The organism is Prosthecobacter fusiformis (assembly GCF_004364345.1).
GTDB classification, from domain to species: Bacteria; Verrucomicrobiota; Verrucomicrobiia; order Verrucomicrobiales; family Verrucomicrobiaceae; genus Prosthecobacter; species Prosthecobacter fusiformis.
The window spans coordinates 1-230,686 of the sequence record NZ_SOCA01000006.1 but is presented as its reverse complement, the minus strand read 5'-3'; the positions used below and the strand labels follow the sequence as shown (position 1 = coordinate 230,686).

Sequence of the window (230,686 nt, the reverse complement as noted above, 5' to 3'; positions counted from 1 at the left end):
GTGAACGCTGCCGTCTGGCTTCCAATCTTTGGGAATCCACACGATCGGCGCAGCACGAAGGGGATGAAGAGTTCGAAACATTGCTCAATCAACGTGAGGCGGAGCTTGACCAGGACGCTTCTGCTCACATGAGCCATGAAGATTTCATGGCCCACTTTGCATCTCGACTTCCCAAGTGAAACTGACGTATCACCATGTTGTGCAAAGGGAGGTAGATGATGCCTGTGCGTGGTATGACGAACGAAAAGACGGCCTCGGTGATGAGTTTTTCGCAATGGTTGCGCAGGTATTGGATGCCATCTCATCAACCCACTCGCATTCCCTCAAGCGAGTGCAGGCAGGCGGAAAGCTCATGTTAAACGCTTTCCATACTCGATCTTCTATCGCGTCCATGCAGATCGTGTGCGCATCCTGTCTGTCCGCCACGACAAAAGGCATCCCAATTACGGCACGGGAAGGAAGTAAGCGGCTTAAGGCATCTGCCATCCAGTGACGCCCTGTGGGATTCCTTCGTGAGATTCACCTCTCGCTTGCCTCCCTGGCAAAGCCGCCTACCTTGAACGCCCCTATGGCCCAGCAGTTCAAGATTCTCATCGCCGGTAACAACGACCCTATTTCGAGCAAAGGTATCGATCTCCTCAAAGCGGAGCCGTCCTTTTCCGTCGAGGTGAACATGGACCTAAAGGCGGAAGACGCCATGGTGGAAGCCTCCCGTGACGCCCATGCGATCATCGTCCGCAGCGGTGCCAAAGTGACTTCCAAAGTCCTCGACGCAGCCCCTCTTCTCAAAGTCGTCGGCCGTGCAGGCGTCGGCGTGGATAACATTGATGTCCCAGTCGCTAGCAAGCGCGGCGTGGTGGTCATGAATACCCCCGGTGGCAATACGATTTCCACGGCAGAGCAGGCCTTCACCCTGATGATGGCTCTTTCCCGCAAGACTCCCCAGGCCCACGCGACCATCGTCAGCGGCAAGTGGGACCGCAAAAACTTCCAGGGTACCGAAGTCTATGGTAAGACCCTCGTCGTCCTCGGCATGGGCCGCATTGGAGCCGAATTCGCCAAGCGCGCCAAGGCCTTTGGCATGCGTGTGGTGGCCTATGACCCTTATCTTTCCAAGAACCGCGCCGAAAGCCTGGGCGTGGAACTGTGTGAAGACCTGGATGCCGCCATCGTGCAGGCAGACTACATCACGATGCACATGCCTCTGACACCAGAGACCAAGCACATGATCAATGCGAAGCGTCTGGCCTCGCTCAAGAAAAGCTGCCGTATCATTAACTGCGCCCGTGGTGGTCTGATTGATGATGCCGCCCTGGCTGAGGCCCTGACCAACGGTACCATCGCCGGTGCTGCTCTGGACGTCTTCGAAGTCGAGCCGCCACCTGCGGACTATCCGTTGCTGAAGGCTCCGAATACCGTCTTCACCCCGCACCTGGGTGCTTCCACTGAAGAAGCCCAGGAAAACGTGGGTATTGAGATTGCCGAAGTGATCAAGGCGCACCTGCTTCAGGGCACCGTGGTCAATGCGGTTAACATGCCCAACGTGGATCCGAAGACACTCGCCGACCTGGGGCCCTTCCTCAAATTTGGTGAACTGCTCGGCCGCCTGCTTTCCCAGTTCGCGCCTGCTCGTTCCAATGTCGTCAGCATCAATTACAGCGGCAAAGTAGGAACAGGAGACACCACGCTCATTTCACGCTCCGTGCTCAAAGGTTTCCTGGAACGCGCTGTCGGTGCCGAGCAGGTAAACTACATCAATGCTAACGGCGTGGCCGAAGGCCTGGGCCTGCGCACCACCGAAAGCCGCGTGCCGGACGCCAGCGAATTCACCGACCTGATCGAAGTCCAGGCCTCCAACGGAACTGAAACTGCCAGCATCGCCGGCACCTTCTTTGCCGGTGAGCCGCGCATCGTCAAGGTCAATGGCCGTCACATTGAAACCCGTCCCGAAGGCACACTGCTGCTGATCGAAAACCAGGACCGCCCCGGCATGATCGCCGCTTACTCGACGATCCTCGGCAAGCACAAGATCAACATCGCGGACATGTCCCTAAGCCGGAACAAAGAAGGCGGTACCGCCCTGACCCTGCTGACCCTGGATTCAACCCCAAGCCAGGCCGTTATCGCCGAGCTGGAATCTATCGAAGGCATCAGCCGCGTGCATTGCGTGGTGGTTTAATACCTTATTCCCTCCCCCACTTAGGCCGACGAGAAATCGTCGGCCTTTTTGTTATGCATGGTATTTGCTGGAACGGCTGCGTCGGTTCACGACTAGCCAGCCAGTGATTCCCAGAAGCAGCAGCGCACTAGGCTCAGGCACGGGTGCAGGGGAGATATTGACGCTGGAATTCGCATCGAGAACGCCTGCATGGGCAAGGCCAGTGCCACTAAGCCGGTAAGTGCCCGGGCCGACGGTCTGGTAAAAGTCCACGGCTTGGGTAATGTATGAGGTTCCGTCATGAGAGGCCAAAACTTCCCACCCGTTCGTTCCGAAGTATTCGAATGTTACCGAAGCGTCTCTGCCCGGACTGAGGGGAGAATAGGCCATAGAATTGGTATACCCTGTGTAGCTCATGCCTAAATCCAGCAGTGCTGCGGAATCCAGTTCAAATAGAATGGAGTAATTGAAGCTGGTGGCAGCCGAGACATCATAGGAGGCTGAATTCCCAATTCCGAATCCAGATAGACCCAGAAAGCTAAACGAAAAACCGGTGGATGAGCCCCCTACGAAGTCAAAATCTACGGCCATGCTACCGCCCCAGGGTGAAACTGAAAATTCAAAGTTAGGCTGAGTCAGAAGATTCAAGGTGCTGCCATAATTGATATTTTCAGCAGGCGATCCCGAAGGAGTGTAGTCGCCTTGAATGCTATAGGTGATATCAGCACTGATCAAATTGAGCGTCTGAGCATGCCCCGTGATGCAAGTGAGTACACAGAAAAAGACGGCTAACAACGCACGTTTGCTCGCCTTCCTTGGCTGAGCGAAGGGCTGATTCTGCTGAGAAGAAAACACCATATCCTATAATCGCCACAACTCGACACCCCTGCAAATTCTAATTAGTAACGTAAATCCTGATTGTTAAGCGAATCGAAACAATAAACCCTCGTTGCCTCTGCTCTAAACTCAGTGTTGTTCCATTGAGTCCTGCGTTTTGACGCTTTATGAATACATTATTCAATTCTCTAGCCTGCCTCCCGGTTTTGGGCTGCATTTTGATAGCTGGGTGTAGCCAAGAGGGGTCTCAGTTGCTGCATGGAAACACGATGGGAACGACCTGGAGCCTGCAAATCGCTGATCCTGTTTCAGGGGCGACGTCCAGTGAAATCGAAGCTCTCATTCGTGATGAACTCCACTCGTTGGAAAAAGAAATCTCACATTGGGACGAGAAGTCTGACCTGAGCCGCTGGAATCGGAATACCAGTACAGAGTGGCAGACGGTGCCCGCCTCGGTAGCGGAAACGGTGGACTTAGCCCGGCGGATTGCGGAAGAAACAGGCGGTGCCCTAGATGTGACGATAGCTCCCTTGGTGGCTCTCTGGGGCTTTAGCCGCACCCAGCATTCAGCTCAAGTGCCTGCGGACAAGGAAATCCGTGAGGCGCTTAGCCAGACTGGATGGGATAAGCTGGCGATCGAGATCCAACCCCCCTCTTTAAAAAAGACGCAGTCAGGGGTGCAGATCAATGTGGCCTCCGTCGCGGAAGGATATGCGATGGATGCACTACTCACCATGCTCAAGGCTCAAGGTCTAAAGAACTTTCTTTTAGAAATCGGTGGAGAGGTGGCGGCGGCAGGGTATTCCCGGGAGGGAGGGCCGTGGCAGGTGGGTATTCAGGCCCCGGATGGTGCGCGTGGGGAGCCTCTGGAAACGATACCGCTGACGAATACCTGCATTGCGACGAGCGGCAGCTATCGGCACCGGTTTGAAAAGGATGGCCGGACGTATAGTCACCTGCTGGACCCGCATACCGGAAGACCTATCGAGCATAAGCTGGTCTCCGTCTCGGTCATTCACCCGAGCTGTGCCCTGGCAGACGGATACGCCACGGCGCTGATGGTGCTGGGGCCGGTTAAAGGACGCCAAGTGGCGGAGAGGCTGGGACTGAGGGTCATCTGGCTGGAGGAACCGTGAAGAATTCCCTTTTCGCATTCGCGGAGAGATGGTGCTAGACGTATAAACATCTCACATGCCATTGATCGACCGACTTGAATCCCGACTGGGCCGTTTTGCCATACCAGGCATCCTTCAGGCCATTGCGATCCTGCAACTTTTCACCCTGGGCATCTTCATGTTTCTGTCGCCTGAGGCGCGTCAGCCCTATGTGGAGTTTCTGGCTTTGAAACCGGATCTGCTGATGCAGGGCCAGGTCTGGAGACTATTCACGTATAACTTTATCCCGAATACCAATCTGTTCTTTGCCCTCATCGGGGCCATGTTCATGATGTGGATCGGTCGAGGGCTGGATGAGGCCTGGGGGGCGTTCAAAGTAAATCTGTATGTCATCGGTGGCATGATCTTCCAGGCCATTGGTGCAGTTATTTTCGGCTATGAAGGGACGACCACCTGGCTGTATCTGGCCTCCTTGTTCGCCTTTGCCACGATTTTTCCGAACGAAGAAATCCTGCTGTTTTTCATCCTGCCAGTGAAGATCAAATGGGTGGCCTTTTTCACTGCGGCGATGCTGGCGATCAGTGTGATCAGTGCCCCCATCCAGATCATTCTGATCTTTTTCGGTCTGCTGAATTATGGGATCGCCTTTGGGCCGGACTTTGTCCGCAGCCGTCTGCACTCAGCAAAGACGGCCAACCGCCGGGCACGCTTTGAGGAAGCCCAGTCGGGAGCCGCATTTTTTCACCAATGCAAAGTTTGTGGGAAAACGGATGTGGATGACCGGACACTGAACTTCCGGGTGACGGATGACGGGGACGAAATTTGCTCGTCATGTCGAAAGTTAGGCTGATGGGCAGGCTGCTCTTGCTAATTCGTTGCAAGATGTCACCTTGGTCTCCCACCTATGCGCTGTCCCAAATGCGGTAGCTCCCAAGACAAGGTCATCGACTCCCGCGAAGCACGCGAGGGCCACTCGATCCGTCGCCGCCGAGAGTGCATGAAGTGCAACTTCCGTTTCACCACCTATGAAATCGTGGAGCGGGAGGAACTGCGAGTGGTGAAACGCAACGGAGCGCGGCAGAGTTTCGACCGTGAAAAGCTGATGTCAGGACTGCGCAAGGCCTGTGAAAAACGCCCGGTGAAGATGGAGCAACTGGAGCAACTGGTCGATGACATCGCCAGCGAACTGGAAGAAGAAGGCTATCGTGAAATCCCCTCCACGGTGATCGGAGCTAAAATGATGCGCCGCTTGGAAGGCATCGACCATGTGGCCTATGTGCGCTATGCGTCGGTTTACCGGCAGTTTGAAGATGTGGGCGAATTCATTGATGAAATCAAATCTCTGGGTACCCGCCGAGGACGGGATACTAGCCAGGAAGAGTTGTTTCATTGATCGGGTGAGGCGGCTAGCGAGGTTGCAGAGGGCTTATTTTGGCCGTTACAAACGTGCACAGTGGCGAGCTTTCCCTTGCAGGCAGGAGTGCCCGCATCACTTTTCCTGATGTCTGAAAAAACCATCTTCCAAAAAATTGTGGACCGGGAGATTCCGGCTCCTTTGGTGTATGAGGATGACCTCGTAGCCGCCTTCAACGACATCACCCCGCAGGCTCCTATCCATGTGCTAATTGTCCCCAAGAAGGTCATTCCCCGTGTAGGAGAAGCAGAAGCTGATGATCAGGCCACTCTGGGTGCGCTGCTGCTGGCTGCGGGAAAAATTGCGGAAAAACTGGGCGTCAAGGACCGCGATAAAGGCTTCCGCCTGGTCATCAATCATGGCAAGGACGGGGGCGAAACAGTGCCGCATTTGCACGTTCATTTGCTCGCTGGCCGAGACCTCGCCTGGCCTCCAGGTTGAGGTTCGAGAGAAAAAATCGCTGATGGCGCAACTTTCGCTCCGATGTGATGTTTGTAGTCCTGACACGATTTATGGAACCGCTCACCCCCAACGATCCGCTTTGGAAAGTGCTTGGCCAAGCCAAGCCGGTGCAGGCGCGCCCTAACTTCACCCAAAACGTGGTCCGCCTGGCACGGCAGACACCGCAGGATCGCGGCTGGCTGGCTCGATTCAAAAGCTGGTGGCAGGAGCAGGATTCCGCACGCGCAGGTCTGACCTGGGCCGCAGCGGCTGCCTTGGTCATCACGGCTGCGACCTTTATCTATCAACCGGAAGGTGCGTCATCTCAGAGCCAAGTGGCGCTGGTGACCCCGATTCCAGTGGTGGAAACAACAGCGGTGCCTGAGACGGATTTTCCTTTGATCCCTGAGTTTGAGACGGAATGGAAGAACCTGGAACAGGTGGGAGATCTGCTGGCGGTGCACGACTCCTCCCTGCTGACGGATTCTGAGATCAATATGCTGCTGTATTGAGAAGGTGACAGTACAGTATCCCTCACTCTCCGAGTGAGGGGGATGGAGCAACGGACGCACTTTTGCACCCTGGGGGCTGCCTCTATTTGGACATTGGCAGGCGGCTTTGGAAGAGGGTGCCGTTGGCTCTGGATCGCATCACTCGGATCGCCGCAGTCGCGGGACAGGGAGTGATGTGTACTGTACTACCGTGCGCGGATGGCGACGGATTCGCCGTGGGCATCGAGGCCTTCGACGGTGGCGAAGGAGCGGACGATGGGCTCGGAAAGGGTGACGCTGGCTTTGTCCAGGCGGATGATGCTGGTGCGGCGTTGGAACATGTCCACCGTCAGGCCGGGGAAGGATTTGCCCGCACCGCCCGTGGGCAGGGTGTGGCTAGGACCGGCCAGGAAATCACCGACGGCGACCGGGGAATCATTGCCCAGGAAGATGGCACCCGCCGTGCGGATGAGGGGCAGGATGTCGCTTTCGCGCTCGGTAATGAGGGTCAAATGCTCCGGAGCGTAGGCATTGACGAGGCGGGCACCTTCTTCCAGTGAAGGAGCCAGGAGAAGGAAAACGCCTTTTTCTAAAACGGGCCTCAATTGTGCCTGACGGCTGAGCTTTGCACACTGGCGGTCCACCTCGGCAGCGACTTTGTCCAGCAGCGCGGCGTCGTCGGTGATGAAACCGGCCTGGCTGTCCTTGCCATGTTCCGCCTGGGCTAGGATGTCGGCGGCGATGAAGGATGCATTTCCGGTGCGGTCAGCGAGGATCAAGACTTCACTGGGGCCAGGGAGAAGGTCAATGGAGACGACACCGAAGGCTTGGCGTTTGGCCTCGACGACGAAGCTGTTACCGGGACCGAAAATCTTGGCGACGGGGCGGATGGTTTCGGTGCCGTAGGCCATGGCGGCGATGGCCTGCGCGCCGCCGATTTTATAAACCTCCGTGGCTCCGGCAAGCTTGAGCGCGGCGAGGAGGCCGGGATTCACCGTGCCGTCTTTGCCGCATGGGGTGCAGACAACAATCTCCGGCACACCTGCGGCGGAAGCGAGGGTGACAGTCATGATAGCCGTTGAGACCAATGGAGCAGAGCCGCCAGGGACGTAACAGCCGACGCGCTCAAAGGGATGATACACCTCCCCGACCTGGGCTCCCTGCTCATTGGTGCCGGACCAGTTTTGACGAAGGCTTTTCTGGGCGAAGGAGAAGACGTTGCGATGGGAGGCGATGAGGGATTGGAGCAGATCCGGACCGGCGAGATTCCAGGAACCGGCCAGTTCATCCTGAGAAATGGCCATGGATTCCGCAGTCAACTGGGCACCGTCAAAACGCTCGGTAAATTCCAGCACGGCGGCGTTTCCCCGGGCACGGACTTCCTTGATGACACCCGAGACGACCTCTTGGACAGCATCGCTGGCTTCAGCGCGGCGGTTCAGGGCGGCAGCGGTTTCCTGCCAGGTGGGGTCGGTGTGGCGAATGATCTTCATGTGACAAGGTTACGTGCCAAGGGGGCTTAAGGCGTCAAGGTCAAGTAAGGCAGGGATTGCCAATCAGGAAACGGATTTCCACAATGACACGCCATGCCATTCTGAGAAACCGGGGAGAAGAGGGGCAAACCGCAGGTGGAAAGTGTCTGGATGCCTGCCTCATTCAAGCGTCTGGTGGCCTGCTGCAAAGCACCTTCCAGCCGCTTTTCCTCTTGCCCATGGTATGCAGACTGCTAGAAGAGCAAAATGCAGATGATAACTCGCCCCATTTTCCTTTTAGGATCGCTCGGAATTCTTCTTTCCGCCTTCACTGGATGCAACAAGAGCGGCGGAGATACCATCCTCATCGGCGAATTTGCCTCCCTGACGGGCAAGGAAGCCACCTTCGGCACTTCCTCCCATGAAGGCACCATCCTGGCCATCAAAGAAATCAATGCGGCCGGCGGCGTGCTGGGCAAGCAACTTGAACTGAAGACCGAAGATGACCAGTCCAAAGCTGGCGAGCCAGCCAACGTGGTGAACAAGCTCATCTCCAAAGACGGCGTCGTGGCCATCCTGGGCGAAGTGGCCTCCAGCCGCTCTCTCGAAGCCGCTCCTATCTGCCAGGAAAATGGCATCCCAATGATCACCCCAGCCTCGACCAACCCGAAGGTGACGGAGACGGGCGATTACATCTTCCGCGTCTGCTTCATCGATCCCTTCCAGGGCACCGTGATGGCCAACTTCGCCGCGAATACGCTGAAAGCGAAAAAGGTGGCTGTCTTCACGGATGTGAAGAGCGATTACAGCAAAGGCTTGGCGAAGTTCTTCAAGGAAGGTTTCCTCAAGGCCGGTGGTGAGATCGTGGCTGAGCTGGATTTCAATGGTGGCGACAAGGACTTCAAGGGCCAGCTTACGGCCATCAAATCCGCCGTGCCGGATGCCGTTTTTGTTCCAGGTTATTATACCGACGTGGCCCTGATCTGCATTCAGGCCAAGCAGCTCGGTCTGAATGTTCCCCTCTTTGGCGGTGACGGCTGGGAAAGTGAAACCCTCGTCAAACTCGGCGGTGATGCGGTGGAAGGTCACTACTTCTCCACCCATTACGCTGCTGATGCAGCCTCCCCCAAGGTGACGGCTTTTGTCGATGCTTACAAAAAGGAATACAATGGCAAGGTGCCAGACTGCATGGCCGCTCTGGGTTATGACTCTGTGTTCTTCCTGGTGGATGCCATCAAGCGCGCTGAATCCACGGAGCCAGCCAAGCTGCGCGATGCGCTGGCTGCGACCAAGGAATTCGAAGCGGTGACTGGCAAAGTGGCCATCAATGAAAACCGTGATGCGGTAAAGTCCGCTGTGATCCTGCAGATCAAAGACGGCAAATTCAAGTATCTGGAAACAGTCAATCCCTGAGTCTTGGGCCGACATGGAGCACAGGCGTCCCGCCTGTGTTTAAACAACCAGGACGGCTGTTCTCCATCCTAACCCTCAACTCCTCCTTCCTCTGGACTGGTTTCTTCAGCAACTCATCAACGGCCTCGCCCTCGGTTCCATCTATGCGCTCATCGCGCTGGGTTATACCATGGTTTACGGGGTGCTCAGGTTCATCAACTTCGCCCATAGCGATGTGCTGATGCTGGGTGCTTTCTCCGCCTACTTCCTGGCACCTGCGGTTGAAAAGATCATACCTCTGCCGTCCATCGCCGGTGCTCTCATCATTGTGCTGCTTTCAGCCGTGATCTGCGCAGGCATCGGTATGCTGATCGAGTTCCTGGCCTATCGCCCACTGCGTTCACGCCCGAAGCTGACGGTGCTCATCACTGCCATTGGGGTGTCCTTGTTCATTGAATTTACCTGCCAGCATCCTGCTGTGCTGGGTGCGGACACCAAGTCCTTCCCCCGGCTTTTGGTGGAAAATGATCTGCACCTGGGTGGTCTCGTGATCGGCAGCAATGACTTGGTCATCGTGGCGACCACCCTTTTGTTGTTGGCCGGGCTCTGGTTCATCGTCCAGCACACCAAGACCGGCACGGCCATGCGGGCGGTTTCCTTCAATCAGCAGGCTGCGGCTCTGATGGGGATCAACATCAACCGCATCATTGCTTTCACTTTCGGTCTGGGATCAGCACTGGCGGCGGTCGCGGGTATCCTTTATGCGATGAAGGCCCCCGGCATTGATCCTCTCATGGGAGTGCAACCGGGGCTGCGGGCTTTCGTGGCTGCGGTTCTCGGCGGCATTGGCAACCTGCCGGGCGCTGCCCTGGGTGGTCTGCTGCTGGGACTGCTGGAAACCTATGCGGGTGGCACGCCCGGCCTCTCCAACTACCGAGACGGCATCGCCTTTGCCATTCTGATCCTCATTCTCCTGTTCAAACCCGCCGGGCTGCTCGGCAAAGCCACGGTTGAAAAAGTATGATCCCCATGAACGGCGCAAAACGCTGGCTCATCGCCGGCATCATTCTGGCAGTGGTGATCTCCCAGTTCACGGGGGCATTCAACCGCTACTACCTGGGCATCACGATTGATATCGGCATCAACATCATCCTGGCGGTGAGCCTCAATCTGATCAACGGCCACACGGGCCAATTCAGTCTAGGGCACGCGGGATTCATGGCCGTGGGCGGCTACTCCGCAGCCAAATTCACCCTCGTCTGTGCTCAGATGGTGCCGGAGTCTTTGCATCCCCTGCTCTTTCTTGTCGCCTTGATCCTGGGTGGCCTGCTGGCTGCCGTGGCGGGGCTGCTGGTGGGGGTGCCTTCCTTGCGCCTGAGGGGGGATTACCTGGCCATCGTCACGCTCGGGTTTGGGGAGATCATCCGTGTCATTGTGCAAAACATGGAGTCCGTAGGCGCTGCCAGCGGCCTGAAAGGCATCCCGAAAGACACCACCCTGGGCTGGACCTTTGCCCTGGCTGCGGTCACGATCTATGTCGTGGCCTCGCTTGTCAATTCGACCTATGGCCGGGGATTCATCGCTGTGAGTGATGATGAAGTGGCGGCTAGCTCCATGGGCATCAACCCGGTGAGATACAAGGTGACCGCTTTTGTCATCGGTGCCTTTTTTGCCGGGATTGCAGGCGGCTTGTATGCTCATCATAAGCAGTTCCTTTCCCCCACCGGATTCGATTTTTTCAAGTCCATCGACATCGTGGTCATGGTCATCCTGGGAGGCATGGGCCGGACAGTGGGAGTCATTATGGCGGCCATTTTGCTGACCATCCTCCCGGAATTTCTGCGTGAGTTTGCGGACTACCGCATGATCATTTATTCCCTGCTCATCATCACCCTGATGATCGCAAGGCCGCAGGGCCTGTTCACCTTTGGCAAAAAGAAAGGAGCCGTCGCATGAGCGAGGTTCTTTTAGACATGGATCATGCCACCATCCGCTTCGGCGGACTGACGGCCGTTTCCGAGCTGAATCTGAAGATCGGCCCGGATGAACTCGTGGGTCTCATCGGCCCCAATGGCGCAGGCAAGACGACCGCCTTTAACCTCATCAGCGGTGTTTATAAACCGACGTCCGGCAACATCACCTTCGATGGTGTGTGCATCTGCGGCATGAAACCGCACCAGCTCACCAAGCTGGGCATCGCCCGCACCTTTCAAAACATTCGTCTGTTCGCCTCACTGAGCGTTTTTGATAACGTCCGCGCTGCGATCCAGCTCCATCGAAGCCATGGCATCATCAACGCGCTGTGGCGTGGCAAGGGATTCCATGACAGCGAGAAGGAGGTGGAAAAGGAGGTCCTGGATTTGCTGGACATCTTTGACCTAGCCCGGCTGCGCGATGAAGAAGCGAAGTCCCTGCCCTATGGTAACCAGCGCCGTTTGGAGATCGTCCGCGCACTGGCCACCCGCCCGAAACTGCTGCTGCTGGATGAACCCGCCGCAGGGATGAACCCGACGGAAAAGGAGGAACTGATGCACCTCATCCAGTTCATCAAGGACAAGTTTAAAATCGCCATCTTGCTGGTGGAGCACGACATGAAGGTGGTCATGGGCATCTGCCAAAAAATCGCTGTGCTGGAATACGGAAAAAAGATCGCCGAAGGGACTCCTGCCGAAATCCAAAAAGACCCGAAGGTGATCGCAGCCTATCTGGGAACTGAAGACGAGGAGGTCACCGAAGATGCTTGAGATCCGCAATCTCGAAGTGGCCTACGGCTCCATCAAGGCGCTCCATGGCATCTCCCTGAAGGTGCCGGAAAAATCCATCGTCACCCTCATCGGTGGGAATGGTGCGGGTAAATCCACCACCCTGCGCACGATTTCAGGCCTGGTCAAAGCCCGGTCTGGCCAGGTGATCTATGATGGCCAGGACATCACCAACATGCCACCGCATGAGATCGTGGGCAGGCATCTGTGCCATGTGCCGGAAGGCCGCATGGTCTTCGCCAACCTGACGGTGCTGGAGAACCTGAAAATGGGGGCCTACCTGCGCAAGGACAAGGTGGGCATCGCCGAAGACATCGAGTATTCCTTCAATGTCTTCCCGCGGTTAAAGGAACGCATCTCCCAGCATGCGGGCACTCTTTCGGGAGGTGAGCAGCAGATGCTGGCCATCGCCCGTGCGCTGATGAGCAAACCCCGCTGCCTGATGCTGGATGAGCCATCCCTGGGCATCGCCCCTATCCTGGTACGCGCCATCTTTAAACAGATCGTCGCCATCAACCAGGAGCGCGGTATCACGATTCTCCTGGTGGAGCAGAATGCCAATTTGGCCCTGGGCATCTCCCACTACGGATATGTTTTGGAGACTGGCAAAGTGCTACTGGAAGACGATGCGAAAACGTTGCGTCAGAATCCGCAGGTGCGTGAAGCTTACCTGGGTGACTGAGATGCGCGGCGGCGGAGCAGACTGACTGTTTCCAGGGTTGCCTCCGGCCCCTGGCGCGCTATGCATCCCGCCCCATGAAGATCCTGGTCACTGGCAAAGGCGGGCGCGAACACGCCCTCATCACCGCATTGAGCGAATCCCCGCAGACTCACGAGCTGTATTCCTATCCCGGCAGTGATGCCATCGCCAGTCTGGCCACGCGCGTGGACGTGGCTGGCCTGCCCGAACTGATCCAGTGGATGAAGGACAATGCCATCGACCTCTGCGTGGCGGGTGAAGAGGCCTGGCTGGTCAAAGATCGTGGCTTGGCCAATCTCTGCGCCGAAGCGGGCATTCCCTGCTGGGGTCCCTACAAGGAATCCGCCCAGCTTGAAGCCTCCAAGATTTTCGCCAAACGCTTCCTGCAACGACATGGTATTCCCACCGCTGATTTCACCATCGCAACGACAGCGGCCGAAGCCAAAGCCGCACTGAACCGCTTCCCGATCGTCCTGAAATTTGATGGTTTGGCTGCGGGCAAAGGCGTGGCCGTCTGCCCGGACCGCGCGGAGGCGGAGGCCTTCATTGATGATGTGCTGGAAAAGCGCATCTTTGGCGCGGGTGATTTGCTGATCGAGCAATGTCTCTCCGGGCCTGAGATCAGCATTTTTGTCTCCGTCTGCGATGATCAATATCAGATCCTCATGCCGGCGCGTGACTACAAGCGCATCGGTGACAATGACCAGGGACCGAATACGGGGGGTATGGGTGCTGTGGCCAGCCGCCAGCTCGCCACGCCGGAGCTGATGCAACAGATCGAAAATGAGATGGTAAAAGTGACCGTCCAGGGCCTGCAAAAGGATGGGCTGAAGTATCGCGGATTTCTTTACTTCGGTATCATGCTGACGCCCACCGGGCCGCAGATGCTGGAGTACAACTGCCGCTTTGGTGACCCGGAAGCCGAGGCGGTGATGCCGATGGTGCGCGGAGACTTTGCCAACTATGTGTTTGAAGCGGCGAAGGGGAGCCTGAATCCAGAGCTCATCCAATTTGCCGAAGGCTGGAGCATCTGCCTCATCTCCGCCTCCGCCGGGTATCCGGCCAGCTCACGCAATGGCGATGTCATCTCCGGGCTGGAGACTGTGCAAGGGGCGCGTGTTTATCACTGCGGCACCCGGCAGAATACGGAGGGCCAGTTTGAAACGAATGGTGGCCGCGTATTGGCCGTCGTGGCTCAGGGCAACACTCGTGAAGAAGCCCGTGACAAGGCGTATGCTGAATCCAAGAAGGTGACCTTTGATGGGCTGCAGCGCCGCAATGACATTGCGACGATGCATTTCGAATAAGACGAATCTTATCCCGCGGTCTTCGGTCTAGTACCGAAGACCGTGTGCGATGGATACGCGGGCTGGATCAAGCAGCGATCTGCTCAGGCAGCACGCTGCCTAAAGGATCCTTCATCAGCTCGCGCTGCCAGTCCATGAGGGCCTCAAGGCCAGCGCCTTCGGCGACGACTTCTTCCAGGGTGCTACGAGAACCGAGGAGGCTGCTTTCGATGTCCAGGCTTTCGGCGATCTTGTCACGTAAGCCGCACAGGCGGTCGATCTGGTCACGCTGGGCATCGCTGAGACGGGCTTTGGCCTTTTTCACACGTTGTGGCCAGGAGGCCTGACCGGCACGGAAGACATCGGCGATGAGGTCGTGAAATTCTTTTTTCCAGCGTGGGCGCCAGCCGCCGGGAGGGTTCATCACCCCGCCGGCCTCGAAGGTCTCGGCATAGATGACCATCTGCTTATTGGACATGATGCGGTAGCAGGGGATGTCCCGCTCCATGGCGATGCTTTCGCGCCATTCCCACATGGATTTTAAGATGGCCAGGCCTTTGGAATGCAAACGGCCGCTGCCTTGTACACGCCAGGGGTCTTCCTTCGGGGCCATGCTGCGAGCAGCCACATCCACTTGGAGGCCAGAGCAGCTTTGCTCGAACCAGGCTTCCCTGCCCTTTTCACGGAGCAGCTTCATCAAATAATCCGCCAGGGGAATGAGGTAACGAACATCATCCACGGCATAAGAAAGCATGTGCTCTGGCAGCGGGCGGCGGCTCCAATCGGCCTTTTGGGAGGCTTTAGAAAGCTGCAGGCCAAACATGGTATGGATGAGTGCGGCGAGGCCGAACTGGCGGAATCCCACCAGCCGGGCGGCGATCTGAGTATCCCGAACGACCCGGGGTGCCCAGCCATAAGTACGGCGGAGCATGGTCAGGTCATAATCAGAGCCATGGAACCAGAGTTCATGGCGGTCCAGCAAGGCCAGCAGGCCGGACACATCTTCGATGGCCAGGGGGTCCACCAGGGCCAGACGACCTGCGCAGGCTACCTGGAGGAGACAAAGCTTCTCGTGATAATGATGCAGAGAATCCGCCTCCGTATCCAGGCAGCAACGGTTTTCACCGGTTGCCTGCATGTGGGCCTCCGTTTCCTGGAGCCACTGTTGGAGATGCTCGGGGGTGTCGATGAAGACATAGTCACCGGGCACCGTGACGGGGGGGATCAGGGGTGGCTGGACATCGCTCATTTCAGTCCCGTGAGCAAAATTTCAGCGTTGTTGCTGGTGCGGCCGATGTTGCGGATCAGCAGTTCCAAGGCTTCTACCGCAGGCACCTGGGCCAGTTGCTTGCGGATAGCCGAGACGCGCTTGAACTCATCGGGGTGGTAAAGAAGGTCATCACGGCGGGTGCCGGATTTCAGCACGTGCAGTGCTGGGAAAATACGCCGCTCAGAGATTTCGCGGTCCAGGGTGGCCTCCATGTTGCCGGTGCCTTTGAACTCTTCGAAAATCAGGTCGTCCATGCGGTTCTCGGTCTCGATGAGAGCCGTGGCAATGATGGTGAGGCTGCCGCCTTCTTCGACGTTGCGGGCCGCGCCAAAAAATTTCTTCGGTTTGACCATCGCTTTCGAGTCCATACCGCCGGACATCGTGCGGCCTTTGCCACCGCCCAGGCTGTTATAGCCGCGGGCGAGACGGGTCAGAGAATCAAGAAGGATGACGACATCCTTGCCAGATTCCACCAGACGGCAGGCGCGTTCACGGACGAGTTCCGCAAGCTGGCTATGGCGCTTTGGACTTTCATCAAAAGTGGAGCTGTAGATCTCGCAGCCACTCACGGATTCCTCGAAATCGGTCACTTCTTCAGGACGCTCATCCAGCAGGAGGATGATCAGGGAAATTTCCTTGTGATTGTGGACGATGGATTTGGCGATGTCTTTGAGAAGCACCGTTTTACCCGAACGAGGAGAGGCATTGATCAAACCACGCTGGCCTTTACCGAGCGGGGCAATGAGATCCATGATACGAACCGAGGCCGCGCAGGGCTTCGGCATTTCCAGGATGATCCGCTGATTGGGGAACATCGCTGTCAATTTATCGAAATGGACTGGCGGCTGCCAGGTGTCAATCGAGACACCATCCACTTCGGTAATGCGATCAATGGCCAGATACTTGTCCCGATCTTTGGGTGCTCTGGCAAAACCGGTGATGCGGTTGCCGGGACGCAGATTGAATTTGCGGACAAGGAACAGGGGAATGAAGACATCCTCAGGCAGAGGAGCGAAACTGTATTTAGGATACCGGATCAGGCCGAAGTTATCCGTGCCGATTTCCAGAACGCCATCCACCTTCACGCGTGTGCGGTGGTCGGCCATCCAGGCCAGCAGATCATAAATAAGCTGGTGCTTGGAGCGGCTGGCATTCATGCGGAAGTTCACCGTCTCCGCCAGTGTCTGGATGTCTGCCAAGGCTGCGTCCTGGAGATCATTCAGCGAAATTTCTACGGGGAAAGGAGGCTCAGCCGTTGGCTGGGAAGGCTTTTCCGTATTCGCCTGGCTCTCCGAAGAAGCGACGGGAGGCTGAGCATCGTGGGGAGAAGCAGGTTCGGTCGAAGCCTGAGGCACAGGGGAAACGGGTGCTTCAGTGACCGCCGCAGGCTGCACTTCAGATGCGGGAGTTAGGACCTCGGAGGAGATCTCGGGGGAGTCGGTTGGATTCATGCTTGCCAATACTGTCTTGCCAGTGTCAGCACCTGAGCCTCAAGAGCATTGCGGTCACCATCATTCCAGATGACCACATCTGCTCTTTCAACTTTGGCTGCGATGGGCCACTGAGCCCTCAACATCTGTTCGATTATTGATTCGTCGAGACCTCGACGTTCCATCAACCGCCTTTTCTGAACTTCAGGGCTAGCAGCCACGACGATGATCAGATCCGCTGAAACTGTACCCCCAATCTCATAGTGCAGGGGCACCTCCGCAAGGAAAACATTTGCCCCCGCGTTGAAGCGCGACTCCCGCATCAATTCCAGCGCCCGCAAGACGCCCGGATGCAAGATTTGCTCAAGCATCCGCCTTTTTTCTGGATTTGAAAAAACCTCAGCCCGCAGCCAGCCTCGGTCAGCCAGCCGCCGCCCATCCTGTTGAGTCAAGGCAGAGGGGCCAAAAGACCGAAGCAGTTCCTCCTGGATGGCAGGGTCATCCAGAAGCTCCTGGGCGGAACGGTCGGCCGAAAAAACCAAGTCCTTATTTTTCAAAAGATGGTGGGCCAGCAGCTCCGTCACTGAGCTTTTTCCGCACCCTGCCCCGCCTGTGATGATCCAGGAATTCATAGCTCTCTCAATAAAAGAACGCAGGCAGGCGGCCAATGACCACCTGCCTGCGGCAGAATTAAATGTTAATTAACGCAGATCAGTTGCCAATCGCTGGGAGCAGCGGATTTGGGCCACCTACATCCGAAGGGCTGGCAGAAGTGCTCTGCATGTTAGGGTTGATCGGCTGGCCGGCTGGGTCGATCAGCTTGGCCGTTACGAAGATCATCAGGTTACGCTTGAAGTGGTCTTCAACCGTGGACTTGAACAGACGTCCAACGAAAGGCAGGTCACCCAGAACAGGGATCTTGTCTTCCACATCCTGCACGTCTTCGCGGATCAAACCACCGAGAACCACCGTCTGCCCGTCCCAGATCGTCACCGCTGTCTGCACCTTACGAATGGAGAACACAGGCTGGTTGATGACGTTAGGTGTCAGCTCCACACGTGTGGATGGCACAGCTTCAACGTTGACCAAGTTGCCCAGCAAATCGATGAACTGGTAGGCAGGGCTGGCAGGAGAGACACTGTAAATGGGGCTACCATAGTTGATGAAACCATCAAACTCGGTCACTTCTGGAGCCAGATTGAGGTCGATGGTGTAACCATCAGCACCAACGGTAGGATCCACTTCCATCTGCACACCCACAGGACGCATTTCGAAAGCTGTAGGCGTTGTAGGCGTCACTGGAATGGAGCCACCACCACCACCACCGCTGCCAGTGGTCGCACCGACGTTGGTCGGGATCTGCGGTGGGTCAAACTCCGTTGGATAGATGAATTCGCGAACAACAGAGACCGTGGCACGCTGGCCACCTTTGGTCGTGACGCTCGGAGCACTCATGAGGTCTACCCCTTTGCGCTGGGACATGGCCCGGATCACCAGAGCGAACTGAGGGTCCGTCAAGACACCGGCGATGCTGAGGACGCCAGGAGCTTCCGAAGTTTCGGCAAGACCGTTGATCTGAGCATCAATCGCGTTTCCACGGATAGCACTGTTACCCGAGCGGAGGCTGCGGCTCACAGGAGAAATAGAACCGCCAGCGACCAGGGAAGCGATGTTGCTCGGGTAGCTGATGGTTGTGGTATCCACGCCGGAGTTACCGTCGGAACCGCCACCGCCCTGAACTGCATTGCCACGGCCAATCGCGCCGAGCAGCCAGTCGAATCCAAGCTCATCTGTGTTCTTCTGGGAGACTTCCACAAACTTGGAAGTGATGTAGATCTGCTTTGGACCGGAGCTACGGTTAGCATCCACAAAAGCTTCCACCAGATCCAGGTTAGGCTGGGTATTCTTGACGATCAACTGGGAGGAGACCGGGTTGAACACTGCCGAAGCACCATCTGGGAAGGCGATGCCCTGGGATTTCAAGATGTCGAGGGCTGTCTGACGTGTGATCAGACCGGAAGCCGCCGCTCCGCCAGCATTGGTCGCGAAGGGGTCAGCAGTGGCAGCAGGGGCTGCGGCGGCTCCGCCACCACCCAGGCTCAGGAAGTCCGGGGCCACTTTGTAGATGCGGGTGTATTGCTCAGCCGTCGTTTCAGAAACTGGAACGATGAGGACGGCGAATGGCTCCACCTTGTATTTCATGCCGGCGAGTTCTGTGACATAACGCAGAGCTTCGACCATCGGCACGTCCTTGAGGTCAAGGCTGATGGAGGCTGTAATCGGGGCGTCACCGGCCTTGAGGATGATGTTCACACCCTTTTTGGAAGGATCGGTTTCAGCGACGTCCAGATCCCGGCTTTTCACACGAAGGAATTCGACAGCTTCCTCAATGCTGGCACCAGCGAACTGGACCTGAGGGAAGACGATTTCCTGCATCTTGCGGGTCAGGTAAACGGTCGGCTCAGTGCCACCCGTTGCCACAGGATCAATCACCAGACCACGAACAGGTGGCTTATGCTCCCAGGCTTCGTTGACCATGTTCAGCATGCGGGAACGCTGATGATCACGGGCCGTGTCAAAGTATTCAGCGCGCTTTTCTTCTGTGCGCTCCATGCCGCGACGTGCAGCCGAGTTATAAGGGTCAATACGAAGGATGTCTTCAAACTGAAGGTTAGCCTTATCGTAGTCACCAATCTCCATGGCACTGTGGGCCATGTGCAGCATCTTTTCAACCTTGCCCACGTTTTCAACGTGCTGAGGAGTCAGTGCTGGCGGCCAGCGATCCGGGTCATCCAAATGTCTGGCAAAAACGGCAGCACCCTTGTGGCCAGGGACAGCGAGCTGGGCTTCAGCAATCAGCTTCCTGGCTGTGACGTAATCCCCGATCTTGGCCTTCTCGCGAGCCACCACAATCGCACAATCCGCAAACTTCAAATTGGCCAGGTCGCGCCAATCCTGGATGAACGGAGCATTTGGCAACTGGTCCAGAATTTCTTTCGCAGCTCTGTATTGGGCCAGAGCAGCTTCATACTCACCTTTGGCAAAAAGCTCATCGCCTCTCTCCATGGCCTGACGCGCGTCTTCCACCCGAGCCGCACGGCGGGCGATCTCCCGCTCTGCAATGCTGGAGACACTGACGCCGCCCTCGCCAGCAAAGGCGGGCGTGGCTATCATGGGCGCTGCGAGCGCGACCATGAGGGCAATTTGTTTTTTCTTCATTCGGGGGAGGTGCATCATAGAAGGGTGCGATTTGACAAAATTAACAATGAGCCGAGGTGTTTAGCAGGAATTGCCGCTCTCTGGCGAGATGTTTTTTGATTGGGCTGAAAAAATTATCCTTTGGTTACGGTGATTGATTCTCCGCCATCCACAGGCTGGATGACCGCGCTGGTTTCTTCGATTTCCAGCAAACGATAAGTGGCTCCGATTCCAGGAATCTGGAAGGTATCCCCTTTTTTCACGATCCGCTTAGGCCGGTCTCCGAGGGTGAATTCGAACTCAGCTTCATATTCAGCCAAATTCGTTTCTTCTCCACGGACGACCTTAATTTCCTTGTTGGTAGCTTTGTCCAGCAGGGTCAGCTCAGACACATCCTTTTCTCCCACCTTGGGATCGGCGACCGTCTTGGCCTCGAAAGTGCCAGCCTTGAAACGCTGCACCCCTCTGTCGAAACCGAACTCATCCCCAGGAGAGACAAAGACGCTCTTCTTGGGCTCTGGCGTCAGACGCTGAACCTGGTATGGAGGAGAACTGCTGTTCAGCTTGATGATGTAATCAAAAGTGATCCGGCGTTTCAGCACCAGCTTATCCGTGAAGGGAGGATGGCTTTTCTCATCCCGAGGATTGGTCTTTTGCTGGAACTCCTCAAGATTAGTAAAACCGTCCGAATCGGCATCCAGTTCACCCACATTGGGGGAAAGGATGTCTGGGAGGTCGTTTTGAACCAAGAACGAATTGGTCATTGGAGGGCGAAGCTGAGGCTCCTCCAACTGAAGATCGAAGAGCTGGTCCCCTTTCTTCACCAACAGGACGGACTTATTCAGAGGCACTGGCTTCCCATTGATGATGGGGGAGGTCCAGGTCACTTTTTCAGACAGCCGGGCGATGGTTTGTTTGACAAGCTCCGTCGGAGGCTGGCCAGGGTCATTCTTTGACATGCCTCCGCGGCGGATGAGTCTTTCCCCAAAGCTTTGGCTGGTCCAGACAAGATAACCCGCAACGCCCAGGGCAATCACCGCAGTGATGACCAAAAGCACTTTTTCATATTTCCCGTTCCTGTTCTGCATATGGCTAATTCAAAGTTGTGTCGTGATGGCGGCAGCGGTCTTAACGCGTGCCTGTGCTAGCCGTTTGTGCGCCCAAGAAATAGACCAGGTCGATTTCCATATAAACACGCAGGCGTTCATTGCCGAGCACGGCGACGGCATCCACGGGAGCCGCAGCAACCGGGCCTGCGGGGGCCGCAGGCGCGTTCGGATCTCCTGCAGGCACCAAGGCTGGATCTACAGCGTCCGTACTGGGACCGGGAAGGTTCATTTCTGACCTGAGCGGACCATCCTGTCTTTCGTTTTCAATACGAAGAAGACGCACGACGGTAAAATAAGTCGTCTCCGATGGGCTGGCCAGATTGCTCATGAGCTGCTGGAGAGCAGCCTGATCCAATGTCAGCAAAGCCGTGACCTGACGACGCTCGGTGAGCTGTGGGGCAGCAGCCGGGGCGACGGGGCGACCTGGCATGGGTCTCTGAGGCGTCGTGGGTTTGGCTGGTTCGGATTTTTCAGAAGCCAGTTCGGAGCGCTCCAGTGAATCCACTTGGCGGACACCTGCCTTAGCAAAAGCGCCCACGATGGAGTCCACCGCATCCAGGTAACCGGAAAGCTGGGTGGCGATCTCATTGGATTTTGGCAGCTCACCCGTATAACGGTCGAAAGCCAAGTTATAGACGGCAGGCAGAACCATGCCACGCTCGGCGGCCATTTTCCGTGATTCGGCGATCTTCGCCTTCAGCTTGGCCTGGAACTCGGTATCCGTCGTGGGCTTTGGAAGGCTTTCAGCCTGCATGGTGTTGAGCACCAAGGAAAGCTTACCCGCAACGTCGGCGAATTCTTTGACCAGGCCCTGCTTGATGGCCAAGTTTTCCGGGGAGGGAGGCAGAACGGCACTCTTCAACCCGGCGAGGCTGTTGTTCACAGCATCAAACTGATCCAGGGTGGTGTTGTAACTCGAATAGGCGGAAAAAAGCATGAAGCCCAGACCTGCCGCACCTGCTGCCGACACGCCAAGAATGGCGGCAGGCAATTTATTTTGTTGAATCCAGCTCATCAGTTTTTGAATTGCATGGGCTGCTGAAGGGGCAGCTTGATGTTAAATTTGTAGGCATAGCGGTCCTCTTCGATGCCGCTTTCAGCGCTCACGAAATTGGCGCGTTTTTCTTCGAACTTCTCCGCTGCGAACCATGGCAGTTTGGCGAGGGCACTGGCGAAGCGGTAAACCACCTGCTCACCTTCATCATTCTTCCGGTAAAGGCCCTGGATACGGAGTTCATACACAGGCTGAGCGACTACACCCTTTTTGGCGGCAGGGGCGGTCGTCGGTGTCGGCTCATTTTCCTGACCGAAGAGAGGAACGGTAATGGGCTTGCCGTCTTTGAGCGGCTCCACCACGGTCAGCCAGATGAGGTCATTGTCGAACTTCTGATTGATTTCATGAAGCAGGCGCACCCAGTAGGAGCGATCTCCGACGGCCTTAATCAATGGCTCCGTCTGGGTCACGGACTGCGCCAAGGTGATGTCCAGGGCGCGGATTTGATTGGCCAAAGTCGTGAGCTGGTTGTTTTCCACCTGCATCTCACTCAGCTTTTCCTGGGTGACACGCTCAGCGTTCTTGAAATACATCATGCCCGCACCGAGGGCGGCCCAGAGGCAGATGCCAGCCATGATCAGAGCAGGCGCACGACGAGCACCATCACGGGCATTGGCTACGACATCCGGCACAAGCTCAATCTCAGAAGGACAGGAACCTGCGGAGCGGAGGGCGAGGCCGACCAGCTCTGCAAAGAAAGGCGCGTCATGGGAGACTTCATCCGCATTCACTCCACGGTCCATCTGGACACCGCGCAGGGGATTGAAGATTTCCACAGGCAGCTTCAGCTTTTCCTCCAGGAACAGCGTCATGTTGCCAAGCAGAGCACCGCCACCGCAGACAAAAACACGCTTAGGCTGGGAGCCGCCCTGCTGGGTGCGATAGTAGTTGATGGTGCGCATGATCTCACTGTGCAGCCGGGTGGCGGCATTGCGGATCACCTTGGAAAGGGCGGCCACGGCGGGATCTGGATGCTCCTCCACAGCGCCGCCTTGGGCGACGAAGCCTGCGGCGATTTTCTGCTGCTCAGCTTCTGCAAAGCTAAGGCTGAATTCTTTGGCGACTGCATTGGTGATGCTCGCGCCGCCGACCAGGACATTGCGGGTGAAAAATTTGCCTTCTTCCACGAACACGAGGTTCGTCGAGCGGGCACCGAGGTCGATGATCACCGCAGCCTCGTCCACATCCGGATAGCTGTAGCGGAAGGAATTGAAGAGGGCCAGAGGGGCCAGATCCACGCAATTTGTGCTCAGGCCAGCGCGGTTTACGGATTCATTGACCTCATTGAGAGAGTCGGACTTGATGGCCACAATGATGACCTCCGTCTCGCCCGCCTCGGAGACCACTTCATAATCCCATGTGACTTCATTGATGGGGAAAGGCACGTTTTGACGGGCCTCAAATTCCACGATTTGGTCCATGCGGTCACCCTGGACAGGTGGGAGCTTCACAAAGCGTGAAAAGACAGTGTGACCCGCGACAGCAAAATTAACGGAACTGCCCTTGATCTTCAAGCGGTCCACGATTTCCTGAAGGCCGACATTGAGCTGAGGAATGCGCGAGGCGTCCACGGTAGGATCGCCGCTCATGTCCAGAAACTCGTACTTTTTCAGCACGAGATCGCCCCCTGACTTACCGAAAATGGCACCTGACAACCTCTGTGAGCCGAGATTCAGGACCGCTATGCTTTTGCTGTCTGCCATGCTGTTTATTTCTAAAACTTGCCGTGGATGTGAGGTTGAGCCAGGAGCAAATTACTGCTTCTTGACGCCGACATCGTAGTCGCCCCAAAGGATACCAAATGGTGTCTCCGCCTTGGAAAGCATCACCCCGTCATTCATATTGAAGGACTCCGCTTTTTCCCACCAGGCGGCACCCATGCTGGAATCACCCGCCACGCGTTTGCCATCAAGCATCACCTCATAACCCCAGGCCTTGATGTCAGAATTGGCGGTGAAATTTTCCTTCATGAGGATGCGGCGCAGAGTGGCGGGGGCTACATAAGCCAGCCCGTGGCACTTTTCCGAGGCGGGAATATCCACGTAATTGAAGACACCTTTGATGACTTCATATTTGCCATCCTTTGTCTGAGCATTGAGGCCGATGTAAAAATTGACCGTCAGCACGGCCAGACTGCCATTGCGGCCACCGGCGTCATTAGCCAGTTTGATTTCGAAAGGCAGATCCACTTCCAGCCAATCCTTCGGACGCCAGCGCTTCTCACCCACGTTGCTCGCAGAGAACTGGGGCGTCTGGATGGAATTGATCTGAAGCTTTTCACCTTTCACCTGAACTGACTCACTCTGGGCAAGGCCAGCAGTGATGCCAGAAGCTAAGAACGCGAGAACTATGTAAATTTTCATCATGGTTGGGGGGCAGGTATCCTTGGTGTGTTCTTACCGCATGGCTGCTTCACAATCGGGATTTTTTATTTTTATCCGCAAAGAGGCTCTGGCAGCAAGACGCGATTTTCGGAAATGACAAAAAATTGGATCAAAACGGCTGGAAATCAGCGTTTGAGGGCCCAAACAGCCCTTTTCATGCTGCGTGCAGGATGCCCCCAGTGGCTTATTTTTTGCAACTGAAGGCCTCCAAGCGGGTTTTTACCCTGTTCGCGGTGAGATCAGGGCTGGGTAGCACTATTCCTGCGCGCTTTGTCCCGCCTGGCGGCTACCAGCACCGTGCGCCTGACCGGACAGCTTATCCCCCAATTCAGCCCGTATGCGGGCAGCACCTGCCTCCAGACGGGCTACCTCTTGAGGATAAGCGGTGGCTACATTTTTTGCCTCGCTGAGGTCCGCATACAGGTCGTAAAGCTCGGGTTGCAGCACCTTCCCTGCCTGATATTTGACGGGCTTTCCACCCATAGCCGGGGCTTGATCTCCCAGTGTACGGTAGCCGTGGGGGAAAACGAGCTTCCAGCGCCCATCCCCGCTGGTGACGGCCTGAAGCTCGTTTTGATGATAATAGTAGGCGTAAACGTCGTGGGGATTTTTGGCGTCTTTTTCTCCAGCGATCAGAGGCCAGATGTTTTTGCCATCAATGGGGTGTTTGGGCAGATCTGCACCGATGACAGCGGCAAAGGTAGGCAGGATATCGATGGTCATGAGCATGGCATCTGTGGTGGTGCCTGCGGGGATTTTGGCCGGCCAGCGCATGATGCCCGTGACCCGGGTGCCGCCCTCCCAGACGGTGCCTTTGCCCTCACGCAAAACCCCAGCGGAGCCTGCATGATCCCCATAGCTGAGCCAGGGGCCATTGTCCGAAGTGAAGATGATCCAGGTATTCTCCTTGAGGCCGTTTTTCTCCAGTGCATCCATGACCTGGCCGACTGACCAATCCACCTCCAGCATGACATCCGCATAGAGGCCTTCGCCTGATTTGCCCTTGAATTGATCACTCACAAAGAGCGGCACATGCACCATGCTGTGGGCCAGGTAGAGGAAAAAAGGCTTCTCTTTGTTGCGCTCGATGAAGCTGACGGCGCGGGTGGTGTAGTCCGTGGTCAGGCGAGTTTGGTCCTCGGGCGTCACTTCTTCATCCACAATCTTTTCACCGTCGTACATGGGTAGTTTTGGATAACTCCCCGGCTTTGCCTCCGGGTGGAAGGGCCACATGTCATTGGAATAAGGCAGGCCGTAATATTCATCAAAACCGTGCCGGGTGGGCAAAAACGGTGGCAAGTGCCCAAGGTGCCATTTGCCTACGGCAGAGGTGGCATAACCCTTTTGTTTAGCCACTTCAGCCAGGGTCACTTCATCGGCATGGATACCGTGTTTCACCTTGGGGGAAAGAGCTCCATGAATGCCGATACGGTTCGGGTAACAACCAGTGAGCAAGCCTGCACGCGAGGCACTGCATACGGGCTGGGGAACGTGGAGATTCGTGAACTTCCTCCCCTCCTGGGCCAGGCGGTCAATGTTCGGTGTCTTGTACCCCTGGGCACCGAAACAGCTCACATCCGCATAGCCCATGTCATCCATAAAAATGACCACCACATTCGGCTGGTCGGCGGCAACGAGCAGTGAGGTATAACCCAAAAGTAAACAAGCGAGGAAGCGGCGCATGCTTGCCATCAACGATCACCCGAAGTGCGACCTGTCTCAAAAAGGCGCAAAAAAGCCGGGCAGACTCGCATCCGCCCGGCTTTGAGGATTCAGGTCCGATTAAACGGTACCGAAGATGGTATTGCCCGTGCTGAGGAGGTCGTTGCAGGCTTCCTTCATACGCTCGCAGAGGCCCTGCTCGCCCTTCTTCAGGTAGCTGCGGGGATCGTAGGCTTTTTTGTCGCCCACTTCACCGTCGATCTTGAGACAGCCGGAGTAGTTCTTCATCATGTGATCCACCAGAGGGCGGGTGAAGGCATACTGGGTATCGGTATCGATGTTCATTTTGATCACGCCGTAGCCCAATGTCTCGCGGATTTCTTCCAGGGGCGTGCCGCTGCCGCCGTGGAAGACGAGGTCCATTTCGGCTGTTTCACCGTATTTGCCGGTGACTGCGGCCTGACCGTCCTTGAGGATGGTGGGCTTCAGTTTCACCGCGCCGGGTTTATAAGCTCCGTGGACGTTGCCAAAGGTGGCGGCGAACATGAACCGACCGATGCCGTTGAGGGTCTCATAGACCACCAGCATGTCTTCAGGCGTGGTGTAAAGCTTGTCATTGGAGACGCCAGAGGTGTCATGACCATCTTCTTCACCACCGACGACACCGGCTTCGATTTCCAGGATGATGTCCAGGTCGGCGCACTCCTGCAGCAGTTCCTTGGAGATGCGCATGTTTTCTTCCAGCGGCAGTTCGGAGCCGTCGAACATGTGGCTGTTGAAAAGGTTGCCTTTGCCAGCCTCACGACGGGCTTTGGTAGCAGCAAGCAGGGGCTTCAGGAATTTCTCCACATTCTTGGGATGGCAGTGGTCGGTATGAAGGGCCACCAGGACGTTGTAACGCTCAGCCAAGGTATGCACGGCCTCAGCGAGCACGATGGCTCCCAGCGCCATGTCTTTCACAGACGTGCCTGAGGCGAATTCTCCGCCGCCGGTGGAAACCTGGATGATGCCGTCCGACTTCGATTCCGCAAAGGCCTTCAGCGCTCCGTTGATGGTGGGCAGGGAGGTGACGTTGATGGCCGGGTAGGCGTAGCCGCCCTTTTGGGCAGCATCAAGCATGGCACGGTATTGAGCAGGGGTAGCGACGGGCATTTCGGGATATGTTTGTGGTTAAGCAGTCTGGAAGGGAGCAAGAATGGTGCCCGGTGCAAGTTTCGGTTGGCCACAGATGCAGTTCGCTCCGGATTCACGCCTGCAAAAGACGGCTCCCGCCTCCATTTGCCATTTCCATGGATCATGCTAATTCGAGCTAAGCATTTGACTCATTCAATAGAACTGGATCGACCTGCGCTCTTTTGAACGAAGGGCTGAGAATCTGAGCGTGGCTATCTCCAATCAGCCAGACCTTCGACGTATGCGTATGATTTTTGGGAGGGGACCGCTTCTGCACAACCCGCCTTGCCAGCGGCCTCACCCGCGCACATTGTCACCCTTCCATGCCTGCCCGTCGTCTCCGTTCCTCCCCCGCCCGCAAGTCCCCTGCACCAGCCGCCAGCGGAGGCTCTAATCTGGCTGTCCCTGCCCTTAAGGCTGAAGTGCGCACCCTCGACAACGGATTGGATGTCATTGTTCGGGAAGATCACGAGCACCCGCTCGTCAGCGTACAAATTTGGATCAAGGCCGGGAGCCTGCATGAGGAAAAATGGACCGGTGCCGGACTGGCCCATTGTGTGGAGCACATGCTTTTCAAAGGCACCGTCAAGCGCAGCGCCTCCCAGATTTCCCAGGGCATCCAAGAGCTAGGTGGTTATGTGAATGCCTACACCACTTTTAACCGCACGGTTTACTGGATCGATGGTCTGGCGGACCAGACGGAAGGCTACCTGGACATTCTGGCAGACATGGTTCGCCATTCCAAAATTGATCCCCTGGAACTGCAAAAAGAGCAGGACGTCATCCGCCGTGAAATGGCCATGGACAATGACGATGCCGGCTCCGTGGTCCAGCATCTGGTGCAGAGCACCTCCTTCCGCAAGCATCCGCTGAAGCATCCCATCATCGGCCACCGTGCCGTGTTTGACCAAGTGAGCCGCGATGATGTGGCGGGCTTTGTCAGTCGTCATTATGTGCCTAACAACTGTTTTGTCGTCATCGCCGGCGCAGTGAATGCGGAAGAATGCTTTGCAGCCGCACAACGTTTGTTAGGCGACTGGGAACGCCGTCCCTATGAACCCATTTTGCTACCGGAGGAGGCACCGCAGCGTGGCCTCCGAGAAGGCCGCAAAAACTTTGACACGGAACTCACCCGGCTCGCCCTCGGCTGGCAGATTCCAGGAGAAGGTCACCAAGATAAAGCCGCGTTAGACGTGCTGGCCTTCCTTCTTGGCTCCGGCCGCAGTTCACGTCTTTATCAAGAACTGCGGGAAAAGCGCAGCATCGCCCACTGGGTCTGGGCGGGTGCCTGGGGTGCGCCTGAATGCGGCGTCTTCAATACTGAGGCAGAATGCGATCCAAAAGACGTCGAAGCCTGCCAGAAGGCCATGCTGGAAGTTATCGAAACCCTGAAGGCCAAAGGCCCCACAGTGGCCGAGCTGGCCAAAGCTGTCCGTGCCACCATCGGGGGGCAAGTGCGCACACTGGCCACCACCAAGGGGCAGGCCGCATCCCTCGGCAGCAGTTGGCTGAATGCAGGCACGCTGGACCACGCCCAGCATTACCTGGCCGCCGTCCGCGCCCTCACCCCCACGGCCATCCGCGATGCCGCGCGCCGTTATTTGACACCCGCCTCATGCAGTGTCGCGATGGTCGGTCCAGATGTGGAAACCACCTCCGCATCCACGCACACTACCACCACGAAAAACGCCATCCAGCGCTTCGTCCTGCCGAATGGACTGACGCTGCTCATTGGCGAAAATCCACGCCTGCCGCTGGTCTCCATTCGCGCCAGCTTCCTGGCCGGTGTACCTGCAGAAACGGCAGCCAACGGCGGAGCCACGCAGGTCTCCGCAGCCTTGCTGTTAAAAGGAACCAAGACCCGCACAGCGGCGGAGATTGCCTCCGAGCTGGAGAACCTCGGCGGCTCGCTCCAATGCACAGCGGATGCACATCGTTATTTGTTAGGCAGTGATGTCATGCGCGGGGATGAAGCCAAGGGGCTGAACCTCATCGCCGATCTCATTCAAAATGCCACCCTGCCAGCCGCTCAGCTCAAGGAAGTGCAGAAGCGTCAGATCGCCTCCATCCTGGAAGAGAAAGAAGATCCTCTCACGGTAGCTATGCGCCATGCACGCAAGGAAATCTTTGCAGGCACCCCCTTCGCCCGCACGGCCTTAGGTACGGAAGAATCCGTCAAAGCGCTGAAAGTGGAAACCTGCCGCGCCATGCTGAGCAAGTCCCTCGTCGGAGCCAATGGCGTCATTTCCATTCATGGTGACATCAAAGCCGCCACCGTCCGCAAGCAGGTGGAAAAAGCTCTCGGCAAGCTGAAAAAAGGCACTCGCCATTACGATGCCCAGGCAGCCTTTCCGGTCACGGCCGAGGTCAAGCCCGGCCAGCATGAACTGCACATGGACAAGGAACAGGCCATCATTGTCATCGGCTTCCGCACAGTCGGCCTTCACCATCCCGATAGCCAAGCCCTGGCCCTCATTGACGAAGCTTGCAGTGACATGGGCAGCCGTCTTTTCAACCGCATCCGCGAGGAGCTAGGTCTGGCCTACTATGTCGGTGCCCAACAGTTTTCTGCACTCGGTGCCGGAGCCTTTTATTTTTACGTCGGCACCAGTGCTGAGAAGGCCGCCCTCGCCCAGCAGGAAATTTTGGTTCAGATCGAGGACTTGGTCAAAAACGGCCTGACAGCCGATGAAATCCAGCGTTCCAAAACCACCTGGCGCTCCGGCTGGCTGCGTGCCCAGCAGGGCAATGGCAGCCTCGCCGATGTTTACGGTTGGAACGAACTTAACGGTCTCGGTTATGAAAACTTCAGCCAGCTACCAGCCAAGGTCGAAGCCCTCACGGATGAAGACCTCCGGCGCGTCGCCCGCACCTATTTCTCCCAGGCTAGCGCTCACATTGTGACCGTGATGCCGGAAGTACAGTAGTCATCTCTCTCCGAGAGATGACTACTGGGTTCGCTTTCGGCAACTCCATTCCCGCTCGCCCAATCCCATCACTCGGAAAGGGATGAATACTGTCCATGCCGCTTTTAGATAGCGACATGGGGTTTTCCGTTTCTTGACGCCCCCTGCCCTTTTCGTCTAAAACGGTGCCTCTATGGCCACCATTGCCGTTATCGGCACACTCGATACCAAAGGACCTGAGCACGCTTACGTCGCGGAGCTCATCCGCCAGCGCGGGCATCAGACTCTGCTCATTGATACTGGCAGCGGCACTCCACCCACGGTGGATCCTGACATCACGCGGGAGGAAATCGCTGCGGCTGCGGGCATTGACCTCGCAGGCATTCAGGCCCGCCAGGACCGTGGGGAAGCGGTGACGGCCATGGCGGAAGCTTCGGCCAAAGTTCTGGCCAACTTCGCTTCGAAAAGCCTCATCCAGGGCGTCATTTCCCTCGGCGGTGGCGGCGGCACGGCCATCAGCACCAGTGCCATGCGCGCCCTGCCCATCGGTTTTCCCAAGGTCATGGTGTCCACCCTCACCGCTGGCAATATCGCCCCGTATGTGGGGACCAAGGACATCGTCATGATGCCCAGCATTGTGGATGTGTCCGGCCTGAACCGCATCTCCCGAACCTTACTGGCCCGCGCCGCCGGGGCCATCTGCGGCATGGTGGAAATGGAAATTCCCACCACAGAAGACAAGCCGCTCATTGCCGCCTCCATGTTTGGAAATACCACCGAATGTGTGAACGCCGCCAAGGCCATCCTCGAAAACGCCGGGTATGAAGTCCTCGTCTTCGCCGCTACCGGCACCGGTGGCCGTATCATGGAAAGCCTCATCGAAAGTGGCCTCATCACCGGCGTGCTGGACATTACCACCACCGAATGGGCAGATGAACTGGTGGGCGGCGTCCTCAATGCCGGCCCTCATCGGCTGGAGGCCGCTGGCAAAACAGGCACTCCCGCCATCGTCACCCCTGGCTGCCTGGACATGGTGAATTTTGGTGAGCCCGCCAGCATCCCTGAAAAGTTCAAAGACCGCCTCTTTTATCAGCACAATCCCCAGGTCACCCTCATGCGCACCACTCCAGAGGAATGCACCGAGCTGGGCCGCATCCTCGCGGAAAAAGTGAACTCTTACACCGCCCCAGTCACCGTGCTCCTTCCCCTTCGCGCCATCAGCGTCATCAGCGCCCCTGGGAAACCTTTCCACGATGCCGCTGCGGACGAGGCTCTGTTTACCGCCATCAAAAAGCACCTCCGCCCCGGCATCCCCGTCCAGGAACTGGATTGCGAAATCAACGCACCGGAATTTGCTGAAGCGTGTGCCCAAGCCTTGCTCTCCTACCTGTCTAAATAACCCAGCTCGGCTCAAAAAGGGCAGGTAGAAAAATGATGGGTAAAAAAAATGGTTTTTAATTTTTCTACCCCATAATCTTTTTACCTGAACACTCATCGTTCTTCTCCCCCTTGACTGCGCACTGAAAACTGCGCACTGAGCACTCCTCCCCGTTCGCCCCCAAATCCCGCCCTCCGCCATGTCCCTCGGCCAGCTCCTCCTCACCGGCGTTCCCGGTCCTGAACTCGATTCCGAAACTGCCGCCCGCTTCAAGAAGCTGCAGCCCGGTGGCTTCATCCTTTTTGGCCGCAACATCATTTCCCCAGAGCAGGTGCGGAAACTCATCGATGACCTTCGTGACCTCTCGGACATTGAACCCTTCATCACCATTGACCAGGAAGGCGGCCGCGTTTCCCGCCTCCGCCTCATTGGTGAAGAGCCGCCGAATGCCCAGTCCCTCCGCGACAAAGGCGACGTCAAGCTCATCAAACAACACGGCAAGCTTACTGGTCAGATCCTGCGCCTTTTCGGTTTTAACCTCGATCTCTGCCCCGTCCTCGACATCTCTTATGATGACACGGCGGACAACTCCCTCAAAGGTCGCTGCTGGGGCCGCGATCCGCAGCAGGTGATCAACAATGCCGGAGTCTTCAACCGCGCCATGCGGGCCGAAGGCGTCCTGAGCTGTGCCAAACATTTCCCCGGTTACGGCCCCGCCGAGTGCGATCCGCATGAGTTCCTGCCTGTGATCGACAAATCTCACTCGGAGATGCTGGAGTCCGAGCTCTTGCCTTATACCGCCTTGCTGCCGGAAATTGACAGCGTGATGACCTGCCATAGCAATTACACCGCCTACGATCCCGACCGCCCCCGCTGGCCCGCCAGCCTGAGCCACAACGTCTGCACGAAATTGTTACGTGACCAATTAGGCTTCGAAGGCCTGGCCATGACCGATGACCTGGACATGGGTGCTATCCTCAATGAAGTCACTTTTGAGCAGGCCATCCAAGAAGCGGTGCGCGCCGGCAATGACCTCGTCATGATCTGCCATCGCCTAGAAATGGTCGAACTCGCCCGCCAGCATCTCGAAGGCGTCGAAGCCCCCATCCTTCACGATGCCCTCGTCCGCATTGAGAAAACCAAAAAGCGCCTCGTGGCTCCCGATCCATTCAGCCTGGACCGCTTCGCCAAAATCAACCGCGACATCTGGGACCTCCGCGTCGCCACCCTGGGGGAAGTGCTAGCTCAAAACAAAAGCATCGAAGACGGCAAACGCTCTCCGGTGGAGTTGTATTGATCGGTCGGCCTGTCCGTCTTTAGTTGCCCGGACTTCTAATCAACCACGATTTTCCATATTGATGAAAAATGGAAAACGAGAGCTGTTGATTGGGGCCGTCGGGCTAGTGAAGGGATCCGTCAAATACGGAGGGAAGGCCATGGTAAACGTTTGCAACGAACTGGAGCCAGAGTTAGAGCGCACAAAATTCCTGGAAAACGCGCCTTTCTCACTTGTGAGCGTAATCATACGGTATGGCACAAAATGGGGAGACGTTGAGTTGGGAAAGATCAACCGCCGACATGCTGAACTTGAAGCTGCAGTCGAAGTTCCAATATCTGAAGTGAGAGGGCTCGACGCCTCCAAACTGACCGATGTCGTGAGAACAGTGGTGCTAGAAACGCTTGTCGAAGTCGCAATGAAATATGGGTTAGACCAAATTTTTTGGCGAGGGTGTCTCAAAAAAAGTAACCCTCAATAGATAGTCCTCACCTATCTCGGAACCGCTGCGGCCACTCATCGTGGAAGCAGTCCTTAGCTCTCCCAGCATCAGTCCCCCTACGTCCCATTCGCCCTATAAGACCTATTCCCCGTCGCCCCCCGCATTTCCCTGCAATCTCGCTTCCCTCCCCGTCGTTACACGGCACTGACCATGATGCGACGAATCCTCCTCACCTGTGCCGGCCTGCTGGCCACCTCCCTTTCTGCCGCGCCGAAAGGGCCGCCGAACATCATCTTCCTTTTCTCGGACGACCTCGCCACCCAGTCCATCTCGGCCTATGGCGATGAGCGCAAGCTCCTTGATACCCCCGGTCTGGACCGCATCGCCAAAGAAGGCATCCGCTTTGACCGCTGCCTGGTCACCAACTCCATCTGCGGCCCCATGCGTGCCGTCATCCAGACGGGCAAATACTCCCACCTCAACGGCTATTATAACAACAGCAACAGCAGCTTCGACCACACCCAGCAGACCTTCCCCAAGCTCCTTCAAAAAGGCGGTTACACCACTGCCGTCATCGGAAAATGGCATCTGGGCGAAGAAGCCGCCGGTTTTGACTACTGGCACATCCTTCCCGGCCAGGGCATCTATTACAACCCGCCCATGATCGACAATGGCAAGCCGGTCAAACATCAGGGTTACACCACGGACATCATTTCCGACCTGACCCTGGAGTGGCTGAAAAACCGCGACAAGACCAAGCCCTTTATGCTCATGAGCCAGCACAAGGCCCCGCATCGCGAGTGGGCACCTGCGCTCCGCCATCTAGGCTGGGACAATGACCGCGTTTACCCGGAGCCACCTACCCTTTTCGATAATTACGAAGGCCGCAGCAAAGCCGTCAGTGATCATGACATGGGCCTGGACCGCACCTTTACCGAGCGTGACGCCAAGCTCCTCCCACCCGCAGGTATCAACGAAGAGCAACTTGCTCAATGGAACGCCTACTATGAGCCGCGTAACAAAAAGTTTCTCGAAGCCAACCTGAGCGGCAAGGAACTCGTCAGCTGGCGTTACCAGCGTTACATGCATGATTACCTAGGCACCGTCAAAGCCGTGGACGAGGCAGTGACCAAACTCCTGGATTACCTGGATAAAGAAGGCCTAACCGAAAACACCGTCATCGTTTGCAGCAGTGATCAGGGCTTCTACCTCGGTGAGCATGGATGGTTCGATAAACGCTGGATCTTTGAGGAATCCCTCCGCACCCCCTTCCTGGTCCGCTGGCCCGGTGTCGCCAAGCCCGGCACCACGAATAACAGCATCGTCTCCCTCCTAGATGTGGCCCAGACATTCCTTGATATCGCCAGCCTTCCTCAGCCTGCCGATATGCAGGGCCGCTCCCTCGTCCCTCTCTTCAAAGGAGAGACTCCCGCCGACTGGAGAAAATCCTTCTATTACCACTATTACGAGTTCCCCGTGCCGCATCGCGTCCGCCCGCATTACGGTGTTATCACCGACCGCTACAAGCTCGTCCATTATTACGCCCCCGATGTGAATGACTGGGAGCTTCTGGACCGTCAAAAAGACCCGCTCGAAACCAAAAGCTTCTACAATGACCCGGCCTATGCTGATACAGTCAAGGAACTGAAGACTGAACTCACCCGTCTTCAAGCCGAGGTCAAAGAAACTGTGCCACCGCCACGCGCCACGCATGGCAACAAAGCCTTCGATGGCGAGCCTGAATCCTCCGTCCCCAAGGGCAAAGGCAAAGGTAAGGGCAAAAAGAAAAAGGCTGAGTAACCGACACGGAGCGCGGGTGCCTCACCCGCTCCATTTCCCAGAGCGCGGACGCCCCCGTCCGCGCTCAATCCAAAGCTGCGAAATCCATTCACGTATTTGCACTGTGACCTCATCCTTCTTCGCCCTCGCGTTTTCCACGGTCCTGCTTCTACTGGCACCTGTACTTGACGCGTCTGAAACATTCAAACCCGTCGCCTGTGAAGGAGCCTATCCCAAGCACCTGCAGGGCTTCTGCGCCAATGGCAAAGACGCCTATTACTGGTCGTGGACGGATGCTATCGTGAAGACTGGCTTGGACGGTCGCATCCTGAAAAAAGTCTCCGCTCCCAGCCACCAGGGTGACCTCTGTTTTCATGACGGCAAAGTGTATGTCGCAGTAAATCTCGGCAAATTCAACGAGCCTGCTGGCCAGGCTGATTCCTGGGTTTTCGTCTTTGATGCCGACACCCTGAAAGAACTTTCCCGCCACCCAGTGCCAGAACTCGTTCATGGAGCCGGAGGCATGGCCTGCAAGGACGGTCGTTTCATCATCGTCGGTGGCCTGCCTCCAGATACAGGTGAAAATTACATCTATGAATACGACAGCCAGTTGAGATTCATCCAGAAGCACATTTTGGCCAGTGGCCAGACCGAAAAGGGTATCCAGACCGCTGAATATGCCGATGGATCCTGGTGGTTCGGCTGTTATGGCAAACCCGCAATTTTACTGCGTGCGGATGAAAATTTTAAATTCACTGGCAAATGGGCATTCAATGCCTCCGTGGGCATCGCACGCATCGCTCCTAACCAGTTTTTAGTTGCTGAAAACCAAGCCATCAAAGGAGTGGGCAACACGGCCCGCCTCCGCATCGCCCACGCTCATCCTGAGCAGGGCCTCATCATTGATCCCAACCAACCATGAAATTCATCCCTCTGCTCGCCATTCTCGGCATGGCTATTGCCACCACGGCTTCCGCCGCCGAAAAGCCTAACTTCATCTTCATTCTCTGCGATGACCTCGGTTATGGAGACCTCAAGTGTCTGAATACTGACGGCAAGATCCCCACGCCGAACATGGACCGCATCGCCAAAGAAGGCGTCACTTTCACTGATGCCCACACGCCTTCCAGTGTCTGCACACCCACACGTTATGGCACCCTCACCGGTCGTTACAACTGGCGCACAAAACTTCAAAAAGGCGTTCTCGGTGGCCTGAGTCCGCATCTCATCGCCACGGACCGGATGACCGTGGCCTCCATGCTCAAGGCACAGGGTTATCACACCGCCACCATCGGCAAGTGGCACCTAGGCATGGACTGGCAGATCAAGGAAGGCCAGACCGTCTCCGAGCTTACCATTGAATCCAACGAGCAGGCCTGGAGTGTGGACTTCACCCAGCCTGCTAAGAACGGCCCCAATGCCGTCGGTTTTGATTATTACTTCGGCATCAGTGCCTCGCTGGACATGGTGCCGTATTGCTTCATCGAAAACACCCGCGTTACCGCCCAGCCCACAGAGGATCGCTCGCTCGAAATGATCCAGGGCGCGACTGAACGTTATACCCGCAAAGGTCCTGCCGCCCCCGGTTTCACCGGTTACGAAGTCCTTCCCACCCTGGCCAGCAAGGCAACGGCTTACATCACCGAAAAAGCTGCCGACTCCAAAGCAGGCAAGCCCTTCTTCATCTACCTCCCTCTCGCCTCCCCTCACACCCCCATCCTGCCCAATCCTGAATGGCGCGGTAAAAGCGGCCTCAATCAATATGGCGACTTCGTGATGGAGACCGATGCCGCCATTGGCAGCATCCTGAAGTCTCTGGATGACAACGGCCTAACCGAAAACACCGCCATCATTCTCACGAGTGACAATGGCTGCTCCCCCAGCGCCGATTACCCTGCCCTGCTGGCCAAAGGCCACAACCCGAGTGGCAAGATGCGCGGTCATAAGGCCGACATCTATGATGGTGGCCATCGTGTCCCCTTCCTGGTGCGCTGGCCAGCCAAGGTGAAAGCAGGCCAGACCACTGCCCAGCTTACCTGCCTGACGGATTTCCTCGCCACCGCTGCCGAGATCACCGGAGCCAGCATCCCAGAAAACGCGGCCGAGGACAGCTTCAGCTTCCTCCCTGCACTCCTCGGTGAAAAAGGAGAAGCCACCCGTCCCAGCCTCGTCCATCACAGCATCCAGGGCATCTTTGCCATCCGCGAAGGCAAGTGGAAGCTCGCCCTCTGCCCTGGCTCCGGCGGCTGGAGTGATCCCCGCCCAGGCACCGAGCCCAAAGATTCTCCCCCCGTCCAGCTCTTTGATATGGACGCCGACCTCGGCGAGCAGAACAACCTTTCCACCCAACATCCGGAAATCGTCGCGAGCCTGACCCAAAAACTGGAGATCCTCATCGCCAATGGCCGCAGTACCCCAGGGGCCAACCTGGCCAATGATGTGCCCGTCGAAATGCGGAAAAAACCCGAGCCATCGAAGAAAGGCGCCAAAGGAAAGAAACCGAAAAAGGCCACTAAATAGGTCATCAGGGTCACCGATCCCCGGAAAAGGCTCTTCCCAGGGCTAGTTTGGGACGCTTCAGCCCCGAATTAGCCCTTTCCAGCCACGTCTTTCCCCTTGCGAAGTGGCATTCTCCCCCGAGAATGACCGCCCTTTTGTCCGGTGGCCCTCTGGCCTCGCGGGACATCAGCCCGACGCAGCCCTCAGGAGTGGGAGGCCGTGTTCGGTTATCAACAGAACACTCCTAACCCGAAAAATATACATGAGCGCAGCTACACTCGCGGAGATGATCGCAGGATCCTTCCGTGAACTCTCCGAAGGATCCATCGTCAAAGGCCGGATCCTTGAAATCAAACCGCAGATCGTCCTTGTGGACATCGGATACAAATCCGAAGGCGCTATCCCCGCCAACGAGTTTGAAGATGAAGACATCCAGGTGGGCGATGAGGTCGAAGTCCTCCTCGAAAAACTGGAAAATGATGAAGGCATGGTCGTCCTCTCGAAGGAAAAGGCCGCCTACAAGCAGAACTGGGAAAAGATCGCTTCCGTCTTCCGCGACGGTGGTCTCGTCAAAGGCAAGGTCAAATCCGTCGTCAAAGGTGGCCTCATGGTCAACGTCGGCGTCGAAGCCTTCCTTCCAGGCAGCCAGATCGACATCATCCCGCCAAAAGACCTCAACGAATACGTTGGCAAGGTTTTCGAATTCAAGATCGTCAAGATCAACGACGACCGCAAAAACATCGTTCTTTCCCGCCGCGAAGTCATCGAGGCAGAACGTGCCGAGCAGCGCCAGAAGTTCCTCGACTCCGTCAACCCTGGCGACAAAGTCGTCGGCGTGGTCAAGAACATCACCGACTTCGGTGTGTTTGTGGACCTCAATGGCATGGACGGTCTCCTCCACATCACAGACATGTCGTGGGGCCGCCTGAACCATCCTACCGAAATGGTCGGGATCGGTCAGCGCCTGGACGTCGTGATCCTGGAAGTGAACCGCGAAAAAGAGCGCGTCTCCCTGGGCCTCAAGCAGCTCCAGAACAATCCTTGGGAAAACATCGAAGCCCGTTACCCTGTCGGCCAGACCGTCAAGGGCAAGGTCACCAAGCTCGTCGCTTACGGTGCCTTCTGCGAAGTGGAAGAAGGCGTCGAAGGCCTTGTTCACGTCTCCGAGCTTTCCTGGACGAAGCGCATCGCCCGTCCTTCCGACGTCCTTCAGGTCGGTCAGGAAATCGAAGCCCGCGTCCTTGGCATCAACAAGGAAGAGCGCAAGATCAGCCTTGGCGTCCGTCAGCTCGACACCAATCCTTGGGACGACATTGACGTTCGTTACCCAATTGGCACCACGATGACCCGCCCGGTCCGCAACCTCACCGCCTACGGCGCGTTTGTGGAACTGGAAGAAGGCATCGACGGCATGATCCACGTGTCCGACCTCAGCTGGACACGCAAGGTCAACCATCCTTCCGAAATGCTCAAGAAGGGCCAGGAAGTGGAAGCCACCGTGCTCGGCATCGACAAAGCCAACCAGCGCATCAGCCTGGGCATGAAGCAGCTCGAAACCGACCCATGGTCGGAAATCGACAGCCGCTTCAAGGTCGGCGATGTCGTCAAGGGCAAGGTCGCCAAGATCGCCTCCTTCGGCGCTTTCGTGGAACTCGAAGGCGACATCGACGGTCTGGTTCACATCTCCCAGCTCAGCGAAGATCATGTGGCCAAGGTCAAGGACGTCATCAACGTCGGCGACGATGTCGAAGCCCGCGTCATCAAGGTGGACAAAGTGGAGCGCCGCGTCGGCCTCTCCATCAAGGCCATGAACTACAGCGAAGCCGATGTGCAGAAAGAAAGCCAGGCTTTCGAAGCACTCCGCCCAAGCACCGACCTCGTCGGTCTCGAGCAGGCCTTCAAGTTCGCCACCGAAGACTGGCGCCCAGGGCAATAATCGCCCCGGTCAACAGCCTCAAAACCTCACGGAGGGACGTCGCAAGACGTCCCTCTTTTTTGTGTCTTCCACCTAAACCAACGCATTTTCCCATTTCCTGGCGACGGTAAACTCTTGCCCGTCGTTAGACATGGTTTAGGGGACCTTTGCCCCTATTTCCAATCATGACTGCCACTTCCAAAAACTTCCTCGTTGATCTCCTTTCCACCCCCAGCCCGACGGGCTTTGAAGTACGAGGACAGCGGAAGTGGGCGGCTTATGCAGGCAAGTTTGCAGATCGGGTGGAGAGCGATGCTTACGGCACGGCGTGGGCAACGCTGGATGGCAAAGGCAAGGCCCCCAAGCGCATCATGTTCGAAGCTCATGCCGACGAGATCGGCTACATGGTGAAGTACATTTCCAAGGAGGGTTTCATCAGCGTGGACCGGGTGGGAGGCAGCGATGTGGCCACGGCACGCGGCCGCCGCGTGGACATCCTGGGGGACAAAGGAATCGTGCGCGGAATCATCGGCAACATCGCCATTCATATCCGTGAGGACCGGGACAATGAGAAAGCGCCAAAGGTGCACGAGCTTTGGATCGACATCGGCGCACGCAGCGCGGGCGAGGTGAGTGATGCCGGCATCCGGGTGGGCCATCCGGCGGTCTATACGGATACGGTGGAAGAATTGGGCGCTCACCGCCTGGTAGGACGTGCTCTGGACAACCGGCTAGGCGGCTTCATCATCGCCGAAGTCATCGCCCGGCTGAGCAAACGCAAGACACGGCTGCCATCCACTGTCATCGCCCTGAATGCGGTGCAGGAGGAGATCGGTGGACATGGGGCAAAGATGGCGGCTTATCGCCTGATGCCAGATGTGGCCATCGTGCTGGATGTGACCCACGCCACGGATACCCCGAGTGTGGATGTGAAAAAACATGGCGAGGTAAAACTGGGCGATGGCCCCACCCTGACGCATGGCGGTGCCAATCATGTGGAGGTGGTGAAAAGGCTGATCCAGGTGGCAGAGGAGAAAAAGATGCTGATCCAGCACGAATCCTCCTCACGCTTTACGGGAACGGATACCGATGTGATTTTTAACCAGCAGCATGGCATCCCCAGCGCCCTGGTTTCCCTGCCGCTGCGTTACATGCACAGTGTGGTGGAAATGGCGGACCTGCGGGATGTGGAGCAGGTGATCGAGCTTTTAGTGGCCTTTGCCGAGAGTGTGACGCTGAAGGATGAATTCAGCGTGAAGCTTTAGCCTGATCCTGCCTGGGCTGATGAATGGAGGCTACAGTTTCAGCACTTTCTCAGCCCAGCTCAGAATGCGCCCGACGGCAATGACATCTTCATCCGCTTTGGCCTGCTCCAGCGCTTTCCTGGCCTGGATCAACTGACGCAAGAGATGAATGGAGATGACTGACTGGGCAGCGGCTTCCACCGCCTGATAACGCTGCCTCAGAGTTTCAATGTCAGTATCACCGGGAGCGAATGACGAAAAATCCAGAGGCTCGGCCTCTTCGGGTTTGTCCACCTGACTGTCGATGAAGAGCCGGTCCAATGCCGCACCAGCCGCAGCCAGATCACCTTCCCGGACGAGCGACTCCACTTCCAAACCGCGCTGCACCATGCCCGCGGTAGCAGGCACGCCCAGGGCCTCCACAGCAGCCTTTAGACGGGCAGCTTTTTCACGCAGGCGCGTTTCCTGATCACTGCGCTTGGCCTGCCGGGCGGGCACCAGGGCCACGGCTTTTTTCTGTTGCTCCGGGCTTAAGACATCCCGCAGGTTCAGCAGGGTGCGGAGCTGAAGATGCTTCACCTCAGCCTCAGCCTCCATGAGGCGTGTCAAAGCAGCCGCTGCCACTTCGGACGTAGAACCTGGTTGCCGTAAAATCTGCCCAAAGGCTTTTTGCTCTTCGCGCACTTTTTGCTCCAAAGGCGCCGCCTCGTCCCGTGCGGTGGCGGCGATCTTGTTCATCGCATTTTCCTGCTCGAGGGTCAACGCCAGCTCGGGCTTGATCATCGCGATCATCTCCGGTGTCAGCAGCCCGTTTTGCAACCAGCTCTCCGGCCCCGCAGCGAAACCGCACGTCACCAAAACAAGAAATAAAAAGGCAAGTCTCATGGCATTTGAATGATCAGGTGAGCAGGAAGAAGAAAGTCACTGGGAGCGCTGGTGGATCCCTGCTCAAGGCTGGCAAAGAGCGGTTGGGAAGGCGCATCCAGCAGCACAGGCAGAGCATCAGCAAGACGGGGTGCAGAATGCGTGGGAGGCAGTGAAAAGAAGAGGCCGACGGCCAGCAAAACAGCCGCGCAAACGGGGATCCACATCCGCTTGATCGATGAGCCAGAGACCTTGTGAGAAGGCGCACGGGCTGCTGGCAAGTTGAATGCGGGGGCACTTTCGTAGTTGGCGCGGCGTTGCGCTTGAAAGCGAGTACGCAGGTCATTATCAGGGTCAGGATTCATGATCGGAAGAGGGTTGCAGCAGGCTGCGCAGACGCGCCTTGCCCCGCTCGTAATGCTGGCGCACGGAGCCCACGCTCACTTTCATCACGGCGGCAGCTTCGCTGAGGGTGAGGTCCTGGTAAAAAACGAGGTGCAGCACCTCCGCTTGGCGGGCGGGCAATTGCGCCAAGGCAGCGCGCAATTGCAAAGTTTGTTCGTCCAGTTCCGCCTGATGTGAGGGGGACGGACGTGGATCGCGCGCATCCCCGGTGAGTTGCATCCACAGCTTTCCCAAGAGGGACTCGCGATAGCACAAGCGACGAAATTCCTCGTGCGCGGTCAACCGGATGACGCCGAACCACCACGTCCTGAAACTGGAGGCTCCCGCATGATGCAGGCGGCCCTGGACGATCTTGAGGTACGCATTTTGCAGCACCTCCTCCGCCCGTGAAGCATCCCCGCCGCAGCAGTGCAACGCCCAGCCAAAAGCATCGGGATGCAGGGCTTCGAGGTTGTCGGCGAGTTCGCGATCCATTCATGTTTCCTCTGGGTGACATGGCCTGACGATCCGTATGACAGGCTGCATCGTTTTATGCGCCCGGAATATGGATCCAAAAAGTGGAGCCGCCACCCTCGCGGTTCTGTGCACCGGCGTATCCGCCATGAGCCATGGCGATGGAGCGCACCAGGCTCAGCCCCAGCCCCATGCCCGATGTTTTAGGCCTCGCGGCCGTCCCCCGCGCATACCGCTCCCAGATGACCTCAACCTCCCCTGGATGCAGGCCGGGTCCCGTATCATCCACCGTGATAAGCGCCCCCGTGCCCTCCCCCTGCCAGCGCACGGTGATCTGCCCGCCAGCAGGCGTATAGGCCAGGGCATTGTCCAGCAGATTGGAAACCGCCTGGGTCAGTAGCTCACGGTCCATGTTTAAAGTGAGGCTTAAACCCGGCACCAGCTTTAACACCAGGCGACGGTCTTCAGCGGCAGGTATAAAAAGCTCCACCAAATTGCTGAGCAAGCTATCCAGGGAAGTGATCTGGCGATGCAGGCGTAAGGCAGCATGGTCTCCCGCACGGATGGTCAGCAGAGTCTGGACGAGCTGGGTCGCACGGTCGATTTCCTCCAGGCCACGCGCAGCCGCCTCGCGTGCCTTATCATTGTCCGTCTCATCATGCAGATGCTCCAAGTTTCCCCGAATACGGGCCAGCGGCGTGCGCAGTTCATGGGCCAGGAAGTCATTGGTGGACTGTAGCTCCCGCGTCAGAGCCTGGATCTGATCCAGCCCCGTATTGACCACGGAGGCGAGCACTTTCAATTCTGGAATGGCCCCCGGCGCACGCAGACGTGTGGTGCTACCCGGCAGCCGCATACGCTCTGCACTAATGATGAAGGATTGAATGGGCCGCAATACATCATGCAGATACCACATCACCGGTAAGAAGGCCATGAGTGAGGCAGTCAGCCCCGCAAACCATAAATGCCTTTCAATATTTCCCAGATAATGCCGCGACTGCGCATCCGTGCGGCCTAACCAGAGAGTACTTCCGTCCCACAGCCGGATGGCCCCCACATACAGAAGAAAGGGCTGCCCGTCCGCAGTGATTTCCTGCTGGTCCATATCACCTTTCCCAACAAGGGTACGCAGAGGTTGCGTCGGCCATGGGTAAGGCCTCAGAGGCTCTGGAATATCTTCATAAACGACCACTCCTGTCGCCCCCACCACACGCAGGCCGTTCCGGCTCAGCGGCTGGCCTGCTTTGCTAACTTTTTTCAGCATTGGCAACCCCCCTTCTGTATAAAGCGCGGCATGTTGCAGCAAGCTGTCCAAAATGCGGCTACGGTTGACCGACCTCATGTCCTGCGTGACCGCGATGCGGACAAAAGTGAGGATCATCAGATTGATGACCAGGACGATCAGCACCATCAGCAAAGACAGGCGCCAGGGGGAGGGCAGCTTTTCAGGCCAGAGTTTTGAAAACATAGCCTTTTCCTCGAATGGTCTCGATCATCACATCGCAACCGGGCATCTCCAGCTTGCGCCGCAGTCGGCAGACCATGGCATCCACCACATTGGTACCCGGATCAAAATGGATATCCCAGACCTGCTCCAGCAAAAATTTCTTTGGCAGCACGCGTCCTTCATGGCTCATCAGTACCTCCAACAGGCACCACTCGCGCGGCTGCAATTCCACACTTTCACCGCCACAGCTCACCCGCCGCTTCATCAGGTCCAGACGGCATTTCCCAAGGTTACGATGAGTGGGCACATGATTGGTGGAACGTCGGTGCAGCGCCTCCAACCGGGCCAGCAGTTCTTCAAAGGCAAAGGGCTTCGTGAGGTAATCATCCCCGCCGGCGGAAAATCCTCGCACGCGGTCAGAGACCTCCGCCCTGGCGGTGAGAAAGAGCACCGGGGTACGCACACCTTCCCGGCGCAATTTTTCCATCAAGCTAAAGCCGTTCATGTCCGGCAACCCCACATCCAAAATCACCGCATCACACTCCTGCTTCCGGATCACCTCAAGGGCTGCTGCCGCCGTTTTTTCCCATTTTAAAGCGTGACCAGCGTCATGCATCCAGCCTGCCACCTGGCGGCCAAGCTCGGGATCATCTTCAACAAGGAGGAGGTTCATGAAGTGGGAGCAGAGGTAAACGAAAGCCATTAAGGGCTGCCAATGGGAATTCCACAAGTTTACATCTGTTTTTGATTCATCATTACCAAACGGTAAGGTGACTTTATGGAAGAAAACTAGGTAATATGTGATTGTTCGTGAGTCGCACGAACGTTGTGTAAATTCCCACGCGATTTTCAAATCGAGCATCCAATTGCTTATTCTTTTCACCTCCATTATGCGTCGTTATCTGGCCTTCACCATCATCGTCCTCACCTTAGCGGGTGTGGCGACAGCGATGTTGAGTGCTCATACCGGCCCTTCTGCACAGGGCCTGCATGATGGAAAAAATTCTGGGAGATCCACCGCTCCGGGGGGGGTTGGTGGGCACCAGTCGCAACTCTCGGCGGTACCAGGGAACATCTGATTCCTGGTGCCGCCGAGATAGTTTGCCACCGTCAGCGCAGTAAGCGCACGGCTTTTTTAAACGCGGTCAGAGACGCCGCTTTCGTGCCGTAGCGTGACTCCGCATACTGCTGCGCCAGTTCCATGACCTGCGGACGCTCACTGGCAATGCGTAGCGCATAGGCCTGCGGACCTTCATTGGCTCTTCGGGCGGGCATCCCCAGCCCCTCCAAATGCCGGCATAGCCGCTCCCAGGCCAGCCTCCAGGCATCGGTATCCCGGGCAGGCCTGCGCAGCCATAGATTAAGAATACCCAGCAGCAGGAGCACTATAAAAAAACTACCCAGGAGCAGGTAAACTTGCTGCGCCCCACTGACCCCCAGCCAGCTCAGCCAGCCAAACTGGGACTCTTCATCAAAGCTGATCACTTGATACCACTGGTCATTGACCTGATCCCAAAAAAGCTCCGTCCGCTCCCGGATCTGCCACCACCAGGTGTCCCGCTGCCTTTCCAGTTCCTCTTCCCCGCCGAGCATGAAACTTTGCAGTCCCTGATTCACCCGTCCGGGGGCCAGCACAGCCGTCGGATCTATGCGTGTCCAGCCTGCTCCCTCCAACCACACCTCCGTCCAGGAATGCGCATCCGACTGGCGCACGATCAAATGAGTACCCGTCATGGACATCTCACCGCCTTGATAACCCATGATCACCCGTGAAGGCACCCCCGCCGCCCGCATCAGCGAGGCAAAGGCAGCGCTGAAATGCTCACAAAAACCAATGCGCCGCCGCAGCACGAATTCCTCCAGGGCTCCCGGCCCGAGATACGTCCCCGGCTCCATCGTGTATTTGAAACCCTGGGTTCGCAGGTAATTAAGTCCTGCTTCCACCACCTGCTGATCATTCGCTGAAGCCTGCCTCCACTGCTCCGCCAGGCTCCTCAGATTCACAGAAAAATCCCGGGGGACCTGCAGCGCCGCCAGACGATGAGACTCCGGCAGCGGCTCCCAGACCAATTGCGGCCGCGAAAGCACATTGAGACGCCGTTGTTTACGGACAGGCTCATGGGCGCTCAGGAGGCGCTCCGCATGCAGCGTCAGATCCGCCCGTCCGTCCGTTCCATAAACTGGGTAATCCAGTGCAGGCAGCCAGGTCTGGCCATGCGGCTCCAGCGTGATGGTCTGGCGAATGTCCCCAGCCTCCGCCTGCCGGATACGCGGCCCATAGCTCAGCCCCAGTCCACGGTTCCAGCTCAGCCCCCAGCAATCCCACAAAACCACACAGCGCCAGTAACGTTGATTATTCGAAGGAATCACCCCTTCAGGAAACTCCACCCGAAAGGCCCTTTCCGTATTTTTGGCGATCTGGAGCACCTTACCAGGATCCAGCGAAGTTGGGATGCCTGTCACCGTCGTCCTCCTGGAACCCAGCCGCACCAGGGAATCCAGGCTCACTCGTGGGAAGATAACAAAAAGGATCACCACCATCGGCAGGGCCTGGAGCAAAAGTCGCGTCGTCTGTCTGGCGGGAATCTTCCACCCCACCACACCCCGCCGGAAACGCACCATGCAGCCGGTGATCAATGCGTACGCTCCAAACATCAGCACCGCACGGCCGATGCTCTGGTCGGCCAGCAGCCCGCAGAGGCAGAGAAACCAGCCGATCATTGCCATCACCTGGAAATCATGGGGAGACCGGGATTCCAGCATTTTTCCTCCAGAAAGCACGATCAGCAGTGCTATCCCTGCTTCCATGCTCAGCAGATCCCCCTGCGTGAAATAAAGCCCCGCCACGCCGAGGGCGGTCACGGAAAGCGGCAGCCATCGATGCTTGAGCGGCCGCGCGATGAGGCTGCGATACGACAGGCTCAAAAAGAATAGCACCAGGACCGGCACCGCCACCAGATCCTGAAGGGGTAACACGGTCATGAACAGCACCGCACTCAGCAGCCCCAGCGGGCCCCGGGGTACACCGATGCGCCGTTCATAACTCGCAGGCACACGTGCGCTCTGCGGAGTTTCTGCCGACGTCGCGCCCCCGGCATGGAGCTCCGCCAGCGCTGCCAGGCAGCGCCGCGCATGGGACTCCCCCTGCCCTGCGGAGATTTCCTGGCCCGGCAGTTTCAGAGAATACGACAGTCCCTGCTGCTCACACATTTGGATCCAGCGCACCATCTGGCCCGCCCGCTCAGCCACTGGCAGCGGTAGGGTTTCCCAGTCCATCGCCACCGCCTCACTGGTACCTTTGGCCCACGTTTTCACCATCAGCGGCCGCCCACGCGCCACGGCCCGCCAGTCGATGTGCCGAGGTGAATCCCCAGGCTGCCATTCACGCACACCTGCGAAGTCATCCCCCTCACGGCTGGGTGGCGAATAACCACCGCTGCGGCCATCGCTCCCGGACGATAGCACCGTACCCTGCGGCAAAGCCAGATCTCCAGATGCCGCAGGTACCGCATGCCGCGTCAGCTCCACATTCACTAGACGCTGCGCTTTCAGCAGGCCCAGTGGATACGCACTCCGCAGCAGCAAGCGCAGCGGTTGTCCGGCAGGAGGCATGCGAAGGTGCAACCTTACCGGCTGACCGTTCACCACTTCCTCCACAAAGCTCGACTCGGGAGCGCCCACCAATATGACCTCGATTCCACAGGGAGCATGCCCATAGGATGCACGCAGTTCGACCGGCAGCACCTCCCCCTTTCCCGCAAGCTGTACCGGCGCAGCCCCCACACGCACCTCCAGACCGCGCAGATTCGCCCGCGCATAAACATAGCTCATCACCCCCAACGCACCCGTCATGAAGGCCAGCAGATAAGCCGCCCCATTCGCCTGCACCGCCCCGGCATAGCCCATGGTACAACACAAGCCGAACCAGGAAACCGTATGCAGGTTCATGCGCACCCGCGTGGTGAATGAAAAGTCCTGTGCAGGCCCTTTTTTGAAAAAGGCTCGCATTCGTCCACCCTTCGCAGCCACCTTTGCGGGCAGGTGCACCTCAGCATGAATACTGCCTTCCTGATTCATGAGGATCAGGGGATGACCGTTTCCTCCAGCAGGCGCATGGCCGTGCCACCATCGCCTTCCAGACGGTGCGCCATCACCGCCACTCCCACGTCCTGCACATCCTCAGGCAGCACCATCGTCCGCCCTTGCAGCAGAGCCCAGGCACGCGCCGCATTCAGCAGGGCCAGCCCACCGCGTGGGGACAATCCACGCCCGTCAGCGCGGCTCGCGCTCAGGAGGTCCTGTAAATAATCCAGCAACGGGCCAGACACATGCACCTGTTTTACGGAGGCCTGCATCTCCTGCATTTCCGGCCAGGACAGCACCACCGGCATCGCCCTCAGCATCTCCCGCCGGTCCTGCCCCTGGAGGATCGAGCGCTCCGCCGCCCGGTCCGGCACACCCAAAGCCAGCCTCATCAAAAACCGGTCCAACTGTGACTCCGGCAGCATGAACGTACCGATCTGGGACGACGGATTCTGCGTCGCAATCACAAAGAACGGTTGCGGCAAAGCATGCGTGATACCGTCTGAAGTCACCTTTCCCTCCTCCATCGCCTCCAGCAGGGCGGATTGCGTTTTCGGCGTCGCCCGGTTGATCTCATCCGCCAGCAGCACCTGGGTAAAAACAGGGCCGGGATGAAACACAAAACTGCCCGCCTCCCGGTCAAAAATAGATGCTCCCAAGATATCCGCAGGCAGCAGATCACTGGTGAACTGTACCCGCCGGAACTGCAACCCCAGCGCCTGCGCCAGCGCCTGAGAAAGCAGCGTTTTACCCACACCCGGTTGGTCTTCAAACAGCAAATGCCCCCGCGCCAGTAGGCAGGCCACCGCCAGGCGGATCACCTCCTCTTTGCCCACAATGATCTGCGATACCCCCTGGATGAGCCGTTGCAGCTTTTGATGGGACTGGGCAGCCACCGATTCAGGCAGCGTGGCATCGGCAGGGGTAATGGGACGGGAAGACACAACAAAGGGGGGTGATATTTAGAGTGTCGCTTTTTGACCACCCTCATGGCAAGCCTGTTCCGCGATTCACATTGTTTTTACGTTCGCTATAGCGTGTCCGGCTGACCCTCCCACACTCGCTCCCTGCTCCCCGTTTGACGTACTCCGTGCTCACGCTCAGGAAAACATCTCCAATACCCAGCGTAGCTTTGATCTTTTACAGACGCAGTTTGCACCCGACAGACGGAATAAGCTCGGTGTTATTCTGCGCCGCGTGTATGCCTTCAGTTCTTATGAATTCTCCCTCCCGCATCCTCATCGCAGGGTTGTTCCATGAAACCCATACCTTTCTGGATGGCTTCACGGTCCTGGCGGATTTTGCCATCCGCCGTGGAGATGAAATCCTGGACGATGCAGGAGATGCCTCACCACTAGGCGGCGTGCTGGAACTGGCCGAAAGTTTCGGCTGGGAAATGCTGCCCACCGTGGATTATCGCGCACAACCAGGGGCCATGGTGGAAGACCTTGCCGTTGAGGCGTTCTGGGCAGATTTTCTCGATCACGCCGCCCCTCACCTGGAAACCGGCATTGATGCCATCTACCTCTTCCTGCATGGTGCCATGGTCTCGCCATCATTTGATGATGTGGAAGGCGAATTGTTGCAGCGGTTGCGTGCTCTTCCCTGGGCAGCCCAGATCCCCGTCTTTGGCGTCTTTGATCCACATGCCAATTTCACCCCGCGCATGGCCTCGCTCTCAGACTGCCTTGTCGCCTTTCGTGAAAACCCTCACACCGATGCTCGCAAAGCAGCCCGGGATGCCGCCCGCCTGCTCCAACGCTGCCTGACCACCGGCGAAAAGCCTAACCAACAATACATTCATCCGCCCCTCATGTGGCCTCCCACCGGCACAGGCACCGCTAGGGAGCCCATGAAAACCCTTGAGGCCATGGCTCGCGAGATAGAGAGTGACCGGGAATCCGGCATCTGGTCCGTCAGCGTCGTCGCCGGATTCTCCTTCGCAGATACACCCCATACCGGCGTCAGCTTCGTCATCGCCGCCACCGTGGATGTCAGCTCCCAATTGCAAAAGCTCAGCGATGCCGCCTGGGCCATGCGCGAGCAAGGCACAGCTCCCGAGCCACCCCTTTCCCACGTCATCGGAGATCTCGTCACCCCGCCTCCCGGCCTCACCGTCCTGGTCGAACCGGCGGATAACATAGGTGCCGGAGCCCCTGGTGATTGCACCGCCCTCATGCGCGCTCTGATCCACTGGCGCATCCCCAACTGCGCCGTCTGCATGCATGATGCCGAAGCCGTGGCCACCGCACGCCAGTTCCGCAACGGTGACCGCACCATGATCGCCATGGGAGGCAAAGGTAGCCGCTTGGACGCGGGTCCCGTGCAAATCGAAGTCGAAGTCCTTTCCCACAGCGATGGCAAATTCGACCTCGAAGACACCCAAAGCCATTTCGCCGCCATCAACGGCAGCAGCTATGACATGGGCCCCTGCGGCGTCGTCCGGCACAAAGAACTGACCATCCTCCTCACCAGCATCAAGACACCTCCGAATGACCTGGGCCAATGGCGCAGCCAGGGTCTAGAACCCTCCAGCTTCTCCGTCATCGGAGTCAAAGCCGCCGTTTCCCATCACCAGGCCTACGACTCCATCGCCACCCAAATGATCTTCGTGGACACTCCCGGCCCCTGCAGCAGCCACCTCCAAGGATTCCCATACGAAAAAGTCCAGCGCCCCATCTATCCTCTGGATGAGATGTCCTGAAAAGTATTTTCGCAGTCGAAGGGCCATCAAAACAGGCGGAATTCATCTCCCTAAGTATTTGACACGCTTTGCAGCTTGAACAATACCACCTGTATGCTTAGACCCTTCATTGACCTTCTTTTCACAATACCGGGCAAGACCGGTCTCTGGATAAGATGGTGCGTTGTCTTCCTGTCTAGCGCAGGCCTCGCCTGGTTCTTCTGGTCGGTTGCCAATGATCCCTGAATACAGGTTTATCCACCGGGTCATCCATAAATGAGGGTACTGCAGAGATCCCTCACCCCGCCACCAGCCCATCCGTACTCGGAGGAGGATTCTTTTTCGGCGTGGCGGCACGGGCCTTCAGGCTGTTCTTCCGGATTTTTTTCAGGCGGCGCAGAAAGCTGGGGCTCAGGCTGTGAAGTTTCAGACGACTGTCGAGGTTGGTGTAGTTCATTGCAGGGGGTTTATGGTTAGACGTTAAGATGATCGATTTGTTCGCTCAAAGATGCTGTCGCCCTCATGCGGAGAGTTGTCGGGCATTTGCAGGGGGCTGCGGACCACGCACCCAGGCGCTGGGTGAGATGCCTTTTTCAGCCCGGAAAGCCTGGCTGAAATGACTGAGGCTGCGATAGCCCACCTCCAGCGCGGCCTCGCTGGCATTGGCCTGCCCGGCAGCCAGCATTTCCGCCGCACGCTCGATCCGTAGCCGCCGCAGATACAGGCTGATCGTCGTGCCCGCCGCCTCAGAAAACGTACGTGAAAGATACTGTGGATTGCAGCCGCACAGCCGGGCCAGCTCCTCCAGCGCTGGCGGCTCTTCCAGATTGGCCAGCAGCGCCTTCCTCACCTTAGCCACCCGCTCCAAAGACAGACGCCGCGTGCGTGTGCAAAAAAGCTCCTCCCCCTTCGATTCGGTTAGCACCTTGCGGAAGAAAAATTCACTCATCCGGCTGCCTTCCAAAAGCTGGCGAGCGGCCGAGCAAAGAGTCGGGGCCATGAGCGATCGGGTCCACGCCCGGTCCTCCGCCTCCAGGGGACGAGTGAGCAGCGGCGTAGCCGGATGCGGTCCCAGCAGCAGAGTGCGAAAATCAGCCGCCATTTCCTGCCTCAGGCTCGTCAGGCTTTGGTGCACCCATTCGATGGGGAAATGCAGCGCCAGCGCCTCATGGGCTTTCCCGCCCACCAGCCGCAAGCTCTCAGGCAGTGCCACCGCCGTATTCATCCAGATCAGGCTGTTTCCTGCGATCTCGCGGTGGCTCTTCATCGACCAATCCACCCGCACGCTGCCTTCCAGTAAGAGCACCACCATCACAGCCCCCGGCCTCATCGCCTGCAGCCAATGCCTGCCCCCGTGCTGGGCATCAGCACCCAGCCATCGGCTTTCAAAGGCAGGAAATAGCAAGGACACAGGCGGAAAAAGAAATCAGCTGCATCCCACATGAGATGCACAACGCCCCAGTCCTACCTTCTGAAAATGCCACACGCAAACCTTATTTGCGACTGCGTATCAATTGCATCAACGAGAACTCCCTCCCTCCACCACTCCCTCCCTCCACCACTCCCTCCCTCCACCACTCCCTCCCTCCACCACTCCCTCCCTCCACCACTCCTTCACCCCAGCTTGTCCTTCCACTGCTTGACAATCATCTCATAGAAATCATGCCCTGCTTTCACCGCATCAGGGGCAATCAAAACCCAACCCGGCAGCACCGCCAAAGCGCAGAAAAGACAGATGAGACTATTGCCCACGCGTCCATGCATCATCATCCGGATAGAGAACACGATCATCACCAGCGCCACCACCCCGACAATGTACCAATTCCAGGCGCTCACATCTAATTGAGGCGTGGCGATGACGACCAGTCCCAAGATCAAAATCGCCGTCGCCCACCGGTAGCTGGACTCTGCAATCGCCTCATGGTACTCGGCAATGTTTCGCTCCTTTTCGCGCTCACGCGCATCAGGCTTGTTATCAGGGGTCCGAAAAGCGCCACTCATGATTCACTTCTCCAGGGCTAAAAAACGCACGCAAATAGCACCACCCACAGACACCTTTTTTCCGGTGAAGGTAAGCATCCCAGTTTCCGCATCCACCTTGAAAAGGCCCGCCGTCTGGCTGTTCTGATGTCCCACGATCATCCATTTGCCTGAGGGGTCCAGATTAAAATTACGCGGCACCTGTCCCTCCGCAGGCGCATTCTGGATCAGCTTCAGTTTGCCCGTCGCCTCATCGCAGGCAAAAACGGCGATGGTGTCATGCGTCCGATTGGAGACATACACAAACTTGCCATTCGGATGCACCACCGTCTCCGCCGTGCTGAAACCCGGCTTGCCGCGGTCCGCCTCAGGCAGGGTGGAAACCGTTTCGATCTCCGTCAGCATCCCCTTCTCCGCATCATAGGCAAAGGAGGTCACAGTCATTAGCATCTCATTGTTCACAAAAACAAACTTCCCGTTAGGGTGAAACGCCAGATGCCGCGGCCCGCTGCCCGCGGGCACCGTACCATGGCCATGGTCCGTCATCTTCGCGGTAACTGGATCAATCTTGTAAATAAGCACCTTGTCCAATCCAAGATCACACGCAAAGGCGAAGCGGTTGTCAGGACTAACATTCATGCTGTGCGCATGCGGGCCAGCCTGTCGGCGCACATCCACACTGCTGCCTTCGTGTTGCACAAAGGTGACTGCCTCGCTCAAAGAACCATCCTCGCCGATGGCATAACTCGCCACACTTCCGCCGCCATAATTGGCGATCATCGCCATCTGCCCCGTTTTATCCACCGACACATGGCAGGGCCCCACACCGACGGAGGACACCTGGTTGAGCAGGCTCAGCTTGCCGTCCGGGAGATTGATCTTGAAGGCACTGACACCACCCTTCGTCTTGTCTCCACCGGCCAATTCGCCAATCGCGTAAAGATACTTTTTGTTAGGATGAATGGCCAGGAAACCCGGACTTCCGGTCTCCACCGCCAGCGCAGGCTCCCCCAGTTCCCCCGTGCCACTATTAAAGCTGGAGACATAGATGCCCTTGCTGCCCGTCTTCGGACCCGTCTGGCAGCCAAAATAAACCAGGTAATTGTCCCCCGCGATGGCTGTCGTGGTCAGAGCGGCGAAGAGAAAGGAAAGAGAAGCGCGGTTCATAAGAATTCAAAGAGCCTGAAAGTAACGCTCCCAGACGTCAAGCCCTCGCAAAAGAATCATCCCCTGGCAGCCATGTCAGATCTGCACGGCCTCCTAAAGTGGAGCGCACACGACATCTCATTCACCATTCCCGTCTCCGCACACACATCATCCACCTCCAGTTCTATACCATTACCGGCTAAGCGTTAGCCTATACGTCACAAAACCCGGATTACTCTTATCGTCACTGTTAGCGTTGATGCGCAGCACCACGGCAGCAGCGGACTGTGGGACGGTATAACTGAAAGGTTTCGCCGCCGTATGAGGAGGGACCACCTGATAGACTGTGCCCGGAACACCATTTTCTGGCGGGGCCGCAATCACCAGGCGGCTTTGCTCACCCTTTTCAGTGATGATGGCATCTGGATTCTCCGTGGCGAGGCGACCCGCATTTTTCCACATGCCGCCCAGGTAACTCAGCGTGATCACATCCCCGCGATGCACGGGCCCGAAAGTGACTCCATTGGGATCATTAGGCGGCACCACCACCATGGCCTCCATCAACGTTTCAGTGCCTTTGCCTGCATCCGCTATTTTCTGCGTAATGACAGCGATCTCCGCCTTCACCGTATCCGCCCCCACAACATTGCCCGCCTGAGTATAGACGTCCCGCAATTTCTCAAGCTCCGTCAAATACATCTGCGTCAACGGATTCACCACCCGTCCCACCGCTCCGCGATAAGCTTCTTTAAGACGATCCAGTTCTGGAACTTCCGCAGCTTTTAGATTCGTCGCCAGCACAACTGCGACTAGGCTCAGTATCCGTATTTTTATGAGGTTGTTCATTTGGCGTAAATCTGAAGGTAGCGTCCTCCGTCAAGCAAGCCTAAACGAGTATCCTCACCCAACCTTGATCAATAATGCAGCCTTGTGCGCCAATCCTGAGGAAGCTCCGCGCGGGATATCTTTTGTACGCCACTGGGAAGGCTCACGGACAGACCACTTTCCTCCACATTCAGGACTCTCACCGTTATCAGCTTTCGTCCATCCGTCAAAGTCAGTTCAGGGATGGTCTGGCCCACAAAAGACCTGCGCGCAGAATTGATAATATCTGACCTTTGTTGTCTCAGCGAGACCAGCTTCTCTTTCAAAAGCCGTTCCTTGCCTTGAACAAGCGCAATTTCAGACTGCTTGTCACGCACCTTTTTGAGCAGGTCATTGAGCTGGCTATAAGCTTGAACTTCAGCACGGCGCATCACGATAGCCTGCTCATGAATAACCAAATTTTCCGTGAACTCGGCATTCTGTTTTTTAGCCTGACTATATTGGTGCCAGACATACCAGGAGGCACCGGCGGAAATGAACACGAGCAGAGCAATGAAGTTTTTCATGAATACGGGGAGCGAAGGAGAGTCGGTTTACTATAAAGGGAATACTCAGGGTCTGGGTATCTGGCGCAGGGCCACCATTTCTGACTCCATGGCTTTCAACAAAGCCGCGCTTTCCTCATAATTTTTGACCGCCGTGTCCAGTTGCTGGGTGTAATACTCAAGGTCTTTGGCAGCCTTTTCTGCCTGAAAGAAAGCATTCTGAGCAGTTGCAATGTTTGGCGGTGCCCCCTGCTTCAAAGCAAGCAGCTTGTTCTCCAAATTAGTGTTTTCAGCGATCAGCTCATCCAGCCTCGCACTGTCCTTATCACGCTTCTCCAGAGTGGTCCTGACTTCATCACAGCCAGTGAGAATGCAGCAGGATAAACCGAGTAAACAAGGAAGGATGAAAACGGGAAATTTCATAAGTGAAGAGACATGTCCTCCAGCAGATTTATACTAACAGCCCGCTCCCCAGCTGTCAATCAGCCTTCTTTTGACGCTCGTAATTTGAAGCAAAGATGTCACTCGATTGTCATCGGTTTATGCCCAGAGCTTGCAATCGTCCATATCGGCCCGTTAGTGACCGCCCGCCCATCCTTCCCCTGATTTTCCGACCTGTCATCCCATGCCCCCCTGGCTCTCAGTTATCCTGCTCGGCATCATCGAAGGTGTCACCGAATTCCTGCCCATTTCCTCCACCGGACATCTGCTAATTCCCCAAACCCTTGGCTGGCTGCCGACGAAGAGTGACCTTTTTAACGTGGTCATCCAAAGCGGTGCAGTTCTGGCCGTATTGGCGGTCTTTAGCAAGCGGGTGAAGGAACTGGCCATGACTCTGGCCAAGCCGGAAACCAGGGACTATCTGGCCAAACTGGCGGCCGCTTTTCTCCTCACCGCCCTCGGTGGACTGGTCATCAAATGGCTGAATATCAAACTGCCGGATACCGTCACCCCGGTCGCCTGGGCCACTTTGATCGGCGGCCTGCTGATCCTTTGGCTGGAGCGCTTATACCGGGGCAAGGCCGGGGCCATGGAGATCACCTGGGCAGTGGTGGTAGCCGTGGCCGCGGCACAGCTTCTAGCCGCAGTATTCCCCGGCACCTCTCGTTCTGGAGCAAGTATCCTGATGGCCATGGCCTTCGGCATTGCCCGTCCTGCGGCCACAGAGTTCTCCTTTCTGCTGGGCATCCCCACATTAACGGCGGCGGGAGGTTTGCAAATCTTCTCCGAGCTACGCAAGCATGGAGCCGGCAGTGAAGACTGGTCCATGGTCGCCCTGGGCACCGTGGTCAGCGCCTTATCAGCCTTTATCGTGGTGAAATGGCTGATCCGTTTTGTCCAAAGCCACACCTTCAACAGCTTCGCCATCTACCGCATTGTCTTGGGTGCAGGACTGCTCATCTACGCCGCCACTGCAAATCACAGTACCTCCACCCATGGTTGATTTTGCCAAAGGCTATTTCCGCAGGTCAGTTTTCAAGACCTACCGATTCTTCAAGCATCCAAGAAAGCTGAAGACTCGCCCCGTCATGCGTTGGTTCGCACGTCACTTTTTGGACAAACGGGTCTGGCGGCCTACCCAGCACACCTTTGCCGGCGGCATGGCTGTGGGCACTTTTGTGACCTTGCAATTGCTGCCCATCCAGATGCCATCGGCCGTCATCCTGGCCGCCGTCTTCCGGGTAAACATCCCCATCGCCATCGCCATGTGCTGGGTCAGCAATCCTGTGACCATGGCGGCCTTGATCCCCCTGGAATACAATGTCGGTAAATGGGCGCTGGCTTTCCTGACCGAAGTTCCATCGACCCCATTCCCCACGAAGTTTCCTGAACACGTCGCTGAGATGTGGCTGGCCTTGAGGGAGCATGCGCCCGTCATGCTCTTTGGCGGGGTGATCTTGGGCGCAGTGCTGGTGCCCGTTTCATACGTCCTCACCTACCTCATCTGGGGGGCCATTGACCAGTGGAACAAATATCGCAAGCAGCCCACTCTGCCGCTGAAAGATCTCAATAGCTAAAAGAGCGCGGAAGCACCGCAGCCGGGTCTTGCGCATAGCGGCTGTCAGCGTAAGCATTGCCCATGCCCCGAAGCCGTCGCATCCACTTTGACTGCCTCACCGCCATGCGAGCGCTCGGCGAGCCGACGCGCTTTGCGCTGGTGCGTGCCCTGCTGGGCGGACCAAGGTGTGTGAACGACCTCTGCGAGGAACTTTCCGCGACACCCTACAATGCCTCCAAGCACCTGCGTGTGCTACGTGAGGCAGGCCTGATCGAGGTAGAGAAGCATAGCCAACAGCGGGTCTATTCCCTGGCCGAAGCCTTCCGCTCCCGCATGAAGGCAGGCACCCAGACACTGGATCTAGGCTGCTGCCAGTTTCACCTGGACCAGTTTGACGAGGAATAATATTTAGTTAGGCCAGAAGTCCCTTGACCACCTCGCCATGGACATCCGTGAGGCGGAACTCTCGGCCTTGGAAACGGTAGGTCAGCTTGGTGTGGTCCATGCCGAACAGGCGCAGGATGGTGGCGTGGAAATCATGGATGGAGACAGGATCTTTGGCCACGTTCCAGGCGAAGTCGTCGCTCTCGCCATAGACCTGACCACCTTTGATTCCGCCGCCCGCCATCCACAGGGAAAAGGCGGCCGGGTGGTGATCACGCCCGGTGATCTTCTTGGCACCGGGACGGTTTTCACCAAGAGCCGTGCGGCCAAATTCACTGCCCCAGACGACGAGGGTGGTATCGAGCAGACCACGCTGTTTGAGATCTTTTAACAAGGCAGCAATAGGCTGGTCCACCATGCCGCAATTATGCTCCAGCTGGGGATCCAGACTGCTGTGATGGTCCCAGGAGGCGTGGATGATGTTCACATACCGGACCCCGCGCTCGACCATACGGCGGGCCTGGAGACATTGGCGGGAGAAGACTTGGTAATTGCCGATGCCACCCAGGTTGCTCTTAATCGGTGGCTCGATGCGGTTGATGCCATAGGCATCCAAAGTGGCCTGGGATTCCCCGGCGATGTCCACCAGCTCCGGTGCAGCGCTTTGCATCTTAAAGGCCAGCTCATAGCTGTTGATGCGGCTGGCGATTTCAGGATCGCCGATGTGGCGATGGCGCAGGCGGTTCAGGTCATTCAGCGCGCCCAGGCTGGACTGTTGCATCTCCCGCGTGATGCCGTCCGGGTTCGCCAGGTTCAGCACCGGCGAGGCCCCGTTGCGGAACATCACCCCGCCATAGGAGGACGGCAAAAAGCCGCTCGCCCAGGTAGAGCTGCCACCGGGTAGGCCACGACCTTTGGAGACCATCACCACATAGGACGGCAGTTCCTGCGAGGCATTGCCCAGTCCATACGTCACCCAGGACCCGACGCTGGGGCGGCCTAACAATGGAGCACCGCAGTTCAGCATGAGCTGGCCCGGCAGGTGGTTAAACTGCGTCGTGTGCATGGACCGGATCAGCGCGATGTCATCCGCACAGGTAGCGATGTGCGGCAGCAGATCCGACAGCTCCATGCCGCACTTGCCATGCTTTTTAAAGACCCGCTTCGTGCCCATCACGCGGGCCGTTTCCTTTTGCAGGAAAGCGAACTTGGCATCGCCCACAATCGAGTCCGGCAGCGCCTGGCCGTCATACTTGTTCAGCAGCGGCTTCGGGTCAAAGAGGTCCATCTGGCTCGGTCCGCCCTCCAGGAAAATGAAGATGCACCGCTCCGCCTTCGGCGCAAAATGTGGCTTCCGCGAAGCCAGCGGATTCGCCGGCATCCCCTCCGCCCCCATCAACCCGTCCTGCCCCAGCAACGAAGCCAGCGCCGCCGTCCCCAGCCCGCAAGAACTCGTCGCCAGGAAATCGCGCCGGGTCTGGGTGAAATAATCTTGGGGGGACATAGTGAGAAGATTACGCAGCGGGAGTCAGGGGTATTGCGGAGGGAGTGGCAATTTGGGAAATGAAGGATGAGTGCGAGTGCTTTCTCTCTCTGGCATTTTGCCTCATCTTTCTTGCCACGGTGGGCAGGGACCGCTTGTATAGGGACTCGGGAATTTGATAAGGCCCGACGCATCTCCCATGACCCCTCTTCAAAGCATCCCTGCTCAATATCGCACCGCCGCCCAGAGCCAGAAGGAAAAAGGCAGCTACTTCGAGGAACTGATTTGCACCTACTTCCGTTACGAGGCAAGCTACGCGGAATTCTTCTTGGTCCCCTCGTTGAATTTGCTTTCCCAATCCTTGATTGAATGGACTCAGGAGAGCGGCATTCCTTTGCACTCCTTCCCCGTCTGCTCAGATGCCGAGGTGGGCAAGAAGCGTGACAAGAACAATGCGAACTTCGTCGAAACCTTCGACCATGAACTGCGTTATCCCAGCACCACGGATGCCAAGCGCCTCGCTTATGAGGTGACAAAGCGGCACGACGCCCAGCACATGAGCGTCATTTTTTCTACCTATCATTCGCTGGATGTGTTCAGCCGCGCGCTCACAAAAAACAAGGAAGATTGGTTTGAATCATGGGCGCGATCCAAAAACGAAAGCAGGCTGCTGTTGCGGCCCTTGCAGATGATATTGAAAACCTTGACGCAGCAGGCATCGAGTATGTTGGTCACTGCTTAATTCAAGTAATCAAAGGGATGTCATTAATCCATCGCGGCTTAAATCGCGATGGAAAACCGGTTGGATATACCGTGGACACGTTTTCCACCGACCGCACTTTGGTTGGCGAATATTCCAGTGAGGCTGGCTATTTTGAATCGCCATTTACAAAGCTTTGCGCCGACTGCCACCACGTGAAAAACCAAGCTCCACAAGTTCGTTTCCTATACCTTATCTCAACCCAAGCATGTCGGAATTCTGATTGGCCAAAAGTCCTGAACGCTGCCTTCAATGTTATTGGCGACGAGGTGAAGTTGGAGATTTATGATCGTGATCGTATAGCTTTAGAGATTTACGATCGAGCCATCAAAGAAAACAATTTGGTGGAGTATTTTGCTGATTTTCTCCCAAGTCTTTGGAAAGCTTGGACTGAGCATGCCATATCTCATGCTGTGCCTGATCTGCCGCCTGACTATGTTGATGATCAGGTGAGAACCACCGTACTCAATGATGCATTAAGTGCTAATCAGGTGGTCGCAATAAACGGGATTAGTGGAAGCGGCAAGTCATACGCGGCAACAGCTTATGCAAAGACCAGTCATGTGGCTTTTCGCAACGTTTTTTGGATTTCAGGGAAAGACATAGAGGGACTTCAGAGCCTCCAAGCTGTGACAGTAGCGAGACTTGGTGTGAGCATTAACCTGTCCTCTCATCTATGCACTGCCGCCTGTCTTCTTGTCGTTGATGATTGGAAAGGCGACGCATCTGCTCTAAAGCGGTTGCTTCCACTAAAACTTCATAATGAAACACAAGTGCTGATCACATGTATCAGTAGGCCGTTAGGCGATGTGTTTTCGATTGAGTTGCCACCACTCAGTCTCGAATCAGCAGAAAAGGTTCTAGGAGTGGAGTCAGGCAATTCCCCTTCACAAGGGCAGGTAAATCAGATATGCAGTCGAGTCGGATGTCACCCGCTAACATTGGCGATCATTCGTGACACAGTTCGGGAACTTGGCATCAAATGGCAGGCCATCGTCAATGATTTATCCAATATCCCGATTTATGAAGGACCGAATCAAGAAACAATCCTTCAGCGAATTCTGCTGAATCATAGCGACGGAATCGCGAATGATCTTCGAGCGCTTCGCTGGCTCAATTCCCTCTCCTTTGATGTTGAAATGGCGTTGACCGTTCTTGGGCCGAGTGGGATCTCAAAGTTGATTAGGAGGTCACTTCTCAAGAAAAGCGCGGGAGGTATGTGTATTATCCACGACTTGGTTTTCGCCTGCTTGCAGCATTTTAACGCTGGAGATATTTCAGATTCCGAAGTTGAAACCAAGTTTAAGGCGTTTTTGATCGCCTCGTGGGAAACAGGGTCTTACCATTTTCATCGAACCTTACAGATTCACTCTGATAAGATAGAATGCTGGGTGAACCCAGGAAAACCGATACCATCTGCTGAAGCTTACTTTTTCCTGTTATCTGAGCGAATCAGCAAATCGATCGATTTCTTGGAAAAGCTGCGCAATTGGCCTCTCATTTCTTTGGATGCCAATCGCGAAGCACGTCTATCGGTAATCGAGTCGATAGAAAAAAGATACTGGGATGAGCCCGACGAAAATGTGCGAAAGCTGATTTTGAGCGATGGGATTCAAAACTACAATGAGGCGCTCAGCAAGAAGGCTCAGACCCTGACTAGATCCGATCTTATTCATCATCGGGGTAAATTGCTGTTTTGGAATGGCGATTTCGATGCTGCTGCGTCTGATTTCGAGGAGGTTCTAAGATTTGATTCAAAAGCATTCCACGCGCATCTCCAACTTGCGCGAATAAAAGAGCGTAAAAGAGACTCTGGATGTGTGGCCCACATCACGAAGATTTTGGAAGCATTTGCGAATGCTCAGGAGGACGTGGCAATTACAATTGTCTTAGCTGCATTTTCAGAACTCGCGAAGATTTCATACAAGCCAATAAAAGATCAGTATTTGGCTTCTCGTCGCGATCTTCTTGGCGAGGCCATAAGGTTAGCTGCTGCTGAGGGATTTTCCCAACCCTATCGCGCGTTGGGGCAAATTGGGCGGCTGGTCTTCTATCGCAATCCGCAGCGGGTGATTGAAATGGCTGAGATCGTCACTTTCCCACCTGCTATTAATGCTAAGCGAAGTGAGTGTTTCAATATTGCTGAGTTTATAAAATGCATTGTAAAAGCTCATTCGGAGTCTGGGAGCCCAACTTTCGTCTGTGAAACTTGGTTTGAACAAGCCATAGCCTATTATGATCGCACTCCGTATCCGAATGAGTATCATCTCACATCGAAGGCTGATTGTCTCATCCGTCTCCAACGCTTTCAAGAGGCATTGGATACGCTGAATGGATGTAGCAAGGCTGCCAATCAAGCACATTGGTGGCATCGTCATGCGCAAGCTCTGTTTGGACTCGAAAAAAATCACGATGCTCTGGCTTCAATTGAGGAGGCATTGAGAGCAACCACGAATGGCCAGTATTCGAGTGCGTTTTTACAGGTCAAAGCGCGTATCGAGGCATCTATCGGAAACCGTAGCGCTGTGGACACGCTTTCTCATGCCGTCGCGGAATGCAGTGACGATAAATTCAGAGCTGCCCTCCAAGCCGAGTTAGAATCACTTCGCATAAAGTTCTCATGAAAAATCAACAGGGATCTAAGAACTTCTCTTCTTTCCGGGTGTCTGCCACTGAAATGGGTGATGGAACTCCAGGCCGTGACGACCGACAAGGACAGCGGAATCGTCAATGCCCCAACCTCTGGGCCACTGAAACGATGGACAATCCCCGGTATCCGCTGGACTGTTTCTGCGGGTGATCACGGTAAGCCTGGAGCCGATGAAGATCGTGATTGGGCTGCCGGGGCTAGATTTAGAATAATAAGTATGAAAACGCACGCCTGCTTTCAATACCAGTTCAATCAAGTTGGCCAGGGTCAATTCGCATCGGGTTGTGTTTATCAATCCGCGACACCAACGCCAAAATTTCTCTGGGTGTACGACTGTGGTTCGGTTTCCTCGCATTCACAAAATTTTTGGCACAGTGAAGTGAGAAAATTGAAGGACTTTGTAAATTTGAAGCCCGAAATTGATCTCCTTGTATTGTCACATTTTGATGATGATCATATTTCAGGTGTGCCAGAGTTGCTTAACCAATTTGATGTCAAGACTTTGTTGTTGCCGTATGTGCCTCTTTGGCGACGCTTGTTGATAGGGTTTGACGAAGGGTCACATCTTGATGAAAAACGGATGTCTCGCTATATAGACCCTATAGGTTATTTAAATGGCCTCGGTACAATCGGTCAAATCATCATCGTGCCTCCTAGCGAAGGAGAGATTCTTCCTGTTGATGGTTGGAGACCTGAAGGTCTACCTGAGGATGGCTGGAAGGCGAGGTTCCCGATGGCAGACCAGAAAGCTGGATTGGAAATTTCGGCTGAGTTTCGAGGAACTGGGAGCACTTCTCAGTTGCCGCTGATGCTGACAGAAAATCAGGCGATTACTCTTGAGGGGCTGTGGGAATTTTGTACTTACAACACTGCCCGCTATAAAATGGATTCTGCGTTTGCACTCAAAGTAAACGAGCTTCGCGAAGAGCTTTTGAAAACCTCTACAGAGCGAACTTCAGCCTTGAAAGCTTTAAAAGAAGTCTATGACAGACAGTTCGGCAGTAACGACCGCCCAAGGAATGAGATTTCTTTATTTTTATATGCGGGTCCAGTCTATGAATCTTGGAACGGCACTAAAATGTTGGATCATAACACGAATTCAATAGATTATCCAAGTCGCCTCCCTTGTTATTATAGGTGCCATCCTACGGCCCCAGGCATTACAGACAAATGCAGTATTCTTTATTCTGGAGATGGCTATTTAAATTCCAATAAATCTTTTGCAGAACTCTATCAACGGATGGGGCAAAAGCGGATGGAAAAATTGGGAATTTTTCAGGTCAATCATCATGGTTCAAGAACAAACTGGAGATCGGGCCTTGGTAGTAAAATTAACGCCGTACTCGCGGTTTTTTCATCTGATCCCAGTCGGCAGAATACAAACCACCCGAACCCAGAGGTTTGGGCCGATTTCTCCTGCAGCCAACGAATCCAGGTCAATGCAGACCCTTCCCCATTTACCACTGGAGGTTGGATGGTACTTTAAATGTTCGTGCATCCCGTCCGCAAGACCCCGACGGAACCCCGCTGGGGTTCGACGGCGGGAGGATACCGTGGGGGCGGAGCCGCGAGATCAGACGAAGCGGGCAGGAGTGCCCGGGCTCCTCTCGGGGGCCATGGGAGGGGAAAGAAGTCGGACGCGGCGCAGCGCGTCCCTACCAGGAGTTTGTGGCGCGGGGCGTCCCTACCAGTTACTCGCGGTTGATGAACTCGTCGAGGTTCAGGAGGACGCGGGCGAGGGCGACGAGGACGGCGGTTTCTTGGGCGTCTTTTTGAGGGACTTGGTCCTTGAAGAAGCTGAGGACTTGGAGGGAATCGGCACCGCCTTTTTTTACACGTGCTTTTTGTTCGGCGTGGAAGGCGAGGAGGCGCTGGGTTTCCTCGGGGCGGGGGTGGCGGGAGAGGCAGCGGTGGAATAGGGTATTCAGGCGGGCGGCGGTATTGCGGGGGCTTTCCTGAATGACACGCAGGGCAAGAGCTTGAGCGGCCTCGACGAAGACGGGGTCGTTCATCAGGGTGAGGGCCTGGAGGGGGGTGTTGGAGCGGTCGCGTTTGACGCAGGCCTCGCTGGCATCGGGGGCATCGAAGGTGGTGAGCATCGGATACAGGATGCTGCGCATGGTGAGGATGTAGAGGCCGCGGCGGTAGCGATCATTGCCCTCGCTGAGCTCCCATTTGACGGAACGGCCGACATCGAAGACATCGCCAGGCAAGGGGGGCTTGATGCTAGGGCCGCCGATGTTGCGGGAGAGGAGACCGCTGGCGGTGAGGAAGCTATCGCGGAGCACTTCAGCCTCCAGGCGGAGACGGTTCTGGCGGGAAAGCAGGCGGTTCAATGGATCGGTTTCCAGGATGTCATCCCGGTGCAAGGACGACTGCCGGTAAGTGGCGGAGGTGACGATAAGGCGAATGAGCTCCTTGCGGCTCCAACCGTTTTTCATGAAATGAATGGCGAGCCAGTCGAGCAATTCAGGGTGTGAGGGGGATTCGCCGCTGGTGCCGAAATCATCGGGAGTACTGACGATGCCGGTGCCGAATAGCTTGCTCCAGACCTGGTTTACCGCCACACGGCTGGTGAGAGGGTGCTGGGGTGAAACGAGCCATTTGGCCAGGTCCAGTCTTGTTTGTTCAGCATCGCTGGTGGTCTTCAGTTTGGGCAGGGCGGAGAGGGTGGCTGGGATGACATCCGGGCCGCGGCGGGCATAGTCACCGGCCAGGTGGACATAAGCCTGGCGGCGGTTTTCGGTGACCTCCGCAAGGGTCTGGGCCTTGGTCTTCGGCTCCGCTAGGTCCTGGGTGTTATTGAAGTAGGCGTAGAAGCTGTAATAATCCCGGATGGTGATGGGGTCATACTTATGGGTATGGCATTGGGCGCAGCCGAGGGTGAGGCCCATCCAGACGCGGGAGGTGGTATTGACACGGTCAGCCAGATTTTGAAAACGGGCTTCTTCCTTGTCCACCCCGGCCTCAGTATTGAGGGCAGCATTGCGGTGGAAACCGACGGCTTGTAATTGTGGGACTTGCGCCTCTGGCAGCAGGTCGCCTGCGATCTGCTCGATGGTGAATTGATCAAAGGGAAGATCGTGGTTGATGGACTCGATCACCCAATCACGAAAGTGGTAGGCATTCGGGCGGACTTTGTCGCCCAGGAAACCTTCGCTATCGGCATAGCGGGCGAGATCGAGCCAATGGCGGCCCCAGCGCTCTCCATAATGAGGGGAGGCCAAAAGGCGGTCCACAAGCTGATCATAGGCCCGGGGCGAGGATTCGAATTCGCGGGTGAAAGCAGCCACTTCTTCCGGGGTGGGAGGCAGGCCGGTGATGTCCAAAGAGACACGCCGAATCAAGGTGATGGGATCGGCTTCAGCCGAAGGAGGGAAACCGTTCTTTTCCAATTTTTGGCGGATGAAAAGATCAATGCCATTGCGGACTCCAACGGCATTTCCCACCTTCGGCAGTGGATGATTTTTGACTGGCAGAAAGGACCAGTGCTGCTGGTATTCGGCCCCTGCCTTGATCCAGCGATTGAGCAGATCACGCTCCTTCTCCGTGAGCTGCTTGGGCGATGAAGGAGGCGGCATGATGTCATCCTTGTCGGTGGTGACCAAGCGGTGCCAGAATTCGCTCTTCTCGGGGAAGCCGGGGACGATGGCTTCTTTCACGGCTTCTTCGCGGACATCCAGGCGCAGACCGGCTTCGCGCTTATCCTCATCAGGGCCATGACAGGCGTAACATTTGGAGGCGAGGATGGGGCGGATTTCGTGATTGAAGTCTGGCTTGGCAGCTCCCATGGCAACACCCGTCCACGCTGACAGGCTGATGAGTGTCAGAGTCTTGATAGGGCTTAGAGCATTCAATCCGTAAAGCATGGAATTAGCTACTACGTGCTAGGGGTGTGAGAGCTTGCCGAAAGGACACAATCGGCATGAAAGAGGTCATTTTGACACGGTGGCCGGGAGGGCGCTTTGCCGTGGGGAAATGGGGAAGCCACATGCAGGTATGGGGATGAAAATTGAAATTTTCCCCATGTGGGGATTTCCGGACCTAAGGCGTTGATGTTGTGAAGGTTGCGATGGGGATTTCGCTTCCCCATCACATCCCCGCAGGGAATGATGGGGAAACTTAGAAAGGTGCTTTTGATGCAGGAATGAATGGTATGCACGTGATGAGAAGGGGAAATGGCGGAGCTTCATGACTTCCAGTTTCGAACGTTAAGGATGAATCGTTTAATCATGTTTAATATTATCCACCAACTTCAGACCCGATGCAAGGCTGGCGGGATAGATGCGTGATTACCGCCCGAGCACTTAAAAAAAATGAAAGAGGCAGAATGAGCCAAGAGTTTGTATTTGCCATTTTGCGCATATTCGCCAATACACACCGATGCTCCCGCCCACTAACCTACGATACCATATCCTGGCCGTCCTTGGACTGCTGGCGTCCACCGTCCCTTTCTCGACCTTCGGCCAGGAGGCAGCAGGTCAACAAACAGAAAATCAAGCAACTTCGGAGGCACTGCCCGAGGTGGTGATTTCTGCACCGAAGCTGGGGAAGGATCTGCTGAAGCTGCCCCTGAGCGCTACCATTACCACCGGGGAGGTCATCGACCAGAATGCCCTGCGGACGGTGAAAGATGCCGCCCAATATTCCCCAAATACTTATTTCTCTGAATTTAGCGCCAGGAAGCTGAGCAGCCCGCGCTTTCGTGGACTTTTTGGTTCGCCCAACAATCCTGGTGTAACCACTTATTATGATGGCGTGCCGCAATTTAACGGCAATTCCTCAAGCCTGGAGCTGTTGGATGTGGAGCAGATTGACTTCGTTCGCGGTCCAGCCGGGGCGCTCTTTGGCCGGAATACGGTGGGAGGCCTTGTCAATGTAACGAGCCGCCGCCCATCCCTGGACAGTTTCGAGGGTGAATTTGAAACGACCTTTGGTAGCTACAATCTGTATGATGTGCGTGGCCGTGTGAGCGGTCCGCTGGTCAAAGATCAACTGGGCTTCAGCTTTGCAGGCGGTCACAATGAGCGGGATGGATATACGGAAAACACACTGACCGGCCATGACCTGGACAACCGGAGCTCCTCCTTCGGCAAGGCTCAATTTCTGTGGGCTCCAAGCGAGAAACTGGAAGTGCGGTTCATCCTGGCCGGGGAAACAGCGGATGACGGTGACTATGGACTGAGCGACCTGGGCGGACTGCGCCGCGACCCCAGGAAATCAGCACGTGATTTTGAAGGCTATACCTCACGCGACGTATTGTTGCCGACGCTCCAGGTGACCTATCATGCAAAAGCTTTCGACTTCACTTCCACGACTGGCTTTGTGTGGTGGGATACGGAGGATAAAACGGATCTGGACTATTCAGCCGGGCCTATCCCGGCCGTTGGTTTTCCAGGTGGCCTGCCTTCTTTCCTGGTGCGTTACAATCACGAGCAGCAGACGACATGGACACAGGAGTTCCGTTTTTCCAACCCGCTGGACAAGCCGGTGGTCTTGAGCGAAACGGCCACCCTGGCCTGGCAGGCGGGGCTGTTCCTTTTTCATCAGCAGTATGACCAGCAGACGGTTCAAGATGCGGCAGCTCTGGGCGGCGGGTTTATACCTGCCAATACAACCCGGACAAACACCGGACTGACAGACATGGGCATCGGAGCCTACCTCCAGTCCACCCTTACCCTTTGGGAAAAGCTGAATCTCACAGCAGGCGTACGCTGGGATTATGAGGACAAGGAGGCCGATCTGCGGACGAATCGCACGCCCGTGGCAGTGCCGTTTTTACCCAATATCAATTCCAGTAAATCACTCACCAACAGCTATAGCCAGATCACACCCCAGGCGGCCATTTCCTATGACATCACACCGGATACTCTGGCCTACTTCTCCTTTGCCGGCGGTTATAAAGCAGGCGGTTTCAATACTGCGGCCAATGACGGCATCGAAAGTTATGACGAGGAGAAAAGCTGGAACTATGAACTGGGCCTGAAGGGCCGTGCCATGGAAGACCGGCTGAGCTACAATCTGGCACTGTTTTATACAGACTGGACGGACCTGCAACTCAACACCCCCAGCGCCAACAGCCCTGCCCAGTTCGACATCACCAACGCAGGAAGCGCCTCATCCAAGGGCATCGAACTGGGGCTGAATTTCCGCCCGGTGAACGGCTGGGACCTGTTCGGCAGCGCGGGCTGGCAGGATGTGAAGTTCCAGTCCGGGAGCACAGACGGCGGCACAGACATCAGCGGCAATAAAGTGCCTTTCACGCCTGACTATACCGTGACCGTAGGCAGCCAGTTTTCATGGAATGTGGGGCGGGGTTACAGCGCGTATGTGCGTGGCGATGTCCAGTTCATCGGCGCCTTTGATTATGACAGCATCAATGGAGCCGGACAGGATGCCTATACCCTGGCCAATTTCCGGGTGGGTGTACGCCATCAATCCTGGTTCATCGAAGGATTTGTGAACAATGCTTTCGACACCGAGTATGTGCCCATGGCCATTCCTTTTGGCGGCGGCGTGGCCCCATCGGGCTACCTGGGTGAAAGCGGGGCACCGATCACCTTTGGAGTGCGTGTCGGTGTGAAGTTTTAATCTTTGGTTTCTGATGAGATGATGACGGCTGGCAGGCTGGAAATGGCTGCTAGCCGTCATTGTGCAGTTTTCCCTTTTTTCTAACATGCCTCTGACTCCTGATCAAATCTCTGCCTATCACCGTGACGGCTATCTAACGGTGCGAGGTGTCTTCGCCGATGATGCGGCAGCTCTGCAAGATGAAGCAGAGAGGCTGATGACTCTTTCCCACCTCATGGATGCAAACAACATCCGCTGCCGCTGGCAGGATCATGCGGAGACAGGGGAGTGCCGGTTCGACTGCTTTGACCCAGTGATTGACATCAGTCCGGTCTGTGAGCGGATCGCCCGTGCGCCGGAGCTTCTCGATATGGCGGGCCAGTTGTATGGCGAGCAGGCTTATCTGTTTAAAGACAAACTGATCTTCAAACCAGCGGGTGCAAAGGGCTATGATATGCACCAGGACTTCATCTCCTGGGAAGGGTTCCCGGAAAGCTTCATGACGGTGATCGTGGCAATAGATCCCTCGAGCGCAGACAGCGGGGCAACCGAGGTTTTTGGCGGCTATCATCAGCAGGGATGCATGAGCCCGCGCGACGGGATGTATCATACGCTGAAAGATGACCAAGTGGACCTGACGCGAGGAGTGGCGCTGGAACTGCAACCAGGAGATGTGGCCTTCTTCAGCGGGTTCACCCCGCACCGGTCAGGGTCAAACAAGGCGGAGAAATCACGTCGGCTTCTGTACCTGAGCTACAGTGCAGCGCGGGACGGTGGTGATCTGCGTGATTCGCATTATTCTTTCTTTCATCACTGGCTCCAGGAGCGTTATGCGGAGTATGGTAAAACGCAGACCTACTTCCGGTGAAATCTGAGACTCCCCCAGCTGTCTGGACACAAGTGGTGGCCGGTGCCTTCCTGATGGTGGCAACGCTGCCCGGGCGTACGCATGGCCTGGGACTGATCACGGAGCCACTGCTGGCGGAACTGGACCTGAGCCGTCATGCCTATGCGCAGATCAATCTTTGGGCCACGCTGCTGGGGGCAGCAGCCTGTTTGCCGGTAGGGGCGTGGCTGGACGGGATGGGACTGAGAAAAGGGGCGCTGATTTTACTGCCTGCGCTGGCGCTGGTGGTGGGAGCCATGAGCTGGATTGCCACGCCTGGATGGTTAGGCCTTTTTGGCCTGGTGCTGCTGACGCGGGCCTTTGGGCAGAGTGCGCTGTCAGTCCTCAGTCTGGCGGTGGCGGGACGGGCTTTCAAACAAGGTTCCGCAGTTGCGGCGGGGAGCTATTCACTTTTGCTTTCCATGCTGTTTGCCACAGCGTTTTATTTTGTGGGCACGGCCGTGGCAGAGTCTGGCTGGCGGATGGCCTGGGGGAGCATTGCGGTGGGACTGGTTGTGCTGATGCCGATCAGCTTCCTACTGCGTCCAGGTATCACGATAGAGCAAATGGCCGAGGGTGGGACTAACGACCTGACCTTGCAGCAATGCCTGCGCATCCCCGCTTTCTGGGCTTACTGCGCGGGCATTGCCGCCTTTGCCGCTCTGTCATCGGGCATCGGGCTTTTTAACCAGGCACTTCTGGCGGAGCGAGGATTCAGCCAGGAGGTCTTTGTGAAGTTTCAATCGGTGTCGTTCATCATTGCTTTGCTCGGGCAAATCTTTTGCGGAGTGGGCACGCGCTGGATGCCCATTCGCTATTGGCTGGGCGGTGCGCTGATTGTGCAAGCGGCGGCTTTGACGGGGTATCAACTTTTGCGGACGGAGTCCGACCTGTGGGTGCTGGCGGCCATTTCCGGAACCGCGGGCGGCATCATCATGGTGGCCTTTTACGCCATCTGGAGTGATGCCTTTGGCAAGCGTCACCTGGGCCGGATCCAAGGCATGGCGCAGATGTGTACGGTGGTGGCCTCCGCTCTGGGTCCTGTGCTGCTGGAGTGGGGACATTCTGCCTTTAGCAGCTATGCGGTGACACTTATCGCGGCTGCGCCGGCCTGCCTGATCATCGGGCTGATGATTCTGTTTTTGAAACCCCGGAGAGAGGCCTGATGTCCAACTGGTCATCCCCCACTTTCAAGACCTAGAGGGGATGTCGTATCCTCCACTCTGGGTTGCCTCCAACCGGTCACGCATTGTCCGCTCAAGGGTTCTCGATATTGGAATATCGAGCTACGCTTTTTGCCAATATCCGCAAATACGATGATCGTTGCGCCATCGGCAGACGTTTTAGTGGGCCTGCTGTTTTAGTTTTTGAAACTCTCCGTTATGCCTGACTCCGCTGCTCTTGTTCGCAAATTTCACCTGTCCCTGAATGTTTCGGACCTGTCCAAATCGGTGGCGTTTTATCAAGTGCTGTTTGGCAAACCGGCGGCAAAGCACCATGCGGACTACGCCAAGTTTGAGGTGGAGTCCCCGCCTGCGGTGGTCTCGTTGGTGCCAGGCCGCAGCGGTCCCGCTGGAGCATTGAATCATGTGGGGCTGTGCCTGCTGGATGCGGAGGAACTGGTGGCCATCCAGGTGCGGCTGGAGGAAGCAGGCCACAAGACGCTGAGGGAGGATGGGGTTGCCTGCTGTTATTCCAGACAAACGAAGTTTTGGGTACGTGATCCTGACGGGGTGCTGCTGGAGCTGTACATTTTTCATGAAGATATGGATGATCATGGGGACGGCCATGCGCCGGATCACGAACTGCCAACAGGGATGGACGGGGGGTCCGATCCGGACGCGCCTGTGGCGAGCTGGACCCATCAACTGGGCGAGGAGGTGACGCTGCCACTGGCGATGGAAACGAACAGCCTGCAGGAGGTCGTGCTGGAGGGGACGTTTAACATGGCCCCTGCTTCACTGGACCTGCCCGCGCTGCTGCGTGACGTGCTGCGCGCTCTACGCCCCGGCGGCAAGGTGACGCTGCATGGCCTGGCGGCTGACCGCCCTCTCACCGGCCCATGTTCTTCCCTGCCAGGACCGGCGGCGGCAGTGCAGCATGTGCCAGATTTCCCTTCCCTGATCACGCAACTACAGGCAGCGGGTTTTGCCAGCGCCCGATTTACCAAGTTGTCCGAGAAAGGGTATTTCGAGGCGGAAGGAATCCCCCTGCGTGAGGTGCTGATCGAGGCGGTGAAGCCGGGATTCCGGTCATCCAAAAAGGATCAAACCGTGGTCTATCTAGGCCCCCAATCGGCAGTGGAGGATGACTTTGGCAATCGCTATGCCAAAGGCTGCCCCACGCCAGTCACCATGCATGACTGGTTGATGCTGAAGACCGGGAGCGCGGGGCAGTTTACGCTGCTGAAGAGAAAAGCGGAGGCACCTCCCTGCGGTGATGCTTGCGCGGAGGCTGGGATTGATTCAAAAGAAGCCATGCCAACCAAAGCACGTTACATCATGATCGGCGGTTTCCTGGGAGCCGGAAAGACCACAACGGTGGGCCGTCTGGCCAAGTACCTGACGGACCAGGGGCTGCGGGTGGGGCTGATCACCAATGACCAGGCAGGTGGCCTGGTGGATACGAAACTGCTGCGTGGGCAAGGCTATGCGACGGAGGAGATCGCGGGAGGGTGCTTCTGCTGCCGGTTTAATACCCTGGTGGAGGCGGCTAACAAACTATCCGACCAGGCAAAGCCGGATGTTTTCATCGCGGAGCCGGTGGGTAGCTGTACAGACCTGGTGGCGACGGTGACGTATCCGCTGAGGCGGATGTATGGGGATGCCTTTACCGTGGCACCGCTGAGCGTATTGGTGGATCCGGTGCGGGCACGAAGGGTCTTCGGCCTGGATGCCGGGGGCAGCTTTTCCAGCAAGGTGGCATACATTTTCAAAAAGCAGCTCGAGGAGGCGGACATCATCGTGATCAGCAAAAGCGACCTCCTCGGTGAGGAGGCGCGGGAGGAGCTGCGGGCGGTTTTGCAGAAGGAGTTTCCGGTGGCTCGCATCGTGACTGCATCGCCGCGAGAGGAGACGGGGCTGACGGATCTGTTTTCCCAACTGATGACGGATGAGCAAGCGCGACGTAACCCGATGGCGGTGGACTATGAAGTGTATGCGGATGGGGAGGCGCTGCTGGGCTGGCTGAATGCGACGGTGACGCTGAAAGCGACCGAGGAATTCGAGGCGAATGATTTTCTGCGGGCGCTGGCGACGAATGTACAGGAGCAGTTGCAGAAGGAGGGAACAGAGATCGCCCATTTTAAAATGACTTACAGCCCGGATGACGGCATCGCAGGAGAGCTAGCCTCCATCAATCTGGTGCGGAGCGACTACATCCCGGAACTGGGGATGGAGCTGGATGAGCCAAGCGAAGGCGGGCAACTGATCGTGAATCTGCGGGCAGAGGCGGATCCTGCGACGCTGATGGAAGCGGTGAAGACAGGATTGGAGGAGACAACCGCCAGTTTCCCGACCCTAACCGCAAAGCTGGAGCATGAGGAACATTTCCGTCCAGGCAAACCGACGCCGACGCATCGGGATGAGTGAGGGGGAAGGACAAAATGAAGTGGCAATTGCACCCATTTGAGGCACTATGAACCCATGACGATCTCGAATTCGCCCATCTTAGGTCGCATGCTCCGTCCCCTGGCACAGACGCTGCGAACGGAGCTTTTGGAGGCTGTCGTCGAGTTGAAACCCTCTTCAGGAGATGAAGAGCGTTATCACGAGCTGGCGGATAAGAATGCCGAAGGAACGCTCACCGTGGAGGAACGAAAAGAGCTGGAGGGCATTGTGGCAGCCAACACGGTCCTTTCTTTGTTACGCAAGGAAGCCCGCGAGACCCTAAGCCAACGCTGAGATGGAGGCCAGGCTGCGTAAAATGGTTCGTGAAAGGGCTCGGGAGCGCTGTGAATATTGCAACCTGTCTCAAGACGATTCAGCTCTGTCCTTTCACATCGAGCACATCATTCCTAAACAGCATGGGGGACAGACAGCCCTGGAAAATCTGGCTTTAGCCTGCCCGAACTGCAATCTCCACAAGGGGCCGAATCTAACTGGCTATGACCCAGACACAGGGAAAATATGTACGCTCTTCCATCCACGTCAGCACGAATGGGGCGATCATTTCGAACGATACCAAGGTCGTATCAGTGGCACAACCGCTATGGGCAGAACGACCGTCTGGCTCCTGGAAATGAACCGTGAGGAGCAGCAAAATCTGAGATTGGACTGATTGATCTCAGAAGCCCCCCTTGCGGAATTCTCACATTTGAGAAGTTGCTGTATGGGATGTTTGGGGGATAGTGGAGCATGAAGTTTGCCTTGTCGCTTTTTGTTATGCTGGCCGTGGCGAGTGCTACCTGGGGCCAGGCAACGACTCTTTATTCCATCGGTGATCCCACGGATGAAGAGCAGCAGTATCTGGAAATGATCAATCGCGCGCGCGCGAACCCAGCCGCTGAAGGGTTGCGCATGGCGACGAGCACGGATCCGGATGTGCTGCAGGCCATTGATTTTTGTGATGTGGATCTGACGCTGATGCAGGCGGAATTCAATGCCCTGCCAGTACTGCCGCCTTTGGCGATGAATGCGAAGCTGACCCAAATGGCACGCGGACATACGCTGGATTTGCTGAACAATGCCTTCCAAGGACATGTGAGTAGCAATGGCGACACGCTGACAGATCGTGTGACGGCGGTAGGCTATCCCAGAGCCTACTTGGGAGAAAATGTGTTTTCTTTTGCAGAATCTGTCTTCCACGGACACGCGGGCTTCCAGATCGACTGGGAGGATGACAATGATGATGGAATGCAGAGTCCACGCGGACACCGGGACAATATCCACGGGGACAAGTATCGGGAGGCTGGCATCGGGGTGCTGTTTGGCACAAATTACAACTCAACGACGGGATTGACGGTGGGTCCGCAATTGGTCACCCAGAACTTAGGCAGTCAGAGCAACAGCTTGGCCTATGTGACGGGCGTGGCTTATTATGACTTTAACGGCAATGACTTTTATGATCTGGGCGAGGGCATCGGTGGCCTAACAGTGAATGTGGCAGGATCCAGCTTTCACGCAGTGACGACTAGCTCAGGTGGATATGCGGTACCCGTGCCGACCACGGACACGACGCGTGCGGTGACGTTTTCTGGACCGGGGCTCAATGGCGCTGGCAGTGCGGTGATCTCAGGCGGAAATAATGTGAAGGTGGATTTCAAGCCGGTCTATACGCCGCTCACGCCCGTGGGACCGCTGGTGGCAATGACGGAGACGACAACAAGCTATAGCTTTCCCGCGATGGGTGGAGCTACGGATTATGAATGGCAGTCCATTCTCCTGCTGCCGACGGCCAATGATGAAGCTGAAAATTTGGACCGGATCACGGCATCCACCACGGGGACATACCTTCCCACATCCACCACGGTGAAGCACTCTGGAACGGCTGGTTACCGGCTGACACATCCCGATCAATTTCTCACATCAGAATACATCACCTATGACGAAACCTTTTTGGTGAAGCCTGGAGCTGAGCTTACATTTCAAAGCAGCCTCAAAACGGCATCCGAACATCAAATCGCCAAGGTGCAGGTTTCCGTGGACGACGGAGTTAACTGGATAGATGTGTATGCCCAGGCCGGGGCGACCCCTGCCGGACAGAGCAGCCGACCTGGCGAGACTAGCTTTAACCTGCGCACGGTTTCCCTGGCTGCTTTTGAGGGTCAACAGATCCGGATACGGTTTGCTTATGTCTTTGTCGATTTGGATGGAATTCTTTATTTGTGGCCGGGTACCTCAGACAGCCGGGGGTGGTTCATTGATCAGGTGATGTTTAACGGGCTGCAGGATTCTTCGCAGGTCACCCTCACGGATGTGGCCGATGGTGAGACAGGGTTTGATTTTATCCCAGAGGAAGCCGGTGAGTATCTTCTGTCTGTGCGTCCAATCATCGCGGGACGCGCCAGACTATTCAGTCCGGCCATTAGCGTCGCGGTGACGGCACCACCCGTGGACATCACCGTGAAGCGCCCGACAAACGCCGCCTTCGTTTTCGAAAATTCCAGCCTGGAATTTGGCATGCTACCGGTGGGTGCATCCCAGGTGCATACCATCACCCTCTTAAACTCTGGAACTGAGACGCTGACGGATCTGGCCATTGATGTGGAGGGACCCCAAAAAGATGAATTCATCCTGAGCGAACTGGAAGTGAACAGCCTGCTGACGGGCGGGCAGACGAGCTTTACGGTGACTTTTACACCGACGGTCATAGGCAGCAGAACGGCGACGCTGAGTATCCTGAGTAATGACCCCAATGAAAGCCCGTTTGAAATCATGCTTTCAGGTGATGGAAGCACTGCGCTTAGCATCGCTACCCCCCCGAGATCCCAAGTGGCCAAGCTGGGAGCAGCGGTCACCTTTGATGTGGAGGCAGGACCTTCCATCCAAAGCTATCAGTGGAAGAAGAATAACGCCATCATTCGTACCAACGGGACGAATGATGAGTACATTATCCCCGTGTCCAAGCTGACGGATGCAGGGACTTATGCGGTGGCAGTCACGGGCGGTGTGCCAGTGAGTACGCAACAGAGTACGGCGACATTAGGTGTGGTGGAAGACATTGAAAAAACAGTCATCGTGCAGGAAGGAAAGACGGTCACTCTCACAGCCAAAGCGGCGGGGCCGGATCTAAAATGGGAATGGAAAAGGAACGGTGCCACCTTTGGTGACAGCAGTTTAGTCTTGGGCAGAAAGACAAAGACGCTGACCCTGAAAGGCGTGCTGACAGCCCAAAGCGGGACCTATACCTGCGAGGTGACCAGCGGTGACAGTGAGCCCACTGCGGGTGCCACCACCCATGTGCGTATTTTCAATGCCGCACCGGAAGTGAACCCCACTCAAGGCATGGACGATGGCATCGTGGGTGGAGCTTATTACCACAAGATAAAAGTATCCGATGCCTTTGCCCGGACGCCGCTGACCTATGCCGCCAAAAACCTGCCAGCAGGGCTGAAACTGAATACGAAGACAGGTGAGATCACGGGCAGACCGACCAAGGCTGAAGCTACTCGAGTGATCACGGTAAGTGCCAAGAATACGGTGGTCTCTACCGAGGTGTCGGATACCATCACGATCCATGATTATCCAGAAAATCTAGAGGGAACCTATGTGGGGTGGGTGGCACGCAACGCTGATTTGAATAAAGGGCTGGGGGGTCGGCTGGACCTGAAAATCACCGGCTTGGGAGCCTATAGCGGCAGCCTGACGATGGGGACGATGAAGATGTCCTTCAAGGGAAGCCTAGATATCCTGGCCGACGGCAGTGAGCTGCCAACTGCTGAGGTGGAAATCCAGCCTCCTGACAAATCTGCAAAAATGAAGCTGGTCCTCGTAATGGATAATGAAGACTACGTATTGGCCACTGACACCAAGGTGTCACGAAATGGGCAAGAAGCTGCCATCACCGGCTGGCGTCAAAAATGGGATTCGCGGGTCACCAAAGCGACGGCTTATTTGGGACTGCACACTTTTGGTTTGCGGCTGCTCCCAGCGGGCGGCTTGATTGGTAATGATAACGTGCCGCAGGGGTGGGGTTACGGATCGTTTACAACTGCCTTGGACGGCAAAATTTCCGTGACCGGGCGCACGGCAGATGGAGAGAAATTCACCACGGCTTCCTTTGTGGGACCGGAGGGTGAGATATTCATTTACCAGACGCTTTATACGACGACGGACAAGGGCAGCCTGCTGGGTACCATGACCCTTGATTTGGGGAATTTAGGGACCCCGGAGGACACCGCTGACAATACGCTGGATGGCAGCTTTACCTGGACACGGCCAAAAAACACCTCGGTCAAAGCACGGATCTATAAAGATGGATTTGGCCTGGTAGATACACCGGTGGTTACTCCCGTTGTCTTGGAAGCCACCGGGGCGCGCTTTATGCCACCGACGGGTGAAAACGCCGTCATTCTAGGCCTCCTGAAGGGCAATCAAAATGCGGAAGTGGATTTCGAATACGCGGGCATTGAGGCAGTGGCGGACCACCCGAGCCAGGATCTGAACATCTTGGACAACAGCAAAATCACGCTGTTTAACACACCCGGTAAGGCACTTCTGAAACTTACGGCCAGTGTCAAGACAGGGCTGCTGTCCGGCAGCTTTACCCTGATGGATGTGGATCTGCGCCCCAGCACCACCAAGCCGTTTAAACGCACGGTTACCTTGCAGGGAATGCTGATCCAGGATGGCGCTGAACATCTGGGCGTGGGTTATTTTCTGCTGCCTGGGCTGCCCACCGCAGAGGTGCCGGTGAATACCATCATCTCCTCAGGCAAGATGACGATCAGCCCCCGCTAAAAGGAATCACATCTGGCGCTTGCAAACGCGGGGGGATCTCACAGTATGGGGCACTCATGGCCGTCCTGACCCGACATGCCCGGCTCCTCTGTCTGCTCGCCCTGTTTCAATTGCTGGGCGGGCCACTAGTGTTGGGTGGGATCATGATGGTGGCCCGGATGATGACTGATCGCGAAATGACTCTGGCACAGAGTGTGACACACACACTTCAAAAGTTAGGCCAGGATCAGATGCACGCAGCGGATGATCAGGAGTGTAGAGACATCAACGGCCTGCTGCCACCCGCCCAGCCCAAGGCTCCGCAGCCGTATAAGTTCAAGGATACGAAGGAGAAACTTTGGGTGGTGAATGACCTTGGCGGATTCGCCTGGAAATGTGCGCACCAAGCGAAAAATCCGCACCCTGACTGGCATGACCCAGTCATGCGCAGGCTGGCCCATGCGCCGCCGATCCCACCGCCACGGTGGAGCTGATCACCGTCCGAAGGGCCTGAAGTGCCTTTCCTCATCTCCCGTGGCCTGACATACAGGCCTGCATTCCGCTCATGCACCGGTGTGTCCACCGCTCTGCTCCCATTACCCTTTTTCATTTTATGCATCTCTCCCGTTTTATTTCATCCAGTCTGCTGGCGCTTGCCCTGGCAGGCAGCATCGCCGCCCAGGAGGCGTCTCCCACTGATATCCCTACCCTGCCGGAAGTGGTGGTAGAAGGCAAAGCCAGCAATCTGCTAGGCACTACCGATGGCGCGTCTAAAGGACGTGCCACCCAGGAGGACTTCCTCTCTCGCCCGCTCATGCGCCGGGGGGAAATCCTGGAAACCATCCCCGGCGTCATCATCACCCAGCATGCAGGGGGTGGTAAGGCCAACCAGTATTTCCTGCGCGGCTTCAACCTGGACCACGGCACGGATTTTTCCATCAGCCTGGATGGCATGCCGCTGAATATGCGCACCCACGCCCATGGCCAGGGATATACGGATCTGAACCCGCTCATCCCGGAGTTGGTGCAGGCCATTGATTATGCCAAGGGCACCTATACGGCGGCCGATGGCGACCTCTCCACGGCGGGCAGCGCGAATTTTCTACTCTGGGACATGATGCCGCAAAACATGGTGCGCCTGGAGTTTGGCGAACACAATTATTATCGTGCGCTCATCGCGGGCACGATGCCCATCCAAGCAGGTGAGAACGAAGGCATCCAGCAAGGCCTAACGTATGGTTTAGAACAAAATTATTACGATGGCCCCTGGGCGCAGGCGGAGGAGTTCAACCGCTGGAACGGCCTCCTGCGTTACTTCAGGGGGGATGAGGATAACAAATTTTCCATCACCTTCATGGGTTATCGCGGCACCTGGACCAGCACCGACCAGATCCCTCTGCGTGCAGTGAACAACGGGACTTTGGACCGGTTTTCCACTCTCGATCCTACGGCAGGAGGAGAAAGCCAGCGCTACAGCCTGAATGTGGCCCTTGAACACCGGGATGATGACGTCGTCACGCGTGCCAACATCTATGGCATCTACTACTCGCTGGATCTGTTTTCCAATTTCACTTACTTCACCAAGGGACCCCAAGGGGACCAGTTCGAACAATCAGAGCAACGCTGGGTTTTCGGTGGCCAGCTTTCCCGCACCTGGGAAGACCGGGATATTTTCGGCATTGAGTCCGATCTAACTGTGGGTTTCCAAACACGGCATGACTTGATCAGTGACATCGGACTTTATGATACCAGTGAGCGCAAGCGGCTGGCCACCACCCGCCAGGACGACATCTGGGAAGGGAGTGCGGGCATCTATGGAGAAATGGTCAACCGATGGACCCCGTGGTTCCGCACCGTCCTGGGTCTGCGGGGTGACCTGTATTACTTCGAGTCCCTCCAGAGCACGGTTGCCGGAGAAGACGCGGAGTGGGCAGGCATCGTCAGTCCGAAATTCAGCGCGGTCTTTGGCCCATGGCATGAGACGGAGCTTTATCTGAACTTCGGTACTGGCTTCCACAGCAATGACGCACGCGGTGTCACTGCACGCTCCAATCCTGCGGATGCACTGGTGCGCACGATGGGGGCTGAAATCGGCCTGCGCACGCAGGCGATCCCCGATCTGACGACCACTGTGGCGCTCTTCTGGCTGCAAAGTGACAGCGAGCTGCTCTACGTCGGCGATGCAGGTACGAATGAACCCGGCCCCGGCTCTGAGCGCTATGGGGTAGAACTGGCCACCTACTGGCGGCCTAACAACTGGTTCAGCGCGGATGCCGAACTGGCACTGACCTATGCACGCCTGAAGGACAGTGGCAATGCCGACCGCATCCCGAACAGTGTGCCGGTGATGTTCAGCGGCGGCATCAACCTGGGTGCACAGGGCAATGCGGACGGCTGGTTCGCCGGCATGCGTGTGCGCGCCTTCACGGGCAGGCCACTGGAGGAAACCGGACAGGTCGAAGGACGCGAAAGCATCATGGTCAATGGCACGGTGGGATACCGCAGGAAGAACTGGGAGGCCGCCGTGGATTGCCTGAATCTGCTCAACCGTTCCGACAATGACATTGAGTATTATTATGAAAGCCAGCTCCAGAACGAGCTCGTCGCCGTTAATGACACCCACTTCCATCCGGTGGAACCACGGATGTTCCGTTTCCGCGTGACTTATCGCTTCTAAAACACTCAAAAAGAAAGGCGCAAAGGGAAACTCCCTTTGCGCCTTTTTTGTTGAATCAATGATTACGCCGACATCACCGGCTGCATCTCACGCGCAAACTGTTCGGGAGGTTGCGCGGTCTTGATGGCCTTGGCCATGGACTTGCTCAGGCCGTCCAGGGAGTAGGGTTTCAGCATGATGTCAACAGGTGGGTTACGGCCTTCGCCGAGGATGACGAACTCATCCGGATCAATCACAAAGCCGCTGCATACCACCACTGGCACGTCATTGCCCGCAGCACGCAATTGCTTGAAGGTGTCACGACCGCTGAGTTTCGGCATGTAAATATCCAGGAGCACCACATCCACGCGCTCATTGCTGTTAAGCAGGATATCCAGAGCCTGCTGGCCATCGCTAGCCTCCATCACACGGTAGCCCAGGAAGGAGAGCATGTTCACAGCGATGGAGCGCACCGGGGCCTCATCATCCACGACGAGGATGTTACCACGCATTCCGGCAGGCGAGCCCATGCTCGATTGTGGCTCGAAGGTCGGATCTTCTTCCACATTTTCAGGATCTTCCGTGCGTGGGAGATAGATGCGAAACTCCGAACCCTGACCTTCCACACTGTCAAATTCGATCCAGCCGCCATGCTCACGCACAATGTCCTGCGCCATGCTCAGGCCCAGGCCGGTGCCCTTGCCATTGGTCTTGGTGGTAAAGAAGGGCTCAAAAACACGTCCTCGGGCGTCTTCTGGAATGCCATGTCCATTGTCGCGCACCACGATCATCGCAAACTCGGCCGGTCCCTTGTCTCCCGTCGGACTGCGATGGGTGACGTTTTCGATGCCGATCTCGATGATGCCTTTGTCTTCCGGCAGCGCATCGCGGGCGTTCAGGCATAGGTTCAAGATCACCTGCTCAAGCTGCGTGGCATCTGACACGACAAAGGATGCATCCATGCCGGCACGAATGCGAATCTCCACACGCGGGTCCACACTGTGCTTCAGCAAGGTCTGCACTTCTGCCAGCAGCCTTTTCACATTGGTCACCTTGCGCAGACTCTGGCCACTGCTCCGGCGTGAATAACCCAGCAGGCTCTTCACCAGATCAGCGGCACGCTGGGTGGCTTGGTTAGCGCATTGCAGTTTTTCACGCACCTCACCTTGATTGGAGGCGGGTTGCAGCTCAGCCAGGGTCAGGTTTCCGCGAATAGCGGTCAGCATGTTGTTGAAATCGTGTGCAATGCCACCCGCGAGCTGGCCCAGGGTGCCGAGCTTCTGCGATTCACGGAGCTGGCGCTGGAGACCACGCATCTGGCTGCAATCACGCACCATCCACAACCTTCCGATGACTTCCCCAGTATCCGTTTGCATGGGTGCCGTGCGCACACTGTAGGCACCTGCGTCCCGAGTGGCCAGATCCGCCTCGATGAGGTCCTGAAACTGAGGATTCTGAGTGCTTTGCTCCAGCCAGAGAGCCATTTTTTCAGGCTCCGCAAAGCGTGAGGCCACGGCCTTCATGAGCGTCGTCACATCCCGGCCACCGAGTTCTTCCAGAGGCTTGCCCAGAAATTCGTCTAGCTTCGCATTTGAGGCGATGATCATGCCATGGGAATCCACCACGGCCACACCTTCATCACTGGCGGCAAAGATTCCCTGAAGAGCCGTGAAGGCCTCACGCAGGAGACGCTCCGCATTCATCAGGCGCTGGGCCGTCTGGCAGGCATGTGTTTCTGCCGCATTCAGTGACTGGCGATGCTTGGCAAAGAGCATGTTGATATCGCAGCGCAGTTTCCAAAAATCCGTCGGCAGCCATTGGGCGATCTCTTTGGCCGGAGGCACCCCCCGGAGAACGGATGCGGTGGCATTCATCACCGCGACCACTGGTTTTAACACCCACCCGCTGAGCAGGTAACCGGTCAAAAAGACGCCACCACCGAGCAGAATTCCCTCTAGACCGAAAAACCACTCCAGTGAATGCCCCATCAGACGGGCAGCACCAATGGCAGGCAGAAAGCCGAACAGGATAAGCGGGAGCAGGAATCGAAGTCGGAGCGAGTTCATGAGAGGGTGGAGGAGAGAATCTGCGGGGCCTGGGAAAGAATGGTTTCAGGGGTGAGGCCGGGGGTATGAACCGGCATGCGGAAAAACTCGCTGCTGCTGAGAGCGGAGACAGTTTGCTGGACAGCCTGGTCCAGCGTGTTTTTGACGGCCTGCTCCACATAGGGAGGAAGGTGGTCATCCAGCCAGCCACGCACGAGCAATTCCACCTCAGCCGTGGAAAAGGCGGACGTTGCTACCGGTGGACGACTGACAACGGTGGACTCCAGATCATCCAGACGATCCTTCAAAGCGCTGACGCCCATGGCCGCACCGAAGAGATCCTGACGGACTTGTTCAATCTCCCGTTCCAGGTCTAAGCGCAATTGCGCCAGATCCCGGCTTTGCAGGCTCTGCACCGCATTAAAATGACTGGCTACCGAAGGTGCCTGCTGCGGTGTTTCCCCCTGAATGGATACCCCAGTGGGGGACTGTGCCGCCAATGCTAGGCTGGCGGCGATGGCAGGCCCGGGGGCCATGTAGCTGGCCAGCTTTCTTGATGGGGGTGCCAGAGGTGCTGAGACACTCTGCTCCACGGCCAGGGCTGCAAGCCCGCCGGAGCATGGCATGGGAAGCTCAATCGGCTCCCGATGGATCTGCTGAACGGGTTCCTCATGCACAATCCAGGGCGATGGGTCCGGCACAGGCCCTGTCGCTCCATAAATCATCGCAGCAGGATCGGGGAGCGGGTCGCCCGAGCTAAGCTGGTCAATGAAAGAGAAGGAAAACGGCATATGATATTTTTAACAGTTATGTAAATTTATATAAAATATCAATAAAATCCAGCAGGAATTAAACTTTTTTTGAATATCCGTGACGCCTAGAGGAGCCGCATCCTGCACGAAGAGGCTATTTTGGCTCTAAGCCGTCGAAAAAACTAGCTCGCTTCTCCTCCTGCACTCCTCCGCCTGCTGCGCCATGTCTTGACGCATCCCCATTTCGCCTTACCAAGAGAGTGAGCCATTTCGGTTCACCCTTTTAGCCCCCTTCCCTTTCCCATGTCCACCCCTGCCCATAATTATACGGAAGACAGCATCAAGTCACTCGACTGGCGCGAGCACATCCGCCTGCGCCCTGGCATGTACATTGGCAAGCTGGGAGATGGCTCCCAGCCGGAGGACGGCATCTATGTGTTGCTCAAGGAGGTGATTGATAACTGCATTGATGAGCACGTGATGGGCTACGGAAAGCTCATCGAGGTGGAAATCACCGAAGACCACCAGGCGACCATCCGCGACTATGGCCGTGGCATTCCCCTGGGTAAGCTCATGGAATGCTGTGCCCAAATCAACACGGGTGCCAAGTATGACAGTGAGGTTTTCAAGCGCTCAGTCGGTCTCAACGGAGTGGGGATCAAGGCGGTGAATGCGCTCAGCATCCAGTTTAAAATCCAGGCTTTTCGTGCGGGCCAGACACGCGCCATGGAATTCAGCCAGGGCATCGTCCGCAAGGACATGAAGACGCCCCAGCCCACGGAGGAAGTGGACGGAACGCGCATCTCGTTCCGGCCCGATACTGAAAACTTCACCCCCCACGTCCATTTCAAGCTGGATTACGTGCGGGAAATGCTGCGCTTTTACTCTTGGCTGAACCCCGGGCTGACCCTCAAGCTCAACGGAGAATCCTTCAAATCCAAGGAGGGCCTGCGCGACCTCATCGCCGCCAAGCTCACGGAAGAGCCTCAATATCCCGTCATCCACCTGGATGGCACGGATGTCGAAGTGGCCTTCACCCACGGCAGCGGATATGGGGAGGAATTTTATACCTTCGTCAACGGCCAGCACACCACCCAGGGGGGAACTCACATGGCCGCCTTCCGCGAGGCCATCGTCCAGGAATGCCGGGAGTTTTATAAAAAACAATTCGAACCAGGCGATGTCCGCACCGGCATCATCGCTGCGGTTTCCGTGAAAGTGCAGGAGCCCATCTTCGAAAGCCAGACCAAGACCAAACTCGGCTCCACTCACATGGAACCCAATGGCCGCAACCTGCGCAGCCACATCATCAACACAGTGGTGAAGGAACTGGACAATTTCCTGCATAAAAAAGCCGACATCGCCAAGGCCCTGCAGGAAAAGATCCTCTCCAATGAGAAGGAGCGCAAAGAAATCTCCGGCATCCAGAAAGCGGCCCGTGAATCCGCCCGCAAGGCCAAGGTGCATAACAAAAAGCTGCGCGACTGCCGCATCCACTTCGATACCAAGGACAAGCAGCGGGAAGAAAGCACCCTCTTCATCACCGAAGGTGACAGCGCCTCCGGCTCCATCACCAAAAGCCGCGATGTGAATACCCAGGGTGTCTTTTCCCTGCGCGGGAAGCCGCTGAACTGTTTCGGCCTCAGCCGCAAGATCGTCTATGAGAACGAGGAATTTTACCTCCTGGCGAATGCCCTCCAGATCGACGAAAACATCGAGGACCTGCGTTACAACAAAATCATCCTGGCCACCGATGCCGATGTGGACGGCATGCACATCCGCCTGCTGATGATCACCTTTTTCCTGCAATTCTTCCCAGAGATCGTCCGCGCCGGCCACCTCTTCATTCTCCAGACGCCGCTCTTCCGCGTGCGCAACAAGAAGGAAACGTTTTACTGTTACAGTGATACGGAGCGCCAGCGTGCCATCCACAAATGCGGCAAAAGTGCCGAGATCACCCGGTTCAAAGGACTTGGCGAAATCTCCCCGGATGAGTTTAAGCACTTCATCGGTCCCAAGATCCGCCTGGAGCCCGTCATGATGCCCGAGCACAAAAGCATCAAGGAACTCCTCACCTTTTACATGGGCAAAAACACCCCTGACCGCCAGCACTACATCGTGGACAACCTCCGCGTGGAGAAGGAGCTGGACTTCAAAGGCGAAGATGGCGCACTGCCAGAGGCAGCGTGAACTCACTCATTACAGCGTTCCCTGGGATGATCCAGGAAACGCTGCACAATTAAAAAGCACTATGCTGAAGCGGCCAGCCGGACTGCCTCATCAATGATTAAACAGGAAAGCCGGTGAATTGATGAGGGCCCAGGCGAGGTCTTGGGCGGCGGTGAGGCGCTTGTTGCCCAGTTGCTGGGCACTCAGGTCACTGTCACGGCGGAGCTGGATGAGCTTGGGATCAAGCACGATGGGCTTTTGAGCATCCACATGCTTAGCTTCCAGGGCAACGAGCTGCTCATCCACCGGCAGAGGGTTTTTAGCAGCGGCGAGTGTCTTTTTACTGGTCTGGTAGTCCTTGAACTGAGCCATGAAGTGAGCGGCCAGAGCAGCTTTTTGCTCAGGCGTACGCTTCGCTGCCGGAGTCTTGATAGCATCGGCGACTTCTTTCGCAGCCCCAAATCGGACGACCGGGCTGCTGGTGACCCACAAGCGGAAACGCCCCAGGTTATAGAGGCCATTGCGATAGGGCTGGCTGAGCTGGATGATGAACTGAGCCCCCCCTTTGTAGTTAACTGGCTGGGTGAATTCAAAGGTCGCCTCATGCCGATATCCGCCCTCAGGGGAGACAGCCCAGCCTTTGTCACGATTGCCTTTCTTCAGGGCTTCCGCCACCCCATAGCCGCTCTGCTCAAAGTCGGCCTTGGGATTTTTCAGCACCTGAGGCAGGCCACCTTTGACCCTCTTACCACCTTCACGAGTCAGGGCCGTGGCATTGACCACAAGCTCACTAAGCACAAAATTTCCGTCCTTGGCCAGGCCAGGTCCATTGTTAGGCAGGCGATCATCCGGCAAGGCTTCCAGCTTGATGGCGGTAATATTTTCCAGGGATGTCTTGCCGCTGATTTGATAATTGCCCGCAGCCATGCGCCCACCAGATAAAGGGGTGGCGAAGAGGGATCCGTCGGGCAGCACCTCGAGTTTCTCTACACCTGCGGCTTTGCCGACGGCTACCTCAAGGGGCACCCATTCGGTAGTCAGGTCCACATACTGCTCCCAGCGCGGTTGCTGCATCGGAGCAGCATCCGCGATTTTCTTTACCGCTTCTTCCGCCTTAGTGATGGCAGCGAGGCGAGCCTCCTCCTTCTTTTTCCATTCAGGAGCCATCTTCACTTTATAACCTTCAAGTTCAGCCTGGGTCGCGGCGATTTGGGCCAGACGGTCAGCCTCGGCTTTATCGATGATCGGTTTTTGCTCAGCCTCCTTCGCCTGGCGCTCGGCCTCGAGATTCTTATTCTCCCCTTCCATGCTAGCCATGCTGGCCAGTGCCGCATTGATCTCCTTGCCGGAGGGTTTTCGGTTGATGATGCGCATGAAAATCTCCTCCACCAGTTTCGCGTCGTCCTGAACTTCGCTGGTGAGCTTGGCGATGGCGTTGTTCGGATCACTGATCGCATCGCCCACCGTTGGGCCAGACATCAGAGCCATCACGGGGCCTAGATTGACCTCGTTGCTGCGCTCGCACTCGCACACGCTCTCGCGGGCTGGTTTGCCAAAATTGGTTAGGAAACCATCAGGCAGCTGCGTCTGGCCGTCGATGAGCTGAGCAGCGCGGGTGCCTTTCGGCACGCCGGGGATGTTCGGCATTGATCCAGTAACGGCGAAGACGGAATCAAACAGCACCTCAGCGGGCAGGCGGCGGGCCTTGGCATGGCTGTAGTTCACCTTGTCATCCTCGTTCCACTTATTCGTGCTCAGACTGAGCTGATACGTGCGGCTCTGGGTGATGATTTTCATCAAGTGGCGGACGTTAAAACCGCTCTGCACAAACTCATTCGTCAGGTATTGCAGCAGCTCAGGATTGCTCGGTGGGTTGCCCGCACGAATGTCATCCAGCGGCTCGATGACTCCCGTGCCCGTGAGGTAGCCCCAAATGCGGTTGGCATAACTCATGGCGAAGTAATCATTTTCCGCGCTGGTCATCCAGGTGGCAAACTGCTCACGGCGGCTGGTGGCGGTTTTGCTGACTAGTTCTGTATCGAAAGGAACTTTAGGAGCCACGGGCGCATTGGTGCGCAGGTGATTCATTTCACCCTCGGTCTTGTCGCCAATGATTTCATAAAGCGGCTTCGCGCCTTCCACAGCAGTACCTCCGATGGTCTTGCCATCGCTAGCCGGATCGGTCTTCAGGTCCACTTGGGCAAAGAAAGCGGCCGTTTCATAATACTGGTCCCAGGTCCATTTCTCGAATGGGTGATCGTGGCACTTATTGCAATTGAAACGGGTGGCCAGGAAAAGGTGTGTGGTGTTTTCTACCAGTTCCTCAGGAGTGCGCACCGTCTTGTAATAAGCCGCCGCCGGATTGTCCTTGGTCGAGCCAGTGGCGGTGATGATGCGGTAGGCCATGCGGTCATACGGCGTATTGTCCGCCACCTGTTGTTTGATCCAGTCGCGCAGGATCTTGACGCCTTCATTGCCCAGAAACTTGCTGTTTACCTGAAGCATGTCCGCCCACTTGTTAGACCAGTGGTCCACGAAATCAGGATTGCCGATGAGCTTGTCGATGACCTCGTTGCGCTTCGTGCGCGTGTCACGCGTATCTGCCACAAAGGCACGCACTTCTTCCGGCTTCGGCGGCAGTCCAGTGAGATCAATGTGAAGACGGCGCAGGAACTCCTCATCACTGCACATGCCACTCGGCTCGATCTTCATGCGCTGCCACTTCTTGGCCACCAGTTCATCAATCTTGCTCCACTTTTCCGGCTCGCTCCAGGTGAAGCCCGTGCGATCCCCCATCACCGTGATGGTAGTCGCTGCATAGGATCCTTCAAAACGTGCCAGGATGGCGGCTTCACCACGGCGCAGGCTGGTCATTAGACCGGTTTTGTCCGCTTCGATGACATCGCCATTGCCGCTTTCCATGAAGGCCTCCGCCGTGACATCACGGACATAGCCATCCGCATAACGAGCGACGACGCGCATCTGCTGGCGATTGCCAATCCGCTCCAGCACCGGATTCTTGGGAAACACCTCAATGCTCGTCACACGTGGTGTCTTCAGATCCAGCTTCGCTCCCTGGCTGATCCAGGCTTTCAGCGTCTCATAATAAAGCTCACCGGGGACGGTCAACTGCCCGCCTTCATGTGGTACCGATCCGCTGGCTTTCAGCAGCATCAGTGAGTGGTCAGGCGAGGCCACATTTGCGCGGCGGCTGGCCAGCTCATCCGTAAAAGCCAGCACGTCATAAATCGGATCATATCCGCGCAGGCTAAGCTTGAAACCTGCCTTGCCATCCTTGGCACCATGGCACGTGCCCATATTGCAGCCCAGCTTAGAGGTGATGGGCATCACATCGCGCACATAGTCAGGCTTCAGCGCTAGGTCCATGCCAGCCACAGTCACAGGGACTGCGGCAGTTTTCCCCATGAAGGCGATCTTCACTTCGCCGTTGCCATTGCGGCTCGGACGCACCAGACCACGCTCGTTGACGCTCGCGGCATCGCCTCCATTGAAAGTGATCTTGGCCATGCGGGTGATGTCCGCCTTGCTGCCGTCGCTCATTTTGGCAGTCACCAAAAGCTGGGCATATTCGTTGGCCTTGGCGATGGAGACATTCGTCGGCTGCACCTCAATGGAAGCCACCGTCAGTCCTGGCACCAACGTTTCCACCTTCTCATCCCTCGTCGCCGTGGCGCGCACACTGTCATCCGCGATCACATCACTGGCAGCCAGGGCCTTGTCTTCAGCCAAAGGCACACTAACAAACTCTTTGGCAATTTTTCCAGTCGCGGCCTCAATCAAACGAATGCGCCCATCCTGACCTGAAGCCGCTACAGTCTGCCCGTCTGGACTGAAGCTGACTGTGAAAACACCGCCTGTGGGCACCGGCACACTGGCGATAAGCTTCACGTCTTTGACGATCCATTCATCCAGGGCCTTGCCCGTGCCACTGCGAGTCTCCACAATCGTCTTCACTTCGTCCGGCATCGTACTGTCATAATCCGATGCATAAATATTGACCTGGCCCGTCCCCTCATGGGAAGCCCCAGCGACGATGCGTTTGCCATCCGGCGCAAAGTCCACGCCAAAGATGCGACCCTGCATGAGGGGAAATTTGCGGATCAGGTTGGCATTGTCCCCGATGACACGCTTCGTGATGCGCTCCATTCGATAGATGGCAGGCATGCCATCCGTGCCGCCGATAAGGATTTCATTGCGCTGCGGATGCCGTGAAATCACATGCACGCCGCCCTTCAGCGCCCCAGGTGTGATGGAGGTGATGTTGTCCACAAAGCGCTGTGTTTCCACCTCCGTCAGCTTCACGCTCATATCCCGCCCGCAGGAGGCGATGAACTTGCCATCATTGCTCCAGGCAGTGTCCAGCACCCAGTCGCTATGACCGCCCATGAACACCACTTCTTTGCCCGTCGTCGCCTCAAAAGCACGCAAGCCATTGTCACCGCAGCCGACGGCGATGAATTTGCCATCGGGGGACCAGCTCGCTCCATACAGCGTGTCAAAGGTCAGTGATTTGGAAAGCTCCAAGCGCTTTTTGGCCACATCCCAGATCTGGATTTCCCCCTCACGCGCCGGGCTACCGCCCGTGACCAAAATCTTCTTTCCGTCGGGTGACCAAGCCAGCTTTTGGATACGCTCCGCCAGGCCCACAAGCCGCGCCACGATGCCGCTGCCATCCGCCTGATGAATCAGCACCTCATGGTATCCCGCCACCGCGATCATGCTGCCATCCGGAGAGTATTCCAGCGAGGTCACCGCAGGAGCCGTCACATACACGGGCGGATGATCCATATCATACTGCGCCATCACGGAGGCTGGCGTATCATCCGTGGCCCCTTCCGTGATCCAGCGCTTGATCAGTGCCAGTTGCGTCTCATGCAATGGGTCGCCCTTTGGTGGCATCTCCACTTTACCCTCCGCATCGGGGGAGGATACCTTGAGCAGATTGGATTCCTCCGGCTTGCCTGGCACAATGGCACCGCCCTCTTCCCCACCCGCCAACAGCTTGGCAAAGTCCGTCATCACGTAATCCCCCTTGGCCTTGGCGGGCTGATGGCAGCCCGTGCAGTTCGCCTGGAGAATCGGCCGGATGTGCTTGTAGAATGACACCGGTTTATTCGGGTCGATACCCTCCTCCTTTTTCGGCGGAGCTGCATGGACAGCCAGCGCCAGAAAAGAAAGGCTGGTGAGCGAAAGTAAAGACGTCTTCATGGGGTGGTTGAAGCAGGTTCTAACAAATAATGAACACGCTGTAACGCCTGGAGTGGCTGGTCTCTTGCTTTAGCCAGTACACTCAGGCGGGATCATCCATGCCTATGGGAGGAAGAGCCAGGGAGGAGGAGCGGGATGATCGAAGTCGCCGCAGCGTCCTGAAATGCGGCGCAGAGAGGCAAGACGCAAGCCTCTTGCCTCAGCAGGGCCGCTTTCATCGGCCCACGACCTGTCTCGACGACAAAGCGCACCTGAATAGCCTTGGCTGGGCGAGGCGGTTGTATTACACATTCCGATAGGTCATAAGAGCACCTTCAGGGAAGAGCGGTACTGTGATCGATCTCTTCCACCGTGCTCCAGGAGGCTTCGCGCGTGAGGTGCCACACTCAAGGGGCGGGACTTGCCAAGACCCGTTTCCAGGACTTCCTAAGCCATGGCAAAACCTGGGAAAGATGAAGAGGTCAGCAGCTCTTTCTCTTCATCCAAGCCTTCATCTTTATGGGACGGTGGCAGTCGGGGGTTGCTTTGGTAGAGCTTGTTCGCTCGTTGCTTGCAGATGGCTGCGCGTAACAGGAACAGTCTTAGAAATGAATAAAGCGCCGTCGCTATGCTCAAGTGTAGAAGACACGAATCCTGCTTGCTGCCTGTGCAGACGCTGCAAGTCATCCAAGAGTTCTTCTGAGACCTCCTGGGTGTAAATGAATCGCTCCGCACCCACAATCATCCTTTGGTTGAAATGGCGGATTAAGTCGTGAGTCAGGCGACCATGAGGACTATCGGAGTGGGAGAAAAGCAGCAGCATCTTACTGCTCAGAGGAATCGTCACTTCCACGGCCTTTTGAGCGAAGCCGCTGCCATAGGGCGATTTGGGATCATGATTGGCGTTGTAAAGGACTACAGGAGTATCGGAAGTAATCAAGAATGACGACTCGTCCTCGACACTGAGAATGCTGCAATTCATCGCCTCCAGTATTTTGGATATCGGACTTTGAGAAGCTAAGTTAAACATTTCCTCAACCAATTTCCAATTGCTAATTTGCGCATCGAAAATGTCGTCACCCTTTTCGCGGATCAGATCCTTAATTGACTCGGGAGGCTCTGGAAACTTGCCAGCACGCAAAAGCATTCTGCCCGTAGAATTCACGACATCTCTCAGTCGCTTTTCAATATCACGTTTGAATGCTGGAACCCGATGAAACATCAATGTGACAAAGTCTATCAATTCGTGGCGCAACGACTCAAGACTGCCAGAATCCTCCGTGAGCGCTTTTAGCATCTTGTCTTGGCGGCTTTCTAGCACAGAGAGGCGACTCTCAATTGTGCATCGATCGGCCGCTTCATCTTTCCAGTCCAATGTGTGGTAATCCCGCTTAGATCCTGACTTCGAAACCCTCGTTGGTATTGCCCGACTCCTGTCTATCTTCTCAATTTGGTGCAATCCCTCGCGACTATCGGCGAATCGCCGAAGGTAAAACTGGGGAATGAAGTGATGATGTTTCGGATCTCCCATAAAATTTCTTCGACTACCAGGAAATTTTCTCCAGATTCGTTGTCTTGTCAGTCAATTTATCCGACTCAACCGAGGCTCTAAACCAGAATCTTAAACTCATGCGGTGGGTTCGCGGGCTGTTCGTTGCCATGCCTCAGTAAACTTCCGCCCTTGGCAAAAGCCGACCCCTGGATAAACTTCAGCCATGAACTTCGATTCCGTGCACCCCGGCCTGCGCCCCATGGTGGACGCCATCCACCGGGACCAGATCATGCGAGCCCGCAAAATGACGCCCGAAGAACGATTCGCCGAGGCCATGGACCTCATTGATTTTTCCTACGAGGTCATGGAAAGCGGCATTCGCAATGACCACCCCGATGCCACGGACGAAGAAGTCACCCAGATTTTGAGAAAAAAGCTCTCCCGTCTTCGATACAGGGATGATTACGGCATCTTCTTTCCACCTCGTAAAGTGCTATGAAACAAAGCGAGTCCGTCATTTTCATTCTCGACGCCATCGAAGCCGCAGGCATTGAATACATGGTGGGCGGTTCGGTTGCCTACATGAACTATGCGATCCCCCGCGCAACCAAGGATTTTGATCTCGTTATCGCTCTTCGTGAGCCTGAATTCACGGCATTCCTGAAACAGGTGGACTCCTTCTTCACCTTGGATCCACAGATTTACGTAGAGGGCCTGACCGGAACAAAAAGATTCATCCTGCAACACAAGACCACCGCCTTTGATGTGGAACTTTTCATTAAAAGTGAAGATCCCCACCATCTGCTCATGTGGAGCCGCAAGACCTTTCGTAACTTGGTCTTTTGCAGCCGTGAAGCCTGGACTCCCACAGCGGAGGACATGATCATCCAAAAATTGCGTTGGGGCCGTCCCCAGGACCGGGTGGATGTGGACAACATGATTTCCATCCAATCCCCAAACCTCGACTGGCCCTACATCGAGAACTGGTGTGATCAGCACGGCACCCGTGCCCTCCTTGAGGAAATCCGCGCCAGCATCCCGCCCATGGATTGAGTGCAGGCCGCACCTTGCACCGGTCACATCAAAATTCCCTACTTGGCCCAAGTCGGGGTCTCATCCCCTTGCGCCGTGCCGGGCTGTCCAGGAAATTGGTCCACGCCTCTGCCCAGGCTTCCTGCGCATGCCTCGATTCCCTCAGCTCCCTCGCTCTTCCATGTCCTTTTCCCGATCCATTTCCCCATGGGGATTTCATGGGGATTTCATGGGGATGCAAATCCCCATCGCAATCCATTCATCATCAATCGTTTAATTCTCATTATCCCCAAATGGGGAAAAATTGAAATCCTTCCCCATTCCCCATGACAGTGCTCTGCCCAGGCACTCGTTCGCCAGTGCCCTTCCATCTCCACGCATGTAAAACGCAGCCTCAAAACGGACAGCAGTTGCAGTCCCCGTTTGTCCTGCCAGGATGAACTCCCCATGTCAGCCAAACATCTCAGCCAGCGCCTGTTTGCCAGCGTCTCGGCGGACTTCTTCCGTCCGCTGGTACGTCCTTCGGCCCCGGTGTATGTGGATGGTGCGGACCGCCTCATCCAGGAGGCGGGTGAAGCTGGCCGCTTACCGCAATCGGATGCCCTCGCCATCCTGCGTGAGGTCCTGTCTCAAAATCCCCAAGTAGCACTGCAGGAAGATGAAGGCGGTGGTCTTCAGGACATCCGTGCCCGCGCCGGAAAGCTCTATAACCAGCTCCTCCAAGTCCGCTGGATCGAGGAACAAGCCGTCAGCCTGAACGAGCGCTGGGTCGTCATCTCCCCTTCCCTACGCCCCCTTATGCGCACCCTCCGCGATCTGGCCGAGGATGAGGTGGCCGAGCTCAAAAGCTTCGCAGACACCTTGCGCGGCGTCTGCACCACCCTGGAGCAAAGGGACGTATTAAACCCCTTCATCGTCCCCGCCCAGGAAATGCGCGGCACCCTGCACGATCTCCTCCAGCGCATGGAAAGCGCCATCGTCCAGCTTCACGGCGTGGAAAAGCTGGTACATAGTTTTGAGAAACGGCAGCGCGAAACCGAATCCGGCGCGGAAACCCTGCGCCTCTTTTACCACGAATTCCACGAAGGCCAGCACATGGTCTGTTATGATGTTTTGCGCGGTGGCGGCCTACTTCCCCGCCTGCAACGGGCACGCAGCCGGGTGCGTGAGGCGGGGGATGATCCCCACGTTATCCAGCATCTGGCCGAAGGCATCGCCGAATACCGAAACCTGGATCTGAATGAAGCCTGGGAGCTGGCCAATACCCAGCTTCAGCGCCTGGAGCGCCAGCTCGCCGGGCTGCGTCTGCGGGCGGAGGCCATTGATGCCCGCGTCGCCTCCTTCAACAGGCTTTCCGTCCAGCGTTACCGTTATCAGTCTGAGTTGCGCGGCCGTCGGCCGGACATGATCAAGCGCTATTGCGATGCCGTGAATGCCGCCCATCGCGGCAGCAAGTTCAACGACCTGCGCATTGAGCCGGATTTCCCCCTGGCCACTCCAGAGGTGGATTTCTTTTACGGCACCGCCTCCCTGGCCCGTCCGCGCCGCGCCCGCACTCCTGTGGCGCTGGAGCTTGGTCAGTCCCTCTCTGCTGAAGATGAAGCCGCTGACCTGGAACGTCTGCGCCAGCGTCAAAGATTCGCCCTCACGCCCCACCGCGCCGCGCGTCTGGTGGCCCGCTTGCTCCGCGAGTACGGCCCCGGCATCGCCACCGATGGTTTCCGGCTTGAAACCACGGATGAGCTTTTGGACCTCATGGCCGCCGCCGCCTACACCCATGGAGTGGATGCCGCCAGTGGCGAAGAACAGCGCTGGCAGGTGGCCAGCAGCAGCGCCGGTCATGGGCTCGAACCTGAGACCATCCCTCGTGACGCCCAGGCCGGCTGGCGCGTCGAACGTTTTGCCATAGCCCGCCCCTCATGAGTTCTCTTCCCTGGCCATCTTTCTGGGCCGACGTGCCCGACCGCGACCGCTCCCCCATCCGCGATGTCCTCGCCGATCTCCTCCGCCATGGCGTCATCCTGGGGGATGAAGGCAGCGGCCGCGATTCCTACCTTTTAGTTAGGGACCAGTATCCGGATCATATTCGTGACTACCTCGCCCCCCTGGGGCTTGAGCTCATCATTGATCACGAGCCACCCCTCATCCAGGCCCGTCCCGTGCCGGAGGAGTGCCAGCTCCTGGCCACCTTTACCAAGGATGAGACTCTGCTCGTGCTCGCCCTGTGGCGCGTTTTTGATGAATCCCGCAGCGAGCAGGCCACGGAAACTGTCATCATCAGTGCCAATGACCTCTGGGTAAAATGGCGCGTCTTCTTTGAGCACATCGAGCCACCAGGCATCACTGCCCTGGAGGAACTTCTCGCTCGCCTCCGCCGCAAGCGCCTCATCCGTTTCATGCGTAGTGAGGACAGCACCCGCCCTGGCGAGGCCATGATCGAGGTCCTCCCCAGCCTCGCCCGCAGCATCCCCTTTGACAGCATCGATGCCTGGCTTGAACGCGCCAAGCTTTATGAGCCGGAGCCTCCCGCCACCCCGCTCACGCTCGAAGAATAACCCCTTTTACGTCACGCCCATCTCCTCATGGATCGCCCTCAGCGCATCACCCTCAGCCGCATCATCGCCATCAACTGGTACGGCTTCCGTCGCATCATTGATGTCAACGGCCTCGCCCTGCTTTGCGGTGAAAACGGCACCGGTAAGTCCGCTCTTCTGGACCTGGTACAATTCGTCTTGTTAGGCAGCAAAGGCACCCGCTTCAACCGCGCCGCCACTGGTGATGGCAAGCGCCCCACAGGCCGTGACCGCGACCTGCGCGGCTACTGCCTCTGCGATACCAATACCAAGACCAAGGACGGCCAACCCCGCTACCTGCGCCCCAGCGGTGTCACCGTCGCCGCCTTGGAATTCGAGTGGCCTCTGGAAGACGGCAGCACCGAGCCCCGTCGCGAGACCTGGGGCGTACGCGTGGAATATGAGGGCCCCACCTCAGACGCACGTTACGTGTGGTTTTACACCCCCTGCCGCCTGCATTGGGCAGACCTCATCCGCGAGCCTGACATGACCCAGCCGGACGTGCAGCAAATGCTCGCCGAGGATGAATTCCGCGTCCGCATCAAGCGCGATCTCCAGGGCGATCACTTCGGTCGCTTGGAAACTTACCTGGATGAGATGGGTGCCCGCGAGCATCTCTTCTTTGACCGCACGCAGATGAACAAAACCCTGCCGGGTGCCATCGCTTTCCAGCCCGTGGAAAACTTTGAAAGCTTCATCCGGGAAAACATCCTGGAGCCTGGTTTGCCTGAGGTAAAAGAAGTCCGCCGCAGCCTCGATGCCCTGCGCGAGGCTGAACGCCGAGTGGATACCCTGGGGGACCAGCTCGCCTATCTTCAGCGCATCCGCACTCATCACCTTAGCTTCAGTGAAGCCCGCCGCGAAGAGGCTCTTTTTGGCCACCTCCGCGCTGCGCTGGACCATGCCGAGGCCGAGGAAAAATTCCACCGTGCAGACAGTGACCTCGTGACCCTTCGTGAGCGCCATGCCGAGGATAAGGTCAACATGGAATCCGCCGTCCGTGAGCGCGATGAAGCCAAAGCCCGCTATGATGAAGTGAAGCTCGTGGCCGGCCGTGATGACAGCCTGCGCAAGCTCAATGACCTGCGCCGCCAGCGTGCCGACCTGATGCCCCGCATCGAGCGCCTGCGCCATGCCTCGCGCACTGCACATGAGATGCTGAATGAGCGTGCCCAGCACTGGGAGGAATGGCTAAAGCACGGCCAGCGTGTCGGTTTAAATGCCAAGCTGGAGCGCAGTGATCTACTGCCGCAGCTCCGCAGTGAGGATGCTCATGTGGGCCTGGAAGCCCTGCCCGGTTTGGCCCGTGAATACGACCGCATCAACCGTCTTGGTGAGGACTGGATGCGCCCCAAGCTGGAAGAAGTGGAAGAGTTGGAAAAGACCGAGCGCGATCTCCAGTATCAGCTCATCAGCCTTAACGAAGGCCGCACCCAGGCCACCCCGCTACTGGACAACCTTCGCTCACGTGGCCATAAGGCGGACCTGTTTGCCCGCGTTGTGGAAGTGAAGCCCGAATTCGAATCCTGGTGGCCCTTGCTGGAATCCGTCCTCGGCCCACATCGCCAGACCGTCCTGGTGGAAGACGATTCTTTCCTCGCCGCCTGGGAGCAATTCCAAAAGACCACCAGCACAGAGCTACTCGTCAGCGCAGACGAGCTGCGCACCCTCAAACCCGTAGCCGAGACAGGTTCTCTCGCTGAAATGCTGGAGACGAAGCATCCTGTCGCCCAACTTTTAATCAATCACCTGTTAGGCCAGATCATTGCCGTCAGCAGCAGCACCAAGCTGAAGACCCATGACCACGCCATCACCCAGGACGGCCTGCTAAAGACCCCCGGTCTGCGCCGTCACCTGAGCCAGGAAAAGGAGCTCACCCTCGGTGAAGAAGGCCTCCGCCGCATGCGCAAGGAGCGCGAAGAAGGCCTGGAGCGTGTGCGCGAATTCATGAGTGACTTCCGTCGCGAAGTCCACGCCGTGCGCAGCTGGCTGAAGCGTGGCGAAGATCACCGTCTGGGTGAAGACGCCCCCAAAGCCTCCGCCATTGAATTGTCCCAATTGCCCGGCCTGGAGGCCAACGAGCGCCAGCTTGAAGAAACCATCCAGCTCCTCGCTACCCCGGAGCAGGACCGCCAACTCCAGGAAATGGACCAATTGGAAATGCGTCTGCGCGGTCTGGAGCAGCGCATCGGCAGCCTCAGCACCGCCGTCACTGCTTTTGTGGTGAATGAGCGTCAGATGACTGAGCTCCTGGACCTCAGCCGTGAGGAATTCCAAAGCGCCACCCTCTCACTTCACGAAAGCCTCAACAGTCTGCCACGAGGTCTCCCTCAGGACGAAATCAATACCGTCCTCAAGGCAGCGCTGGAAGCCGGAGGCACCTGGCAGAAGCGCAAGGACCAAGCCGAATACGGACGCCAGTTCGCCCATGACCGCGCTGAACGCACCCGCCGTGACCGCAACGACGAACGCCGTAAACTGGCTGAAGTCCATTCTGAATATCGGCACGACTTTGATGCCGATGAAGAGGACAACGCCCGCTACGATGCACGCTGCAACGATCTCGAAAGCCACCAGCTCAGCCACTACCGCCAGATCGCCGAAGATCGTCGCCGTGAGTGGGAAGGCCGTCTTCAAAGCCAGGTCCTGGATGTCCTTCGTGAAAAGATCGACGAGGCCACCCGCACCACCAAGGAACTCAGCAAGATCCTAGATCAGGACATCGGCCGTTATCGCTACCGCATTTCCCAGACCCGCGACCGCGCCCAGTCTGCCATGTGGAACCTCATCGAAAATGGCCTTGAGGGGTTCAACCCTTCCGATGAACTCTTTGTCTCCTCCCACCAGGATGAAATCGCCAAAGCCAAAGAAGAGCTCATGGCAGCGATTGATAATCCCGATGATCCCAAAGCCCAGCGCCTGCTCGATTACCGCTTTTATCATCGTTACGACATGCTCATGATCCCCAGCGGTCATAGCGAAGAAGCCGCTATTTCACTTCAGAACAACGCCCGCAAAATGAGCGGCGGTGAAAACCAAGCCCCTTTCTTCGTCTCCATGCTCGCCGCCTTCCACCGCGTCTATGACCTGGGCCGCAAGGACAGCCGTCGCAACCTCGGTCTTGTCGTCATGGACGAAGCCTTCTCCAAGCTCAGCGGCGACCGCATTGATGACTGCCTGGCCCTCGCCAGCAACTTCGGTCTCCAGCTCCTCCTCGCCTTCCCCATGGACCGCCTCGGCACCATGATTGACCACGCCGATACCGTCATCGAATGCCGCGTGGACCGCAAACGCGATGGCCAGGGCCGCGACATTCACATCGAAAACTGGGTCGTCCCCTGGAACAAAGACAAACTCCTCCAAGCCCTCGCCGGATGATGAAGAATGGAGCGCGAGTATGTTGAGCGAAGCGAAACTACTCGCCACTTGTCCCGGCCTCGCAGCTCCACCAGCCAGCCATTCCTCCAAAACTCACCGTTTGAAGCATGCACCCCGCTTGGCTCCAGACCCTCTTCCAAAAGTGGCACGCGGCACGAGGCAGCCGCCTGGCACCAGGAAAGGTGGCGTTCAGGTATGACTGGATCAAACTTCTCGATGAAACTGGTCTCCTGAAAGCAGAAGACCGTCAAGCCGCTGAACGAGACCTCAAACAGTTTCCCCAACTCCAGTTTCAAACCCACAAGTACCGCAAATACCTCATCGAGAAGGTCATCATTCCCCTCGATAGCGAACCCTGGCTCACTACCAACTTTGGCCACATCCCCGCCGCCCAGCTGCATCAGGAAACACTATCTGCCATAACCGAACTCCGCGAACAGCCACATCCCCTCTACCCCGAACTTTGGCAGCACTGGTGCGACCTAATCCAAAGCACCTTCCAGCAGGAGAAAAACCTGCATCCTCTAACGTGGAAAGAGCCGGACAAAGTGCGCCAGCTCATGATGCTCGTCTACCGCTTCACCTCCATCCCATGGACCGAAGCCACCCCCATCCGCGAGGCCAGTACCGCGCTGGGTCTCGGCAGCAAAGATCTCGAAAGCCTCCAGTCACGCCTGGAATCTTGCCTAACTAGTTTTTACGAACGACCCACCAGCCTCGAATCCTGCGGACTTCTCCTCACCGAGCCTAAAGTGGAAGTCGCCGGAAAGCTCACCCTTCATTATGCCGATGGCAGCAGCCAACCCATCCATGAAATGAAGGGCGTCTATACCCTGTCCCTCCTTCCCGACCTTGAGCGCGCCATCCGCATCAGCACCCCCGCCAAGCGGCTTCTCACCGTCGAAAACTCCAAGACCACCCTCCCTGCCCTCGCCTCCAAAAACCAGGCCGCCGACACCCTGCTCATTGGCTGTTCCTTCCCCAATCGAGCGGTCCTCCGCCTCATCGAACTGCTCCCCCCCGACCTCCCTAGCCACCATTTCGGCGACACCGATCCCGCCGGGTTCCTGATCCTCGCCACCCTCCGTCAAAAAACGGGTCGCCCATTCCAGCCCTTTTTGATGACTCCCCAAGAAGCCGCCCGTCCCGTTCCTTTCACCGAATATGATCGAAAGATCATTCAGAACCTCCTCGCCCACCCTCTTCTCCCAGATGTCCGCCCTGCCCTCGAATACTTAGTTCAACGCCAAGATAAAGGCCTCTACGAACAAGAGAATCTCGGCCCGCCCGACCTCCAAGAATGGCCGTTTTATTCTAATTATGAATCAGCCAGTTGCTAAAACCGTTCTTGGCAGAAGCCACTCCAGCCCTTACCTTAATACCATGACACTGACTCTACCTGATGACCCCGCTCTGGCGGAGTTTCGCGAGAGCGAGCTGCGTCTGGAACTGGCCTGCTCACTTTATGCAGGCAGTCGGCTTTCCAGGAACACCGCTGCCAGGCTTGCCGGCCTGGACCGACAGGCTTTCGATGAAGAACTCTACCGCAGACAAATTTCGTCCTACAGCGACGAAATGTTAAGCGAGGATCTTCGAACTCTTGAGTCTCTGCATTCAAAGTGACCGTCATCACCGACACCTCCGTCGTGCTAAATCTTTGTTTGATTGCCCAAGAGCAGTCTCTGGCGGTAGTTTTCGATGAAATACATGCACCAGTGACAGTCAAACTAGAGTTTGAACGTCTTGCGAGCGAGGATGCCCGTTTCAACGGATTGAGTTTTCCTGCCTTTATACAAGTGCATTGGCCGACATCATTATGGCCTGATCTCGTTTTAGATCCGCCACTTGATCCAGGCGAGAGCGATTCCATGAAGCTGGCAGCGTGGCTGGAGGCCGACATCATCTTGATTGATGAAGCTGCCGGACGTTTGGCCGCCAAAAAACTCGGAATGAAGACCATGGGGTTGCTTGGCATTTTGTTAGAAGGTAAGTCTCGCGGCCTGATTCCCAGTCTAAAGCCCCTTTTGAACGACCTCAGTCTGCGGGGACGCTTTTGGATAAGCCCAGCGCTGAGAAGCTCAGTTCTAAAATTGGCTGGTGAAGAGGATTAAACCAATGACATCCAACTTTCCCAACAACATCAAGGTTGCCACCCGCCACCGCACCCGCTTCTGTCTTCCACGATGAAAAGCATGACAGGATTTGGCCGTGGGGAATCGCGGCAGGAAGGCACCACTTGGGTGGTGGAGTGTAGCAGTGTGAACCGCAAGCAGCTTGAGGTCTCCATCAATCTGCCCAGGGATCTGAGCGATCTGGAAACGCAGGTCAGAAACCAAGTGTCCGCCGTCTGTTCACGCGGCCGCATCAATGTCCTCATCCGCTGCGATGCCTCCGAAACTTCCCACCTGCCTCATGTGGATGAAGCAGTCGCTGCCGGTTATGTTCAGAGCCTGCGTGAGCTTGCGGGTAAACTTGGGATCTCGCCGGAGATCAGCCTCAGTGAGATCCTCCGCCTGCCGGGCGTGCTCACTGGCGAATCTACCCAGACCGATCCTGAAGCCGCCTGGCCCGCCATCCAGCATGCCCTGGCGGCATCTCTGGACCAGCTCTGCATCATGCGCGGCACGGAAGGTAACCACCTTCGAGAGGAGATGGAGACCCGCCTCAAAACCATCGAAGCCTACGCCGCCGTGATTGAGGCCAAAGCACCCCTCGTCCCCGAGCATCAGCGCCAAGTGCTCCGCCAGCGGCTGGAGCAGGCAGGCTTGCCCATCCCGATGGATGATGAACGCCTGCTGAAGGAGATCGCCCTCTTTGCCGACCGCACCGACATCTCCGAAGAGCTATCACGCGCAGCCAGCCACCTGAAACAGTTCCGTGCTTACCTCGCCTCCACAGAGCCTGTGGGGCGCAGTCTGGACTTTCTCGTACAGGAGTTCTTCCGCGAATTCAACACCATGGGCTCCAAGTGTAACAATGCCGACATCGCCCATGCTGTGGTCAGCGCCAAGACTGAATTAGAGAAAATACGAGAACAAGTTCAGAACATAGAGTAATCAAACGAGTAAAATCGCACTCACAAATTTGATAAAACTCGTTTTAAAAGAATGAACCTTCGCTGATTTGTGGCATCTTATGTGGAGATGTTTTCTCCCCACATGTCCATAGGCCGTTCTTACTGGCTGCTCCTGACCCTGCTGCCTTTGGCAATCATACAGGCACAGGCCCAGACACCGGCTGAATATGTGGAGGGGGAGGTCATTGTGACATTTAAGGCATCCACCACCCAGCGCACGGCTGATTCCAGCCTCAAAAAACGCTCTCTTCGTTTTGAGCGTCGTTACGAGAGACTTTCCGCCCTGCGGCGAAAACCCATGGGGCTGGTGCGCAACGGCGGGCGCAAAACCCAGGACCTGATTGCAGAATTGAAGAACGATCCCACGGTCGAAACTGTGGAGCCTAACTACCTTCGTCATATCTCGGCACTGCCTGCCGACAGCCGGTTTAACGAACAGTGGGCTTTGCAAAACACGGGGCAGGTGGTGAGCGGAAGGGCCGGCACCATCGGTGCTGACATCAGTTATGTGGACGCTTGGGCTAAATCACGGACTCCAGATGGAGAAATGGTGGTGGCTGTGGTCGATACCGGTGTGGATGTCATTCATCCAGAGATTGCTCCACGCATGTGGACAAACTCCCTGGAGATACCCGGTAACAATGTCGATGACGATAGCAACGGCTACACGGATGACTATTACGGTTACAATTTCTCAGATGGCTTTTCTGATCCGTCCGATTCAGGCAGCCACGGCACTCACGTCGCCGGAACCATCGCCGCGCAGGGAAACAACACCGGGGTGATCGGCGTCAATGATCACGTCAAAATCATGGCATTGAGGGTGTCATCCAATGGGGATACCATCTCCACTTCAGCCGTGATTGAAGCCATCGAATATGCCGTCGCCATGAAACAGCGCGGCATAAACATCGTCGCCATCAATTCATCCTATGGGGGAGGCGGATTTAGCAGCATCGAGCGTGCAGCAATCATCAGCGCCGGGGAGCAAGGCATCATCCTCTGCGCCGCTGCCGGCAACAACAGCCGGAACAATAACACAACGAATACCTACCCTGCATCCTATGGCCTAACGAACATGATCGTGGTGGCCTCATCCGATCATCAGGATGCCTTGTCCAGTTTCTCCAACTATGGCAGCACCAGCGTGGACTTGGCAGCCCCAGGATCCCAGATTCTCTCGACAATCCCCGCGACTTATTCCGTTGTGGCAGGTAGCAGGACCTATGCTGCCTTACGAGTGGATTATGCTAAAACCGTCACCAGTCTAACAGGTCAGATCGTCGATTGTGGACTCGGTCATCCAGGGGACTTTCCAGTAGGGTTCAGTGGAAAAATTGCACTCATTCAGCGCGGAGAAATGACTTTTGCGGAAAAAGTGTCCAATGCCCAAACGGCAGGTGCCATCGGAGTGGTGATTTATGACAATGTGAGCAGCCAGGACATCTTTGAGGCCACCCTTGGAGTGCCGAGTCTCTGGATTCCAGTACTGGCTGTCAGACAAACTCATGGTCAGGCCATCAAATCAGTCCTGCCGACCACTCTCAGTTTTGTAGCCAGCGCGGCTTATCAATCAATGCAAGGCACCTCCATGGCCACCCCGCATGTGAGTGCTGCTGTGGCCTTTGCGGCGTTGAACTTCCCTAACGAGACCCTCACACAACGTAAGCAACGCATCTTGGCCAGCGTGGACGTCACGGCCGGACTTCAAGGGAGAGTCCGCACCAACGGGCGGCTCAATCTCGACCGCATTGTGGATGCCGATCAAAATGGCATGGCTGACTGGAGCCTCAATATCGCGAATGTCGCAGCACTCAAAGGCGGCATCCTCGGCCTGCCCTATTCAGAAAATTTAACCGTTGATACCGGCACACCACCTTACCAGTTCACTCTCACCAGCGGCAGTCTTCCACCAGGCATTACCCTCACCGCCGGGGGGCTGCTATCAGGTCTGCCAGAGCAGACTGGCAGCTTCACCTTCACCATCGCTGTCACCAACGAAGTGGAAAACAGCGGCAGCAAGACCTTCACACTATTCATTGCTGCCCAGGCTCAGCAGATCGTCACGGCATCCCTGCCGGATGGTTATACCGGAGCTCCTTATTCCTTCTCTCTGACCGCCAGGGGCGGCACCGGCCCTTACCTTTGGAGTCTCACGTCAGGCAGTCTCCCGGACGGTTTTTCCCTTAGCCCATCAGGTGTCATCAGCGGTCTTACAGATCTAGCGGAAAACCGTACCTTCAAGGTCTCCTTTGTGGACGCTCATCGCCTGACCGCCGAGGCGGACCTGAGCCTAGCGATCAACCCTTCCCCTATCACCATCACCCGACAGACCGCCCTACCCTATGGAGTCAGATCGGGGTCTTATAGCCAGTCGTTGACCGCGAGCGGAGGCACCACCCCATATACCTGGAGCGTGTTGAGTGGCACTTTACCCCGAGGGCTGACACTCAGTTCCACCGGCATCTTGAGCGGTAAACCTGCCCTTGCTGGGAATTATGAATTCCGGCTTCAGGTGCGTGATGCCACACAGGCGATCACCTCCAAAATTTTCACCGTGGAAATCCGCGCCGGGTATTCCCGCCCCGTGATGAATCCCCTAACCCTTGGTAGTACATTCATCGGCGCTGCTTATACCTCCACCGTATCCGCTGAAAACTACCCCAGTTCATACAAGATCACCGGTCTTCCAAGTGGATTGACTTATTCGTCTAAAACCGGAGCTATCAGTGGCCGTCCCAAAGTGCATGGTGACTACACCATCACCGTCACAGCCACCAATACAGCAGGAACGAGCCTGGCCGTTTCCAGTGTTTTAAGTGTACGCAACCTACCGCCCCAGTGGGTGGGCACTTTCACCGGCATCATCACCCGTAATACGGCTTCAAACAAGGACCTGGGCAGCCGCTTCAACCTGACCACAACCTCCCTGGGTGCGTATTCGCTCAAGGTCATCACTGGCACTACCTCCAAGTCCGCCACTGGCTACTTGGTGGAAGGGGAATACCAGGTGGATGTCCTGATCCATGGGCAGCAGCTACGCCTTGCGCTCGATCCTGCCTCCCAGCTTATCAGTGGATTCCATGGTGCAGCGGCTGAAGTCAGAGGTTGGCGGAATCCGTGGCCAGAAAATCAGGTGGTAGCAGCCCAGCGTATCGGATACTACAGCGCGGCCTTAAACCCAGCCACAAGCCTAGAGCCCCCTCCGCTACCCATTCCACTGGGCTCAGGTTATCTGACAATACGTATAAGCTCGACGGGGCTGGCCAGCATCACCGGGCGCACCTCCACCGGGGATACCGTCACCAGTTCCAGCATCCTTGGGCCTAGTGGTGAGACAGCCGTCTATCAGTCTCTTTATAGCAGCACCGGTTCATTGACGGGCAGCTTCAATGTCCAGTTAGGACTTGGTGAAAAGCCTGCGGGCAATAGTCTAACGGGCACCCTCACCTGGCTGAAACCAGTGAATAAAACCCGCTACTATCCGGGCGGATTTGGCTCTCTTTCCCTGGATGTTTCTGGAGGATACTTGGCTTTAACATCCTCCGGCAGCATCGTGCAGGGGCTTCCGAATCCTGGCGTTCAGTCGCTCATCTTTAGTGAAGGAGGACTGGACCTTTCTGACACCGTTCCAAATCTGCCCGCCTTTGATTTCACCAGCACTTATCTGGTTAAAACACCTCTGGCAGGCAGTTCCGCCAACCTTGCCCGCACCACCTTGACCATCAACAAAGCTACTGGTGCCATCAGCGGCAGCTTTACGCTGAGCGAAAATGAGACCACCACCAAGCGCAAGGTCTCCTTTCTCGGCATGATCATCCCACACGGCACCGGCGGCGTGAAAGCCCAAGGCTATTTTCTCCTCCCCCAGATCCCTCTGGCAGGAGAGCGCAGCACCACCAGCCCCATTCTCAGCGGGCGCGTTCAGATCCTGCAGCCATCTTCTTCTACCGAATAATCTTTTCGTCGGAACCATTCGGTCAGGAGCGGGTTGGATAGACATCGGCCATGAATTCGCTCACCCCTACCTTCCACATCCGCATCGACCGCCGCCGCCTGCTTCATAGCCTCCTTCTCGCCACTGGCGGCATCATTACCAGCAGTGTTTATGCGGAGGCGCTCACGCTCACCCCACGCGCCACGGAGGGTCCTTATTATCCAGACCACCTGCCGCTAGACCAGGACAATGACCTCCTGCAGATCCAGGGTAAGGCCACCCAGGCCATCGGCACAGTAGCTGAGTTTGGTGGACGTCTTCTCAATGCCGATGGGCAGCCTATCCAGGACGCCGTCATTGAACTGTGGCAGGCGGATAACAATGGATGCTACATCCACAGCCGTGGCACTCAGCGCGGTCAGGAGCGCGACCCCGCCTTCCAAGGTTATGGAAAAATCGTCACGAATGCCAAAGGTGAATATCGTTTCCGCACCATCAAGCCCGGCCTTTATACTGGCCGCACCATTCACTGGCACATCGCTGTGAAACAGGGGGATAAGCGCATGCTCACCACTCAGCTCTACATCGCTGGAGTGCCACAAAATGATAAGGACGGTATCCTCCGCCGCACGGGTGATGAAGCCCAGCGCCTCTCGGTCATCCGCGAATTCAAACCCAAGAGCGCAGACAGCCAGGAGCTCGTCAGCACCTGGGACATCGTCATCGGCAGCACGCCCGAAGATCCCGAGCAGCGCCGGGGAGGTGGTCGCCCAGGAGGACCTCAATGAGATCAAGGTAACCGCTGAGCTGGCATTGAGCTAACCGCAGCACCATTCGCGGCCGCATTTTGGAAAGCAGTGCAGTGGTAAAATGTACGTCGCGGAATCTGGACCTAACATTGTAACCATAGCCGAATCATTGATGTGACTTGTAAAGCGGAAGACTCATCACTAGTCTCGCTGACGTTACTTATGAAAAGACTCTTTTGGGGGCTGGCTCTGGCTTTACTTTTTATCACTCACACCGACGCTCATGCGGAAGGGATAGGGGCCACCGTTCCGGCGCTGAAGACTCTTTTCCATGACGACTTCCTGATGGGCACGGCCTTGAATTCGACACATTTTTCGGAGGACGAAGGCTTATTAAAAACAAGCACGGACGAGAGAGAAATCGTCAACAAACACTTTGATTCGATCACTCCGGAGAATTCGCTCAAATGGGGATCAGTCCACCCAAAGCCAGACACGTATGTCTTTGATGAGGCTGACCGATACGTCAACTTCGGCCACAAGCGCGGGATGTTCATCATCGGCCACACCTTGGTCTGGCATTCGCAGGCCCCCGCATGGATTTTTCAAGATCAGGAAGGCACCCTATTGACGAAGGATGCTCTGCTCGCCCGAATGAAGGATCACATCCAGACTGTGGTTGGTCGTTATCGGGGAAAAATCCATGGCTGGGATGTGGTGAATGAAGCTTTGGCTGACGACGGAAGTTTGCGCGACTCGCTTTGGCTAAAAATCATCGGCGAAGACTACATTGTGAAAGCCTTTGAGTTCGCTCAAGAGGCAGATCCTTCGGCTGAACTTTATTACAATGACTACGGGCTCGAAGAAGCTCGCAAACGTGAAGGTGCCCTGAAATTGCTAAAGAAGCTCCAAGCAGTGGGGGTGAAGATCACTGGTGTGGGGATGCAGGGGCATTATGGCATTGATTATCCAAAAATGTCGGAGATTGAGAATACGATCCGATCATTCGCCACTCTCAACCTTAAGGTCATGATTACCGAACTGGATGTGAATGTTCTGCCAACACCAGGTAATGGAGGAGCGGATATCAGTATCAATTTCAAGCCTGATGCCCAATGGAATCCTTATGTGAAAGGCCTGCCCATGAAGGAGGAAGAGCGGCTGGCTCAACGTTATGCAGAGCTGTTTGCCTTGTTCCTTCAATATCGAAAAGACATCTCTCGAGTCACCTTTTGGGGAGTGAGCGACTCGGGTTCCTGGTTAAATGATTTCCCAGTTCATGGCCGGACCAATTATCCGCTCCTGTTTGATCGAAACTGTCAGGCCAAACCTGCATTCACCGCCGTTGCGAAGCTCCGGCAAAGTGTAGATTAAATTGCCAGACGAACGACAAATACTCCGGCTTCACACCCACCCTTTGATACACACCTCGTTAGGCCGTGAGGAACATTCCGGGAAAAGCGGTGCTGCGCTCAGCGCTACCCACCGCACTCTGGGCCGCTCCGAGTGGTAGGCAGGGGCATTGAGGATTCATTGAGTCAGATAAGCTGTGATAAAGACGAGCGTGCGCCTCTTATGCAATACAGTCTGCGAGTTGATGATGTTTCCAGAAGCATCTTCTTCCTCGACGTTTTGCGTATCCGTCCTGGGGTCCATTTCTAGTACCAGGGTCTGCCCGAAGGGCATCACGACATCTGACTTGAAGTGACGTGTTGATATCATGGGATGCTTGCTTTTCACTTCCATATCCTTGGAAAGCGGAACTGTCTTGGTGGATAGCAGCACTCCTTGGGCATCGAATTTGGACTCGCGCAGTTCATCTTTTTCCGCATCGGTCGCGGATTCAGTTCTAGTGCCATCAGCATGCGTGAGAATCCTCGAGATGACAGGCTCCTGCACGACAGGTTTGGGGTCTTCGAATCCAGCAAATTCAACAATTTGCAAGGACACATCAAGGGCTATCCGACTGTCTGCACGTATCTCGGGAAGCACGGTGAGTGAGACACCACAATTCTGGATGATCTGCGTCAGCGGCCCCCCTTCCACAGGATAAAGAAATTCATGGATGATCTCGACTTTGGCTTTTTCGCCCGGATTTCGTCGTCACGGTAGGAGCAGACAAGAGGTCCACTCCTTTCCGCTGGCTCAGTTCCCGGATCAATGTCTGGATCTGAGAATCGGGGAAGGTGCCCACAAACCCGGGCTTAATATTCCCTTCATGAAGCGGCTCCGGCAGCACCAGGACAGGCGCATCGCCGCGGGAATGAAGCTCAATGAACTTGGAAACAATGTGAATCTGGGGGGCCTTGGGGTCTGGTGAGGCACCTTTGGTGATGCCTATGAAAGTTAATAACACGATACTAACACTGGTCGCGATTTTCATGATGGGATGTGCGCGGGGCTGGTTTGCAATGGATTGAATGCGGGCACGCAGGGCAGCACCCCTTTGGAAAATGCCCACAAAACCTAGGCTGAGTCCTTGCTGGCTAAAGGCGGTTTCGACTTTCAGCAGTGTGTGCCCGTAAGTGACACGTTGAGTCTGGTTCGCACCGTCGAGAACCTGGGTATCGCAGGCGGCTTCGCGGTCGAAGCGGGCCTTGAAAAAGGCGAGCCAGAGCAGCGGATTGAACCAATGCATGGAGAGGAGGAGGCAGAGCAGGGCATTTACCCACAGATCCCCTCGTTTGATGTGCATCAGCTCATGCTTGAGGACGAGACGAGCCTCATGTGGCTGGAGCATTTGTTCAAAATGGGAGGGCAGTAAAAGGGTAGGACGCAGCAGACCTATCACGGCCGGACTGCGGATCGCAGAGGCCACCCATACTCGTGGAACGTGATGCAGACCCATCTGCGGAGCTAGACCGGCAAGCTCACATTGTAAGATATCACTTACTGGCAGACGAGTACGCCTGAACCTCCACAATGTTTGCGTAAAGGCGACGATGCTGAACGACATTATGCCGATGGCCCCGCCTAGCCACGCCAGGCAAATGATCTGCCGCCATGGGACCGGCACGGGAGTTTCAGAAGCTGCATCGAAGGATAGTGGAACGGACGCAGCCTTGCTTGGCTCAGTGATAGAAAGCTCCTGTTGTGGAGCTGGGGCCATGTGGGTGATGGAAGTCACACTCCAGGAGCTCTCCAGGGAGATGGGCATCAGCAGCACGATCAGTACCGGCAGCCATAGAGCATAATTCCAGCGCGCCGACACATAATGCCGCAATATTGACTGTGCCAGGAAGACCGCCACAGTGAGCAGCGAGGCGCGTGTGGTCGCTGAGAGAACCCAGTCAAAGAAAGGCATGAGAATGTCCATGGCAGGTTAGGGCTTGAGCGTTTGATCAAGGATCTTTTTCAGCTCGCGTACCTCTGCGGGAGTGAGCTTACTATTCTGGGCGAAGTGAACGAGCAGTGGTTTCGCCGCACCGCCAAAAATACGCTGCATGAAGCTCTCTCCCTTGGCCCGCACACAGGCCTCACGATTTATTGCAGGCAGATAAGTAAAGGTGCCGGAGCTGTTCTTGGAAGTCGTGAGCGCTCCTTTTTCGATCAAGCGCGTCAGCAGCGTGCGAACGGTATTCTCTGCCCATTTCGTGGTGGGACGGAGAGTCCGGGTCAACTCTGAGGCTGTCTGTGGAGAAGACTCCCACAACGCCTCCATGACGGACCATTCGGATTCAGAAATGTCTGGAAGTGGCATATCGACATATCATTTCACTACAAATGTAGTGACACAACAACTACAAATGTAGTGATGGGAAAAATAAATACCCGACAAATTGCATAAGATGTCCACATACCTTTCGTTTTAGCGGCACCATGCGTTCCCTCGTCACCGCCCTGCTTTGCCTGCTGTCTGCCACGGCCCTTCACGCGGCCCGGCCTAACATTGTTTTCATCATGGCCGATGATCTTGGCTACACGGATGTCGGCACTTTTGGCAGCCAGTATTACGAGACGCCCAACATTGATAAACTGGCGGCTCAGGGGATGAAGCTGACCAGCCACCACCATTGCCAAAACTGCCAGCCTACGCGGGCTGCTTTGATGAGCGGCCAGTATGCGCCGCGGACGGGCATTTATACCGTCGGTGAGATCGGCCGCTTTGAATGGCAGACCCGCACGCTCCGCCCTGTGGATAACGTGACAGCCCTGCCGCTGGACAAGATCACCCTCGCCCAATCTTTAAAGAAAGCTGGTTATGTCACGGGCATGTTTGGCAAGTGGCACCTCGGAATGAAAGGCCCGGAGCAGCCTGGTCAGCGGGGTTTTGATGAAGCCATCGAGTCCAGCGGCAAGCACTTCAATTTCCACACCACCCCGGAAACTGAATACCCCAAAGGACAGTATTTAGCCGACTTTCTCACCGATAAGGCCGTGGACTTTATCCAGCGCCACAAGGATGGCCCCTTCTTTCTCTATCTGCCGCATTATGGCGTGCACTCACCCATTGATGCCAAACCGGAGCTCATCGAAAAATTCAAGGCCAAGCCCGGGGTCGGCGGCCACAACAACCCGGTCTATGCCGCCATGATCGCCAGCGTGGATGAAAGTGTGGGCCGCGTCATGGCCGAACTGGAAAAGCAGGGCATCGCGGACAATACGCTCCTCATTTTCACCAGCGACAATGGCGGCGTGGGCGGATACGTGCGCGAAGGCATCAAGAAAAAGGGTGATAACACCGACAATGCTCCTCTGCGCAGCGGCAAAGGCAGCCTCTACGAAGGCGGCACCCGGGTGCCCTTCATCGCCCGTTGGCCTAGCATCATCGCTCCTGGCACGCAAACCGGCGTCCCCAGCATCCATGTGGATATTTATCCAACTTTTCTGGAAGTCGCCGGTGCCTCAGCCCCGGAAAATTATCCGCTGGATGGGGAAAGTCTGGCCCCTTTGCTCCGGAATGCCAAAGCCACTCTGAAGCGTGAGGCCATCTTCCAGCACGTCCCGGGTTATCTAGGCGCAGATCCCGGCACCTGGCGCACGACCCCCGTAGGCCTCATCCAACAGGGGTCCTGGAAGCTCATGGAATTTTTCGAGGATGGTCGCTTGGAGCTCTACAATCTGGAGCAGGACATCGGTGAAACCAAAAATCTGGCGGCTGAAATGCCGGACAAAACGAAGGAACTTCAGGCCAAAATGGTGACTTGGAGAAAGGACATCGGGGCAAAAATGCCCACCCCCAATACCCCCGTAGAGGCCCCTAAGGGAAAGGGCAAAGGCAAAGGGAAGGGCAAAAAGAACAAGAAAAACGCCGAGTGAGGTAAATCGCTCATTTTCACCTCTTAACCTCGCTGGTCAGGACCTCCAACAAGAGTCCGCCGGGCGTATCTACATCGAAAAATTTGACAGGGGCTCCGAATGCGTGCCCTTGGTTGCCCCCATTTCAGTCATTGCTCCTTATCATGCCCAAGGCCCTCATCATCGCAGAAAAACCCAGCGTGGCTACCGACCTTGCCCGTGCCCTCGGCAAAGCGCCGGGCATGACCGCTTTCACCAAGGAGAAGGACTATTTCGAAAATGAAACGCATGTCATCTCCAGCGCTGTCGGTCATTTGATCGAACTTGGCATGCCTGAGGTGAACGGGAAAAAGATCGGCTGGGGGTGGACGCACCTGCCCATCATGCCGCAGGAATTCGAACTGAAGCCCATTGAGGACAGTGCGGACCGTTTCAAACTCCTCAGCCGCCTGATGAAGCGCAAGGACGTGGATAGGCTCATCAATGCTTGCGATGCCGGGCGTGAGGGGGAGCTGATTTTCCGCTACATCGTGGAGGCCGCTGGCATTAAAAAGCCAGTCCAACGCCTGTGGATGCAGTCCATGACGCAAGGGGCCATCCTCGGCGCTTTCCAAAAACTGCGGAGCGATGAAGAGATGCGCCCGCTCGCGGATGCCGCCAAATGCCGCAGCGAGTCTGACTGGCTGGTGGGCATCAATTCCACCCGTGCCCTAACCGCCCTGAATTCCCGCAATGGCGGCTTCCGCCTCACCCCGGCGGGCCGTGTGCAGACCCCCACGCTGACCATCCTGGCCAAGCGTGAACTGGAGATCCAGGCATTCGTTCCGCGCACTTATTTTGAGGTGCATGGCCTCTTTGAGGTCAGCGCGGGCCAGTATGAAGGCCGCTGGTTTGACGAATCCTTCAAGAAAGACGAAACCGACGAGCACAAAAAGGCCGAGCGCCTGTGGGATCTGGAAAAGGCCCAGGCCATCGTCCAGCGTTGCCTGGGTAAACCGGGCAAAATTGAGCAGATCACCCGTCCGACCAAACAGATCGCCCCGCTGCTGTATGATCTCACCAGCCTGCAACGGGAGGCTAGCAACCGCTTTGGTTTCTCAGCCCGTCGCACGCTCCAGATTGCCCAGGCTCTTTATGAAAAGTTCAAGGTCCTGACCTATCCGCGAACGGATTCCCGCTATCTGCCGGAGGATTACGTCGGCACGGTGAAGGAAACTCTGGGCGGTTTTGCCCGGCAGGATACCCGCAAGCCTGGTGCCCTGCCGCAGGATCTGGGCACCCACGCCGCCACCGCCCTGGACAGCGGCTGGGTACGCCCGTTCAAGCGTGTCTTTGATACGACTAAGGTCAGCGACCACTTTGCCATCATCCCGACCGGCCTCATCCCGCCCAAGGAACTGCCAGAGGCGGAGCAGAAACTGTTCGACATGGTCGCACGCCGTTTCGTCGCCGTCTTCTTTCCCCCGGCGGAATTTGAGGTGACCACCCGAATCACCCGAATCGAAAAGGATGCCTTCAAAAGTGAGGGCAAGGTCCTCGTGGCTCCCGGCTGGTTGGCTGTCTATGGAAAAAAAGCGGCTGAAGAGGCTGCTGCCGAAGGCGACAGCAAGGCCAAGCTTCTGGTCTTGGCCAAGGATGGCGACACCGCCAAAACGCTGGAGCTGCAGTCCGCTGAAATGCAGACCAAACCCCCAGCCCGGTTTAACGAAGCGACCCTCCTTTCCACCATGGAAGGTGCGGGCAAGCTGGTGGAGGACGAAGAACTGGCTGAGGCCATGAGCGAACGTGGCCTGGGCACCCCAGCCACCCGCGCCGCCATCATCGAAGGACTCATTTCTGACAAATACATTGAGCGGGTGGAGCGAAACATCGCCGTCACCACCAAGGGCTTGTCCCTCATCGACCAGATCAGCCAGATCGGCATTGAGGCGCTCAGCAGCCCGGAACTGACCGGCCAATGGGAATACAAGCTGCGCCAGATGGAGCAGAACAAGCTGGACCGCAGCAGCTTCATGCGGGACATCCGCCGCCTGACCAACGAGGTGGTGGAGAAAACCAAGGCCTATCACAAGGTAGCCAAAGACCGCGTGTATCCTGATTTCGATGCCAAATGCGGCGTCTGCGGACACCGGGGCTTTGAGCAGAAAGAGGACTATCTCTCCTGCAAAAACCCTGACTGCAAAGTCCGTGTTTACAAGGTCATCGCCGGTCATGAACTGAGTGAAGAGCGTCTGCGTGAGCTGATAGAAAAACGTTTCCTGCCCCCGATGGAAGGCTTCCGCAGCCGCCTGGGCAAGGACTTCACGGCGGGTATCGAGATCAAGGACGACGGCAAAACTAGCTTTGTTTTCCCAGGTGGTGAGAACGATCCTGACGCTCCACCGCCATTTGATTTCACCAGTGCGGCCCCCATCGCTCCCTGCCCTGTGTGTAAGCTGAAGAAGCGTGATGGCAAGATCTACGAGACTACGGAGCATTACATTTGCAACGTTGCCGCGAAGGACGCCAAGGCGTGTAACGCGCGCATTCCTAAAGTGTTGTGCAAGAAGGAAATCAGTGTGGCTAACGCCATCAAATTCTTCACCGAAGGCAAGACGGACCTTATTGAGGGAATGATCTCCAAAAGAGGCCGTCCCTTCAGCTCTTTCCTGCTCTGCAAAGCTGGCGAAAAACGACTGCTCGGCTGGGAGTTTCCTCCGCGCGAGGCGAAACCCAAAGCCCCAGCGGCTCCTAAAAAAGGCCGATTTGCAAAAAAAACCGCGTCCGAGGAACCCCCAGAAGAATAGCCGCTAAACGCCACGAAGGCCCTTAACCAGGGCTATTCAAGCGTATCCGAGCCGGTTTTTGATGCATTTTGCATCATGCGCCTGCTCATTACAAAAGTGTGCCAATAATGTCCAGATCAAATCCGAAGGTTGATTTTTTGCAAACGACTGTCATTAGTGGGTTCCGACTTCTCTTCTTGTGACTAAGCCAGCATTTCAACTCAATCTCAGCGGCGTCCTCTTTTTCGGACTGCACGCCCTCGCCATTTCGGCCTTTTTCGTTAAGCCCGATCTCACCGCAATTCTTCTTTGCGTCGGTCTCTTTTTGGTCCGTAAATTCGGAATCACAGGCGGTTATCACCGTTATTTCTCACACCGCTCTTTCAAGACTTCCCGCTGGTTCCAGTTCGTTCTGGCTTGGCTAGGGGGCATGTCCGCTCAAAAAGGAGCACTCTGGTGGGCAGCCCATCACCGGCACCATCACCAGCATTCCGATCAGGAAGACGACATCCATTCCGTGAAGCAGCAGGGCTTTTATTGGGCGCACGTCGGCTGGGTTTTGGCACCTGACTACAATGAATATGACGCCAAGCGCGTAAAGGACCTGACGAAGTTTCCTGAGCTGGTCTTCATTGACCGCCATCACATCATTCCGCCGCTGGTCCTGGCCGTTGCCACCTATCTTTTCGGCCTTTTGATGACCGGAACCGCTATGGGCGGCCTGACTTATTTCCTCTGGGGCTTCTGCCTTAGCACGGTGATTCTTTATCACACCACCTTCGCCATCAACTCCTTCTGCCACCTCCTCGGCAGCCGCCGTTATGAGACGGGTGAGTCCAGCCGCAACTCCTTCATCCTGGCCATCGTCACCCTGGGCGAAGGCTGGCACAACAACCACCATTACTACCCGCACTGCGCACGCCAGGGTTTCTTCTGGTGGGAAATCGACCCAACTTATTATGTGATCAAGGCGCTCAAGTTTGTGGGCATCGTCCACGACATCAAGGAGCCTAACGCTCGCGTGTTGGAAGGCAAGGAAGCGACTGCTTCGCTCGGCTGAATCACCCGATATCTAGCGAAAATTCAAAGCGGAGGCTAATGCCTCCGCTTTTTTTGTGCTTTCATATCGACGAATGCCCAGCAGAGAACACTAATCTCACCGGGTTTAATGATTAGTGTTTATTGCTGGGCATTCGTGGTTCAAAATCCCTCGTCCGTGGTTTGAGCACTTCAAACGGAAGACTGAAGACTGTAACTGAACACCGCCCATGCCCACCTTCGCCCACCCTCTCGCTCTTTGGGCATTGCTGGGCATTCCCGTGGTCTTGGCCATTCACTTCCTGCAAAAGCGCAGTCGCAAAGTTAGGGTGACCACGCTTTTTCTCCTCCAGCAGCTCCAGCGTGAATCGGAAAAGGGAAACCGCATTGAGCGGCTGCGCCTTTCTGTACCACTGTGGCTCCAGTTATTGATGGTGCTTCTTTTCACCTGGCTACTGGCAGGTCCCCTATGGCTCAAAAATGATGCCATTCATCGTGTGGCGCTGGTCTTGGACAGCTCGGCCTCCATGCAGGCTTTTCGCCCAGCGGCGGAGAAGGCGGTACGGGATAGCCTCTCTGGAATTTTACTCCCCGGAGCCCGTGCTGAGCTGACCCTTTTGGGCACGGATGTGAATGCCGCCAATCTTTATTATGGCACGTCTGCGGCGGACCTCGTTAAATCCATGTCTGCCTGGCAACCCCAGCTTGGCACTCATGATTTTACACCCGCCCTGCGCAGTGCGCGCAGCCTCGTCGGCCCTCAGGGGGCGGTGCTCTTGATCACAGACCATCCCCTGCCTGCCCCACCCGCCTTTGATGCCAAAGTTTTATCCGTCGGCCAAGCAACATCTAACGTCGGCTGGGCCGGGGTGTCTGTGGAGGAAAAGGATGGCCAGAAATATTGGCGGGCTCTGGTGCGAAACTACAGCGCTACTCCGCAGGAGCGTGAATGGCGGGCAGAGGCCGCAGGTAAGGCCTCGGCTCCAAGTCAGTTGATCCTCGCCCCCAATGAATCCCGCACGCTTTCCGGCCCTTTTCTTGAGACTGCGGAAGGAGAGATGCTGAAGCTGACTTTAACCCCAGATGCTCTGGTGCTCGACGACCAGTTGCCCATCGTCCAGCCGCAGCCCAAAACGCTCAGCCTGAATGTGCCAGCAGGGAAAGATGCCTCCGCCCAGGAGATCGCCGAGCTTTTCAGCCGCTTCTCGGATACCACCCTGGAAGGCCTGTCCGCCAAAGCCGATGTGCGCATTATTACCTGGCCTCCTAGCATTGCCCTGGAAGCCAACCAGCATGCCTGTATTTTTGCCTCCCCTTCCCGCGCTGACAATGCACCGCCACTGACTGGTCGCATTGTCGGTGAAGCCCATCCCCTGACGGAGGGGCTAAACTGGCAGTCCCTGCTCGTGCGGGAAGGCATGGTCATGCCGCAGGATAAGAAGGATCGTGTGCTGCTTTGGCAGGGGGAGCGGCCTTTAATCAGCCTGCGGCAGACGCCTGCTGGGGCACGCCAGCTTTTCTGCCACTTTGATCTGGCCACCAGCAATGCCCGCAAGCTCCCTGCACTGGCCGTTCTCCTGCACCGTTTTTTGGAAGAAATACGCGAGGGGAAAATCGCCCCCATGAGTGCGAATTACGATGTGCGCCAGCAACTCACCGTGGCGCATCAGCGAGGTGAAAAAGCATCCCCATTGACCCTCAAAACAGGCGAGGGAAAAACAGAAACGGTACCCGTACATCAGGCTCACCTCCTGCGTGCACCCGCCCTTCCCACTTTCTTCGAGATCAGCCAGGGAGATCAGACCCTGCTCACCGCCGCCGCCCACTTTGCGGATACGCGTGAGGCTGACCTCACCCAGGCCAAACCTTTCGATGAATCCGCCGACCTAGATGCCCAGCAGATCGAAACCCTCCAGGAAACCGATGCCAACTGGCGCTTCTGGATTCTTTTTCTCCTGACCGCCCTGCTAGGAAGCTGGTGGTGGGGCCGGGATAAAAAGGCTGGTGGCGTGAACTCGGCCAATCCTCATCTCACACAAGCTTAATGATCCTCCGACACCCAGAATGGCTCGCCTTGTTTCCAGTCTTGCTGATTGCGGGCTGGTGGATGCCCAGGCTGGCGGTGTGGCGGCCTTTGCGGATTTTTTTGTTAGGCCTAATCACGCTTATCCTCGCGCAACCCCAATGGCGCAGGCTGACCGACGGGGTGGATCTTTGGGTGCTGCTGGACAGCTCGGTTTCGGCAGAGAAACCGATGGCCAAAGGACTGCCTGAATGGGAAAAGCTGCTGGAACAAAGTCGGGGGCCGAATGACCGCCTTTTCCAGCTCAACTATGCCGGAGAAGTCATGCGCCGTGGAGCGGAAGGGGCAGAGCTTTATGACCGGCAGCGTCAGGCTACCCGCACCGGTCTGGCCATCACACAAGCTCTGGCGCATACCCAACGTGAAAGTGCCGGACGGCCCGCGAGGATGCTGATTTTCACCGATGGTTATTCCACTGAACCGCTGACTGGCAGTGCGGAAAAACTCAAGGAACAGGGCATCGAACTGGACTTCCTTCTCGCCCGTGATCCTGAGCCGACGGACTACCGTGTGGCCGCACTGCGGGTTCCTGCGAAGGCCCAGCTTGGTGAGCCATTTCTCATCGAGATCGAGGTCCGAGGAACCCGCGATGGCAAGGTGCCAATCAAGGTTCTCCGACAGGGGCGCGAGATCCAGTCCACCGATGTGGAGGTGCGGCTGGGCACAGGCATCCTGCGCCTGACGGACCGCCTGGGCAGCGCTGGCGTTGCTCATTATGAAGCGCTCATTCAGCCTGTCGTGGATGCGCATCCTGGCAACAACCGGCATGAGGCCATGATCGAGATCGCGGGGGGGCCGCGCGTGCTTTTACTGACCGCTTATACGGATGATCCGGTGGCCACGACTCTGCAGCGCCAGGGTTTCACGGTGGAAAAGGTGACTGAACTGCGCAGCATTCGTCCGGGTCAGCTCGCCGGAGCTAAATGCGTCATTTTAAACAATGTGCCTGCCTTTGAACTGCCTGGTGAATTCCTCGCCGCCATGGATTTTTATGTGCGTGAGCAAGGTGGCAGCCTGCTGATGGCGGGGGGGCAAAAGAGTTTTGCGGCAGGCGGATACTTTGAATCGGCGATTGATTCGCTGCTGCCGGTTTCCATGGAACTGAAACAGGAACACCGGAAGCTGATGGTGGCCATGGGCATCGTCATGGACCGGAGTGGCTCCATGAGCATGACGGTGAAAAATGGTTTCACCAAAATGGCCCTGGCGGATGAAGGCGCGGCGAACGCTATCCGGTTCCTCGGTCCACATGATCTGCTGACGGTCTTTGCCGTGGACAGTGAGGCTCATCAGATGGTTCCGCTCCAGCCTGTGGGCCCTAACCGAGCCAAGATGGAAAGCGCTGTGCGGCGTATCGAGAGCACCGGTGGCGGCATCTATGTTTATAACGGCCTGAAGGCTGCGTGGGACGAGCTGAAAAACGCAGCGGCCGGCCAGCGTCACATCATACTTTTCTCCGATGCGGCTGACTCTGAGCAGCCGGATGATTATAAGAACCTGATCACTGAAATCGTGGCCAATGGCGGGACCATCAGTGTCATCGCCCTCGGCACCCGGGGTGACCCAGATGCGGCATTTTTGGAAGACATCGCGACGCGCGGCAAAGGCCGCCTCTTTTTCACCGACAAGGCGGAGGAACTGCCCAGCATTTTCAGCCAGGAAACCGTGGCTGTGGCGCGTAGTGCCTTTATCCGTGATCCGGTGAAAACGCAGGCTGCCAATGGCTGGTTCGAGATCACCAGCCAGCCACTGGACTGGCTGCCTGAGGCTGACGGGTATAACCTCAGCTACATCCGGGAATGGGCCAGCCAGGCGCTCATCACCCAGGACGAATACGGTGCCCCCCTCGTCTCTTTTGGTCAGCGTGGGATCGGCCGCACAGCCGCAGTGAGCTTTCCTTTAGGAGGTGAATTTTCCGATAAGATCCGCGCCTGGCCCAAGTATGGGGATTTTCTCCAGACCATGACCCGCTGGCTGATGGGTGAACAATTGCCCCCTGGCATCGGTTTGAAACATGGGCTGCAAGGAACGGTGCTGACGCTGGACCTGCTGCATGACGAGACCTGGGAGCAACGGCTCATGACCAAGGCACCGCGCATTGTTCTCGCGCATGGGACAGGTGCTGGGTCATCCCATGAAATCGCTTGGGAGCGCCTTTCTCCAGGCCACTATCAGGCCCGTGTGGATCTGCCGGAGGGTGAAATGGTACGCGGGGCGGTGCAGGTCGGCAATCAGGCCCTCAGTTTTGGTCCGGCCATTGTCGGCACCAGCACGGAGTGGGCCTTTGATGAAACCCGGACTGAGGAGTTGAAGCAGGTCTCTCTGGCCAGTGGTGGACGTGAACTGCTGGAACTGAGCCAAGCCTGGCGTAGCCCGCGCGCGGAACGTTTTGTGGACTTACGAAACGAGCTGCTCACCCTCGCTCTTATCCTCATGCTGGTGGAGGCCCTGATCACCCGCACCGGCTGGAGGCTGCCAGTCTGGGCCTTTGCGGGCTGGAAACTGAAACCCGCCAGGGTCAAACCAGCCGTGTATACCCCTTCTCCTTCCGTGAAAGAAACAATACCCGCAGCGGAAAAGAAAGCCGCCGAATCTATACCTGGGCCTCCCGAACCGGAGGTCAGCAGGCAGAGCCGTTTTGACCGGGCCAAGCGGAGATAAATCCCAGGCTTAGTCATCAATACAAAACCCGCACCAAGTATAGCCCGGCGGCTGGGGCCATCTGGTTGCTTTGCGCGGCAGCATCATTGGTTAGAAGCTCCTGGAACCAATTAACCGTAGATCGGCCACGGGCGACGAGCATGAGGCTGCCAACGATGAGGCGGACCATTTTGTAAAGGAAGCCATCTCCCTCAAATTCCAGTTCCAGCAGGTCGCCATCCTCCCGCAGATTCACACGATGGATCGTGCGCGTGGTTTTCTCTGGAAGGGCGCGGCGTAGGGTCTCGGGCATGTCCCCGCGATTGGCGGACAGGCGGACGAAGTTGTGGGTGCCGACGAGGCTTTCCATGCAGATCTTCAGAGCCTCCATGTCCAGCGGACCATGAATCTGCCAGACGCGATCCGCTTCAAATGGCGAGAGTAGGGGCGAGCGCCAGATGCGATAGCGATAGACCTTCCCCCGGGCATCGTAGCGAGAGTGGAATGTGGGCGCGGCAGCGCTGACCTCCACAATGCGGATGCTCAAGGGCAGGCAGGCATTGATGGATTTGACCCAGGCCTCGTCACTCATGCGCAGGCTCTCTGGCACATCCATGTGTGCCACCTGGGCCAGGGCATGAACGCCGGCATCCGTGCGGCCGGAACCATGAACCACAGTGACGGCACGGGTGGCCTTGAGCACGGCGGCATTCAGCTCATCCTGGATGCCCCCGCTGATGGCCAGCCCCTGCCAGCCACGCCAGGAGGTGCCACAATAGGCCACGACGAGGCGCAGCCGACGATGCCCTGGTGGGGGACCTTTGTTGAGGCCGAGCCTACTTTCGACGTCGCTTCGGCTCATTCGTAGTCCATTCCAGGTCGTAGGCTTCATCCGGCAGGAGAAATCCTGCGGGACCGCGTTGGTTGTTCAAGTAGTCCTGCAAGATGACCACGGCAGCAAGCTGGTCCACGATCTCGTTGCGCTCGCGTTTGTCGGTGATGCCCGCCCGTGACATGGAGGCCTCCGCTTCCACCGAAGAAAGGCGCTCATCCACGAACTCGATTGGCACGTCATGCTGCAAAGCCTTGCCGAGGCGGTCGGCAAACTTCTCCACCCGTTCGGTCGCTTCCCCCCGGCTGCCGCTCATGAGAAAAGGCATGCCGATGACGATGCGGGCGATGTGTTTTTCCCGGACGATTCGGGCGATTTCCCGCTCAGCTTCGTGCTTGGCATCCAAGGTTTTCAGCGGGCTGGCGGTCAGTTCCATCTCATCGCTGATGGCCAGTCCGATGCGGACAGTACCGTGGTCAATGGAGAGGATGCGTGGCATGGGAAAGGGATGATCAACATGCACTGCATTCGCTAAAGGATCAAGCGTGTGACGCCCATTGATCCCAGAGGAGTTTGGCCACCATGGCAAACACGACGATAAGGAATACGATGCGGATAAAGGGGGCTCCGTGGCGGATGACCAGTCCCGAACCCAAGCGGGCACCGATCAATTGCCCGGCGATCATCACTGCGGCGATGTCATATCGGATGCCTCCTGCGATGACAAAGACCAGCAGGGAGGCAAAGTTGCTGGTGAGATTGACGACCTTTGTATAAGCCGTGGCACGAGTGAGTTCGAGACCCAGGATGGACAGACAGGCGACCGTCCAGAAGGAGCCTGTCCCAGGGCCAAAAAACCCGTCATAAAAACCCAGGATACTCCCACCCAGGCAGGCAAAGACGCCTGGAGTGAGTCGCGCCTTGACCGGTTGCGCACCAAAACGCGGGCTCAACAAAGCATAGGCAGCGATGCTGAGCAGCAGCCAGGGCACGATCTTTTTCAGCACGTCATTACTGATCTGAGTGACCACATACGTGCCCAGCATGGCGAAGACAAAGGTGACTGCGACTGCAACACGTACGTCGCCCCATCTCACCAGGCCCGCCCGCATGTAGCGCGACACCGCCAGAAGAGTTCCCCAGGTGCTTTGCATCTTGTTCGTCCCCAATGCAATCTGCGGGGGCAGGCCCGCCCAAAGAAGTGCCGGAACGGAAATCAGCCCGCCGCCACCCGCGATGGCATCAATCAACCCGGCACTGAACCCGGCCACGAAGAGCAAGAGGGCGATGGTCAGGGTCATTCGAGGAGGTCAGAAAAGAGGGGCTTACACTTTGACCCAGCCTTTGCTTTGGCTGCTTTGAAGGATGGCCTCGCATAGTTTGACCTCGTGATGGCCGTCTTCGGCGGTGGCAAAAAGCACGGGGGTCTTTTTCTCGCTGGCGATGTGCTCATAGACGGCGCGGTAGTGCATCTTGTGGGCATCGCTGAAGCCTTCGGCATGACCGCCGGGGTAGTCGGTAAAATTAGCCACATCATCCATGAAACCGGGTGTGCCGCGTTGCAATATCTGGTTAGGCTGATCACGGCGGCCATGGATGATTTCATTGGGCTGCTGGAGGTCCCACTGGACGCTGCCTTTGGTGCCATAGATGCCGAGGGCGAGACTGCATTTCCAGCCTGCGGCGACCTGGGAGATGCTAGCATTGGCGTGGACGCCATCGGCATGCCCATGCTTGGCCTTGCCAAATTTGAGGAGTACGCTGCCGAAGTCTTCGGTGTCCACCTTGTAAGGCACCATGGTTTTAGGATCCACCTTGGCGAAGGTCTGGACCTCACCTTTCGGGCGGAGGCGGGTTTTATGGAAGGTCTCGATATGGGCAAAGACGCTCTGGGCTTTTGCCCCCAGGATGAAGCTGACGGCATCAATCCAGTGAGTGCCGATATCGCCAACGGCGCGGAGCTTGCCACCTTCACTCGCAAGGACACGCCAATTGAAATCGGTCTGATGAAGGAGCCAGTCCTGGAAAAAGTGACCCTGGACATGGATGATTTCCCCCAGGTCCCCGCGTTCCACCATGGCGCGCATCTGGAGCACAGCGGGGAAAAAGCGGCACATGTAATTCACGGCGAAGACGGGGCCTTTTTTCCCGCCCTTTTTAACCGCAGCGACGACTTGGGCGGTCTCCAGGCTGGTCATGCCGAGGGGTTTTTCGCAAATGACGTGTTTCCCCATGTCCAAGGCGGCGAGGGACTGCTCCACATGGGCATTATTGGGAGAGGTGATATGGACGACGTCCACGTTGGGACTGGCGTACATGGCTTCATGGTCATAATCACCGTAAACTTCCTCGATTCCCCAGAGTTCAGCGGTTTTGCGGGCGCTTTTGGATGAGGCACAGATGGCGGTGACCTGGATGCCGAGCCGCTTGAGGGCCTCAATATGGACCGGACCGATAAATCCGGTGCCAATGATGCCTGCGCGGAGATGATGAAGGGGGGTCATGGCACATATGCTGCCCCAGAGAGCCCCTGCCCCGCAAGCGCGCCTTTTTTAAAACAAAAACTCCGTGCTGGACGCCTGGGGCAGTTTATTTGTAATCTCAATTTTTCACGGACATGCGTCTGCTTTCCAAATTCCTCTGGCTTCTTGCATTTTTGGCCGCCTCATTCTGCTGGATGGTGCTCTTTGAGCACGGATTCAGCATGAAGGGCTTTAGCCAGGGGGTGAAGGAGGAATGGCAGACGCTGACCCGCCTCGTCACTGACAAGGAAGACCCAACCGTCAAAGAGACTCCTGTAAACCCCCCACAAGGCAAATAGCACCATGATCGTTACCGCGAGCGAACTGCAACCAAAGCATCAAAATCTCTGGAAAAGAGGCCAGTTGTCCATTGAGCAGAAGAACTGGGATTATGCGGTGAGCCTGCTGCTCCCCATCGTCAAAGACCTCCCATATTTCCTGGAAGGCCGCAAATGGCTGCGCCTGGCGGAAGGGGAAGCGTCTGGTGGTGGACGCAAATTCAGCTTTGGCGGCGGGATGTTTAAAGGCGGCTCCAAAAAGGATCCGCTGGAGGCTATCGCTGAACTGGAAGAAAACGTTTTCCAAAAGGATCCTTATAACGTTTCTGCCAATCAGCAGCTCTATGATCTGGCTCTAAAACTGGAATTTCCTGAGCTGGCAGCCTTTGCCCTGGAAACCATCTGCAAAGGACAGCCCACGAATACGAAAGTGATGCACACGCTGGCGGAGCACTTCATGACTCATGATGAGCCAGGAAAGGCGAGCGCCGTTTATGCAGAAATCCGCAAACTGGATCCGCGTGACCTGAATGCGGCCAAAGGTGAGAAGGATGCCGCAGCGCGCAACTCCATCAAAACCCAAGGCTGGGGCACGGGCAATATCAAGGACTCGCAGAAGGACAATGCGGAAGCGAACCTGCTGGACCTGCTGGGCAAGCAGGGGCGCACCCTGGAGCAGACCGAATCCCTGCTGGCCCACTTTACCGGCCTGTATAACCAGGACCAGACGAACATCAACTATGTGAAGAGCATGGCCCAGCTTTATGAAGAGCTGGAACAGACAGACAACGCCCTGTCCTTCTACGAATATGCGCTCACGCTGAATCCAGGGGATGTGGCCCTGCAACGCCGGACGGAGTTGATTCGTGAAAAGGCCCAGGATGTGTACATCCAACAGATGGCGGCTCACATCGAGGCACATCCAGATGCGCCGGACATTGAGGAAAAACGGGCTGAACTGGCTGAGGTCAAGAAGCAACGCTCCCTGGGTGCCATCAATGAATCCAAAGCACGAGTGGAACGCAACCCGACGGACAAAGCGGTGCGATTCGACCTGGGCCAGGCTTACTTCAATGCAGGCATGTTTACGGAAGCCATCCCTGAACTGCAGCAGGCGAAGAGCAATCCGAACATCCGCATCAAGGCCATCCTGATGTTGGGCCGCTGCTTTGAGAAGAAGAACATGAACGACCTGGCTCACAGTGCCTTCGCTGAGGCATCGAAGGAGCTGGCGATCATGGACAACACGAAGAAAGAGATCCTTTATGAACTGGCTCTCGTGAGCGAAAAAATGGGGAAACAGGACCAGTACCTGGAAGCGCTCAAGGAAATCTACAACGCAGACTACGGCTACCGCGATGTGGCCAAGCGGGTGGAGTCCTCCTACAACTGATTTTTTGTCAGGGTATCCACTTCAGATCCCTGGTCTGCCCGTCAGCGGACCAGGGATTTTTGTCAGTCAGGCGTGATTGCAAACTGGCGTAAACCAAGGCAACCAGTCTCCCATCCACTTTGCCATGTCGTTACAGCCTCCAAACACTGCCAGCAATCCGCTGCTACGGCTGGCTTTTTATGGAATCGCCGTCGGAATGGCGCTGGTCCATGTGTTCATTACCTTTCGTGGGCTGAGCAGTGAGGAAGGGATGGAGCAGGCGCAAATGGCGCGCGAAATGGCCCGGGGAAAGTATTTCCAAACGAAAGTCATCCGGCCTTATGCATGGGCGCTGCTGAATGAAGCGGGCAAGGAGCCGGACCCTATGGCGATGCCGGACATCACGCAGCCGCCGCTTCAACCGCTGATTTGGGCTCCGGCATTCAAACTGCTGGAGAAGCATCATGTCTATGAACCGGGTAAAAACGGGGCCATCTATCTGCTGGACCGCGTCATCGCCTGCTTTGGCGTGACGGGAATGCTGCTGACTCTGCTATGGACGCATGGGGCGGCGAGGAAGCTTTTTGATGAAACCGTGGCAGGTGTGGCAGTGCTGGCGCTGCTGGTGTGTGAGCCGCTGTGGGAGCTGACCGTGAGTGGTAGCCCGGTGACACTGCTGCTGCCACTGATGGCGCTGGCCTTCCGGCTGCTGGTGGCGGCGGTGACCCGTGCGCACCAGGGGAAAGGAACGACGATGCCCCTGATGACCCTCGGCATCACGGCGGCCCTGATGGTGCTGACGCATTGGATGGCCGTATGGTTGGTGCTGGGTCTCATCCTGGCAGTGGCCATAGGACTGCCTAACAAAAAGGGCGGCGCAGTGTGGGTGGCGGTCATCCCGGCACTGGCCCTGAGCGGATGGGGATGGTGGATGCAGCAACGCTGCGGAGACCCCTTGGGCGGGGCGAAGACACTTTTCCAGACCCATCTGCTGTCCCTGGGCCCGTCCGTCTTGCAGCGCCAGTATTCCCTGGCGATGCCGCCAGTGCAGGTGACGGATCTGCTGCGCAAGCTGCTGCTGAACTGGCAGACCCAATTGGGCGATGTATTTTCACATCTGGGCTATGGGCTGCCGGCCTTGTTTTTTATGGTGGCGATGATGCACCGCTTCCGCCGAGCGGAAACCACGGCCATACGTCTGGGGCTGGGGGCGATCTTTGGGATGGTCATCCTCGGGATGGGATTCATCGGCCTGCCGGACCGGAGGCTGGATGACAACCAGCTCTACCTGATACTGGTGCCCGCGTTGACCGTCTTTGGAACGGCAATGCTGGCGGTGCTATGGGCACGGGTACAGGGGAATGGAAACAGCCTGTGGATACGCTGGGGATATGCCTTCATCGCCCTGGGAATCAGTGCACTGCCGCTGCTAAACATCCTGCCTGCCCAGGTGAAGCTGGGGCTGACACTGCGAAACCGCATCTATCCACATTGGCCCCCCTATGTGCCGGATCGGGTATCCCTGGTGCGGCGTCTGATCGAGCCGAATGAGATCGTCTTTTCCGATGCACCCGGTTTTGTGGCCTGGTATGCGGACAGTGTGACGGCCTGGATCCCCACCAAGCGGGATGATTTTGAACTGATGAAAAAGCGAGCAGAGGAACATGGCAATCCGGTGGCAGGATTTGTGATGACCCCCAAAAGCACGCGGGTAGAGCATGTGCAGGATGCCTTCATAGGACCGTACAGTGAGTGGACTGACCTGCTTTTCCGAGGTCTAATGCTGGCCTTTGACCGGGATTTCCTACCGCGACCTGATTTTATTTACCGGGTGCCTGTCCCCCTGGTGGCGGTGCCCTTGGGTGCAAAGGAAAATTTGAGCCTGCAAATGACCTTTTACACGGACCGTCCCCGCACATTGAAGGAATAACTTGTTCCTCGACACCTAAAAACAGTTCAGGACGGACCACTCGGTCCGCCCTGAAATATTTAAAGGTCACCAACAGCCAAGAAGACAACCTACTTTGAAGAGCGATGGACACCGCTGAGGATCATCCATCTGAGACTACTATGGTCGGCCAGGTGGGATTTGAGTCAGCGGGCGGTAAGAGGCTTGTAAGGAGAATGTGAAAACCACCCTTCTCACTGGCCAATGCAATACAGCTTATCCTGCGTACGGATGAATAGGCAGCCATTGGCGGCGGCGATGCTGCTGCGGCAGCTTGCGGCGTCGCCATTGGGTTTGCTGCCATTGCCCATTTCATTGACGCTCAGCAGCTCGAAGGCGTCACCGCCTGCTTTGACCACATAAACATCGCCCCAGAAATTGGTCATGTAGATCTTGCCATCGACGACGGTGGGGCTGCTTTCGAATTTGGATTTGCTGCCCGTTTCGCCTGTCCAGATCACCTTGCCTGTCTTGGGCTCGACACGGCTGACGGTGCGGCGTCCGCTATCCAGGACGTAAAAGCTGCCTTCATAAAAAGCGGGGGTGGAGACGTCCGAGGTCACCACCTTCGGGTCAGTGGACCAGATAGGCTGGATTTCGTTGCCTTTGCTAGACATTGGCATGGCAAAGACTGGGGAGTTTTTCGGCGCACACACCAGGGCGATGCCATCGCCCACGACGGGAGAAGGCACGAGGCGGAAGAACTTGTTATAGCCTTCTCCGGCGAGGTTCCAGGTGGTCAGGCGGGCGTATTCGCTGCCAGTGCCAGCATCATGCAGGGTCAGGGTATCGCCACCGGAAATCAGCATCACGCGCTTGCCGTCATGATCCGCAAAAACGGGGGAGCTGAAGGCCTCTAGGGATTCGACTTCCGCAGGAGTCTTGCGGAGCTGTTTCCACAGATCCTTGCCTGTGGCTGGGTCCACAGCCAGGATGTAACTGGTCATGTCCTTGCCCGGTGTGCCTTTGGCAAAGCCCTGGAATTCAAAGGGCTCGTTGCGCTGCAGCACTTGGATGTAAAGTTTACCGCCATCCAGCATCGGGCTGCTGCCATAGGTCCACTGGGTGGCAAAGGCACCGTGGGTTTCCTTGAAATCACGCTTCCACTGGAGGTTGCCTTCGAGGTCAAAACTGGCTGCAACAGCATCCGCAAAAAGGAAGATGACATGCTCCCCATCGGTCACCGGGGACGGGCTGGCCAGGTTGCTCTTGTTATCCCATTGGAGTCCGCCTTCGGAGACGACCTTGCGCCAGAGTTCCTTGCCCGTTTTGGCATCATAGCAAAGACCAACGAGCTGCTGTTTGTCCGCGATGGGCGCAGTCAGGAAGACCTTGTCTCCCCACACGACAGGCACGGAGGCCGAGATAGCCGGCACATCCACCGCCCATTTCACACCTTCCGTTTTGCTAAACTTCGCAGGAATATTCTTTTCCGGGCTGGACCCATCCATCGCCGGCCCACGCCAGTTGGGCCAGTTTTCGGCATTGGCAAAAGAAGCCGCGAGGGCAAAGGCGAGGAAGAAGGGCAGTTTCATGCGTGGAGGCTAAGGAAATGAAAACGCACCCAGTTGTCGAGATGTTTCGGTGGGGAGGGAGGCGGAGATCGGGGTGACAGACTTTATGAGTGTCCGCTTCTCTCGGGCCTGAAGTTACTTCGCTGCTTTGACTTCGGTTTCCATGACTTCGCCGCCGAGGGGGATGACGAGGCCTTCGCGGACTTTATCAAAGGAGCGACCACGGACGGAGGCGTGCATGTAGAGCTTTTGCTTGCGGTATTTGAGCTTGCGCCGGACCTGGTTCATGACGTCTTCGGTGACGGCGTCCTGGAAATCGGCAAACCAGTACACGGTGTCGGCCTCGGTGATTTCATTGCACATGAGGGCGGACTGGGTGTGACCGATGCCGTTGAAGCCGATGTAGTAGGTATTCGGACGACCGGCGAGTTTTTTATAGATGGCCTCCAGGGGCATGGGCTGCTTGGGGTCGTACTTGAGCTTTTTGCGCTCATCCGCAGTGAGTTTGATGGAGGCTTTGCCTTCCCAGTTTTGCCAGAAGGAAGCGAAGTCGTCCCCGGCGGTTTTGCGGATTTTATCATCGATGCGTTCTTTGGGCTCGTTGAGACCGCAGCCGAAATAGAGGACGAGGACGCTCTGCCGGGCGATTTTATCCAGCTCTGCGACGACGGCGGGCAGATACTTGGTCATGGAGCGGGAGACATCCATGACGACGGCGATGCGGCGGGTGTCCTTCATCTCCTTTCCGAACATGGTGATGGGCTGGAAGGTGATGCCGGACATGCTGCCTAGACCGGAGCCGGGGCCGAAGCTGGATAGGCTGCTCGCTCCCATGGTGGTGCTGAGCTTGCCACTGCCGAGCATGGAGGAGACGTCCGGGACATCCAGCAGGTCTGGTGGCGAATCAGGCAGGGAGATGGCGGAATTGAGATTGGTGGAGACGAGACGCTGGCGGGGGATTTTTTTATTGAGGGTGCTCTGGCGCTTTTGCTGGACCTGATGAGAAAGCGCCTGAGAGGCCTTGTCCCCCTGGGGAGAGCCGCCGCCGGGCAAGAAATCCACGGCTTTCTCTTGAATGGCGGTGGTGAAGACGATGAGGCCACCCGCAAAGATGATGCCCAGGTGAATGAGGAGGGAAAGGGCGAGGGAACCACCGCCAATGCGGCTCCAGGCCTGGATGAGGGGATTCCGCTGAGGAAGGGTATCGGAGGTGGGAGTAGGGGCGCGAAAAGGGGGCGCGGCTTCTGCGACCTCGACCACGGAGATGGAGTCCTCATCGATGGATGCGGCGGGCGATGAGGGGGCGTCTGGGGCAGTCTCTGGACCTTGCATTTGTCCCTTTTAAACTATCAAGGCTGTAAGTGAGAAGCCTGGAATGCGAGGTAAGGCGAAAAGGGCATTTTTTTGACCAGCCTGCGAGGATACGGGACAGGTTGTGGCCGGAAGGCGATAAAAGGTGAAAAGGAGGGCTCCCGCTCATCTCGGCTAGGCCGGGCTACTTTTACCGGAGGTGGATGGCACCGCCGTCGATGGGATAAGCGCTGCCAGTGATGAAACCGGCCTCGTCACTGCAAAGATATACTGCCAGAGACGCGATCTCCATTGGCTGGGCCATGCGGCCAATAGGCTGGGCGGCGCTGAGCTTGGCGAACATTTCGGCCTCCTGGCCAGGATACGTGCGGGCCAGGTATCCATCCACAAAGGGGGTGTGGACACGGGCGGGGCTGATGCAATTGCACCGGATGCCGTGGGCGAGGTAGTCCTTGGCGATGGAATACGTCATGGTAAGGACAGCCCCTTTGGTCATGGAATAGGCGAAGCGATCCGCCAGGCCCATGTCTGCGGCGATGGAGCACATGTTTAGCACGACTCCCCCGCCCTGAGTGACCATGCGGGAGATGACGGCCTGTGAGCAATTGAAGAGACCTTTGACATTGATCTGGTAAAGGCGGTCGAGATCCGCCTCGGTCGTGGTGAGCAAGGTGCCGATGTGGGCGATGCCAGCGTTATTGACCAAGATGTCCAGACGGGGGCGACGGAGGCCGATTTCCTCGAAGACGGCTTTAACATGGGCATGGTCCCCGACATCACAGGCGACGGCGCGGGCGCTGCCTCCTTCGGCAATGATCTGATCTGCGGTGTCCTGGGCCGACTCCATGTGCAGATCCATCACCTCCACATGGGCTCCCTGGCGGGCAAAGAGGAGGGCGATGGCCTGACCGATGCCGGAGCCTGCGCCGGTGATGACGGCCGTCTTGTGTGCGAGGGAAAACATGAGGAAAGAGGTCGGGTTTGCGATGGCTGCTGGTTTAACAGAATACTGCGTGGGAGGGCGAGTTCTTCTGAGAATGGGAGGAGACAAGGACATCTGAGGCAGAATCGAAAGCCCCGCTTTATCCTTCAGTTTCACATGGCGTCGCTTGACTCTGGATTCTTCACCGCCACCCTTTCGTCTCTATGGCAAAAGTTCTTATCATCGGTGCAGGCGGCGTGGGCCGCGTGGTCACACACAAATGCGCGCAGCTCCCGGACGTGTTTAGCGAAATCATGCTCGCCTCGCGCACGAAGTCCAAGTGCGACAGCATCGCGGCGGAGTTGAAGCGGCCGATCCAGACAGCATCTGTGGATGCGGACAATGTGCCGGAGCTGGTGAAGCTGCTGAAGGAATTTCAGCCGGAGGTGGTCATCAATGTGGCGCTGCCATACCAGGACCTGACGATCATGGACGCCTGCCTGGAGGCCGGTGTGCATTACATCGACACAGCGAACTATGAGCCACGGGATGTGGCGAAGTTTGAATACCACTGGCAGTGGGCTTACCAGGAGAAGTTCAAGGCGGCAGGGCTGACGGCCCTGCTGGGCTGCGGCTTTGACCCAGGCGTGACGAATGTCTATACGGCGTATGCCCTGAAGCATCACTTCAGCAAGATCGATACCCTGGACATCCTGGACTGCAATGCAGGCGACCATGGCAAGGCCTTTGCGACGAATTTTAATCCGGAGATCAATCTTCGTGAGGTGACCGCCAATGGCCGATACTGGGAAAACGGCCAGTGGGTGGAAACTAAGCCGCTGGAGATCAAGCGCAGCTTTGACTTCCCGGATGGCATCGGGCCGAAGAATATCTATTGCCTGTATCATGAGGAGCTGGAGTCCCTGACGAAGCATTTTGATATCGGCCGCGCACGTTTTTGGATGACCTTTGGCGATGCGTACATCAAGCACATGGAGGTGCTGGTGAATGTGGGCATGACCCGCATTGATCCAGTGATGCACAAGGGCGTGCCGATCATCCCGATTGAATTCCTGAAGACCCTGCTGCCTGAGCCAGGGACACTGGGTGCGGATACCAAAGGCAAGACCTGCATTGGCAACTGGATCGAAGGCACAGGCAAGGACGGCCAGTTCAAGCGCTATTACGTGTATAACATCAAGGATCACGAAGACTGCTACAAGGAAACGAATAGCCAGGGCGTGAGCTATACGACCGGCGTACCGGCAATGATCGCCGCGAAACAACTGCTGACGAATACGGAATACCGCCAGCCGGGTGTGTGGAATGTGGAGCAACTGAATCCAGATCCCTTCATGGCCGACCTGAACGAATACGGTCTGCCCTGGATCGAAACTTGGCCGACCGAGCCACTGCCAGGGGAATAAACGTATCCCTTTCTAATCAAGCCACACTCGAAAGGGTGTGGCCAAACTCCCCGAGTAGCCTGCGCGGCAGATCGCTAGGCTTCGGGCAGTTTACCGTGGTAGCCGATCCTTACGGCAGAGCGGTGGGAAACTAGCCTGGAACTGAATCAGGCGCAGGCCGCCTTTGCCTCTGCCTGAGCGGACAACTTCGACATACAAGGAGATTACCGCCTCATTGAATTGGGGGCGGGCACCAGCCACTTGCAGGGTGGGCGATTACGTCCGGTGAGGACGGGAGGAAGAGGATGTTTTTGAAAAATTGTGAGTTTTTGTTGATTATTAGTAAAAACTTGATAGTTTTATGGTAATTTTATAAAATTATGTCGTTTCTGCATTCCAGTCTGTCCCGTGCGGGTCAGGCCGCTAAATCGGCGGCGTTGGTTTTTTGCGGGGTGGCGGGGCTGGCAAGGTGTCAGCTAGCGGGTGAGGGGGCGGTGCTGGCTTTTCATGGGCTGCGCGCGGATGGGGTGGCAACGGGGGTTTCGGACGAGGGTCTGCATCTGCGGCTTTCGACTTTCCGGGCAGTCTGCGAACGATTGGCGAAGGGATATGAGGTGATGAGGCTGGCGGAGATGGCGGAGATCCTGGAGCGGGGGGAACGGCTGCCGGAGCGGGCGGTGGCGCTGACTTTTGATGATGGCTATGCCTCAAACTATGAGCTGGGGTATCCGGTGCTGCGTGATCTGGGGCTGCCGACGACGATTTTTTTGGCGACGGGGTTTCTGGACGGGGATGCGCCGCTGTGGTTTCAACAGGTGGATGTGGCGATGAGACAGGGAGGACGGGTAGGGAATACCCGGACGCTGGGTGAGGCGCTAGCGCATCTGAAGAGGCTACCGGATGAAGTGATGCGGGAAGAGGTGAGGAGGCTGGTGGAGAGTGTGACTATGCCACTGGATGAACCGGAGGTGATGCGGCCGATGACATGGGCGCAGGCCCGTGAAATGCAGGAGGGCGGGCTGGTGGACTTCGGCGGGCATACGCATACGCACCCTATCCTTTCCAGATGCGGGGTGGAAAAGCAGCGGTGGGAGATAAGAATGTGCGCTGACCGGATACGGGCGGAGCTGGGGGCTGAGCCTAGTGCGTTTGCTTTTCCCAACGGGGGAGTGGACGACTATACGCCGGAGACGCTGGGGGTGCTGAAGGAGGTGGGTTATCAATCGGCTTGGACGACGGTGTGCGGGCGGGTGAATACGGCGCGGAACCGAATGATGATGCCGCGCTATGGGGCACCGGAATCTGTGTGGGAGGCGGAAGCGACGGTTTCGGGTGCGTTTGATCTCGTGCGCCGCTGGAAAGGGGGTGTGGCATGAATGCGGCCCTCAAAAACAGGCATGCTCTGCTGACGAGGCTGGCCGGCTGGACGGAGTTGGGACTGCAAAGTGCGGGCCATGGTCTGCATACAGCAGGACATCTGGCTGCGACGGTGGGCAAAAGAATCTGGCCGGGAAAACCGATGGAAATGAAGGCCCGGAAGACGGTGGTGCACTTTATAGCCGCGCCTGGAGGCGGCGGGGCGGAGGCGATGCTGGGGAATCTGGTGGCGGCGATGAAAGGGGGAATGTGGCGGACGGAGGTCATCCTGGTGGATGGTCGCGGCTGGCCGGAGGCGGTGGCAAAGCTGGAGGCAGCGGGTGCCGTGGTGCATGACCTGGAGGCGGAGGCATTCCTGCGGCCAGCGACGCTGCTGCGACTGATCCGGCTGCTGAAGAAGATCAAACCGGATGTGGTGCAGACGTGGATGCACCACGCGGATTTTGTAGGTGGCTGGTGTGCGCGACTGGCGGGAGTGAAATCGGTGGTGTGGGGAATCCACTGCCGGGAGATCCACCGGAATCCGGGTGACTCCGACCTGAAAATGGGGGTGCTGCGCTGGATGATGGGCGGTAGCTCGCGCGTGGTGCCGACGAGCATTATTTCCTGCTCCGAAGTGGCCATGACGGATCATTTAAAACTCGGGTATCCGAAGGATGCGATGAAATGGGTGCCGAATGGGATCGATACGGGCCGGTTTATACCCGATGCGGGGGTGCGCCGGGCAGTAAGGAAGGAACTGAAGGTGCCGGAAGGGGCGACGCTGGTGGGTTTTGTAGGCCGATTTCACGAGATGAAAAATCTGGCGACGTGGTTGCGGGCGGCGGCGCTGCTGCAGGCGCGGAGGCCGGAGACGCATTTTTGGCTCTGCGGGGGTGAAGAGTGGGACCTGGATGATTGCTCGCGAGCTGCGCTTTCGGTCATGCCGCATCGGAATCAGGTGCACTTTACGGATTTCCGTGCGGAGCCTGAGCGGGTGTATCCTGCGCTGGATCTGTTTTCGCTTTCCTCCCGGACGGAGGCCTGCCCGATGACGGTGATGGAGGCGATGTCCTGCGGGGTACCGTGCGTGACGACGGATGTGGGTGACTGTGCGCGCCTGCTGGAAGGTGTGGGCAAGGTGGTGCCGGTGAGGAATCCAGAGGCGCTGGAGCGTGCCTGGGAGGAGATGCTGGAGCGTCCGGTGAGCAGTGCGCTGGTCCGGCGGTATGCGGTGGAGCGTTTCGACATCGCGGTGGCGGCCCGTCATTACGCGAAGGTGTACGGGGAGGTGCTGGGGCTATGAGGTGCGGGTTTTTCCTGCTGCTGCTGCTGGCCGTGGTGCCGCTGGTGAGGGCGGAGCTCAAGGTATCCCTAGCGGATGCGATGACACGGGTATCCCGCACGGAAGTGAGGGCACCCATGCAGGTGATGGAACTGCTGACGGGAAGAGGGGAGTGGGAAGCGATGCAAATCGTGGTGGGTGGACCGCCGGAGGAAGTGAAAGAGGCGGTGGTGGAGGCGACGGCGCTGGTGGGGCCGGAGGGAGTAACCATCCCGGCACCGATGCTGCTGCGGGAGCATTATGTGAAGGTGACGAAATCCACGCCCATGTCCCCACTGCCTGCCGGGGAGTACGCGGATGCGCTGGTGCCGCTGACCTTTGCCTGGCAGAAGCTGCCGGAGGTGAAGCATGTGAACCAGCCGTACTGGGTGGATGTGTTTGTACCCTACGGGACGAAACCGGGTGTGTACAAGGGGGAGCTGCGGGTGCTGGGGCCGGGGCGTGTTTTTTTAGCGACGAGGCAGTATTCGGTCCGGGTGATGGATTTTGACCTGCCGGTGGTGCCGAGGCTGCGGACCTCCATCATGACGATCTGGCGGCGGATCGCTGAGGTGCATGGATTTGACCGTGAAAAAGAACCGCCTGAGCCGGAACTGCTGGTGCTGCTGAATGAATACTATGATCTGCTGGCCCAGCACCGGATGAGCATCGACCAGACGTATCCGACCTATCCGGACGGAGCGACGGGAAAGATCGACGAAGCGAAGGTGGAAGCGGGGATGCGCAAGCAGGTGCTGCATCGGCATGTGAGCACGCTGGGGCTGCCGATCTGGCCGGAATGGCCGTTCCGTGATCCTTTGGGCAAAGACCGAACGGAGGCGATGAGCTATGTGGCGAAGTGGATGAAGATCCTGAAGAAGCTGCGCAATGAGGACCGGGGGTATGTCATCATGGGATCCCTGGATGAGCCGAATGACAATGAGGCGTATGCGAAAGTGCGAAGGTGGGGAGATTTCTTCAATGAGGTGGAGGCGGTGCACGGTGTGCGGGTGCCGCTGCTGGTGACGGAACAGCCGACGCCGGATAACTGGTGGTGGGGGCGGCTGGACGGGAATGTGGATATCTGGGTGCCGCATTTTTCCGATGTGTGGCGTGACATGGAATCACCTAACGGGAAGCGTGACATCGCACGTCGGCTGGCGGCGGGGGATGAGGTGTGGTGCTATGCGGCGCTGGTGCAGATGCCGGAGGAATGGGAGGCGGCTAAGGGGAACCCGAAGCAACTCAAGGCGGGAAATCCCCCGGTGTGGTGCCTGGACTATCCGGCGATGAACCATCGGGTGCTGGCCTGGGTGATGCCGCGCCACGGGATCACGGGACTGACGTATTGGGATACACTTTTCGCGAGTCCGGGAGTGGATGTGTGGGAAGATGCGGGGTCTTTTCATCACACGGAGGGCCGGGTCTATAATGGCGATGGCAGCTACATTTACCCCGCGACACAGAAGCGGCACGGGGCGCACATGCCTGTGGCGAGCATCCGCCTGAAATGGCTGCGGGAGATGGCGGATGATTACGACTACCTGATGCTGGCGAAGGATCTGGGCCTGGAAAAGGAGGCGCTGGAGCTGGGGGCGACGTTTGCGCGCGGCTTTGGCGACTGGGAAGATGACATGGGTAAACTCTATGACGCGAGGAGGAAGCTGGCGGAGCTGATCGTGACGAAAGGGGGTGGAAAATGAGGCTGGAAATCGTGCGCGATGAAGCGGGATTTGCGGCGCTGGAACCAGTATGGGACGGGCTGCTGGAGCGCGGGGCGACATGTACGCCTTTCCTGAGATGGGACTGGGTGCGGCTGTGGTGGGATGAGTTTCACACGGATTTTCAACTGACGATCGGCGTGCTGCGGGATGATGCGGGCGGGGTGGTGGCGATCGCGCCACTGATGATCGGGCAGGAAAGTGTCGGCATGCGCAGGCACCTGAAGCACCTGGGTTTCCTTGCGGGGCTGGGGGAGGCCAAGGGGGAAAGGATGGACTTCCTGGTGCCAGCGGGCCGGGAGGCGGAGCTGACACCGCTGCTATGCGGGGTTTTTCGCGTACTGGAAGGAGAATGGGAGGCGGTGAGGCTAAACAAGCTGCCGGAGGAATCCCCGAACCATCCGCATGTGGTGCGGGCGCTGAGCGGCTGCTCCAGCGGTGCGGGGGTGGTAATCCGTACGGAGTGTGCGTGCATCCAGATGGGGGCGAGCTGGGAGGACTTTGAGGCGCAGATGCGAGGGCGGCACAGACGTGACCTGAAGAGGCGCTATGAGCTGCTGAAGAAAGAGCACCAAGGCTATGAAACGGAGGTGACGGCTGCGGATGCGGAGGCGCGGCTGGATGAATTTGCGGAGCTGCACCGGCAGCACTTCCCGGATGGGGTGAGCTCATTCCTCACTCCGCGCGCCTGGCGGTTTCACCGGCGGCTGGGCATCAAGTGGCTGAAGAGCGGCAAGGCGATCCTGCCTTTTATGGCCGTGGGCTCCGGGATGGTGGGGGGGATCTATGGGTTTGTGGAAAGGGATGAGTTTTTCTTTTTCCAGGTGGGATGGAATGCGAGCTTCGCGCGGTATTCGATGGGGCATCTGGGCATCCGCTGGACGGTGCAATCCTGCATCCGGCGGGGGCTGCGGCTTTTTGACATGCTGCCGGGGACGTACCGGTATAAGGCGGACTGGACGCAGACTTCGCGGCATGTGCTGGACATCGAGGCCTATGAACCGGAGAGCGTGCGTGCGGCGATCTTCCGTACGGTGCGCAGTGTGAAGCGGCTGGTGATGCGCACTTTATCCCTGAAGAATGCCGAATGAAAGTCCTGGTCCTCACTGCTGATGCGAATACGCTGGTCTATCATCGCGGGGATCTGATCCGTGATTTTGCAGCGCATGGATGCGAGGTGGTGACGGCGGCGGCGGAGGACTATCCGCATGTGCGGGAATACCTGGCGGAGGCCGGGGTACGGCATGAGGTGGTGCGCATGGTACGCAGCCGGGTGAACCTGCTGAAGGACTGGATCACCTGGCTGGACATGTACCGGCTGTTTAAAAGAGAAAAGCCGGATGCGCTCTTCGCCTATACGATCAAATCCGTGGTGTATGGGTGTGTGGTGGCGCGGCTGGCGGGTGTGCCACGGGTGTATGCGCTGCTGCCAGGACTGGGATTTACCTTTGTGAAACCGGAAACGCTGAAACAGCGGGCGGTGCAGTGGATCTCCAAGGCGCTGCACCGGCTGGCGCTGAAGCGGGCAGATGTGATTTTCATGCAGAACCGGGATGATGTGCAGCTTTTTGCGGACCTGAAGATGCTGCCGCAGGGTATACCAGTGCATGTGACCGCGGGCTCAGGCGTGAATTTGGAGGAATACCCCCATGTGCCCCTGGAGGGGAATGCGGACATCGCGGCAGGGCGTATCCGGTTTGTCCTGGTGAGCCGACTGCTGATCAGCAAGGGGGTATGCGTTTTCGCTGAAGCGGCGCGGAAAGTGAAGGCGAGGTATCCGAAGGCGGAATTTCATCTAGTGGGGCCGTTTGATCCGAATCCCAACCGGGTGTCTGAAGCGGAGGTGGAGGCCTGGGTGAAGGAGGGGACGCTGACGCATCACGGCATGGTGCGGGATGTGGCGGGCCTGCTGAAGGACATGCACGTCTTTTGCCTGCCGACGTGGTATCGGGAGGGGGTGCCGCATGCATCCCTGGAGGCGCTTTCGACAGGCCGGGCGATGATCACAACGGATTCGGTGGGGGCGCGAGAGTGTGTGCCCAAGGGGGAAAATGGCTTCCTGGTGCCGCCTCGGGATGTGGATGCGGTGGTGAAGGCGATGGAATTTTTCATCCTGAATCCGAAGCAGACCGTACTGATGGGACAGGCTAGTCGCGTGCTGGCGGAGGAGGTCTTCGATGTGAAAATCGTCAATCGCATCATCCTCGGAGCGATGGGAATTACGGGGGAGGGACGGCATTCTTTTGAGTCTGCTCCTTGCTCCGAAGGGGTAGGTGCATGATGGTATTTATAAGTTTCGTGTTATGTCGTATCAATTAGCCATCGATCCCAACCAGTCCCAGCCGGGTGCTGGAGGGGTGCAACATGGGCTAGTGCCGCTGGCCCCGACGGGGCTGGGAGCACCGCTGCCCCTGCCGCAGGTGGACCAAAATCCGTACCTGAACACGCCACGACCGCAATTTAGCGAGTCGGTGATCAGTGTCACCGATCTCGTCGGCTACATGAAAAGGTATGGCCTGCTGGGCCTGCTGCTGGCACTGCCTGCGGCGGCGGCGATTTTTTATCTGCTGGGGATGGGACCCAACGTGTATGAGGCGGAAGCCAAACTGAGGCTGCGGCTTCAGGATACGAATGTCTTCAACTTTAACGAAATGGGTCGCCAAGGGGTGACTGAGCTGAGTGCTCCGCAGTTGATCAACAACCACCTCACGGAGATCAAGTCCCGGCGGTTTTCGGACTATTTTTATGATCGGTTTGATCCGGTGAAGAGGGATGTGTTTATCAGCGAGGAGCTGAGCACCCTGGGAAGGAAGGATCAGTTGCTGAAAATGGTAGGGCTTTATACCCCGGCCAAACCAGCACCGCCGGTGGATGTATTCGCGGAAAGCATCGGCACAGCAGTGCGTGTCGAGCCGCAGAAGGAATCCCACATTTTACGCATCCTGGTGCGCAACCGCACTCCGCAAATGGCGGCAGACATCGCCAATGGATTTGCGCAGGATTACATGAAGTTTTTTGGCGAGCAGGAGAGTGGCCAGACACAGAGTGAACGGGACTACCTACAGACGAAGGCAGATGAGCTGAAAAAACGGCTGGAGGTGAGTGAGCGTGAACTGGCATCCTACAGCAAGAGTGAAAATCTGATGCAGGCGAATGCTGCGCAGGATGTGGGCGGAGACAAGGTGAGGCAGCTCATGACGGCCATCACCAATGTGGAAATCCAACTGGCGAAGGCGAAGAGCGACCTGCAAAGCATCCGTGCGACCCAACAGGCAGGAAGAGATCTGCTGGAAGTGCGCCTAGTGGCGGACAATCCCGATGTGGCCTTCAACCGCAAAGAGATGGAAGCAGCGATGGCAGAGCGTAAGGCATTGGAACCCCTGTGCGGCAGGCGGCATCCGCAGATGATCGCGTTGGCGGGGCGGATCGAATCCGCCAAGGGTGCACTGGACCATGCGGCGATGTCCGTCGTGACGATGGCTGAGGCGGAGGTGTCCAACCTGGAAAGGCAGATCACGGATTTTCAGAAGCAACTGCAAGCTTCACGCGGTGAAGTGCTGGACCAGAGCGGAAAAAATGTACAGCAGAAAATGCTGAGTGACCAGGTGGCTGCGGACCGGGAGATGTACCAAACAATCGTGAAGCGGCTAAACCAGGCTGAGGTCACGGGGAATTTTAAAGACAGTGGTGCACTGAGCTTATCCGACATTGCAACGGCTCCAGATAAGCCCGTGAAGCCGAACAAGCCGGTGGCGGCGGTGGCGAGCCTGATCGTTTTTGGATTTATCTTCATCGGCCTGCCTGTCGGCTGGGGGCTGTTTGATGATCATGTCTTGAAGCTGGTCCGCCAGAGCGGTTCCCCCTCCGCCAACATTCCTTCGGTGAAAGAGGTGCCGCACATTCCAACCGGGCAGACACGGCCCCTGGGTACACCCCCAGCAGCGCTATCCTTTGCCCCTTCCCCTTCCCTGCCCCAGGCTCAAGTGAGGCCGCCAGTCCAGGCAACGGCAGCCGCTTCTTTCCTGTCCCTACAGACGCCGAACCAGGCACCGGTATTGGCGCGGCTGCCATTGATCGGCCAGGGCAATCCAGAGGCAATGCTGGGCCAGCTTTTGAAGCCTGAGCCGCATGGAGCCGCCGGGGCACTTTCCCAACTGACCACCACCCTGGAGATGCAGGCGCTCAAGCGTAGTGGACTGGGCGGGGTGATCCTTTTCACCAGTGCTGAGGCGGGTGAAGGAAAGACCCTTTCCGCAGCCGCCCTGGCAGCGGCCTTTTGCCACCAGGGACGCAGCGTGTTCCTGATGGAGTGCAATGCGGTGTCTCCGACGCTGCACCAATGGTTTCCGCACGCGACACATCATAGCTCCTGGGCGCATGATCTGGAATCTCTGCGCTATGGGAAAACGAATCTGTTTTTGCTGCCCGCACATGACCTGCCTGCCTATGCCACGAATGAGCTGCTGGACGGTTACCGTTCATGGATCGACCGGGCACGCCAGCAGGTGGACTGGATCATCCTGGATGGGGGACCGATCCTGAGAAACTTTGCCGATGTGGCACCCTTGGCTCCACTGGCGACAGATGTGCTGATTGTGAATAATCCGCTGGTGTCTAATCCTGCTAAACTGCGTGCGGCGATGAGCCTGATGCAGCCCATGATGAGCAGCAGCGCCTTCCGGGGAATGATCGTGCAAGGGGCGGCTTAGCCTAGCCCTTACCACTTAAGGCTGGTTACTGGAACTCGTGTCTCGTTATGATGAGAACTGACGATCTGACCGTCTTTTAGGTTCAGCACGCGATCAGCCATTCCTGCCATGTCGGCATTGTGGGTGATGATGACGGTGAGGGTGCCCAGTTCCCGGTTGATGCGCTCCACGGCCTCCAGCACAGCGATGCCTGTATTCACATCCAAAGCACCCGTGGGTTCATCACAGAGCAGCACCTCAGGTTTTTTGGCAATGGCCCGGGCGATGGCAACGCGTTGCTGCTCCCCGCCGCTAAGTTGGCTGGGGAAATGGTCCATGCGGTGCTGGAGATTGACCAGGGCCAGCGCCTCCTCCGGCTTCATCGGATCCCGCGAGATATCGGTGATAAGGGCGACGTTTTCCCGGGCCGTGAGGCTGGGGATGAGATTGTAAAACTGGAAGACGAACCCCACGCAGTTTCGACGAAAAAGCGTGAGCGTGCGCTCATCGCCACCGCTCAAATCCCAGCCCTTGTATTTAAGCTGGCCGCTGGTGGGCGTATCCAGCCCGCCAAGAATATTGAGGAGCGTGGACTTTCCACTGCCGGATGCCCCGAGAAGGACGACCAACTCACTGGAGTGAAACTGGATGTCCACGCCATGCAGCGCGACGACATCCAGTTCCCCGGTATGATAGACCTTCCGCAGTCCGCGGGCCTCGAAGATGGGAGCGGAGGTTCGGTCCATGGGGGGAGTTTTACAGTCTACAGTTTCCGTCTTCGGTGTTCAGCATTCTCCAAGGAGGAACCTGTAAACTGAAGACTAAACCCCGTTCACTGGCTTCAATGGCAACCGCAGCCTTCGCCACAACCTGCCTGACCAAAAACTTCGTCATGGGTAGGGACTCGGCCTTTTTCCAGAGTCTTGGTGACGAAACCATTGACCTTATTGGCGACGTCCTGAAGGAGGTCCTGGGCGGCCATGAAGCTCTGGATGGTTTCGTTGCCATCAGCTTGCTCCTGGAGGGACTGGAAGCGGGTGACTTCATCCGGCTCCATTTCTGCACCACTGCGGTGACGCTGCTCCAGACTGCGGCCCAGGGTCATGACATCGCGGTAAAGAGAGACGGCGTTTTCATCGGCCAGGAAAGATTCCGCGTCGCTGCGTGCGGACTGCACTTCAGGATCTGCGGCAATGGCTGCGCAGAGAGCTTCAATGTGAGAGGCGATGACGGGGGCGATGGCGGCGTTCATGGAGGGTGAAGCTAGGTGGAAAAGTGGAAATTGTCGAATGTCGGATTGCAGATTGTCCTGAAAAGGAACGGCGCAGAGCCCTGGGGCGGATGGCAGGGATTGCTCATTTTCAGCCGAATCAAGACTGCCCGAGGAGATTTACCCGGCAGATTCGGCCGGTTTGGGAGAGGTCAGCGCAAAGCGAAAACGCTGAGGCCAGAGCATGAAAGCGGCCGTGGAAAGGGCCAAGTAATAATGCGGCATCTCGATGCGCCCCTGCCCTGCCGGAGTGTAGGCGATGATGGCAAAGAGCAGGTACCCGGCCCGGCCTCCCGTCATGACACTGCGCACCACCAGCGTGCCGAGTGTGCCCACAAAGATCAGCAATCCAGGTATGCCCAGTTCCAGCCAGATAGAGACGTATTCGTTGTGCGGTGCCCAGAGCACGCCGGAAACTCCAGTACCATGACCTAACAAAGGTTTCTTCATCACGCCCTCCCAGGCATCCGCCAGATCCTTCGCACGCTCGGGTGATTTGAGCTTTTCAAAGTCCAGATCGTAAATGGCCTGAAGGCGCTCCGATGTGTTCTTGTCCTTCAGGATGCCCTGCTGGGTGCGGCTTTGCAAAACCGCGAAGCCCACCCCGGCGGCCGGTATGGCAAGGGCAGCCATGAGAAGCAAAAATGGCAGATTTTTCCGCGCATTCAGCAGCACGTAGGCACCGGACATGAGCACCAGGACGATGAACCCGCTGCGCCCATACGTCAGCGCCACCCCGACAAATGCCACCCCGATGAGCAGGCAGTTGATCTTGAAACTCCGGCATAGAGCGAAGGTGATGCCCAGCATTTCACACAGCAGCACCGGAGGAAAGTTCGGGTGGCTATTGAAGCCTGCATACCGACCTTGGATACTGGAAAATTTCGCCAGCCCAAGCATCTCGGCAATCTCAGATCCTGTGGTCATGAACATGGCCAAGATCGCAGCCCAGCGTGCTGCACGCAGGCCAGGATCTGTGGATAGCACCGTCAAGATAGCCACGATGGCAATCATCACCCGCAGATGATCCATGCCCGCTTGCCCCTGCAAAGAAGTCACCGACCGCGACAACAATGCCGCATCAAAAAGCCGCACCGCCGGCAGCAGCAGGATCAGCAATGAAATTGGCGCAAACCGCAGGCCAGCCAGCAAAGGCAGGCCCACACAGGCAGCAAAGGCCGTGACGGTAAACAAGGCAGGTTTTAATGGAGATATACCCGCATTGTATGCGCCAATGATCACATCCGCCGCCAGCAGCCCCAGGATACTGCCGCAGATCCAGATGACTAGGCGGTGTGAGAGTGGGTCAGAGGACACGGAGGCCAATGCACCTGCTGGTGCATGCGCCTGTGAGGGAAAAGGTGATCGAGCCGAAAACATGGAGGGCATGGTACAGAGAAGCAGAACGTCATTATCTGCTCGTCGCAGGTGGCGAAATAGATTTGCTGACAGAGGCTATGCAGCGATGAAAATGATTTTTGCTGTTGCCCAGCAGGAGCAGTGCAGCACCAGAGACAAGCAGTACGATGTCCAGCGCACGACGAGGTGCAAGGGGATCACGATCTGCCACCAGAGCGATTATATCCGGTTGATAGGCTAGATAATGCAGTGGTGTTTTAGCGATGCCCTCATATTCCCAATCCAGTAGTGCAATGAGGTCTGCGCTGGTATCGATATCCTTTTGGAGTCGCTGCCCTGAAATATGATATTCCACCGTGATCCGCGCCGGTTGGAACCAGCTCCCCGGATGAACGATCCCGGTGACACGGCCCTCAGTGGGTCGCCCCTGGGAAAGGATGGACTGTCGGGTGCGCTCTTGGAGCAGATCATATGTCAGAAGAGCGACTCCGGCGAGGCCTAAAAGCATGCCCAGTATGATAAATAACTTCATGTTAGACTGGGTTCGGTTTGTTGGCTGCCAGCCACGCCTGAAACATCAGCACATCCCAAAGGTAGAAATGCCAGTTGCGGGTGCCGGATAAATGTTCCTGCCACTTTTGGCGGATCGGCGCGGGATGAAAATAGCCTTCGCGTTTGAGACGTGATTCACTGAGCAAATCCTCCGCCCAGTCACGCAATTCATGTCGCAGCCAGTGCTCCAGAGGCACCCCAAAACCGCGCTTGGGCCGGTCAATCAATGCCTTGGGCACATGCCGGTAAAGAGTCTCCCGCATCAGCCACTTGCCTTTGCCATCGCGCACTTTCATTGAAAACGGTACCCGCCAGGCGAACTCGATCAGGTTTGTGTCCAGCAGCGGGATGCGGCCTTCCAGACTCACGCCCATGGCCGCACGGTCCACCTTGGTCAGGATGTCGCCGGGCAGGTAGGTCTCCATGTCCAGATGCATCATGCGATGCGTAAAATCACTCACCCTCGGCCAGCCGGTCTTGTTCGTAATGCTGGTCTGCGGATCATGTCCGCCGATGACGATCTGCTCCGGCTGCTTCCAGTGAGACATCAGATTCAAATACAGTGTCTCCATCCCCGGTGCGGCCACCACCTCCGCCAGCTTGTGCAACTTATCCCCTAAGGCCATATGGCGGAGCCTTTTGGGCAAAATCGGACGCGCGACCGCGCCTAACGAATTAAGCGTTTGTGGTGGCAGCAAAGTCATTGCTCCCGCAGCCGCCTTTTTCAAAGCGGGCGGCATCCAGGCAAATTTATTCCATAAACTGCGCCCCACAAAGTAACGCTCGTAGCCGCCGAATAACTCGTCTCCCGCATCACCGCTGAGAGCCACGGTCACATGCTGACGAGCCATTTTGCAAACAAGATAAGTAGGAATCTGCGAGTAGTCAGAGAAGGGTTCGTCATACAATCCAGGCAGCAGCGGGATGGTTTCCAGCGCGTCTTTGCCCGTGACATACATCTCCGTATGATCCGTCTTCAAATGCCTGGCCACCTCTTTGGCAAAGTCGGCTTCATTGTATTCCGGCACATCAAAACCGATGGTGAAAGTGCGCACGGGCCGCGCACTCTGCGCCTGCATCATCGCCACAATGAGAGACGAATCCACCCCGCCCGATAGGAAGGCACCCAATGGCACATCCGAAATCATGCGCAATCCCACGGCCTCCTTCAGCAAGGCTTCAAACGCATCCACCGCCTCCGTTTCTGTCCCGGTGAATGGATGGTCAACACCATGCTCAATAACTCCACGAAGTGACCAGTAGAGCTGAGGTTGTGGCCTCTCGGATGCAGTGCTCAAGGTCAACAGCGACGCAGGGGGCAGCTTGTAAAAACCCTCGTAAATGCACAGTGGATCCGGGATATAGTTAAAACGCAACTGGCTGCAAATCGCGTCCCGGTTGATGCCCGCATTGAATCCTGGATACTGCCGAATGGCCTTCAACTCAGAAGCGAAAATAAAGGCATCGCCCGACCATCCATAATACAAAGGCTTTTCACCCATCCGGTCTCGCCCCAGATGAAGCACACGCTCCTGCCGATCCCACAGGGCAAAGGCGAACATGCCATTGAAACGCCGCGTCGCCTCCATCACTCCCCATTGCTGAAAAGCCGCCAGCATCACCTCAGTATCCGAATGCCCCCGCCAGCCGTGCCCCTGCAGCTCCAGGTCCGCACGCAGTTGTTGGAAATTGTATATCTCGCCATTGAAGACGATGACAAAACGTCCGTCCGCACTGGTCATAGGCTGATGCCCCAAGGGCGATAGATCCAGAATGGAAAGCCTCCGATGCCCCAGTACGATGCCCGCCGCCGCATCCGCCCAGACGCCGCTATCATCGGGACCCCGCGACGCAATGGCATCTGTCATGCGCGTGATCTCGGCGTTCATCTGTTCAGAGGATCGCGAGCGAGGAAGAGTCAAATAGCCGGAAATACCGCACATGGAATTTTAAATGGAAGCACGGACGCCTGCGCCCGCCTCTGAACAAAGATTTAAGTTTTTAGTCGCACGCTTTTCAGCAGACAGCATGTCCTCAAACTGGGATAAAACACTCTTCAGGGAAAATTGCTGCACGATCCTTTCACGTCCCGCCTCACCCATTTCCCTGCGTTCATCCGGGGAAAGCCGCAGCACTTTTAAACAGGCGGCGGCAAGCGCTGACGGATCTCTGGCAGGCACAAGGTGGCCCGTTTCTCCCATGACCCAGGCCGTGTCCCCAATGTCTGTGGCGACGACCGGCACACCACATGCCATGGCCTCGCCCACCACATTGGGAAACCCCTCACCAAATGCTGAGGAGGATACCACCAAGTCCAGTCCGGCCGTCAAGGCAGGCAGATCATCCCGCTCACCCAATAGACTCACACTATTTGTTAGGCCCAGCTTTTGCACCAGCGAAACCAGCTCCTCATTGGATGCATCCACCCCAGTCCCAGCGAGAATGAAACGCACCTGAGGCATGTCTTTGGAAATAAGCGCCGCTGCCTCCAGAAAAGCCGGGTAATCCTTCATCGCCGTGTAGCGGCCGAAGCGCCCCACTCCCCCTGCCCTTTCAGCACTGGGTGGCAAAGGCTGCCATTTTTCAAGATCGAACCCGTTCGGGATAAGCCGTGATTGACCTGCGTGATAACCGATGGCCTCATGCTGCCGCGCACTCACTTGTGAATTGTACGTGATGGCCTCCGGGATGCGCGACAGCCAGGCCAACGCCCGGATCACCAGGGCTGATCCACGCTTTTCCAGGCTCAGATCATACAGAGACTGACGGATGTTCCAGATCATCCGCGCACGGCAGACCAGCTTGGCCAGCACCGCAGCCAGGCAACCGTGATACATCCAGCCCATGAGGATATCCGGACGCGCCTGCCGCACGTTTTTAAACAGACTCCACAGCGCCCCCGGCGTGGGTTTCCCGGCAGGCATGTCCAGGCTGTAAACAGCCGCTCCGGCACTGCGCAAAGGCTCGATGTATTTGCCCCCCGCAGTCAGGGAGATGACCACGTGTGAATGATTCGTTAGGCCACGGACCAACTGCGCCAGCATCATCTCCGCACCTCCCGTGCCTAGCCCTGTCGTGATCCACAGCACCACTAGCAGGCGCTGACGCAGCAGCAACCCGGCCGTTTTCTCAGCCATGCCTGCCACCGTGAAATGATCCAGGATGCGCTGCCGGTTCTCGTTTCCCCAGACCCGCCGTGCCTTCTCATCCAGGTTTAAAAACTCCCGCATTTTTTCCGCCAGTGCAGCCGCATCACCCGCAGCATAGACCCGCCGCTCATCCGCCAGCAGCCAGGCAGAGTCCCCCACATCGCTGGCCAGGCAGGGCACCCCACAGGCCATCGCCTCCCCCAGCACATTGGAAAAACCCTCCCCATAGGCCGAGGTGGATACCACACAGTCCAGCGTCGGGTAAACCGCAGGCAGATCATCCCGCGCGGGTTCCCAGGTCAGCCGGTCTGCGACCCCCAAAGCACCCGCTAGATGCTTCATCTCCTCCACATACCCCGGCGATCCACTCCCGATGATTCGTCCCCGCGCCTCCGGCACCGCAGCTAGCGCCCGTAGAAAAGTCGCATGGTCTTTCATCGGATGCAGCCTGCCGATGACCACAAACGTGCACCCGCCTGCGCCTAACGAGTGATTCGTAAATTTATCCACATCAATGCCGTTCGGCACCACTTCAAAGCGCTCTGCTGGATAACCCTTTCCGATGTAGTAATCCCGCCCTGCCCGTGAATTCGCCACGATGCAGTCCGCTCTCCCTGATAGCAGGCAATTTAAACGAAAGCTTAGCTTTCCCAGCACGCCCCAGGTATCCGCATCCGTCTGTGAATCCCTTATCCCCCAGACCACTTTGGGGGATCCGCACCAGGGCCGCAGAAAAAGCGCCATCAGGTTCGCCTCATGCAGGTAGCCGTGGATCACATCCGGGCGCAGCCCCCGCATCGTCTTGACCAACCGCATAAAGAACCCCGCCAGATCCCAGCGATGCCTTTTGCCCACGCATGCCGTCCGCACCCCAGCGGCCCTCAGTTCCTCCTCAAAAACACCGGGGTAAAAATGCACCACCGTCACCTCAAAGCCACCCCTCGCGACCAGTGCCTTTGCGAGTGTGACCAACTGCCTCTGAGCCCCGCCGTGACCCAGGTCACGAATGAGGAAGGCGAGTCGGCATGGCGCAGAGCATTCGGGCATTGCCCCGCACTATAATCTCCATAACAACAGGCTGGCAATTAAGGAATGCGAACAATCCATGCCACCCCCGCCTCTACTCCAGTTTCATCAGTTTAGTGGACACCTGCTGGCGGATCGGCAGGGATTTCCCTCCCACATCCAGCGTGATGTCCGCCCGGAAAGCCCCAAAGGAAACCGTACCCCGGTTGATATCGAAAAGGATCTGCCCAAAGGTTTTCGAGCCCTTGCCAATGCTCACCCGCCGCGCTTCCTGGGCCGTTTCATCATTCTTCATCTCCCCCTCAAAGCTGATCTTTGCATGCGGCCCCGTGTCATAGTTCACGATGGCGTCAAATTTCACCCTCAGCTCCACATTCACCGTGCCCGCACTGGGAAATTTCACCGTCTGCTGGGAGGTCCATCGGTCCCCCGGCTTCACCTTCACCTGCGGCAGCCCCATTTCCAAAGACCGTCGGTAAAGCTCCGCCACTTCCTTCGCCTCAGCCAGCCCTTCCAGGGAGGGATTCCCCAGATTGGAAGGCGTCATCGTCCCTGTATCCTTCACGGATACGAACTGGTCATCCTGGTCATAGACCATCACGAATGACTTGCCCACACTCTGGCCGATGGAGGCCTTGATCATCGGATGCGCATCCGTCAGATTTTTAGAGTCGAAGACATGGTTCTTGCCGTCCAGCATCACCTCACCGGACAGAGCCTCAAAGGTCACCCGCGCCTCCTTGTTGCCTTTTTCCTCGCCCTCAACCTGGATGACCGTGGTCTGCACCACCTTCATTTTCACATCCGCCGCCTGGCCCACAGCTGTGAGTGCCGTATTCGTCTCCGTCGTCGTCTCCTGCGTGTAGGTCTTGCCCGGCGTCCAGCGCAGTTGCAGGGAGACCGGCTGGTCCTGTGCCTGCAAAACGGGACAGGCCAGCAGGACGGCCAAGGCAGCCCAGGAACGGAAAGCAAAGCGAGGGTAAATCATCACCCTGGGAGCTAAGGACAAAACCACCCCGCTTGCAACTGCGGTGACAACATTGCAGCGCAGAGGGTTGTCAAACCCGCCCCCTCCACTCATGCTGGCACCCGCCCGGCCCATCCTGCATGGCTCGATTCCCCCCAAAGAATCCCTTTCCTTTCATGACCACCCTTTCCCGCCGCCAGTTCCTCACCACCACGGCCACCGCGCTCGTCGGCACCCAGATGAGCCCCAGCGCCACCCTGCCCGCCAGCGGCGGTCTCATTGATGCCCATGTGCATGTGTGGACACCGGATACCAAGCGCTACCCCCGTGCCGGATTTCTGAAAAAAGCCCCCTCCCCCGCCAGCTTCACACCGGAGCAGCTCTTCACCCATTGCCACCCCGTGGGCGTGCGCCGCATCGTCCTCGTCCAGCCCAGCCTTTATCGCTTTGATAACAGCTACATGCTGGACAGCATCGCCGCCCACCCAGGCGTCTTCTCCGGCGTCGCCAGCATTGATGATTCCGCCCCGCACATCCGCAGTCGCATGCAGGACCTGGCCCGGCAGGGCGTACGCGGCTTTCGTCTCAGCCCCCGCACCCCGGATGTCGCCGCCTGGCTGGACACCCCCGGCATCCAGGAAATGTGGAAAACCGCCGCCGATGAAGGCCTCCGCATCTGTCTCCTCATCAGCCCCGAAGCCCTCGGCCCCGTGGATAAAATGTGCCTCCGTTATCCCCAGACCCCCGTCGTGGTGGACCACCTCGCCCGTGTCGGCATGGCCGGCCCCATCACCCGCGCCCATCTGGACCGCCTTCTGCACCTCTCCGTCCATCAACAGCTCGTCCTCAAAACCTCCGCCTTTTATACCCTGGGCAAAAGGACCCCGCCCTACCTGGACCTCAGCCCCATGATCAAAGAGTGCCATCAATACTTCGGCCCCCAACGCCTCATGTGGGCCAGCGACTCCCCCTTCCAAGTCGCCCCCGGCCACACTTACGAAGCCTCCCTCGCCCTCATCCGCGACCACCTTCCCTTCCTCACCGCCAGCGATAAAGCCGCCATGCTCGGGAAGACGGCGGAGAAGGTGTTTTTTGGAAAAGCTACATAAAGCGCATCAACGCAAAGCCGCGGATATCATCGGATATTCGATCAGCCACTATGCCACTTACTCCAACGTCCGGTCATTTCGGTTGTTGGAACACTCCTCAACCTTTTTGTCGCACCAACCATGAGTTCATTACCCCCTTGCGCCTCCCAGACCGATGACAGCATCAGTCTGAAACCCATCGAAGACCTCCGGGGGTATAGTTTCAAAATTCCCGCCTATCAGCGTGGATATCGCTGGGACAAGACCCAGGTCCTGGCCCTGCTCAATGACATTGCCAACTTTGAGCCTCAAGACAATCAGGGCACTCCCACATTCTATTTTTTGCAGCCCATCGTGGTGAAACATCATGCCGATGCCCCTTGGGAGGTGATCGATGGTCAGCAGAGGCTGACCACCATCCACCTCATCCTCACCTCCCTTGACCAGTCTGCCTTCTCACTCAGCTATGAAACTCGGCCTGACAGCCAGGCCTACCTAGAAAAGCCCGACGCCGCTCCCGCCAAGACGATCGATCATCACTTCATCCAGCAGATGCATTGTTCGATTACGCAATGGCTCAAGGATGATCTGGCCATCTCTCGTGAGGCCTTTCTTCAAAAGCTGCTGCACCACACCCGCGTCATCTGTTACCAGCTTCCACACAATGCTAACGCCGTGGATGCCTTCACGCGACTCAACGTCGGCAAAATCCCCCTGTCTGATGCCGAACTCATCCGCGCTCTTTACCTGCGCCGCGGCAAAGAGACCTCTGAAGCCAGCACCAATCGTCAACTCCAGATCGCCCAGGAATGGGACCGCATGGAGAAGGCCCTCCGTCACGATGACTTCTGGTACTTCCTCCAAGGGAAAGAGTCTTCCGCCCCCTCCCGCATCGAGCTGCTTTTTAAGCTCATCGCCAAAGAAGACAGTGACAAGCCGAGCCACGACCAGCCTCATGGCCTCTTTGATTTTTACCACGCCCGCATCACTCCGAAGACTCAGGAAGCCATGTGGCAACAGATCCGCCAGCTTTTCCACACATTGGAAGAGTGGTTTCATGACCGCCAGCTCTTCCATCTCATCGGTTACCTCATCATTCACGGATCCAGCATTCTCACCCTTCGCAATGAAGGCGCAGGCCTGTCGAAAAGCGCCTTCCGCCGCCACCTCATCCTCAAGATCTTTGGCTCGCTAATTTCTCACTCGAAAAACATGGATAAAGCATCGATAGAAACTTTCGTCTCTGGCTTGGAGTATGGAGATCCCAAAGTCCGCAGCACGCTCCTGCTTTTCAATCTTTCCACCATGCTGCGTCACGCTGCTTCCAATCAGCGTTTCTCTTTCGACCATTACAAGAACTCCAATTGGGACATCGAGCATGTCCGATCTGTAGCATCGGACCCTCCGCAATCTGAGGCGGATCAACGCAAATACCTGTCCACGATTTCGCCATCCATAGGCACCCCTTTCAAAGCACGCATTGACACCCTTCTCAGTGCCAAGCCATGGAACACTGACGCCTTCGTCGCCCTTTACGAAGAGCTGATGACGATAGACGAAGGGGATAACGATAAAGAAACGGAGAACAGCATTGGCAACCTCGCCCTTCTCGATGAAGGAACGAACCGCAGTTACAAAAACGCACCTTTTCCAACCAAGCGGCAACGCATTTTAGAGCTCGATCAGAACGGCGTGTTTGTCCCGCTTTGCACCCGCAATGTCTTTCTCAAGACTTATAGCTCGGAGGTGGATGACATGATGAGGTGGAAGCCACACGACCATGACAGTTATCAGCAGGAGATCATCGACACGCTCACCACCTTTTTCAGTACGGGAGACAAACCATGAACGGCAAACGAACCAGTTTTTACGGCCTCATTCAAACACAGGAGAAGGTCAAAATCCCCCTCATTCAGCGCGATTACGCCCAAGGGCGGGAAACCGCCTCTGAAGTTCGCACCTTGTTTCTCCAATCCATCCACCAAGCCCTGACCACAGAATCCCCTGCCTTGGATTTGGATTTCGTTTACGGCAGCCAGGACAACGAGAAGGCGTTCTGTCCCCTGGATGGTCAGCAACGCCTGACCACCCTCTTGCTGCTGCATTGGTATCTGGCATGTCATGAAGGCCAGTATGCTGATTTTTCCTCCAGAATGCGGCACGAGGGAAGATCCCGCTTCACCTATGCAGTCCGCCCCAGCTCCACGGATTTCTTTGATGCCCTGGTCGCCTTCAACCCCGGTCCCATGCCCGGCTCAAAAAAGCTGACAGAGATCATTACGGACCAGTCCTGGTTTTTCAATGCTTGGCATTATGATCTGACGATCAAAGGGGCGCTCACAATGCTGGACACCATCCATGCACACTTCCATGACAGCAAAAATGCTTACTGCCGCCTCAGCAACATCACCTTTCAACTGCTGAATCTGGACCGCTTCAATCTTTCCGATGACCTTTATATCAAAATGAACGCACGGGGAAAGCCCCTGACCGTTTTCGAGACCTTTAAGGCCCGGCTGGAAGAAAAGATCGGTGAGCTGTTTCAGAACGACACTCTTTTGCCCGATGGCAGCCAAGGCTCCTTGAAACAGCATTTTAGCAACCGCATCGACAAGAAATGGACCGACCTTTTTTGGAACTACCGGGATCCCGAAACCCTCTTCGACGATAAGGTCATGCGTCTTGTCCGAGCCGTAGCCATCATTACCCGACCGACCGGTGACGCCCGATGGGAAGAACGGGTGAAGGCTCTGAACCAAGACGAAACAAGCCTGACAAGCTCTCTGTTCATCGAGTCCGCAGATAAACTTTTCATCATCACCCTCACGGTGCTGTTAGATCGTTGGTGCGGCTTGTCATCCAAGTTCCAAAGCTGGCTCCCTGAGAAACATCCCTTCGATGAAAAAGCCTTTTTTGAGACCTTGCTCAACAATGCCAAACCGCTGGAATATGCGGAGCTTGTGCGCCTGTCCGCTTATGCTGCTTATCATGTTAATCACACCCTGCCTAACAAAATAGATCCAGAAGCCTTTGGAGAGTGGATGCGGATCATTCACAATCTTGCTGTAAACACCCGCTACACCCTGGACTATTTCAACCGCAGCCAGAGATCCATCGCCAGTCTGATCAAAGAGGCAGACAACATCGTGGAGCATTTTGCGTCATCCCTAGAGGTTGGAGGATTTGATACACAACAGATCCGTGAAGAACAGCTCAAGGCTCAGCTTCTTAAACGCAACGACTCCTGGTGGCCCGTCCTCCATGAAGCTGAAAGGCATCCCTTTTTCGACGGTCAGATCGAGTTTCTTCTGAAATTTTCAGGCATCCTCGATACCTACCTTCCAGACAAGCAAACCGCATGGAGCCATACCGAAGATAAGGCCTTCCAAAATAGCTTTCATTTCTACTTCCAACGCGCCCGCCACGTCTTTCCAACCAAAGACAAGATCTCCGACAAGGAATATCGCCTGGAGCGTGCGCTCATTGCGAAGGGCGACTTCGAGATGCCAGATCGCAGCTTCCATCTGATTCACTATCGCGCGTCTGATACCCATAGGTGGAAACGCCTGCTGCAAGGAGGCTATGAAGACTTGGAAATCGAGCTGCAACGTGAATCCCTGCGATCGGTCCTTAAATTCATCAATCTGGATAATGCAGTCGCCGCATCCTTGCAGGCTATCATTGATGACGCGGTCTCTTCACCCCAGTCAATAAAGCAAGAGTGGCGATATCTCATCGTTAAGTGGCCCCAAACGATAGCTGCCTGCGGGGATTTCATCATTCGTCCAGGCCCAGGAACAGCTTCTCTTCTAGAAGGGCGTGATGGACGCAGTAAACACTTCGAGCTTTACAGTTATGTCCTGTATCTGGACCTGCTTTCAGAAAAGCATAAAAAAGGTAAACTGACTCCTTTTAGCAACCCGGGTTATCATCCTACCCGCAGCGAAACTCCATGCGCTTATCTTAACTGGAAACTGTCAGATAGGTGCATCATCGCCCTTGATATCACTTTCCAAAATCACGCCTTCGGCCTCTCTCTTTTCCAACGTCACTCCCAAACGATGCGGAAAGATGTATCCGATGCCTTCCAAACCATCGGTTTTGCTCCTGATGAAAACAACAGGCTGCACAGACAGGTAATGCGCGGAGCAATCGAATCTGCCATTGATGACATCGTGCGGACCGCGCGCAACCACCGCGATACGCACTCTCCTTCATGAGAACACACCGCCCCCTTGCATCCCTGTATGGAGGGGGCCTGGTACCAGCCTCACTTCTTCTCCGTCCATTCCTTCACCAGTTTGGCACCCAGGGTCCCGCCCATCGCAGTTGTGCCTTTTTGGACGACGCTGCCATCCTTGTTGAAGAGGATGTAGAAGGGCCGTTCGGTGCTCTCGTTGGCCACGATGGCCCTGATGTTCTTGTCCTTAAAATCAGTGACCACGAGGATGAAGTGATCGCGCACCTGTTGTTTGGTCTCCTCGAACTCCAGCATCCCTTTGATGTGGAAACTCTGAGACTTTTTGGTCTCGTCCACCGCAAAGACCAGAACTTGCTTGTTCTCTTTCTCCGCACGCTTCAAAGCGGCAGCCACGCTGCGGCCTGAGGTGATCCCGATGGCATCGCGGGAATCGAACTCCTCCGCATGGATGAGGTGGGGAACGGCAACGCTGAGGACCAAGAGAAAGACGCTGGCAATGATTTTCATGAGAGAATCCATTACGCCAACAACTCGTCCGTGTTTCAAGCCTAACCTAAATTATAACTAGAAATCAGAAAACTGGGATCAATCTCCCGCCCCCCTAACAGATTATTACTCAACATCCAAAATCTTCAATTCAGGGAGGGGCGTTTTCCCCTCGGGTTTCAGGACACTTTTGGGAAGGCTCAAAATTCCGTTTTTGAGCGTTAGCTTCACCGGCTGCACGGAGCCATCATTGAAAGCGGCAAGAATGCTGCCATCCTTCCATGCAGAACCGGAAGGACGATTCTTAGGTGGCGCGAAACTAAAGAACGATTTTGAAGAGGGGCTCCACTGGGGTGGCCAGGTAGAAGTGACGGCATCCTCCATCACCAGCGGGTAATGCGAAGGTGCGGTCGCGCTGAGACCTGCCGTGAACATCCAATGATTCTCCCCCGGCATCAGAGCCTGCGCGTAATCAGGTGCCGCGCCGAAATTTTTATCCGGCAAGACTCCTGACAGCGGGCAACCAAAGATCGTTTCATCCTGAATGAGACCCTCTTTAAACAATACCCGAAAGACGTCATTGGACGTCAGCTTGGTAAGGTCTTTCCCATGGTCAGGGAAGACACCGTTATACTCACTGGCGTAAGTCAGCAGCAGCCCCACAATCTGGCCAGCATTGCTGGCACCTATCATTTGACGACTCCTAGTAACGAGACTGCTGCCGATAGAGCTGAAAAAGCCAACAAGTAGAATGATGACTCCCAACACAGCCCCCCACTGCATGCATCCCCAGCCCTTTTTGGGTTCGTCTTCACTCATGCAGGCATTACATTCAGGTGAGAGCCGCAAGACAAGTTAAAATAGCCTGGGTCACCGTGGCCCCGTCACACGGGAATCACTGATAGACATTCTCGACGAGTTCCTGCCGTTGTGATAAGACGGTGGAATTCCCCGTCTGCCCACTTCCGTTATGAAAGCCCTGATTTTGCTGCCCCTGCTGTTTCTGCCGATGAGTTGCGGCAAGTCACCGGATCGGCTGTTTTCAGGGCGCGTCGAATCCATCTATTACCTGGATCACAAAGATTCTGTTCATGGATACACCCGTTTCGATAAAGGCCTGCCGGGAGCCAGCACTTCCATCAAAGAAGACCCCTGGGTGGAGGTTTACCCAGCATGGGTTGTTCTCAGCCTCAAAAACCGGAATGACTACACCATCATCATTCCCAAAGAGCGCCTCCGCAGCATCACCGTCGGCACAAAGGAGGGCAATGACCTCAATGTACCGAAATCCTAAAGAATGATACCCAGGCACAGGTGCCCAACTTTATTCTCCACTTAGCGCAAGTGGGGGTGCTCTCGCCTTGTGCAGCCCAGGCAGGCCGTCGAAATTCACAGCGACGGCATTGGGATTGCCGCCCACATCCACAAGCTTGGCCTCATGACCCTGCGCTCAATGAAACTGCCGAATTCATCTCCCCTGCCTCGCATCGGGCGATCCGCCCCCATTTCATCCCCCAAAAATTCCCCGTGGGGGAATCCATGGGGAAACTCATCCCCATCACAAACCACTGATTTCCAAGACATTAGCCGCCAAATCCCCAAATGGGGAAAAATGAAATCTCTCCCCATTTCCCCATCTTTTCAAAAGTCGCCAAGTGGCAGTGATACTGGCCTGCGTGAAATCCACTCTCAAGACCCTTCCTTCGGATCATCCTTCTGACTCACTTGCAGGTTGTCAGCACGGACTCGGCTCGCTATCCTGCGAAACGCTGGATGGCACATGCCGCCTCGCGGTTACATTTGATCTCATGCTCCCTCTCCCCGTCGTCAAGGTGGGCTCCGTGCCAGTGGATGGTACGCAGCCTTTGTTCATTCTCGGTCCCTGCGTCATCGAGAGTGAGGAATTTATCTGGGAGGTGGCCGAGCGCCTCGGAGCCATCGCCAACAGCCTGCGGCTGAAATGGGTCTTCAAAGCCTCTTACGACAAGGCCAACCGCAGCGCCATCAGCTCCTACCGTGGCCTGGGCGTCAAAGACGGCTGCCGCATCCTTGCCGAAATCGGCCGGAAGCTGGGCGTTCCCGTCACCACCGATGTGCACTCCCCGGAAGAAGCCAAAATCGCCGCTGAGCACATCGACCTGCTGCAGATCCCTGCCTTCCTCAGCCGCCAGACGGATCTCATCCTTACCGCCGGAGAAACCGGCCGCGCCGTGAACGTGAAGAAAGGCCAATTCATGGCTCCCTGGGATGTCAAAAACATCGCCGAAAAACTCATCAGCACCGGCTGCGAAAACTTTCTTTTTACTGAACGCGGAACCACGTTTGGTTATCAAAACTTGGTAACGGATATGAGGTCGCTATACTGGATGCGGGAGCTGGGCTATCGGGTCATTTTTGACGCGACTCATTCCGTACAACGCCCGGGCGGCCTGGGCACCACCACAGGTGGCGACGGCAAGCTGGCACCCGTCTTGGCCCGTGCAGCGGTAGCCGCCGGATGCGATGGCGTCTTTATGGAAACCCACCCGAATCCAGCCAAAGCCTTCTCGGATGGCCCCAATCAGGTCCCCATGTCGGACATTGCCATGGTGGTAGAAAAACTGCGGCGCATTCACACCCTTGTGACGGAGGAAGCTTAAAATGAGGCCAGACACCACCCTGAGTTTGCGGCCCTGGTTGATGCTGGGTCTCGTCGCCCTTTCCGCCATCGCCTTATCCCAAACTACCACCGACCCGGCAGAGTCCGATGGCATGAGCGCCATCGGCAAAATGATCCCGCTTGGTTTCGTGAACAAAAACGTCATTGTCCCTTCCTTCAGCGAAGGCAAGCCCTCGTCATTGCTCACGGCGGATACTCTCACACGCCTGGATGAAGAACGTCTGTCCGCAGAAAAAGTCGTTGTCGAAATCTATGCTGAAGATCCCGCAGAAAACCTCCGCGTGGACCTCAAAAGCGCCATTTACCACATGCAGGATCAGATCCTCCGCAGTGGTGAGCGCAGTCTGGTGGCCCGGGCCGATTTTCAAATGGAAGGAGACACCATGGTCTTCGATACCGCCAACTCCATCGGAAGCATGAAAGGACATGTCCGCACATTGATCTTTGACATGGACCCGGTCTCTGGCAAAACGGAGGGAAACCAACCATCCAACTGATATGAGAACCCTCTTCACCATCGCCACGGCCCTGGGCTGCATGGTTTTGTCCGCCAGCGGACAGGGCGCTACGCGCATGTCCACCCCCACGACGGACCAGAAAAAACAGCTTCAGGACGCCGCTGAAAAACTGCGCCAAGCCCAGTCCAACGGCGAACTGGACAAAGCCAAGGAAACCGCCAGGGGCCTGATGGGTAACCTGCCCGGGAACCTGACTGATGCCGCCAAAGCGGCCATGCAATCCCCGGAGATCAAGGCCCAGGCGGCTGAAGCGGCCAAAGCTGCCGCCAAGACCCTGCTGCCCGAAGCTCAACGGATGCTGGATGCACGCAATGAGGCCAATGCAGATGCGCCCCCTGCTGGAACAACTGCCACTACCACTCCTGCCGACCAGCCACCAGCCGCCGAGGGACCAAAACCCATGCTCCTCCAGCCGCTGAACGATGCGCCTCCTGAAGCCAGCGCTGCCAGGAAACCCGTGGTCGTCATTGAGGCGGACAATTCCGTCTTTAATCCGGATACAGGCATCCTCATCTACACAGGCAACGTCCGCGCCCGCCATCCTCAGTTCTACATCGAATGCGAGGAGCTCATCGTCCACCTCAACCAAGAGGAGCAGAACAAGAAAAAGGAACCGCAGGCCAATAAAACGGACCCCATCCTGTCTAAGAAAAAAGGCGCTGCTGAAAAGCCTAATCCAGTCAACAAAGCCATCGCCTCCGGCCCCATGGTCAGGATCGAAAAGGTCAGCCCCGAAGGGGAGCTTCAGCGCGCTTTTTGCCGCAACGCTGTGTATGACGGCGTGTCAGGTCTCATCACCATGCGTGACAATCCCCAGGTGCAGACTGGCAATGTCATGCAGAGCGCCATCAGTCCCGATACGATCATGACCTTTGACCAAAAGGGCAAGTTCAACTCCAACCGCCCCACCCGCACCGTCATCCTCAACGAAGATCAATGACCTGCCGGCATCGCATCAACCTGTAACTTATTTATTCACCGGGCATGTCAGCCGCACGTTCCAAGCGTCCACGCACCCCCAAAACCACACCTCCCTTCATGGAGTCGGCCCCTGTCATGCAATCATCCCCGTCCCATTCAGAGGGAGAGGATGAAAGAAGCATCCTGCTGCACACCGAAGGCCTGAAAAAAGTTTATGATGGCCGCGCTGTCGTCAACGGCGTGGATATCGAGGTTAAATCGGGCGAGATCGTCGGCCTCCTTGGCCCCAACGGAGCTGGCAAGACCACCACCTTTTATATGATCGTCGGCCTGGTGCGTCCTAATGGCGGAAAGGTCATCTTTGATGGCAATGACGCCACTGAGCAGCCCATGTTCAAACGCGCCCGACTGGGAATGGGATACTTGCCCCAGGAAGAATCCATCTTCCGCCGCCTAACGGTGAAGGAGAATATTCTGGCCGTGATGGAGACCCAGAACTATACCAAGCAGGAGCGGCAGGACCAGTGCCAGCAGCTCATGGAAAAATTCGGCATCGACCATGTGGCGGACAATCTGGCCCTCACCCTTTCCGGTGGTGAGAAGCGCCGCCTCACCATCGCCCGCAGCCTCGTCACCGAACCTAAGCTGCTCATGCTGGATGAGCCCTTTAGCGGAGTCGACCCCATCGCCGTCAGCGAAATCCAGGACATTATCCGCATGCTCCGCCGTGCAGGCCTGGCCATCCTCATCACCGATCACAATGTACGTGAAACGCTCAACATTGTGGACCGTGCTTACCTCATTTACGAAGGTCAGGTGAGACGCCACGGCACCAAAGATTTCCTCGTCAATGACCCCGAAGCCCGCCGCCTTTACCTGGGCGAAGACTTCACCATGTAAGCAGCCTTTTTCCCCAACCCTTTTTCCAACCAACCCCAAATAGGAGGATACATACCATGCAAAAACACAACGTGAACCTGCCGATCGTCGTCACTGGCCGTCATATCGAGATCACCGACGCCATTCGCGAATACTCTCACAAAAAGATCGAAAGCCTCCACCTCGACTACCCGCGCATCATCGAAGCCAAGATCATTCTGGACGTTGAGCATCACCGTCAGATCGCCGAGATCATCCTCTTCTGTGCTGACCACATCCATATCGAAGTCAAGAGCACGACCGAAGACATCTATGCGTCCATCGACGAATCGATCTCCAAGATCGCGCGCCGGATGCGCAAGTTCAAGACCCGCCTCCTGAAGAGCCATCGCCCCCGTAAGGATGGGAGCATCCGTCACCTGGAACAGAAAGTCTTCCATGCAGACGACCTTCATGGCGAAGTGGAGACCGTGGAGCATTCCTACATCCATCAGGAGCAGTATAAAGTGCGCCCCCTATACCCGGATGAAGCCATCATGGACCTGGAGATCAACGACCGTCCATTCGTCGTCTTCCATAACCAGACCACCCACCGCCTGGCCATCATGTTCCGCCGGAAAGATGGCGAATACGGCCTGATCGAGCCTGAAGACAAAGCCGCAGCCATCGCCGCTTAATAGGTATAGATACGGAGGTTTCCAACCACCCGAATCACCAGCCCCAAGCACCCCTGTGTGTTTGGGGCTTTTCTTTGTCCTTTTGAGGCTTCCTGACACAAAAACACCCGGCCATGTGACCGGGTGTTTTGGATAAAACCGTATACGGATTAGGCGAAGAGGTCCACCACTGGGGTGCCCTTGTCCGCCACGGTGAAGGGGCGGTTGGAAGGGGACATGACGACTTCGTCCACAGGCAGACCCATCGCATGACCGATAGTAGCCAGGAAGTCCTGAGGGCTGGTCTGCTTGTCAGCAGGACGACGGCCTTCCTTGTCGGTCGCGCCATAGGCGAAGCCGCGCTTGGTGCCACCACCGGCAAAGACCGTGGAGTAAGCCAGAGGATAATGGTCACGACCATCGTTCTCGTTGATATCCGGCGTGCGACCGAACTCAGAACCGAGGACCACAAGGGTGGAATCCAGCAGGCCTTTGGCGTCCAGGTCCTGGATCAGGGCGGCGAAGCCGTTATCCAAGGTGGTGCCGTTGTTGGTCATGCCGTTATCAATGGTGTTGTGCATGTCCCAGCCACCCATCTGCACTTCCACAAAGCGGACACCGCTTTCCACCAGACGGCGGGCAAGGAGACAGCCCTGGCCGAAGTTGGTGCGGCCATACTTCTCACGGGTCTCAGCCGTTTCCTGAGTGAGGTCGAAGGCTTTGAGGTCTTCGCTCTTCATGAGTTTCAGCGTTTCATCATAGAACTCGGTATAGGCCTTCACGTCTTCCGTCTGGAACTTCTTGCGGAAGGAGGAATCGAACTCATTCATGAGGCCGATGCGCTTGCCGAACATGGAGTCATCCGTGGTTGGCTTGATGTTCTGAAGACCGGTCTCAGGATTGGAGATCGGGATCGGAGACATGGCCGGTGGGAAGAAGCCAGCGCCAGGATAAGCACTGCCGCTGTTGACGATCACGCTATCCGGCAGGGTCACGCCTTTGATGTTACCCAGGAAATGAGTAGCCCAGACGCCCATGCAAGGATGCACAATGGTGCTGCGGGGCTCATACCCGGTCTTCATGATGTAGGTACCGGATTCATGCACACCAGTCTTGGAAGACATGGAGCGAATGATGGAGAGCTTGCTGGCGTTCTCAGCCAGCTTTGGCAGGTAACCGCCGAGGTAATCGATGCCTTCAGCCTTGGCCTTGATGGCTTCGCCTGGGCCTTTGGTCGCACCGGTTTTCGGGTCAAAAGTATCCAGGTGGGTCATGCCGCCATTCATCCAGAGGAAGATGACATGCTTGGCCTTGCCAAAACCAGCCGTACCAGGGCCAGAAACGGATGCGCCTTCAGCAGCGGCCATCTTTGATGACAATCCTGGAAGCAGGCTGACGCCGAGTGCGGTTTTCGCAGTCGTCAGCATGAACTGGCGGCGGTTATGGTCGCTCAGGCGGAGTAATTCGGTTTTCATATTCAATTCGTATCGTCGTTTACTGTTTAAAAATTGGCGGCGTGATTACTGGATGAACATGAACTCACGGGTGTTGATCAGAGCCCAGATCATGTTGGAATAACCTTCTTCTCCGTGAGAGGAAAGCTCGCGCTTGGCGATGTCTTTTTCCTGGAGGGTCGGGCGGCGGTTCATGATGGTCATGAACATGCGCTCCACCTTATCGGCAGGATTATTCACCTTGTCCATGGTGCGGAAGACGAGGGAATCGCGGCTGGTCAGCATCTTCTGCGCCTTGCCATTCATCATCATCAGCACCTGGGGCACGTTGCCGATCTTGGTGCTGCCATCGATGAGGTTACGGGGAGACTGGCCGAAGTCGATGAGGAAGTGGCCACCAGGAGCTGGCTGGGTGATTTCGGAAGCACGCATGAGGCGCATGCCTTCATAGTCCAGGATTTTGCCTGGGCCATCCGTTGCAGCCACCACCGGGGCACCTTTCTTAGCAGCACCACCTTCCATCATCATGCCATCGCCACCAACCATATCCAGGCCGCCGCCCATGAGGGCACGTTCTTTGGTCTGCATGCTGCGATAGGCGCTGTATTTCACCAGGACCGTTTGGGCATCGACCGTGTCCAGGTTCATATCAATGGACTTGGCATAGAGGTCCTGCAGAGGTGCCTTGTAGGCATCTGGCTGGCCAAGAACAAGTGTCATGTATGAATCCCAGGCCTGCTCGGCGGACATACGACGCAGCATTGGCCCCTGGAAGTAATAGACCTCACCCAGATTGATGTTTTCCGTGGTGCTTTCGGACTGGTAAGCGCGGGTGTTGTACACAATGCGCATGAACTGTTTAAGGTCGAAATTCACGCGCTTCATTTCTGCGGCGAGATGACGCAAGAGTTCCGGGTTAGCGGACTGGTCAGGATCATCAATGTTGGTGATCGGTTCATTGACGCCAGCACCAAAAGCACGCTTCCACATGCGGTTGGCAATGGTCATCGCGAAACGTGGATTTTCAGGATGCGTCATCCAGTTGGCAAAGGCCTGACGAAGGTTTTCTTCAGCTACCTGGTCCTGCTTATAGGCAGGGTTTTCTTTGTCCTGAGAAGACCATGTGACAAACTTCGGTGCCACGGGATCTCCAGGGTTGCCGTCTTTATACTGATAGTCATGCGGTAGTTTCATGCCATTGGCAGGAACGGTTTTTTCCGTTTCACCGTTTCGGACGACCTGGTATCTGTCCTTCACGGCAGACTGATTGGCACGGATGAAATTCTGGATGCCGTTACGGATACGACGGAGGTCCTGACCGGACTTCTCAACCATCGGCTCAATGTCCGCCATCAGACGGGCCATCGGGTCCCCATTTTTCATATCACGACCATTCAGACGAGTGGTGGTGGCACCGAAATAGGAGGCCATTTCATAGAATTGCTTTTGGGTCCAGTCTGCGAAGGGGTGGTCATGACACTGGGCACAGGCGACGTCAGTCCCTAGGAACACGGTCAATGTATTAGCAAGGTTATCGAGAGGCATGCCTGCATCACGGAGGAGGTAACCGGCGGCACCGTTATAGCTGCCGTCTTCCTTGCGGTCCCACATTTTCCCCGTCGCGGTGGTCAACTGATAAACGATTTTGTCCCACTTCTCGTTCTTGGCGATCTGGTCCTTGAACCAGTTGATGTAAGGAGTGCCGCGCACGTTATCCTGCTCAAAGTTGTCTTTGATGCGGAGCATTTCGGCAAAGTAATTGTACAGATGCGTCTTGTAGCCATCGGACTCCAAGAGCATGTCGATCAAGGTGGTCCTCTTCTGGGCGTTACCGTCCTTGAGGAAGCTGCTGACTTCTTCATAATTTGGGATACGGCCCGCGATGTCCAAGTACACACGACGCACAAACTGCTCGTCGCTGGCAATCGGATTAAAACCGGCGAGGGGAGCTTTTTTGGCTTCGGCACGGGCTTCGTTTGCTTTCTTGAAGCCGTTATAGACCAGTTGGTCGATGACTCTTGCGGCCTGGGCCGGAGTGGCATTGGCCGGGAGAAGAGGAGCCGCAGGCGTTGCGGCCTGGGCAGCCTTGGCAATGGCCAGATCATCGGCAGATAGCCGGGCCAGCGGGAAGCGATGCTGGGCACCGTCCGCAGTCTGCAAAACAATGGTATCACCTTCGATCTGGACAAAGGAGGCGGGAACCTGACGGCCTTCGACGTCGGTCCAGGTGCGGAGTTCTGCCGCAGAGGCGGAACTGCCCCCGAAACCGGCGATCATCAGACCGGCGAGCATGTATTTGGTGGCTTTCATAGATGGTGGTGGAGAATGTGAAGGTGACTTCAGGTGCTAAAACGGCATAGCGCCTCTTTCATTAGTGAAATTCTAACAAATTTAGTCAGAAATCGCCATCCCAGACTTTGCCTTCCGATTTTCACCCCGGATTCCGCGATGGATTCCGGCCGAGCGGCTGCAAATTCTGGCCGGTGCCTGATGGTCCAGACCTTCTCAAATACTGCCCGGCATCAAGCTAAACCGCTGATATTGTGCCTTTTATGACATAATCTCACGCTGAATCGCGGGAATTGAGGTTACAAATGAGATTGGTCGGTTTTTGCTGCATTAGATTGTGCTGATTTAACATTTCTGGCGGCAGGTGGTGACAGTGTTTCCATTGCAACATATCGCCATGCCAAGGCATGCTCGCTCACTCAACAACATGGTGGCGCAGTCGGCGGAGGGAAAAGAGTTCGCTTTTGTTCATACAGGTCATAGCTGATCTCCTATGACCTGCATGAATCTAGCAACTTCATACGGCACTCCGCATGACGCTTACCTTCAACAGGCACCCTACACATAAAATTATTCTACCAATCAGGCAAAAACATTCCTAATAGGAAGGAAATGAATGCAAGTAATGATATAAAAAAAGATGATCGAAATAGCAGTTTTCGGGGATCACCTTGATTGCAAAATATCAAGGGAAAACTGACAAGTAAAAGACTGCCTGATATAATACCGACAATCAGTTGTGCATAATAGGCAATCATAACATCCCCGATTGCTCCATCACCTTTTCTGGGGGCACATGCCCATGGGATATACAGCCCTTCAAAGGTCAATATAGACAGTGCGCCGACAATGATCATCCAAGGCTTCATTTAGTAGAGTGGTATTTGCCTAGCATCCTTTGTTCAGGCCTCGTTGACATCTTTGGATTAGGTTTTTAAAACCGTGTGGGTAGAGTTAACTCGCGCATAAAGACGTGTGTCACGGAGGGAGCCCGCGAGGTTGAGCCGATCTTTCCTCATTGTACCCTCAAGTTCAAATCCAGCCCGCGCTGCCAGCCGCCAGCTTTCTGTATTGGCATCGTCTGTTGTCAGATAAACTCTGCTGGCATCCAGTTTCTCAAACGCATGATCAACCAGAGCCTTCACTCCCTCAGTGATTAAACCTTTTTTGGAATATCGCGAACGCCCCCAGTAGCCAACTTCAAACTGTTTCAAATCCCAATTCGGATTGTGCAATCCGCTTCCGCCAACAAGAACACCGTCGTCTTTAGAAATAAAGAACACCCTCAAATCTTCACCGAGTAAAAACTTGGCATATGCCTGCCGACACGAAAACTCGGACTCCTCCAGAGTCGGTGGAACGGCAGCCCAAGCAAGCCATGGCCTCAGAGTCTGCAGCGACTCAACCACAGCTTCATTAAAAATGAGTCCATCTCCTGGGCGTGGCACCCGAATAATGAGTCTCTCGGACTCAAAAACCTCAAAAGATATAAATTGGGTCATCATAGGACATAATTTCTTTGCCTGATTTCAGTCGCCGTCTGCGCATGGTTTATAATCGGCTCTTTTCATCATTTGCAACACGTGGGGCAAGCAGGTCTTGAAAGCCGTGCTGTTGAAGCCGGAAACCGTCCTAAGTTGTACCTGCCACCCAATCCAACTTTTAATTACTCCCCCTCAAAAAGTGCAAAATCAACGATCCTGTACTATAACTGAGTACCGTTCTCGCCTGGCAGGAAAACTGTTTTCTAGTTAAAAGCCTAGGCTACCCACATCATGACGTTTCCAAATAGATTCAGCATCTTTGATGGCAATCCCTTGTTTTATAAGACTAATAGCTGAACGTTGACTTTTTAGTTCACGCTGCATCAATGGATGTAGCCAGATTTTATTCTCCAGTTGCGCATCTTGTGGGTCCATGCCCTCAGACTCTTGAATATACATATCGACAGTGTCACGTCCATAAATTGCAATCTCAATTGCAGAATCACATCTATTGGATAAGATCAACTCTAATACCGCACTTACTGAATTAGCTGCATCTAATGCTGATGAAACTAGTATCGTATCAAAATCATCTGTGTCGGGGGTTTGTGCTTCACAAGTAGCTAGCATTTTTTTAACCTCCTTTTCCGATATAGTTCCTGTAGTTAACCAATTCCACGTTAGATCCAAACCGTTCCTTAAAATGTCCGGATCACCCCATCTACATTCGCGGGTAAATCTCTTATAGTTTGGAATCATGCGTTCCGCGCACGACAACCCAAAAACTACCAATTGATCAAGTTGGAAGGCATTGAGTTCTTCTCGTAATTCCGTCTCGTTAAATTTTTTCTCCATCGCGTCTGAGTTGCTGTAGATTTCTGGGCCTGGGTCGCTGAATCTGGCTAATCCAGTATTGGACTTGTTGCCGGTTTCTTCCTCTTAATCGCGGAATTCGAGTTGATATCAAAATGCCGCATCCCTGAATGGGATACGGCATCTCGGAAAATGTGGCTGTTTTGACCTACTTGACCAGTTCGCAGGTCACGGTGGCGCTTTTGTCCATTTCGCCCAGAACGACGGCACCGGTGCCGACTTTGAGGGCTTTTTGGGCCTGTTTGGGGTCCACGATCGCGACCCAGCCGATGCCCATGTTGAAGGTGTCCCAGCAGTCCGCAGGGTCGGCATGGCGGAGGACTTTCTGGACGACGTCGTTCTTCCAGAATGGGACTTTGAGGTGGCAGCCGAGGCCGCGCTTGGTGAAGATGCGGCCGAGGTTTTCCACGAGACCGCCGCCGGTGATGTGGGCCATGGCGGCAGGCTTGATCTTGGCTTTTTTCAGGCCCCAGCACTGCTCATGATAAAGGAGAGTGGGGGTGAGGAGCTGGGCGGCGTCTTTTTTGCTGAGCTTGATGCTTTCTTTTTCCAGGATGCGGCGGACGAGGCTGAAGCCGTTGGCGTGGAAACCGGCGCTGGGCCAGCCGATGAGGACATCGTCCTCTTTGATTTCGGCGGGGTTCAGGACGTCTTTTTTCTCGGCTGCACCGATGGCGAAGCCGGAAAGTTCTACCATGCCATCAAGCACTGCGCCGGGCATTTCGGCGGTTTCGCCACCGGCGAGGATGCAATTGCAGGCCTGCAAATACTCTGACATCCCGGCGATGATGCGGGCGAGCTGCTTTTTCTTGATCTGGTTCACGCCGACGTAGTCGAGGAACATGATGGGATCCGCTCCGCAGGTGAGGACGTCGTTGACGTTCATGGCGACGAGGTCCTTGCCGGCGTTTTCCAGCAGGTCGTATTTCAGCAGGAGTTCCAGCTTGGTGCCGACGCCGTCGCAACCGGTGAAGATCATCGGCTCTTTGTATTTGCTGAGGTCGTAACCGGCGGCGAAGAGACCGAAGGCATTGGCCAGCTTGCGCTTTTTCTGCGTGGCCTTCACCAGCGCGCCAATATCATCCACAAAGGATGCTGCTTCATGGATATCAACGCCGGCCTGTTTGTAAGTGTGCTTGGACATGGGAAAGAACCCGGCGCGCGAAGTCGCCGGAACCCCAGAGAGTGAAGCGGGACGGCGCGGATGCAAGTGTGGTTTGGGGACGTGGAATGAGGGGAGTGGAGAGGAGGAGGGAGCTGAGGGGCATCGAAACGTCTCGATTTTGGAAAATCGAGCTACAGGGCTGCCGGTAGGTTGTGGCGTTTGTCAGATAAAGTATGTATGATCGGGACAGTGTTCTGTTCCTGCAAGTCCGCTGCCACTCGAATGAAATACGCGATCCTCAATGTCTTACTGGGGACGATTCTGATGGCCTATGCCATGTCAGGAGCAGGAGGATGGCTGGCCTGGCTGGGGATGTGTTTTGTTGTCGTGGGCATTGCTTATGGGCTTGGCAGATCCTCTGTCTATGGCAGGTCAGATCGAATCTTCAATCGAGGTCTTCGCGAGCTAAAGCTCTGGACTACTTTGGCTGAAGGGCCTTCTAAACTTCGCGCGTTACCAGGATAATTTTCAGGTTCGTACGCTTGGTTAGGCAGGGGGCCGAATCGGCCTATTTGACCCTTGGGTCAGCGAGGCGTTTTTGCAAGACTGTTTGCAACTGGGCGCGCTCTGCCTGGCTGATGGACGCGGTCTGAGTCCAGGTGTGGAATTGTTCCAAGGTGGCGGGCTTGAGTTCATTCCGCCTAGCCAGTTGCAGGCGGGTTGCACGCCCCATGGGGCTGGGAAGTTGCTGGGTCCAGGCGAGCGGGGTGGTCACCGGGACTTGGTGATCTATCCAGACCCGACAGAAGTTGCTGGCTCGTTTGGCGACGTCGGGGCCCATCTTTGGCAGGTCGAGCTTGAGGATCTCGGCGGCATTGGCGTCTATGTTGCCCAGCTTGTTGTATTGGAGTTCACTCAGCATCTGCAAGGCGGCGAGCTGCCAATCACCGCGGGAGTGCTTTTGCAGATAGGCGTAGGCTTCCTGCGGACGACCGGCAAATTTGACCATGGCGATCTGGCCGAGCGCATCTGCATAGGCTGTAGGATCGGTGATTTGCTGGATGAAGCGGGTGGACTGCTCCATGTCATTCTGTGCGGAAAATTGCTTCACCGCATGGGACATGGCTTCGTCATATTCCCTCCCACTCAGCCCCTCGCTAAGGATGAGTTCCAGCGCGGTCTGGGGATCCACCGCCGCGAGCCGTCTGCTCAAAGCCAGGGCCATCTCCTGACGCGATTTGCCAGCAGGCTGCTGCTTTAACCATTGGGCAGCGGCGGGCGCATCCGCGAAGGGCAGATTCCGCAGCACCTCCTTGGCTGCCTCCACTTGGTCAACGACTGTGGTGGACTCCATGATCCTTTGAAGCCTGGCAGACAGCCCCTCGGTGCTCCGGCTATAGAGGGCAGCCAGGGCGATGTCCTGTGCTACCGGCGGTGTGCCTGCCATCATGGCCACTAGCGTGGTGTCATCAGGCAGTGGGGACAGGGCGCTGAGCACATGACGCATGCTGGCCAGGTCTTTCAGCCTGGCGGTGTATTGCAGGGCTGCTTCAGGATCCGCCACGGCCCAGCCTTTAAAAACACTGATTTTGTAGTTGCCCATCCCTGCCTTTTCACAATCTGCGGCTAGGCCGAGAGCCACCCTGTAATCCACATCTGCCTGGCCATAAGCGGCGCGCATGAGGGTGACGGCCCCGACACTGATGTGGGGATCGGCCGAAGTGGCCAATCCTTGAAGGAAAGGGGTAATGGTCTGAAGCGAGAGGCCTGAGTCCAGCACCTGTCGCATCGCCCGGGCAACGATGGCGCTTTTACCCGCGCCGAGTCTGCTGCCGAACGCTGCCCAGTCCAGACGTTCACCACTGCGCAGCATCGCCAAGTCGACGAGAAAACCGTCGTTGCCGCCGGTGCCAAGGCGCGCAATCAACGAAGATGGATTGTCTAACCACTCGAGTGCCAGCGCAGCCTCCTTTTGCATGGACTCTTTCTTCAGATTGCTGATCCACTCCCGAAGTGTGTCCGGCTGGAATTGCCCCGCCTCCAGAGCGTAGAGCAACTGCTTGCGCATGCCGAGGCCGCCGTCCGGCTGGGAAGCCACCCAATTGAGAGCGGCCAGCGGATTTTCATTGCTCCAGGCCATCAAATAGTTGTCGAACATGTCGGTGCGGTTTTCCAGCACCGCGAAGGTATCCCGCCAAGGGGCGACGCTGGCGTCCATGCCCTGGGCGATGAGTTTGTCAAAGCCGGCACGGGACAGTCCGACGCCCATTTGCTGTAGCAGGGCGTAGCGTGCGTCGGGATCGCTTTCCAGCAGCACTTGTTTTTTGCGTTCCTCCAAGGCCATCGCACTGGTGAACTCAAAACGGGCCTCCCAGGTTCCCTTCTTGGCCACTCCAACTGACATTTTGTTAGGTGAACCTCGGTCGGCAGCCACCGCTCCTGCGGCTGAGGAGTTGCGCCTATCACTCCCATGTGATCCAGAGGTGGTCAAATGGTAGCCTACAGCGGCGACTGTGAGCGTACAGGTCATGACAGCCGTGGTGAGCAGAACTTTGGATGTGAGCAGTGCCGCCACCAAAGAAGTACTGGCCGGTGCTGCCACCATGGCGGTGACTAATGCCGTGCCGCCTGCCATGGAGGCGGATGCTGCATGTGCCGGCAACAAAGCGGCCAGGGCTACCGCGCTGACTGCGACGTGACGCCTGGTGAAAAACTGCCGCAATGCTTCAAGGGCGGCTCCTAGCTCGCGGCTGACGACGCTTTCTGAACAACCCAAAGCGGCGGCGGCAGAGCGCTGCGTGCGGTTTTGAAAATAGCACTGCACGACCAAGTCGCGCTGACGAGGAGGCAGTGTGAGCATAGCCTCGTCAAGATGTGGCTCGATCTCAGTCCATGGATTGGGTTGGGCATCGGGTATCATTTGATTCATGAGCTCTATGGAATTTTCGCGAGCACGGCGGCGAATCGCAGCACGCTGGTGGTTCAAGGCGGTGCGACAGGCGGCATGATAGAGCCAGCCCGCCAAGGGTGTGGAGGGAGGCAGCGATGAAGCTTTTTTTATCAGCAGCATAAAGGTCTCCTGCGCCGCATCCTCTGCCAGCCCCTCATCCCGCAGCACCCGGAGGCAGGCGCTCTTCACCAGGGAGCCATGCTGTGCTACAATCTTTTCACAGGCCGCTGCGGTCTTGCCCGCACCCAGCATGGCGAGCTCTTCATCAATGGGGTGGGTGGGCATCGCATTCATGGTGTTCACCCATAAGTGTCCGGTCGCGGCGAAAACTTGCATGAAATGTTGCCGTATTCTTAAATCGCCCAGTGAATGCCGGGGGTGACACACGGACTTCACCATGAGGGGGCCTTCTAAGATCAGGAATGCTCTCAAAAAATGCAGCTTGGGCAGTGAATAAGAATATGTGAAAGCAGGAAAAGTTAAAAAATTAGCGTTAACGCTTGCCTAACCGATTTCATTTCGTTAAAAATATAACGAAATGAGTGATCCTAACAATTTATCACGTCGCGAAAGGCAGATCATGGATGTGCTGCACGCGGCGGGGAGTGCGACGGTGGCGCGGGTGCAGGTGGAACTGCCGGACCCACCGACAGATATGGCGGTGAGGCGGATGATGCACATTTTGGAGGAAAAGGGACATGCAAAGCGGCTGGGCAAGGAGGGGCGTGAGGTGGTGTATGCACCTGCGCAATCCAAGGCGCGTGCGGGTCTGAAAGCGCTGAGGCATGTGCTGGACACGTTTTTCGGCGGGGCGATGGATGAGGCGTTGGCGGCACACCTGACCGGTAAAAATGCGGCACTGACGGATGAGCAGGCGATGCGGCTACAGCAACTCATCGAGGAGGCGCGGAAGGAGGGGCGCTGAGGAATCTAGAAACGAAAGACTAACCTGAAGGATGCATTTATGACCTCGATCTCACTCTGGCTGGAATCTCTGAATCATGTGGCGGTGAAAGGCACTCTGGTCTTGGGGCTGGCTTTAATGGCAGGGCTGGGTCTGCGGAGGGTTTCGGCTGCGCGGCGCTATCCATTGTGGATGATGGCAGTTCTTTCCACGCTGGCATTGCCGGTGGCGGTGTTTTTTCTCCCAGCGTGGCAGGTGCTGCCGACAATGATGCGGTCTGGGGAATTTCCTCAGAATAGGGCGGCTACGAACCGCGTGCCGCAACCCCGACAGAAGGTAACGGTGTTGCCGAGAGAGGGAGGGGATAGTAAAGCGAATACGCCCATCCAGGTAGAGCTGGAGACGACCGTGGTATCCCCTGCCCCGGCGATGCCTTTTTCCTGGGTGCAACTGCAACCGCTGGTAGGGATGGTCTGGCTAGGGGTGTTTGGAATACTGATGGCAAGGACAGGGTACGGAGCGTGGCGGCTGAGAACACTGGCCGCAAAATGCCAGGCGCGTAGCGAAGGTGAAGCGGCTTCAGTATCCTCAATGATGGCGAAAATCGCGATGGAACTGGGGATACAAAGACAACCACGCCTTTTGTTAGGGGAAAAAGATGCGGTGCCAATGGTGTGGGGTGTCTTTCGTCCGCATCTGCTACTGCCAGTAGGGGCAGCCGAGTGGCCTGCTGACAAGCTGCGCGCGGTGCTGCTGCATGAGCTGGCACATTTAAAGAGACGGGATCCTCTGGCACTATGGGCAGGGCAGATCATGCTGGCGGTTCATTGGTTCAATCCACTGGCCTGGCTGACACTGGGACGAATGCGGGCGGACCAGGAACAGGCCTGTGATGACACGGTACTGCGCCATGGCATCCGGGCGAGTGATTATGCTCAGCATCTCCTGGACCTGAGCCGCCATGCGAAGATGGGTACGGGACTGAGCTTGTGTGCGCTGGCGATGGCGAGACCGGGGCCGGTGGAAGGAAGGGTGGAGGCCGTTTTGGATGGAGGCAAAGATCGAGAGGCTGCGGCCCCAGGATGGTCCATGCTATGGGCGGGACTCGCTCTGGTGACGGCACTGCCACTGGCAATGCTACAAGCTGCGCCTGGCGAACCTATGGATGAAGGCCAAGACGTCTCCAACTGGACTCCACTGATGCCCCAGGAAAAGTGGCCGATGAAGCTCAGCCCGGAGGATGAGCGCCGGTGGCGTGCACTGAAGGTTGGTGGGGATCTGGCCGAACTGCCGCAGACGGCACGGGATGTGGAAAGTGGCTTGGCGGGGACCGGATTTCCGCGGGCGATGCGGGTGAGCTTTACCGCGCCGAAGGAATCCGTGAGGGCTGGCTGATGAGCTGCCCTGCCGGTTGGAATGTGATGGGGCGGCCCTGGCCAAGTAAAATCTGGCTGATGAAATCTCCTGATGACTGGTCAGAAAAACAGACGTTGGAATGGCAGATGAAAATGCAGGAAATGGGACAGGCTAACGCCGAGGAGCGCGCAAAGCGTGCCCAGGGAACAGTAGCGGCAGCATCTGCACCGGCTAGCCCCATCGTCGTCAACAATCTGTCCGACCTGCCGCCTTTGAAGGATGGCAGCACTCATTATTTTCGATTCCATTCAACCCGGCTCCCTTCGAGCCGATTGCCCTCCTCATGCTCGGCGACTGTCATGGTCCAAAACGATGACACCGTGAAGGTGGAGATTACCGGATCGAAGGACCGCATCTTTATCGCGGACTGATGGCGAGCTCTGGCAAGATGACGGGGGCAACTGGGGGGACGGATTCCTGGCCGCCTTTGAGGAGATCAAAGACGGTGACGATGCCTAACAAACGATAATCTGGATCCACAACGATGGCCTTGCTGACGCCGGTGCGCATGAGGGTCTGGACCAGCTCTGGCACGGGCATGTCTGAACGGACGCAGAAGGGCTTGGTGAGGGGGAGGTCCTTGAGAAGATCCTGGCTGGTGAGGCCGTGATTTTTCAGCCAGTCATAGGCGATGGAGCGGCGAAGGAGGCCAATGACCTTGCCATCCTCCGTCACCGGATAGGTGCTGTGAGGATGAGCCTGAAATTCAGCGATGGCGTCCTGCACCGTCTGCCCGGCCTGAAGCGAGGTGACGGACTTGGTCATGACATCCGCAGCGATGGACAGGCGGGTGGTCTCTGACATGGCGGCGACAGTCTGCTGGATTTCCTCCGGCAGATGATACTGCTGGGCGGTGGCGCGGAAGAGGCTGTCCAGGGAGCCGATGCTTTTCACCAATGTTTTGAAAGTACCGCCGTCAATGGCGACGAGTTCGCTGGGTTCTTTGGCGGTGGCATCGAAGCGCCAGATGCCATCGCCTAACAAGGCACGTTCACCAAAGTGCTCTCCAGCAACAGCGGCCTTGACGAGGTGGCCGTTGGCATCGGTGATCTCGACACAGCCTTTTTTGACGGCGTAAAGGGACTGGGCAGGCTCGCCGGAGCGGAAGAGGGAATCGCCTTTTTCCAAGTGCATCTCACCGAGGGGTGAGGAGAAGCTGGGGGTGAGAAGATTGATATCGCGAGGGAAAAACATCTCGAAGGTCCACTCCGCCATGACGCGGAGTTTGCGGTCCATCCCGGGGAGCTTCATGAGGTAAATGCTGCGCCACATGAACCAGGCCAGGAGGCCTGAAAAACGCAGGCCAAAAACCATAGCGACGGCCTTGCGGTGACCGATGGTGGCGAGCTCTCCCAGACCGGTGAACTTGAAGGGTTTCAAGGGTTTTCCCTGGATGCAGGCGACGATGTTGGTGCCGATGATCGCGCCCTGGCGCATGGCAAACTGGGCGGTCTCCGGACAGAAGCCGCCATCGGCTTTGGGAAAAGCAGCGCAATCCCCTGCTGCCCATACTTTTTCCACACCCTTCACCTGCCCGGTGGGGTCCACGACTACTTTGCCGCGCTCCAGAGGAACGGCACCTGCGGCTCCGAGTGCTTGCAGGATGGGATGAGGGGCATTGCCGACGGTACAGACAACGAGGTTTGAGATGATGGTGCTGCCATCATTGAGCTGAACGGTGCGGGCGGTGACGGCGCGGACACGTTTGTTAAAGATGAGATTAACGCCCATTTTTTCCAGGCAGCGGCGGGTGTAATCCCCGAGACCGGGACCGAGCATGCTGAGCAAACGCTCGCCACTATGGACGAGGGTGACGCTGGGCTCATCCGCGCGGATGTTGTCATAATAACGGAGTACACCGGCGATGAGATCCTGGATCTGGCCTGCGGTTTCCACCCCGGAATAACCGCCACCAACGACAACAAAGGAGAGCATTTCTTTGCGCTGCTGATGCTTGGTGATGAGATTGGCCTCCTCCATGCGGCTGATGATGGCGGCGCGGAGTTTCATCGCGTCACCGACGGTGCGCATGAGGTAGGCATGCTCTGACATGCCAGGGATGCGGCTGAGGTCCACGCCGGCTCCGGGGGAGAGCATGAGGTGATCGAAAGTGACGGTGACGTTGGGGGTGAAGCGCCCGCCGTCCAGGGTCATGATGCGGTTTTCCAGATCCAGGCTGGTGACGGAGGCCTTTAAGACATCGGCTTCCTCACAGATCATGCGGATGGGATTCACCACATGCTGGGGTGAAAGGGAGCCGCCGACGACTTCTGGCAGCATGGGCTGGAAGACCATGTGGTTCTCGCTGGCGATGATGCCGACGCGCATGGATTTAATGCCGCGAAGCTTTTTCAGGACCTGCTGTGCACAGTAAACGCCAGCAAATCCTCCGCCGATGATGGCAATGTCAAAATGTCGGGTGGGAGCTTCGTGCATGGTCGGGCGGTGGCTGAAGGTAGCCATCAACGCATGCAGCGGGCCAGGATTGGGGGAAAGTGGGGGCGTATACGGATTAGGAATCTCCGTCACCCGTTTTCCCGTGACCTCAATCAAAAGGGTTCACCACTGGCGTTCCCGTATGGCGGAAGTCATTCACATTCCGAGTCGCCACCGTCAGTCCGTGAGCAAGGGCGGAGGCTGCAATGAGACTGTCTTTGACCGGCATAGCACGGCCTTTCTTTTTGAGCTCCGCCAGGAGGCGCGCCCATTGGGCTGCGCAATTGGCGTCAAAGTCCAGATTTTGAATACGACTCACACCTGCACGAAACCAGGCTTCCAACCGACTGCGCCGTCGGCTGGGATTGAGAAGCAGAATGCCATACTCGATTTCGCCCAAGACGATGGGGTTTACCACCAAGTCACGTTCGTGTTTCCTCAGCCAGGTGATCACGGCCAGACTGGGCTCGGGTTTAGTCGGCTCGCTCAACACATTGGCATCCACAATGAACTTCATAGCGTGTCGGTAGATTCAGATTCAACTTCCGTGAACCAGCCTTTGTCTGGACATGAGAGCAGCCAATCCACCAAACCTTCGTTTTCAGAGACCTGCCTTTTAAGCAAGTATTGGCCTTCCTCAACACGCTCAATATCAAACTGCTGCCCCGGTTGAATATGGTCCAGCTCGCGTAATTGTGCCGGGAGAACCACCTGTCCTTTACTGGAAACTACAGTTGTCATGTGGGTAAGATGTGATCTTACCCTCAGGATGTCAATGCATCTCCTACTTCCCACGCGCCAGCCAGACGCCGAGGACGGCGATGACCATGCCGACGAGGGATAGGCCGGTGAGAGTTTCGCCAAAGATGGCCCAGGCCATGAGGGCGGTGACGGCGGGGACGGTGTAAAAGAGGCTGGCCACATTCACGGCGGTGCCGCTGCGGATGAGGTGGTTTAAAAGACTGATGGCACCGATGGATAGCACGAGAGCCACCCAGAGAAGAGCGAAGACAAACTGGCCAGTCCACTGCACCTCGCCAGTCTCGGTGACGAGGGCGAGAATGACGGTCACGACGAGGCTGGCGGCATACTGCACTACGGTGCTGGTGCGGAGATCAAAGGCGGGGCAATGGCGCTTTTGCCATAAGGTCCCGGCGGTGATGCCGATGAGGGCCAGGAGGGCGGGCACAGTGGAGATGAAGGTGAGGCCGCTGCCGGTCTTGTGTGCGACCACAAGCACGGTGCCGATGAAACCAAGAGCCAGCCCGCCCCACTGCCGGGGCATGACACGCTCCCCCAACATCATGCCTGCAAAGGCGGCGGTGAGCAGGGGCTGAAGGGAGACGATGAGGCTGACGATCCCTGCTGGCAGGCCTAACCGCAAGGCGTACACGCAGCCGCTGAGATATAGAGCATGGATGAGAAGACCGGCAAAGATGAGGTGCCCAATCTGGTCTTTTCCCTGCGGCCAGGGGGCACGGGTAAGCAGGGCAATGGGGACCAGCACCACCAGCACGATGATGTAGCGAAAGGTCAGGAAAGTGAACGGCTCAGCATAAGGTACGCCCAGCTTGGAGCCGATGAATCCACTGCTCCACAGCAGGACGAACAGCCAGGGAATAATGGCGGCCCAGCGTGGAAGTCGGGAGGCGGAATTCATTGAGGTTGCGGAGTCAGTCCGGCCAGCCTTTTAAGTTCGGCATCGGTCAGGGCGCGGTCATACACGGCTAGGCCGCCCAGTTGGCCTCCAAAGAAGTTTCCCCAGGTGCCGCCACGATGCACGGCCCCGACGGTGAAATCTGCTCCTTCTTTGCCACCATCATAGAGGCCGTCTGGATATGGGAAGGGATTGTACTGCTCCAGCACATCCAGCTTTCCATTCACATACACGCGGGATTCCTTGCCCGTGTACTGCATGACCAGACAGACCCATTTTTTCATGGGGATCTCCGTGGCTCCGCTGGAGTAGGTGATGCAAAAGTCATCACCCGGCGTGGGGCCGCCGATGGCGGAGACGTGACCGTGGATGCGATTGGCGAGGGGATAACGTTTCATCTCATCCGCCTTGGTGCCGCGAGGGGCATTCAGGAACAGGCAATACTGACGCTTTTTGCGCGTCTCATCCCAGACTCCGGCGATGGCCTGCCAGGAGTCTTTGGCCTGACGTTTCACCCAAGCAACCACGGTGACCTTTGCGTCCTTGCCGTGAATGTCCAGCGCACCCACCTGGGCGCGAGGAATCATGAGCCACTGCCCGCGCTTGATGTCCACAGACCAGGGACCGAAGACGCCATCATCCGTACGCTGGATGGGGCCTTTCATTTCCTGGAGGGAGTAAGGCTCGGAACCTTTAGCGACGCGCGGCTGGCCTGCGGCCTCCTGAAAATCCCAAAAGGCGACGAGTCCCTTCATTTTCAAAACGGTGTCAGCCGAGGCCGGGGTTGCTTTAGAAGTTCCACTCTTGGGAGCTTTTCCGGCAGCTTTCACGACGGCGCGATGCGCGGTTTCCTGAAGGAAGCGCGCATAGTCCACCTCCATGCCTTTGGGGATGTAGCTATTGCCCACTGCGCTTTCATCAAACAGCACTTCATACCAAACGCAGGCACCCAGGTATTCACCAGCGATGCCGGCATGATGGCCATCCATGCCGAGGACTTTTTTTCCATCTTTGCTGGTCTTGGGCACCTTCCAGCTCCAGCCGGCATGCAGAGAGTGCTTTTGGTTAGGCAAGGCAGGATATTTAGCCGTCTTAAAATCAAAACTTGTGTCTGTTTGGTAGCCCCACTTGGCATCCGTATCCGCCTGGTACATAGCATCGCCCACGGGCAGGCGGCGGGCACCCAGCTCCTTTGTCAGGGTCGCATAGGCAGCGCTGAGGCGTCTGTACATTTCCGCTTGGGTCGTGGGACCGTTCACTTCATTGTTAGGCTTGGTGAAACGTGGGTCGTCTTTCCGATACGCCCAGGTCTGATGGACGAGCAGTTTTGCGGAGGGTGCATTCTTTTGGATGATCTCCCAGAGACGGCTCGCATGCGGCTGATAGGTCGCGAAGTCATGGCTCTTGATGCTGGCCTGCTGGATGGTGACGTAGTCCCACTTTTCCGCCTTCAACTGCTGCACCAGGCTGCGGCCATTGGTGTAGAGACCGGCCTTGTCCTTAGGGTCCTTGGCGTGGGCGATGGCTTTTTCCGAGTGCAGTTCAAGCGATGCGCCGCCGACCACGATGGGTGTGTGGATGAGAGTATGCCCGCCAGCCTTGGCCAGGTCATCCAGGTGATTGGTGGCATTGCGGGAAAAGCTGTTGCCGATGGTCAGAATGCGGACCGTTTTTGGCTCGGCGGCCAGCCCGCACGCTTGTGCGAGGAGGACGAACGTGAGGGTGGCGAAGAGAAAAGGGGTCCGTGCAGTCCCTGCGCGGGGACGCTGGGGCAAAAAGGAGGAAAGGCCCACAGAGCTTCGACGGCAGGTTGGATCTTTTGAGGATTCAGGGGCTTCGGAACGGCTTTCCGCACAGGGGACTGTGCGGGCCACTTTTGCCAGTGGGTATAAAGGACTCATGGTTGGGACGCGGAACCTCGGGAGAATCGCCATGAAATCAAGAGGCGCAGGCTCCGCCATCGGGCACGATCAAAAAGGCAACGACTGGAGGGCAAAACCGACGGCCCTTTTCAATTCCTCACGGCAGGCTCCATTGGAGGCCTGAATGGAAAGGCCATTCAGGATGATGACCAGATGCCGGGCAAGGTCTTCGGCATTCACTGAAGAAGGCAGATCCCCTTCCTGGATGCCACGCTCAAATCGCTCGGCCATTTTTTTCTGGGTGGCGACTCTTCGCGCCCGGACATTTTCCACCACGGATGCAGTCTCCTTGCTCCCGCAAAGCACGCCCTGGATGCCCATGCAGCCGCGCGGCAGGTCGGGGTCTGCAAACAAGCTTACTGCATCGGCAAAAAGCTTCTCGATGACTTTTTTGACGGTGGGTTCGTTTAGCGAATCAAGCACGTAGGCAACGGGACCGGCGGAGTAGCGGTCCATGACTTTCACGAAGAGAGCTTCCTTGTTGCCAAAGGTGGCATACAGGCTGGGGCGGTTGATGCCCATGGCCTCGGTCAGGTCCGAGAGAGAGGTGCCTTCATAGCCCTGCTTCCAAAAAACCTGCATGGCTTTTTCCAGGGCCTCCTCGGGGTCGAAACAACGCGGACGACCGACGCATGGGGGTGATAAATCTTTTTTCATACTGATCGGTAAATTATTCATTGACGTCTGTTTGTCCAGTGTTATCACTTTCATACCGAACGATACAAAACCGTTTGCAACACCTCAAATAGACACCCTCATGAAACTCAAAAACAAAGTCGCCGTCGTCACAGGAGCCTCTAAAGGAATCGGGGCGGACATCGCCAAACACTTCGCCGCTGAGGGAGCCTCAGTCGTCGTCAACTATGCCTCCAGCAAAGTCGGTGCGGACAAGGTGGTGGACGAAATCACTCTCAAGGGCGGCAAGGCCATCGCCGTGCAGGGAGATGTCTCGAAAAAGGCCGACATTGAGCGCCTCTTTTCTGAAACCCAAAAGGCCTACGGCAAGGTGGACATTTTGGTGAACAATGCAGGGATCTATGAATTCGCGCCTTTGGAAGAAGTGACGGAGGAGCATTACCATAAGCAGTTTAATCTGAATGTCCTCGGCCTCATCCTGACGACCCAGGAAGCGGTGAAATTGATCGGCCCGGAGGGTGGCAGCATCATTAACATCAGCTCTGGAGTCACCACGCTGGCAGTCCCCAATTCGGTCGTCTATTCAGCCACCAAAGGGGCCGTGGATACCGCGACACGTGTGCTGGCCAAAGAGCTAGGTGCCCGAAAAATCCGGGTCAACGCCATCAATCCGGGCATGGTGGAAACGGAAGGGGTGCATTCTGCTGGCATTTCCGAGAGCGAATTGCGCAGAGATCTGGAAAAGCAGACGCCCCTGGGCCGCATCGGCCAGACGCAAGACATCGCCCCGGCAGCCGTTTTCCTGGCCTCCAGCGATTCTTCATGGATAACCGGAGAGAGCTTCTTGATCACCGGCGGTCTCCGCTAATACTTAATCCTCAACCCATACACTCAACTCATTATGAAAGTACTCTACACAACCCAGGCCACCGCGACCGGAGGCCGTGAAGGCAAAGCCGCCACTGCCGATGGCACCCTCTCCGTCACCCTTTCCACCCCGAAGGAACTCGGTGGAGGAGGCGGCTCCGGCACCAATCCTGAGCAGCTTTTTGCCGCTGGTTATTCAGCTTGTTTCCTCGGCGCGCTGAAGTTCGTCGCAGGCAAGGGCGGGATCGCTGTTCCTGCTGATGCGACGGTCACCGGCCAGGTGGGCATCGGTCCCCGCGATGACGGGGAAGGCTTTGGTCTCGAAGTCTCCCTGACGATCCACGTTCCAGGCCTGGAAAAAAGTGTGGTCGAAGACTTGGTGCAGAAGGCGCACATCGTGTGTCCTTACTCGAATGCGACACGCGGGAACATTCCGGTGACGCTGACTGTGGCCTGAGGCCATTGCCAGATCATCCGATGACCGAGATGGGTCTCATGGGACGAATGCGTCTCGTGGGACCCATTCTGTTTTTGGGGGGCGTGGGGGGAAGATCAATGCGCCAGAGCATTCGTCCACCTGCTGGCGCAGGCGACTACGGAGGGGGCGCCTCAATGGCACCCGCAACCGGTACCGCAGGAGCCGCTGGAGGAGGAGGAACTGCTTCCGGCGCTGCTGCCACCCATGACGCCGGTGCCACCCATGACGCCGGTGCCACCCATGACGCCGGTGCCGCCGATGGGGACACGGCGCACTGGCTGGCCGCTATCGGGATGTTGGGTCAGTGCATTGTCCTTCATGCTCTGGCGGATTTCAAAACGCTTGGGCAAGTCGCCTTCAAACTGAGGAATGGTTTCGTAAACGTAAGTGGGCATGGGGGAAAGACGAGAGGTGGCAGGTCGGGTGCAACTTTCGGCCAATTATACGATGAGCAAGCCGGAAATGAGCCCTGTACGAGACGCAAACAGAAAGCGGCACCCCGGTGAAGGGGCGCCGCTAAGAGAACCGAAGGCGAGATGAACGGTTAAGCGGACTGCTCGTCAATCCGAAGAACGCGGTAACCACCGATGGTCTTGAAGTAGATCAGCAGGCCGAGGTAAATGACCGCCATCGTGGTTGGCAGGATGGAGTCAATCTTGAGGGTCTTGCGGTCGCCAGCTTGGTTGGCATCCACGACGGCCTTCTGGGACTCGCTGCCCGTCCCAGCTTTGACGGCCGTCTTGGCTTCTTCCAGCTTCGTACCGTCCACAGGTGTGGCCTTCATGCCGAAGAACGAAGATGGCGTGGCTGATTTCATCTCCGCGTAAGCAGCAGGATTTTTGGACTCAAGCTCCTTGGCGGTGAAGTAGTCCTTGGAAAATCCAAGGCCAGGACCGCCAATCATGCCGACGGAGAGCATGCCAACGCCGCCCATGATGGACATGGCGACGGCACCGGAGCGAGGGAACCGGTCACCTACAATTGCCAGCATCGTAGGCCAGAAGAAGGTCTTGCCGACCGCGTAGATACCCAGAGCGATCATTGCCATCGTAAAGGTCTGCATGCCGCTAGCGAGTTGGAGACCAATAATGGCCAGAATGGAGCACACGAGGAGAAGTCCGACCGGGGATAGCTTGAGCTTGGTCTCAATCCAGTGGGCGCAGAAGCGCAGCGCAAACATGATGGTGCAGGTCCAGATAAAAAGGGTCTTTCCCTTTTCTTCGTCGAACAGGTTTTTCGTAATGCGCTCAATCCAGCTATCAGTTCCCAGTTCCAGGGATCCGAGGATAAGATGTGTCAGGAACAACACGAACAGCAAAACTGACCCGATGGCGAACCGGGTGATGACACCAACGGTAATCAGCAGCACGCCACCGAGGACGTAACCGATTGTAGCAGCATTATTGGCCAGCGTCTCTGGCAGCAACGGCTTGATGACATCGCCCAGGAACAGGGACAGCAGGAAGCAGGCGACGACAGCGCCGAGCAGCCCCACGTCCTTAAACATCTCGGAGAAGTTGGCACCTTTGATGGCGGCCTCGGATTTGGGAAAGCTCTGGCCCATGAACATGACTGCATAGGCGACCGTTGGGACGAGGTAGAAGGCCAGCTGCATCTTCCAGCTAAGCCCGAGCTGCGTGCCAAGCAGGTAGCTGGCAAGGGCTCCAATGATCATTCCCAGAGGCCAGGAGGCGTGTAGGATGTTCAGATAATGCGTGCGCTTCTTGGGGAACAGAGTGGCCACCAGCGGATTGGCAACAGCTTCGAGAGTGCCATTGGCGTAAGCGAAGATGAACATGCCCCAATAAAGGCAATTGTAGGCATTGTCTGGAGTGTTTGCCCCGAAGGTGACAACGGCGGAAAGGATGTGTCCCAGGAGGGCAACGGCGACCAGCTTGCCATAACCAAGCTTGTCCACGATCACGCCACCAATGATGATGCCGAAACAGAAGCCGGAGAAACCGGCACCACCAATGGCACCAAGTTGAGTATCGCTGAATCCGTACTGGGCGGCCCACGCGCCCAAAATACCGTTGCGCAGAGCGAAGCCGACGCCGGCGGCGAGGATGGCCATGAATCCGGCCCAGAGGAGCCGGCTGGCGTTAGGTGCGATGCCTTCTGATTTTGCTGACATGTGTTTGTTGGTACAGGTTAGGTTGCGGTTGGTGGATGTGAAACGAGAGTGCTTGAACGTCGGAATGGGGGAAGTCCTGGCAGAGCGGGGCTTGTTTTATGAGGGGTGATGGGGCCTCACAAGGAAAAAAGTATGCAGATTTGCATCCAGGCATGGCCATTTCAGGCCCGGCGGTCTCAAGTTCGCGAAATAGTGTGGGAAAACGAAGCTCCGTATGCCCCATCCGGCAATGCCTTCATTTTTATTGCAAGGATTCCTGGATCGCTTGCACTTCAGTCGGACTAAGTGAAAATGCCCGAATGTGGACTTGTGATGGCCCCCCGATCACAAGTCACTCCTTGAAAGTCACCGGCATGAATCATCCCTTCTTCTCTTCTTCACCCTGGGCCATCGTTACCAGTCTGTTGCTCACGCTGCTGCCTCATTCGGTGCAAGGCCAGGCGGATGCTTCTGCCGCCCTCAATGTTCCCAAGCTGGATCCCGCCAAATGGGTACGCCTGGAAGCGCCGAAGGACTTTCGTGAAAAGGAATTCACGATCCAGCCCGACGGGTCTTTTAAAGTGCGTTATGCTTACACCAACGCGACGAATTTTCGTGACGTGGCGGTGCGGTCATTCATGACGATGTACAAGGACAGAGCTGCCCAGCTCACGGTCAGAAATGTCGCTGGCGGGGGCAGGGATTATCAGGTGCGAATCCTGAATGATACGGTGTCGATCATCAAATACACTCCGCTCCGCCAGCCCTATGACGGAGAATCCAAGGTCATCGTATTGGCGGAGTTTCAAGCAGATACCAAGAAGATCCATTCGACTGGGGAAATGGTCACGCTGGCGGCCACGGGCAACACGCTGACGGTGTGGCTGGGAGACAAATGCATAGGCTCGGCCAAGGATGATGAATACAAGGAGGGCCGGATCGGGCTTTCCGGGAGTGGCACGATCTTCAAATTTTATGAGTATCAGCTCCTTGATGGCAGCACGGTGCCGGTGACGGTGGCCCCTGCACCGCAGGCAGCTTACACGGGCCCTGCAGCATCCACTCTGCCCCTGCCCCCGGAAGCGGCGGCCCTCAGAACCCAATATGAGGCGCTGATGGGCGAGCGTGTGACCGGCATTTATGACGCGGAGGTGAGCAAGCTGAACAGCGGCTATCTGGCTGGCCTGGACCGGGCCTCTGCGTCTGCGCAAAGCGCCGGTCAACTGGATACGGTGCTAGCGATCCAGGATGAAATGAAGTGGATCGGCGACAAAAAATCCCTACCCACAACCGATGATGCCAAGACGCCCGAAGCCCTGAAAAGCCTGCGCGGCATCTACCGGACTAGTTTGGCCAAACTGGACGAACAGCGCAGCAAAAGCCACACGGCCCTGCTGACTCCCTATAAAACTCGCCTCCAGCAGATGGAAGCTGAGTTGACCAAAGCAGGACGTATTCCAGATGCGGTCTCCGTGAAGCAGTATCGGGAAGCGGTGGCTGCACCATCCGCCTCTGCTGCTCCCTAATGCGGGCTAGCTTTCTGCGGCCGCTTCAAGCGCAACGCTGAAGCGGCCCAGCCTTTTCTCGCAGGCTCAAAGCGAAGCCCTTTCGTCAGTGCCCGGCACCGATCTCGACAGGCTTATACCCACCCCGGCTGCGGAACCAGAAGAACAGGCCGAGGTAACAGACCAGCATGAAGGTGGGCAGAATGGCGATGGTGGTGAAGGCGCTGCGCTTGGTGGTGGCCTGGACGGCTTCTAATTGTTTTTGCTCAGCAGGTGGCAACGCCTGGATTTTTTCCTGATCCAGCGTGGGGGTGAGGCCAAACATGCCCTTTTTAGGCTCACCTTTCACCTGGGCATAGAGAGCTGCGTTTTCCGAAGAGCTGAGCTTTTTCTCCATCGCCAAGTCCTGCTGGTAGCCGATGTAGGGGCTTCCCAGAACTCCCAGGAAAAGCACGCCCACAGCGGAAACGCCATTGAGGGTCAGGGCACCGCCTTTGGGAAACTGCTCGGAGGTCATGCCCAGGGTGGTGCTCCAGAGAAAGGTTTTTCCCAAGGCATACACGGTAGAGGCACCAAGAATGGCCCAACCGACGGAGTGGGAAAGCATGAGCAGACCAGTGATGGCAATGACGGTCCCGATGACCAGCAGGCCAATGGGGGAGAAGCGGTGGACGATGGGTCCCGCATAAAACCGCAGCACGGTCATGATGGTGGAAACATAGACAAAGATCCAAGTGGCGAAATTCGGAAAATCCGCCCCAGGGCCATTAAGGGTCAGCAGGTCCGGCATCCAGCCATCGGTGCCCAGTTCCGTCGTGGCCAGCGGCCCGATGGTGATGAGCACCACAAGAAAGAGCCAGTTTCCCGGTGACCGGGTATAGATGAAAGCGGCAATGCCAATGACGACACCCATGAGGGCCGATGAAGCCAGGGAGACTTCTTTTCCAGCCATCTGCATGATGGCGAAATAAAGCAGTGAACCCAGGATGAAGAAGCCCACGCCGCCCACCTCGCGCAGCATGTCCCGGTAACTGACACCGGCAGCGACTCGCTCATTGACGGGGAACATGCGCGGCAGCGTAAGGATGGCATAAATGACCAGCGGGATGAAGCACATAGAGTACTTTGTCTGCCAGTTTTGCCCTTCCAATAAGACAGTGGAAAGTGCCCCAAGCGCCAGACCGGCCGGCCAACCTGCATGCAAGATGTTCAGCCATTTGGCCTTTTCCCGAGGGAACATGGTGGCGACCACAGGATTCACAAAAGCCTCTACTGAGCCATTGGCGATGGCGATGAGCAAGGTGGCCCAATAAAACGAACTGTAACCCGTGGCCTGCACCGTGAGAACCAGGGAGATGGTGTGACAGGCGATGGCAAAGAGGGCGACGAGCTTATACCCGATGCGGTCAATGATGAGGCTGAAGAAGATGATGCTGATGGCGAAGGGCCACATGCCAGCACCGCCGATGTTGCCCTTTTGCTGCTCGGACAAATTGAAGGCATCCTGAAGCTGCACCATCGTATTGGCACGGACGCCAAAAACAAACGAAGTGGCGACAAGGGCGATGAAGCACGCCCAGAACAACTTCATGTCGGGCTTGGTCGTGGAGGTGGAGACGGTTGTCATGGGTCGGGAGAATCGCGGCGATTACAGGGGAAACGCCGGACTCTCGCAATGACTTTCTGTCTGATTGCCTCTTTCCTTCCGCCAGAGCCATCCGCGGTGGTAAGTCTGCGATTATCTGAGGCCCAGCTTCCGAAGAATAAACTCTTCGCAGATGCGGTAGTAGAGTCCCATGGATTCAATGTCGATCCATTCTTCTGGGCTATGCATGGAGCCGACGAGGGGGCGGGAGAGGATCACAGGAATGCCGTGCTGGGAGATGAAACGAGCATCGCTGCCGCCTGAGGCCCGGACCCTGTTGACTGGCTGCTGGGTCAGCTCATAGGTGATTTGCAAATAAAGGGGATCCGGTGCGAGCTGGGTAGGCGGTGCGGACATGAGTTCTTCCACCTCGATGCCCGCGCCCGCAGACTGGCGGACCTGATCCAGCATTTCCACAACAGTCAGCGGATAAGGAAAGCGGATGTCCAGACAGGCGTAGGCTTCGCCAGGGATGCAATTGAGTGTTTGATTAGCGGTACGCAGGACCGTAGGCACGCAGGTGGGATACCAGTGGTCGTCCGTGATGTCCGCTCTGGATTTGAGAGCACCCATGTCTTGGGTGACGCGGACGACGGCTTCTGTGAGATATAACAATGCGTTAGGCGTGAGCCAAGGACGTGCAGCATGGCCCTCTTTTCCCTGACAGCTCAGTCGTGCATGAAGGATGCCTTTTTCCGCGACGGTGATGTCATTGATGGAGCCACCATCAGGCACGATGGCCACTCCGCATCGCAAGCCCATCCTTTCAAAAAGATGCTTCACTCCATGGTGCCCGCCGATCTCTTCATCCGAGGTAATGGCGAGGCCAAAGGAGAGTCCCGGATACTGGCGCTGGAGCTGGCAAAAAAGCTCCACCATGATCGCCACCTGCCCCTTCATATCCCCTGCCCCAGGGCCATAAATGCGCCCATCCCGGACGGAGGAGCGGTAAACGTCCATGTCTGGATGATCAATGACATCCAAATGGGCCACCATGAGGATTTCGGGATTTTCCGCTCCCATCGGGCTGGCCACCAAGGAACCGTAGCCATCACTCTCAAACTCACGGATGCAAACACCGTCCACAGCTTCCAGATGATCGCGCAGAAAGGCGAAACAACGCGCGCGCTCGTGGGGACGGGTATCGGTGCTGGGGATGAGAATAAGATCCCGAGTCAGGGCGACGAGGCGTTCAAGCAGAGGTGAAGAGAAACTCATGAATGGGTCACAGCAAGGAAATCAGTCACGCACATATTCCCAATCCAGCGGCAGATCCTCCTCAGCACGTTGGAGCATGGCGTGGCATTCGGCGGTGCTTTCTCCAAGGCAGAGAAACTGGCCTTTTTCAACAAGGCCATCTGGCGTCAGATTAAAATTGATAGGCAGGATGCCGCCTGCGCGATCTGGATGGAAGAGGTGACGGTGATCCTCAAGAAGCTTCAGAATGGTGGAGCCTGCGAGCGGCAGGCTGAGCTTGAGATTTCTCATGAGCCAGGCACCCGCCGGAAAGTAATGACGTGCAAGAACGGAAGGATAGGTGGCACCGGTGACGCGGGCATTGATCTCACATGAATAAGCACGAAAGGCACCGGCAGTCTCCAGTGCAGCGACGAGATAATCCACACTGGCTGTGCCGCGATAACCCTGCTCATGTAGCCAAGTGCCAGCGGTGCTGGCCTGACGAAAAAGCTCTTCTTTAAGACCGGGGAAATCCGCCAGATATGGAGGTGGGGATTCATTCCCCTGATGCACACTGTCCTGGCTGAGGATCTGCTCGGTCAGGTCATAAAGATAGACGGATTCGTGATCCAGAAACATCTGGACGCTGGGGCTGAAGACATGCGTAATGTCATTCATCCCTGGTCGAATCCAACCCTGTACCATGCAGGGCCCCTCATAAAAAAAGAGCTCTGGAACGGCCTCTCCACTTCCCTTCGTGCACAGCTTCATGAGGCCGATGCCAGAGGCACCAATCTGGGACTTCACCACGGCGGATTCATATCCCAAGGCGGCGAGTTCATCCAGGCAGCGCTGCACATCATCGGGACCGGTAGCAAGACGTGTTTTAAACACAGGCAAGCCGGATTTCTCCAGATGCTGATGAAGGAGGAGCTTGTTGTTACCCTGCTTGCTGCCTTGGGAAGTGGATAGCGTACGCTTGCCTAACTGACGGGCGAGGGTGGCGATGATCTCATCCGTCACGTATCCGTCCAGTGTATCTGCGGGGTGATTTTGCCAATCGTTGAGTTGCTGGGGAAAGGGCAGAGGAACTGAGTCGCCACCCCGCAAAGCGGTGCCGAGCTCCAGATATTCTGGATAGGTCAGCAGAGAGATTTCAGGGAGATTCAGGCCGAGATCATCCTTGAAATAGGCAGTCAATGCGGCATCTGGCTCGCGCTCCAAAACCAGCAGATTTTTACCACCTGCAAAGAGCAGGCCCATGATGGGCAAAAGACGCCCGCCATACGAATCCGCACCGCTGATCTCTTTTTTCAGCAGGGCTGCCAGTTCCTCGTTTTCGAAAAAACCCGCCAGGACATTGGCAAAAAAGATGATGCTTCGATCCCTCCAGAGCCTGGGCGTATGCCCGTGGGTCTGCACCACCTGAGGAGCAGCAGGAGGATTTTTTGATGATATCATGCCGCCATTCTAAGAGTGCACCGCACTGATTCCAAGCCGCAGATGGTAAAGCTGCAAGATGCAATGGCCGTCGCTTTATCCTTTAAACTTTCGGCTTGATGAACAGCACCTCAGCGCGGTCGATCCAGCCGGATCTCAGATCCATGCGGAACCAGCCGTCGCTGTTCTTTTTATGGATGCGGCAGCCGGAGCGTGGGCCGAACTCCTTGAGGTCATACTGCGCCCAGGTCTTGCCCATATCCGGCGAGTAAATGATGCCAGTGGCATAGGTGGATGCAGGGGCACAATGCGTGGCCAGCATCACGCCATCCTGAACCAGCATGTTGGCGGATTCAAAACCGGGATTGAACAACATGGTGTGGGCGGCCTTGTTCGGGATGTCCGCCGGATCACAGGTGAAGATGCCGCGGTCATGCAGCGGCCCAAATTTGGGGCCGTTGGCATCGGCGATCCAGTAAACCTTGCCGTCCACAAAATTGATGCCGCCGGATTTGAAGCGGGAGTTGGAATTGACGGTGACGATGGCTTTCCAGTCCCAGGCATCGGCCTGCGCATCGTAGGTGCCGCGTAGCCAGTGGCACTCGTTGCCGTGGCCGCGGTCGATGTCTCCAGTGCAGGCGTAAAAGGCTTTCTCGGCGGGATTGTAGGTGACGTTGTGGATGTGGCGGGCGATGAGCTTGTTCGCCGCATTGCCCAGGGGCTTGGCCGGGTCGCCGCCCTTTTCCTGAAAGTGGGGATTTTGACCAAAGGCATACGCCACCTTGACGGTCTCGCCGCTGTCGGTGGAGTAGTAGATGTTTACAGGTACCGGGCCACCGCGGACATTGCAGTAGTTCCCCCAGACAAGCATCTCCTTGCCATCCACCTCCCAGGTGTGCTCCCCATCCAGCGGGTGGAAATACCAGCCCGGCTGCTCGGGATCCTTCGGCGTATGCGGCAGGTAGTCGCTGCCGTCGGGGTTCTTCACCGTGATGGGCCGGTGGGTCCTGAGGTTGTCCGTGCTCAGGAAAAGCTGCGCGCGGGTGGCGAAGACGATGTTGCCGTTTTTGAGGAAGCAACTGAAGGTGATGTTTTGAGCGTCCGCAAAAGGGGCGCTGTGCGGCCAGGTGAGGCCGTTGTCCTCAGAAAGGAGGATCTTCCCAGCTTCGAAACCGAAGGCCTTGTTGTCACGCTGAGAATCCACATAAGGCCCGGCAGGCGCGAGACGATACCAGAAATGCTCCGTGGAAGCCACTTCACCAGGAGCCGCCTTCAGCCGCAGCAATTCAGGCAAAAGAAGCCCGCTAGCCGTGGTCGCCGCAGCGCCGAGAAAGTGGCGCCGATTGAGGGTGGAGAGAGTGTTCATAGGATGGACAGGCACTCCTCACAGAACGGAGATTTCGGCCTCGAAATTTGGTCCAAATATGAGGCTTGCCGATACTTTACACTTCTTTATCCACAGCCACCAGGGCACCGGGGAGGATCACTCCTGGAGGAAAACGAAGACGCCTTTTTTGTTGCCGATGACGACGTCCAGTTTGCCGTCTTTGTTGACATCGCCCGGAGTCACCTCGGTGCCGACGCCGCTGTTGTCGTCGATCAGATGAGGAGTGAATGTTGCGCCGCCTTTGCCATCGCGCTGGATTTTGAACCAGTAGAGCACTGGGGCTGCATTCGGCTCGTCATCCTTCAGAGGACCATGGGCCCAGCGGCGCTTACCGGTGACCAAATCCAAGATACCATCACCATCCATGTCAGCCATCTGCATGGCATGAAGCTGGCTAAATTTTACTCCCACGGCGCTATCCTCCACCGTGTTGCCCATGAGCTTGTGATCCATGAAACTGCCGTCTTCTTTCTGCTCATACCAGCTTAGGCCAAAACCATGCGCATTGTGGCTGCTGATGACGTCATTGCGGCCATCGCCATTGACATCATAGACCAGGATGAAGGATCCGCCGCGCTCACCTTCAGGGGCAAAAGGCGCTGCATGAAAGGTCCAGTCCTTGTCTTCCTTCGTGTCCGCAGGTTGCTCGAACCAGCCTTCCTTGGTGAGGAGATCGGGGCGACCATCACCGTTTACATCGCCAAAGCCATAACCATGAGTGTAGCGGAAATACTTTTTATCGTTCTCCTCCGTCACAGGGGTGATGGGGCGAAAACGGGCTTTGCCAAAGGGATTCGCCCAATCGATCTCTGCATAGCCAAGGCGTCCGCCTTTGGGTGGTTGGCTGCCGCTGCTGGTGTGGCAAATAAGCTCAGGTTTGCCATCGCCATTCATGTCGCCGATCGTCGGGGATTCGTTGTCCGTAACGTCAAAAATCGTATGCCGGGTCCAGGGACCGGGCTTGTTCTGGGGGTTTTCAAACACCCAGGTTTCCTTGCCCGGCCAGGAGAAAACCAGAATGTCGCTCCAGCCATCGCTGTTAAAGTCATGCGTATAGGTCAGGAAATAATCGCTGTAGCCTTTGCCCGGATCATAGGCCTTCTCCGCTGGTGTGGTGTATTCGATTCGGTCTTTAAATTCCGGTCCCTTCCAGATGTATGGCCCGGCACAGATGTCATTGTGACCATCGTGATCAAAATCCGCAAAGTGCGCGCCTTCGGCCACGAACTCTTCCGTGAGAGTGATCTTTTTAAAAGTAGGCGCGGCCTGGGCGGCAATAGCCGTGAGGGCAAGAAGGGTAACAAGGCTGGACTTCATAGGCAGAGGCAGGGAACAGGGATTCTTCACGGAATCTTGCAGTGAGCTTACCCCATCTGGGAAGCAAAAACGAAAACGCTTGCGAATACACATTATTTTGATATTCATGTGTATGAAAAAACAGATTTCTTCTACTCACACTGAGCCTCCCGAAGAGCCTGAAACCTCCAGAACCAACATCGTGATGGAAACACAGTTGGTGAATGCCGCTCAGGAAATCACGGGCATCAAGACCAAGGCAGGCGTGGTACACTACGCTTTAAAAGAAGTTGTCAGAAGATCCAATATGAAAGAGTTGTTGAGCTTGCATGGCAAGGTGGACTGGGACGGTGACTTAAACATAACGAGAAAAAACCGTGAGTTTTAAGATCCTGCCTGACACCAGCGCCTGGATCAGTTTTTTCCGGGATGCCACGGATGAAACCGGACTGAAGCTGCGGAAGCTCATCGAGCTGGAGGCCGATATCTACCTCTGCGGCCCCATTGTCACCGAGGTCCTCCAAGGCATCCGCCATGACAAGGACTATAAGAAGATCCTCAAACTTTTTGAACTACCCGACTACTTCGTCATGGACTGTGAGGTCTATGAGTATGCGGCAGAAATATACCGTGGCTGTCGGGCCAAAGGATTCACCATCCGCAGCACGATGGACTGCCTCATCGCCGCCACCGCTATCACCCAGGATGCTCACCTGCTGCATCAGGACAGGGATTATGAAAGCATCGCCCGGGTCTTTCCGCTGAAGATCTGGTGATATCCAGGCGCGGCTGAGCTTACACCGGCACCTTCAAACCCGCAGCTTTGGCGAGCTGACGCTGGCGGGCATCGAAGCTCAGAAATTCCTTGGCGGAGAGATGCTTGGCCGTGGCCACATGCAGGATGTCCAGCGTCCGGTTTCCTGTATGACATGTATGGGTGCTGGAAAGATGCTCGGCCATGCGCAGTACTGCATCCATGTCCGCAGGAATGATGGCGACGTGCCCGGCAGCAATGTCGGTCTCCCAGTCAGCCATCATACTATTCGCCTCGCCCTGGCTGTAGCCCTTGCGTTTATTCTGGGCATGCAACCACACCTGGAGTCGCACGGCTTGGCGAAATTCGAATTCCAGAAGCGTGGAGACGTAAAGGGGACCGGACATTTGCTCGTCGTAAGCCAGAGCGATATCGGAATTGTCCTGCTCACGATAAAGGGCACACAAGTAACTGGTGTCAGGATAAGTGATCATGGCTCGCCGGTTTCAAAAGCACGCATTTCTTCGACTTCTTGAGCGCTGAAGACACGGCCCTTCCAGGTGCGGCGGATGCGTGCCAGCCGTTCTTCTGAGGTCAGGCGGGCGGGAGGAGGAGCCGCATCCTTATCCTTCACCAATTTGGCCACCGGTTTGTTGTGCTTGGTGATCTGGATTTCCTCACCATTGCGCAGCCAAGCTTCCAGCTTGGGGAAGTTGTAGCGTAGATCGCGGATAGTGGCGGTTTTCATGATGAGAGAAGTATCACAAAAAAAGATCACAAGTCCAGAAGGATATCATTCCAGATTCTGGCTGAATGCAGGAAGACTGATCCTTTTCTTGCACCGACCGCCTGCCGTTCGTAACCAAAAGGGCAGCACTTTTAAATGCTTCCTTCGCTCAACACCCTCAAACTCCCCGACACCTGGCAGCATCAGGCCGTCACTCTTCTGCGCGAAGGCACGGATGTGGTGGTGAGTGCCCCCACGGGAGCAGGCAAGACGTACATCTTTGAGCTGCTGCACCAGTCCCGCTCCATTGAGGGACAGGCCGTGTACACCGTTCCCACGCGAGCGCTGGCGAATGACAAATATGCCGAATGGAAGGAGGCCAAATGGGACGTCGGCATCGCCACAGGGGATGTCTCGGAAAACGTCGGGGCACCGGTGGTCGTGGCCACGCTGGAGACACAGCTAGAAAGACTCGTCCGGGGTGAGGGTCCCGCCATGCTGGTGATCGATGAATATCAAATGATCGCCGATGCCGCACGCGGCAGCCATTATGAGGCGGCCATTGCATTGGCTCCTCCGGATACCCGGCTACTGCTTCTGAGCGGATCCGTGGCCAATCCCGATGACATTGTTGCCTGGCTGCGACGCCTGGGACGGTCCGCTGAAGTCGTGCAGACAAAAGAGCGTCCGGTCCCCCTGGAGGAGGCACCGTGGGAATCATTGCCTCAACGGATGTCGAGGCATTTTGAGCATTTCTGGCCGAAATTCGCCGCGTCTGTCATGCTGGCGGACCTGGCACCCTTGCTGATCTTCTCCCCCAGGCGCAAGGAGGCCGAGTCCATCGCACGCCGACTGGCGGCAGACCTCCCCCATGGAGAGTCGTTGGAACTCACGCATGAACAACGGGCCGTCTGTGGAAAAGATCTCTGTGCCTTGTTGGAAAAACGCATCGCCTTCCATCACAGCGGTCTGTCCTATGCTGCACGGGCAGGGGTCATCGAGCCACTGGCAAAGGCAGGTCAGTTGCGCGTCATCGTCGCAACGATGGGACTGTCCGCAGGCATCAATTTTTCCGTCCGGAGTGTACATGTCGCCGCGACTACTTTTCATGATGGCAAGTCCGAGCATAAGCTGACACCGGATGAGCTCCTGCAAATGTACGGCCGCGCCGGACGCAGGGGCCTGGACGAAAAGGGATATGTGGTCACCACCAAACAAAGCCCCACACTGATGGATGCCCGCCCGGCCCGCTTACACCGCGGAGAGCTGCTGGCATGGCCCATCTTCCTCAGGGTGATGAAACATGCCTCACAAACCGGAGAGAATGCCTTTCAAGAAGCCGAACGTTTCGCCGGGCGGCTCTATGCCAAAGTCCCGCCACTGCTGGGTCTGGAAGCCGATGCGCCGGAGATCATGCATGCGCCCAAAACTGAAAAGGCTCTCTTTGGCTTGGAGGCGACCCAGAAACAAATCCTCAATTCCAAGGGGGAATGGGAGCGCCGCTCGAACACTCCATTGCAACGCATCCCGTTAGGCCACGCCTGGCTGGCCGGGACGGAAAAGATCGCTTCCGCTCTGAGCATCCCCGGCTTTGTGGCGCGTTTTGCCCATGGCATTGGCCGCGTAGGCAAAATCGAAAAAGACCGATACGGAGTCGAGATCCCGCTAGGGCAACCGGTGGAGGAAGAACCCGGCAATGTTCGCCCAACCAAAAGTTTGCGAAAGTTTCTCAAGCTGCCGCGCAAAGTCGAATCCATCCCTCTGGATGAAATAGAAATCCTACACTCCCCTGCCCTGGCAGGCGCTCTCATGGAGGGACAAAACGGTGACGCATTTCCAGATGTTTTACCGCGCCTGGTCAGCACCGTAGCCAAGGAAGGTCTGGTCTTCGCCGTCTTCGATCTCAATGAGATTGAGGTCCCCGTCTATCATGATTCCCATGACCGTCCACTTTTCCAGCCACGTGAGCGGACCATCGTGGTAAAAAATGACACGGGTGTTCAGGCCGATGATGTGGCCAATACAGCCACAGACCGGCAGCCAAGACCAGGCTCCCCCATCCATGCATGGCGTTCACTCGGCTTGATCGATGAAACCGGCACCCCCACCCGTCGGGGTGAAATCTTTTCTTTCTTTCAGGGAGGTGAGGGCTTGGCCATTGCCGCAGCCTTGGAAGATGAAGGCTACCTGGTGGATGAACTCATTGCACACATGGCCAATTTACGCAGCGGCACGAAGTTTGACCTGCCCGTGAGCTGCGGCTCAGAGCGTCTGGGGGCCAGTTGCCGGAACACCTATGGATTCATCAATCACCCGGGTTATCTGGAAAACGGCCTGCCTCTGGACTACGGCGAAGGTGCGGCTGAACTCCTGGATGCGCTGCTCCATCCCGAGCGCGCCGATGCGCGTGATCTCCGTGACGGCGTGGCTGCTGGCGACCTCTCACGCGCCTATGTAGAATGGCTTAGCCTCCTGCGCCACATCACCCATGCACCCGCGCACCCCTGGCGGCGTTGGCTGAGCCTGCAAGAAGCGGCGACATCCACCCTTAAGCAGCATAACAAAACACTACGTCATCTCTTCCACCTGGATTTGCCACCCTTGACCAACAAACAGCGTCACGGCAAGCCCAAGCACTATCTGATGGTGAAGGCGTGATGCCGGGCTGACGAAAGAACGAGCCCAGTCAAAAGCGGAAACCTCTGCCTCTAACAAAACAGCCCGCCAAAAGACGGGCTGCTTAAAAGTGACACGGAAATAATACGTGGTTTAGATGTCGTCTTCGATCAGTTCGATGTTCTTGCCACCGAGTTTCTCAAGCAAGGTCTTGGTGCCTTCCTGAGAGAACTTAGGGTCGCGTGCTTCGATGCAGACAAAGAATCCGTCGTCGGAGAACTTCGCGAAACGCTTGGACACAAACAGCGGATGATTCAGACGCGGCAGGCCGATCATGGAGAGAAGGCCGAACAGCACCGTGAAGGCTGAGAACAGAATCGTCAGCTCGAACATGACCGGGAAGAAGGCAGGCAGCGTCCAAATGTGAGTTGGCTTAGCCTGGACAACCGTCGGGTAGGTTTCCGCCAGCTTCTGGAGGAACCCAAGACCGATGTCTGCCCAAAAGGTGGTCTGGGTGAGAGTCTGTAGAGTGAAGGCCACACAAGTGCCCGTCAGGCCGCCGAAGAAAACGAAGTAAGGCAGCTTGGAACGCTTCACGCCCATGGCGTCATCCATGCCGTGGATCGGGAATGGCGTATGCACATCCCAGCGCTGGTAACCAGCATCGCGGACGTGCTCGGCTGCATGATAGAGATCCTGAACGTTGTCGAATTCAGCAAGGAAGCCGTGTACTCTTTTGAGGGTGGTGCTCACGATGGATTTGAAATTTAAAAGGTGAAATTTGAAATCCGCATCAGGCGACGGTCTTGGCCACGTGGCGGTCAGGGTAATTCATGAGGTCCTCTTCCTGGATGCCCTTCTCGTCATGGTCGCTCGCATGAGCGTTGGACTGAGGCAGCACACCTTTCACTTCACCGATGGCGATGACAGGCAGGAAGCGGAGGAACAGAAGGAACAGCATCATGAACAGGCCGAAGGTACCCAGGAAGGTGTACTTATCCACCCAAGTCGCCTCGTAAACACGCCAGGAACCGGGGGTCAGGTGACGCTCCAGAGTGGTCGCGATGATCACATAACGCTCAAACCACATCCCGGCGTTCACGCACATGCAGACGAACATGACGACCCAGAGGTTATGGCGGAAAGGACGGTACCAGAAGAGCTGCGGGGCAAACACGTTGAACCCGAACATGAAATAATAAGCCCAGGTGGAAGGACCATACAGACCACGAAGTTGGAAGGTCTGAAGCTCATACTTGTTAGCGCCGTAGTAGGCGATGAAGAACTCCATGCAGTAAGCATAACCGACGATCGTTCCTGTCAGCAGGATGATCTTGGCCATGTTATCGATGTGCTTCGGCGTGATGAGGTCACCCAGACCGTAGATCTTGGAGACCGGGATCATGAGGGTGAGCACCATGGCGAAACCACCGAAGATAGCACCTGCCACGAAGTAAGGTGGGAAGATGGTGGTGTGCCAGCCGGGAACGATGGAGGTAGCGAAGTCGAAGGACACCACGGAGTGCACGGAAAGCACCAGCGGGGTAGAGAGAGCGGCCAGCAACATGTAGGCCGTTTCATAGTGGCTCCAGTGACGGTTAGCACCGCGCCAGCCGAGGGAGAAGATGCCGTAAAGGGTCTTTCTCAGGCCGGGTTTGCAACGATCACGCAGGGTGGCAAGGTCAGGAACCAAACCGAGGAACCAGAACACAGCGGACACCGTGAAGTATGTGGACACCGCAAACACGTCCCAAAGGAGGGGGGATTTGAAGTTCTGCCACACCGCATTGGCGTTGGGGATCGGAGCCAGGAACCAAACCATCCAGACACGACCGACGTGGAAGGCCGGGAACAAACCGGCGCACATCACGGCAAAGATGGTCATGGCTTCAGCAGCACGGTTCACAGACGTACGCCACTTCTGGCGGGTCAGGAAAAGAATGGCTGAGATGAGGGTACCCGCGTGACCGATACCGATCCAGAACACGAAGTTGGTGATGTCCCATGCCCAGGCGACGGGCTGCTTTTGACCCCAGACACCCACACCGGTGGAGATCAGGTAGGTGAAGCAGAACACCGTCAGCAGTGTCAGCAGCACAGAAGGCACAAACAGCACCCACCAAAGGAGGGGCTGCTTGTTTTCCACGATGCCGCAGATGCGGTTGGTGATCCAGGAATAGGAACGGTTGTTCAGCACCAGGGGCTCGCGATCCAAGATGCGAGGCGCGCCTGTGTGGGCTTCCGTTGAGTGGGTGGTAGCGGTGGCTTCCATGGTTCCGGCTTAAATTTGGTGGGCGCTCCAGGCGGCGACGTCGGCGGCACCGGGCATGGATGGATTCGGATTCGGATTTTTCAGACGGGCCAGGTAGCTGGTGCGGGGCTGGGTGCCGATGTATTTCAAGAGCTGATAGTTGCGAGGCGAAGCTTTGGACTTCACCACTGCCGACTTAGGATCGGCAAGGTCACCGAAGACAATCGCCTCAGTAGAGCAGGCTGCCTGGCAAGCCACTTTGACAGAGTCCGTCGGGATACGGAAGTTCTTGGAATCACGCTGCTTCTGCTTCTGTTGAATCTTGGCAGCTTCGAGACGCTGCACACAGTAGGTGCACTTCTCGATCACGCCGCGCATACGGACGGTGACGTTTGGATTCTTCTGAAGCTGGACGGATTCGCGAACACCGGTTTTTTCAGCGGTGGAAAGCGGACCCCAATAAAGTTCGTCGAGAGGACGCTTGTTGTAGTCGAACCAGTTGAAACGACGGGCTGTGTATGGGCAGTTGTTAGCGCAATACCGGGTGCCGATGCAGCGGTTATAGGCCATGGCATTCAGACCATCGGTGGTATGCACTGTGGCATTGACCGGACAGACAGTTTCACAAGGAGCAGATTCGCACTGCTGGCAAGCGACCGGCTGCTGCACCATCTCAGCATTTTCAAGCTGCTCGACAGTCGGCTCAATGTTGACGTCATCAGACTTCGCGTTTTCCGCGCCCCACTTAGCGCTGGCGAAGTAGCGATCCATGCGGATCCACTGCATGAGACGGCCCTTGCGGACCTGATCCTTGCCGACAACCGGGATGTTATTTTCCGAAGTACAAGCGATGTTACAAGCATTGCAACCCAGGCACTTGCTCAGGTCAATGGTCATGCCCCACTGGTGCTGCTTCTCGTAATCGAACCCTTCTGGATTAGTTTCGCTACGCACGCCGAGCTGGCCCTTGTAGAAAGAAATATTCTGCGGGATATGCCCGTCCATGCCCGTGGTCTGAGCAAAATCAGGCTTTTTGGCAAAAGTCTCCAGGGTGCCTTCACGATACAGCGCGCGGCCTTCCATCGTGTTGTGCTCCTGCGTGATGGCCAGTTCGTAAACTTCTTCCAGTTTCTCGATCTTGGCACCTGGCAGGACGTATTCGCCCAGGGCTTTACGCAAAGGATAGGCATTGAATCCACGGGCCTGACCCTTCTTTTTCTCAGCGCTGCCAGAGCCGACAAATCCGAGTTTGTCCTGACCGTAGCCGACCGAAATACTGATGGAATGGGAAACGTGACCCGGAGCCTCAATCGCAGGGATCTTAATTTCCGCGCCGTTGACGGTGATTTTCACCATCTGACCTTCCTTCAGCCCCATAGAGCGGAAGGCGGCGGCACCGAGCAGCGCCGCATTGTCCCAAGTAAGCTTGGTGACTGGGTCTGGAGCTTCTTGCAGCCAGGCATTACTGGAATAACGGCCATCGTAAACCCCGGAATCAGGAAGAAGAACGACTTCAAAAGATTCAGCAGAAGGAGCAACAGGCACCGGCACGGCGGCCACCAGACCAGCAACGGCGGAGGTGTTCACCACGCCGGATGACTTGACATACGCAGAGCCTTTGAGGAAGCCGTCACGAAGAGTGAAATTCCATTTCACTTCATCCAGACTGCCAGCAACGGCAGCGAAAGTATCGCGGACAGCCTGATAAGCAGGATCTTCCGGGGCAGGTGCGGCGGCATCGGCAGCGGGAGCTTCAGCAGGACCGAGTTTTTTGCGCCCCAGGAGAGCCAGCAAAACTTCATTTTCACTGACGCCATCATAGAGCGGCAGGATCATTGGCTGCACGACCGAATAAGTGCCATCTGCTGCGCGTGCATCACCCCAGGACTCCAGGAAATGTGCAGAAGGAAGGTGCAGTGCGGCTTTGCGGCCAGTCACGTCAGCCAGATGACCGAGGTGGACAAGCTCCACCGCTTTGTCCTTCATCGTATCCGCCAGTGCGGCTGCTCCAGGAGCATCAAATAACAGATTTGAAGGTGTCAGCGAGATGACGGTCTTCACGGTGCCAGCATCCAGAGCGGCAGTCAGTTCTGCAAAGTTGCCCAATTCAACTTCACCAGCAGACTGTAGGAGGGCGACTGTCGAACCGTAAGCACCGAGCGCATTGTTGATGGAAGCCACCAGAGCATGCACCTCAGCGCCATAGCGGGAACCCGCCAGCACCACAGACTTACCTTTGTTATCAATCAAGTCGGCAATGGCTGGAGCCAGCCATTCTTTCAGCGAAGCAGGAGCAGTATCCGCCAGCGCTTTAGCAGATGCTTCACCCAATTCGGAGGCGATCACCGCTGCAGCCACAGGAATCAGGCTGGCAGCCAGGGGCTTGCGATGGTCTGCCATACCACCCGTGACGGTGTAACGGTTTTCCAGCGCATACAGGCGGTTCATCTCACCACCAGGAGCGTCTTTGGAGCGCTGCCTAGTGAAGTGCTTGATGTTTTCACCGGCGACTGGGTCCAGACCCAAGAAATCACTATCTAGAGAGATGATGCGCAGTGCCTTGCTGAAGCGGACAAAGGTCTTCACTCCGGTGCCAAGCACATCTTTCTGCACACGGTCCAGACCTTCGGTGGCGAGAGCCTCGTAACCGATCAGTTTCACCTGGGGCAAAGCAGCCTTCAATTCACCCAAGAGGCGATGAGTGGTTGGGGACGTCGTTTTGCCGACAATCACCGCCAGATCAGCTCCGGCGCTTTTTTGCGAGGCTTCCACGATCGAAGCTATTTTCTTGCCCGCAGCTTCCCAGGAGATCTTCTTGCCAGCGGCCAGAGGGGACTGGGAGCGCTCTGGATCATAAACGTCCAGGATGGAAGCCTGTGCAAAGCTGTCCAAACCGCCACCGAGGGGGTGCAGTGGATTACCCTGAAGGTGAGTAGGACGACCTTCGTGGGTGACTGCCACAATCGGCATGACACCCGTCGCTGTTGGCTTCACCGTGGCATAGAGTAGAGGCTTGCCCGGGACGACCCACTCCACATGATCCGTGTAGGGAAGAATGTTGGTCAGCGGTCGGCGGCAGGAAGCGAGGCCCATCATGGCCGTCGAGGCCCCCATGAGCTTGAGGAAGTCACGACGGGATGTTTCGCGTTCTTCTTCGTTCAGAGTGTCCCCAGCAGGGAACTCGACACCGAGTTTGTTCAGAAACTCCGAGCGACGCTCCAGTTCGCCTGTGCTGCGCCAATAGCGCTTGCCGGCCTGAGGCTCTTCGGGGTGATTCCAGATGCGTTTCATGAGGTGCGGTAGAGAGAGGGGCGCAGGGGTTAGCGGTGGCAGGAGGTGCAGTTTTCAGGTGGTTGCACCTGCCAGTGCTTCTTGAGCTGGCTACCAACCTCGAGCTGGGTCACCTGTTTGCCGTAAGATTCAGAGGCCAGCGTCACCAGTTCCTCAACAGAGGTTGCTTTTTTGCCTTCGCCGATGGTTTCTGCGATTTCTTCAGCCTTCACACCCTTCGTGATGAGGCTCTGATAAAAGGCGGTGCGGTCCAGTTGCTCAGGCTTGTAATTCAAATTGGTGATCTGATCCAGCGGACGAAGCTTCTGCTCCGGATTGCGATGGCAATCAAGGCACCAGCCCATGGACTGAGGCTCAGCATGCTTTACCACTTCCATCTCATTCACCTGTCCGTGGCAGGACTGGCAGGAAATGCCGCGGTTCAAGTGGGCGCTGTGATTGAAATACACGTAGTCAGGTGCTTTGTGGACCTTCACCCACGGGATGGGCTGCTTGGTCTCTTGAGCCTTCACCACCAGCTCTAGCTTGGGGCTGGCAGACTTGATGTTGCCCTTGCCTGGACCATGGCAATTGAAGCAGGTCTGGTTGGTCGGCACGTTGGCGTGACTGGAATTCTCCACAAAGGAGTGACAGTAACGACAGTCCAGGCCTAGCTGCCCGGCGTGAATCTTGTGGGAGAATGGTACAGGCTGAGTCGGCTCATATCCCACCCGTGTGTATTTCGGAGTGAAGTAGTACGCGACGCCCACACTCACCCCAAAAGCGATGAATGCGACCCCGACGGCCAGCTTTAAAGGCAGCCAATTGGTCCAACGCGGAAAGAAATTACCCATAAAATCTCGGTGAATGCGCTTGTGAAATATTTCACAAGCAGGTTGGAGAATAGAAGTCCGGGAGGTGTTTGCAACTCTGGAAATGAATTTTTTACTGACTCAAAAGTGCTTTGACATTCCGTGACTTATCACCACTCCAGCCAGAGCTTCTTGCTCTTGAAGTCAAAGGTGGCCCGGTAATCCTTCAGGAAGTGGCTGCCTACCCTCGGTGGGCCAGGGGAGATATCCACTTCCACCTCCTTGTATTTGCCCCCGCACAAGGTGAGATCCGGCAGTTTTACCGTGCGCAAATTCGCCTGTGAGGAGGACACAGTGCCGCCAATGGACATGAGATAGAGCCCGCTGACTTTCCTCCCCCCTTGGTGCACACCCAATTTTTTGGCCACCTCTTCATTGATTTCGATGCCGTTAAACGACCCCGAGTCCACAATCGCCTCCCAGCTATGTGCGCCAGAACGGAGGGTGATGAAGGGAACCCCGTGTTTCATTTTGAAGGGAACCGAGGATTTACGTGTCCCTGCCTGCGGGACAAAAGCCTGGCCAAAGCCGAAAATGACACTTTCACCCGGATAGTTCAGCGTCAGGTAGCGGCAATAATTCACCGCCACATCAAAACCGAGCAGACTTTCAGGAAAACTAGCGGCTCCGCTCATGCCCGTGAGCCGGTTTTCATAGGTGCGCACCAGGCAGGGGTAACCGTTAAGCGACCAGGACCCTAGAGTCAGTGGGTTCAACAGGCCGATGCGCCCCGTCTCCTTGCCCACCACCCCCTGCATTTCCACCTTTGCATCTTCGGCACGCATGATGGGCACTTTATGGCTCACCGCTGTCGCCGCCTGCAGCATCGTCCGCGAGGCACCTGTATCCAGCATCATGGAGACTGCACCCCGGCCATTGATCCCGGCTTCCAGTACAGGCACCCCCATGGAAAGCCGCAGAGGCAGCGTCATCGGTTGGGTAGGCTGTCGGCTTGAGACCTCCATACGCCTCAGGAACTCGGTTTTCGAGAGAGCCAACGCTTCCATCTTGGCCTGCGTTCTTGCGGATATCGGCCCGTGCTCGGCCACCTCAGCACACCCGGCAAATACCAGTAAAGGCAGAAAGAAAAAAGCAGACCGACGCATGCTGAAATGTTCCCGCCGCCCATAGAAAGCCGCAAGAGCTAAAACCCATCCGCGCCCGTTTTCTCCAGGCACTACCCGGCCCAATCCGCTCCATTGACCCCTCATTTTTGAATGATCTGGCCTTCAGGCGACGTGGTATAGTCCCCCCACTTGTTTGATGTCACTGCTCGCCCGTCATCCCATCCTTCGTCTCGTCGCCTCGCCCCAGCATCTGTGGCGCACTGTCTCCCTGGGTATGAAGAGCATCTGGCTGAACAAGCTACGCTCTTTTTTGACAGCCTTGGGCGTCATCTTCGGCGTCGCCTCCGTGGTGGCCATGCTGGCCATCGGTGAAGGGGCCAGTCATGAGGCACAGGAGCAGATCCGCCGCCTGGGCAGCCAGAATATCATTTTAGAAAGCGTCAAACCGCCGGACGGCCAAGGCTCCTCAGCCGAAGCACGCAGCATGGTCCTGGAATACGGCCTGACCACCCGGGACATGCAGCAGATCCGCCAGACTGTGCCAGGGGTCAGCGTCGTTGTCCCCAGCCGTATCCTCAGTGAAAACATCTGGAATCTGGATCGCAGTGTGGATGGCCAGATCCTTGGGGTCCTTCCCGTCTATCCAGAAATGCGCAATCGCAAAGTCATCCAGGGCCGGTTCTTTTCAGACCTGGAGCTCAATGAAAAGCTGCCTGTGTGTGTGCTGAACCAAAGCGCAGCCGCCAAGCTTTTCCCCCTATCCACACCCACCGGAAAATCCATCCGGGTGAAGGGATACTATTACCGGATCCTGGGGATCATGGAGGATGAAGGCCAGCGCGTAGGAGGCGAAGGCGGCGGCTCCAGCAATTCAGGAAACTCCCAAATGATGATCCCCTTCACCACCCTGATGGATCAGTATGGAGAGACGTTTTTCAGGATGCGTAGCGGCGGTTTCGAGGCTGAAAAAGTGGAGTTCCACGAAGCCATCGTGCGGGTGAACGACGTCAAGCAGGTGGAAAGCCGGGCCAATGCCATCCGTCACCTCCTGGCCAAAAATCACAAAAAAGAAGACTGGCGCATCATTGTCCCCGTGGAGCTTTTACGCCAGGCCGAGCGGACCAAACAGATCTTCAGCATCGTCCTCGGCAGCATCGCCGCCATCTCGCTGCTCGTAGGCGGCATCGGCATCATGAACATCATGCTGGCCAGCGTCACCGAGCGCACCCGCGAGATCGGCATCCGCCGCGCGATGGGTGCCAGACAGGCAGACATCGTGGTCCAGTTCCTCATTGAAACGGTGCTGCTTTCCGGCGCAGGGGGCGTGCTCGGGGTGATCGTCGGTGTCTCCATCCCGATTGCCGTGGAGCACTTTGCTGGCGTCACCACCGTGGTGAAAATCTGGTCCCCTGCCCTGGCCTTTTTGATCTCCGTATTCACCGGCATCGCCTTCGGCATTTACCCTGCCAGAAGGGCAGCTCAAATGAATCCGGTGGAGGCGCTCCGGCACGAATAATGCAACGAACAATCATGCAAAGTGTATTAATGCTGTATTTCACGCAGAAATTCGCATAAATCGCAGAGATGAAGAGAATTCTAATTGTAGATGACCACCAACTCATGCGCGATGCCTACAAGCACGCCATGATGACCCTGGGCAGTTATGAATTTGGCGAGGCTGGAACTTACCAGGAGGCCAATGCATTGATGGCTGAACATCCCTGGGACATCGTCATCCTGGATGTAACCATCCCTGGGCGTAACGGACTGGACTTCCTGGCGGAAATCAAAGCGCAGCCAAAGTCACCCACCGTCCTAGTCTGCAGCGGACATGATGAATCCGTTTATGGTGTGCGTGCCTTCAAGGCAGGAGCAGCCGGGTATGTCTGCAAGACCGCAGGTACGGGCGAGTTCCTCAAAGCGGTGAAGGAAATCCTCATCGGCCAAAATTACATCAGCCCTAGCCTCGCTCAAAACCTCGCCGCTTTTGTCCGTTCCGATTTCCAGGAGCAACCGCACACCACCCTTTCCGAGCGGGAGTTCCAGGTTCTCAGGAAGCTCATCAACGGAGATCCCATCAAGGAAATCGCCGCCCAACTCAATCTCAGCAGCAAAACCGTCAGCACTTATCGGGTGCGCCTCATGGAAAAGCTGCGGGTCAAATCCCTGCCAGAACTGGTGCAATACTGCATCCAGCACGGGCTGATGGAAAAAGCAGGCTGAGCAAGCCTGCCCTGGCCTCAGTCATCATCGCCTTCATCCACTCCGGCTTTGCTGCCCGGAGTGATGCCGCGTTTGGAATCTGCCACGAAGTCCGTAAAGCGTGCCGCTTCCGGCGTGAGTTCCTCACTGCGCAATTCAGCCACAGCCTGCGCATTGTTTAATCCACAACGGTAAACTTTACGAAAAGCAGCACGGATGGAGCGCATCTGCTCCCGGCTGAAGCCAGCTCTCCGCAGGCCCACGATATTCAGTCCCCGGGCACGGGCCGGATTTCCATCCGCCGTCGTGTAGGGAGGCACATCCTGTACCACCTTCGCACACCCGCCGATGATGCTCCGGGTGCCGATCCGGCAAAACTGATGCACCGCACTGAGCCCACCCAGGATGACGTGATCATCCACCACCACATGGCCGGCCAGCGTGCCGTTGTTGGAAAAAATCACATGATTTCCCACCACACAGTCATGGGCGATGTGCACATACGAGAGGAAATTGTTGTGGCTTCCGATGCTCGTTTTATCCCCGGCAGAAGTCGCCCGATGCACCGAGCAAAATTCGCGAAACGTATTGTGATCCCCGATTTCCAGATACGTCGGCTCCGCAGAATATTTGAGATCCTGCGTCTGCTGGCCGATGGAGCCATAGGCGAAAAAGCGGTTATTCTTCCCGATCTTCGTCGGCCCCATCACCGTCACATGATGCTGCAACCAGGAGCCGTCTCCAATCTCCACTCCTGCACCAATGATGCAGTAGGGGCCGACAGTCACGTCAGCACCGATTTTGGCCGTTGGGTCAATGATGGCGGTCGGGTGGATGGACATGCAATGGAGACTGGGTGAAAAGTCTGATTAACGGTCAACCACATTGAACATAAGCTCCGCCTCAGAGACCACCTGGCCATTGACCAGACAGCGACCGACGGCCTGGGCAATGCTGCGCTTCGCCTTCGTGATCTCCGTTTCGATGATGAGGGTGTCCCCAGGCACCACCGGCTTGCGCCACTTCACATTGTTCGCACTCAGGAAGTAGCCGATCTTGCCCTGATGGCTCGGCATTCTCAGCAGGACGATGCTGGCCACCTGCGCCATGGCCTCCAGCTGCAGCACCCCTGGCATAATCGGGTGCCCTGGGAAGTGGCCTTGGAAGAACTGCTCATTGATGGTCACGTTCTTGATGCCACGGCACTTCGTTTCACCCTCGAAGCCGATGATCCGGTCCACCAGCAGGAAGGGATACCGATGCGGCAGGATGTTCATCACCTCATTGATGTCCAGCACCGCTTCACCGCTCGGGATGTTCACCGCTGGCGGCACCATCGCACGCATCGCGTTGTATTGGGAGACAATCGCACGCGCCATCTCCGTATTCGGGCCGTGACCCGGCCGCACCGCGATGACGTGACCTGTGATGCGTTTGCCGGAAAGCATCAGGTCTCCGATGATGTCCAAAATCTTGTGGCGGACGAATTCGTTGTTGAAACGCAATGGCTGTTTCGACAGCAGCGTCTCTCCCCGCACCACCACCGCAGCTTCAAGCGTACCGCCTTTGATCAGCCCCTTTTCCATCAGCGGGGCGATGTCTTCATAATAAACGAAGGTACGCGCCGGGGCGATCTCCTTCTCATAGACCTCAGGATTGATCTCCAGGGAAATATACTGCGTGAAGCGTCCTCCAGGCCCCACATTCGTGCAACTGACACGGAATTTCTTATCCGGTACGATGGTGATGATCGTTCCATCCCTCGTCTCCTGGTAGATCGGCTCACGGATCTCAAAGATCTTCCGGGCCTCAGACTGCTCCTGCAGACCGGCTTTTTTGATCAGCTCCACAAAGGGTAGCGAGCTTCCATCCACGATCGGGGGCTCGTTTGCATCCATCTCGATGATGGCATTGTCCACGCCCATCCCGGCCAGGGCACTGATCACGTGCTCCACCGTATGCACATTTACCCCACCTTCCGCGATGGTGGTCGCACGTTCCACCTTCTGGACTTTTTCGACCAGGGCGGGGATGAACGGCTTGTCCTCCAGGTCCATACGTCGGAATTTAAACCCGAAGTTTTCAGGAGCGGGCTGAAGGGTCAGCGTGACTTGCTCACCGGTGTGGAGTGAGGTGCCAGTGATGGAGGCGGGCTTGGCCAGCGTGTGTTGACGGTCTGAGGCAGGCATGAAAGGGATGCCCGTTTTAGCCGCGTGCGGGATTGGGGTCAAAGGAAAATCCAGGCACACGCATCTACAGGAGCGGATACGATGTTTAAATAAGACCTGTTGATGATGAATACAAATCGTCGTCCCCAACAGAAATCGTACAGGAGTAAAGGCTCCATCGGCCCTATCTCCCCCGCTCAACTTTCTGAAGCCTCCTCAATCAACGCAACGCTTTGCGACTAAAGTTTTGCCATATTGAACATTGGGTCGGCTTGAATTACCCACTTCCCCCCCCGCTATGACCCAGATCCTGCTTGCCACTTCAAATACTCATAAAACCCAGGAAGTTGCCGCCATGCTGGGGCCTGACTGGCAAGTTCAGGACCTAAGCGCACACCCCGGACTGGTCCCACCAGAGGAAACAGGCAGCACTTTTGAAGAAAACGCCATCATCAAAGCCCAAGGCGGCAGCTCCGCCTGCCCAGGCATGCTTGTTCTTGCCGACGATTCCGGCCTGGAAGTGGATGTCCTGGACAAGCAGCCCGGCGTTCGCTCCGCTAGATATGCGGGGGAAAGTGCCACGGATGCAGACAACCGCCGCCTGCTGAAAGACCGGCTGCGCCGCGTCAGCACCAATCCCGGTCAGGTCTTCCCGGCACGCTTTCGCTGCTCCCTCGCACTCGTTCGCGATGGCGAGGTCCTTCACGTGGCAGACGGCATTGTCGAAGGCCATGTCGGCGTCATCGAGCATGGCAAGGGTGGCTTTGGATATGATTCCATGTTCACGCCCAAAGGTCATCGCCTCACTTTTGGGGAACTCCCAGCCGAGGTGAAAAATCAGCTCAGCCACCGTGCTCGCGCCATGGAATCCATGCAAAACTGGCTGCAAAACAATCCGCAGATAGTAAATGGCTAGGCGTAATCAGACCTTAGCGTCTGGATCCACGTCAACCATGAAAGCCTGCCTGCTCCCTGCCCTGCTCCTGCTGCTGTCCCAGTGCGTACAGCAGAGCACACCCAATGCTGCAGGTCCACATCCAGGCTATGCCCAGCCCGCTCCTGCACCCCAGGCAGCCCCTCTATATCCTCCCCAGGCCTCCCCTCCGCAGCCCATCCATTCATCATGGCAGCGCAGTACCCAGGTCCGCACCCAGTCCCTGCCCAACGGAGCAGAACTCCATGAATTCAGCGCCCGGAGCACCACAGAATCCGCCAGCATCAGTGTCGTTACGTTTGATAGCCAGCGTTGCAGCATCCGCATCGTGGACCAGCCAGCCCCCCACGCGGGAGGCGGCGTCCTCACTCCCCTCATGCGTGGCATGGGGGCCATCGCAGGAGTGAACGGTGGCTTTTTTCATCCAGACTTTTCCACCCTGGGCCTCATGATCTCCGATGGCCGTAAAATCGGCCAATTCACCACTTCCAGCCTCGTTTCGGGCTCCATAGTCTTGATCAATCAAGAACCTTACCTCGTCTGGAATCAGGAATTTCTAGGAGAAAGCGGCGTCACGCAAATGCTTCAGGCAGGCCCGCGCCTCGTTGATACAGGCCATCCCCTGCCCACACTCAATCGCACAAAAAACGCCACCCGCACCTTCATCGCCACGGATGGAAATCGCCTGTGGGCCATCGGCACCGTCCGCTCCACCACCCTCGCCGGGTTGGGTGAATTATTAGCCACCCCGGATCTGCTCCCAGGCCTCCGGGTAGTGAGAGCACTCAACCTGGACGGAGGCCGCTCCACCGCCTTTTATGCCCGCAAAACAGATTGGCAGGAAATAAGCCAGCCAGGTTGGAGCACCGTTCGCAACTACCTCGCCATTGTTCCGCGATAGATCCCGCAACGCAGCATTGAGTGCCCGTATCAAATCCGCGCACCCATCAGCACCTTCATCACATCATCCATGGTGATCCAGCCTGCGATGAGTCCCCCAGGGGATTCAACCAATGCCGCCACCTCTTGTTTGTCCAAAAATAATGCCAGCAGCTGCGTCAGCGATGCCTTGCCATCGATCCGCAAGGCCGGACGCACCAGCTTCGTCCAGTCCGCCGTGGCTGGTGCTGCTAAATTTTGCACAAACAGCTCCCGCACACGCACATAACCGATGATGCTCTCACGCGTGCCGTCCAGGCTCACGGGATAGCTTCGGTGCAGCTTCGGACCCGCAGCCTCCACGTTTTCCAAAAGCGTCCGGCGCACATCAAAGACATTCACCGCATCCTTCGGCACCATCGCAGTCTTCACACGGCGCGCGCTCAGCGTCGCCGCATGGATCATGATGATCTCCTCCTGGTTATGCAGCAGTTGCTCAGCCTTCGCCGCCTGCACCAGCGTGATGATGTCCATGATCTGGTCACTTTGGCTGCGCCCATCAGCGGTCCCGCGCTTCAGCCTTTCACAAAATTTCACCATCAGCAGCACCAGCGGATGACAGACCCACAGCATGAAACTGAGCGGGCCAATCAGCCGTGGAGCCAGCCCCGCCGCATGATGTACCCCGATGATTTTGGGAGCCATCTCCCCACCAAACAAAACCAGCACACACATCAGGATCGAAAAAACCCACAGCCACTCCGGGCCATAAATTCCCGTAAAAACAGCCCCCGCCAGCGTCGCCATCCCCGTATTGGCCAGCGTGTTGAAGACCAGGATGGCCGAAATAGGCCGCTCAATGGATTGCTTCATCACCAGCCATCGGCCCGCACTGCGGATTCCCTTCTTTTCCTGCAACTTCAGATCCAGCGGATTCAGGCTCAGTAAAACCGCCTCTGTGAGAGAGCACAGGAATGAGATCACCAGCACGGTGAGAGACAGAAGTATCAAAAGTATGAGCATCGGAAAAAACTCCAATTAGCACGCACATCACCAAGCGCCCATGGTTTCTCAAGCAAAGCTCTGGATCAGCGTGCGCACACTCAGCCCGATGACCACCAGCCCCACTACCACCAGGAAGGGCCGCTGGGGCACATGCTTGCACACCCACGCTCCCAAGGGAGCCGCCACAACGCCACCCGCCGCCAGCCCCAAAATCACATTCCAGTGGCTAAGCCCGATGCCGATGAGAAATCCCAATGAAGCGGACAGAGTCACAAAAAACTCCACCGTATTGACCGTGCCCACCGTCTCGCGAAACGGGCTGCCACGGGCCATCAAGGTCGATCCCACGATCGGCCCCCAGCCACCGCCTCCGATGGCATCCACGAAAGCACCAAAAAACGCTAGCGGCTTCAAATGCGTCGCCACCTCACGGGAAGGAAAAGCACGGAATGCTTTCACAATCAAAATCACCCCCATGAGCAGGAGATAACCCGCGATATAAGGCTTGATCACATCCCCTGGGATCATCGTCAGGATGTAGGCTCCCAGAAAAGCACCGATCACCCCGGGCACCAGCAATCCGAAAAACAGCTTCCTGTTCACATTCCCAAAGGCTCGATGCGAAATCGCCGAGGCCCCAGTGGTAAAACATTCAGCCGCATGCACCGTACTGCTCACCACCGCCGGCGGCACCCCAACGCCTAACAAAAGGCTAGAAGCGCTGACTCCATAGGCCATCCCCAGCGCGCCATCAATGATCTGCGCGATAAAACCGATGACAATATAAGTAAGGATAGTCTCGTCCACAATAAGGCTGGATTATAAGTTAGGCGCATAAGCCTGGAGCTGGCGGTATTCGGCCAGGATCGTCTTCACAGCCACCACCGTCGCATTCACCTGCTGGTACATCGGTGCCAGGGCAGGCGTTTCAAAGACAATCTCCAGCGGCTTCACCTGCTGCTCAGGCGGCGCACTCAAAATGCCATTATACCCTTCCTTGATGATGCCTTGGGAGGCCAGAAAGCCATCAATGATCGGCAGCACATTCCGGGGCAGCTCATCACTTGCCGCCTTTAGCGCAGGCTCCAAAAGATGCTCGCTCAGCAACGCCCCGCGGACGAATCCGTAGCAACCGTCCGAGTCATCATCCGCATGCAGGGCAATGATGCCATCGTATTGCTCACGGCGCAGTTCACTCTCCAGATAGATGATCTCCGGCTCAATGGAGCCCGACCAAAACTCCCGGTTCAGATCCAGCCCGTTCTGATTATATCGGATCCCCAGGTTCCTCCCCGTTGGATTGCAGATTGGGAAAAAGTGCAGTTCATAGTCATGCAGTTCCTCCGGCTTTTCCGCAGCCCATTGGATCAGCTCCTGGATGGCCAGCGTCCCCGCCTCCTCGTCACCGTGGATACCGCCAAAGACACCGAACTTAAACCCCTGCCCCTTTTTCAAAGGCTTGCTGACGATCTTCGGAATGTAAATCCCCTGCTCCGGCGGCAGGCTTTCCAAAATAAGACGGGAGGGCTCTGATCTCAAAGGTGTATGCCGACTCCGCGCCAGATGAATGCTAGAAAAGGTGTTCATAAAATCAATGACGGACTGCTGAGAGTTGAGAGTGGGCACTCTTGCCCGCCTCAATGCTAGGCTGCTGCTCTAGAGGAGCGTGGGCACTCTTGCCCGCATTCTTTTGCAAGGTGTTCATAGAGCTACTTCTTTGCATTCAGCGGCACCACCTCACTCGGCAGCCGCGTTTTTTCCGTGCTCTCCACCTGCGTCACACGCCCCTCATGGACGATGATCTGCACCGAGCCGAAACGCATGGCCCCGACCTTCTGGCGAACGATCTCCAGCCATGATTCGAATTCTGCTTCTGATGTGTTTTGGCTCATAGTCGCCCAATTCCTATCTTCAGTATCTACACTTGGCAAGTATGAATTAAAGCGGTGGCAAAAATTTCTGCTCCGCTCAGTCCCTCACACCGGCGTGTCCAAAAGAACAGCCAGGAACCCATCCGCTGGGTCGGCATGCCGCGCGCCGACCACTTTTTTGGCCACCTTCTTTTTCGCCGTCCCGCATTGCTCCTGCTTCCGCAGAGTCACCTCCACCACATGCTCCAGCGTGTAGCGGTCCAGAATATTCGCGATGGCATTGCGCACATCGATCATCAGCATCCGCAGGCCGCAGTGCTCCTCATCAGGGCAGGTGCACTTCTCATATTCCGTCTCACTCGCACAGCCGATGGGTGCCAGCTTGCCATCGATCAAACGCACGATTTCACCCATCTTGATGCTCTTCATCGGCCTGGCCAGCCGAGCTCCCCCATGCTTGCCGCGCAGGCTTTCCACATAGCCCGCCGTTCTCAGCTCAAATAAAATCGCCTCCAAAAACTTAAACGGCAGGTGCTCCTGCTCCGCCAATGATGAAACCGAAATGACCCCCTCACCATTCCGCTCAGCCACGCCGAGCCGGATCATCGTTCGCAGAGCGTATTCGCCACGTTTGGTCAGTCTCATGAGCATCATCTAACGCGAAATTCAGACCCGGCAAGTATGACTTTAACCCAATCCTGCAGCCATCCACACACCGGCCACCCACAGCCCATTTGCCCGCCGCCGCCCGCACAAGCGGCCTAACCGCCTGTCAACTCCTCCTTGACCATCCCTCTCTGTTGCACCACTCTGCGCGCCCTCTAACCAGACCCACAACTAATGCCCGCAAAAATCTACACTGAAAAAGACGCCAGCCTGGCGCCTCTCAAAGGCAAAACCTGCGCCGTGATCGGCTTTGGCTCGCAGGGCCATGCGCACGCCCTGAACCTCAAGGAAAGCGGCGTCAACGTCATCATCGGTCTGTATGCCGGCAGCAAAAGCCGCAAGGTCGCTGAAGAAAAAGGCTTCAAGGTCTATGACACAGCCGAAGCCGTCAAACTGGGCGACGTCATCTTCGTGGCCGTTCCCGACACCAAAATCGGCGGTGTGTATGAAAAGGACATCGCTCCAAACCTGGTCAAGGGTAAGACCCTCCTCTTCAGCCACGGCTTCGCCATCCATTACAAGACCGTCGTTCCTCCAGCAGACGTGAACGTCATCATGGTCGCCCCGAAAGGCCCAGGTCACATCGTCCGTCGTCAGTACACAGAAGGCAAAGGCGTCCCAGGACTCATCGCCATCTATCAGGACCCTTCCAAGAAGTCCAAGCAGATCGCCCTCGCCTGGGCACACGGCGTCGGTTGCACCCGTGGCGGCGTCCTTCAGACCAGCTTCCAGGAAGAAACAGAGACCGACCTCTTCGGTGAGCAGACCGTCCTTTGCGGCGGCACCAGCGCCCTGGTGCAGGCTGGTTTCGAAGTGCTGGTCGAGGCCGGCTACGCTCCTGAAATGGCCTACTTCGAGTGCCTCCATGAGCTCAAGCTCATCGTTGACCTCATGAACGAATCCGGCATCGCCGGCATGCGTTTCTCCATCTCCGAAACCGCCAAGTGGGGCGACGTCAAAGTCGGACCCAAGATCATCGACGCCAGCGTCAAGAAGCGCATGAAAGCCGCGCTGAAGGAGATCCAGAACGGCAAGTTCGCCAAAGAGTGGATCAAAGAAACCGAAACCGGTTACAAGACCTTCAACCAACTCCTCAAAGACGGCGAGAAGCACCCCATCGAGAAGACCGGCGCCCGCCTCCGCAGCCTCATGCCGTGGATCAAAAAGCGCGACTTCAAAGGCGGCCAGCAAGCCAGCTACGAGTGATAAACCGGAGCGCGCACGCCAAAACGTTCGCCTCCCATTAAACCGGAGCGCGGACGCCCCCGTCCGCATTCCCCCACTCACCCGGAGCGCGGACGCCCCAGTCCGCATCCAAAAACACTTCAAGGCACGGGACCCCAAGTCCCGTGCCTTTTTTTGGGCGCTCTGTAGTCCCGGCTTTAGCCGGTCTAGAAAAGAGTCGTCCACATCCCGCCGTACCCTCCTCATGCTCCTCCGCCTTCTGCTTCTCGCCCTCGGTTTCACGGTCCCCCTCGCCGCAGCCGACAAAAACCAGCATGTCGTACTCATCAGCCTGGACGGATTCCCCGCATGGATGTGGAAGGACCCTTCCTTGGCGATCCCGAACCTCCGCCAGTTAGCCGCTGAGGGAGCGCAGACGGAGGCGATGACGGTCTCCAATCCGTCCATCACCTGGATCAACCACACCACGATGGTGACCGGGGTGAACCCAAGAAAACATGGCGTCCTTTTCAACGGCCTCCTGGTGCGCGGAGAGGGCAACAAACCACCGAAGATCGAACCCTGGGTGCACAAGAACCGCCTTGTTCACGTGCCAACTCTTTATGATGTCGCCCATGAGGCCGGGCTCACCACGGCAGAGGTGGACTGGGTGGCCATCAAGGATGCGGAAACGATCAACTGGAGCTTTTCCGAGTTGCCCAGCGCGGACCGACCTATTGAGAAGGAGATGATCACCGCCGGACTGCTGACGGAGGAGCAGATCACCTGGATGAACCCCGGACCGCAGCGCAAGAATATGGCCTGGCACGACCTCACCTGGACCCGTGCCGCCAGCCACATCATCAAGACGCACAAGCCTAACCTGATGTTGTACCACACCCTGAACACGGACGGCACTCATCACCGTTACGGCCCGGCCAACATGGCCAGCTACACAGCCCTGGCCTATACCGACCGGCTGGTCGGGGATCTTGTGCAATCAGTGAAGGACGCTGGGCTGACGGACATGACCACCTTCATCATCGCCACCGACCACGGCTTCAAAAAAGTGAGCCAGTTTGTCTATCCCAATGTGGTCCTGAAAAAGGCCGGTTACTCCAAAGCCTTTGGCAATGCCATCACCCAATGCGAGGTCGCTGCCATGACGCAGGGCGGCCTCTGTTTCATCTATGTGCTGGACCCGGCCCGCAAGGCGGAGCTGCTGCCCAAGCTAAAGGAACTATTCACCACCACCGAAGGGGTAGACCGAGTTATAGACGGCAATGACGGCCCTTCTCTGGGAATGCCGACACCCGCTGAAAACCAGGGCATGGGAGACTTGGTCCTGTATGCCAAAGCCGGGTATGCCTTTAACAACGGCGCGGCAGGTGATGCTGTCACCGCTCCAAGCGTGGACTACGGCGGCACCCACGGCTATCCCAACACCGATCCCGAACTGGACGGCATCTTCATCGCCTCCGGCAAAGGCATTAAAAAAGGCATCGTCCTTCCAAGAATGGCCAACCTAGACATCGCCCCCACCATCGCTAGCCTGCTGGATATTACCCTCCCAGCACCGGATGGACGAGTGCTGGAAGAAATCCTGGAGTAAGCAGCGGTCTCAGAGTTCGGCGTTCAGGAGCACCTCATTCATGCGGTGCTTGGGAAACTTCGAACTTACTTTCCAGGATTCCATTCCCTGCAAGCCAGGCGGGGATCAAGATCCACGATCCATTAGTTCGAGATTTTCCCTGATCAAGGCAGGGGTTTCGTCCCGAAGCTGCTGCCTCATTCGGTCATGATTCACGGCCACTTTCACAAACAAAGCCGCCGAACCCACAGCCGCAATCACGACAATCGAGATGAGAACCTTCTTGAAGACGCTGGCTCCCTGATGGGAGTGCCGATGAGGGGGCAAGTTTCCTTGAAGCATAGCTGGATATCCTTTCCTGATGACGAAACACCAAAGACCCTGCTTTGACCAGCCAGAATCCAACCAACATGAACCGCTCATCTTGGAATGAGTATTCCGAATCACCGCGTTCGAAGTAACGCATTTATGCGGGGAATCGTGGCGTCCAGAAAACTGAAAACCGCATACCCAAAACCGAAAATCGGGTTACCTTTAGAAGCTCCATTTCATGGCCATTCGTCGCGGGCACAAACGTCTTCTCAAGCTGCTGCTGATCACCCTCGCAGCAGGTGCGGGCGTATGGTTTGGCCTCCCTTGGCTGCTGCCTTTGCCGCAGGCACTGAATACCCCTCAAACCCCATCCCCCCGATACCTCAGCAAGGATGGCATCCCCCTGCGGATGCTGCTGACCCAAAAAGGCGACCGCGTGGCCCAGGTGCTGCGCTTTGAGGAAATCCCCACACGGCTGATTCAGGCCACCCTAGCTGCTGAAGACAAACGTTTCTTTGACCATGGTGGTGTGGACCTGCTGGCCATTGGCCGTGCGGCCAGGGATAATCTGAGCAGCCGCCGCATTGTCTCCGGTGCCTCCACCGTCCATCAGCAACTGGTCAAAGTCGCCGCCGCACGTACAGGCAAACGCACCCTCAAGGTGAAAATGATCGAGGCCCTGCAAGCGAGGCGACTGGCGATGCAATGGAGCAAGGAACAGGTCATCACCGAATACCTCAACCGCATCAGTTATGGCAATCTCCTCACCGGCTGCGCCAGTGCAGCCCAGGGATACTTCTACAAACCACTGGCCGATCTAACCCCGGCTGAATGCGCCCTGCTCGCAGCCATCCCGCAATCCCCCACACGCTACAATCCGTTTCGCCAACTGACTGCCATCCGCCCTCGCCAGTTACGCATCCTGGGCAAGATGAGGGAACTCGGTTGGCTATCGGAGGAACAGCTTCGTGTTGCCCAAAAGGAACCTCTTAAACTGAGCCGCTTCCATGGTGGATTTGAGGCCCCTCATGCCGTGGAAATGCTGCGCCCGGAACCTCGCGAAACTACCGTCACCACCTTGGATGCAGGCCTGCAACGCCAGATCGAGACGATCATAACCCAGAGACTGGCTGCGCTAAAGGAACGGCATGTCACTCAAGCCGCCGCCGTGGTTATCGAAAATGCCACCGGCCATGTCCTGGCCCTCGCAGGTTCCCGCGACTTCTTTGCCACCGATGGCGGGCAGATCAATGGTGCTTGGGTGCCGCATTCGCCGGGCTCCGCCATCAAGCCCTTCACTTACCTGCTGGCCCTGGAGCGCGGAGCCACCGCCGCCAGCATCGTGGCCGATCTGCCCATCGAATACACCACCCCGACAGGCACCTACCGCCCGGAAAACTATGCACATAAGCTATACGGTCCCGTGACCTATCGTCAGGCATTGGGCAACAGCCTGAACATCTCCGCCGTGAAGGTGCTTAGCAGTATCGGAGGTACGGATACCTTGCTCAAGCAACTGCAGGACCTTGGCCTAACTACCCTCACAGAACCAGCGGAGCACTATGGCCTAGGCCTCACCATCGGCAATGCACCCGTCCGGCTGGTCGAGCTGGCCAATGCCTATGCCTGCCTGGCACGCCTCGGCATCGACCGCCCCTGGTCCCTTATAGCCCAGCCGGAGAATACCCCACCGAAGAGGCGCTTTGATGAAGCCTCCTGTTACATCATAGCCAGTATCCTTTCCGACAACCAAGCCCGCCAGCTTACCTTTGGCCAGTATTCCCCCCTGCGCCTGCCTTTCCCGGTGGCAGTGAAGACAGGCACCAGTACTGCATACCGGGACAACTGGTGCGTGGGGTATACCCCCGAATTCACCGTCGCTGTCTGGGCAGGTAACTTTGACAATACCCCCATGCAGGAAGTTTCCGGCGTCACCGGGGCCGCCCCCATCTGGCGGGATGTATTCATCGAGCTTCAAAGCCGCTTCGGCGTCACCTGGTATATGGAGCCGCCAGGACTCATCCATGCCCGTATAGATCCGCGCACCGGCAAACGCCTGACGCCCCAGTCACCACCCGCACGGATCAGCCGTGAGGAGATCTTCGTCATCAAGCATCTGCCACCTGCGGCCAGTGCGGAGGATTATGACACCCGAGGCCGGGCTCTGCTCAGACCTGAGTATGCCACCTGGGTCCGAAGTGCAGATAACTGGATGGGCGATCTGGTGGCTATCGACGACTCGGCGCAAGAGCGTCCCTGGCGTATCTCCAACCCCATTCCTGGTACTGTCGTCCGCTTGGATCCCGACCTGCCACAAGGGGGAAGACGCCTGTTATTAGAAACCACTCCGCACCGCGAAGTGGCCTGGGAATGCGCGACCTTGCCTATCCAAATGGATGGTACGACAGCCTATGTGGAACTGATACCCGGTCGCCATGAACTCCGGGCCATGCTCCCCACTGGGCAGGGACAAAGCACCTACATCATTGTGCATCCCGAATAACTCAGCTGCAGCAGGGACAAGGCTGAACGAAGTGGCCAGGAGAGACTTCTTTGAGAGTCAGGTCCATGCCCACGCTCTCCTGCCAGCGGGGATGGCCCATGCGATGGCCAAAGGCACAACCGGCGGGAGGATTGATGGGGGAAGGCACATCTCCCTGGAGCAGGCGGCAAGGATGCCGCTTGGATGGATCAGGAGTCGGGATGGCATCCAGCAGGGCCTTGGTATAGGCATGACGCGGATGATGGTATAGCTCCTCGGCCGGGGCCAGTTCGACGATCTTGCCCAGATACATCACCGCCACGCGGTCACTCATGTGCTTCACGACACTCAGGCCGTGGGCGATGAAGAGGTAACTGAGGCCCATGTCACGTTGCAGGTCTAACAAAAGGTTAAGTACCTGACTTTGAACTGAGACATCCAGGGCGGACACCGGCTCGTCACAGACGATGAGCTTCGGCTTCAAAGCAATGGCCCGGGCAATGCCGATGCGCTGGCGCTGACCACCGCTGAACTCGAAGGGAAAACGGTCTGCTGAGGCGGCACTGAGGCCCACCTTGTCCAAAAGGTCAGCCACCCATTGGCGGCGTTCCTCTTTGCTGCCGATCTTCTGAACAATGAAGGGTTCCTCCAGAATGTCCCGCACTGTGTGGCGAGGGTTTAGGGACTCCGCTGGATCTTGAAAGATCATCTGCATGTGACGGCGGGCAGGGCGCAGCTCTCCCATGCTTGCAGTAGTGATGTCTCTGCCTTCAAATTCGATGGTCCCGGCAGTGGGTTTCAGCAGACGCACGATAGCTTTGCCCAAAGTGGTTTTGCCACAACCGGATTCACCCACCAGCCCGAGCGTCTCGCCAGCCGCCAGGGAAAAGCTGACGCCATCCACCGCTTTGCAGGAGGCTACGGAACGCCGGAGCACTCCGCCACGGACGGGGAAATGCTGCTGGAGATTTTTGACGGTAAGAAGGCTCATGCGACGCAGATGGGGCAGTTTTCAACCCAGTGGTTAGGCGAGATCTCAACAAATGGAGGACGAGTATGCAGATGCTCCGTCCGGTGTTCACGGCCTGAACGTTCAGCGAAACGGCAACCAGGCTGGAAGTCAGCGATACCGGGGACATTGCCACGGATGGCTTTCAGAAGGGTCTTGGGGCGGCTGTCCAGGCGGGGTATGCTCTCCAGCAGACCCTGAGTATAGGCATGACGGGGATTCGCGAACAGATCGAATACATTCGCTCTTTCCACGATACGTCCGGCATACATCACGGCCACTTCATCGCATACTTCCGCGATGACGCCGAGGTCATGGGTGATAAGCACGACACTCATGCCCATCTCCTTTTGCAGATCCGCAATGAGCGCCAGGATCTGGGCCTGCACCGTCACATCCAGCGCCGTCGTCGGCTCATCCGCGATGAGCAACTTCGGTTTATTAATCAATGCCATGGCGATCATCACACGCTGGCGCATACCGCCGCTAAGCTGGTGAGGATACTCACCCAGACGGGTTTCAGGAGCGGGTATGCGCACCTTTTTCATCATGTCCAAGCTACGGGAAAGGACCTCTGCCTTACTGCATTTGTCATGCAAGAGGATAGCCTCGCCCAACTGGCGGCCCACGGTCTGCACCGGGTTCAGCGCGGTCATCGGCTCCTGGAAAATCATGCTGATCTCGTTGCCGCGCACATTGCGCATTTCATCCAGAGGCAGGTTGATGAGATCCTTTCCTTCAAAGCGGATGCTACCGCCCAGGATCTTTCCATGAGGCTGGGGAAGCAGTCGGGTGATGGAAAAAGCGGTCACACTTTTGCCACAGCCAGACTCGCCGACAATCCCTAGAGTTTTCCCGCGCGGCACTTCAAAGCTGATGCCATCCACCGCCGTCATCCGCCCGGCATCCGTGTCGAATGCGGTGACAAGGTTTTCGACCTGTAAAATGGTGTCCACGGAGCTCATCAGTTCTGTTTGTATTGGTCAAAGACACGGATGGTTTCACCGAAGGATTTGCCTTCACGCCGCGCCTCCAGCGTCTCTTCCTTCACTGCCTCGTCGATCCAATGGACATGTGTATCCATGGGTAACTGGCTGTTTTTGAAATTGCCGTCCTTGGGCCACTTGATCCAGCGCCAGTATCCGAAACGATAGGAAGGCGATTCCCAGGCAGGGATGGACACACATTTTTCTTCCACCATCTCCTGCAATTTCCAACTCAGGCGCTCCACTTCATCTTCCGTTTGTGCCTTGCGCTGCTGGTCAATGATCACGTCCATTTCAGGGTCTGCGGTCATCGTTAAGTTATTGGTATCAGGTACGATTTTCTTGCTGCCGTCAGGCTCAACCTTCCAGGCATTGGAGGAATGGTAATTCTCCCAAAAACGTGGGTAGGGCAGTGTGGCTCCAAAACCGGCGAAGATGAGTTCGTGATTCTTTTGATCACTTTTTTTCATGAGCTGAGTGAAGTCCATTTCCTCAACAATGATTTCGAGGCCAGCCCTCAAAGCCTCCTCCTTCAAACGGAGAGCGATGGGGCCAAAGGGACCTTGCGGAAGGGACAGTGTCACGGAGAGGCGTTTCCCCTGCGAATTCACCAGCACGCCATCCCGGCCAGCAGTAGCAAAACCACCTTTGGCAAAAGCCTGCCGCGCCTTCACCACATCGTATTCCCGAGGGCGGACATTGGTGTTGGTGAAACGGCCAAAACCCGCTGAGGTATTGCGCATGCGCACGTAATCCCCGCGAAAATCCACCTCGATCACCTTTTGGAAATTCAGGGCATGAGCGATACCGATGCGCACATCCAGATTGTCCAAAGGAGGATTCCTTTGATTGATGTAAATGCCGCGCGAGATACGCGGATAGTCATTGAAAAAAATCTGCCTCTCAATGTAGCCATTGTAGATCTCCGGGATTTCAGCCTTGTCATACCAATAGCGCGGCAGGCCCATGGCGAACCAGTCAATCTGCCCCTGGCGGAACATCTCAAAGGCCTTGTCCATGCTGCCGATGACTTTGTATTCGATAAAGTCCGGATTGAAGCGGTAGCGATAGTGCTTCTTATCCTTGGCCCACCAGTTTTTCACCCGAGAAAGGGTGACACTACGGCCCTTTTTCATTCCTTCAGGATAGATTTCATAAGCCCCGGTGGTGGGAGATTTCCGCCATTGATAGCGGGCAGGAAAGTCATCTGTAAACTCTTTGAAAAAGTGTCTTGGGCAGGGTGGAAAGTCACCCACATACCAAAGGGGATCCGGCTTCGGCTCAGGAATGGTGAATGCAAAAGTGTGGTCATCATACTTCGTGATGGCCGTGAACTCCTTGGAGTAATAATCGTTATACCAAGGGTCCTGGATATTCGGGCTGAGCATGATGAAGAACGTCATGAAGAAGTCCTCCACCGTGATGGGCACGCCATCCGAATAAGTCGCCTTCGGGTCCAGCTTAAAGTAGATGGTTCGCTTGTCGGGAGAGATGGCCCATTCATCCGCAATGCCCGGCACCCAGCCGCTGACGTTCATGTGCGGCTGGACAATCCAGACATAAATGTTGTCCCAGTGCTCGCCACGGAAGGAGCCGTTGGCATCCGGGCCGATGAACCTAAAGGTGGCGGGATAACCGTCAATCTGATCATGAAACACGCCGCCTTTTTTAGCCGCAGGATCTCCCATTTCTGGCAGGTCTGCGCCGTTTTCCCACTTCAAATCTGCGGGCAGGTCCGCAGGAGTCTTCCACTGAAAAAAGTCTGGCTTTGAGGCCCAGAAAGCCTTCACTTCCTCAGTGTTATCATAAGGCGGAAAGCGGTCGTCATCGGCCAGGACGGCCGGTGCACCCAGCAGAAGGGCCAGGCACGAGACCCGGAGAATGGAAGGTAAAAAGCTCATCACCTGTAAGTGGTAAATTTCTTCGGATCGAAGGCCTCACGCACAGCCTCACCCACAAAGGTGACCAAAATCAAAGTGCCGACCATGGCGGAGAAAGCTGCACTAACGATCCAGGGATAATTGAAGCTTTCCGTACCTTCATGCAGCAGGCGACCCCAGCTTGGAACCTCCGGCGGTAGGCCAAAGCCCAGGAAATCGAGGGCGGCCAGGGAGGTGATCACGCCGGCGATTTCAAATGGGGCGAGGGTGACGAGAATGGCGATGGTATTGGGCAGGATATGCTTAAAGAGCACACGTCCCGTGCTGGCCCCGAGCAACCTGGCCGAAGCCACATAATCCCGCGCTTTTTCCCGATAGGTGGCGGTGCGCAGGTAAGTGGCTGTGCCCATCCAGCCAAACATGGCAATGATGCCCACCAGGATGACCAGGGTGGGCTGGATCAAGGAGCTGACAATCATCACGACGAATAGGAAAGGCAATACACCCCAAATTTCGATGAGGCGCTGGGCGATGAGATCCAGCCAGCCCCCAAAGTAACCCGCCACCCCACCGACAAAAATGCCGACCACAAACACGAAGGTCACAAACAAGGTGGCTGCAATCAATGCCTGCTGAAGGCCACCATACAAAACGGCGAGCACATCCAACCCGGAGGCATTCGTGCCCAGATAATGCCCTTGGCTCCACGATGGCGGTGAAGGCGGATAAATGATCGTCAGCAGATCCGGCCCTGCCTCGGCAGTGAGCGAGTCCACCGTTTTTTCAAGTGTGTAGTCGGTGAATTCGACACGTTGACCATGGTCATATCGGGCTCGTTCCACCTGCTCCCCTTCGGCATCCCAGCCGCGCATTTCCCCCTGAAGCAATCCGGCACGGTAGGTGAACTCCTGGCGTTTTTGTTCCGGCTTGGATTTGAAAACAGTGTAGGCCCGGCCATTGAAAGCCTCCTTGGACCCAGCCTGGTAAACCTGGCCATCGGTGCGCTTTTCCAATGTCTCAATGATGTCCTCCGAATCCAAAGAAGGTGCATAGGGCACTGGAGGCAGAAGCACCCAGCCCTTGTCCTCTTTTTCAAACACACGCTTCAGCTCGCGGTAGTTGGTTTCCGCATCGTATTCCAGGCCAAAGGTTTTCCCCGGAATGACATCACTGCGCAGAAAAGGAAAGTAGAGACTGCCTGCATGGCTGACGACAAGGGCACGCTTACCGACGATGAGATTGTCCAAAGCGGCACCCCCCGCGAGAGATAGCAGGATGAGGAAGGAAATGTAACCGCGCCGGAGGGAACGGAAGCGGCGGAACTGCTTCAGGGTGAGTGGGCTGAACTGCCACTCCCGCTGGCCTTTGAGCAAAAGCCTCAAGCCAGCGAGGCCGCATAAGCTGACCAAAATCCAGCCTGCCCAGGCACCGCCGAGAAAGGGCAGCTTGAACACGGGCACAAGAAATCCCAGCCAGCGGAACAAGGCTGCCAGGAAGGCGAAAATCGTGAGGGCGATGCCAAGGGTGCGCGGGGTCATGCGTCAGTCAAAGCGGATGCGGGGATCGGCCAGGGCCACAAAGTAATCGGACAGGATGTTACCGATCATGATCAAAAAGACGTCCACGGTCAGCAGGCCCATCATGAGGGTGATGTCCCGGTCCAGCACGGCCTGGAAATGCAGCATGCCCAGACCATTGATGTCAAAAATACGCTCGATAAGTACGGAGCCGCCCACAAAGATCATCACGACACCGCCCAGGGTACTGGCCACAGGGATGAGTGAATTCCGCAGCGCATGGTGAAGCACGGCACGTTTAAAACCGGCTCCTTTGGCTATCGCGGTGCGGACATAATCGGCCGCGAGATTATCCATGAGGTTGTTTTTCATCATCATGGTCAGCAGGGCAAAGCTGCCAATGATGTAGCAAAGCAGAGGCAGGGCTGCGTGATGCAGCAAATCCAAGACTTTGGCGAACAGGCCGAGGTCGGCAAAGTTCTCACTGGTGAAACCACCGGAGGGAAACCAGCCCCAACGGGCGGCGACGTAAACCACCAATACACTGCCCAGGGCAAAGGATGGAATGGCGTATGCACCAAAGATCAGCAAAGAGGAGGCATTATCAATGAAGGTCCGATGCTTGATGGCCTTCAGCACGCCCAAAGGGAGGCACACTGAATACATGATCAGAAAGGAGGCCAGGCCGAAGAAAATGGAAATAGGCATGCGCTCCACGATCATGGTCCAGACGCTGTCATTGTAGCGCAGGGAGTAACCAAAGGAACCTTGTAGAAGGCCATCAAACTGGGGCCGAAAGATGACCGCACGCTGCTTTTCAGGTTCCAGTGTGACCTTCCATCCATCTACCGTTTTTCCCTGCTCATCCTTCAATGATCCATCACGGGAGACGGTGGCCTGGATGACACGATAGGCATTGTTCGTTTTCCACTCAGACTTGGGCAGGAGAGATTTTAGTGTCAGCGGTGCGGAATCCTTCCCCTCCTCAAATTTGATGAAGCGTTTATCCAGTTCATCTGGCAAAGCCCCGAGCCACATGAGGTACCCGATCAAGTAAGGTTTATCGAGCTTAAAGCGGGCCTTGATCTGCTCCTTCTGCTCCTCACTGAGGGAACCCCCGGCGTCCTTCATGCTGCGGTTGGCAGAAAGGGCCATGGAATTCCGCATCATCGCTTCGACCGGGCCTCCGGGGGCCATGCGGGTGATGAAGTACACCACCATCGTCGCCCCGATCAGCGTCGGGAGGATGAGCAAAAAGCGTCGGATGAAATAGTCGCGCATGAAGTGGGAGCTTAACAGTCAGACAATACGCCGGAATGCTCAAGAACTTCTGCCAAAGAATGCCTGAAGACTGGAGGAATAAGGAGCATAAGCCATGGAATAAGGGGCGCAGACGAGGTGTGGCAGTTCAGACAGCTCTTATGGCTTTTTCATTCAATCGAGGAACTCAACAAAACAAGGGTATCGGGGGATATGGGGATACATTTGAAATTTTCCTCATGTGGGCATTTTTGGCTTCATCCCATTGATAATGAAAGAATTACGATGGGGATTTCATGGGGATGCATTTCCCCATGGGGGGATGGATGGGGAAAACCGGGAGCAGTATCTGGAATGGGAACAGGCACGCTATTATATACTATCATATCCCATTATTTAACCCAAATGAAAAAAGGCGCTGAGCGTGACCTGGCTGCCCATGCATTTCCGCTACTCGGGAGAGGTCTGGGGGATTGACAAGCTAGGGCGTGTCCAGCACGCTGGGGAAACCATGCGCGCCTGGATCACACGAGCTTTGATTTTGACCGGCCTGATCGGGGCGGTGTTTGCGTTCCATCAATCGCGCAACCATCGGCCGACCCGCATCACCGAGGCTACAGAAAAGGGCATCCTCATCATCGCCAACGGGGCCGAGCCGGAAACGATGGACCCACAACTGGCCACAGGCGTGCCGGAGCATCATCTCTTTGACGCGCTTTTCGAGGGACTGGTGGCGACGACGCCTGAAGATCCAGATGCGAATGGCCCGGGAGCGGCCACGCACTGGGAAACGCAGGATTTCATCACCTGGACCTTTCACCTGCGCAAGGAGGGGCGGTGGAGTGATGGCACGCCGCTGACGGCTGCTGATTTTTTATTCTCCTTTCAACGCATCCTGACCCCGGCACTGGCGGGGCCGTATGCGCCCATGCTCTACCCCATGCTGAATGCGGAGGAGTTCAATAAAGGGGAGGTCAAAGATTTCACGCAAGTGGGTGCCAAGGCGCTGGATGATCACACTTTGCAGATCATCCTCAAAGGACCTGCACCCTATCTGCCCTCGATGCTGAAGCATTACTCCTGGCATCCTGTGCCGAGGCACGTGATCGAGCGATTTGGCAAAATGACTGACCGGGATACCCAGTGGACGCGAGTGGGAAACCTCGTGGGCAATGGCCCGTTCAAGCTCAAAGAATGGCGCTATACCCACTCCATCACCGTGGAGCGGAATCCGCTCTACTGGGATGCAGGCATCGTGAAACTGAATGAGATCCAGTTCATCCCCATCGTCAGTGATGCGACGGAGGAACGGGCTTTTCGCGATGGGCAGATCCATGCGACGAACACGGTGCCCCTGTCCAAGCTGGACTACTACCGTGAAAAGGAGCCGGAAGTCTTCCACATCGATCCGATGCTGGGCACGTATTTTTACCGCATCAATGTGACGAAGCCGCCCTTTAACGATAAGCGTGTGCGCAAGGCGCTGACGCTGGCGGTGGACCAGGAAACATTGATCCGCAATGTGCTGCGTGGTGGGCAAAAGCCTGCGGTGGGCTTCACGCCGCCGGGTGCAGGCGAAGGCTACGAGACGCCGGGGGTGCTGAAATATGACCCTGAGGAAGCGCGTCGCCTGCTGGCGGAGGCGGGGTTTCCCAATGGCCAAGGGTTCCCCAAGTTTGATATCCTGATCAACACCCTGGAATCCCACCGCACCATCGGCGAGGCCATCCAGGAGATGTGGAAGAAGAACCTGAACATCCCGGTGGGGGTGCTAAACGAGGAGTGGAACGTGTATCTGAAAAGCCAGCGCACGCTGGACTACCAGGTATGCCGGGCGGGCTGGATCGGCGATTACCTGGACCCCTATACCTTTCTGAGCATCTGGCAGACGGGTGATGGCAATAACAATACGGGCTGGAGCAATGCCCGCTACGATGAACTGATGCAGGCCTCCCTGCGCGAAGGCGAAAGCACCCGGCGCATGGCCCTGCTGACGGAGGCTGAACTGCTGCTGCTGGATGAGTTGCCGATGATCCCGCTCTACTGGTATGTGCGCGCGCACCTGAGCCGACCGGAAGTGAAAGGACTGAAGTCTTCCCTCCTGGAGCATCGCTGTTACAAAGCTGTGTATCTGGAGCCGCAGTGATGTGCGTCACTGGTGCATCTAGTCAGGATATATCCAGCGCTGCATCTCCACTGGGAGTGAGGCCTGCCAGATGTGGGTAAAATCGGGCGTGCGGACCTCGAGCCGATGAGAATGCAGGGCCTGGCGGGAGAAGTGGAGGCGCTTTTCCAAATCTGGAGTCCAGCCGGTCTGGATGAAATCCAGGTAGCAGGTCTCATCCGCCCCATAGATCTTATCCCCCAGAATGGGATGGCCGAGATGGGCTAAATGCACACGGATCTGGTGCATGCGACCAGTGACAGGCGCGGCCTCCACCAATGCCAGCGGCCCAGCCTGAGGATGCGATACCTTTTGGAATAACCAGAAGCGTGTCTGGCAGGCGGCTCCATCGGGATGAACGATTTGCTTCACCCAGATAGGCGATTCGGCGACCTCACCTTTGCGTAGAATTGGGGCGTTGAGGTCCAGTTCCTCCCATTCTGGCCAGCCGTGGACGATGGCGAGGTAGGTCTTGTGAAACTGCCGCTCCTGCATGGCGATGCCGAAACGGCGGGCCGCAGGCTGGTTCTTCGCCACCAGGACGGTGCCGCTGGTCTCGCGGTCCAGCCGGTTGATGATGGAGATTTGACCGCCATTGGCCATCTCATAAGCGAGCAGTTCATTGAGGCCGTGCCAGAGCGTCCAAGTGCCATTGGGGGTGCTGGGATGTACCTGCAAAGGGGCAGGTTTATCCACGACGATGTAATCGTCGGTTTCATCCAAGAGAGTGAAGTCTGGGTTAACAGCGTGGAGCACAAAAAGACAAGGATAGCACAGGTAAGCGGAGGTGCATGGTGGGCAAATTGCACGCCCTCCTTAAAAAATTTAAAGTCTCGTGCAGGCAAGAAAAGGACTTGCAATTGAACCCTGGCTCTGCAACACCTCCGATGCGTCCACCTGTTTGAGGGTTAGGTCCAGAAGTTCATCAGGTGAATGTTTCGTCGGTGAGGGTTCTGGCTGATCATAATTCAGTGACCACTCAGTTATTACCGAAATGAATACGAAAATGTATGTGGGGAACCTCCCCTTCAGTGCCACCGATGTAGATCTGCGCGATCTCTTTGCCCAATTCGGCGGCGTTACCGATGTCTTCCTGCCGATGGACCGTGAGAGCGGTCGCCCACGTGGGTTCGCCTTCGTCAGCATGGACACACCGGAAGCCATGACGGCAGCCATCACTGGCCTGAACGGCAAAGACTTCGGTGGTCGCTCCCTGACGATCAATGAAGCCCGTCCGAAAGAAGAGCGCCCTGCCTTCGGTGGCGGTGGTGGCGGCGGCAGCCGTGGCGGTTACGGCGGCGGCGGTGGTGGCGGCGGCGGTGGCCGTGGTGGCTACAGCGGCGGTGGTGGCGGCGGCGGCGGTGGCCGTGGCGGCTACGGTGGCGGCGGCGGCGGTGGCGGTGGTCGCGGCGGCAAGAGCTGGGATCGCGATCGCGGCGGCAAGGGCGAAGGCGGCGAACGCTGGTAATCGCTCTGTGGCCTAGCCACTCAGAAAACTTTGAAGGCGGAATCCCTGAGGATTCCGCCTTTTTCGTGGGTGGGTGAGTGAGTAGTGCAGCGCCAGGGCGTGGGGGATGGGTGGTGCGATGCCGTTAGACCACCAGACCCACCTGCTGGCCAGACTGTTTCAAAACTCGCTGAGAAGTGAACAGGGCAACTCTAGGACTGGTTTTGGGATGCGGGAGAGGGGGCTAAGGTAGGAGGATTTTATTTTTAGATGGCCAGGCCGCTTTTGGGTTCTTAGCCACTGGCCGTCCTTTTCGCATCCGGTCGGCTTTGACTGCCTCTCCCTGGGCACTCCTTTGCCTCCTCAGGCGGCGGTCGCAGCCCGTTTGCCGAGGTGTTTGATCAGTTCCCCTGTGCCGACGATGTTCAGAACGCGGCGCATGTTGTAGCCCAGGGCGCTGAGCGATACCTCT

General features: G+C 56.7%; 184 protein-coding genes and 2 pseudogenes (1 of these 186 cut by a window edge). 96 read left to right on the top strand and 90 right to left on the bottom strand.

Going from position 1 to position 230,686, the window contains the following annotated elements; all coding sequences use genetic code 11:
• The 3 genes from EI77_RS16130 to serA form a co-directional block, all read left to right on the top strand.
• On the top strand, positions 1 to 179 hold the 3' portion of the coding sequence (locus EI77_RS16130; RefSeq protein WP_133796323.1) for a hypothetical protein. The gene continues 52 nt to the left of window position 1, outside the view; only the last 179 of its 231 coding nucleotides appear in the window; the start codon falls outside the window, past its left edge; its stop codon occupies positions 177 to 179.
• A gap of 109 nt (positions 180 to 288) precedes the next feature.
• Entirely contained in the window at positions 289 to 465 is a 177-nt protein-coding gene (locus EI77_RS24225; protein WP_133796356.1) for a type II toxin-antitoxin system RelE/ParE family toxin, read from the top strand.
• A 103-nt stretch (positions 466 to 568) separates the two neighbouring features.
• Positions 569 to 2,179 carry a phosphoglycerate dehydrogenase gene (gene serA / locus EI77_RS16120; RefSeq protein WP_133796322.1) on the top strand — a complete coding sequence of 537 codons (1,611 nt, stop codon included), beginning with the start codon at positions 569 to 571 and terminating at the stop codon, positions 2,177 to 2,179.
• A gap of 51 nt (positions 2,180 to 2,230) precedes the next feature.
• Here serA and EI77_RS16115 read toward each other — a convergent pair whose 3' ends face one another.
• The gene (locus EI77_RS16115) at positions 2,231 to 3,016 is read right to left on the bottom strand and encodes a PEP-CTERM sorting domain-containing protein (protein WP_133796321.1); all 786 of its coding nucleotides are present in this window, start codon (positions 3,014 to 3,016) and stop codon (positions 2,231 to 2,233) included.
• 248 nt (positions 3,017 to 3,264) lie between these two features.
• Between EI77_RS16115 and EI77_RS16110 the strand changes: the two genes are divergently transcribed.
• The 5 genes from EI77_RS16110 (at position 3,265) to EI77_RS16090 (ending at position 6,477) form a co-directional block, all read left to right on the top strand.
• Positions 3,265 to 4,131: an FAD:protein FMN transferase gene (locus EI77_RS16110; RefSeq protein ID WP_166647297.1), complete on the top strand. Its 867-nt coding sequence runs from the start codon at positions 3,265 to 3,267 to the stop codon at positions 4,129 to 4,131.
• Between the two features lie 55 nt (positions 4,132 to 4,186).
• Positions 4,187 to 4,960, top strand: a complete 774-nt coding sequence (locus EI77_RS16105; protein WP_133796319.1) for a rhomboid family protein — start codon at positions 4,187 to 4,189, stop codon at positions 4,958 to 4,960.
• 54 nt (positions 4,961 to 5,014) lie between these two features.
• Positions 5,015 to 5,503, top strand: a complete 489-nt coding sequence (gene nrdR / locus EI77_RS16100) for a transcriptional regulator NrdR (RefSeq protein ID WP_133796318.1) — start codon at positions 5,015 to 5,017, stop codon at positions 5,501 to 5,503.
• Between the two features lie 108 nt (positions 5,504 to 5,611).
• On the top strand, positions 5,612 to 5,965 hold the full coding sequence (locus EI77_RS16095; RefSeq protein ID WP_133796317.1) for an HIT domain-containing protein: 354 nt from the start codon (positions 5,612 to 5,614) through the stop codon (positions 5,963 to 5,965).
• A 71-nt stretch (positions 5,966 to 6,036) separates the two neighbouring features.
• Positions 6,037 to 6,477, top strand: a complete 441-nt coding sequence (locus tag EI77_RS16090; protein WP_133796316.1) for a hypothetical protein — start codon at positions 6,037 to 6,039, stop codon at positions 6,475 to 6,477.
• A 185-nt stretch (positions 6,478 to 6,662) separates the two neighbouring features.
• Here the strand turns inward: EI77_RS16090 and hisD are convergent, their stop codons facing one another.
• Positions 6,663 to 7,949, bottom strand: a complete 1,287-nt coding sequence (hisD, locus tag EI77_RS16085) for a histidinol dehydrogenase (RefSeq protein ID WP_133796315.1) — start codon at positions 7,947 to 7,949, stop codon at positions 6,663 to 6,665.
• A gap of 252 nt (positions 7,950 to 8,201) precedes the next feature.
• Here hisD and EI77_RS16080 point away from each other — a divergent pair, with 252 nt between their 5' ends.
• The 6 genes from EI77_RS16080 to purD all read left to right on the top strand — a co-directional run bounded on the left by EI77_RS16080 (position 8,202) and on the right by purD (position 14,089).
• A complete protein-coding gene (locus tag EI77_RS16080) occupies positions 8,202 to 9,341 on the top strand; it encodes an ABC transporter substrate-binding protein (RefSeq protein WP_133796314.1) in 1,140 nt (379 codons plus the stop codon).
• 91 nt (positions 9,342 to 9,432) lie between these two features.
• A complete protein-coding gene (locus tag EI77_RS16075; protein ID WP_133796313.1) occupies positions 9,433 to 10,344 on the top strand; it encodes an ABC transporter permease subunit in 912 nt (303 codons plus the stop codon).
• A gap of 5 nt (positions 10,345 to 10,349) precedes the next feature.
• Positions 10,350 to 11,276 (top strand): branched-chain amino acid ABC transporter permease, encoded by a 927-nt coding sequence (locus EI77_RS16070; protein ID WP_208300380.1) that lies wholly within the window; start codon positions 10,350 to 10,352, stop codon positions 11,274 to 11,276.
• Positions 11,273 to 12,064 carry an ABC transporter ATP-binding protein gene (locus EI77_RS16065; protein ID WP_133796311.1) on the top strand — a complete coding sequence of 264 codons (792 nt, stop codon included), beginning with the start codon at positions 11,273 to 11,275 and terminating at the stop codon, positions 12,062 to 12,064. Before EI77_RS16070 ends, EI77_RS16065 begins: the two co-directional genes overlap by 4 nt.
• Positions 12,057 to 12,764, top strand: a complete 708-nt coding sequence (locus EI77_RS16060) for an ABC transporter ATP-binding protein (RefSeq protein ID WP_133796310.1) — start codon at positions 12,057 to 12,059, stop codon at positions 12,762 to 12,764. The genes EI77_RS16065 and EI77_RS16060 overlap by 8 nt, the downstream gene beginning before the upstream one ends.
• A gap of 74 nt (positions 12,765 to 12,838) precedes the next feature.
• Positions 12,839 to 14,089 (top strand): phosphoribosylamine--glycine ligase, encoded by a 1,251-nt coding sequence (purD, locus tag EI77_RS16055; protein ID WP_133796309.1) that lies wholly within the window; start codon positions 12,839 to 12,841, stop codon positions 14,087 to 14,089.
• A gap of 67 nt (positions 14,090 to 14,156) precedes the next feature.
• Here purD and EI77_RS16050 read toward each other — a convergent pair whose 3' ends face one another.
• From EI77_RS16050 to fbaA, 10 genes are all read right to left on the bottom strand, one after another.
• Positions 14,157 to 15,317, bottom strand: a complete 1,161-nt coding sequence (locus tag EI77_RS16050; RefSeq protein ID WP_133796308.1) for a ribonuclease D — start codon at positions 15,315 to 15,317, stop codon at positions 14,157 to 14,159.
• Positions 15,314 to 16,789, bottom strand: coding sequence for a transcription termination factor Rho (rho, locus tag EI77_RS16045; protein WP_133796307.1), 1,476 nt, complete (start codon positions 16,787 to 16,789; stop codon positions 15,314 to 15,316). Before rho ends, EI77_RS16050 begins: the two co-directional genes overlap by 4 nt.
• Positions 16,786 to 17,400 carry a dephospho-CoA kinase gene (coaE, locus tag EI77_RS16040; RefSeq protein ID WP_133796306.1) on the bottom strand — a complete coding sequence of 205 codons (615 nt, stop codon included), beginning with the start codon at positions 17,398 to 17,400 and terminating at the stop codon, positions 16,786 to 16,788. Before coaE ends, rho begins: the two co-directional genes overlap by 4 nt.
• A 79-nt stretch (positions 17,401 to 17,479) precedes the next feature.
• Positions 17,480 to 19,987: an Amuc_1098 family type IV pilus outer membrane protein gene (locus EI77_RS16035; protein ID WP_243838887.1), complete on the bottom strand. Its 2,508-nt coding sequence runs from the start codon at positions 19,985 to 19,987 to the stop codon at positions 17,480 to 17,482.
• Positions 19,988 to 20,100: 113 nt separating this feature from the next.
• The gene (locus EI77_RS16030; protein WP_133796305.1) at positions 20,101 to 21,054 is read right to left on the bottom strand and encodes an Amuc_1099 family pilus-like system protein; all 954 of its coding nucleotides are present in this window, start codon (positions 21,052 to 21,054) and stop codon (positions 20,101 to 20,103) included.
• A gap of 40 nt (positions 21,055 to 21,094) precedes the next feature.
• Complete coding sequence (locus tag EI77_RS16025) at positions 21,095 to 22,090, bottom strand: Amuc_1100 family pilus-like protein (protein ID WP_133796304.1); 996 nt, start codon at positions 22,088 to 22,090, stop codon at positions 21,095 to 21,097.
• Positions 22,090 to 23,832, bottom strand: coding sequence for an Amuc_1101 family PilM-like pilus complex protein (gene mul2B / locus EI77_RS16020; RefSeq protein ID WP_133796303.1), 1,743 nt, complete (start codon positions 23,830 to 23,832; stop codon positions 22,090 to 22,092). The genes EI77_RS16025 and mul2B overlap by 1 nt, the downstream gene beginning before the upstream one ends.
• A gap of 51 nt (positions 23,833 to 23,883) precedes the next feature.
• On the bottom strand, positions 23,884 to 24,495 hold the full coding sequence (locus tag EI77_RS16015; protein WP_133796302.1) for an Amuc_1102 family pilus-like protein: 612 nt from the start codon (positions 24,493 to 24,495) through the stop codon (positions 23,884 to 23,886).
• 273 nt (positions 24,496 to 24,768) lie between these two features.
• Entirely contained in the window at positions 24,769 to 26,196 is a 1,428-nt protein-coding gene (locus EI77_RS16010; RefSeq protein WP_133796301.1) for a sulfatase family protein, read from the bottom strand.
• Positions 26,197 to 26,295: 99 nt separating this feature from the next.
• On the bottom strand, positions 26,296 to 27,327 hold the full coding sequence (gene fbaA, locus EI77_RS16005; protein ID WP_133796300.1) for a class II fructose-bisphosphate aldolase: 1,032 nt from the start codon (positions 27,325 to 27,327) through the stop codon (positions 26,296 to 26,298).
• Positions 27,328 to 27,671: 344 nt separating this feature from the next.
• Here fbaA and EI77_RS16000 point away from each other — a divergent pair, with 344 nt between their 5' ends.
• From EI77_RS16000 to EI77_RS15960, 9 genes are all read left to right on the top strand, one after another.
• Positions 27,672 to 30,275, top strand: coding sequence for a M16 family metallopeptidase (locus tag EI77_RS16000; protein WP_133796299.1), 2,604 nt, complete (start codon positions 27,672 to 27,674; stop codon positions 30,273 to 30,275).
• Between the two features lie 172 nt (positions 30,276 to 30,447).
• A complete protein-coding gene (locus EI77_RS15995; RefSeq protein ID WP_133796298.1) occupies positions 30,448 to 31,653 on the top strand; it encodes a Tm-1-like ATP-binding domain-containing protein in 1,206 nt (401 codons plus the stop codon).
• A gap of 178 nt (positions 31,654 to 31,831) precedes the next feature.
• Positions 31,832 to 32,929, top strand: a complete 1,098-nt coding sequence (locus EI77_RS15990) for a glycoside hydrolase family 3 N-terminal domain-containing protein (RefSeq protein ID WP_243838885.1) — start codon at positions 31,832 to 31,834, stop codon at positions 32,927 to 32,929.
• A 61-nt stretch (positions 32,930 to 32,990) separates the two neighbouring features.
• Complete coding sequence (locus EI77_RS24220; RefSeq protein WP_133796296.1) at positions 32,991 to 33,389, top strand: Imm39 family immunity protein; 399 nt, start codon at positions 32,991 to 32,993, stop codon at positions 33,387 to 33,389.
• 174 nt (positions 33,390 to 33,563) lie between these two features.
• A complete protein-coding gene (locus EI77_RS15980) occupies positions 33,564 to 35,150 on the top strand; it encodes a sulfatase/phosphatase domain-containing protein (protein ID WP_133796354.1) in 1,587 nt (528 codons plus the stop codon).
• A 103-nt stretch (positions 35,151 to 35,253) separates the two neighbouring features.
• On the top strand, positions 35,254 to 36,051 hold the full coding sequence (locus tag EI77_RS15975) for a hypothetical protein (protein WP_133796295.1): 798 nt from the start codon (positions 35,254 to 35,256) through the stop codon (positions 36,049 to 36,051).
• Positions 36,048 to 37,649, top strand: coding sequence for a sulfatase family protein (locus EI77_RS15970; RefSeq protein WP_133796294.1), 1,602 nt, complete (start codon positions 36,048 to 36,050; stop codon positions 37,647 to 37,649). Before EI77_RS15975 ends, EI77_RS15970 begins: the two co-directional genes overlap by 4 nt.
• Positions 37,650 to 37,890: 241 nt before the next feature.
• Positions 37,891 to 39,564 carry a 30S ribosomal protein S1 gene (gene rpsA, locus EI77_RS15965; protein ID WP_133796293.1) on the top strand — a complete coding sequence of 558 codons (1,674 nt, stop codon included), beginning with the start codon at positions 37,891 to 37,893 and terminating at the stop codon, positions 39,562 to 39,564.
• Between the two features lie 164 nt (positions 39,565 to 39,728).
• The gene (locus EI77_RS15960) at positions 39,729 to 40,808 is read left to right on the top strand and encodes a M42 family metallopeptidase (protein ID WP_133796292.1); all 1,080 of its coding nucleotides are present in this window, start codon (positions 39,729 to 39,731) and stop codon (positions 40,806 to 40,808) included.
• 30 nt (positions 40,809 to 40,838) lie between these two features.
• On the opposite strand, the gene EI77_RS15955 is transcribed toward EI77_RS15960, so the two are convergent.
• From EI77_RS15955 to EI77_RS15925, 7 genes are all read right to left on the bottom strand, one after another.
• Positions 40,839 to 41,672 (bottom strand): Spy/CpxP family protein refolding chaperone, encoded by an 834-nt coding sequence (locus EI77_RS15955; RefSeq protein ID WP_133796291.1) that lies wholly within the window; start codon positions 41,670 to 41,672, stop codon positions 40,839 to 40,841.
• Complete coding sequence (locus EI77_RS15950; protein WP_133796290.1) at positions 41,669 to 42,016, bottom strand: hypothetical protein; 348 nt, start codon at positions 42,014 to 42,016, stop codon at positions 41,669 to 41,671. The genes EI77_RS15955 and EI77_RS15950 overlap by 4 nt, the downstream gene beginning before the upstream one ends.
• Positions 42,006 to 42,530 carry an RNA polymerase sigma factor gene (locus tag EI77_RS15945; RefSeq protein ID WP_133796289.1) on the bottom strand — a complete coding sequence of 175 codons (525 nt, stop codon included), beginning with the start codon at positions 42,528 to 42,530 and terminating at the stop codon, positions 42,006 to 42,008. The genes EI77_RS15950 and EI77_RS15945 overlap by 11 nt, the downstream gene beginning before the upstream one ends.
• A gap of 55 nt (positions 42,531 to 42,585) precedes the next feature.
• Positions 42,586 to 43,977, bottom strand: a complete 1,392-nt coding sequence (locus tag EI77_RS15940; RefSeq protein WP_133796288.1) for a sensor histidine kinase — start codon at positions 43,975 to 43,977, stop codon at positions 42,586 to 42,588.
• The gene (locus tag EI77_RS15935; protein ID WP_166647295.1) at positions 43,955 to 44,629 is read right to left on the bottom strand and encodes a response regulator transcription factor; all 675 of its coding nucleotides are present in this window, start codon (positions 44,627 to 44,629) and stop codon (positions 43,955 to 43,957) included. Before EI77_RS15935 ends, EI77_RS15940 begins: the two co-directional genes overlap by 23 nt.
• Before the next feature lie 437 nt (positions 44,630 to 45,066).
• Positions 45,067 to 48,033, bottom strand: a complete 2,967-nt coding sequence (locus EI77_RS15930; protein ID WP_133796286.1) for a transglutaminaseTgpA domain-containing protein — start codon at positions 48,031 to 48,033, stop codon at positions 45,067 to 45,069.
• 5 nt (positions 48,034 to 48,038) lie between these two features.
• Complete coding sequence (locus EI77_RS15925; protein WP_133796353.1) at positions 48,039 to 48,935, bottom strand: AAA family ATPase; 897 nt, start codon at positions 48,933 to 48,935, stop codon at positions 48,039 to 48,041.
• Between the two features lie 320 nt (positions 48,936 to 49,255).
• On the opposite strand from EI77_RS15925, the gene EI77_RS15920 reads away from it, so the two are divergent.
• On the top strand, positions 49,256 to 50,743 hold the full coding sequence (locus EI77_RS15920) for a M81 family metallopeptidase (protein WP_133796285.1): 1,488 nt from the start codon (positions 49,256 to 49,258) through the stop codon (positions 50,741 to 50,743).
• A 277-nt stretch (positions 50,744 to 51,020) separates the two neighbouring features.
• On the opposite strand, the gene EI77_RS23405 is transcribed toward EI77_RS15920, so the two are convergent.
• The 7 genes from EI77_RS23405 to EI77_RS15890 form a co-directional block, all read right to left on the bottom strand.
• On the bottom strand, positions 51,021 to 51,179 hold the full coding sequence (locus tag EI77_RS23405) for a hypothetical protein (RefSeq protein ID WP_166647294.1): 159 nt from the start codon (positions 51,177 to 51,179) through the stop codon (positions 51,021 to 51,023).
• Positions 51,180 to 51,242: 63 nt separating this feature from the next.
• The gene (locus EI77_RS15915; protein ID WP_133796284.1) at positions 51,243 to 52,133 is read right to left on the bottom strand and encodes a helix-turn-helix transcriptional regulator; all 891 of its coding nucleotides are present in this window, start codon (positions 52,131 to 52,133) and stop codon (positions 51,243 to 51,245) included.
• Positions 52,134 to 52,336: 203 nt separating this feature from the next.
• Complete coding sequence (locus EI77_RS15910) at positions 52,337 to 52,723, bottom strand: hypothetical protein (RefSeq protein ID WP_133796283.1); 387 nt, start codon at positions 52,721 to 52,723, stop codon at positions 52,337 to 52,339.
• A gap of 3 nt (positions 52,724 to 52,726) precedes the next feature.
• On the bottom strand, positions 52,727 to 53,869 hold the full coding sequence (locus tag EI77_RS15905; protein ID WP_133796282.1) for a lactonase family protein: 1,143 nt from the start codon (positions 53,867 to 53,869) through the stop codon (positions 52,727 to 52,729).
• Between the two features lie 171 nt (positions 53,870 to 54,040).
• Positions 54,041 to 54,694 carry a hypothetical protein gene (locus EI77_RS15900; RefSeq protein WP_133796281.1) on the bottom strand — a complete coding sequence of 218 codons (654 nt, stop codon included), beginning with the start codon at positions 54,692 to 54,694 and terminating at the stop codon, positions 54,041 to 54,043.
• A 68-nt stretch (positions 54,695 to 54,762) separates the two neighbouring features.
• Positions 54,763 to 55,239: a hypothetical protein gene (locus EI77_RS15895; RefSeq protein ID WP_133796280.1), complete on the bottom strand. Its 477-nt coding sequence runs from the start codon at positions 55,237 to 55,239 to the stop codon at positions 54,763 to 54,765.
• 45 nt (positions 55,240 to 55,284) lie between these two features.
• The gene (locus EI77_RS15890; protein ID WP_133796279.1) at positions 55,285 to 55,641 is read right to left on the bottom strand and encodes a hypothetical protein; all 357 of its coding nucleotides are present in this window, start codon (positions 55,639 to 55,641) and stop codon (positions 55,285 to 55,287) included.
• A gap of 202 nt (positions 55,642 to 55,843) precedes the next feature.
• Between EI77_RS15890 and EI77_RS15885 the strand changes: the two genes are divergently transcribed.
• The 3 genes from EI77_RS15885 to EI77_RS15875 all read left to right on the top strand — a co-directional run bounded on the left by EI77_RS15885 (position 55,844) and on the right by EI77_RS15875 (position 57,622).
• Positions 55,844 to 56,662 (top strand): undecaprenyl-diphosphate phosphatase, encoded by an 819-nt coding sequence (locus EI77_RS15885; RefSeq protein ID WP_133796278.1) that lies wholly within the window; start codon positions 55,844 to 55,846, stop codon positions 56,660 to 56,662.
• Complete coding sequence (locus EI77_RS15880) at positions 56,655 to 57,236, top strand: DUF2062 domain-containing protein (protein ID WP_133796277.1); 582 nt, start codon at positions 56,655 to 56,657, stop codon at positions 57,234 to 57,236. The genes EI77_RS15885 and EI77_RS15880 overlap by 8 nt, the downstream gene beginning before the upstream one ends.
• 62 nt (positions 57,237 to 57,298) lie before the next feature.
• Positions 57,299 to 57,622, top strand: coding sequence for an ArsR/SmtB family transcription factor (locus EI77_RS15875; protein ID WP_133796276.1), 324 nt, complete (start codon positions 57,299 to 57,301; stop codon positions 57,620 to 57,622).
• A 7-nt stretch (positions 57,623 to 57,629) separates the two neighbouring features.
• Here EI77_RS15875 and EI77_RS15870 read toward each other — a convergent pair whose 3' ends face one another.
• Positions 57,630 to 59,105 carry a DUF1501 domain-containing protein gene (locus tag EI77_RS15870; protein ID WP_133796275.1) on the bottom strand — a complete coding sequence of 492 codons (1,476 nt, stop codon included), beginning with the start codon at positions 59,103 to 59,105 and terminating at the stop codon, positions 57,630 to 57,632.
• A gap of 304 nt (positions 59,106 to 59,409) precedes the next feature.
• Between EI77_RS15870 and EI77_RS24110 the strand changes: the two are divergent.
• The 4 genes and pseudogenes from EI77_RS24110 to EI77_RS15855 all read left to right on the top strand — a co-directional run.
• Positions 59,410 to 59,691: pseudogene (locus tag EI77_RS24110) on the top strand (hypothetical protein); the annotation flags it as partial.
• 32 nt (positions 59,692 to 59,723) lie between these two features.
• Positions 59,724 to 62,468 (top strand): tetratricopeptide repeat protein, encoded by a 2,745-nt coding sequence (locus EI77_RS15860; RefSeq protein WP_133796274.1) that lies wholly within the window; start codon positions 59,724 to 59,726, stop codon positions 62,466 to 62,468.
• Between the two features lie 45 nt (positions 62,469 to 62,513).
• Positions 62,514 to 62,706: pseudogene (locus EI77_RS24215) on the top strand (hypothetical protein); the annotation flags it as partial.
• A 5-nt stretch (positions 62,707 to 62,711) separates the two neighbouring features.
• Positions 62,712 to 63,980, top strand: coding sequence for an MBL fold metallo-hydrolase (locus EI77_RS15855; protein WP_425606544.1), 1,269 nt, complete (start codon positions 62,712 to 62,714; stop codon positions 63,978 to 63,980).
• A gap of 205 nt (positions 63,981 to 64,185) precedes the next feature.
• On the opposite strand, the gene EI77_RS15850 is transcribed toward EI77_RS15855, so the two are convergent.
• Entirely contained in the window at positions 64,186 to 66,363 is a 2,178-nt protein-coding gene (locus EI77_RS15850) for a PSD1 and planctomycete cytochrome C domain-containing protein (protein WP_243838882.1), read from the bottom strand.
• 514 nt (positions 66,364 to 66,877) lie between these two features.
• Here EI77_RS15850 and EI77_RS15845 point away from each other — a divergent pair.
• The 9 genes from EI77_RS15845 (at position 66,878) to EI77_RS15805 (ending at position 81,005) form a co-directional block, all read left to right on the top strand.
• Positions 66,878 to 69,085 carry a TonB-dependent receptor gene (locus EI77_RS15845; RefSeq protein WP_133796272.1) on the top strand — a complete coding sequence of 736 codons (2,208 nt, stop codon included), beginning with the start codon at positions 66,878 to 66,880 and terminating at the stop codon, positions 69,083 to 69,085.
• A gap of 85 nt (positions 69,086 to 69,170) precedes the next feature.
• On the top strand, positions 69,171 to 69,932 hold the full coding sequence (locus EI77_RS15840; protein WP_133796271.1) for a phytanoyl-CoA dioxygenase family protein: 762 nt from the start codon (positions 69,171 to 69,173) through the stop codon (positions 69,930 to 69,932).
• Positions 69,929 to 71,116: an MFS transporter gene (locus EI77_RS15835; protein ID WP_133796270.1), complete on the top strand. Its 1,188-nt coding sequence runs from the start codon at positions 69,929 to 69,931 to the stop codon at positions 71,114 to 71,116. The genes EI77_RS15840 and EI77_RS15835 overlap by 4 nt, the downstream gene beginning before the upstream one ends.
• Before the next feature lie 216 nt (positions 71,117 to 71,332).
• Positions 71,333 to 73,540: a GTP-binding protein gene (locus EI77_RS15830; RefSeq protein ID WP_133796269.1), complete on the top strand. Its 2,208-nt coding sequence runs from the start codon at positions 71,333 to 71,335 to the stop codon at positions 73,538 to 73,540.
• Between the two features lie 87 nt (positions 73,541 to 73,627).
• Positions 73,628 to 73,852 carry a hypothetical protein gene (locus tag EI77_RS15825; protein ID WP_133796268.1) on the top strand — a complete coding sequence of 75 codons (225 nt, stop codon included), beginning with the start codon at positions 73,628 to 73,630 and terminating at the stop codon, positions 73,850 to 73,852.
• A gap of 1 nt (position 73,853) precedes the next feature.
• Positions 73,854 to 74,228, top strand: coding sequence for an HNH endonuclease (locus EI77_RS24105; RefSeq protein ID WP_133796267.1), 375 nt, complete (start codon positions 73,854 to 73,856; stop codon positions 74,226 to 74,228).
• Between the two features lie 77 nt (positions 74,229 to 74,305).
• Positions 74,306 to 78,349: an immunoglobulin domain-containing protein gene (locus EI77_RS15815; RefSeq protein ID WP_133796266.1), complete on the top strand. Its 4,044-nt coding sequence runs from the start codon at positions 74,306 to 74,308 to the stop codon at positions 78,347 to 78,349.
• Between the two features lie 56 nt (positions 78,350 to 78,405).
• Positions 78,406 to 78,822: a hypothetical protein gene (locus EI77_RS15810; RefSeq protein WP_133796265.1), complete on the top strand. Its 417-nt coding sequence runs from the start codon at positions 78,406 to 78,408 to the stop codon at positions 78,820 to 78,822.
• A 119-nt stretch (positions 78,823 to 78,941) separates the two neighbouring features.
• Positions 78,942 to 81,005: a TonB-dependent receptor gene (locus EI77_RS15805; protein WP_166647292.1), complete on the top strand. Its 2,064-nt coding sequence runs from the start codon at positions 78,942 to 78,944 to the stop codon at positions 81,003 to 81,005.
• 62 nt (positions 81,006 to 81,067) lie between these two features.
• On the opposite strand, the gene EI77_RS15800 is transcribed toward EI77_RS15805, so the two are convergent.
• Together EI77_RS15800 and EI77_RS15795 are read right to left on the bottom strand one after the other, a co-directional pair.
• Entirely contained in the window at positions 81,068 to 83,050 is a 1,983-nt protein-coding gene (locus EI77_RS15800) for a hybrid sensor histidine kinase/response regulator (protein ID WP_133796263.1), read from the bottom strand.
• Entirely contained in the window at positions 83,047 to 83,820 is a 774-nt protein-coding gene (locus EI77_RS15795) for a hypothetical protein (protein WP_133796262.1), read from the bottom strand. Before EI77_RS15795 ends, EI77_RS15800 begins: the two co-directional genes overlap by 4 nt.
• A 264-nt stretch (positions 83,821 to 84,084) precedes the next feature.
• Between EI77_RS15795 and EI77_RS15790 the strand changes: the two genes are divergently transcribed.
• A complete protein-coding gene (locus tag EI77_RS15790) occupies positions 84,085 to 85,971 on the top strand; it encodes a DNA topoisomerase IV subunit B (protein ID WP_133796261.1) in 1,887 nt (628 codons plus the stop codon).
• Between the two features lie 90 nt (positions 85,972 to 86,061).
• On the opposite strand, the gene EI77_RS15785 is transcribed toward EI77_RS15790, so the two are convergent.
• Positions 86,062 to 91,179 carry a DUF1549 domain-containing protein gene (locus tag EI77_RS15785; protein ID WP_133796260.1) on the bottom strand — a complete coding sequence of 1,706 codons (5,118 nt, stop codon included), beginning with the start codon at positions 91,177 to 91,179 and terminating at the stop codon, positions 86,062 to 86,064.
• Positions 91,180 to 91,675: 496 nt separating this feature from the next.
• Positions 91,676 to 92,689 carry a DUF4238 domain-containing protein gene (locus EI77_RS15780; protein ID WP_133796259.1) on the bottom strand — a complete coding sequence of 338 codons (1,014 nt, stop codon included), beginning with the start codon at positions 92,687 to 92,689 and terminating at the stop codon, positions 91,676 to 91,678.
• Between the two features lie 184 nt (positions 92,690 to 92,873).
• Here EI77_RS15780 and EI77_RS15775 point away from each other — a divergent pair, with 184 nt between their 5' ends.
• The 12 genes from EI77_RS15775 to EI77_RS15720 all read left to right on the top strand — a co-directional run bounded on the left by EI77_RS15775 (position 92,874) and on the right by EI77_RS15720 (position 108,769).
• Complete coding sequence (locus tag EI77_RS15775; protein WP_133796258.1) at positions 92,874 to 93,149, top strand: hypothetical protein; 276 nt, start codon at positions 92,874 to 92,876, stop codon at positions 93,147 to 93,149.
• Positions 93,146 to 93,703, top strand: a complete 558-nt coding sequence (locus tag EI77_RS15770) for a hypothetical protein (protein WP_133796257.1) — start codon at positions 93,146 to 93,148, stop codon at positions 93,701 to 93,703. The genes EI77_RS15775 and EI77_RS15770 overlap by 4 nt, the downstream gene beginning before the upstream one ends.
• Positions 93,704 to 94,129: 426 nt before the next feature.
• Complete coding sequence (locus EI77_RS15765; RefSeq protein ID WP_133796256.1) at positions 94,130 to 95,605, top strand: Wadjet anti-phage system protein JetA family protein; 1,476 nt, start codon at positions 94,130 to 94,132, stop codon at positions 95,603 to 95,605.
• Entirely contained in the window at positions 95,602 to 96,237 is a 636-nt protein-coding gene (locus EI77_RS15760) for a DUF4194 domain-containing protein (RefSeq protein WP_133796255.1), read from the top strand. The genes EI77_RS15765 and EI77_RS15760 overlap by 4 nt, the downstream gene beginning before the upstream one ends.
• A 27-nt stretch (positions 96,238 to 96,264) precedes the next feature.
• Positions 96,265 to 99,633: an SbcC/MukB-like Walker B domain-containing protein gene (locus tag EI77_RS15755; protein ID WP_133796254.1), complete on the top strand. Its 3,369-nt coding sequence runs from the start codon at positions 96,265 to 96,267 to the stop codon at positions 99,631 to 99,633.
• A 107-nt stretch (positions 99,634 to 99,740) separates the two neighbouring features.
• On the top strand, positions 99,741 to 100,973 hold the full coding sequence (locus EI77_RS15750; protein WP_133796253.1) for a Wadjet anti-phage system protein JetD domain-containing protein: 1,233 nt from the start codon (positions 99,741 to 99,743) through the stop codon (positions 100,971 to 100,973).
• A 43-nt stretch (positions 100,974 to 101,016) separates the two neighbouring features.
• On the top strand, positions 101,017 to 101,256 hold the full coding sequence (locus EI77_RS15745) for a UPF0175 family protein (RefSeq protein WP_133796252.1): 240 nt from the start codon (positions 101,017 to 101,019) through the stop codon (positions 101,254 to 101,256).
• On the top strand, positions 101,253 to 101,744 hold the full coding sequence (locus EI77_RS15740; protein WP_133796251.1) for a PIN domain-containing protein: 492 nt from the start codon (positions 101,253 to 101,255) through the stop codon (positions 101,742 to 101,744). The genes EI77_RS15745 and EI77_RS15740 overlap by 4 nt, the downstream gene beginning before the upstream one ends.
• Positions 101,745 to 101,816: 72 nt before the next feature.
• Entirely contained in the window at positions 101,817 to 102,689 is an 873-nt protein-coding gene (locus EI77_RS15735) for a YicC/YloC family endoribonuclease (protein ID WP_133796250.1), read from the top strand.
• Positions 102,690 to 102,791: 102 nt separating this feature from the next.
• Positions 102,792 to 106,667, top strand: coding sequence for a S8 family serine peptidase (locus tag EI77_RS15730; RefSeq protein ID WP_166647291.1), 3,876 nt, complete (start codon positions 102,792 to 102,794; stop codon positions 106,665 to 106,667).
• 50 nt (positions 106,668 to 106,717) lie between these two features.
• Positions 106,718 to 107,434, top strand: a complete 717-nt coding sequence (locus EI77_RS15725) for a dioxygenase family protein (protein WP_133796248.1) — start codon at positions 106,718 to 106,720, stop codon at positions 107,432 to 107,434.
• 183 nt (positions 107,435 to 107,617) lie between these two features.
• Positions 107,618 to 108,769, top strand: coding sequence for an endo-1,4-beta-xylanase (locus EI77_RS15720; protein WP_133796247.1), 1,152 nt, complete (start codon positions 107,618 to 107,620; stop codon positions 108,767 to 108,769).
• A gap of 156 nt (positions 108,770 to 108,925) precedes the next feature.
• On the opposite strand, the gene EI77_RS15715 is transcribed toward EI77_RS15720, so the two are convergent.
• From EI77_RS15715 to EI77_RS15705, 3 genes are all read right to left on the bottom strand, one after another.
• Positions 108,926 to 109,387: a hypothetical protein gene (locus EI77_RS15715; protein ID WP_133796246.1), complete on the bottom strand. Its 462-nt coding sequence runs from the start codon at positions 109,385 to 109,387 to the stop codon at positions 108,926 to 108,928.
• A gap of 67 nt (positions 109,388 to 109,454) precedes the next feature.
• Complete coding sequence (locus EI77_RS15710) at positions 109,455 to 110,699, bottom strand: M56 family metallopeptidase (protein ID WP_166647290.1); 1,245 nt, start codon at positions 110,697 to 110,699, stop codon at positions 109,455 to 109,457.
• An 18-nt stretch (positions 110,700 to 110,717) separates the two neighbouring features.
• Entirely contained in the window at positions 110,718 to 111,095 is a 378-nt protein-coding gene (locus EI77_RS15705; protein ID WP_133796244.1) for a BlaI/MecI/CopY family transcriptional regulator, read from the bottom strand.
• 119 nt (positions 111,096 to 111,214) lie between these two features.
• Between EI77_RS15705 and EI77_RS15700 the strand changes: the two genes are divergently transcribed.
• The 5 genes from EI77_RS15700 (at position 111,215) to EI77_RS15680 (ending at position 121,180) form a co-directional block, all read left to right on the top strand.
• Positions 111,215 to 112,654 (top strand): sulfatase, encoded by a 1,440-nt coding sequence (locus EI77_RS15700; protein ID WP_133796243.1) that lies wholly within the window; start codon positions 111,215 to 111,217, stop codon positions 112,652 to 112,654.
• A 143-nt stretch (positions 112,655 to 112,797) separates the two neighbouring features.
• Positions 112,798 to 115,419 carry a DNA topoisomerase III gene (locus tag EI77_RS15695; RefSeq protein ID WP_133796242.1) on the top strand — a complete coding sequence of 874 codons (2,622 nt, stop codon included), beginning with the start codon at positions 112,798 to 112,800 and terminating at the stop codon, positions 115,417 to 115,419.
• 178 nt (positions 115,420 to 115,597) lie between these two features.
• Entirely contained in the window at positions 115,598 to 116,458 is an 861-nt protein-coding gene (locus EI77_RS15690; RefSeq protein ID WP_133796241.1) for an acyl-CoA desaturase, read from the top strand.
• Between the two features lie 208 nt (positions 116,459 to 116,666).
• Positions 116,667 to 118,481: a vWA domain-containing protein gene (locus EI77_RS15685; protein WP_133796240.1), complete on the top strand. Its 1,815-nt coding sequence runs from the start codon at positions 116,667 to 116,669 to the stop codon at positions 118,479 to 118,481.
• Positions 118,481 to 121,180 carry a vWA domain-containing protein gene (locus tag EI77_RS15680; RefSeq protein WP_133796239.1) on the top strand — a complete coding sequence of 900 codons (2,700 nt, stop codon included), beginning with the start codon at positions 118,481 to 118,483 and terminating at the stop codon, positions 121,178 to 121,180. The genes EI77_RS15685 and EI77_RS15680 overlap by 1 nt, the downstream gene beginning before the upstream one ends.
• Positions 121,181 to 121,196: 16 nt before the next feature.
• Here the strand turns inward: EI77_RS15680 and truA are convergent, their stop codons facing one another.
• Genes truA through EI77_RS15660 form a run of 4 tightly spaced genes read right to left on the bottom strand, consistent with a single transcriptional unit; the run spans position 121,197 to position 124,495 of the window.
• Positions 121,197 to 122,021 (bottom strand): tRNA pseudouridine(38-40) synthase TruA, encoded by an 825-nt coding sequence (gene truA / locus EI77_RS15675; protein WP_166647289.1) that lies wholly within the window; start codon positions 122,019 to 122,021, stop codon positions 121,197 to 121,199.
• On the bottom strand, positions 121,996 to 122,490 hold the full coding sequence (ruvX, locus tag EI77_RS15670) for a Holliday junction resolvase RuvX (RefSeq protein ID WP_133796237.1): 495 nt from the start codon (positions 122,488 to 122,490) through the stop codon (positions 121,996 to 121,998). The genes truA and ruvX overlap by 26 nt, the downstream gene beginning before the upstream one ends.
• A gap of 40 nt (positions 122,491 to 122,530) precedes the next feature.
• Positions 122,531 to 123,292: a TSUP family transporter gene (locus tag EI77_RS15665; protein ID WP_133796236.1), complete on the bottom strand. Its 762-nt coding sequence runs from the start codon at positions 123,290 to 123,292 to the stop codon at positions 122,531 to 122,533.
• Between the two features lie 24 nt (positions 123,293 to 123,316).
• Positions 123,317 to 124,495, bottom strand: a complete 1,179-nt coding sequence (locus EI77_RS15660; protein ID WP_133796235.1) for a Gfo/Idh/MocA family protein — start codon at positions 124,493 to 124,495, stop codon at positions 123,317 to 123,319.
• A 113-nt stretch (positions 124,496 to 124,608) separates the two neighbouring features.
• Here EI77_RS15660 and EI77_RS15655 point away from each other — a divergent pair, with 113 nt between their 5' ends.
• From EI77_RS15655 to EI77_RS15645, 3 genes are all read left to right on the top strand, one after another.
• Positions 124,609 to 124,812, top strand: coding sequence for a hypothetical protein (locus tag EI77_RS15655; RefSeq protein ID WP_133796234.1), 204 nt, complete (start codon positions 124,609 to 124,611; stop codon positions 124,810 to 124,812).
• A gap of 4 nt (positions 124,813 to 124,816) precedes the next feature.
• Positions 124,817 to 126,184 (top strand): tetratricopeptide repeat protein, encoded by a 1,368-nt coding sequence (locus tag EI77_RS15650; protein ID WP_133796233.1) that lies wholly within the window; start codon positions 124,817 to 124,819, stop codon positions 126,182 to 126,184.
• Between the two features lie 124 nt (positions 126,185 to 126,308).
• Positions 126,309 to 128,093 (top strand): glycosyltransferase family protein, encoded by a 1,785-nt coding sequence (locus EI77_RS15645; protein WP_133796232.1) that lies wholly within the window; start codon positions 126,309 to 126,311, stop codon positions 128,091 to 128,093.
• Between the two features lie 212 nt (positions 128,094 to 128,305).
• Here the strand turns inward: EI77_RS15645 and EI77_RS15640 are convergent, their stop codons facing one another.
• The 3 genes from EI77_RS15640 to EI77_RS15630 all read right to left on the bottom strand — a co-directional run bounded on the left by EI77_RS15640 (position 128,306) and on the right by EI77_RS15630 (position 131,900).
• Positions 128,306 to 129,646: an outer membrane protein assembly factor BamB family protein gene (locus EI77_RS15640; RefSeq protein ID WP_133796231.1), complete on the bottom strand. Its 1,341-nt coding sequence runs from the start codon at positions 129,644 to 129,646 to the stop codon at positions 128,306 to 128,308.
• A gap of 114 nt (positions 129,647 to 129,760) precedes the next feature.
• Positions 129,761 to 130,957, bottom strand: a complete 1,197-nt coding sequence (locus EI77_RS15635) for a hypothetical protein (RefSeq protein WP_133796230.1) — start codon at positions 130,955 to 130,957, stop codon at positions 129,761 to 129,763.
• A 169-nt stretch (positions 130,958 to 131,126) separates the two neighbouring features.
• On the bottom strand, positions 131,127 to 131,900 hold the full coding sequence (locus tag EI77_RS15630; protein WP_133796229.1) for an SDR family NAD(P)-dependent oxidoreductase: 774 nt from the start codon (positions 131,898 to 131,900) through the stop codon (positions 131,127 to 131,129).
• 182 nt (positions 131,901 to 132,082) lie between these two features.
• On the opposite strand from EI77_RS15630, the gene EI77_RS15625 reads away from it, so the two are divergent.
• The 7 genes from EI77_RS15625 (at position 132,083) to EI77_RS15595 (ending at position 142,374) form a co-directional block, all read left to right on the top strand.
• A complete protein-coding gene (locus tag EI77_RS15625) occupies positions 132,083 to 133,285 on the top strand; it encodes a saccharopine dehydrogenase family protein (RefSeq protein WP_133796228.1) in 1,203 nt (400 codons plus the stop codon).
• A gap of 359 nt (positions 133,286 to 133,644) precedes the next feature.
• Entirely contained in the window at positions 133,645 to 134,640 is a 996-nt protein-coding gene (locus EI77_RS15620; RefSeq protein ID WP_133796227.1) for a polysaccharide deacetylase family protein, read from the top strand.
• Positions 134,637 to 135,926, top strand: a complete 1,290-nt coding sequence (locus EI77_RS15615; protein WP_133796226.1) for a glycosyltransferase — start codon at positions 134,637 to 134,639, stop codon at positions 135,924 to 135,926. The genes EI77_RS15620 and EI77_RS15615 overlap by 4 nt, the downstream gene beginning before the upstream one ends.
• On the top strand, positions 135,923 to 137,647 hold the full coding sequence (locus EI77_RS15610; protein ID WP_133796225.1) for a glycoside hydrolase domain-containing protein: 1,725 nt from the start codon (positions 135,923 to 135,925) through the stop codon (positions 137,645 to 137,647). Before EI77_RS15615 ends, EI77_RS15610 begins: the two co-directional genes overlap by 4 nt.
• Positions 137,644 to 138,756 carry a GNAT family N-acetyltransferase gene (locus EI77_RS15605; protein WP_133796224.1) on the top strand — a complete coding sequence of 371 codons (1,113 nt, stop codon included), beginning with the start codon at positions 137,644 to 137,646 and terminating at the stop codon, positions 138,754 to 138,756. Before EI77_RS15610 ends, EI77_RS15605 begins: the two co-directional genes overlap by 4 nt.
• Positions 138,753 to 139,946: a glycosyltransferase family 4 protein gene (locus tag EI77_RS15600; protein WP_133796223.1), complete on the top strand. Its 1,194-nt coding sequence runs from the start codon at positions 138,753 to 138,755 to the stop codon at positions 139,944 to 139,946. The genes EI77_RS15605 and EI77_RS15600 overlap by 4 nt, the downstream gene beginning before the upstream one ends.
• Positions 139,947 to 139,968: 22 nt before the next feature.
• Complete coding sequence (locus EI77_RS15595; RefSeq protein WP_133796222.1) at positions 139,969 to 142,374, top strand: exopolysaccharide transport family protein; 2,406 nt, start codon at positions 139,969 to 139,971, stop codon at positions 142,372 to 142,374.
• An 8-nt stretch (positions 142,375 to 142,382) separates the two neighbouring features.
• Here EI77_RS15595 and EI77_RS15590 read toward each other — a convergent pair whose 3' ends face one another.
• The 7 genes from EI77_RS15590 to EI77_RS15560 all read right to left on the bottom strand — a co-directional run bounded on the left by EI77_RS15590 (position 142,383) and on the right by EI77_RS15560 (position 150,697).
• A complete protein-coding gene (locus EI77_RS15590; RefSeq protein ID WP_133796221.1) occupies positions 142,383 to 143,099 on the bottom strand; it encodes an ABC transporter ATP-binding protein in 717 nt (238 codons plus the stop codon).
• 95 nt (positions 143,100 to 143,194) lie between these two features.
• Positions 143,195 to 143,605, bottom strand: a complete 411-nt coding sequence (locus EI77_RS15585; RefSeq protein ID WP_133796220.1) for a YlbF/YmcA family competence regulator — start codon at positions 143,603 to 143,605, stop codon at positions 143,195 to 143,197.
• Positions 143,606 to 143,743: 138 nt separating this feature from the next.
• A complete protein-coding gene (locus EI77_RS15580) occupies positions 143,744 to 144,940 on the bottom strand; it encodes an O-antigen ligase family protein (RefSeq protein WP_166647288.1) in 1,197 nt (398 codons plus the stop codon).
• A gap of 94 nt (positions 144,941 to 145,034) precedes the next feature.
• Entirely contained in the window at positions 145,035 to 145,514 is a 480-nt protein-coding gene (locus EI77_RS15575) for a hypothetical protein (RefSeq protein WP_133796218.1), read from the bottom strand.
• 1 nt (position 145,515) lies between these two features.
• Positions 145,516 to 147,477 (bottom strand): asparagine synthase (glutamine-hydrolyzing), encoded by a 1,962-nt coding sequence (gene asnB, locus EI77_RS15570; protein ID WP_133796217.1) that lies wholly within the window; start codon positions 147,475 to 147,477, stop codon positions 145,516 to 145,518.
• Between the two features lie 6 nt (positions 147,478 to 147,483).
• Entirely contained in the window at positions 147,484 to 149,730 is a 2,247-nt protein-coding gene (locus EI77_RS15565) for a glycosyltransferase (protein WP_133796216.1), read from the bottom strand.
• A gap of 73 nt (positions 149,731 to 149,803) precedes the next feature.
• Positions 149,804 to 150,697 (bottom strand): hypothetical protein, encoded by an 894-nt coding sequence (locus EI77_RS15560; protein WP_133796215.1) that lies wholly within the window; start codon positions 150,695 to 150,697, stop codon positions 149,804 to 149,806.
• Positions 150,698 to 150,852: 155 nt separating this feature from the next.
• On the opposite strand from EI77_RS15560, the gene EI77_RS15555 reads away from it, so the two are divergent.
• From EI77_RS15555 to EI77_RS15545, 3 genes are all read left to right on the top strand, one after another.
• Positions 150,853 to 151,785, top strand: a complete 933-nt coding sequence (locus EI77_RS15555; protein ID WP_133796214.1) for an amidohydrolase family protein — start codon at positions 150,853 to 150,855, stop codon at positions 151,783 to 151,785.
• Positions 151,786 to 151,905: 120 nt separating this feature from the next.
• Positions 151,906 to 153,612, top strand: coding sequence for a DUF262 domain-containing protein (locus tag EI77_RS15550; RefSeq protein ID WP_133796213.1), 1,707 nt, complete (start codon positions 151,906 to 151,908; stop codon positions 153,610 to 153,612).
• Complete coding sequence (locus tag EI77_RS15545) at positions 153,609 to 155,984, top strand: GmrSD restriction endonuclease domain-containing protein (RefSeq protein ID WP_133796212.1); 2,376 nt, start codon at positions 153,609 to 153,611, stop codon at positions 155,982 to 155,984. The genes EI77_RS15550 and EI77_RS15545 overlap by 4 nt, the downstream gene beginning before the upstream one ends.
• A 50-nt stretch (positions 155,985 to 156,034) precedes the next feature.
• Here the strand turns inward: EI77_RS15545 and EI77_RS15540 are convergent, their stop codons facing one another.
• Together EI77_RS15540 and EI77_RS15535 are read right to left on the bottom strand one after the other, a co-directional pair.
• Positions 156,035 to 156,472: a hypothetical protein gene (locus EI77_RS15540; RefSeq protein WP_133796211.1), complete on the bottom strand. Its 438-nt coding sequence runs from the start codon at positions 156,470 to 156,472 to the stop codon at positions 156,035 to 156,037.
• 105 nt (positions 156,473 to 156,577) lie between these two features.
• Entirely contained in the window at positions 156,578 to 157,270 is a 693-nt protein-coding gene (locus tag EI77_RS15535; RefSeq protein ID WP_133796210.1) for a hypothetical protein, read from the bottom strand.
• Positions 157,271 to 157,421: 151 nt separating this feature from the next.
• On the opposite strand from EI77_RS15535, the gene EI77_RS15530 reads away from it, so the two are divergent.
• The 6 genes from EI77_RS15530 to hpf all read left to right on the top strand — a co-directional run bounded on the left by EI77_RS15530 (position 157,422) and on the right by hpf (position 162,105).
• Positions 157,422 to 157,745: a hypothetical protein gene (locus EI77_RS15530; RefSeq protein WP_133796209.1), complete on the top strand. Its 324-nt coding sequence runs from the start codon at positions 157,422 to 157,424 to the stop codon at positions 157,743 to 157,745.
• Positions 157,746 to 158,259: 514 nt separating this feature from the next.
• Positions 158,260 to 159,090 (top strand): 3-deoxy-8-phosphooctulonate synthase, encoded by an 831-nt coding sequence (kdsA, locus tag EI77_RS15525; RefSeq protein ID WP_133796208.1) that lies wholly within the window; start codon positions 158,260 to 158,262, stop codon positions 159,088 to 159,090.
• 1 nt (position 159,091) lies between these two features.
• Positions 159,092 to 159,607, top strand: a complete 516-nt coding sequence (locus EI77_RS15520; protein WP_133796207.1) for a hypothetical protein — start codon at positions 159,092 to 159,094, stop codon at positions 159,605 to 159,607.
• A 1-nt stretch (position 159,608) separates the two neighbouring features.
• Positions 159,609 to 160,568 carry an LptA/OstA family protein gene (locus EI77_RS15515; RefSeq protein WP_133796206.1) on the top strand — a complete coding sequence of 320 codons (960 nt, stop codon included), beginning with the start codon at positions 159,609 to 159,611 and terminating at the stop codon, positions 160,566 to 160,568.
• Between the two features lie 116 nt (positions 160,569 to 160,684).
• The gene (gene lptB, locus EI77_RS15510; protein WP_133796351.1) at positions 160,685 to 161,449 is read left to right on the top strand and encodes an LPS export ABC transporter ATP-binding protein; all 765 of its coding nucleotides are present in this window, start codon (positions 160,685 to 160,687) and stop codon (positions 161,447 to 161,449) included.
• A gap of 56 nt (positions 161,450 to 161,505) precedes the next feature.
• Positions 161,506 to 162,105 carry a ribosome hibernation-promoting factor, HPF/YfiA family gene (hpf, locus tag EI77_RS15505; RefSeq protein WP_133796205.1) on the top strand — a complete coding sequence of 200 codons (600 nt, stop codon included), beginning with the start codon at positions 161,506 to 161,508 and terminating at the stop codon, positions 162,103 to 162,105.
• A gap of 149 nt (positions 162,106 to 162,254) precedes the next feature.
• Here hpf and EI77_RS15500 read toward each other — a convergent pair whose 3' ends face one another.
• The 5 genes from EI77_RS15500 to purM form a co-directional block, all read right to left on the bottom strand.
• On the bottom strand, positions 162,255 to 163,559 hold the full coding sequence (locus EI77_RS15500; RefSeq protein ID WP_133796204.1) for a DUF1501 domain-containing protein: 1,305 nt from the start codon (positions 163,557 to 163,559) through the stop codon (positions 162,255 to 162,257).
• A gap of 45 nt (positions 163,560 to 163,604) precedes the next feature.
• Positions 163,605 to 165,848, bottom strand: a complete 2,244-nt coding sequence (locus tag EI77_RS15495; RefSeq protein WP_133796203.1) for a DUF1549 domain-containing protein — start codon at positions 165,846 to 165,848, stop codon at positions 163,605 to 163,607.
• Between the two features lie 905 nt (positions 165,849 to 166,753).
• Positions 166,754 to 167,332, bottom strand: coding sequence for a GNAT family N-acetyltransferase (locus EI77_RS15490; protein WP_208300373.1), 579 nt, complete (start codon positions 167,330 to 167,332; stop codon positions 166,754 to 166,756).
• A gap of 246 nt (positions 167,333 to 167,578) precedes the next feature.
• Entirely contained in the window at positions 167,579 to 168,166 is a 588-nt protein-coding gene (locus EI77_RS15485; protein ID WP_133796202.1) for a DUF416 family protein, read from the bottom strand.
• Between the two features lie 166 nt (positions 168,167 to 168,332).
• Positions 168,333 to 169,328: a phosphoribosylformylglycinamidine cyclo-ligase gene (purM, locus tag EI77_RS15480; protein ID WP_133796201.1), complete on the bottom strand. Its 996-nt coding sequence runs from the start codon at positions 169,326 to 169,328 to the stop codon at positions 168,333 to 168,335.
• Positions 169,329 to 169,571: 243 nt separating this feature from the next.
• Here purM and EI77_RS15475 point away from each other — a divergent pair, with 243 nt between their 5' ends.
• Positions 169,572 to 169,814 (top strand): hypothetical protein, encoded by a 243-nt coding sequence (locus EI77_RS15475; protein WP_133796200.1) that lies wholly within the window; start codon positions 169,572 to 169,574, stop codon positions 169,812 to 169,814.
• A 43-nt stretch (positions 169,815 to 169,857) separates the two neighbouring features.
• Here EI77_RS15475 and EI77_RS15470 read toward each other — a convergent pair whose 3' ends face one another.
• Positions 169,858 to 172,575 carry an RNA polymerase sigma factor gene (locus tag EI77_RS15470; protein ID WP_166647287.1) on the bottom strand — a complete coding sequence of 906 codons (2,718 nt, stop codon included), beginning with the start codon at positions 172,573 to 172,575 and terminating at the stop codon, positions 169,858 to 169,860.
• A 202-nt stretch (positions 172,576 to 172,777) separates the two neighbouring features.
• Between EI77_RS15470 and EI77_RS15465 the strand changes: the two genes are divergently transcribed.
• The 3 genes from EI77_RS15465 to EI77_RS15455 are packed head-to-tail and all read left to right on the top strand — an operon-like array spanning position 172,778 to position 174,930.
• Positions 172,778 to 173,164: a BlaI/MecI/CopY family transcriptional regulator gene (locus EI77_RS15465; RefSeq protein ID WP_133796198.1), complete on the top strand. Its 387-nt coding sequence runs from the start codon at positions 172,778 to 172,780 to the stop codon at positions 173,162 to 173,164.
• 39 nt (positions 173,165 to 173,203) lie between these two features.
• Positions 173,204 to 174,538: a M56 family metallopeptidase gene (locus EI77_RS15460; protein ID WP_133796197.1), complete on the top strand. Its 1,335-nt coding sequence runs from the start codon at positions 173,204 to 173,206 to the stop codon at positions 174,536 to 174,538.
• 59 nt (positions 174,539 to 174,597) lie between these two features.
• Complete coding sequence (locus EI77_RS15455; protein WP_133796196.1) at positions 174,598 to 174,930, top strand: hypothetical protein; 333 nt, start codon at positions 174,598 to 174,600, stop codon at positions 174,928 to 174,930.
• Here EI77_RS15455 and EI77_RS15450 read toward each other — a convergent pair.
• From EI77_RS15450 to EI77_RS15425, 6 genes are all read right to left on the bottom strand, one after another.
• Entirely contained in the window at positions 174,917 to 176,995 is a 2,079-nt protein-coding gene (locus EI77_RS15450) for an FAD-dependent oxidoreductase (RefSeq protein ID WP_166647286.1), read from the bottom strand. The genes EI77_RS15455 and EI77_RS15450 overlap by 14 nt on opposite strands.
• Positions 176,996 to 177,104: 109 nt before the next feature.
• Positions 177,105 to 177,512, bottom strand: coding sequence for a PIN domain-containing protein (locus tag EI77_RS15445; RefSeq protein WP_133796194.1), 408 nt, complete (start codon positions 177,510 to 177,512; stop codon positions 177,105 to 177,107).
• Positions 177,509 to 177,736, bottom strand: coding sequence for an AbrB/MazE/SpoVT family DNA-binding domain-containing protein (locus EI77_RS15440; RefSeq protein ID WP_133796193.1), 228 nt, complete (start codon positions 177,734 to 177,736; stop codon positions 177,509 to 177,511). Before EI77_RS15440 ends, EI77_RS15445 begins: the two co-directional genes overlap by 4 nt.
• 43 nt (positions 177,737 to 177,779) lie before the next feature.
• Positions 177,780 to 178,655: a DMT family transporter gene (locus EI77_RS15435; protein WP_133796192.1), complete on the bottom strand. Its 876-nt coding sequence runs from the start codon at positions 178,653 to 178,655 to the stop codon at positions 177,780 to 177,782.
• Positions 178,652 to 180,427, bottom strand: a complete 1,776-nt coding sequence (locus tag EI77_RS23600) for a DUF4886 domain-containing protein (RefSeq protein WP_208300372.1) — start codon at positions 180,425 to 180,427, stop codon at positions 178,652 to 178,654. Before EI77_RS23600 ends, EI77_RS15435 begins: the two co-directional genes overlap by 4 nt.
• A 195-nt stretch (positions 180,428 to 180,622) precedes the next feature.
• Complete coding sequence (locus tag EI77_RS15425) at positions 180,623 to 181,231, bottom strand: TetR/AcrR family transcriptional regulator (protein WP_133796191.1); 609 nt, start codon at positions 181,229 to 181,231, stop codon at positions 180,623 to 180,625.
• Between the two features lie 100 nt (positions 181,232 to 181,331).
• Here EI77_RS15425 and EI77_RS15420 point away from each other — a divergent pair, with 100 nt between their 5' ends.
• Together EI77_RS15420 and EI77_RS15415 are read left to right on the top strand one after the other, a co-directional pair.
• A complete protein-coding gene (locus tag EI77_RS15420) occupies positions 181,332 to 182,078 on the top strand; it encodes an SDR family NAD(P)-dependent oxidoreductase (RefSeq protein ID WP_133796190.1) in 747 nt (248 codons plus the stop codon).
• A 33-nt stretch (positions 182,079 to 182,111) separates the two neighbouring features.
• Complete coding sequence (locus EI77_RS15415) at positions 182,112 to 182,534, top strand: organic hydroperoxide resistance protein (RefSeq protein WP_133796189.1); 423 nt, start codon at positions 182,112 to 182,114, stop codon at positions 182,532 to 182,534.
• Positions 182,535 to 182,686: 152 nt separating this feature from the next.
• Here the strand turns inward: EI77_RS15415 and EI77_RS15410 are convergent, their stop codons facing one another.
• Positions 182,687 to 182,950: an FmdB family zinc ribbon protein gene (locus tag EI77_RS15410; RefSeq protein WP_133796188.1), complete on the bottom strand. Its 264-nt coding sequence runs from the start codon at positions 182,948 to 182,950 to the stop codon at positions 182,687 to 182,689.
• Between the two features lie 149 nt (positions 182,951 to 183,099).
• Positions 183,100 to 184,689, bottom strand: coding sequence for an MFS transporter (locus tag EI77_RS15405; RefSeq protein WP_133796187.1), 1,590 nt, complete (start codon positions 184,687 to 184,689; stop codon positions 183,100 to 183,102).
• 353 nt (positions 184,690 to 185,042) lie between these two features.
• Between EI77_RS15405 and EI77_RS15400 the strand changes: the two genes are divergently transcribed.
• Positions 185,043 to 186,194, top strand: a complete 1,152-nt coding sequence (locus EI77_RS15400; RefSeq protein ID WP_133796186.1) for a hypothetical protein — start codon at positions 185,043 to 185,045, stop codon at positions 186,192 to 186,194.
• An 85-nt stretch (positions 186,195 to 186,279) separates the two neighbouring features.
• On the opposite strand, the gene EI77_RS15395 is transcribed toward EI77_RS15400, so the two are convergent.
• The 5 genes from EI77_RS15395 to EI77_RS15375 all read right to left on the bottom strand — a co-directional run bounded on the left by EI77_RS15395 (position 186,280) and on the right by EI77_RS15375 (position 193,141).
• Positions 186,280 to 187,800, bottom strand: coding sequence for an MFS transporter (locus tag EI77_RS15395; protein ID WP_133796185.1), 1,521 nt, complete (start codon positions 187,798 to 187,800; stop codon positions 186,280 to 186,282).
• 111 nt (positions 187,801 to 187,911) lie between these two features.
• Complete coding sequence (locus EI77_RS15390; protein WP_133796184.1) at positions 187,912 to 189,036, bottom strand: M20 family metallopeptidase; 1,125 nt, start codon at positions 189,034 to 189,036, stop codon at positions 187,912 to 187,914.
• A 21-nt stretch (positions 189,037 to 189,057) separates the two neighbouring features.
• Positions 189,058 to 190,458: a hypothetical protein gene (locus EI77_RS15385; protein WP_133796183.1), complete on the bottom strand. Its 1,401-nt coding sequence runs from the start codon at positions 190,456 to 190,458 to the stop codon at positions 189,058 to 189,060.
• A gap of 82 nt (positions 190,459 to 190,540) precedes the next feature.
• Positions 190,541 to 191,803 (bottom strand): hypothetical protein, encoded by a 1,263-nt coding sequence (locus EI77_RS15380; protein WP_133796182.1) that lies wholly within the window; start codon positions 191,801 to 191,803, stop codon positions 190,541 to 190,543.
• A 117-nt stretch (positions 191,804 to 191,920) separates the two neighbouring features.
• Positions 191,921 to 193,141 (bottom strand): FG-GAP repeat domain-containing protein, encoded by a 1,221-nt coding sequence (locus EI77_RS15375; protein WP_166647285.1) that lies wholly within the window; start codon positions 193,139 to 193,141, stop codon positions 191,921 to 191,923.
• Positions 193,142 to 193,253: 112 nt separating this feature from the next.
• Here EI77_RS15375 and EI77_RS15370 point away from each other — a divergent pair, with 112 nt between their 5' ends.
• Both EI77_RS15370 and vapC read left to right on the top strand, forming a co-directional pair.
• Positions 193,254 to 193,508, top strand: coding sequence for a type II toxin-antitoxin system VapB family antitoxin (locus tag EI77_RS15370; protein ID WP_133796180.1), 255 nt, complete (start codon positions 193,254 to 193,256; stop codon positions 193,506 to 193,508).
• Positions 193,498 to 193,896, top strand: coding sequence for a type II toxin-antitoxin system VapC family toxin (gene vapC, locus EI77_RS15365; protein ID WP_133796179.1), 399 nt, complete (start codon positions 193,498 to 193,500; stop codon positions 193,894 to 193,896). The genes EI77_RS15370 and vapC overlap by 11 nt, the downstream gene beginning before the upstream one ends.
• Before the next feature lie 19 nt (positions 193,897 to 193,915).
• Here the strand turns inward: vapC and EI77_RS15360 are convergent, their stop codons facing one another.
• Together EI77_RS15360 and EI77_RS15355 are read right to left on the bottom strand one after the other, a co-directional pair.
• Positions 193,916 to 194,368, bottom strand: coding sequence for a type II toxin-antitoxin system VapC family toxin (locus tag EI77_RS15360; RefSeq protein WP_133796178.1), 453 nt, complete (start codon positions 194,366 to 194,368; stop codon positions 193,916 to 193,918).
• Positions 194,365 to 194,622: a type II toxin-antitoxin system Phd/YefM family antitoxin gene (locus EI77_RS15355; protein WP_133796177.1), complete on the bottom strand. Its 258-nt coding sequence runs from the start codon at positions 194,620 to 194,622 to the stop codon at positions 194,365 to 194,367. The genes EI77_RS15360 and EI77_RS15355 overlap by 4 nt, the downstream gene beginning before the upstream one ends.
• 135 nt (positions 194,623 to 194,757) lie before the next feature.
• On the opposite strand from EI77_RS15355, the gene EI77_RS15350 reads away from it, so the two are divergent.
• Positions 194,758 to 197,259 carry a DEAD/DEAH box helicase gene (locus EI77_RS15350; RefSeq protein WP_133796176.1) on the top strand — a complete coding sequence of 834 codons (2,502 nt, stop codon included), beginning with the start codon at positions 194,758 to 194,760 and terminating at the stop codon, positions 197,257 to 197,259.
• Positions 197,260 to 197,370: 111 nt separating this feature from the next.
• Here EI77_RS15350 and EI77_RS15345 read toward each other — a convergent pair whose 3' ends face one another.
• The 5 genes from EI77_RS15345 to EI77_RS15325 all read right to left on the bottom strand — a co-directional run bounded on the left by EI77_RS15345 (position 197,371) and on the right by EI77_RS15325 (position 204,542).
• Positions 197,371 to 197,970, bottom strand: coding sequence for a DUF3341 domain-containing protein (locus EI77_RS15345; protein ID WP_133796175.1), 600 nt, complete (start codon positions 197,968 to 197,970; stop codon positions 197,371 to 197,373).
• Positions 197,971 to 198,010: 40 nt separating this feature from the next.
• Positions 198,011 to 199,489, bottom strand: a complete 1,479-nt coding sequence (gene nrfD / locus EI77_RS15340) for an NrfD/PsrC family molybdoenzyme membrane anchor subunit (RefSeq protein ID WP_133796174.1) — start codon at positions 199,487 to 199,489, stop codon at positions 198,011 to 198,013.
• Positions 199,490 to 199,498: 9 nt separating this feature from the next.
• Positions 199,499 to 202,759, bottom strand: a complete 3,261-nt coding sequence (locus EI77_RS15335; RefSeq protein ID WP_133796173.1) for a TAT-variant-translocated molybdopterin oxidoreductase — start codon at positions 202,757 to 202,759, stop codon at positions 199,499 to 199,501.
• A 29-nt stretch (positions 202,760 to 202,788) separates the two neighbouring features.
• Entirely contained in the window at positions 202,789 to 203,592 is an 804-nt protein-coding gene (locus EI77_RS15330; RefSeq protein WP_133796172.1) for a cytochrome c3 family protein, read from the bottom strand.
• Positions 203,593 to 203,720: 128 nt separating this feature from the next.
• The gene (locus tag EI77_RS15325; RefSeq protein WP_166647284.1) at positions 203,721 to 204,542 is read right to left on the bottom strand and encodes a retropepsin-like aspartic protease; all 822 of its coding nucleotides are present in this window, start codon (positions 204,540 to 204,542) and stop codon (positions 203,721 to 203,723) included.
• Positions 204,543 to 204,873: 331 nt separating this feature from the next.
• Between EI77_RS15325 and EI77_RS15320 the strand changes: the two genes are divergently transcribed.
• Together EI77_RS15320 and EI77_RS15315 are read left to right on the top strand one after the other, a co-directional pair.
• Positions 204,874 to 206,193, top strand: coding sequence for an ABC transporter permease (locus tag EI77_RS15320; RefSeq protein ID WP_133796170.1), 1,320 nt, complete (start codon positions 204,874 to 204,876; stop codon positions 206,191 to 206,193).
• A 68-nt stretch (positions 206,194 to 206,261) separates the two neighbouring features.
• The gene (locus tag EI77_RS15315) at positions 206,262 to 206,900 is read left to right on the top strand and encodes a response regulator (RefSeq protein ID WP_133796169.1); all 639 of its coding nucleotides are present in this window, start codon (positions 206,262 to 206,264) and stop codon (positions 206,898 to 206,900) included.
• Positions 206,901 to 206,917: 17 nt separating this feature from the next.
• Here the strand turns inward: EI77_RS15315 and lpxA are convergent, their stop codons facing one another.
• Positions 206,918 to 207,721: an acyl-ACP--UDP-N-acetylglucosamine O-acyltransferase gene (gene lpxA, locus EI77_RS15310; protein ID WP_133796168.1), complete on the bottom strand. Its 804-nt coding sequence runs from the start codon at positions 207,719 to 207,721 to the stop codon at positions 206,918 to 206,920.
• 27 nt (positions 207,722 to 207,748) lie between these two features.
• The gene (locus EI77_RS15305) at positions 207,749 to 209,068 is read right to left on the bottom strand and encodes a bifunctional UDP-3-O-[3-hydroxymyristoyl] N-acetylglucosamine deacetylase/3-hydroxyacyl-ACP dehydratase (RefSeq protein WP_133796167.1); all 1,320 of its coding nucleotides are present in this window, start codon (positions 209,066 to 209,068) and stop codon (positions 207,749 to 207,751) included.
• 277 nt (positions 209,069 to 209,345) lie between these two features.
• On the opposite strand from EI77_RS15305, the gene EI77_RS15300 reads away from it, so the two are divergent.
• Together EI77_RS15300 and EI77_RS15295 are read left to right on the top strand one after the other, a co-directional pair.
• Positions 209,346 to 209,963, top strand: a complete 618-nt coding sequence (locus EI77_RS15300) for a non-canonical purine NTP pyrophosphatase (RefSeq protein WP_133796166.1) — start codon at positions 209,346 to 209,348, stop codon at positions 209,961 to 209,963.
• A 37-nt stretch (positions 209,964 to 210,000) separates the two neighbouring features.
• Positions 210,001 to 210,882: a phosphodiester glycosidase family protein gene (locus EI77_RS15295; protein WP_166647283.1), complete on the top strand. Its 882-nt coding sequence runs from the start codon at positions 210,001 to 210,003 to the stop codon at positions 210,880 to 210,882.
• A 29-nt stretch (positions 210,883 to 210,911) separates the two neighbouring features.
• Here EI77_RS15295 and EI77_RS15290 read toward each other — a convergent pair whose 3' ends face one another.
• From EI77_RS15290 to EI77_RS15270, 5 genes are all read right to left on the bottom strand, one after another.
• Positions 210,912 to 211,883, bottom strand: coding sequence for a CNNM domain-containing protein (locus tag EI77_RS15290; protein ID WP_133796164.1), 972 nt, complete (start codon positions 211,881 to 211,883; stop codon positions 210,912 to 210,914).
• A 48-nt stretch (positions 211,884 to 211,931) separates the two neighbouring features.
• Complete coding sequence (locus EI77_RS15285; RefSeq protein ID WP_208300371.1) at positions 211,932 to 212,672, bottom strand: sulfite exporter TauE/SafE family protein; 741 nt, start codon at positions 212,670 to 212,672, stop codon at positions 211,932 to 211,934.
• Positions 212,673 to 212,684: 12 nt separating this feature from the next.
• Positions 212,685 to 213,452 carry a M14 family zinc carboxypeptidase gene (locus EI77_RS15280; protein WP_133796163.1) on the bottom strand — a complete coding sequence of 256 codons (768 nt, stop codon included), beginning with the start codon at positions 213,450 to 213,452 and terminating at the stop codon, positions 212,685 to 212,687.
• Between the two features lie 122 nt (positions 213,453 to 213,574).
• Positions 213,575 to 213,757 carry a YezD family protein gene (locus EI77_RS15275; protein ID WP_133796162.1) on the bottom strand — a complete coding sequence of 61 codons (183 nt, stop codon included), beginning with the start codon at positions 213,755 to 213,757 and terminating at the stop codon, positions 213,575 to 213,577.
• Between the two features lie 84 nt (positions 213,758 to 213,841).
• Positions 213,842 to 214,381 carry an RrF2 family transcriptional regulator gene (locus EI77_RS15270; RefSeq protein WP_133796161.1) on the bottom strand — a complete coding sequence of 180 codons (540 nt, stop codon included), beginning with the start codon at positions 214,379 to 214,381 and terminating at the stop codon, positions 213,842 to 213,844.
• A 195-nt stretch (positions 214,382 to 214,576) separates the two neighbouring features.
• Between EI77_RS15270 and ilvC the strand changes: the two genes are divergently transcribed.
• From ilvC to EI77_RS15255, 3 genes are all read left to right on the top strand, one after another.
• Complete coding sequence (gene ilvC / locus EI77_RS15265) at positions 214,577 to 215,608, top strand: ketol-acid reductoisomerase (protein WP_133796160.1); 1,032 nt, start codon at positions 214,577 to 214,579, stop codon at positions 215,606 to 215,608.
• A gap of 223 nt (positions 215,609 to 215,831) precedes the next feature.
• Positions 215,832 to 217,178, top strand: coding sequence for an alkaline phosphatase family protein (locus EI77_RS15260; RefSeq protein ID WP_133796159.1), 1,347 nt, complete (start codon positions 215,832 to 215,834; stop codon positions 217,176 to 217,178).
• A 529-nt stretch (positions 217,179 to 217,707) separates the two neighbouring features.
• Positions 217,708 to 219,972 carry a transglycosylase domain-containing protein gene (locus tag EI77_RS15255; RefSeq protein WP_133796158.1) on the top strand — a complete coding sequence of 755 codons (2,265 nt, stop codon included), beginning with the start codon at positions 217,708 to 217,710 and terminating at the stop codon, positions 219,970 to 219,972.
• A 1-nt stretch (position 219,973) separates the two neighbouring features.
• Here the strand turns inward: EI77_RS15255 and EI77_RS15250 are convergent, their stop codons facing one another.
• From EI77_RS15250 to EI77_RS15230, 5 genes are read right to left on the bottom strand one after another with little or no spacing between them, the layout of a single operon-like run.
• Positions 219,974 to 220,942, bottom strand: a complete 969-nt coding sequence (locus tag EI77_RS15250) for an ABC transporter ATP-binding protein (protein WP_133796157.1) — start codon at positions 220,940 to 220,942, stop codon at positions 219,974 to 219,976.
• Positions 220,939 to 221,925, bottom strand: coding sequence for an ABC transporter ATP-binding protein (locus EI77_RS15245; protein WP_133796156.1), 987 nt, complete (start codon positions 221,923 to 221,925; stop codon positions 220,939 to 220,941). The genes EI77_RS15250 and EI77_RS15245 overlap by 4 nt, the downstream gene beginning before the upstream one ends.
• Positions 221,925 to 223,847 (bottom strand): extracellular solute-binding protein, encoded by a 1,923-nt coding sequence (locus tag EI77_RS15240; protein WP_133796155.1) that lies wholly within the window; start codon positions 223,845 to 223,847, stop codon positions 221,925 to 221,927. The genes EI77_RS15245 and EI77_RS15240 overlap by 1 nt, the downstream gene beginning before the upstream one ends.
• Positions 223,847 to 225,364, bottom strand: a complete 1,518-nt coding sequence (locus EI77_RS15235) for an ABC transporter permease subunit (protein ID WP_133796154.1) — start codon at positions 225,362 to 225,364, stop codon at positions 223,847 to 223,849. Before EI77_RS15235 ends, EI77_RS15240 begins: the two co-directional genes overlap by 1 nt.
• Before the next feature lie 3 nt (positions 225,365 to 225,367).
• Positions 225,368 to 226,624, bottom strand: a complete 1,257-nt coding sequence (locus EI77_RS15230; RefSeq protein WP_133796153.1) for an ABC transporter permease — start codon at positions 226,622 to 226,624, stop codon at positions 225,368 to 225,370.
• A 403-nt stretch (positions 226,625 to 227,027) separates the two neighbouring features.
• Here EI77_RS15230 and EI77_RS15225 point away from each other — a divergent pair, with 403 nt between their 5' ends.
• Positions 227,028 to 228,749: a peptide ABC transporter substrate-binding protein gene (locus EI77_RS15225; RefSeq protein WP_208300370.1), complete on the top strand. Its 1,722-nt coding sequence runs from the start codon at positions 227,028 to 227,030 to the stop codon at positions 228,747 to 228,749.
• 18 nt (positions 228,750 to 228,767) lie between these two features.
• On the opposite strand, the gene EI77_RS15220 is transcribed toward EI77_RS15225, so the two are convergent.
• Positions 228,768 to 229,523 (bottom strand): RluA family pseudouridine synthase, encoded by a 756-nt coding sequence (locus EI77_RS15220; protein WP_133796151.1) that lies wholly within the window; start codon positions 229,521 to 229,523, stop codon positions 228,768 to 228,770.
• 238 nt (positions 229,524 to 229,761) lie between these two features.
• Here EI77_RS15220 and EI77_RS15215 point away from each other — a divergent pair, with 238 nt between their 5' ends.
• On the top strand, positions 229,762 to 230,235 hold the full coding sequence (locus EI77_RS15215; RefSeq protein ID WP_133796150.1) for an RNA recognition motif domain-containing protein: 474 nt from the start codon (positions 229,762 to 229,764) through the stop codon (positions 230,233 to 230,235).
• Positions 230,236 to 230,686 lie beyond the last annotated feature (451 nt).

Bases quoted from the DNA above. Each gene is read 5' to 3' on its own strand.
- serA (WP_133796322.1), top strand. From the start codon at position 569: ATGGCCCAGCAGTTCAAGATTCTCATCGCCGGTAACAACGACCCTATT.
- EI77_RS16115 (WP_133796321.1), bottom strand. From the start codon at position 3,016: ATGGTGTTTTCTTCTCAGCAGAATCAGCCCTTCGCTCAGCCAAGGAAG.
- EI77_RS16110 (WP_166647297.1), top strand. From the start codon at position 3,265: ATGGGAACGACCTGGAGCCTGCAAATCGCTGATCCTGTTTCAGGGGCG.
- EI77_RS16105 (WP_133796319.1), top strand. From the start codon at position 4,187: ATGCCATTGATCGACCGACTTGAATCCCGACTGGGCCGTTTTGCCATA.
- nrdR (WP_133796318.1), top strand. From the start codon at position 5,015: ATGCGCTGTCCCAAATGCGGTAGCTCCCAAGACAAGGTCATCGACTCC.
- EI77_RS16095 (WP_133796317.1), top strand. From the start codon at position 5,612: ATGTCTGAAAAAACCATCTTCCAAAAAATTGTGGACCGGGAGATTCCG.
- EI77_RS16090 (WP_133796316.1), top strand. From the start codon at position 6,037: ATGGAACCGCTCACCCCCAACGATCCGCTTTGGAAAGTGCTTGGCCAA.
- hisD (WP_133796315.1), bottom strand. From the start codon at position 7,949: ATGAAGATCATTCGCCACACCGACCCCACCTGGCAGGAAACCGCTGCC.
- EI77_RS16080 (WP_133796314.1), top strand. From the start codon at position 8,202: ATGATAACTCGCCCCATTTTCCTTTTAGGATCGCTCGGAATTCTTCTT.
- EI77_RS16070 (WP_208300380.1), top strand. From the start codon at position 10,350: ATGAACGGCGCAAAACGCTGGCTCATCGCCGGCATCATTCTGGCAGTG.
- EI77_RS16065 (WP_133796311.1), top strand. From the start codon at position 11,273: ATGAGCGAGGTTCTTTTAGACATGGATCATGCCACCATCCGCTTCGGC.
- EI77_RS16060 (WP_133796310.1), top strand. From the start codon at position 12,057: ATGCTTGAGATCCGCAATCTCGAAGTGGCCTACGGCTCCATCAAGGCG.
- purD (WP_133796309.1), top strand. From the start codon at position 12,839: ATGAAGATCCTGGTCACTGGCAAAGGCGGGCGCGAACACGCCCTCATC.
- EI77_RS16050 (WP_133796308.1), bottom strand. From the start codon at position 15,317: ATGAGCGATGTCCAGCCACCCCTGATCCCCCCCGTCACGGTGCCCGGT.
- rho (WP_133796307.1), bottom strand. From the start codon at position 16,789: ATGAATCCAACCGACTCCCCCGAGATCTCCTCCGAGGTCCTAACTCCC.
- coaE (WP_133796306.1), bottom strand. From the start codon at position 17,400: ATGAATTCCTGGATCATCACAGGCGGGGCAGGGTGCGGAAAAAGCTCA.
- EI77_RS16035 (WP_243838887.1), bottom strand. From the start codon at position 19,987: ATGAAGAAAAAACAAATTGCCCTCATGGTCGCGCTCGCAGCGCCCATG.
- EI77_RS16030 (WP_133796305.1), bottom strand. From the start codon at position 21,054: ATGCAGAACAGGAACGGGAAATATGAAAAAGTGCTTTTGGTCATCACT.
- EI77_RS16025 (WP_133796304.1), bottom strand. From the start codon at position 22,090: ATGAGCTGGATTCAACAAAATAAATTGCCTGCCGCCATTCTTGGCGTG.
- mul2B (WP_133796303.1), bottom strand. From the start codon at position 23,832: ATGGCAGACAGCAAAAGCATAGCGGTCCTGAATCTCGGCTCACAGAGG.
- EI77_RS16015 (WP_133796302.1), bottom strand. From the start codon at position 24,495: ATGATGAAAATTTACATAGTTCTCGCGTTCTTAGCTTCTGGCATCACT.
- EI77_RS16010 (WP_133796301.1), bottom strand. From the start codon at position 26,196: ATGCGCCGCTTCCTCGCTTGTTTACTTTTGGGTTATACCTCACTGCTC.
- fbaA (WP_133796300.1), bottom strand. From the start codon at position 27,327: ATGCCCGTCGCTACCCCTGCTCAATACCGTGCCATGCTTGATGCTGCC.
- EI77_RS16000 (WP_133796299.1), top strand. From the start codon at position 27,672: ATGCCTGCCCGTCGTCTCCGTTCCTCCCCCGCCCGCAAGTCCCCTGCA.
- EI77_RS15995 (WP_133796298.1), top strand. From the start codon at position 30,448: ATGGCCACCATTGCCGTTATCGGCACACTCGATACCAAAGGACCTGAG.
- EI77_RS15990 (WP_243838885.1), top strand. From the start codon at position 31,832: ATGTCCCTCGGCCAGCTCCTCCTCACCGGCGTTCCCGGTCCTGAACTC.
- EI77_RS24220 (WP_133796296.1), top strand. From the start codon at position 32,991: ATGAAAAATGGAAAACGAGAGCTGTTGATTGGGGCCGTCGGGCTAGTG.
- EI77_RS15980 (WP_133796354.1), top strand. From the start codon at position 33,564: ATGCGACGAATCCTCCTCACCTGTGCCGGCCTGCTGGCCACCTCCCTT.
- EI77_RS15970 (WP_133796294.1), top strand. From the start codon at position 36,048: ATGAAATTCATCCCTCTGCTCGCCATTCTCGGCATGGCTATTGCCACC.
- rpsA (WP_133796293.1), top strand. From the start codon at position 37,891: ATGAGCGCAGCTACACTCGCGGAGATGATCGCAGGATCCTTCCGTGAA.
- EI77_RS15960 (WP_133796292.1), top strand. From the start codon at position 39,729: ATGACTGCCACTTCCAAAAACTTCCTCGTTGATCTCCTTTCCACCCCC.
- EI77_RS15955 (WP_133796291.1), bottom strand. From the start codon at position 41,672: ATGAGACTTGCCTTTTTATTTCTTGTTTTGGTGACGTGCGGTTTCGCT.
- EI77_RS15950 (WP_133796290.1), bottom strand. From the start codon at position 42,016: ATGAATCCTGACCCTGATAATGACCTGCGTACTCGCTTTCAAGCGCAA.
- EI77_RS15945 (WP_133796289.1), bottom strand. From the start codon at position 42,530: ATGGATCGCGAACTCGCCGACAACCTCGAAGCCCTGCATCCCGATGCT.
- EI77_RS15940 (WP_133796288.1), bottom strand. From the start codon at position 43,977: ATGTTTTCAAAACTCTGGCCTGAAAAGCTGCCCTCCCCCTGGCGCCTG.
- EI77_RS15935 (WP_166647295.1), bottom strand. From the start codon at position 44,629: ATGAACCTCCTCCTTGTTGAAGATGATCCCGAGCTTGGCCGCCAGGTG.
- EI77_RS15930 (WP_133796286.1), bottom strand. From the start codon at position 48,033: ATGAATCAGGAAGGCAGTATTCATGCTGAGGTGCACCTGCCCGCAAAG.
- EI77_RS15920 (WP_133796285.1), top strand. From the start codon at position 49,256: ATGAATTCTCCCTCCCGCATCCTCATCGCAGGGTTGTTCCATGAAACC.
- EI77_RS23405 (WP_166647294.1), bottom strand. From the start codon at position 51,179: ATGAACTACACCAACCTCGACAGTCGTCTGAAACTTCACAGCCTGAGC.
- EI77_RS15910 (WP_133796283.1), bottom strand. From the start codon at position 52,723: ATGAGTGGCGCTTTTCGGACCCCTGATAACAAGCCTGATGCGCGTGAG.
- EI77_RS15905 (WP_133796282.1), bottom strand. From the start codon at position 53,869: ATGAACCGCGCTTCTCTTTCCTTTCTCTTCGCCGCTCTGACCACGACA.
- EI77_RS15900 (WP_133796281.1), bottom strand. From the start codon at position 54,694: ATGAACAACCTCATAAAAATACGGATACTGAGCCTAGTCGCAGTTGTG.
- EI77_RS15895 (WP_133796280.1), bottom strand. From the start codon at position 55,239: ATGAAAAACTTCATTGCTCTGCTCGTGTTCATTTCCGCCGGTGCCTCC.
- EI77_RS15890 (WP_133796279.1), bottom strand. From the start codon at position 55,641: ATGAAATTTCCCGTTTTCATCCTTCCTTGTTTACTCGGTTTATCCTGC.
- EI77_RS15885 (WP_133796278.1), top strand. From the start codon at position 55,844: ATGCCCCCCTGGCTCTCAGTTATCCTGCTCGGCATCATCGAAGGTGTC.
- EI77_RS15880 (WP_133796277.1), top strand. From the start codon at position 56,655: ATGGTTGATTTTGCCAAAGGCTATTTCCGCAGGTCAGTTTTCAAGACC.
- EI77_RS15875 (WP_133796276.1), top strand. From the start codon at position 57,299: ATGCCCCGAAGCCGTCGCATCCACTTTGACTGCCTCACCGCCATGCGA.
- EI77_RS15870 (WP_133796275.1), bottom strand. From the start codon at position 59,105: ATGTCCCCCCAAGATTATTTCACCCAGACCCGGCGCGATTTCCTGGCG.
- EI77_RS15860 (WP_133796274.1), top strand. From the start codon at position 59,724: ATGGGCGCGATCCAAAAACGAAAGCAGGCTGCTGTTGCGGCCCTTGCA.
- EI77_RS15855 (WP_425606544.1), top strand. From the start codon at position 62,712: ATGAAAACGCACGCCTGCTTTCAATACCAGTTCAATCAAGTTGGCCAG.
- EI77_RS15850 (WP_243838882.1), bottom strand. From the start codon at position 66,363: ATGCTTTACGGATTGAATGCTCTAAGCCCTATCAAGACTCTGACACTC.
- EI77_RS15845 (WP_133796272.1), top strand. From the start codon at position 66,878: ATGCTCCCGCCCACTAACCTACGATACCATATCCTGGCCGTCCTTGGA.
- EI77_RS15840 (WP_133796271.1), top strand. From the start codon at position 69,171: ATGCCTCTGACTCCTGATCAAATCTCTGCCTATCACCGTGACGGCTAT.
- EI77_RS15830 (WP_133796269.1), top strand. From the start codon at position 71,333: ATGCCTGACTCCGCTGCTCTTGTTCGCAAATTTCACCTGTCCCTGAAT.
- EI77_RS15825 (WP_133796268.1), top strand. From the start codon at position 73,628: ATGCTCCGTCCCCTGGCACAGACGCTGCGAACGGAGCTTTTGGAGGCT.
- EI77_RS24105 (WP_133796267.1), top strand. From the start codon at position 73,854: ATGGAGGCCAGGCTGCGTAAAATGGTTCGTGAAAGGGCTCGGGAGCGC.
- EI77_RS15815 (WP_133796266.1), top strand. From the start codon at position 74,306: ATGAAGTTTGCCTTGTCGCTTTTTGTTATGCTGGCCGTGGCGAGTGCT.
- EI77_RS15810 (WP_133796265.1), top strand. From the start codon at position 78,406: ATGGCCGTCCTGACCCGACATGCCCGGCTCCTCTGTCTGCTCGCCCTG.
- EI77_RS15805 (WP_166647292.1), top strand. From the start codon at position 78,942: ATGCATCTCTCCCGTTTTATTTCATCCAGTCTGCTGGCGCTTGCCCTG.
- EI77_RS15800 (WP_133796263.1), bottom strand. From the start codon at position 83,050: ATGAACTCGCTCCGACTTCGATTCCTGCTCCCGCTTATCCTGTTCGGC.
- EI77_RS15795 (WP_133796262.1), bottom strand. From the start codon at position 83,820: ATGCCGTTTTCCTTCTCTTTCATTGACCAGCTTAGCTCGGGCGACCCG.
- EI77_RS15790 (WP_133796261.1), top strand. From the start codon at position 84,085: ATGTCCACCCCTGCCCATAATTATACGGAAGACAGCATCAAGTCACTC.
- EI77_RS15785 (WP_133796260.1), bottom strand. From the start codon at position 91,179: ATGAAGACGTCTTTACTTTCGCTCACCAGCCTTTCTTTTCTGGCGCTG.
- EI77_RS15780 (WP_133796259.1), bottom strand. From the start codon at position 92,689: ATGGGAGATCCGAAACATCATCACTTCATTCCCCAGTTTTACCTTCGG.
- EI77_RS15775 (WP_133796258.1), top strand. From the start codon at position 92,874: ATGAACTTCGATTCCGTGCACCCCGGCCTGCGCCCCATGGTGGACGCC.
- EI77_RS15770 (WP_133796257.1), top strand. From the start codon at position 93,146: ATGAAACAAAGCGAGTCCGTCATTTTCATTCTCGACGCCATCGAAGCC.
- EI77_RS15765 (WP_133796256.1), top strand. From the start codon at position 94,130: ATGTCAGCCAAACATCTCAGCCAGCGCCTGTTTGCCAGCGTCTCGGCG.
- EI77_RS15760 (WP_133796255.1), top strand. From the start codon at position 95,602: ATGAGTTCTCTTCCCTGGCCATCTTTCTGGGCCGACGTGCCCGACCGC.
- EI77_RS15755 (WP_133796254.1), top strand. From the start codon at position 96,265: ATGGATCGCCCTCAGCGCATCACCCTCAGCCGCATCATCGCCATCAAC.
- EI77_RS15750 (WP_133796253.1), top strand. From the start codon at position 99,741: ATGCACCCCGCTTGGCTCCAGACCCTCTTCCAAAAGTGGCACGCGGCA.
- EI77_RS15745 (WP_133796252.1), top strand. From the start codon at position 101,017: ATGACACTGACTCTACCTGATGACCCCGCTCTGGCGGAGTTTCGCGAG.
- EI77_RS15735 (WP_133796250.1), top strand. From the start codon at position 101,817: ATGAAAAGCATGACAGGATTTGGCCGTGGGGAATCGCGGCAGGAAGGC.
- EI77_RS15730 (WP_166647291.1), top strand. From the start codon at position 102,792: ATGTCCATAGGCCGTTCTTACTGGCTGCTCCTGACCCTGCTGCCTTTG.
- EI77_RS15725 (WP_133796248.1), top strand. From the start codon at position 106,718: ATGAATTCGCTCACCCCTACCTTCCACATCCGCATCGACCGCCGCCGC.
- EI77_RS15720 (WP_133796247.1), top strand. From the start codon at position 107,618: ATGAAAAGACTCTTTTGGGGGCTGGCTCTGGCTTTACTTTTTATCACT.
- EI77_RS15710 (WP_166647290.1), bottom strand. From the start codon at position 110,699: ATGCCTTTCTTTGACTGGGTTCTCTCAGCGACCACACGCGCCTCGCTG.
- EI77_RS15705 (WP_133796244.1), bottom strand. From the start codon at position 111,095: ATGCCACTTCCAGACATTTCTGAATCCGAATGGTCCGTCATGGAGGCG.
- EI77_RS15700 (WP_133796243.1), top strand. From the start codon at position 111,215: ATGCGTTCCCTCGTCACCGCCCTGCTTTGCCTGCTGTCTGCCACGGCC.
- EI77_RS15695 (WP_133796242.1), top strand. From the start codon at position 112,798: ATGCCCAAGGCCCTCATCATCGCAGAAAAACCCAGCGTGGCTACCGAC.
- EI77_RS15685 (WP_133796240.1), top strand. From the start codon at position 116,667: ATGCCCACCTTCGCCCACCCTCTCGCTCTTTGGGCATTGCTGGGCATT.
- EI77_RS15680 (WP_133796239.1), top strand. From the start codon at position 118,481: ATGATCCTCCGACACCCAGAATGGCTCGCCTTGTTTCCAGTCTTGCTG.
- truA (WP_166647289.1), bottom strand. From the start codon at position 122,021: ATGAGCCGAAGCGACGTCGAAAGTAGGCTCGGCCTCAACAAAGGTCCC.
- ruvX (WP_133796237.1), bottom strand. From the start codon at position 122,490: ATGCCACGCATCCTCTCCATTGACCACGGTACTGTCCGCATCGGACTG.
- EI77_RS15665 (WP_133796236.1), bottom strand. From the start codon at position 123,292: ATGACCCTGACCATCGCCCTCTTGCTCTTCGTGGCCGGGTTCAGTGCC.
- EI77_RS15660 (WP_133796235.1), bottom strand. From the start codon at position 124,495: ATGACCCCCCTTCATCATCTCCGCGCAGGCATCATTGGCACCGGATTT.
- EI77_RS15655 (WP_133796234.1), top strand. From the start codon at position 124,609: ATGCGTCTGCTTTCCAAATTCCTCTGGCTTCTTGCATTTTTGGCCGCC.
- EI77_RS15650 (WP_133796233.1), top strand. From the start codon at position 124,817: ATGATCGTTACCGCGAGCGAACTGCAACCAAAGCATCAAAATCTCTGG.
- EI77_RS15645 (WP_133796232.1), top strand. From the start codon at position 126,309: ATGTCGTTACAGCCTCCAAACACTGCCAGCAATCCGCTGCTACGGCTG.
- EI77_RS15640 (WP_133796231.1), bottom strand. From the start codon at position 129,646: ATGAAACTGCCCTTCTTCCTCGCCTTTGCCCTCGCGGCTTCTTTTGCC.
- EI77_RS15635 (WP_133796230.1), bottom strand. From the start codon at position 130,957: ATGCAAGGTCCAGAGACTGCCCCAGACGCCCCCTCATCGCCCGCCGCA.
- EI77_RS15630 (WP_133796229.1), bottom strand. From the start codon at position 131,900: ATGTTTTCCCTCGCACACAAGACGGCCGTCATCACCGGCGCAGGCTCC.
- EI77_RS15625 (WP_133796228.1), top strand. From the start codon at position 132,083: ATGGCAAAAGTTCTTATCATCGGTGCAGGCGGCGTGGGCCGCGTGGTC.
- EI77_RS15620 (WP_133796227.1), top strand. From the start codon at position 133,645: ATGTCGTTTCTGCATTCCAGTCTGTCCCGTGCGGGTCAGGCCGCTAAA.
- EI77_RS15615 (WP_133796226.1), top strand. From the start codon at position 134,637: ATGAATGCGGCCCTCAAAAACAGGCATGCTCTGCTGACGAGGCTGGCC.
- EI77_RS15610 (WP_133796225.1), top strand. From the start codon at position 135,923: ATGAGGTGCGGGTTTTTCCTGCTGCTGCTGCTGGCCGTGGTGCCGCTG.
- EI77_RS15605 (WP_133796224.1), top strand. From the start codon at position 137,644: ATGAGGCTGGAAATCGTGCGCGATGAAGCGGGATTTGCGGCGCTGGAA.
- EI77_RS15600 (WP_133796223.1), top strand. From the start codon at position 138,753: ATGAAAGTCCTGGTCCTCACTGCTGATGCGAATACGCTGGTCTATCAT.
- EI77_RS15595 (WP_133796222.1), top strand. From the start codon at position 139,969: ATGTCGTATCAATTAGCCATCGATCCCAACCAGTCCCAGCCGGGTGCT.
- EI77_RS15590 (WP_133796221.1), bottom strand. From the start codon at position 143,099: ATGGACCGAACCTCCGCTCCCATCTTCGAGGCCCGCGGACTGCGGAAG.
- EI77_RS15585 (WP_133796220.1), bottom strand. From the start codon at position 143,605: ATGAACGCCGCCATCGCCCCCGTCATCGCCTCTCACATTGAAGCTCTC.
- EI77_RS15575 (WP_133796218.1), bottom strand. From the start codon at position 145,514: ATGAAGTTATTTATCATACTGGGCATGCTTTTAGGCCTCGCCGGAGTC.
- asnB (WP_133796217.1), bottom strand. From the start codon at position 147,477: ATGTGCGGTATTTCCGGCTATTTGACTCTTCCTCGCTCGCGATCCTCT.
- EI77_RS15565 (WP_133796216.1), bottom strand. From the start codon at position 149,730: ATGCCCGAATGCTCTGCGCCATGCCGACTCGCCTTCCTCATTCGTGAC.
- EI77_RS15560 (WP_133796215.1), bottom strand. From the start codon at position 150,697: ATGATTTACCCTCGCTTTGCTTTCCGTTCCTGGGCTGCCTTGGCCGTC.
- EI77_RS15555 (WP_133796214.1), top strand. From the start codon at position 150,853: ATGACCACCCTTTCCCGCCGCCAGTTCCTCACCACCACGGCCACCGCG.
- EI77_RS15550 (WP_133796213.1), top strand. From the start codon at position 151,906: ATGAGTTCATTACCCCCTTGCGCCTCCCAGACCGATGACAGCATCAGT.
- EI77_RS15545 (WP_133796212.1), top strand. From the start codon at position 153,609: ATGAACGGCAAACGAACCAGTTTTTACGGCCTCATTCAAACACAGGAG.
- EI77_RS15540 (WP_133796211.1), bottom strand. From the start codon at position 156,472: ATGAAAATCATTGCCAGCGTCTTTCTCTTGGTCCTCAGCGTTGCCGTT.
- EI77_RS15535 (WP_133796210.1), bottom strand. From the start codon at position 157,270: ATGAGTGAAGACGAACCCAAAAAGGGCTGGGGATGCATGCAGTGGGGG.
- EI77_RS15530 (WP_133796209.1), top strand. From the start codon at position 157,422: ATGAAAGCCCTGATTTTGCTGCCCCTGCTGTTTCTGCCGATGAGTTGC.
- kdsA (WP_133796208.1), top strand. From the start codon at position 158,260: ATGCTCCCTCTCCCCGTCGTCAAGGTGGGCTCCGTGCCAGTGGATGGT.
- EI77_RS15520 (WP_133796207.1), top strand. From the start codon at position 159,092: ATGAGGCCAGACACCACCCTGAGTTTGCGGCCCTGGTTGATGCTGGGT.
- EI77_RS15515 (WP_133796206.1), top strand. From the start codon at position 159,609: ATGAGAACCCTCTTCACCATCGCCACGGCCCTGGGCTGCATGGTTTTG.
- lptB (WP_133796351.1), top strand. From the start codon at position 160,685: ATGCAATCATCCCCGTCCCATTCAGAGGGAGAGGATGAAAGAAGCATC.
- hpf (WP_133796205.1), top strand. From the start codon at position 161,506: ATGCAAAAACACAACGTGAACCTGCCGATCGTCGTCACTGGCCGTCAT.
- EI77_RS15500 (WP_133796204.1), bottom strand. From the start codon at position 163,559: ATGAAAACCGAATTACTCCGCCTGAGCGACCATAACCGCCGCCAGTTC.
- EI77_RS15495 (WP_133796203.1), bottom strand. From the start codon at position 165,848: ATGAAAGCCACCAAATACATGCTCGCCGGTCTGATGATCGCCGGTTTC.
- EI77_RS15490 (WP_208300373.1), bottom strand. From the start codon at position 167,332: ATGATGACCCAATTTATATCTTTTGAGGTTTTTGAGTCCGAGAGACTC.
- EI77_RS15485 (WP_133796202.1), bottom strand. From the start codon at position 168,166: ATGGAGAAAAAATTTAACGAGACGGAATTACGAGAAGAACTCAATGCC.
- purM (WP_133796201.1), bottom strand. From the start codon at position 169,328: ATGTCCAAGCACACTTACAAACAGGCCGGCGTTGATATCCATGAAGCA.
- EI77_RS15475 (WP_133796200.1), top strand. From the start codon at position 169,572: ATGAAATACGCGATCCTCAATGTCTTACTGGGGACGATTCTGATGGCC.
- EI77_RS15470 (WP_166647287.1), bottom strand. From the start codon at position 172,575: ATGCAAGTTTTCGCCGCGACCGGACACTTATGGGTGAACACCATGAAT.
- EI77_RS15465 (WP_133796198.1), top strand. From the start codon at position 172,778: ATGAGTGATCCTAACAATTTATCACGTCGCGAAAGGCAGATCATGGAT.
- EI77_RS15460 (WP_133796197.1), top strand. From the start codon at position 173,204: ATGACCTCGATCTCACTCTGGCTGGAATCTCTGAATCATGTGGCGGTG.
- EI77_RS15455 (WP_133796196.1), top strand. From the start codon at position 174,598: ATGAAATCTCCTGATGACTGGTCAGAAAAACAGACGTTGGAATGGCAG.
- EI77_RS15450 (WP_166647286.1), bottom strand. From the start codon at position 176,995: ATGCACGAAGCTCCCACCCGACATTTTGACATTGCCATCATCGGCGGA.
- EI77_RS15445 (WP_133796194.1), bottom strand. From the start codon at position 177,512: ATGAAGTTCATTGTGGATGCCAATGTGTTGAGCGAGCCGACTAAACCC.
- EI77_RS15440 (WP_133796193.1), bottom strand. From the start codon at position 177,736: ATGACAACTGTAGTTTCCAGTAAAGGACAGGTGGTTCTCCCGGCACAA.
- EI77_RS15435 (WP_133796192.1), bottom strand. From the start codon at position 178,655: ATGAATTCCGCCTCCCGACTTCCACGCTGGGCCGCCATTATTCCCTGG.
- EI77_RS15425 (WP_133796191.1), bottom strand. From the start codon at position 181,231: ATGAAAAAAGATTTATCACCCCCATGCGTCGGTCGTCCGCGTTGTTTC.
- EI77_RS15420 (WP_133796190.1), top strand. From the start codon at position 181,332: ATGAAACTCAAAAACAAAGTCGCCGTCGTCACAGGAGCCTCTAAAGGA.
- EI77_RS15415 (WP_133796189.1), top strand. From the start codon at position 182,112: ATGAAAGTACTCTACACAACCCAGGCCACCGCGACCGGAGGCCGTGAA.
- EI77_RS15410 (WP_133796188.1), bottom strand. From the start codon at position 182,950: ATGCCCACTTACGTTTACGAAACCATTCCTCAGTTTGAAGGCGACTTG.
- EI77_RS15405 (WP_133796187.1), bottom strand. From the start codon at position 184,689: ATGTCAGCAAAATCAGAAGGCATCGCACCTAACGCCAGCCGGCTCCTC.
- EI77_RS15400 (WP_133796186.1), top strand. From the start codon at position 185,043: ATGAATCATCCCTTCTTCTCTTCTTCACCCTGGGCCATCGTTACCAGT.
- EI77_RS15395 (WP_133796185.1), bottom strand. From the start codon at position 187,800: ATGACAACCGTCTCCACCTCCACGACCAAGCCCGACATGAAGTTGTTC.
- EI77_RS15390 (WP_133796184.1), bottom strand. From the start codon at position 189,036: ATGAGTTTCTCTTCACCTCTGCTTGAACGCCTCGTCGCCCTGACTCGG.
- EI77_RS15385 (WP_133796183.1), bottom strand. From the start codon at position 190,458: ATGATATCATCAAAAAATCCTCCTGCTGCTCCTCAGGTGGTGCAGACC.
- EI77_RS15380 (WP_133796182.1), bottom strand. From the start codon at position 191,803: ATGAACACTCTCTCCACCCTCAATCGGCGCCACTTTCTCGGCGCTGCG.
- EI77_RS15375 (WP_166647285.1), bottom strand. From the start codon at position 193,141: ATGAAGTCCAGCCTTGTTACCCTTCTTGCCCTCACGGCTATTGCCGCC.
- EI77_RS15370 (WP_133796180.1), top strand. From the start codon at position 193,254: ATGAAAAAACAGATTTCTTCTACTCACACTGAGCCTCCCGAAGAGCCT.
- EI77_RS15360 (WP_133796178.1), bottom strand. From the start codon at position 194,368: ATGATCACTTATCCTGACACCAGTTACTTGTGTGCCCTTTATCGTGAG.
- EI77_RS15355 (WP_133796177.1), bottom strand. From the start codon at position 194,622: ATGAAAACCGCCACTATCCGCGATCTACGCTACAACTTCCCCAAGCTG.
- EI77_RS15350 (WP_133796176.1), top strand. From the start codon at position 194,758: ATGCTTCCTTCGCTCAACACCCTCAAACTCCCCGACACCTGGCAGCAT.
- nrfD (WP_133796174.1), bottom strand. From the start codon at position 199,489: ATGGAAGCCACCGCTACCACCCACTCAACGGAAGCCCACACAGGCGCG.
- EI77_RS15335 (WP_133796173.1), bottom strand. From the start codon at position 202,759: ATGAAACGCATCTGGAATCACCCCGAAGAGCCTCAGGCCGGCAAGCGC.
- EI77_RS15330 (WP_133796172.1), bottom strand. From the start codon at position 203,592: ATGGGTAATTTCTTTCCGCGTTGGACCAATTGGCTGCCTTTAAAGCTG.
- EI77_RS15325 (WP_166647284.1), bottom strand. From the start codon at position 204,542: ATGACGCTGCCTCTGCGGCTTTCCATGGGGGTGCCTGTACTGGAAGCC.
- EI77_RS15320 (WP_133796170.1), top strand. From the start codon at position 204,874: ATGTCACTGCTCGCCCGTCATCCCATCCTTCGTCTCGTCGCCTCGCCC.
- EI77_RS15315 (WP_133796169.1), top strand. From the start codon at position 206,262: ATGAAGAGAATTCTAATTGTAGATGACCACCAACTCATGCGCGATGCC.
- lpxA (WP_133796168.1), bottom strand. From the start codon at position 207,721: ATGTCCATCCACCCGACCGCCATCATTGACCCAACGGCCAAAATCGGT.
- EI77_RS15305 (WP_133796167.1), bottom strand. From the start codon at position 209,068: ATGCCTGCCTCAGACCGTCAACACACGCTGGCCAAGCCCGCCTCCATC.
- EI77_RS15300 (WP_133796166.1), top strand. From the start codon at position 209,346: ATGACCCAGATCCTGCTTGCCACTTCAAATACTCATAAAACCCAGGAA.
- EI77_RS15295 (WP_166647283.1), top strand. From the start codon at position 210,001: ATGAAAGCCTGCCTGCTCCCTGCCCTGCTCCTGCTGCTGTCCCAGTGC.
- EI77_RS15290 (WP_133796164.1), bottom strand. From the start codon at position 211,883: ATGCTCATACTTTTGATACTTCTGTCTCTCACCGTGCTGGTGATCTCA.
- EI77_RS15280 (WP_133796163.1), bottom strand. From the start codon at position 213,452: ATGAACACCTTTTCTAGCATTCATCTGGCGCGGAGTCGGCATACACCT.
- EI77_RS15275 (WP_133796162.1), bottom strand. From the start codon at position 213,757: ATGAGCCAAAACACATCAGAAGCAGAATTCGAATCATGGCTGGAGATC.
- EI77_RS15270 (WP_133796161.1), bottom strand. From the start codon at position 214,381: ATGAGACTGACCAAACGTGGCGAATACGCTCTGCGAACGATGATCCGG.
- ilvC (WP_133796160.1), top strand. From the start codon at position 214,577: ATGCCCGCAAAAATCTACACTGAAAAAGACGCCAGCCTGGCGCCTCTC.
- EI77_RS15260 (WP_133796159.1), top strand. From the start codon at position 215,832: ATGCTCCTCCGCCTTCTGCTTCTCGCCCTCGGTTTCACGGTCCCCCTC.
- EI77_RS15255 (WP_133796158.1), top strand. From the start codon at position 217,708: ATGGCCATTCGTCGCGGGCACAAACGTCTTCTCAAGCTGCTGCTGATC.
- EI77_RS15250 (WP_133796157.1), bottom strand. From the start codon at position 220,942: ATGAGCCTTCTTACCGTCAAAAATCTCCAGCAGCATTTCCCCGTCCGT.
- EI77_RS15245 (WP_133796156.1), bottom strand. From the start codon at position 221,925: ATGAGCTCCGTGGACACCATTTTACAGGTCGAAAACCTTGTCACCGCA.
- EI77_RS15240 (WP_133796155.1), bottom strand. From the start codon at position 223,847: ATGAGCTTTTTACCTTCCATTCTCCGGGTCTCGTGCCTGGCCCTTCTG.
- EI77_RS15235 (WP_133796154.1), bottom strand. From the start codon at position 225,364: ATGACCCCGCGCACCCTTGGCATCGCCCTCACGATTTTCGCCTTCCTG.
- EI77_RS15230 (WP_133796153.1), bottom strand. From the start codon at position 226,624: ATGCGCGACTATTTCATCCGACGCTTTTTGCTCATCCTCCCGACGCTG.
- EI77_RS15215 (WP_133796150.1), top strand. From the start codon at position 229,762: ATGAATACGAAAATGTATGTGGGGAACCTCCCCTTCAGTGCCACCGAT.